Origin of the sequence: Vibrio sp. Y51_MX_L26, from assembly GCF_024181935.1 — a bacterium.
Taxonomy (GTDB): domain Bacteria; phylum Pseudomonadota; class Gammaproteobacteria; order Enterobacterales; family Vibrionaceae; genus Vibrio; species Vibrio diabolicus.
Genome location: NZ_JAMZAS010000006.1, coordinates 1 through 230,686 on the forward strand (window position 1 = coordinate 1; position 230,686 = coordinate 230,686).

General features: G+C 45.8%; 194 protein-coding genes and 2 pseudogenes (1 of these 196 cut by a window edge). 99 read left to right on the top strand and 97 right to left on the bottom strand.

Going from position 1 to position 230,686, the window contains the following annotated elements; all coding sequences use genetic code 11:
• Nucleotides 1–120 precede the first annotated feature (120 nt).
• Together NL645_RS14120 and NL645_RS14125 are read right to left on the bottom strand one after the other, a co-directional pair.
• Nucleotides 121–396: pseudogene (locus tag NL645_RS14120) on the bottom strand (transcriptional regulator); the annotation flags it as partial.
• Nucleotides 397–851: 455 nt separating this feature from the next.
• A complete protein-coding gene (locus NL645_RS14125; RefSeq protein WP_253651960.1) occupies nucleotides 852–1,988 on the bottom strand; it encodes an MBL fold metallo-hydrolase in 1,137 nt (378 codons plus the stop codon).
• A 180-nt stretch (nucleotides 1,989–2,168) separates the two neighbouring features.
• Here NL645_RS14125 and NL645_RS14130 point away from each other — a divergent pair, with 180 nt between their 5' ends.
• Nucleotides 2,169–2,414, top strand: coding sequence for a Rho-binding antiterminator (locus tag NL645_RS14130; protein WP_005460845.1), 246 nt, complete (start codon nucleotides 2,169–2,171; stop codon nucleotides 2,412–2,414).
• Nucleotides 2,415–2,510: 96 nt separating this feature from the next.
• Here the strand turns inward: NL645_RS14130 and NL645_RS14135 are convergent, their stop codons facing one another.
• From NL645_RS14135 to ompW, 3 genes are all read right to left on the bottom strand, one after another.
• On the bottom strand, nucleotides 2,511–4,001 hold the full coding sequence (locus NL645_RS14135; RefSeq protein WP_100088171.1) for an MDR family MFS transporter: 1,491 nt from the start codon (nucleotides 3,999–4,001) through the stop codon (nucleotides 2,511–2,513).
• On the bottom strand, nucleotides 3,998–5,023 hold the full coding sequence (locus tag NL645_RS14140) for an HlyD family secretion protein (protein WP_253651876.1): 1,026 nt from the start codon (nucleotides 5,021–5,023) through the stop codon (nucleotides 3,998–4,000). Before NL645_RS14140 ends, NL645_RS14135 begins: the two co-directional genes overlap by 4 nt.
• Nucleotides 5,024–5,237: 214 nt before the next feature.
• Nucleotides 5,238–5,882, bottom strand: coding sequence for an outer membrane protein OmpW (gene ompW, locus NL645_RS14145; protein WP_005391962.1), 645 nt, complete (start codon nucleotides 5,880–5,882; stop codon nucleotides 5,238–5,240).
• Between the two features lie 496 nt (nucleotides 5,883–6,378).
• Here ompW and NL645_RS14150 point away from each other — a divergent pair, with 496 nt between their 5' ends.
• From NL645_RS14150 to NL645_RS14160, 3 genes are read left to right on the top strand one after another with little or no spacing between them, the layout of a single operon-like run.
• Nucleotides 6,379–7,029 carry a Qnr family pentapeptide repeat protein gene (locus NL645_RS14150; protein ID WP_237311513.1) on the top strand — a complete coding sequence of 217 codons (651 nt, stop codon included), beginning with the start codon at nucleotides 6,379–6,381 and terminating at the stop codon, nucleotides 7,027–7,029.
• A 9-nt stretch (nucleotides 7,030–7,038) separates the two neighbouring features.
• Entirely contained in the window at nucleotides 7,039–7,350 is a 312-nt protein-coding gene (locus tag NL645_RS14155; protein ID WP_085344444.1) for a cupin domain-containing protein, read from the top strand.
• A gap of 38 nt (nucleotides 7,351–7,388) precedes the next feature.
• Nucleotides 7,389–8,009, top strand: a complete 621-nt coding sequence (locus NL645_RS14160; protein WP_253651877.1) for an HAD-IB family hydrolase — start codon at nucleotides 7,389–7,391, stop codon at nucleotides 8,007–8,009.
• 116 nt (nucleotides 8,010–8,125) lie between these two features.
• On the opposite strand, the gene NL645_RS14165 is transcribed toward NL645_RS14160, so the two are convergent.
• Nucleotides 8,126–9,304, bottom strand: a complete 1,179-nt coding sequence (locus tag NL645_RS14165; protein ID WP_253651878.1) for a lytic polysaccharide monooxygenase — start codon at nucleotides 9,302–9,304, stop codon at nucleotides 8,126–8,128.
• Between the two features lie 214 nt (nucleotides 9,305–9,518).
• Nucleotides 9,519–9,959, bottom strand: a complete 441-nt coding sequence (locus NL645_RS14170) for an Lrp/AsnC family transcriptional regulator (protein WP_005482841.1) — start codon at nucleotides 9,957–9,959, stop codon at nucleotides 9,519–9,521.
• A gap of 113 nt (nucleotides 9,960–10,072) precedes the next feature.
• Between NL645_RS14170 and NL645_RS14175 the strand changes: the two genes are divergently transcribed.
• The 3 genes from NL645_RS14175 (at nucleotide 10,073) to NL645_RS14185 (ending at nucleotide 13,821) form a co-directional block, all read left to right on the top strand.
• Complete coding sequence (locus NL645_RS14175; protein WP_006740964.1) at nucleotides 10,073–10,657, top strand: LysE family translocator; 585 nt, start codon at nucleotides 10,073–10,075, stop codon at nucleotides 10,655–10,657.
• Nucleotides 10,658–10,913: 256 nt separating this feature from the next.
• Nucleotides 10,914–12,836, top strand: coding sequence for a S9 family peptidase (locus NL645_RS14180; RefSeq protein ID WP_253651879.1), 1,923 nt, complete (start codon nucleotides 10,914–10,916; stop codon nucleotides 12,834–12,836).
• A 211-nt stretch (nucleotides 12,837–13,047) separates the two neighbouring features.
• Nucleotides 13,048–13,821, top strand: a complete 774-nt coding sequence (locus NL645_RS14185; RefSeq protein WP_161445360.1) for a siderophore-interacting protein — start codon at nucleotides 13,048–13,050, stop codon at nucleotides 13,819–13,821.
• Between the two features lie 99 nt (nucleotides 13,822–13,920).
• Here the strand turns inward: NL645_RS14185 and NL645_RS14190 are convergent, their stop codons facing one another.
• Together NL645_RS14190 and NL645_RS14195 are read right to left on the bottom strand one after the other, a co-directional pair.
• Nucleotides 13,921–14,793: a LysR family transcriptional regulator gene (locus NL645_RS14190; protein ID WP_020841645.1), complete on the bottom strand. Its 873-nt coding sequence runs from the start codon at nucleotides 14,791–14,793 to the stop codon at nucleotides 13,921–13,923.
• Nucleotides 14,794–14,873: 80 nt separating this feature from the next.
• The gene (locus tag NL645_RS14195; RefSeq protein WP_046875599.1) at nucleotides 14,874–15,680 is read right to left on the bottom strand and encodes an arylamine N-acetyltransferase; all 807 of its coding nucleotides are present in this window, start codon (nucleotides 15,678–15,680) and stop codon (nucleotides 14,874–14,876) included.
• A gap of 293 nt (nucleotides 15,681–15,973) precedes the next feature.
• Here NL645_RS14195 and NL645_RS14200 point away from each other — a divergent pair, with 293 nt between their 5' ends.
• The 5 genes from NL645_RS14200 to NL645_RS14220 all read left to right on the top strand — a co-directional run bounded on the left by NL645_RS14200 (nucleotide 15,974) and on the right by NL645_RS14220 (nucleotide 20,447).
• Complete coding sequence (locus NL645_RS14200) at nucleotides 15,974–17,122, top strand: S-(hydroxymethyl)glutathione dehydrogenase/class III alcohol dehydrogenase (protein ID WP_253651880.1); 1,149 nt, start codon at nucleotides 15,974–15,976, stop codon at nucleotides 17,120–17,122.
• Nucleotides 17,123–17,183: 61 nt separating this feature from the next.
• Nucleotides 17,184–18,023 (top strand): S-formylglutathione hydrolase, encoded by an 840-nt coding sequence (gene fghA, locus NL645_RS14205; RefSeq protein WP_253651881.1) that lies wholly within the window; start codon nucleotides 17,184–17,186, stop codon nucleotides 18,021–18,023.
• Nucleotides 18,024–18,474: 451 nt separating this feature from the next.
• A complete protein-coding gene (locus NL645_RS14210) occupies nucleotides 18,475–18,930 on the top strand; it encodes a hypothetical protein (protein ID WP_005391987.1) in 456 nt (151 codons plus the stop codon).
• Nucleotides 18,931–18,935: 5 nt separating this feature from the next.
• Nucleotides 18,936–20,033 (top strand): GGDEF domain-containing protein, encoded by a 1,098-nt coding sequence (locus tag NL645_RS14215; RefSeq protein WP_109169350.1) that lies wholly within the window; start codon nucleotides 18,936–18,938, stop codon nucleotides 20,031–20,033.
• 9 nt (nucleotides 20,034–20,042) lie between these two features.
• Nucleotides 20,043–20,447 (top strand): hypothetical protein, encoded by a 405-nt coding sequence (locus NL645_RS14220; protein WP_253651882.1) that lies wholly within the window; start codon nucleotides 20,043–20,045, stop codon nucleotides 20,445–20,447.
• Between the two features lie 90 nt (nucleotides 20,448–20,537).
• Here the strand turns inward: NL645_RS14220 and NL645_RS14225 are convergent, their stop codons facing one another.
• On the bottom strand, nucleotides 20,538–21,341 hold the full coding sequence (locus tag NL645_RS14225) for an HAD family hydrolase (RefSeq protein ID WP_104972165.1): 804 nt from the start codon (nucleotides 21,339–21,341) through the stop codon (nucleotides 20,538–20,540).
• Between the two features lie 95 nt (nucleotides 21,342–21,436).
• On the bottom strand, nucleotides 21,437–22,324 hold the full coding sequence (locus NL645_RS14230) for a LysR family transcriptional regulator (protein ID WP_253651883.1): 888 nt from the start codon (nucleotides 22,322–22,324) through the stop codon (nucleotides 21,437–21,439).
• A gap of 126 nt (nucleotides 22,325–22,450) precedes the next feature.
• Between NL645_RS14230 and NL645_RS14235 the strand changes: the two genes are divergently transcribed.
• The 3 genes from NL645_RS14235 (at nucleotide 22,451) to NL645_RS14245 (ending at nucleotide 25,728) form a co-directional block, all read left to right on the top strand.
• Entirely contained in the window at nucleotides 22,451–23,317 is an 867-nt protein-coding gene (locus NL645_RS14235; protein WP_253651884.1) for an MBL fold metallo-hydrolase, read from the top strand.
• Nucleotides 23,311–23,931: a DsbA family protein gene (locus NL645_RS14240; RefSeq protein ID WP_253651885.1), complete on the top strand. Its 621-nt coding sequence runs from the start codon at nucleotides 23,311–23,313 to the stop codon at nucleotides 23,929–23,931. The genes NL645_RS14235 and NL645_RS14240 overlap by 7 nt, the downstream gene beginning before the upstream one ends.
• Before the next feature lie 117 nt (nucleotides 23,932–24,048).
• Entirely contained in the window at nucleotides 24,049–25,728 is a 1,680-nt protein-coding gene (locus NL645_RS14245; protein ID WP_253651886.1) for a pseudouridine synthase, read from the top strand.
• 90 nt (nucleotides 25,729–25,818) lie between these two features.
• On the opposite strand, the gene NL645_RS14250 is transcribed toward NL645_RS14245, so the two are convergent.
• Nucleotides 25,819–27,159 (bottom strand): MATE family efflux transporter, encoded by a 1,341-nt coding sequence (locus tag NL645_RS14250; RefSeq protein ID WP_253651887.1) that lies wholly within the window; start codon nucleotides 27,157–27,159, stop codon nucleotides 25,819–25,821.
• A gap of 532 nt (nucleotides 27,160–27,691) precedes the next feature.
• On the opposite strand from NL645_RS14250, the gene NL645_RS14255 reads away from it, so the two are divergent.
• Complete coding sequence (locus NL645_RS14255; protein WP_046875609.1) at nucleotides 27,692–28,840, top strand: GGDEF domain-containing protein; 1,149 nt, start codon at nucleotides 27,692–27,694, stop codon at nucleotides 28,838–28,840.
• 3 nt (nucleotides 28,841–28,843) lie between these two features.
• Here the strand turns inward: NL645_RS14255 and NL645_RS14260 are convergent, their stop codons facing one another.
• Together NL645_RS14260 and NL645_RS14265 are read right to left on the bottom strand one after the other, a co-directional pair.
• A complete protein-coding gene (locus tag NL645_RS14260; RefSeq protein WP_005392005.1) occupies nucleotides 28,844–29,125 on the bottom strand; it encodes a hypothetical protein in 282 nt (93 codons plus the stop codon).
• 131 nt (nucleotides 29,126–29,256) lie between these two features.
• A complete protein-coding gene (locus tag NL645_RS14265; RefSeq protein WP_005392006.1) occupies nucleotides 29,257–29,541 on the bottom strand; it encodes a pyrimidine/purine nucleoside phosphorylase in 285 nt (94 codons plus the stop codon).
• A gap of 325 nt (nucleotides 29,542–29,866) precedes the next feature.
• Here NL645_RS14265 and NL645_RS14270 point away from each other — a divergent pair, with 325 nt between their 5' ends.
• Nucleotides 29,867–30,370, top strand: coding sequence for a DUF2850 domain-containing protein (locus NL645_RS14270; protein ID WP_054866862.1), 504 nt, complete (start codon nucleotides 29,867–29,869; stop codon nucleotides 30,368–30,370).
• Between the two features lie 369 nt (nucleotides 30,371–30,739).
• Nucleotides 30,740–33,286, top strand: coding sequence for a glycosyl hydrolase family 18 protein (locus NL645_RS14275; RefSeq protein WP_253651888.1), 2,547 nt, complete (start codon nucleotides 30,740–30,742; stop codon nucleotides 33,284–33,286).
• A 174-nt stretch (nucleotides 33,287–33,460) separates the two neighbouring features.
• Here the strand turns inward: NL645_RS14275 and NL645_RS14280 are convergent, their stop codons facing one another.
• Together NL645_RS14280 and NL645_RS14285 are read right to left on the bottom strand one after the other, a co-directional pair.
• Nucleotides 33,461–34,318, bottom strand: coding sequence for an alpha/beta hydrolase (locus NL645_RS14280; RefSeq protein WP_253651889.1), 858 nt, complete (start codon nucleotides 34,316–34,318; stop codon nucleotides 33,461–33,463).
• Nucleotides 34,319–34,448: 130 nt separating this feature from the next.
• Nucleotides 34,449–35,039 (bottom strand): TetR/AcrR family transcriptional regulator, encoded by a 591-nt coding sequence (locus NL645_RS14285; RefSeq protein WP_253651890.1) that lies wholly within the window; start codon nucleotides 35,037–35,039, stop codon nucleotides 34,449–34,451.
• Between the two features lie 251 nt (nucleotides 35,040–35,290).
• Here NL645_RS14285 and NL645_RS14290 point away from each other — a divergent pair, with 251 nt between their 5' ends.
• Both NL645_RS14290 and nhaD read left to right on the top strand, forming a co-directional pair.
• Nucleotides 35,291–36,316: an acyltransferase gene (locus NL645_RS14290; protein WP_225461458.1), complete on the top strand. Its 1,026-nt coding sequence runs from the start codon at nucleotides 35,291–35,293 to the stop codon at nucleotides 36,314–36,316.
• 420 nt (nucleotides 36,317–36,736) lie between these two features.
• Nucleotides 36,737–38,167 carry a sodium:proton antiporter NhaD gene (nhaD, locus tag NL645_RS14295; RefSeq protein WP_005392020.1) on the top strand — a complete coding sequence of 477 codons (1,431 nt, stop codon included), beginning with the start codon at nucleotides 36,737–36,739 and terminating at the stop codon, nucleotides 38,165–38,167.
• Nucleotides 38,168–38,202: 35 nt separating this feature from the next.
• Here nhaD and NL645_RS14300 read toward each other — a convergent pair whose 3' ends face one another.
• Nucleotides 38,203–38,598, bottom strand: a complete 396-nt coding sequence (locus NL645_RS14300) for a GFA family protein (RefSeq protein WP_253651891.1) — start codon at nucleotides 38,596–38,598, stop codon at nucleotides 38,203–38,205.
• A 201-nt stretch (nucleotides 38,599–38,799) separates the two neighbouring features.
• Here NL645_RS14300 and NL645_RS14305 point away from each other — a divergent pair, with 201 nt between their 5' ends.
• The gene (locus NL645_RS14305) at nucleotides 38,800–39,408 is read left to right on the top strand and encodes a YitT family protein (RefSeq protein ID WP_253651892.1); all 609 of its coding nucleotides are present in this window, start codon (nucleotides 38,800–38,802) and stop codon (nucleotides 39,406–39,408) included.
• A gap of 79 nt (nucleotides 39,409–39,487) precedes the next feature.
• Here the strand turns inward: NL645_RS14305 and NL645_RS14310 are convergent, their stop codons facing one another.
• The 3 genes from NL645_RS14310 to NL645_RS14320 all read right to left on the bottom strand — a co-directional run bounded on the left by NL645_RS14310 (nucleotide 39,488) and on the right by NL645_RS14320 (nucleotide 42,253).
• Nucleotides 39,488–40,306: a hypothetical protein gene (locus tag NL645_RS14310; RefSeq protein WP_253651893.1), complete on the bottom strand. Its 819-nt coding sequence runs from the start codon at nucleotides 40,304–40,306 to the stop codon at nucleotides 39,488–39,490.
• A gap of 100 nt (nucleotides 40,307–40,406) precedes the next feature.
• A complete protein-coding gene (locus tag NL645_RS14315; RefSeq protein WP_046875615.1) occupies nucleotides 40,407–40,889 on the bottom strand; it encodes a methylated-DNA--[protein]-cysteine S-methyltransferase in 483 nt (160 codons plus the stop codon).
• Nucleotides 40,886–42,253: an AlkA N-terminal domain-containing protein gene (locus NL645_RS14320; protein ID WP_253651894.1), complete on the bottom strand. Its 1,368-nt coding sequence runs from the start codon at nucleotides 42,251–42,253 to the stop codon at nucleotides 40,886–40,888. Before NL645_RS14320 ends, NL645_RS14315 begins: the two co-directional genes overlap by 4 nt.
• A 194-nt stretch (nucleotides 42,254–42,447) precedes the next feature.
• Between NL645_RS14320 and NL645_RS14325 the strand changes: the two genes are divergently transcribed.
• The 3 genes from NL645_RS14325 (at nucleotide 42,448) to NL645_RS14335 (ending at nucleotide 44,126) form a co-directional block, all read left to right on the top strand.
• On the top strand, nucleotides 42,448–42,651 hold the full coding sequence (locus NL645_RS14325; protein WP_017633816.1) for a hypothetical protein: 204 nt from the start codon (nucleotides 42,448–42,450) through the stop codon (nucleotides 42,649–42,651).
• A gap of 326 nt (nucleotides 42,652–42,977) precedes the next feature.
• On the top strand, nucleotides 42,978–43,421 hold the full coding sequence (locus NL645_RS14330; RefSeq protein WP_005374434.1) for a DoxX family protein: 444 nt from the start codon (nucleotides 42,978–42,980) through the stop codon (nucleotides 43,419–43,421).
• 9 nt (nucleotides 43,422–43,430) lie between these two features.
• Nucleotides 43,431–44,126, top strand: a complete 696-nt coding sequence (locus NL645_RS14335; RefSeq protein ID WP_005392038.1) for a pirin family protein — start codon at nucleotides 43,431–43,433, stop codon at nucleotides 44,124–44,126.
• A gap of 81 nt (nucleotides 44,127–44,207) precedes the next feature.
• On the opposite strand, the gene NL645_RS14340 is transcribed toward NL645_RS14335, so the two are convergent.
• Complete coding sequence (locus tag NL645_RS14340) at nucleotides 44,208–45,101, bottom strand: LysR family transcriptional regulator (RefSeq protein ID WP_005374436.1); 894 nt, start codon at nucleotides 45,099–45,101, stop codon at nucleotides 44,208–44,210.
• Nucleotides 45,102–45,249: 148 nt separating this feature from the next.
• Here NL645_RS14340 and NL645_RS14345 point away from each other — a divergent pair, with 148 nt between their 5' ends.
• Entirely contained in the window at nucleotides 45,250–45,603 is a 354-nt protein-coding gene (locus NL645_RS14345) for a DUF413 domain-containing protein (protein ID WP_005392041.1), read from the top strand.
• A 155-nt stretch (nucleotides 45,604–45,758) separates the two neighbouring features.
• On the opposite strand, the gene NL645_RS14350 is transcribed toward NL645_RS14345, so the two are convergent.
• The gene (locus NL645_RS14350) at nucleotides 45,759–46,010 is read right to left on the bottom strand and encodes a DUF3081 domain-containing protein (RefSeq protein WP_005392042.1); all 252 of its coding nucleotides are present in this window, start codon (nucleotides 46,008–46,010) and stop codon (nucleotides 45,759–45,761) included.
• A gap of 374 nt (nucleotides 46,011–46,384) precedes the next feature.
• Here NL645_RS14350 and nagB point away from each other — a divergent pair, with 374 nt between their 5' ends.
• A complete protein-coding gene (gene nagB, locus NL645_RS14355) occupies nucleotides 46,385–47,185 on the top strand; it encodes a glucosamine-6-phosphate deaminase (RefSeq protein ID WP_006740926.1) in 801 nt (266 codons plus the stop codon).
• A 91-nt stretch (nucleotides 47,186–47,276) separates the two neighbouring features.
• Here nagB and NL645_RS14360 read toward each other — a convergent pair whose 3' ends face one another.
• Complete coding sequence (locus NL645_RS14360; RefSeq protein ID WP_253651895.1) at nucleotides 47,277–48,143, bottom strand: glycerol kinase; 867 nt, start codon at nucleotides 48,141–48,143, stop codon at nucleotides 47,277–47,279.
• Nucleotides 48,144–48,300: 157 nt separating this feature from the next.
• Nucleotides 48,301–49,527: a sodium/glutamate symporter gene (gene gltS / locus NL645_RS14365; RefSeq protein WP_253651896.1), complete on the bottom strand. Its 1,227-nt coding sequence runs from the start codon at nucleotides 49,525–49,527 to the stop codon at nucleotides 48,301–48,303.
• 415 nt (nucleotides 49,528–49,942) lie between these two features.
• On the opposite strand from gltS (NL645_RS14365), the gene NL645_RS14370 reads away from it, so the two are divergent.
• From NL645_RS14370 to NL645_RS14380, 3 genes are read left to right on the top strand one after another with little or no spacing between them, the layout of a single operon-like run.
• The gene (locus NL645_RS14370) at nucleotides 49,943–50,314 is read left to right on the top strand and encodes a GntR family transcriptional regulator (protein ID WP_085344466.1); all 372 of its coding nucleotides are present in this window, start codon (nucleotides 49,943–49,945) and stop codon (nucleotides 50,312–50,314) included.
• Nucleotides 50,311–51,168 carry an ABC transporter ATP-binding protein gene (locus NL645_RS14375; RefSeq protein ID WP_253651897.1) on the top strand — a complete coding sequence of 286 codons (858 nt, stop codon included), beginning with the start codon at nucleotides 50,311–50,313 and terminating at the stop codon, nucleotides 51,166–51,168. The genes NL645_RS14370 and NL645_RS14375 overlap by 4 nt, the downstream gene beginning before the upstream one ends.
• Complete coding sequence (locus NL645_RS14380) at nucleotides 51,168–51,998, top strand: hypothetical protein (protein WP_104973224.1); 831 nt, start codon at nucleotides 51,168–51,170, stop codon at nucleotides 51,996–51,998. The genes NL645_RS14375 and NL645_RS14380 overlap by 1 nt, the downstream gene beginning before the upstream one ends.
• Before the next feature lie 101 nt (nucleotides 51,999–52,099).
• Here the strand turns inward: NL645_RS14380 and gltS (NL645_RS14385) are convergent, their stop codons facing one another.
• Nucleotides 52,100–53,335 carry a sodium/glutamate symporter gene (gltS, locus tag NL645_RS14385; RefSeq protein WP_006740921.1) on the bottom strand — a complete coding sequence of 412 codons (1,236 nt, stop codon included), beginning with the start codon at nucleotides 53,333–53,335 and terminating at the stop codon, nucleotides 52,100–52,102.
• Nucleotides 53,336–54,201: 866 nt separating this feature from the next.
• Between gltS (NL645_RS14385) and NL645_RS14390 the strand changes: the two genes are divergently transcribed.
• The 4 genes from NL645_RS14390 (at nucleotide 54,202) to NL645_RS14405 (ending at nucleotide 58,135) form a co-directional block, all read left to right on the top strand.
• Nucleotides 54,202–54,996, top strand: coding sequence for a DUF4344 domain-containing metallopeptidase (locus NL645_RS14390; RefSeq protein ID WP_085344469.1), 795 nt, complete (start codon nucleotides 54,202–54,204; stop codon nucleotides 54,994–54,996).
• 27 nt (nucleotides 54,997–55,023) lie between these two features.
• Complete coding sequence (locus NL645_RS14395) at nucleotides 55,024–55,410, top strand: thiol-disulfide oxidoreductase DCC family protein (protein WP_182035902.1); 387 nt, start codon at nucleotides 55,024–55,026, stop codon at nucleotides 55,408–55,410.
• A 180-nt stretch (nucleotides 55,411–55,590) separates the two neighbouring features.
• Entirely contained in the window at nucleotides 55,591–57,252 is a 1,662-nt protein-coding gene (locus tag NL645_RS14400; protein ID WP_182035903.1) for a methyl-accepting chemotaxis protein, read from the top strand.
• A gap of 388 nt (nucleotides 57,253–57,640) precedes the next feature.
• Nucleotides 57,641–58,135, top strand: coding sequence for a peptidylprolyl isomerase (locus NL645_RS14405; protein ID WP_005374458.1), 495 nt, complete (start codon nucleotides 57,641–57,643; stop codon nucleotides 58,133–58,135).
• 119 nt (nucleotides 58,136–58,254) lie between these two features.
• On the opposite strand, the gene NL645_RS14410 is transcribed toward NL645_RS14405, so the two are convergent.
• From NL645_RS14410 to NL645_RS14445, 8 genes and pseudogenes are all read right to left on the bottom strand, one after another.
• Nucleotides 58,255–58,920, bottom strand: a complete 666-nt coding sequence (locus NL645_RS14410) for a DUF2268 domain-containing putative Zn-dependent protease (protein WP_182035904.1) — start codon at nucleotides 58,918–58,920, stop codon at nucleotides 58,255–58,257.
• Between the two features lie 68 nt (nucleotides 58,921–58,988).
• A pseudogene (locus tag NL645_RS14415) lies at nucleotides 58,989–59,780 on the bottom strand (LytR/AlgR family response regulator transcription factor).
• 15 nt (nucleotides 59,781–59,795) lie between these two features.
• On the bottom strand, nucleotides 59,796–60,818 hold the full coding sequence (locus NL645_RS14420) for a sensor histidine kinase (protein WP_253651898.1): 1,023 nt from the start codon (nucleotides 60,816–60,818) through the stop codon (nucleotides 59,796–59,798).
• Nucleotides 60,819–62,165: a hypothetical protein gene (locus tag NL645_RS14425; RefSeq protein ID WP_253651899.1), complete on the bottom strand. Its 1,347-nt coding sequence runs from the start codon at nucleotides 62,163–62,165 to the stop codon at nucleotides 60,819–60,821. It abuts the gene before it with no gap.
• Nucleotides 62,166–62,210: 45 nt separating this feature from the next.
• Complete coding sequence (locus NL645_RS14430) at nucleotides 62,211–62,996, bottom strand: outer membrane lipoprotein-sorting protein (RefSeq protein WP_253651900.1); 786 nt, start codon at nucleotides 62,994–62,996, stop codon at nucleotides 62,211–62,213.
• Nucleotides 62,989–64,257 (bottom strand): ABC transporter permease, encoded by a 1,269-nt coding sequence (locus tag NL645_RS14435; RefSeq protein WP_253651901.1) that lies wholly within the window; start codon nucleotides 64,255–64,257, stop codon nucleotides 62,989–62,991. The genes NL645_RS14430 and NL645_RS14435 overlap by 8 nt, the downstream gene beginning before the upstream one ends.
• Nucleotides 64,245–64,943 (bottom strand): ABC transporter ATP-binding protein, encoded by a 699-nt coding sequence (locus NL645_RS14440; RefSeq protein WP_005383201.1) that lies wholly within the window; start codon nucleotides 64,941–64,943, stop codon nucleotides 64,245–64,247. The genes NL645_RS14435 and NL645_RS14440 overlap by 13 nt, the downstream gene beginning before the upstream one ends.
• A gap of 9 nt (nucleotides 64,944–64,952) precedes the next feature.
• Nucleotides 64,953–65,621 carry a hypothetical protein gene (locus NL645_RS14445; protein WP_253651902.1) on the bottom strand — a complete coding sequence of 223 codons (669 nt, stop codon included), beginning with the start codon at nucleotides 65,619–65,621 and terminating at the stop codon, nucleotides 64,953–64,955.
• Between the two features lie 407 nt (nucleotides 65,622–66,028).
• Here NL645_RS14445 and rodA point away from each other — a divergent pair, with 407 nt between their 5' ends.
• Nucleotides 66,029–67,111 carry a rod shape-determining protein RodA gene (gene rodA / locus NL645_RS14450; protein ID WP_253651903.1) on the top strand — a complete coding sequence of 361 codons (1,083 nt, stop codon included), beginning with the start codon at nucleotides 66,029–66,031 and terminating at the stop codon, nucleotides 67,109–67,111.
• 73 nt (nucleotides 67,112–67,184) lie between these two features.
• Here the strand turns inward: rodA and NL645_RS14455 are convergent, their stop codons facing one another.
• The 3 genes from NL645_RS14455 to NL645_RS14465 all read right to left on the bottom strand — a co-directional run bounded on the left by NL645_RS14455 (nucleotide 67,185) and on the right by NL645_RS14465 (nucleotide 70,242).
• On the bottom strand, nucleotides 67,185–67,901 hold the full coding sequence (locus tag NL645_RS14455; protein ID WP_005392082.1) for a YebC/PmpR family DNA-binding transcriptional regulator: 717 nt from the start codon (nucleotides 67,899–67,901) through the stop codon (nucleotides 67,185–67,187).
• Nucleotides 67,902–68,036: 135 nt separating this feature from the next.
• Nucleotides 68,037–68,246 carry a DUF3283 family protein gene (locus NL645_RS14460; RefSeq protein ID WP_005374484.1) on the bottom strand — a complete coding sequence of 70 codons (210 nt, stop codon included), beginning with the start codon at nucleotides 68,244–68,246 and terminating at the stop codon, nucleotides 68,037–68,039.
• Between the two features lie 100 nt (nucleotides 68,247–68,346).
• Entirely contained in the window at nucleotides 68,347–70,242 is a 1,896-nt protein-coding gene (locus NL645_RS14465; RefSeq protein WP_243327407.1) for an ATP-binding protein, read from the bottom strand.
• Nucleotides 70,243–70,310: 68 nt separating this feature from the next.
• Between NL645_RS14465 and NL645_RS14470 the strand changes: the two genes are divergently transcribed.
• The gene (locus NL645_RS14470; RefSeq protein ID WP_006740908.1) at nucleotides 70,311–71,066 is read left to right on the top strand and encodes an ABC transporter substrate-binding protein; all 756 of its coding nucleotides are present in this window, start codon (nucleotides 70,311–70,313) and stop codon (nucleotides 71,064–71,066) included.
• A gap of 71 nt (nucleotides 71,067–71,137) precedes the next feature.
• Here NL645_RS14470 and ribA read toward each other — a convergent pair whose 3' ends face one another.
• Nucleotides 71,138–72,199 (bottom strand): GTP cyclohydrolase II, encoded by a 1,062-nt coding sequence (ribA, locus tag NL645_RS14475; protein WP_006740907.1) that lies wholly within the window; start codon nucleotides 72,197–72,199, stop codon nucleotides 71,138–71,140.
• Between the two features lie 281 nt (nucleotides 72,200–72,480).
• A complete protein-coding gene (locus tag NL645_RS14480) occupies nucleotides 72,481–72,678 on the bottom strand; it encodes a PA3496 family putative envelope integrity protein (protein WP_005392088.1) in 198 nt (65 codons plus the stop codon).
• A gap of 361 nt (nucleotides 72,679–73,039) precedes the next feature.
• Here NL645_RS14480 and NL645_RS14485 point away from each other — a divergent pair, with 361 nt between their 5' ends.
• From NL645_RS14485 to NL645_RS14495, 3 genes are read left to right on the top strand one after another with little or no spacing between them, the layout of a single operon-like run.
• On the top strand, nucleotides 73,040–73,888 hold the full coding sequence (locus NL645_RS14485) for an ABC transporter ATP-binding protein (RefSeq protein ID WP_104970357.1): 849 nt from the start codon (nucleotides 73,040–73,042) through the stop codon (nucleotides 73,886–73,888).
• A 2-nt stretch (nucleotides 73,889–73,890) separates the two neighbouring features.
• Nucleotides 73,891–74,823: an ATP-binding cassette domain-containing protein gene (locus NL645_RS14490; protein ID WP_006740905.1), complete on the top strand. Its 933-nt coding sequence runs from the start codon at nucleotides 73,891–73,893 to the stop codon at nucleotides 74,821–74,823.
• Complete coding sequence (locus NL645_RS14495) at nucleotides 74,823–75,290, top strand: transcriptional regulator (RefSeq protein ID WP_104972137.1); 468 nt, start codon at nucleotides 74,823–74,825, stop codon at nucleotides 75,288–75,290. The genes NL645_RS14490 and NL645_RS14495 overlap by 1 nt, the downstream gene beginning before the upstream one ends.
• A gap of 289 nt (nucleotides 75,291–75,579) precedes the next feature.
• Here the strand turns inward: NL645_RS14495 and NL645_RS14500 are convergent, their stop codons facing one another.
• Nucleotides 75,580–77,550, bottom strand: a complete 1,971-nt coding sequence (locus NL645_RS14500) for a replication initiator protein RctB domain-containing protein (RefSeq protein ID WP_104972136.1) — start codon at nucleotides 77,548–77,550, stop codon at nucleotides 75,580–75,582.
• Nucleotides 77,551–78,790: 1,240 nt separating this feature from the next.
• On the opposite strand from NL645_RS14500, the gene NL645_RS14505 reads away from it, so the two are divergent.
• The 4 genes from NL645_RS14505 to NL645_RS14520 all read left to right on the top strand — a co-directional run bounded on the left by NL645_RS14505 (nucleotide 78,791) and on the right by NL645_RS14520 (nucleotide 85,054).
• On the top strand, nucleotides 78,791–80,008 hold the full coding sequence (locus tag NL645_RS14505; RefSeq protein ID WP_005374503.1) for an AAA family ATPase: 1,218 nt from the start codon (nucleotides 78,791–78,793) through the stop codon (nucleotides 80,006–80,008).
• Between the two features lie 7 nt (nucleotides 80,009–80,015).
• Nucleotides 80,016–80,990, top strand: coding sequence for a ParB/RepB/Spo0J family partition protein (locus NL645_RS14510; RefSeq protein ID WP_006740903.1), 975 nt, complete (start codon nucleotides 80,016–80,018; stop codon nucleotides 80,988–80,990).
• A gap of 105 nt (nucleotides 80,991–81,095) precedes the next feature.
• Nucleotides 81,096–83,123 (top strand): tRNA(Met) cytidine acetyltransferase TmcA, encoded by a 2,028-nt coding sequence (locus NL645_RS14515; protein ID WP_253651904.1) that lies wholly within the window; start codon nucleotides 81,096–81,098, stop codon nucleotides 83,121–83,123.
• Nucleotides 83,124–83,374: 251 nt separating this feature from the next.
• Nucleotides 83,375–85,054, top strand: a complete 1,680-nt coding sequence (locus NL645_RS14520; protein ID WP_025525470.1) for a DUF342 domain-containing protein — start codon at nucleotides 83,375–83,377, stop codon at nucleotides 85,052–85,054.
• A 56-nt stretch (nucleotides 85,055–85,110) separates the two neighbouring features.
• On the opposite strand, the gene catC is transcribed toward NL645_RS14520, so the two are convergent.
• Entirely contained in the window at nucleotides 85,111–85,770 is a 660-nt protein-coding gene (gene catC, locus NL645_RS14525; RefSeq protein WP_021450425.1) for a type C chloramphenicol O-acetyltransferase, read from the bottom strand.
• An 88-nt stretch (nucleotides 85,771–85,858) separates the two neighbouring features.
• On the opposite strand from catC, the gene NL645_RS14530 reads away from it, so the two are divergent.
• Both NL645_RS14530 and NL645_RS14535 read left to right on the top strand, forming a co-directional pair.
• Nucleotides 85,859–86,770: a LysR family transcriptional regulator gene (locus tag NL645_RS14530; RefSeq protein ID WP_253651905.1), complete on the top strand. Its 912-nt coding sequence runs from the start codon at nucleotides 85,859–85,861 to the stop codon at nucleotides 86,768–86,770.
• A gap of 37 nt (nucleotides 86,771–86,807) precedes the next feature.
• Nucleotides 86,808–87,473, top strand: a complete 666-nt coding sequence (locus NL645_RS14535; RefSeq protein ID WP_025526686.1) for a peptidase E — start codon at nucleotides 86,808–86,810, stop codon at nucleotides 87,471–87,473.
• Nucleotides 87,474–87,562: 89 nt separating this feature from the next.
• On the opposite strand, the gene NL645_RS14540 is transcribed toward NL645_RS14535, so the two are convergent.
• From NL645_RS14540 to murQ, 3 genes are all read right to left on the bottom strand, one after another.
• The gene (locus tag NL645_RS14540; protein ID WP_048625498.1) at nucleotides 87,563–88,618 is read right to left on the bottom strand and encodes a porin; all 1,056 of its coding nucleotides are present in this window, start codon (nucleotides 88,616–88,618) and stop codon (nucleotides 87,563–87,565) included.
• A gap of 148 nt (nucleotides 88,619–88,766) precedes the next feature.
• The gene (gene murP / locus NL645_RS14545; RefSeq protein WP_025535440.1) at nucleotides 88,767–90,221 is read right to left on the bottom strand and encodes a PTS N-acetylmuramic acid transporter subunit IIBC; all 1,455 of its coding nucleotides are present in this window, start codon (nucleotides 90,219–90,221) and stop codon (nucleotides 88,767–88,769) included.
• Nucleotides 90,222–90,249: 28 nt separating this feature from the next.
• A complete protein-coding gene (gene murQ, locus NL645_RS14550; protein ID WP_253651906.1) occupies nucleotides 90,250–91,152 on the bottom strand; it encodes an N-acetylmuramic acid 6-phosphate etherase in 903 nt (300 codons plus the stop codon).
• 242 nt (nucleotides 91,153–91,394) lie between these two features.
• Between murQ and NL645_RS14555 the strand changes: the two genes are divergently transcribed.
• Nucleotides 91,395–92,246: an SIS domain-containing protein gene (locus NL645_RS14555; RefSeq protein WP_005392114.1), complete on the top strand. Its 852-nt coding sequence runs from the start codon at nucleotides 91,395–91,397 to the stop codon at nucleotides 92,244–92,246.
• Nucleotides 92,247–92,265: 19 nt separating this feature from the next.
• On the opposite strand, the gene mpaA is transcribed toward NL645_RS14555, so the two are convergent.
• The gene (mpaA, locus tag NL645_RS14560; protein WP_253651907.1) at nucleotides 92,266–92,976 is read right to left on the bottom strand and encodes a murein tripeptide amidase MpaA; all 711 of its coding nucleotides are present in this window, start codon (nucleotides 92,974–92,976) and stop codon (nucleotides 92,266–92,268) included.
• A gap of 141 nt (nucleotides 92,977–93,117) precedes the next feature.
• On the opposite strand from mpaA, the gene NL645_RS14565 reads away from it, so the two are divergent.
• Nucleotides 93,118–94,743 carry an ABC transporter substrate-binding protein gene (locus tag NL645_RS14565; RefSeq protein ID WP_253651908.1) on the top strand — a complete coding sequence of 542 codons (1,626 nt, stop codon included), beginning with the start codon at nucleotides 93,118–93,120 and terminating at the stop codon, nucleotides 94,741–94,743.
• A gap of 63 nt (nucleotides 94,744–94,806) precedes the next feature.
• Here the strand turns inward: NL645_RS14565 and NL645_RS14570 are convergent, their stop codons facing one another.
• The 8 genes from NL645_RS14570 to NL645_RS14605 form a co-directional block, all read right to left on the bottom strand.
• Complete coding sequence (locus NL645_RS14570) at nucleotides 94,807–95,391, bottom strand: flavodoxin family protein (protein WP_048625492.1); 585 nt, start codon at nucleotides 95,389–95,391, stop codon at nucleotides 94,807–94,809.
• A gap of 871 nt (nucleotides 95,392–96,262) precedes the next feature.
• Nucleotides 96,263–96,856: a mechanosensitive ion channel family protein gene (locus NL645_RS14575; protein WP_012842403.1), complete on the bottom strand. Its 594-nt coding sequence runs from the start codon at nucleotides 96,854–96,856 to the stop codon at nucleotides 96,263–96,265.
• A 508-nt stretch (nucleotides 96,857–97,364) separates the two neighbouring features.
• Nucleotides 97,365–99,479: a type I secretion system permease/ATPase gene (locus NL645_RS14580; RefSeq protein ID WP_203343135.1), complete on the bottom strand. Its 2,115-nt coding sequence runs from the start codon at nucleotides 99,477–99,479 to the stop codon at nucleotides 97,365–97,367.
• Nucleotides 99,480–99,494: 15 nt separating this feature from the next.
• Nucleotides 99,495–101,408 carry an EAL domain-containing protein gene (locus NL645_RS14585; RefSeq protein ID WP_031780239.1) on the bottom strand — a complete coding sequence of 638 codons (1,914 nt, stop codon included), beginning with the start codon at nucleotides 101,406–101,408 and terminating at the stop codon, nucleotides 99,495–99,497.
• A gap of 5 nt (nucleotides 101,409–101,413) precedes the next feature.
• Nucleotides 101,414–102,097, bottom strand: coding sequence for a transglutaminase-like cysteine peptidase (locus tag NL645_RS14590; RefSeq protein ID WP_005392134.1), 684 nt, complete (start codon nucleotides 102,095–102,097; stop codon nucleotides 101,414–101,416).
• Nucleotides 102,098–102,211: 114 nt separating this feature from the next.
• Nucleotides 102,212–103,603, bottom strand: a complete 1,392-nt coding sequence (locus tag NL645_RS14595) for an HlyD family type I secretion periplasmic adaptor subunit (RefSeq protein WP_005392136.1) — start codon at nucleotides 103,601–103,603, stop codon at nucleotides 102,212–102,214.
• Between the two features lie 172 nt (nucleotides 103,604–103,775).
• A complete protein-coding gene (locus tag NL645_RS14600; RefSeq protein WP_253651909.1) occupies nucleotides 103,776–105,002 on the bottom strand; it encodes a sigma-54 dependent transcriptional regulator in 1,227 nt (408 codons plus the stop codon).
• Nucleotides 104,995–106,869, bottom strand: a complete 1,875-nt coding sequence (locus NL645_RS14605) for an ATP-binding protein (RefSeq protein WP_253651961.1) — start codon at nucleotides 106,867–106,869, stop codon at nucleotides 104,995–104,997. The genes NL645_RS14600 and NL645_RS14605 overlap by 8 nt, the downstream gene beginning before the upstream one ends.
• A 115-nt stretch (nucleotides 106,870–106,984) precedes the next feature.
• Between NL645_RS14605 and pdxH the strand changes: the two genes are divergently transcribed.
• Nucleotides 106,985–107,620: a pyridoxamine 5'-phosphate oxidase gene (gene pdxH, locus NL645_RS14610; RefSeq protein WP_005392142.1), complete on the top strand. Its 636-nt coding sequence runs from the start codon at nucleotides 106,985–106,987 to the stop codon at nucleotides 107,618–107,620.
• 72 nt (nucleotides 107,621–107,692) lie between these two features.
• Here the strand turns inward: pdxH and NL645_RS14615 are convergent, their stop codons facing one another.
• On the bottom strand, nucleotides 107,693–108,412 hold the full coding sequence (locus NL645_RS14615) for a PAS domain-containing protein (protein ID WP_005392144.1): 720 nt from the start codon (nucleotides 108,410–108,412) through the stop codon (nucleotides 107,693–107,695).
• Between the two features lie 974 nt (nucleotides 108,413–109,386).
• Here NL645_RS14615 and NL645_RS14620 point away from each other — a divergent pair.
• The 4 genes from NL645_RS14620 to putP all read left to right on the top strand — a co-directional run bounded on the left by NL645_RS14620 (nucleotide 109,387) and on the right by putP (nucleotide 116,086).
• Nucleotides 109,387–110,199, top strand: coding sequence for an AraC family transcriptional regulator (locus NL645_RS14620; RefSeq protein WP_006740882.1), 813 nt, complete (start codon nucleotides 109,387–109,389; stop codon nucleotides 110,197–110,199).
• A gap of 406 nt (nucleotides 110,200–110,605) precedes the next feature.
• The gene (gene putA / locus NL645_RS14625) at nucleotides 110,606–113,737 is read left to right on the top strand and encodes a bifunctional proline dehydrogenase/L-glutamate gamma-semialdehyde dehydrogenase PutA (protein ID WP_006740881.1); all 3,132 of its coding nucleotides are present in this window, start codon (nucleotides 110,606–110,608) and stop codon (nucleotides 113,735–113,737) included.
• Between the two features lie 11 nt (nucleotides 113,738–113,748).
• Entirely contained in the window at nucleotides 113,749–114,456 is a 708-nt protein-coding gene (locus tag NL645_RS14630) for a 1-pyrroline-5-carboxylate dehydrogenase (RefSeq protein ID WP_006740880.1), read from the top strand.
• A gap of 136 nt (nucleotides 114,457–114,592) precedes the next feature.
• A complete protein-coding gene (putP, locus tag NL645_RS14635) occupies nucleotides 114,593–116,086 on the top strand; it encodes a sodium/proline symporter PutP (RefSeq protein ID WP_005392162.1) in 1,494 nt (497 codons plus the stop codon).
• A 124-nt stretch (nucleotides 116,087–116,210) separates the two neighbouring features.
• Here putP and NL645_RS14640 read toward each other — a convergent pair whose 3' ends face one another.
• Complete coding sequence (locus tag NL645_RS14640; protein ID WP_253651910.1) at nucleotides 116,211–116,744, bottom strand: GNAT family N-acetyltransferase; 534 nt, start codon at nucleotides 116,742–116,744, stop codon at nucleotides 116,211–116,213.
• Between the two features lie 182 nt (nucleotides 116,745–116,926).
• On the opposite strand from NL645_RS14640, the gene NL645_RS14645 reads away from it, so the two are divergent.
• Nucleotides 116,927–117,166: an RNA-binding protein gene (locus NL645_RS14645; RefSeq protein WP_005392166.1), complete on the top strand. Its 240-nt coding sequence runs from the start codon at nucleotides 116,927–116,929 to the stop codon at nucleotides 117,164–117,166.
• 58 nt (nucleotides 117,167–117,224) lie between these two features.
• Here NL645_RS14645 and NL645_RS14650 read toward each other — a convergent pair whose 3' ends face one another.
• Complete coding sequence (locus NL645_RS14650) at nucleotides 117,225–117,779, bottom strand: GNAT family N-acetyltransferase (protein ID WP_253651911.1); 555 nt, start codon at nucleotides 117,777–117,779, stop codon at nucleotides 117,225–117,227.
• 384 nt (nucleotides 117,780–118,163) lie between these two features.
• On the opposite strand from NL645_RS14650, the gene NL645_RS14655 reads away from it, so the two are divergent.
• Together NL645_RS14655 and NL645_RS14660 are read left to right on the top strand one after the other, a co-directional pair.
• Nucleotides 118,164–118,412 (top strand): hypothetical protein, encoded by a 249-nt coding sequence (locus NL645_RS14655; RefSeq protein ID WP_253651912.1) that lies wholly within the window; start codon nucleotides 118,164–118,166, stop codon nucleotides 118,410–118,412.
• A gap of 294 nt (nucleotides 118,413–118,706) precedes the next feature.
• On the top strand, nucleotides 118,707–119,183 hold the full coding sequence (locus tag NL645_RS14660) for an Lrp/AsnC family transcriptional regulator (protein ID WP_006740877.1): 477 nt from the start codon (nucleotides 118,707–118,709) through the stop codon (nucleotides 119,181–119,183).
• Nucleotides 119,184–119,285: 102 nt separating this feature from the next.
• On the opposite strand, the gene NL645_RS14665 is transcribed toward NL645_RS14660, so the two are convergent.
• Both NL645_RS14665 and NL645_RS14670 read right to left on the bottom strand, forming a co-directional pair.
• Nucleotides 119,286–119,993 (bottom strand): DUF445 domain-containing protein, encoded by a 708-nt coding sequence (locus tag NL645_RS14665; RefSeq protein WP_005392172.1) that lies wholly within the window; start codon nucleotides 119,991–119,993, stop codon nucleotides 119,286–119,288.
• A gap of 591 nt (nucleotides 119,994–120,584) precedes the next feature.
• Nucleotides 120,585–122,435, bottom strand: coding sequence for an ABC transporter ATP-binding protein (locus tag NL645_RS14670; RefSeq protein WP_253651913.1), 1,851 nt, complete (start codon nucleotides 122,433–122,435; stop codon nucleotides 120,585–120,587).
• Between the two features lie 403 nt (nucleotides 122,436–122,838).
• On the opposite strand from NL645_RS14670, the gene NL645_RS14675 reads away from it, so the two are divergent.
• Nucleotides 122,839–123,840 carry an arginine deiminase-related protein gene (locus NL645_RS14675; protein WP_253644173.1) on the top strand — a complete coding sequence of 334 codons (1,002 nt, stop codon included), beginning with the start codon at nucleotides 122,839–122,841 and terminating at the stop codon, nucleotides 123,838–123,840.
• Nucleotides 123,841–123,970: 130 nt separating this feature from the next.
• On the opposite strand, the gene NL645_RS14680 is transcribed toward NL645_RS14675, so the two are convergent.
• Nucleotides 123,971–124,894 (bottom strand): AraC family transcriptional regulator, encoded by a 924-nt coding sequence (locus tag NL645_RS14680; protein ID WP_005392187.1) that lies wholly within the window; start codon nucleotides 124,892–124,894, stop codon nucleotides 123,971–123,973.
• 436 nt (nucleotides 124,895–125,330) lie between these two features.
• Here NL645_RS14680 and NL645_RS14685 point away from each other — a divergent pair, with 436 nt between their 5' ends.
• From NL645_RS14685 to NL645_RS14700, 4 genes are all read left to right on the top strand, one after another.
• On the top strand, nucleotides 125,331–125,780 hold the full coding sequence (locus NL645_RS14685) for a cupin domain-containing protein (protein WP_114322690.1): 450 nt from the start codon (nucleotides 125,331–125,333) through the stop codon (nucleotides 125,778–125,780).
• Between the two features lie 150 nt (nucleotides 125,781–125,930).
• The gene (locus NL645_RS14690; RefSeq protein WP_225461427.1) at nucleotides 125,931–126,284 is read left to right on the top strand and encodes a cyclophilin-like fold protein; all 354 of its coding nucleotides are present in this window, start codon (nucleotides 125,931–125,933) and stop codon (nucleotides 126,282–126,284) included.
• Between the two features lie 106 nt (nucleotides 126,285–126,390).
• Nucleotides 126,391–127,107, top strand: a complete 717-nt coding sequence (locus tag NL645_RS14695) for a carboxymuconolactone decarboxylase family protein (protein WP_253651914.1) — start codon at nucleotides 126,391–126,393, stop codon at nucleotides 127,105–127,107.
• Between the two features lie 43 nt (nucleotides 127,108–127,150).
• The gene (locus NL645_RS14700; protein ID WP_253651915.1) at nucleotides 127,151–127,648 is read left to right on the top strand and encodes a cupin domain-containing protein; all 498 of its coding nucleotides are present in this window, start codon (nucleotides 127,151–127,153) and stop codon (nucleotides 127,646–127,648) included.
• A gap of 51 nt (nucleotides 127,649–127,699) precedes the next feature.
• On the opposite strand, the gene NL645_RS14705 is transcribed toward NL645_RS14700, so the two are convergent.
• Entirely contained in the window at nucleotides 127,700–128,392 is a 693-nt protein-coding gene (locus NL645_RS14705; protein WP_253651916.1) for an MOSC domain-containing protein, read from the bottom strand.
• 111 nt (nucleotides 128,393–128,503) lie between these two features.
• Between NL645_RS14705 and NL645_RS14710 the strand changes: the two genes are divergently transcribed.
• Together NL645_RS14710 and NL645_RS14715 are read left to right on the top strand one after the other, a co-directional pair.
• Nucleotides 128,504–129,319 carry a helix-turn-helix transcriptional regulator gene (locus NL645_RS14710; protein WP_253651962.1) on the top strand — a complete coding sequence of 272 codons (816 nt, stop codon included), beginning with the start codon at nucleotides 128,504–128,506 and terminating at the stop codon, nucleotides 129,317–129,319.
• An 88-nt stretch (nucleotides 129,320–129,407) separates the two neighbouring features.
• Complete coding sequence (locus tag NL645_RS14715) at nucleotides 129,408–130,400, top strand: zinc-dependent alcohol dehydrogenase family protein (protein ID WP_253651917.1); 993 nt, start codon at nucleotides 129,408–129,410, stop codon at nucleotides 130,398–130,400.
• 72 nt (nucleotides 130,401–130,472) lie between these two features.
• Here the strand turns inward: NL645_RS14715 and NL645_RS14720 are convergent, their stop codons facing one another.
• The 3 genes from NL645_RS14720 to NL645_RS14730 form a co-directional block, all read right to left on the bottom strand.
• Nucleotides 130,473–131,168 carry a VC0807 family protein gene (locus tag NL645_RS14720; protein WP_005398257.1) on the bottom strand — a complete coding sequence of 232 codons (696 nt, stop codon included), beginning with the start codon at nucleotides 131,166–131,168 and terminating at the stop codon, nucleotides 130,473–130,475.
• 167 nt (nucleotides 131,169–131,335) lie between these two features.
• Complete coding sequence (locus NL645_RS14725) at nucleotides 131,336–131,821, bottom strand: sigma-70 family RNA polymerase sigma factor (protein ID WP_065645210.1); 486 nt, start codon at nucleotides 131,819–131,821, stop codon at nucleotides 131,336–131,338.
• Between the two features lie 84 nt (nucleotides 131,822–131,905).
• On the bottom strand, nucleotides 131,906–132,592 hold the full coding sequence (locus NL645_RS14730) for a DJ-1/PfpI family protein (RefSeq protein WP_253651918.1): 687 nt from the start codon (nucleotides 132,590–132,592) through the stop codon (nucleotides 131,906–131,908).
• Between the two features lie 126 nt (nucleotides 132,593–132,718).
• On the opposite strand from NL645_RS14730, the gene NL645_RS14735 reads away from it, so the two are divergent.
• Both NL645_RS14735 and NL645_RS14740 read left to right on the top strand, forming a co-directional pair.
• Nucleotides 132,719–133,675, top strand: a complete 957-nt coding sequence (locus NL645_RS14735; protein WP_253651919.1) for a LysR family transcriptional regulator — start codon at nucleotides 132,719–132,721, stop codon at nucleotides 133,673–133,675.
• Between the two features lie 127 nt (nucleotides 133,676–133,802).
• The gene (locus tag NL645_RS14740) at nucleotides 133,803–134,342 is read left to right on the top strand and encodes a CAP domain-containing protein (RefSeq protein ID WP_065764614.1); all 540 of its coding nucleotides are present in this window, start codon (nucleotides 133,803–133,805) and stop codon (nucleotides 134,340–134,342) included.
• Between the two features lie 77 nt (nucleotides 134,343–134,419).
• On the opposite strand, the gene NL645_RS14745 is transcribed toward NL645_RS14740, so the two are convergent.
• Complete coding sequence (locus tag NL645_RS14745; protein WP_029802786.1) at nucleotides 134,420–134,839, bottom strand: VOC family protein; 420 nt, start codon at nucleotides 134,837–134,839, stop codon at nucleotides 134,420–134,422.
• A 320-nt stretch (nucleotides 134,840–135,159) separates the two neighbouring features.
• Here NL645_RS14745 and NL645_RS23200 point away from each other — a divergent pair, with 320 nt between their 5' ends.
• Nucleotides 135,160–135,765 carry an AHH domain-containing protein gene (locus tag NL645_RS23200; RefSeq protein ID WP_198039125.1) on the top strand — a complete coding sequence of 202 codons (606 nt, stop codon included), beginning with the start codon at nucleotides 135,160–135,162 and terminating at the stop codon, nucleotides 135,763–135,765.
• 11 nt (nucleotides 135,766–135,776) lie between these two features.
• Nucleotides 135,777–136,346, top strand: a complete 570-nt coding sequence (locus NL645_RS14755; RefSeq protein ID WP_031850177.1) for a DUF1629 domain-containing protein — start codon at nucleotides 135,777–135,779, stop codon at nucleotides 136,344–136,346.
• Nucleotides 136,347–136,598: 252 nt separating this feature from the next.
• Here NL645_RS14755 and ahpF read toward each other — a convergent pair whose 3' ends face one another.
• From ahpF to NL645_RS14770, 3 genes are all read right to left on the bottom strand, one after another.
• Nucleotides 136,599–138,167, bottom strand: coding sequence for an alkyl hydroperoxide reductase subunit F (gene ahpF / locus NL645_RS14760; protein WP_047122886.1), 1,569 nt, complete (start codon nucleotides 138,165–138,167; stop codon nucleotides 136,599–136,601).
• A gap of 157 nt (nucleotides 138,168–138,324) precedes the next feature.
• Nucleotides 138,325–138,882, bottom strand: a complete 558-nt coding sequence (gene ahpC / locus NL645_RS14765; RefSeq protein WP_005395542.1) for an alkyl hydroperoxide reductase subunit C — start codon at nucleotides 138,880–138,882, stop codon at nucleotides 138,325–138,327.
• 303 nt (nucleotides 138,883–139,185) lie between these two features.
• A complete protein-coding gene (locus NL645_RS14770) occupies nucleotides 139,186–139,644 on the bottom strand; it encodes a MarR family winged helix-turn-helix transcriptional regulator (protein ID WP_253651920.1) in 459 nt (152 codons plus the stop codon).
• Nucleotides 139,645–139,781: 137 nt separating this feature from the next.
• Here NL645_RS14770 and NL645_RS14775 point away from each other — a divergent pair, with 137 nt between their 5' ends.
• Nucleotides 139,782–140,204 (top strand): organic hydroperoxide resistance protein, encoded by a 423-nt coding sequence (locus NL645_RS14775; protein WP_015313691.1) that lies wholly within the window; start codon nucleotides 139,782–139,784, stop codon nucleotides 140,202–140,204.
• A gap of 59 nt (nucleotides 140,205–140,263) precedes the next feature.
• Here NL645_RS14775 and NL645_RS14780 read toward each other — a convergent pair whose 3' ends face one another.
• The 6 genes from NL645_RS14780 to NL645_RS14805 all read right to left on the bottom strand — a co-directional run bounded on the left by NL645_RS14780 (nucleotide 140,264) and on the right by NL645_RS14805 (nucleotide 148,280).
• The gene (locus NL645_RS14780; RefSeq protein ID WP_253651921.1) at nucleotides 140,264–141,163 is read right to left on the bottom strand and encodes a GyrI-like domain-containing protein; all 900 of its coding nucleotides are present in this window, start codon (nucleotides 141,161–141,163) and stop codon (nucleotides 140,264–140,266) included.
• 178 nt (nucleotides 141,164–141,341) lie between these two features.
• Entirely contained in the window at nucleotides 141,342–142,466 is a 1,125-nt protein-coding gene (locus NL645_RS14785; protein ID WP_253651922.1) for a lipocalin-like domain-containing protein, read from the bottom strand.
• Nucleotides 142,466–144,991, bottom strand: a complete 2,526-nt coding sequence (locus NL645_RS14790) for an ABC transporter permease (protein WP_253651923.1) — start codon at nucleotides 144,989–144,991, stop codon at nucleotides 142,466–142,468. Before NL645_RS14790 ends, NL645_RS14785 begins: the two co-directional genes overlap by 1 nt.
• The gene (locus NL645_RS14795) at nucleotides 144,978–145,712 is read right to left on the bottom strand and encodes an ABC transporter ATP-binding protein (RefSeq protein WP_253651924.1); all 735 of its coding nucleotides are present in this window, start codon (nucleotides 145,710–145,712) and stop codon (nucleotides 144,978–144,980) included. Before NL645_RS14795 ends, NL645_RS14790 begins: the two co-directional genes overlap by 14 nt.
• A 226-nt stretch (nucleotides 145,713–145,938) precedes the next feature.
• Nucleotides 145,939–146,184: a DUF3297 family protein gene (locus NL645_RS14800; RefSeq protein ID WP_005383498.1), complete on the bottom strand. Its 246-nt coding sequence runs from the start codon at nucleotides 146,182–146,184 to the stop codon at nucleotides 145,939–145,941.
• A 104-nt stretch (nucleotides 146,185–146,288) separates the two neighbouring features.
• The gene (locus NL645_RS14805; protein WP_253651925.1) at nucleotides 146,289–148,280 is read right to left on the bottom strand and encodes a U32 family peptidase; all 1,992 of its coding nucleotides are present in this window, start codon (nucleotides 148,278–148,280) and stop codon (nucleotides 146,289–146,291) included.
• 231 nt (nucleotides 148,281–148,511) lie between these two features.
• Between NL645_RS14805 and NL645_RS14810 the strand changes: the two genes are divergently transcribed.
• Nucleotides 148,512–148,958 carry a DUF302 domain-containing protein gene (locus NL645_RS14810; RefSeq protein ID WP_253651926.1) on the top strand — a complete coding sequence of 149 codons (447 nt, stop codon included), beginning with the start codon at nucleotides 148,512–148,514 and terminating at the stop codon, nucleotides 148,956–148,958.
• Nucleotides 148,959–149,053: 95 nt separating this feature from the next.
• Here the strand turns inward: NL645_RS14810 and ptsG are convergent, their stop codons facing one another.
• A complete protein-coding gene (gene ptsG, locus NL645_RS14815) occupies nucleotides 149,054–150,496 on the bottom strand; it encodes a glucose-specific PTS transporter subunit IIBC (RefSeq protein WP_253651927.1) in 1,443 nt (480 codons plus the stop codon).
• Nucleotides 150,497–150,761: 265 nt separating this feature from the next.
• Here ptsG and NL645_RS14820 point away from each other — a divergent pair, with 265 nt between their 5' ends.
• From NL645_RS14820 to NL645_RS14830, 3 genes are read left to right on the top strand one after another with little or no spacing between them, the layout of a single operon-like run.
• Nucleotides 150,762–151,469 (top strand): response regulator, encoded by a 708-nt coding sequence (locus NL645_RS14820; protein ID WP_005383484.1) that lies wholly within the window; start codon nucleotides 150,762–150,764, stop codon nucleotides 151,467–151,469.
• Complete coding sequence (locus NL645_RS14825; protein WP_140307095.1) at nucleotides 151,459–152,889, top strand: ATP-binding protein; 1,431 nt, start codon at nucleotides 151,459–151,461, stop codon at nucleotides 152,887–152,889. Before NL645_RS14820 ends, NL645_RS14825 begins: the two co-directional genes overlap by 11 nt.
• A gap of 2 nt (nucleotides 152,890–152,891) precedes the next feature.
• Nucleotides 152,892–154,136 carry an ABC transporter substrate-binding protein gene (locus NL645_RS14830; RefSeq protein WP_253651928.1) on the top strand — a complete coding sequence of 415 codons (1,245 nt, stop codon included), beginning with the start codon at nucleotides 152,892–152,894 and terminating at the stop codon, nucleotides 154,134–154,136.
• 74 nt (nucleotides 154,137–154,210) lie between these two features.
• Here the strand turns inward: NL645_RS14830 and NL645_RS14835 are convergent, their stop codons facing one another.
• The 5 genes from NL645_RS14835 to NL645_RS14855 are packed head-to-tail and all read right to left on the bottom strand — an operon-like array spanning nucleotide 154,211 to nucleotide 161,459.
• Nucleotides 154,211–155,413, bottom strand: coding sequence for a type III PLP-dependent enzyme (locus NL645_RS14835; protein WP_253651929.1), 1,203 nt, complete (start codon nucleotides 155,411–155,413; stop codon nucleotides 154,211–154,213).
• Nucleotides 155,406–157,235 (bottom strand): IucA/IucC family siderophore biosynthesis protein, encoded by a 1,830-nt coding sequence (locus tag NL645_RS14840; RefSeq protein WP_253651930.1) that lies wholly within the window; start codon nucleotides 157,233–157,235, stop codon nucleotides 155,406–155,408. The genes NL645_RS14835 and NL645_RS14840 overlap by 8 nt, the downstream gene beginning before the upstream one ends.
• On the bottom strand, nucleotides 157,207–158,412 hold the full coding sequence (locus NL645_RS14845) for an MFS transporter (RefSeq protein WP_253651931.1): 1,206 nt from the start codon (nucleotides 158,410–158,412) through the stop codon (nucleotides 157,207–157,209). Before NL645_RS14845 ends, NL645_RS14840 begins: the two co-directional genes overlap by 29 nt.
• Before the next feature lie 6 nt (nucleotides 158,413–158,418).
• Nucleotides 158,419–160,251, bottom strand: a complete 1,833-nt coding sequence (locus NL645_RS14850; protein ID WP_253651932.1) for an IucA/IucC family protein — start codon at nucleotides 160,249–160,251, stop codon at nucleotides 158,419–158,421.
• A complete protein-coding gene (locus tag NL645_RS14855; RefSeq protein ID WP_253651933.1) occupies nucleotides 160,248–161,459 on the bottom strand; it encodes an acetyl-CoA carboxylase biotin carboxylase subunit family protein in 1,212 nt (403 codons plus the stop codon). Before NL645_RS14855 ends, NL645_RS14850 begins: the two co-directional genes overlap by 4 nt.
• 248 nt (nucleotides 161,460–161,707) lie before the next feature.
• Here NL645_RS14855 and NL645_RS14860 point away from each other — a divergent pair, with 248 nt between their 5' ends.
• The 6 genes from NL645_RS14860 (at nucleotide 161,708) to fecE (ending at nucleotide 169,796) form a co-directional block, all read left to right on the top strand.
• Nucleotides 161,708–163,744, top strand: coding sequence for a TonB-dependent siderophore receptor (locus NL645_RS14860; RefSeq protein WP_253651934.1), 2,037 nt, complete (start codon nucleotides 161,708–161,710; stop codon nucleotides 163,742–163,744).
• Nucleotides 163,745–163,864: 120 nt separating this feature from the next.
• Nucleotides 163,865–166,003, top strand: coding sequence for a TonB-dependent siderophore vibrioferrin receptor PvuA (gene pvuA, locus NL645_RS14865; RefSeq protein ID WP_074190320.1), 2,139 nt, complete (start codon nucleotides 163,865–163,867; stop codon nucleotides 166,001–166,003).
• Between the two features lie 100 nt (nucleotides 166,004–166,103).
• Nucleotides 166,104–167,027 carry a Fe(3+) dicitrate ABC transporter substrate-binding protein FecB gene (locus NL645_RS14870; protein WP_253651935.1) on the top strand — a complete coding sequence of 308 codons (924 nt, stop codon included), beginning with the start codon at nucleotides 166,104–166,106 and terminating at the stop codon, nucleotides 167,025–167,027.
• Nucleotides 167,024–168,061 (top strand): iron ABC transporter permease, encoded by a 1,038-nt coding sequence (locus NL645_RS14875; protein ID WP_042522221.1) that lies wholly within the window; start codon nucleotides 167,024–167,026, stop codon nucleotides 168,059–168,061. Before NL645_RS14870 ends, NL645_RS14875 begins: the two co-directional genes overlap by 4 nt.
• A complete protein-coding gene (locus NL645_RS14880; protein ID WP_139059654.1) occupies nucleotides 168,058–169,029 on the top strand; it encodes an iron ABC transporter permease in 972 nt (323 codons plus the stop codon). The genes NL645_RS14875 and NL645_RS14880 overlap by 4 nt, the downstream gene beginning before the upstream one ends.
• A gap of 2 nt (nucleotides 169,030–169,031) precedes the next feature.
• Nucleotides 169,032–169,796, top strand: a complete 765-nt coding sequence (gene fecE, locus NL645_RS14885; RefSeq protein WP_005374717.1) for a Fe(3+) dicitrate ABC transporter ATP-binding protein FecE — start codon at nucleotides 169,032–169,034, stop codon at nucleotides 169,794–169,796.
• 117 nt (nucleotides 169,797–169,913) lie between these two features.
• Here the strand turns inward: fecE and NL645_RS14890 are convergent, their stop codons facing one another.
• The gene (locus tag NL645_RS14890; protein WP_253651936.1) at nucleotides 169,914–171,800 is read right to left on the bottom strand and encodes a methyl-accepting chemotaxis protein; all 1,887 of its coding nucleotides are present in this window, start codon (nucleotides 171,798–171,800) and stop codon (nucleotides 169,914–169,916) included.
• Between the two features lie 365 nt (nucleotides 171,801–172,165).
• Between NL645_RS14890 and NL645_RS14895 the strand changes: the two genes are divergently transcribed.
• On the top strand, nucleotides 172,166–174,916 hold the full coding sequence (locus NL645_RS14895; RefSeq protein WP_253651937.1) for a pitrilysin family protein: 2,751 nt from the start codon (nucleotides 172,166–172,168) through the stop codon (nucleotides 174,914–174,916).
• Between the two features lie 88 nt (nucleotides 174,917–175,004).
• Here NL645_RS14895 and NL645_RS14900 read toward each other — a convergent pair whose 3' ends face one another.
• Nucleotides 175,005–175,457 (bottom strand): polymer-forming cytoskeletal protein, encoded by a 453-nt coding sequence (locus NL645_RS14900; RefSeq protein WP_253651938.1) that lies wholly within the window; start codon nucleotides 175,455–175,457, stop codon nucleotides 175,005–175,007.
• Nucleotides 175,361–176,314, bottom strand: a complete 954-nt coding sequence (locus tag NL645_RS14905) for a M23 family metallopeptidase (protein ID WP_005395595.1) — start codon at nucleotides 176,312–176,314, stop codon at nucleotides 175,361–175,363. Before NL645_RS14905 ends, NL645_RS14900 begins: the two co-directional genes overlap by 97 nt.
• Before the next feature lie 428 nt (nucleotides 176,315–176,742).
• On the opposite strand from NL645_RS14905, the gene NL645_RS14910 reads away from it, so the two are divergent.
• Nucleotides 176,743–178,497: a hypothetical protein gene (locus tag NL645_RS14910; protein WP_253651939.1), complete on the top strand. Its 1,755-nt coding sequence runs from the start codon at nucleotides 176,743–176,745 to the stop codon at nucleotides 178,495–178,497.
• Nucleotides 178,498–178,588: 91 nt separating this feature from the next.
• Here the strand turns inward: NL645_RS14910 and NL645_RS14915 are convergent, their stop codons facing one another.
• Nucleotides 178,589–180,835 (bottom strand): CehA/McbA family metallohydrolase, encoded by a 2,247-nt coding sequence (locus NL645_RS14915; RefSeq protein ID WP_253651940.1) that lies wholly within the window; start codon nucleotides 180,833–180,835, stop codon nucleotides 178,589–178,591.
• A gap of 505 nt (nucleotides 180,836–181,340) precedes the next feature.
• Here NL645_RS14915 and NL645_RS14920 point away from each other — a divergent pair.
• Nucleotides 181,341–181,550 (top strand): DUF3955 domain-containing protein, encoded by a 210-nt coding sequence (locus NL645_RS14920; RefSeq protein ID WP_253651941.1) that lies wholly within the window; start codon nucleotides 181,341–181,343, stop codon nucleotides 181,548–181,550.
• Between the two features lie 16 nt (nucleotides 181,551–181,566).
• Here NL645_RS14920 and NL645_RS14925 read toward each other — a convergent pair whose 3' ends face one another.
• The 4 genes from NL645_RS14925 to glgX form a co-directional block, all read right to left on the bottom strand.
• Nucleotides 181,567–182,211 carry an START domain-containing protein gene (locus tag NL645_RS14925; protein WP_253651963.1) on the bottom strand — a complete coding sequence of 215 codons (645 nt, stop codon included), beginning with the start codon at nucleotides 182,209–182,211 and terminating at the stop codon, nucleotides 181,567–181,569.
• A 79-nt stretch (nucleotides 182,212–182,290) separates the two neighbouring features.
• Nucleotides 182,291–183,475 (bottom strand): multidrug effflux MFS transporter, encoded by a 1,185-nt coding sequence (locus NL645_RS14930; RefSeq protein WP_253651942.1) that lies wholly within the window; start codon nucleotides 183,473–183,475, stop codon nucleotides 182,291–182,293.
• Nucleotides 183,472–184,116 (bottom strand): recombinase family protein, encoded by a 645-nt coding sequence (locus tag NL645_RS14935; protein ID WP_124008131.1) that lies wholly within the window; start codon nucleotides 184,114–184,116, stop codon nucleotides 183,472–183,474. The genes NL645_RS14930 and NL645_RS14935 overlap by 4 nt, the downstream gene beginning before the upstream one ends.
• A 160-nt stretch (nucleotides 184,117–184,276) precedes the next feature.
• The gene (gene glgX, locus NL645_RS14940) at nucleotides 184,277–186,247 is read right to left on the bottom strand and encodes a glycogen debranching protein GlgX (RefSeq protein ID WP_253651943.1); all 1,971 of its coding nucleotides are present in this window, start codon (nucleotides 186,245–186,247) and stop codon (nucleotides 184,277–184,279) included.
• 446 nt (nucleotides 186,248–186,693) lie between these two features.
• On the opposite strand from glgX, the gene lamB reads away from it, so the two are divergent.
• The 5 genes from lamB to NL645_RS14965 all read left to right on the top strand — a co-directional run bounded on the left by lamB (nucleotide 186,694) and on the right by NL645_RS14965 (nucleotide 193,266).
• Complete coding sequence (lamB, locus tag NL645_RS14945) at nucleotides 186,694–187,914, top strand: maltoporin LamB (RefSeq protein WP_253651944.1); 1,221 nt, start codon at nucleotides 186,694–186,696, stop codon at nucleotides 187,912–187,914.
• Between the two features lie 156 nt (nucleotides 187,915–188,070).
• The gene (locus NL645_RS14950; RefSeq protein ID WP_253651945.1) at nucleotides 188,071–188,901 is read left to right on the top strand and encodes a MalM family protein; all 831 of its coding nucleotides are present in this window, start codon (nucleotides 188,071–188,073) and stop codon (nucleotides 188,899–188,901) included.
• Between the two features lie 163 nt (nucleotides 188,902–189,064).
• Nucleotides 189,065–189,583 (top strand): glycosidase, encoded by a 519-nt coding sequence (locus tag NL645_RS14955; protein ID WP_253651946.1) that lies wholly within the window; start codon nucleotides 189,065–189,067, stop codon nucleotides 189,581–189,583.
• Nucleotides 189,584–189,703: 120 nt separating this feature from the next.
• A complete protein-coding gene (locus tag NL645_RS14960) occupies nucleotides 189,704–191,317 on the top strand; it encodes an alpha-amylase family glycosyl hydrolase (protein WP_253651947.1) in 1,614 nt (537 codons plus the stop codon).
• A gap of 332 nt (nucleotides 191,318–191,649) precedes the next feature.
• Nucleotides 191,650–193,266, top strand: coding sequence for an endonuclease (locus tag NL645_RS14965; protein ID WP_006740819.1), 1,617 nt, complete (start codon nucleotides 191,650–191,652; stop codon nucleotides 193,264–193,266).
• A 99-nt stretch (nucleotides 193,267–193,365) separates the two neighbouring features.
• On the opposite strand, the gene pulA is transcribed toward NL645_RS14965, so the two are convergent.
• Nucleotides 193,366–197,355 carry a pullulanase-type alpha-1,6-glucosidase gene (gene pulA, locus NL645_RS14970; protein WP_253651948.1) on the bottom strand — a complete coding sequence of 1,330 codons (3,990 nt, stop codon included), beginning with the start codon at nucleotides 197,353–197,355 and terminating at the stop codon, nucleotides 193,366–193,368.
• 546 nt (nucleotides 197,356–197,901) lie between these two features.
• Between pulA and NL645_RS14975 the strand changes: the two genes are divergently transcribed.
• The 6 genes from NL645_RS14975 (at nucleotide 197,902) to pdxY (ending at nucleotide 205,353) form a co-directional block, all read left to right on the top strand.
• A complete protein-coding gene (locus NL645_RS14975) occupies nucleotides 197,902–199,098 on the top strand; it encodes a tetratricopeptide repeat protein (RefSeq protein WP_046875696.1) in 1,197 nt (398 codons plus the stop codon).
• 540 nt (nucleotides 199,099–199,638) lie between these two features.
• Complete coding sequence (locus tag NL645_RS14980; protein ID WP_031780583.1) at nucleotides 199,639–200,085, top strand: helix-turn-helix transcriptional regulator; 447 nt, start codon at nucleotides 199,639–199,641, stop codon at nucleotides 200,083–200,085.
• A 408-nt stretch (nucleotides 200,086–200,493) separates the two neighbouring features.
• The gene (gene speF / locus NL645_RS14985) at nucleotides 200,494–202,674 is read left to right on the top strand and encodes an ornithine decarboxylase SpeF (RefSeq protein ID WP_031780582.1); all 2,181 of its coding nucleotides are present in this window, start codon (nucleotides 200,494–200,496) and stop codon (nucleotides 202,672–202,674) included.
• Between the two features lie 61 nt (nucleotides 202,675–202,735).
• Complete coding sequence (gene potE / locus NL645_RS14990; RefSeq protein WP_005396773.1) at nucleotides 202,736–204,046, top strand: putrescine-ornithine antiporter; 1,311 nt, start codon at nucleotides 202,736–202,738, stop codon at nucleotides 204,044–204,046.
• A gap of 147 nt (nucleotides 204,047–204,193) precedes the next feature.
• Nucleotides 204,194–204,382, top strand: coding sequence for an AbrB/MazE/SpoVT family DNA-binding domain-containing protein (locus NL645_RS14995; RefSeq protein WP_005396772.1), 189 nt, complete (start codon nucleotides 204,194–204,196; stop codon nucleotides 204,380–204,382).
• 101 nt (nucleotides 204,383–204,483) lie between these two features.
• The gene (gene pdxY / locus NL645_RS15000; protein WP_005396771.1) at nucleotides 204,484–205,353 is read left to right on the top strand and encodes a pyridoxal kinase PdxY; all 870 of its coding nucleotides are present in this window, start codon (nucleotides 204,484–204,486) and stop codon (nucleotides 205,351–205,353) included.
• Between the two features lie 71 nt (nucleotides 205,354–205,424).
• Here pdxY and sstT read toward each other — a convergent pair whose 3' ends face one another.
• The 7 genes from sstT to malT form a co-directional block, all read right to left on the bottom strand.
• Nucleotides 205,425–206,642 carry a serine/threonine transporter SstT gene (gene sstT, locus NL645_RS15005; RefSeq protein ID WP_005396770.1) on the bottom strand — a complete coding sequence of 406 codons (1,218 nt, stop codon included), beginning with the start codon at nucleotides 206,640–206,642 and terminating at the stop codon, nucleotides 205,425–205,427.
• A 357-nt stretch (nucleotides 206,643–206,999) separates the two neighbouring features.
• Nucleotides 207,000–208,076 (bottom strand): ribosome small subunit-dependent GTPase A, encoded by a 1,077-nt coding sequence (rsgA, locus tag NL645_RS15010; RefSeq protein ID WP_253651949.1) that lies wholly within the window; start codon nucleotides 208,074–208,076, stop codon nucleotides 207,000–207,002.
• A 275-nt stretch (nucleotides 208,077–208,351) separates the two neighbouring features.
• Nucleotides 208,352–208,660: a PTS transporter subunit EIIB gene (locus tag NL645_RS15015; protein WP_048625441.1), complete on the bottom strand. Its 309-nt coding sequence runs from the start codon at nucleotides 208,658–208,660 to the stop codon at nucleotides 208,352–208,354.
• Nucleotides 208,650–209,264 (bottom strand): SCO family protein, encoded by a 615-nt coding sequence (locus tag NL645_RS15020; protein ID WP_006740812.1) that lies wholly within the window; start codon nucleotides 209,262–209,264, stop codon nucleotides 208,650–208,652. The genes NL645_RS15015 and NL645_RS15020 overlap by 11 nt, the downstream gene beginning before the upstream one ends.
• Before the next feature lie 9 nt (nucleotides 209,265–209,273).
• Nucleotides 209,274–209,699: a hypothetical protein gene (locus tag NL645_RS15025; RefSeq protein ID WP_074190343.1), complete on the bottom strand. Its 426-nt coding sequence runs from the start codon at nucleotides 209,697–209,699 to the stop codon at nucleotides 209,274–209,276.
• Nucleotides 209,700–209,950: 251 nt separating this feature from the next.
• A complete protein-coding gene (locus tag NL645_RS15030; protein WP_041853110.1) occupies nucleotides 209,951–210,868 on the bottom strand; it encodes a DUF368 domain-containing protein in 918 nt (305 codons plus the stop codon).
• Between the two features lie 580 nt (nucleotides 210,869–211,448).
• The gene (gene malT, locus NL645_RS15035) at nucleotides 211,449–214,157 is read right to left on the bottom strand and encodes an HTH-type transcriptional regulator MalT (protein WP_005396763.1); all 2,709 of its coding nucleotides are present in this window, start codon (nucleotides 214,155–214,157) and stop codon (nucleotides 211,449–211,451) included.
• A gap of 735 nt (nucleotides 214,158–214,892) precedes the next feature.
• On the opposite strand from malT, the gene NL645_RS15040 reads away from it, so the two are divergent.
• The 5 genes from NL645_RS15040 to NL645_RS15060 all read left to right on the top strand — a co-directional run bounded on the left by NL645_RS15040 (nucleotide 214,893) and on the right by NL645_RS15060 (nucleotide 225,192).
• A complete protein-coding gene (locus NL645_RS15040) occupies nucleotides 214,893–217,346 on the top strand; it encodes a glycogen/starch/alpha-glucan phosphorylase (protein ID WP_005396762.1) in 2,454 nt (817 codons plus the stop codon).
• Between the two features lie 117 nt (nucleotides 217,347–217,463).
• Nucleotides 217,464–219,644 (top strand): 4-alpha-glucanotransferase, encoded by a 2,181-nt coding sequence (gene malQ, locus NL645_RS15045; protein WP_005396760.1) that lies wholly within the window; start codon nucleotides 217,464–217,466, stop codon nucleotides 219,642–219,644.
• 282 nt (nucleotides 219,645–219,926) lie between these two features.
• Entirely contained in the window at nucleotides 219,927–222,122 is a 2,196-nt protein-coding gene (glgB, locus tag NL645_RS15050) for a 1,4-alpha-glucan branching protein GlgB (RefSeq protein ID WP_253651950.1), read from the top strand.
• A 151-nt stretch (nucleotides 222,123–222,273) separates the two neighbouring features.
• Complete coding sequence (mtgA, locus tag NL645_RS15055; RefSeq protein ID WP_253651951.1) at nucleotides 222,274–222,951, top strand: monofunctional biosynthetic peptidoglycan transglycosylase; 678 nt, start codon at nucleotides 222,274–222,276, stop codon at nucleotides 222,949–222,951.
• Between the two features lie 180 nt (nucleotides 222,952–223,131).
• Nucleotides 223,132–225,192, top strand: a complete 2,061-nt coding sequence (locus NL645_RS15060; RefSeq protein ID WP_253651952.1) for an alpha-amylase — start codon at nucleotides 223,132–223,134, stop codon at nucleotides 225,190–225,192.
• Nucleotides 225,193–225,259: 67 nt separating this feature from the next.
• On the opposite strand, the gene NL645_RS15065 is transcribed toward NL645_RS15060, so the two are convergent.
• Together NL645_RS15065 and NL645_RS15070 are read right to left on the bottom strand one after the other, a co-directional pair.
• Entirely contained in the window at nucleotides 225,260–225,976 is a 717-nt protein-coding gene (locus NL645_RS15065) for a DsbA family protein (RefSeq protein ID WP_006740805.1), read from the bottom strand.
• Between the two features lie 96 nt (nucleotides 225,977–226,072).
• On the bottom strand, nucleotides 226,073–226,360 hold the full coding sequence (locus NL645_RS15070) for a hypothetical protein (protein ID WP_309248908.1): 288 nt from the start codon (nucleotides 226,358–226,360) through the stop codon (nucleotides 226,073–226,075).
• A gap of 448 nt (nucleotides 226,361–226,808) precedes the next feature.
• Here NL645_RS15070 and NL645_RS15075 point away from each other — a divergent pair, with 448 nt between their 5' ends.
• From NL645_RS15075 to NL645_RS15090, 4 genes are all read left to right on the top strand, one after another.
• The gene (locus NL645_RS15075; RefSeq protein WP_253651954.1) at nucleotides 226,809–227,546 is read left to right on the top strand and encodes a nucleoside recognition domain-containing protein; all 738 of its coding nucleotides are present in this window, start codon (nucleotides 226,809–226,811) and stop codon (nucleotides 227,544–227,546) included.
• Nucleotides 227,546–228,013, top strand: a complete 468-nt coding sequence (locus tag NL645_RS15080; protein WP_085342508.1) for a YjiG family protein — start codon at nucleotides 227,546–227,548, stop codon at nucleotides 228,011–228,013. Before NL645_RS15075 ends, NL645_RS15080 begins: the two co-directional genes overlap by 1 nt.
• A 9-nt stretch (nucleotides 228,014–228,022) precedes the next feature.
• The gene (locus NL645_RS15085; RefSeq protein ID WP_253651955.1) at nucleotides 228,023–229,147 is read left to right on the top strand and encodes a M20 family metallopeptidase; all 1,125 of its coding nucleotides are present in this window, start codon (nucleotides 228,023–228,025) and stop codon (nucleotides 229,145–229,147) included.
• Nucleotides 229,148–229,318: 171 nt separating this feature from the next.
• Entirely contained in the window at nucleotides 229,319–229,693 is a 375-nt protein-coding gene (locus tag NL645_RS15090) for a YkvA family protein (RefSeq protein WP_253651956.1), read from the top strand.
• Between the two features lie 9 nt (nucleotides 229,694–229,702).
• Here NL645_RS15090 and NL645_RS15095 read toward each other — a convergent pair whose 3' ends face one another.
• Nucleotides 229,703–230,686, bottom strand: the 3' portion of a protein-coding gene (locus NL645_RS15095; protein ID WP_240312167.1) for a lipase family protein. The gene runs 99 nt beyond the window's last position; 984 of the gene's 1,083 nt are visible here — the last part of the coding sequence; its start codon lies beyond the right edge, outside the window; its stop codon occupies nucleotides 229,703–229,705.

The window sequence follows — 230,686 nt, forward strand, 5'->3', positions numbered from 1 at the left end:
ACTGCTGATAATTCATGGTAGTACTGCTTGTTTCTTTGGCGAGAAGAGCGTACCACTTTCAGCAGTTGGCTTCCTCTTCTACACCTTTCCATGAATGTCGCACTTATTATCTGAAATCGGGGGATATTGATGGAAAATCTCACTGTTGGTGTCGGTGATAAACTGTTCACTCTCTTGCTGCAGCTGCTTACCTCGCATGGATAACTCAACCAAATCCGTATCAAGGTGCGTGGCGTACAACAAGATTTTATCTAAACCAAGAGACGTATTGTGAAGCTGCCTTTTTATGGTAGAAAGCGGGATTCCAAGTCCAATAGAAAGCTCGGAATATCCAATGCCTTTTTCTTTTATTTTTTCTCGTAAAGCAGCAAGTAAATACGTTGCAGAATTATTCATCGAACAATGCCTGTATTTTATTTATTCAGCATCCATGATGATAAATTCAAGAGAGTCCTACTCTTGTGATTTTGGTCTCAATATTCTATCTTGTTGGCGTAAAACATGTCTTATCCATTAGATTTTTTACTTTTCTTTAACTGGATACATTTTACCCATCCAGAACAAGTTATAGCCATTGCTCTATGGGCTTATCAAGATAATAGTCAGTATAATTGTTTTGAAGAGTAAAATTAAGATGGCAAAGATTTTTACTAAAACTTTTCTGATAAGAGCGCAAATTTTCAGATGAAAAGTATCAAAAAATGACACCAATCGATTTATAAAAGCGTGAGATCACAATTGGAAAGTGAATCTATAGAAATTTTTAATTTCAATGACCAGTAAAATCCTTGTTATATTCTGAAAATAACAAGGTTAATTTCCAAAATAATTATTGAATTAAGATCATATTATTAAGTCAAAATTCTAGCTGGCTCACATATTTCTTTTTCTCGCCACCATTGTTTATTTATATGTTCTTGATGAACGTAAAAACTCTCCCCCGGCATTGGCGTCAGCAGCGTTATATGTTCTTTTTGACAATGGGCAAGCAAATCTAAAATCGGTTCGTCCCAGCGGTGAGTAAATAGCTCGTATGTAGCCCAATGTACTGGCAACAGTTGTTTCGCATTTAAATCGTGAAACGCTTGCACGGTATGATGAGCCTGCATGTGCCCCCAGTTTTCGACCGGATAACCTTGGCCTTTCACATCGGCAGCCACTTCCAAACAAGCAATGTCGATTGGTCCATATCGCAGTGCGATCTCGGAAAAGTGCGAATCGTAAGCTGAATCGCCACTAAAATAGAGCGTCTCTTCTTTTCCTTTGATGACCCAAGAAGCCCACAAGGTCGAGTTTTTATCGAAATAAGTACGACCGGAATTATGGTTAGCGGGCGTACAAATCAGTTCGATTCCAGCATAGTGCACGCTATCCCACCAATCGAATTCCACGATGTTGTCTGCGCAAACTCCCCACTTTATCAGATGCTTGCCAACCCCTAGGGGCACATAAAACGTCACGGGTTTATCGGCGTAGAAACGTATGGTCGATGCTTCTAAATGGTCGTAGTGATCGTGAGAAATCACGATGATTTCAGGAATCGGCAAACGATCTCTGGCATGGGTATTGGGAATATTGCGTTCAAACCACGCTTTTGCGATGAACGGAGAAGCGTAATCAAATACCGGATCGGTCAGAATTCGAATGCCATCGACCTCCACCAGTATAGTGGAATGGCCCAGCCAAGTAAGGCGCATCGATTCACTTCGCTGCGCAAACTGCGTGGGTTGAATTGGGGAATGTGGCAGATGTTCGTTAGGACTCAACGGCGTTCTACCACCAAGATAACTCCAACACACCTGCCAGAATGATTGCGGACTAGGCACATTTGGCATCTCGTTTTTAACGCGGCCGTTTTCAAATTGAGGCGAGTGGTGAACACGGTGCGCCAACTGCGCATGGTAGGTTTGAGGCGGAATCAGTGAACTTGGCTTTTGTGTCTTTTGTTCACTCGTTAGGTATGTGCGCTTAAGTATCGTCTCAGACATATCGTAGTTTTGTCTCGCTTGCGAACGCTCAACAGTAGGTTTATTAAAACGTGCGTGTATGTCTATTTCGTGACCAAAATGAGGTGTAAGATGAAGATTCAGTTTCAATCAAACGTCTTCTATTTAAGGATACGGTTCTCAAACCTTCTGAATACTGCGTCGGTTTGAAAGGAGAAAACTATGGTGACTTGCAGCCAATACGATTTTATTGAAATCGCCTGTATGTTTAAGCTCCCTATCGAGATCACACTAAAAAATGGTGAAACTCATCAGGGCAACGCGTTCGACACAGGCTACGACATGCAGCGACAAGAGTGCTTGTTTTTAGATATGGATGGTGAGCACACCGCTTTCCCGACTGAACAATTAGTCGCAATGCGCGCGCTCAAAGCCAATCCGCATTTTGACGAAGTGACGTTTGAGTAAACGTTCTTCTTTCACTGACGCCGTCCAATAAAAAACGCCTCTCAAGCTGACACAACTTGAGAGGCGTTCTCTTACACGGTTCACCTGAACTTGTTGTTATTCACGCGACCGGATGAAAACTAGCATCGGCATCATGATCACGAACATCACTCCCACAAGCTGGAAGGTGTGCACAAACGCGACCATTTGCGATTGCTGCTGCAACATCTGTTGGTATTGGTCTAACGCAACCGGGTCAGTAATGGAAAGCCCCTGATTGGCCGCCCAGTCATGCAAGTTGGGGTTATAAGGATTAATACCCTCTCCCAGCGCATGCCATTGCTGCTGACTATCTCGATATTGGAACGTGGTGGCGATAGAAATACCAAACGAACTACCAATGGTACGGAACAGATTGTAAATGCTCGCCGCCGCGACAGATTGCTCTTTCGGAATCGTTAAATACGCCAAGGTGGACAGCGTCGAGAAGGTTAAACCAAGCCCCATGCCCTGAATCATACTCGGCATCACAATCCAAAATGTATCGATCTGCAGTGAGTATTGCGTCATCAAATAACTACCAATCCCGATGCAGCTCAAGCCAAAGACTATTTTGATTCTGGGATCGAATTGCGGATTGAGTTTAATCACCAAAATCAACATCGCCGCTGACGCCAATCCACGCGGTGCCATTAACAAGCCAGTGGTTGAGACCGGATAATTCAGCAAGCTTTCCAACAACATCGGTTGTTGAGTCGTCAGACCAAACATCGCCATCGACACCACAGCAATCATCAGCGACGAGACCATAAGATTTCGGTCTTTAAGCAGCCATAATGGCGCTATTGGGCTTTTGGTTTTCCAACTGCGATGGATCCACATAACCAATCCCATGACCGCGAGCAATATCGCCGTCTGAATCATGCGTGAGTTGAGCCAGTCTTCTTCGTTCCCTTTATCCAACACAAACTGCAACGCGCCCACACCTAACGCCATGTAACCGATGATCCACCAGTCAAAGTTAGGTTTGGATTTGTTGTCGATGTGGATATAGCGATAAATCAAAGAGGTACAGATCAAACCGAATGGCAAGTTGATGTAAAAAATCCAGCGCCAATTGATGTTGTCGGTGATCACGCCACCCACGACTGGGCCCAAAATAGGACCAAGCAAAATGCCGATGGAGAAAATCGCCATCGCTTTGCCTTTTTGCTCGTACGGATAAATCTGCACTAACGTCGACTGCGCCAATGGAATCACCGACGCGCCGAAAGCGCCTTGGATAATGCGAAATAGCACCATCTCTTCAAGAGACTGTGCTTGCCCACAAAGCGCACTGGCAATCACAAAACCGATCACGGCAACCAGCATGACTTTGCGTTCACCAAAGCGAGACACCCAGAAACTGGTCATCGGAATGAAGATCGCTTCCGCCATGCTGTAACCCGTCAGCACCCAAGTAATTTGGTCTGCTGTTGCGCCCAACGCGCCCATCATGTGCGATAGCGACACGTTCGCAACGGTCATATCGATTAACACCATGATGGCAGAAAGCATCACGGCGACGGTGGCAATACCCCGTTTGTCTGCCGTAATTTGATGGCTCATTGCATGCTACTTTGCAAATCAATGGTGACTTCTGAGCTCGCACCCACGCGAAGTTGCGGCGCATCGGCTGGTACTTCTAATGCCAAACGTACAGGGAAACGCTGTTTGATTTTGACCCAGTTACCCGTTGCGTTTTCTGGTGGCATCAAGGAGAACGATGTACCACTCGCAGGCGACAGCTGTTCTACCGTTGCTTTCCACACCACGTCTGGGTACATATCAATCACCACATCCGCATGCATGCCAGCTTTAATATGAGTAAGATCGGTTTCTTTAAAGTTCGCGCGTACCCAATAGCTGTCTTTTAAAATCACAGGGAACAGCGTTTGACCCACGCTAACGACCGAGCCTACGTGCGTATTGATCTCACCAGCAATGCCATCCACTGGTGACGTAATGTCGGTGTAACTCAAGTTCAGCTCCGCTTGCGCTAACTGTGCTGCCGCTTGTTGAACAACCGCAGCCTCTGCGCCTTCTTCACCACGGTTCGCAATGGCTTTTTCTACCGTCGCGCGCGCTTGCTCTAGGCTCGCTTGGGCATTAGCAAGTTTGTTTTTCGCCGTATCTAAATCTTGGTCCGACGCCAGTTTGCGTTTCACCAGTGAGTCTGTACGTTTGTACTCCACTTGCGCTTCTGTCAGGTTAGAGCGCGCCGCATCTAAGCCCGCAACGGCTTCAGTTACCTGCTTATCGGCAACGTCATGTTGCTGGACCGCCAATTGGTATGCCGCTTTTGCTTGCTTCACTGCCAACAGATATGGGCGTGAATCTATCTTCAGCAGTAGGTCACCTTTGTTAACAGATTGGAAGTCTTTGACATCTACAGAAACCACTTGGCCTTTTACTTGAGGCGCTACCGACAAAATTTTTGCCCTAACGTAGGCATCTTCCGTGCTTGGATGACTGTCTGAATACTGCCAAGACCAATACATCGCACCAAATGCGATAACACAGAGAGTAAAGAAAAGAGTTTTTACCAGCTTAGATCTGGAGGAAGAATGCTTCGCGATGTCGCCGCTCATTTATATTGTCCACTTGTTCAATTATGTGATCAGTGTAGGACTTTTCGATCTTCCGACAATAAAATGATCTGCAAGGTAAAGATCCAATTTTGCATGTTGCTAAGTGGAGTAAATGATGTGCAATCAAAACGAGGATAAAAAAGAGGGGCAGTCCCCGTAACCGCCCCCAAAGTCATGCCAATAATAGTAATGTGCGTGTAACTACTGGTTTTTCTTAGAACTTGTAACCGCCGCTGATCATAAATACCCAAGGGTTAATTTTGACGTCGGTTTTTTGCTTCGCTCCACCTGCTTTGTAAGTTGCTTCTGTTTCAATGTTTGCGTACCACGCAGCAGCGTTGAGGAACCATTGATCGTTGATCATGTAATCCACACCAATATTCGCTGCTAGACCGAATGAGTCATCCAACTTAAGATCTGAAAGACCAGCGCCTTTACCCGTGCTATTGAACCCCTCATCAAAGAACATGGTGTAGTTGAGACCTGCACCAACATATGGACGGAACTTACTTTGTGGCTCGCCAAAGTAGTACTGAACCATAAGCGTTGGTGGAAGGTGTTTGGTGTCCGCGATATCACCAAGACCTAACAAATCTGTTGAGATATCGTGGCTGAATGGTGTTGCTGCTAGAAGCTCTAGGCTGATGTTATCTGTGAACATGTAGCCAAACGTCAAACCAAGTTGCGTATTTGAATCCACTTTCAATTCTTCTTGAGAACCAAGAATCTTATCGCTGCTGTCATTTGGAACGACAGACGCCGCACCAACACGAAGAACGAAGTCACCTTGTTTATGAGCGAAAACACTTGGTGACACGAGTGCAGCAACCACTGCTAGACTGCAGATTGTTTTTTTCATTTTTTATTTCCTTTTATAGGGCTTCGTTATGTCGTACCCAAAGGTGTGCCTGCTGACTGGCCTTAGATTTCAAGTAAACTCAGCGCCTTGAAGCACACGGGCATCTATATTTTTTTGAGCTGCGCGCAATCTAGCACATAGAAACCCTACTATTTTGATGGAAATCAATTTGTGAAAAATATAGGTTTTTTGTATAGAGAAACGCCATACTGATCAACAAATTATGCAAATCGGATACAATTCTGTAATGCAAACTGTGCGTGTGAGAAGCCATGCCTACTCAAAAATACGAATCCTCTCGCTAGGGCTCGTAGCCAGCAAAAACTTTTTTCTTCCTCTACGTCTTCTATTTTCAAAAAACAACCCACTTAAAACGCTCGTTTGACCCCTTAAAATTGCGATTTGAGGGGTTTGTAAAGCACTGAAATACAAGAAGTTATTTTTCTGGAAAATCAGTCACTTGGAGTGCTAGTCTGCTCGCAGCTAAGGAGAAGATATGTTAAAAACCGATCTCATTTTTGAACGAGAAAACTTTTCTCACCACGATTTTCAGAATGCCACCTTTAAAAACTGCCACTTTTATATGTGCAGTTTCGACCATGCCGATCTGCGCGATGCTAAGTTCATCGACTGTCGCTTTATCGAATCCAAAGCGCTAGAAGGGTGTAGTTTTCGCTTCGCGAACTTAAAAGATGCCAGCTTTACGAACTGTATGTTGGCGATGAGCCTGTTTAACGGCGCAAATTGTATGGGCTTGGAGCTGCGTAAGTGCGATCTCAAAGGGGCAAACTTTCAAGGTGCGAACTTTGCCAATCGCGTCAGTAACACCATGTTTTTCTGTTCTGCTTTTATTACTGGCTGCAACCTCACCTACTGTAACTTCGAGCGAGTGTTACTAGAAAAATGTGACCTCTTTGAAAACCGTTGGAACGGTGCGAACCTCGCAGGGGCAACTCTCAAAGGCTCGGATTTATCTCGCTGCGAATTCTCGCCAGAACAATGGGGAACCTTTAACGTTGAGCTGTGTGATCTGACTCATGTCGAACTAGACGGGCTGGATGTTCGCCGCGTTTCTCTGTTTGGTGTTAAAATTTGTGATTGGCAACAAGAGCAATTGCTTGCGCCTTTTGGACTGATCATTATCTAAGGAAAGGCCATGAACCTGTTTAAAGACTTACCGAATAACCTCGACGAGGAAGTGTTCGAAGACCTGCTGACCCACAAAAACCTGCGTATAGAACGCATTGTCTCAACAGGGCAAACCTCGCCCAAAAGTGGCTGGTACGATCAAGAAGAACATGAATGGGTATTGGTTCTTAAAGGAGCTGGAGAGCTGACTTTTGAATCAGGTGTAGTGAAACGACTTGAGGCAGGCGATCACGTTACGATTCCAGCTCATACCAAACACAAAGTGAGCTGGACAGACCCAACGCAAGAAACCATTTGGTTGGCAGTGTTTTATCAATAAACACAAAACGATCTTAAATCGAAAAATAGGCGCTGAATTTGCTCGATACTACCAAGCCGTCACTGGCACTGTTTGATTTTGATGGCACCATTACCCGAGAGGATATGTTTAGCCTTTTCCTCCACTATTCTGCTTATGGCCTGCGCAAACGAGTAGGAAAGGTCGCTATCATGCCATTTTATGCGCTGTACAAACTCGGAGTGTTACCCGCTCGTCTTATGCGTCCGCTCAGCAGTTTTATTGCATTTTCAGGGAAAGAAAAGCAGCAAATTGAAGCGATTGGCGCTCAGTTTGCCCATGAAGTGATCCGGCTGTACTTACGGCCAGAAGCGATGGAAAGGTTGGCGTGGCATCAACACAGAGGCGATACCATTGTGGTGGTGTCGGCATCACTCAATGCGTATCTCAAGCCTTGGTGTGAAGCGAACGGTTACCGCTTGCTGTGCAGTGAACTGATCTCAGAACAGCCAAAACTGAGTGGCTTTTACCAGCAAGGTGATTGCAGTTTAGAAAGAAAAGTCTCGCGCGTTAAGGCGGCGTTTTCGCTCGACGAGTTTGAGTCTATTTATGCCTACGGTGATACACACGAAGACATTCCGATGCTCAAACTGGCAGACTACGCGATGCTCAACTGGATCGAGTGGAGAGCAAGCGAATAACTATATGTGCTCTGATTTTCAAGACAACCACTCCGCCAAAGTGGTCGTTTTAGACTGAAAAAACAAACCCTTCTCACATGAGAAGGGTTTTATTGATCAGGGCCCGAATAAATGGCTTAACGCCATACACCCCATTGACCCGTTGTGCCTGGTTCCTCACCAGACGTCCACCACTGAGCGGTCCATTCTTTGCCGTTGTGCGTCACCACATCACCTTGGTTGTAAACGGCCGTCTTGTCCCACAAGTTGGTTGGCTCAACTGGTGGAGGTACATCCGCTTTGATCAGTGACAACGCATAACTGAAGTCTGCACTTGGCGCTAATACTTGGTTCGCATTCACGTTCTTACTATCGAACATGTAGTGGTTCATCTCTTGATGCCAAATGCCCACATACCAATCGCCCGTTTGCTGCGCGTTAAATTGATCCGCAATTTCTGCCGCCCAAGTCGTCGTATTGTTTGCGCTGATTGGCAGTGAAATATCAACAATTTCATTGCCTGTCGCATTAAACGTACGGAAACGGATGGTGTCACCCGCTTCTACTGGTCCAAAACCTTGCTGAACAAAGTAGCCCAGAGATGTCAGATTGTTGCCCGGTTCGGTTGGATCAACGGGGTCAGTCGGCGGCGTCGTACCTGTTCCGTTTAACGTAATGTCACTACAGTTGTAGAAACCTTCACCAGCGACATCAATGCGCTGCCAACGAGTATAAAGCACCGCATCGCCGGAGCGATCGGCAGGGAAAGTGACTTGAATACGGTAGCGTTTTTCCGCATCAACATACACATCACCTGCGGTGTCGATCAGCTCTAAATCACTCCAAGTAAGCGGTTTTGAATCATCATAGGTCTGCTTGGTGAGATAGAATTCCCAGTATGATGGGTTGTGCGGCGCCTTGCCGTAAAACACCAATTCAATCTGGTTATTTGCATCTGGCGTAACATTGGTGCGCTGCCAGTTTGGAGAAGGAATGTTCAAACCTTTCTTAGCGGCATCGCCGGCAGAACACAGTTCGCCGTCACGGACTACGGCTTTAACATGCTCCATATCTCGGTAATTTGGTACGTTTGCTGCAATTTCACTGCGTTGCACAAACGGGTAAGCACCAGATTCTTCAAAAGCCGCTTTACACGCTTGGTTGGGGATCTCATTGGTCCAAAAACCACCGTCTAAATAACACGTATTCTGACGAGCACTTGGAAATTCTACCCAGCCGTGGGCGTTGACGTTAAATGAGCTCAATGCGGCAACAGCGCTTAAGCTCAAAAGAGGAAGTGTTACATGTGATTTCATCGTTCATCCTTAAATTTGCTGACTCGCCGCTCATGAACACAAGCGGTTTAAGCAAAACTAGCAGGATGAGATTATTTCGAAGGTGAGAATAAAGGTGGAAATTGTAAGAGTGCCATCTGCTTTCCAGCATTTGTTGTGTACTTATCTCATACTCGACTGACTCTTTCGAGTCACTTCAAATTCATGTGCCACAAAAACTGTCACTCTCGTTTGGCTAGCGCTCGTCTTTTGGTGTGTCCATCACCACCATGGTTGTGATCGACTTGACGTGTTCGCACTCACCCAACACATCAGCATGAAACGCTTTATAAGCGGCGAGATCTTGCGTTTCCACACGCAGCAAATACTCGTTCGCACCAGTGATGTTGTGACATTCCACCACCTCGTTTACAAAACGCACATGCTCTTCGAAACCCAACTGCGCCTGCTTAGAGTGCGAGGCCAAACCAATAGACACGTAAGCGACAAAACCCACACCAAGTTGCTGATTATCCAGCACCGCTCGGTAGCCTTTGATCACGCCTTTACGCTCTAAATCTTGCACTCGGCGTAAGGTTGCAGACGGAGATAAACCAACGCGTTCCGACAGCTCCACATTGGAGATTCTTCCGTCTCGTTTGAGCACTTGCAATATTCTTTCGTCAAATCTATCCATGATGATGTTTCATTGCTTATTTAGTTTCTAATCATCAAATAAAAGCACAATATTGACCTCAGTTCTACTTATAGTTGTTCTCACTTATCGAGAACTGATTCAAGGAACAATCTATGGAATATCATCAACTGGGCGCTTTGGCGTTGTTCGCTTTTGTCTCCACTTTTACGCCGGGTCCCAATAACATTATGTTGATGACCTCAGGGGCAAATGTTGGCTTTAAACGCACCATTCCACACATGTTGGGCATTACCTTCGGTTTTGGTGCCATGCTAATTTTGGTGGGCATTGGCTTGATGAGCCTCTTCAACGCTTACCCGATTACTCACTCCATTTTGAAAGTATTGAGCTTGAGTTATTTGCTGTACTTGACGTACAAAATCGCCACGAGCGGCAAAACCGAAGCAAAACACGATTTTCGCCCAATGTCTTTTTTAGGGGCGGTGGCATTCCAGTGGGTGAACCCAAAAGGTTGGTCGATGGCGTTGACGGCCATTACGGTATACACCAGTGGCGGTTCTTGGCTTGAACTGACTTTTATCGCCGGTATCTTCTGTTTAGCTAACTTGCCATCGGTAACATTTTGGACCGCGGCAGGCATGCAACTTCAACGCTGGTTGACCACATCTAGGCGTGTAAAAGGGTTTAACTATGGGATGGCAGCGCTTTTACTGCTGTCGACTATCCCAATGATATAGAAGACAAAATAGCCGTAAAACCGTGATCTAATACAAAGTTCAGGTAGATACTGAATCAATAATCACAATCTAACGCCACTTTTGGACAATGCCAGGGTCATAGTAGCGAAGCAATGCGCTATTTATTAAAAGCACACTAATCATAAGCCACAGCTATTTTTAATGTTCGTTGCTTGATCGCAGTAACTGCGATGAATCTATCACCCTGGCCAAAAGCTCATGAGCTTAAGGTCTTTTACACAAGGAGCGTTACACAATGCACACTCGCAAGCTTATTCTTGCTGCCACTTTTGGATTATTATTGGCGGGTTGCAGTCAAACATCCACCACAACCAATGCTGAAGTCATTCCACCCGAGTATCCAGTGGATTATTTCTTTAAAAACAGCGAAGTTTCTAGCTATCAAATCTCTCCTGCTGGTGACTACATCTCAATGATGAAGCCATGGCAAGACCGTAAGAACGTCTTTGTTTATCCCACAGATAATCCCGATCAGATAAAACGCGTCACATCCGTAACAGGGCGTGACATCGCATACTACTACTGGGTTGGCGAAGACACCGTAATTTACTCTCGTGATACGGGAGGAGATGAGAACTTTTATCTCGTGACGGTTAATGTCAAAACAGGCGAAGAGAAAACCATCACACCGACATCCGGTGTTGTGGCATACGTCATCGACACACTAGACAATCAACCCGATGACATTTTGATTTCGAGTAACGAGCGTAACCCACAAGTCTTTGATGTTTATCGACATAATCTAAAAACAGGCGAAAATACTCTCGTCGCGCAAAACCCGGGCACTGTGCGCTCATGGGGTACCGATCACGATGGCAACATTCGTGTCATCACCACATCAGATGGTGTTAATACCTCCGTTTTATATCGCGATACGGTTGAAGATGAATTTAAGCCGCTAAAGAATCTCACTTTCAAAGAGAGCTTTAGCCCCATTTCATTCACGCCGGATAACAAAAACTTATATGTGGCATCACGAATTACGCGTGATAAATCAGCCATCGTTGAATACGATGTAAAAGCCAATAAAGAAATACGAGAAATCTTCTCTCACCCGGAAGTTGACGTGAATAGCGCTCATTACTCTGAAGCGCTTAATAAGCTGGTTTCAGTCTCTTACGTGACAGATAAAAACCACTATCACTTCTTAGATGATTCCTACCAACAAACCTTCGAACGCCTCTCAGAGAAACTGCCAAATGTAGAAATTTCTGTAACTAGTGCGACGCGAGATGAAAGTAAAATGATTGTCGTCACATACAGCGATGTCGATCGACCAAATTACTACTTCTACGATCGTAAAGCAGACAAATTGGAGAAATTGGCAGAAAACGCTCCATGGCATAAGCCAGAACATATGGCGAAGATGACGCCTATCCAATACACCGCTCGCGATGGAGAAACCATTCATGGGTACCTAACGCTGCCGAAGGGTCAAGAGGCCAAAGATCTGCCTTTGCTTGTGCTCCCGCACGGCGGTCCATGGGCTCGTGATCACTGGGGATTTCAGCCTGAGGTACAATTATTCGCTAACCGTGGTATCGCGGTTCTGCAAATGAACTTCAGGGGATCAACTGGTTATGGTCGCGAGTTTTGGGAGAAGTCGTTTAAGCAATGGGGACAATCCATGCAGGATGACATTACCGACGGTGTCAAATGGGCTACTGAACAAGGTTACGCACAAGATGGCAACGTATGTATTTATGGTGCCTCTTATGGCGGCTACGCAACTCTGGCGGGGGTGACATTCACTCCTGATTTGTATAAGTGCGGAATCGACTACGTTGGCGTATCTAACTTATTTACCTTTATGGACTCCATTCCACCTTATTGGGCACCATTCCTTGCAATGTTACACGAGCAAGTAGGCAATCCGAATGATCCTGAAGACGCGAAAATGATGAAAGCCTACTCACCAGTGTTCCATGTCGACCAAATTAAGGCACCTTTATTGGTCCTACAAGGTGCACAAAATCCACGCGTGGTGAAGAGCGAGTCAGACCAAATCGTTGATGCACTGCGCGAACGAGGCGTCGAGGTCGAATACATCGTGAAAGAAAATGAGGGGCACGGATTCCGCTCTTTGGAGAACCGTCTTGATGGTTACCAAGCGATGGATAGATTCCTAAAAACACATTTACTTGAGCAGACTCAGTAAGCCTTTACATCGTTAAGTTCGAAAGGGCATGTTAGCGTGCCCTTTCTTATTTTTTCTACGTATTTTGCTCGACCCAGTCCCCAGTACTACTGCAATACTCCAATAATCCAGCTCAATTCACAGTGTAAATTTATATAAAGACACTACCCTCTTATGAGAGATCTTGATAACCTTAAATGAGAAAGAGAATAATTATCGAGTAGAGTCAAAGATGAAGAAGAAGCCTCAACCTAAAACGATTGTTGTCACAGATACAGAGACAATTACCCCAAATATGCAGCGTATTACTTTGCAAGGTGAAGCGCTAAGCCAGTTTCCACGCGACTGCGAAGGTAGCTACATCAAGCTATTGTTCAATGAGATGGGCGGTACCGATTTGAGCACGCTAAGCGACGATAACCGACCATTAATGCGAACCTATACTATTCGTCGTTTCCATCCGGAAACACACACCATCGAAGTCGATTTTGTCCGCCACACCACACAAGATTTACAGTGTGGCTTTGCCGCGCGTTGGGCGATGGCCGCACAAAAAGGCGATACGATTAATATCGTAGGTCCAGGCAGTATCTCTAATTTGAATACCGAGGCTGACTGGTTCTTTATGGCCGCCGATATGACAGCACTTCCTGCTCTTTCAGCGAAAATTCGTACGCTACCAGAAGAGGCAAAAGGCTACGCCGTGATCAGTGTGGTGTCTGCGGCCGACATCCAGCCTCTGCACGCACCAGCTGGTATAGAGCTAATTTGGCTTACAGAAGGTCAAACCCTAGCAGAAGCGGTACGCGAACAAAAATGGCTAGATGGGGACGCCGCAGTATGGTGTGCCTGTGAGTTCGATTCAATGCGCGCGCTACGCCAATACTTCCGCAACGAGAAAGAAGTTGATCGTGAAAATATCTACATCAGCAGCTATTGGAAACAAGGCGTGTCGGAAGACGGGCACAAAGTGATTAAACGTGAAGACGCGGAATCCAATCAATAGTGGTTCATGTCTTTTCGATTCCAGCTCTCATCCTAATAAAAACGCCCAGCATTACCGGGCGTTTTAGCAACATACCTTGTAATGAGGCACTTTAAACCGCTAATCAACAAGCTCTTGCGCCAAAAAGTCGATCAATAACCGCACTTTTGGCGACAAATTGCGACTTTGCGGATACAGCGCCCAAATGCCTTCGCGATCATCGCGGTAATCGGTCAGCACCTCGACCAACTCACCACTGTCTAACGCCTCTTGCACGTAGTAGTCCGGCAGCTGCACTAAACCCAGACCGCGTTTCGCTGCGTCCACCAAAGCAAAACCGCTGTTGCATTTAATCCTTCCCGACACGCGCAAAGACTTATCGCGTTTATTTTCTTTAAAGTGCCAATAGTCGACAGAGCCAACCAAGCACTGATGCCGTCCCAATTCCGACAACGTATGTGGCTCACCAAAACGCTCCAAGTACATCGGACTGGCACACACGTAGGTTTGACGTGAGGAAAGACGCTTGGCGATCATGCTGGAATCTTGCAAGCGGCCAAGACGAATCGCTACGTCCACACCTTGCTCAATCAAATCCAGCTTTTGGTTGGTCAGCACTAAATCAAGATCCACACGCGGGTACTTTTCCAAAAACTGATGCAAAAGCGGCGCGAGGTTCATTTCCCCATACGTCACAGGAGCCGTCACGCGCAGCAAACCGCGCGGTTCGGTCTGCATTTGCGTTACAGCAAGCTCGGCCAGTTCTAACCCTTCCACCAAATGTTTACACTGCTGGTAATAGAGTTGTCCGGCTTCAGACAGGGAGACTTTTCGCGTCGTGCGATGCAGCAATTTCACCGCAAGTCGTTCTTCAAGTGCCGATACCCGACGACTGATTTGTGCCACCGATGTTTTCAGCTTAGCTGCTGCTCCGGTAAAACTGTTGGTTTCCGCCACAGCAACAAATTCGCTGACCCCTTCCCAATTCGCCATGCTGTATTCCTGTCGACCTCTTTTAGACAAATAGTGATGAAAATGTTCTCGTCGCGCTACGCTTTGAAAACGGGAGAATTTTACGCATCAGGCAACGGACGAAGATCGCCGTACTGCGCATCAAGTTCAATGCCGAAGTATTCTTTCAATGCATCCAGATAGGCTTGGCCTGGCTCTAACTCCAATTCTGTCTGCTCACCTTGGCTGGTGTATTTGAGTGTGTAGTTAAGCAATGTCACCAACCCACTTTCTGTTGCTTTCGCCGCAACTCTTGCGCTGGTAAAACGCGAGTGAGGAGAAGTGGAAGTAAAAAAGTTGCCACACGCGATATCACCCGCAAACACAAACTCTAAATCGAAGCTATAAAGGTTGTTCCACGTGTCCGTTCCGTCCGTTGACAACACTTGAAGGAAGTAACCAAACTGAGCATCTTCGACAAAGCGGAAGGTTTGTAAATCCGTTTGAATCACTTGGTTGAGGATAAACGGCAATGGCGCGCGCGGCGTATTGGAGCCAAAGCCCACATCGACAATCCATGCTTGTTCATCCAGCGTTACCAACGTGATTTGATGACTACGGCCAGTTGGTGTGCCCGACACATGCACACGCCCTAGTAAACTGCGTGCTTCAAATCCGAGAGTATTGAGTACCTCAAGCATTAAACCATTCAATTCAAAACAGTAACCACCGCGAGAGTGATACACCGTTTTTTGAATGATGTCTTCAATCTCAACAGAGATGCCGCGCTGCAACGCAATATCAAAGTTCTCAAACGGCAGGCTGCGGTGCTGTGCCACGTGTACTTTATGTAATGTTTCTAAATCGGCAGGTAGCTCTCTTGGCAAACCGAGCTTGGTTAAATAGGCATTCAGATCCGTCTTGTTCATAATCACTCTTACTTCGCTGATGGGTTGATTGCGTTCTACTCTAGCCCCTCTACCTAACTTCAGGTCAACTGCCTTTTCCGCTTTCCCTTCCGCTTTGAGGAGGCATCACACTCTTGTTGTCCACTCACCTTAACATTATTACGTATATGTAAAAATCATTTTCAAAATGGACGGATTATCATTTTTATTGAAACACCTAGAATGGATACCAGCAAAACGACGCAGCGCAGTAAGCAAACCTTAACTACGCTTATTACGTCACTCCATATACTGAGAATATAAAGGAAAATCCAATGACTGTTGAAATCAAACCTGGTCAAACTCACATCAAATCCAAGGCAATGGTTGCATGGGCCGCTGGCGAACCACTGAAAATGGAAGAAGTGGATGTACAGCTTCCTAAAGCGGGTGAAGTGCTAGTGCGCATCGTCGCAACAGGTGTTTGTCATACTGATGCGTTCACTCTGTCAGGCGACGATCCAGAAGGCATCTTCCCTTCTATTCTTGGTCACGAAGGTGGCGGTATTGTTGAAATGGTGGGCGAAGGCGTTACCAGCGTTGAGGTTGGCGACCACGTGATTCCTCTTTACACCGCAGAATGTGGCGAGTGTAAGTTCTGTAAATCGGGCAAAACCAACCTTTGTCAGGCCGTGCGTGAAACACAAGGTAAAGGTCTGATGCCCGATGGTACAAGCCGTTTTTCTATCAACGGTGAAACCATCTTCCACTACATGGGTTGTTCTACTTTCTCTCAGTACACGGTACTCCCTGAAATCTCGCTAGCGAAAGTAAAGAAAGATGCACCACTTGAAGAAGTGTGTCTGTTAGGTTGTGGCGTAACAACCGGTATGGGCGCAGTTATGAATACGGCAAAAGTTGAAAAAGGCGACACGGTTGCGATCTTTGGTCTGGGCGGCATCGGTCTTTCAGCGATCATCGGTGCACGCATGGTGGGTGCAAGCCGCATCATCGGTATCGATATCAACGAAAGCAAATTCGATCTTGCAAAACAGCTAGGCGCAACCGATGTGATTAACCCACAGAAATTCGACAAGCCTATCCAAGAAGTGATTGTTGAAATGACTGACGGTGGTGTTGACTACTCATTCGAATGTATCGGTAACGTAAACGTGATGCGTCAGGCACTTGAGTGTTGTCACAAAGGTTGGGGTGAGTCGGTGATCATCGGTGTTGCGGGTGCAGGTCAGGAGATCTCAACTCGTCCATTCCAGCTCGTAACTGGTCGTGTATGGCGTGGCTCGGCTTTCGGTGGTGTTAAAGGCCGCTCTGAGCTTCCAGAAATCGTAAACCGTTACATGGCTGGTGAGTTTGGCTTGCAAGAGTTCATTACTCATACAATGGGATTGGCTGACGTAAACAAAGCGTTTGATCTGATGCACGAAGGTAAGAGCATCCGTACTGTTATTCATATGGATCAATAATGCTGCCTCAGGCTCTCCTTTTGGGGAGCCTGAATTCATTCTGTTGTTAGAGAGTTTATTCATGACCATTGAAAATGTAAGCCAGGCCAAAGTGTTTGGCGGTTGGCACAAACAATATACACACGAATCCAAAGCCCTAAACTGCACGATGCGCTTTGCGATTTTCTTACCACCGAATGCCACTAAATCGAACCCCGTACCCGCTTTGTACTGGTTGTCGGGCTTAACCTGCACCGATGAAAACTTTATGCAGAAAGCGGGCGCATTTCGTATGGCGGCCGAGCTTGGCATTGCGATCATTGCACCAGACACGAGTCCAAGAGGCGAAGGTATCGCTGACGATGAAAACTATGACCTGGGTAAAGGAGCTGGCTTTTACCTTAATGCGACTCAAGCACCTTGGTCACTGCATTACTTCATGTACGATTACGTGACTAAAGAGTTACCAGAGATCATTGAAAGCAATTTCCCTGTCTCAGAAGTAAAATCCATTTCTGGGCACAGCATGGGAGGTCACGGAGCATTAACCATTGGTCTGAAAAACGCAGAACAATATCGCTCAATATCGGCGTTTAGCCCTATCTGTAACCCAGTCCAATGCCCTTGGGGACAAAAAGCCTTTACTGCTTACTTAGGCAAAGATATTGAGAGCTGGAAACAATACGATGCAAGTGAGCTTCTCAAGCAAAAACAATCACCACTTCCTATTATGGTTGATCAAGGTGATGCTGATGGCTTCCTCAACGAGCAACTTAGGCCAGAAGCGCTGGTTGCTGCAGCAAAAGTGCATGATTCAAACCTGAACTTAAGAATGCAATCTGGTTATGACCATAGCTATTATTTCATCTCAAGCTTTATTGACGATCATCTCAACTTCCATGCGAAGTATTTGTTTGCCTAATTCATAGAAGTAACTTGATGAATTAAAAAATAAAGTCACCTACCTAGGTGGCTTTATTTTTGGTGCGCATTAACATACCAATCTTAAATAACATTGGAATAAAGATAGAGAACAATGTAAGGATGAAATCGGATTTGCTTGTACCTCAATCATTAACCCTTCTAATTCTCATTCACAATACAATTCATCGGTTGAAAATAGGATTAATTTCCATTAAAAATCTGCGAACTGACACGAATTCGTTATAGAGCGAAATAATAACGCATATTTCTGACCTTTTAATTAAGAAGTCACTTAATAACCTTGACGTACAGTAAACCGACAGTTACTTTTCAAACATAACATATTATAAAATCTCATCCGGTTGGCTCTATTATTACAATTACAAATAAAGTACCGCTAGCACCTTTGTCCTAGCTCAGCAAAAAGAATAAAACTCAAAGGGCATATGATGAAAAAGATAGTCGCGCTAGGTCTGTTTTTTGTTGCGCCATTCTTATCTGCAAGTACGATCGTATTTAGCAGTAGCCAACAACCTAGTGTCACATTAAAACTGGAAGAGATTCAATCTTTACCAACCACCAGCTACACAACCACGCTGCCTTGGATCCCTGCTTCTTCTGAATTTCTTGGGGTCAAACTTAGCACGCTCCTCACCCACGTCTATGGCAAAGTGCCAGAACAAGTTGATGTCAGTAGCTTGAATGACTATCACTCGACACTGTCTCGACAAGACATTCTTAGATACCAACCAATACTGGCTTACCAACAAGATCAACACTATATAAAAGTCAGGAATAAGGGGCCATTTTGGGTAATATACTCTCTTAGTCTCTATCCTGAGCTCAACTACAATAAATATCACGCGCAAATGGTCTGGCAAGTAAATGAGATGAAAGCAAAATAATAAGAATGAAGTTATCAGAACCCACCCATCAAAAGCAGAGAGCACCACAATACTCTACAACCAGTAAAATGTTGCTTGTGGTGTTTGCCACTTCTTTGCTTCTCGCAAATGTATTGCTTCTGCAGCAGACACGCGCACTGTCACAAAACTTTAATAATGAGCAAAAACAAGCGACCTGGTTTTTATTCCAACTCTCTAAAGAGCTTTCGGAACTTGTCGGAGAAGCGAGACGAGTCGATGAAAATGTATTAAATATCGAAGGTGCAGAGCTGCAATATGAATTGGCCTGGAGTAGATTCGATTTATTAATTAGTAGTAATGAAGCCTACACTTTTTTCTCTCGAAATAATATGCATCAGTATTTCATTGATCTTTTTGAGGAATTTCAGGGTCTGGAAGCGCAATTAGTTGAAGCAAGAACTGGCGATAGCCAAGCTGCGGCTCAATTTTATCGATCCACTCAAACACTGTACTTAAGCTTGGTCGATTTCGTTAATCAGAACTTTCGCCTAAGCAGCAAAGTCTATGAGGCACAGAAAGGAGAAACGCAACGGTTAATGCAAGCGCAGTATATGCTGTTTGCTACATTCGTTTTGTCGATCCTGTCTCTGACTTATTTCTTTTATCGTGAATCCCATTTCCATAGAAAACTGGCGCTCAGCGACCCACTGACTCATCTTGGAAATCGCAATGCACTATTTATCAACCTGAATGAGCTCACTCAAGAGAAAAGGCCTTTTTCTCTGTGGATTTTAGATTTAAATGGTTTTAAAAGCGTCAACGATACACACGGTCATCAAGTGGGAGACACCGTACTGCGTGAAATTGCTAGACGGCTTAAATCTATGGCGTTGAATGATTTTACCGTCTATCGCATGGGAGGCGATGAGTTCGCCGTCATCCTCGAAGGGGAGCATGTTGATGAAGAAGGCGTTCGTGAGCATATCAATGCGGTATTTGATGCGCCAATACTAAACTCCGACAACGTCGCAACACTATCAACCAGCATGGGCTTAGCCCAATACCCAAAAGACAGTAACAATGTTGACTTTCTTATCAGCATAGCGGATAAGCGCATGTACAAAATGAAATTTCAACGTTAAACGGTATTTATGATGAGAAAGTTCATGCAAGTACTGCTTCTACTAGCAGTCATTGCGGTAGGTGTGTTGGCTTGGGTATTTATCCCATCACACGAAACCATCGGGCAAAAAACGCTTGAGCAGGCACTCAACGACGACTACAGCCTCGTTGGGCATCGAATCTACTCAACCGATCCGGATGCTGGCAACCGATTCGGCTACTTCGTATTGGCAACGGGCCAGAGCATTGAAGAACAAGAGCCGTTTTTGGTCACTTCGGATCAGTTTATTCGCATGGAACAAACGGGTGATAATACCTTGTCTGTGACTGTCAATGGCCGTATCTACCAATACCACAACGACTTGTGGGTGCCAAAATCGGACGGAAAGCTGCAGCACTTTTTGGTCAGCGCAACCGCTAAGTACGTGCGCTAAAAAACGGGAACATTACTACCAAAAAACAAAGCCCCGCATACACTGCGGGGCTTTTTACGTTAAGAAGAAAAGAACATCGAAAGGAGGACGTTACTTCGCTAACACTTTTTCTTTAATTACTTTTAGTACCCCTGCCTCTTGGTTGCTTGGCGCAGAATAACGAGCGATTTTCTTAATCTCTTCATGCGCGTTGGCAACCGCGTACGAATGCTCACTGACTTGCAGCATTTCAAGATCGTTGAGGTAATCACCAAACGTCATGGTTTCTGCCGGAGTAAAATTCATCGACTCTTGAAGATGCTGAATGGCCGCGCCTTTAGAGGCCTCGGCATTCATCACATCCAGCCAAATTTTTGCGCTCACTACGACTTTATGCGTTGCGCCAAACTTCGCGTTCATGGTCGGAAACAGGAGCTCTTCCGAACCGTCAAAGTGACAAATTGCTACCTTGATGAACTCGTCTTCGACCTCAAGCAAATCCGGCACATATTCACAGCGGTGGTAGTACTTTTGAAACTCTTCCAGTGATTGCTGATCATGCGTTTCGATGTACGCCGAGCGCTTGCCACACAATACGATGTTCGCTCCGTCAATTTCACGAGCCGCTTTCACAATCTCCGCCACTTCCGCTTTAGGCATGGTGCAACTGTAGAGCTCTTTATCTTGGTACATCACCAAGGTGCCGTTTTCGGCCACATACAACACTCGATCTTTGATTGGCGCGAACGTGTCACGCAGGCTGTAATACTGACGACCAGACGCAGCGGAGAACAAAATACCTTGCTCTTCCAATTGCAAAAACAGGTCGAAAAACTCTGGATCCAAACGACCATATTGGTCAAGCAAAGTGCCATCCATATCGGAAGCAATAAATTTGATGCGAACTTGTGACATTAACTAAAACTCTAAATGACGCTGCGAAAAATATATCCATGTAAGGTACAGGATCTTGTATGAATCTCAAGTCGGGATGACGACGCCTTTCGCGATTACCAAGGGTGCAGTTTAAAGTAATCTTCACTGTGATCGATGAAGGCTCTCACCGCAGGAGACAAGTGTTTACGCGATGAATATAGCGCGTAAATGTTGAGATCATTTGGCTTCCAATCCGGCAACACCGACTCAAGCTGACCCGATTGCAGATAGATATTGCTCAAATAGGTTGGCAGCATCGAAATACCCATGCCTTGCAAAGCGCCATGCAATAACGCCGTGGCCTCATTGCTGGTTAGGCGACACTCAATTCCCACCGATTCGAACTGCTCGCCCTGAGACAAATGCCACACGTGACGCTCAAAGTTTTTGTAACCCAAACAGTCGTGTGAAGATAAATCTCGCGGATGCGCGATCGCGCGATGAGTTTGCAAGTATTGCGGCGATGCCACCAACACCGATTCACACACCGCAATCGGCTTACCAATCAAAGAAGGATCAGGATCCGACGCAATTCGGATCGCCAGATCGATGCGTTGCTCGGTTAGATCACTCACTGAATCTTGCAGATCAATGTCGATATGCACTTTGGGGTGCTTTTGCATAAAACTGTTTACTGCTGGGATCAACTGTGAGAACCCAAATGAAGTGCTAGACGCGAGACGGATTTTTCCGGACAGCTCACCATCAACGGCAATGTTCGACGTCAACGTATCGGCCTGTTTTAACCAACGCTCAATCTGAGGCAAGCTGCGTTCCCCTGCGGTGGTGAGGGACACCTTGCGCGTGGTGCGGTGTAACAAACGAGTTTGTAGCCAGTTCTCCATCGCCTCTACATAACGAGTCACCATTGGCCGAGACATATCTAACCGCTCTGCGGTCGCGGTAAAACTGCCAGAATACACCACATCCACAAACACTTTTGCTGCCGTTACTCTGTCCATATATTTGCTCGAAATAAGAAATAGTGATGCACATTATTGTGTATTTTTCCGAGCGTATCAATTTCCTAATATAGCTCCCGTTCCCAAGCCATCGTCGCTTGGCCCCAAATTCTTTAGGAGCTTATTATGAAAAAATTCACTTTGATTGCTGCATCCATTTTAATGGCAAGCCCTGCCCTAGCGGCAAACCACTCTCCCCTTACTCTTGAGGTTTACAACGCCGACGGTAACAGCTTCCACGTTAACTCAACCTTGGTATACGGTAAGACTGATGCCATGGTCATCGACACTGGCTTCACCAAAGCTGACGCGATGCGCATTGCCGCCAAAGTGTTGGACTCAGGCAAAACGCTTAAAACCATTTTCATCAGCCAAGCGGACCCAGATTACTACTTTGGCGCAGAGGCCTTACACCAAGAGTTCCCTGATGCGCAGATCATCACAACGCCAGCGGTTCAAAAAATTATTAAAGAGAAGTTGGCTGGAAAGCTGGCGTACTGGGGACCAAAACTTGGCGCAAACGCACCGGTAAAACCAGTGATCCCTGTCGCGTACGACAAAGCATCATTGGAGCTAGAAGGTCATATGATTGAAATTCGTGGTAACCATGGCACATCAGCACACCGCCCTTACCTATGGATTCCAGATAACAAAGCGATTCTGGGTAACGTAGCCGTGTACTCAAACGTGCATTTATGGATGGCAGATGCCGCTGACCAAACCGCTATCAATGCTTGGGAGCAGCAGCTTAGCGAGATGCTTGCGCTTAAACCTCAATTGGTCATTCCTGGTCACATGAAAGCAGGCACAAAGCTGAACGCAGACACCATTCGCTACTCGCAACAATACTTGCAGGATTTTCAGCAAGCGAAAAAACACAGCAATAACAGCGCTCAACTCATTGACACCATGTCAGCGAAATACCCAGAAGCTCAATTGCCAATCGCGTTAGAAATCGGTGCGAAAGTGCATACTGGTGAAATGTCATGGTAACCGTGCATTACTTCTTCGATCCCATGTGTGGTTGGTGCTACGGGGCATCACCACTCATCGAAGCCTTGATGGACACCTCTCAATTTAAGGTGGAGCTTCATCCCGGCGGCATGATTGAGAAGCGCGCAATTGAGCCTGAATTTCGTCAGCACATCATCAACAGTGACGCTCGTATCGCAACCGAAACCGGAGCAACGTTTGGTGAAGCATATCTGCAACGCGTGAAAAGCGAAGATGCGTTTGTTCTTGATTCTTATCTACCCACACAAGCGATCTTAAGTGCGGAGAAAATGGAGCTGAATCCATGGCACATGCTAAAGGCCATCCAATCCGCGCATTATCAGCTCGGGTTAAAAGTGAATGAAGCATCGACGCTCAAAGCCATTGCAGAATCGCTAGGCTTAGCAAACGATGCGTGGGAGCAAAACATGACGTTAAGCGAAGCCGAGCTAAACGAAAGAATTCGCTCCAGCCGACAGTTGATGCGCCAGTTACACGTTGGTGGTTATCCGACCCTGATTGCAGAAGTAAATGGCGAGTACTTGACCTTGCCGCACTCGACCTACTACGACAAACCGGCACAGTGGAAGCTTGCATTACGAAAACTGCAATAAGCTCTTCCCCACTCGCTCTTGTTCTTAAGCCAAGAGCGAGTGCCAACACCGACATGGCAATCCTGACTCAAACAGGTACAATCCTCGCTCGAATTTTTACTCGCGCGGATACCCACCATGCACTCGCCTGAACATTGTTTTACACGTTTTACTGCTGATACTTCTGACTATGAATTACCAACGCAGTTTACGTTTCCGTTCTACTACACGCCGCATCCTCTTTGCGTTTTGGCCGCAAAGCAATTGCAACAGCACTTATTAGCGCAAACCGACTTCGAACACGATTTTGGTTTGGTTAATGAAGAAACGGGGCGAGGCAAAATGTTTGGCGTATTGCTGGTAGAAAGCCCTCAAGGCGAGCTCGGCTTTTTAAGTGCATTTTCTGGCAAAATTGCTGACCAAAACTTGATTCCAGGATTTGTCCCTCCTGTGTACGACATGCTGACCGATGAAGGCTTCTTCCGCGCAGAAACGGATGCCATCAACGCCGCCAATGCAGAGTACAAAACCTGTGCTGCGAATCCGGAATTGGCAGATCTTAAAGCGCAAATCCAAGCCGACCGAGCCGCTTATCAGCAAGAAGAGCAAACACAGCGCCAAGTGATGATAGACGGCCGCGCCGCACGCAAACGACAGCGCCAACAGGGAGAGCAAACGCTCAATGCCGATGATCTCAAAATCTTGTTGGATGAATTGGGTAAGCAAAGTGTCGCCGAGAAAAACGTTCTCAAATACTTAAAGCAAGCGTGGGATGAAAAGCTTGCAATCAAAGAAGCGCGATTGGCCGAGTTAGAGCAGCAACTTGCTCACCTGAAAGAGCAGCGCAAGACACTCTCCAACGCTTTACAGCACAAACTGCATAAACAATACCGCTTTCTAAACAGCCATGGCGAAGCACGCGACTTGGTAGACATTTTTGCGGACACCACAAATCCAATACCACCAGCAGGTGCAGGGGAATGTGCTGCGCCAAAACTGCTTCAATACGCGTTTAAACACAGATTCAAACCGCTGGCGTTGGCAGAATTTTGGTGGGGTGTTTCGCCAAAGTCTGAGGTTCGCCAACACAAAAAATTCTACCCATCGTGCAACAGCAAATGTCAGCCGATTTTAGGCCATATGATGCAAGGGCTGGACGTCGAACCCAACCCATTGGCGGAGAATTGGGCAGAAGACAAAGAGCTAGAGATAATCTACCAAGACGACGCTATGGTCGTCGTCAACAAGCCCTCGGGCTTACTTTCAGTGCCAGGTAAAACTATCAAGGACTCTGCTTATACGCGCCTACAAGCGATGTTCCCTGATGTGGAAGGGCCGTTTGTGATTCATCGCCTCGACATGGCGACCTCTGGCATTTTGGTGTTTGCCTTAACTAAGCGCGCGAACAAAAGCCTGCAAAAACAGTTTATGGCTCGCGGCGTACAAAAACGTTATATGGCGATGTTAGAAGGCGTATTGAACGCGCCGGAAGGGGAAATTTCACTGCCAATGCGTGGCGACCCCGACGACCGCCCACGTCAGTTGGTGTGTTTTGAACACGGGAAACATGCAGAAACCTCCTGGCAACTGATTGAAGTCAAAGATGGACGCAGCAAGGTATACATGTATCCGAAAACCGGGCGAACTCACCAACTACGTGTACACAGTGCTCATCACATGGGGTTAAACATGCCGATGGTTGGTGATGGTTTATACGGCGAAAAAGCGAATCGCTTACACCTGCATGCTGAGATGCTAGAGCTGGATCATCCATACAGCAAAGAGCGCATGGTGTTCAGAGCTGAGTGCGAGTTCTAACGTCTTCCAGATTTTAAATAACAAAAAGGCACTGACTAACAGTGCCTTTTTGGGTTTCTAACAACAGAATAAGCGCGATACCGAAAACCGTTAGCTCACCTTAAACTTGGTCCACACCTGAGAGCGCCAACGCCTTGCCATGATGATACCACGCACCCATTCATCGAGAGCGATTGCCATCCAAGCCCCTAAAACGCCATAACCCAAGTGGATGCCAAAGATATAAGAGAAAAACACGCCTAGTCCCCACATACTCAAAATCCCCATTTGCACTGGGAACTTGATGTCACCCGCGCCTTTGAGCCCCGCGATAAAAATCAGGTTAAACACACGTCCGGCCTCGAGCAAAATTGAGCCCATGACTAACGAACCTGCCAATGCGAGTATTTCTGGTTGATCGGTAAATACGCGCAGAATCTCTTCTCTAAACAGGTAAATCAGTGTGGTTGCCGCCGTTGATGCCACAAATCCCACTAAGAAGTAGATTTGTACACGTTTTAAAATGCTGCTCACCCAACCTTTGCCGATGTAGTAACCAGTCTGAATTTGCGCAGCCTGACCAATTGCCAACGCGAAAGCAAACGAGAAACGGGCAATGTTTTGTGCATAAGTGAAAGCCGCCAACGATGCCGTCCCCATTTGCACCACAAAGTACACAATGCAGATTTGCGCCACGTTATAAGACAGCACTTCACCCGCGTTCATGCCGCCGATTTTTAAGATCTTTTTGTAAATCTCTGCGGGCACTTGTTTCATGGTCGACATCGGTAGTTCAACGCTGCTGCGAGCGAGAATAAACCATAACATTAACGTACCGATGACTTGGCTGACGACGGTTGCTATTGCTACACCTTGCACACCATATACAGGTAAACCAAATGGCTGGTAAAGCGCAATATAGTTACCAATGATGTTGAACACACCCGAGATCAAGTTCACCACCATTGGAGAGCACGAATAGCCATGGCTACGCAGAATGGTCGTAAAAACAACGCCAATCGTAACGTTAAACGTCATCGCACCGCTGATCAGCAGATATTCACGTGCGTATTGCTCGACTTGTGCCTCCAAACCGTAATATGGGAGCAGGAATATCGCGCCAAGCACAGCAATCACACTCAATAGCACACCGATGATCACAGACAGCGCAATACTTGCAACGCCGACGCTCACAGACTCTTGCTCGCGCCCTGCGCCATTGTATTGGGCAATCAAAATCCCCGTTCCGCTGCTGACAAACGTCGAAACGATGATTAAGAAAAAGGTAATCTGCGTGATCACACCAACAGCGGATACCGCTTTGTCCGAGTAGCCACTCAGCATGAACACGTCACTGGTTCCTAAAGCCGTCCGTAGCAAAATTTCGACAAGAATCGGCCAAGCCAATGCCACGATGGACATTCGTTGGTTGATGTTTTGGCTTTTAGGCATGTTTTAACCTTTCCTACAACTAAAAACTGCCTCACAAAATGTGTGAAGCAGTTTGGAAAAAGAGTAACTCGAATGAAGCTCGATATGAGGTCGTGATTTAGCGCGGATTCTAGTCGCATATTGGTCACAACGACAACAATATTTCGCTCTGTTTCGGAAAAATATTTCTAATGCTTTTTCACAACGAAAAACTCATTGACGGAACTTAGAGATCGTCGATTGACGAACAATGAGCTCAATAGGTAGAAGGCGCCATTCATGCTACTCCCAACAGAGTTGAGTCAGGATAGATCCTGCAAATACGGCGGTGAAAATGCATTACTTTGAATTATTAATCGAACCATCTGAAGCCATAAAGATCCGCCATGGAAAACTTTATAAGCCTTTGTTGTGCTTTGAGCACTCTCCCCAAACCACACTTCTAGGCCCATACTAAAAATGACTGACATCACATTTGGAAACTTTGTTGTTCTATTCATCGCTAAAATACCGCCTAGAATAAGCGTACACGTTAATTAAGCAAGGATACGTAATGTCGACATTGGCTGGAGCACGCTTAGAGGAAATGGCGGATATCCGCTCAACAAGAAAAAAGAAAATTGTCTTTTTATGCTCCAGTATCGCCGCGGCATGTTTAACTTATGGCTCCATTGCTCAATTGTTTGAGGATAATTGGGGATTAAGCTTTTTCCATGCTCTGTGTGCCTTAGCCTGTTTAGGTATCAGTTATGTGATAAAGGTTCAACGACATCATCAATATGCCGACCTATGGCTGAGTGCAGTCTTGATGTTCGAAGGGTTATTGCTACTTCTGTATAACGATGCCCCCTCAGGCAAACTGCTATGGCTATACCCCATTGTCGCCACTCTGGTGCTGATCAATGAGTTTAAAGTCGGTCTGCTGTTTAGTGGCACCTATATCTTACTGATCTTTTTTGGCGTCGTTTTTTTAGATCGGCTACCAACAGCCAGTGACATCATAGAACGACGATTTATGCTGACCCTGATAGCAACTGCATTTGTGTGTCACACATTCTCGTATTACTACACAAAAGTCCTCAACTACATTCAAACACTTTATCGTGAAGGGATTGAAGAGTTGGCGTATTTTGACCAACTCACAGGGCTTGCCAACCGCTGGAGCTTTGAAACTTGGGCGCGAGCAAAACTCGATGAGATCAACCATTCATCTGATGACAGTATCACTGCTCTGGTCTTCCTAGATATTGATAACTTCAAACACATTAACGATACCTACGGGCACGATATTGGTGACCAAGTGCTTCAAGCCTTTGCAACTCGATTAAAAAACAATGTTCGCCATAAAGACAGAAAAACCGACAAACACGACTACTCCATCGCTCGATTTGCGGGCGACGAGTTTGTGCTCATGCTGTACGACATAAACAGTAAAGATGACCTCGACAGCATTTTGAAGCGTATTGTGAATCTATTCCCAAAAGGCTACCGAAGCTACGATATGATTAACGAGTTAACGACGAGTGTGGGCGCTGCTATCTACAAACAAGATGCGAAGGATTTATCTGAATTGACTCGGTGCGCAGATAAAGCAATGTATGCGGCTAAACACACAGGGAAAAACCAATACGCGTATTACGAGCACTGCAATACCGAAGAGAAGTCAGCCTCTGAAACGCCGACTGTATCAGAAGCTTGCTAATGGTTAAGCGAATACATGCATCACCCATAGCCCCAGCACCAGAAATACGATTAGCCACACAGCTTGCAGCACTCTGCTCGGCTTATCTTGCTGGCGACTGAATTGGCCTTTAAACGCACGGTCCTTCACTTTGCCCATTAAGCCTTTCCCTAGAGCACGTCGATAGAATTCACGTCTCTTATGGGCTGCATTGGCAACCTCGGTAAAACGATGTCTTTGCTCATTGGTGAGATCTTTGTCCTCATAACGAGGAGGGAGATCAGAATGCTTGCGTTGTACTGCCATCACTTCCTCCCTGGTCGATGGGTACATTTTTATTAAGTATATACCCAAATAACCAAAAGATGCGTTATAAGTGAAGGACATAGACGAAAAAACCACCCGAAGGTGGCTTTATTACAGGCAAAAAGGACGCTTTAGAAGTACTCACATAAATACGCAGTCGCGTCTTTCACTTGAAGCTCAAATGAGGAGTTCCCTTCCACTTCAAAAAACTCACCACTTTGGTAAGTCGTCCAATCACTTTCGCCGACACGCTTGACCACAAGCGCACCTTTTACAACCGTCATACGCTCAGGCGCTTGAGTGCCGAACGTGTATTCACCAGGAAGCATTACACCAACGCTAACGTCCTGATCATTCTGGTTAAAGCCTAGTGATTTTACACTACCTGCAAAATAGCTATTTTCCTTAATACTCATTATTGGTTTCCTTATCAAAAGTCCGCTCTTTTTTACCTTGTTTCTTCCTGTTACTCAAGCTCTGAAAGCCATTAAGTCAACGTTATAAAGCACATCCTTTGCTACTGAGCGAGGCCACCTTTTTCTAGGCTTAACCAGACGACGTAATTAGTGAGATAAAGTCGGTGAATTAGTTAACGCCAGCAAACAATAAAACCATCAATAAGAGTGTATCCGAATGTAAAAGTGGACATTAGATCATAATTTCTTAGTCTTAATGACGGGATTGTTTGTTTTTGAGAAGGAAGGTTTCCACCATATTAAAAAAGGGAAGAAAAGTAGACCAATGACGGACTCAGCTCGCCGAAGGCGGAAAACAAGACAGGAACCAAAACTTTCATTTTGGGCTCGCCACCAATCCAAAGTCCTCAAAAGCGCATTTGCCGTTTTCGGGGTGGGTCTTTTGACGTTTTTCAGCTATCAAATCCACCTATCCTATCAAGACCATATTGACCCGGAAAAAGTCTACGGCGAGTGGATTGAGATCGGCGCGCCACCCTACCAAACAGAACGTCTGACTTTCACAGAGGATGGGGTATATCGAAACCATCGACTCATCACGACAGAATTTGAATTCGATGGAAAGGTCATCACGTTGAACACTGGATTAGGAAAAACCGCGTACCAGATCTCGGGCTCTCACCTTTCACCTCAGATTCGCCGTATTGAGCCTCTTATTCCAGACCAACGATTCATCCGTAAGGGATTTGAGCATACCGTTCAAGGCTCAGAAACCGGAGCGGCTTCAAAACGTCGCGCTGCATTAAGTGAACATTTCAGCCGTGACTAGCACGTCTTCACGGCTATTTCTCCTTTCAATTCTCTTTCTATTTCGATGAAACAAAACCTTAATAAACAATGAAATAAGGTATTCATCGCATTTATCACACTCGCTACTGAGTAAACAATAATTTTAGTTTCTGCTGAGATTTTATAAATTATTGACTCAGTCTGACACTTTCTGTGTAACAGAGTGCGAGTTTTAGTTAAGTTCTCTCAAGTGCCTCGAAAACCGTCTTAATTTTTTTTGACGAAAAAAAACTCTCTGAAATGCTGAGTGTGATGCTTTTGCACATGGAGTAAATCCAATCATCTTATCTGGTGCAAGAGCAGCCTATGTTCTAGGTAGAACATGAATCCAAGGATTGAGAGAGAAGTTATGATTCGATTTAACCTATGTGCAGCTGGCGTTGCTTTAGCACTATCAGGTGCTGCAGTTGCGGCTCCAACCGCACCAAGTATCGATATGTACGGTTCCAACAACCTTCAGTTTTCTAAAATTGAACTCGCGATGGAAACCACGTCAGGCTACTACGACATGGTGAAATACCATGAGCAGGCGAAGATCACTGTTAAGTTTAACCAGTGGAGTGGCACGCCAGGTGATACTTACAACGTCTATTTTGATGGTGCAAAAGTAGCAACCGGCCCAATCACTGGTAGCCAAACAACAGCGACATTTGAATATGGTCAGGGCGGCCTATACCAAATGGAAATCGAGGCGTGTGATGCGACAGGTTGTGCGAAAAGCGCACCAGCTGAAATCACGATTGCAGATACCGATGGTTCTCACTTGAAGCCACTGACGATGAACGTTGATCCAAACAACAAAACGTACAATACCGATCCAAGCGTCGTGATGGGTACGTATTTTGTTGAGTGGGGCATCTATGGTCGTGACTACACGGTCGATAACATGCCAGTCGACAACTTGACTCACATCCTTTACGGTTTTATCCCAATTTGTGGCCCAAATGAGTCTGTGAAGTCTGTTGGCGGCAACAGTTTCAATGCACTACAAACCGCTTGTACAGGTGTGCCTGATTATGAAGTCGTTATCCACGACCCTTGGGCCGCTTATCAGAAGAGCTTCCCACAAGCTGGTCATGAATACAGCACACCTATCAAGGGTAACTACGCAATGCTAATGGCATTGAAACAACGTAACCCTGATCTAAAAATCATCCCATCTATCGGTGGCTGGACGCTGTCTGACCCATTCTTCGATTTCGTAGACAAGAAAAACCGAGACACATTCGTCGCATCGGTTAAGAAGTTCCTGAAAACTTGGAAATTCTACGACGGTGTTGATATCGACTGGGAATTCCCAGGTGGCGGCGGTGCAGCCGCGGATAAGGGCGACCCTGTAAACGATGGCCCTGCTTACATCGCACTGATGCGTGAATTGCGCGTAATGCTTGATGAATTAGAAGCTGAGACAGGCCGTACTTACGAGCTAACGTCAGCTATCGGTGTCGGTTACGATAAGATTGAAGACGTAGACTATGCAGATGCGGTTCAATACATGGACTACATCTTCGCGATGACTTACGACTTCTATGGCGGTTGGAACAACGTTCCTGGTCACCAAACTGCGCTTTACTGTGGTTCATTCATGCGCCCTGGTCAGTGTGACGGTAGTGGCGTTGATGAGAACGGCGAACCGTACAAAGGTCCTGCTTACACAGCAGATAACGGCATCCAACTTCTTCTTGCTCAAGGCGTTCCTGCGAACAAGCTAGTACTTGGTACAGCAATGTACGGTCGTGGCTGGGAAGGCGTAACTCCAGATACGCTAACCGATCCAAATGACCCAATGACAGGTACTGCTACAGGTAAACTGAAGGGCAGTACAGCGCAAGGTGTTTGGGAAGATGGCGTAATTGACTACAAAGGCATTAAGTCATTCATGCTAGGTGCAAACAACACTGGCATCAACGGCTTCGAGTACGGCTACGATGCCCAAGCAGAAGCACCATGGGTATGGAACCGTACTACGGGCGAGTTGATCACATTTGATGACCATCGCTCAGTTCTAGCAAAAGGTAGCTACGCTAAGTCTCTAGGTCTAGCGGGTCTATTCTCTTGGGAAATCGACGCGGATAACGGTGACATTCTCAACGCAATGCACGAAGGTATGGCTGGCGGTGTGGTTCCTCAACCAAACCGTAAACCAACCGCAGCTGCTGGCGCAGATCAATCTGTAACTGGCCCTGCAAGTGTGGTTCTAGATGGTAGCCTATCGAAAGACTCTGACGGTACTATCGCGAGTTACGCGTGGGAGCAAGTCTCTGGTACAGCAGTGGTACTAGCAGGCGCAGACACAGCGAAAGCAAGCTTTGATGCAGCAGAAGTTACTGTTGAGGAGCAATTAACTTTCAAGCTGACAGTGACTGACAACGAAGGTGCAACGGCATCTGACCTTGTTGTAGTAACGGTGAAGCCAGCAGGTGTAGTTGACCCAGCGAACAATGCGCCAGTAGCGCAAGTTGTTGCTCCAGCAACAGCAAACGCTGGTGACGTTGTGGTTGTAGATGCGTCAGCCTCTAGCGATGCAGACAACGATACTCTTACTTTCAACTGGACGCTTCCTCAAGGTTTGAACGCAACGGTTGAAGGTTCTAAAGTCACGTTCACTGCTGCTGAATACCCGCAAGACACTAGCCTAAGCTTTACCGTAAGTGTGAGCGACGGCAAAGCGTCTTCAACGGCAAGCGCAACTGTTGTTGTTGCACAGCATACAACCGACCCAAACCCTGGTACCTGTGACAACGCATGGGATGTAAGCGCAGTGTACACAGGCGGCAACCAAGTCACTCATGCAGGTAAAACTTGGGAAGCGAAATGGTGGACTCAGGGTGACGATCCTAGCCAATCTGGCGAATGGGGCGTTTGGAAAGAAGTTGGCGTAGCTAACTGTAACTAAGCCCAACCTTGCAGACTTTCTGTAAAGTTAACGATCAAAGGACAGCTTCGGCTGTCCTTTTTTGTTTTTATCTCATAATGAGAAAAGCGATACCACTGACGAAAAACAGTCCGAGGTATTGCTTTCAAATCGAATTAGCCCAAAACGGATCGAGCCGATTAGTAAGAATGAAGATTACCAAGAACGATCGAGTAAACGGTCAAAACTACTGAAGACTTGTGCACACTTCATCACTCGGCCATGACCTTGACCTTGCGTTGTCACTAACTCAACATTTTCAATCTCTTCAGCGGCTTGTGCAGAGATACTGTACTTAGTGAACTTATCCTGCTCATCATGAACAATGATGGCTGGAGACAAGCGCTCAGCCAAACGCTTCAGCGGATCAATTGACTGTAATGGGTAACCAAATTGATCTTCAACTTCAGAAACTACGGCATTAAAAAGCTTCATCGAATAACCTGAACGCGCAATGCTACCGAATAGGTTCTCTACGTAATTCAATACCGGTGCAATAAGCAGTAAAGGCTTGTTTTCTAATTTGCTATGTCTGCACTCAAGAGCAGAAGCGGTGCCCATGCTGTGCCCAACTAGACCAACAATATCGTCTACCGTATCTAACACATCTTCTAACCCTTTGACAAAACCCGGAATGTGCCCATACTGCCCTTCACTCTCACCATGTGCTGGATGATCGTATGCCAAAGCGGTGAACCCTTTCGACGCAATATGTTCCATCAACGGATAAAACTGACTTGCGGTGCCAGACCAACCATGAGTTAGCACCCAAATAGGTCCAGAGCCCAAAGTATAGGTTTTGATAATGCCTGCATGCCCTTTAATTTCACCTTTGGCAAGTCCTTGAGGTTCGGTGTTTTTAGGTGCTGTGCGAGCAGGTGTCAGGAGCAACTTACGCGCGGTATTCTTTGCATGTGACGGGGCAAGTGTGTGGTGTAAACGCGTACTGATGTTCACCAAACTGCGCTTAATACTGAAACGTTGCGATGTATTAAAGTAAATTTTTTCACTCATGATTATGTCCTTAACTATCAGCCACGCACAAAAAATAGAACGGTCGTGCTTTTTATGCTGATAAGAAAGAGCGAACTCAGCCGCTCTTTATGATTTTATGTCTACAAATCTGGAAAGCGAATAACTGGTATCAGCCTTTCCAGCGAGAAAATAAGTTGTCGATCCCTTGCCAAAACAGGCGCAAGCTTTCTTCCTCACCTTTAATTGAGTAAAAAACATGCGCACTCAAATAAAGACCGTATAAATCAAACGTTGCTTGGCGTGTATCTAAGTCTGCTGCAAATTCTTGCTTCTCTTTGCCTTTCGTTATTTGGATCTCCAAGTAGCTCAGCCAAGTGTCTATGGATTTACGCAATCCGGCCTGAAGTGGGCAATCTTTATCTGCCGTGTCATTCCAAGCGTCTAGAAACATACAACTTCCTTGAAATGCGTGGTTCCAAGTCATCCAAGAGTCGAGCAACCCTCGAATTTTACGTTCGATATTGCCATCCTCTGCTTCACGAACAGGCTCAATAACTCGGGCGGCGAACACTTTATTGGCGTGCTCCAATACAGATAGTTGTAAATTCAACTTCGAATTGAAGTGGGCAAACAGACCACTTTTCGACATACCGCATTGCTTGGCTAACTCACCAATCGTAAGACTGTCTAATCCGTCTTCGCTGGCGATCTCAAAAGCCCGTTGCAGAATAAACTCTTTTGTCACTTTTCCTTTTTGCATAATCTTATTTTTAGCACGATCGTTCTTTTTTGCAATCTAGAGTTAACTGGTCTAACCATACATTAGTGTCATTTTCGACTCGCTAATCACGTATTGAGTTGGTTAATGGGTTAATAATTAAGAAGTTTGAAGTAAGTCTTAAATTTAAACACAGCTTCAGTGTAAGCGCGAGTCTGTTGACTTTTTCACGCATTAATTCAGCCACAACCTGCTACTTTCACCTAAGTTTTTTTATTTAGGTAAGTAATGTAATGGCAAAGAAACAAAAAATAGCCAGCTTAGAGTTTGCGCGTATTATTGCGATGTTTGCAATTATAGGATTGCACTGCCAGATGGCCCTGACATACTGGCAATGGGATGGAATACCGTGGGTTGGCTATATGCTCAACCAATTGGCTCGTTTTGCTGTGCCACTGTTTTTTCTCATTTCTGGTTATCTTATCCAGCCCAAGTTAAGCCGCGCACCTATCGAAACACTAAAAAACTACGCCAAACCACTGATGAAGGTTTGGCTCATTTGGAGCGTGATCAGTTTATTGATGCCATTCCAGTGGCAAACTGTCGCTGAGGCGGGGTATCTCGCCGAAAGGCAGGGCTACTGGGGCTACTTAATGTCGACCCCGTTCAATTCACTCGTCGAAGGCGGGCTCGTTCACCTGTGGTTTATTCCAGCTCTGGTCATTGCCGTTGCCTTAATTGCCTTCCTCGTGCATATCAATATGGCTCAATTGGTACTGCCAACCGCCGTATTGCTATACATATACGGCGTGTTTGCTGGCAGTTATTCGACCATTACCGACCTGCCAGCGCCTTTCTTTACTCGTAATGGGCCGTTTTTCAGTACGTTGCTGGTAACACTGGGTTATCTAGCACGAGAAGAACAGTGGCGATGGTCGCGAAACAATACGATTCGATGCATTCTTCTTGGTATGGCGCTGCACTTTGGTGAAGCTTATTGGCTAATGCAACACGAGGTCGCTTTTAATTCTCACGACTTCCTGTTTGGTACTGTTATCTGGGCCCTGGGTGTCTTCATGTGGCTGTTAGTGCACCCACATTTTGGCGATATGCCTTGGGTATTCAAACTATCTCCTAGCGTGTTAGGCATTTATGTTAGCCATCTGCTTGTGATAATTATTATGATGAATGTCGCTGGATTTATCGGGTTGCAACACCTCGCGAAAGACGCATTTATTTATCCTGCAACGATTGTCGCAACCATAATACTTGTGAAAGCAATTGAGGCTTCGCCGTTGAGAAAATGGCTGCTGCGCTAAATCCATTCAGCGCTCGATATAGCTAGCTCTAGCTCAAAAGGGTTAGAGCTAGCCAGTTAAAAATGAGATTTCTCTCTCACTGACCAATTTTTGACTTTCTAATCCTTCAGAATTTGCCGTCACTCACAAAAAACATTGTTCATTTCCTTTAAATTGGCTCGACTATTACAACATTGCTCATTAAACGGAGGCTGTATGTGGGCAGGTCAAGGACTCGTTCCTTTTTTAGAGATTAGCCATTGGTTAACTTACGGTTTGTATGCCGCTGTGGTTTTATTTGGCGCAGCAAGCATTGCGTCACTCAGAAAATAGTGGCGCACACTATCATTTCCTAACTCCTACTGTTAATTCGAGCTCTCTCACAACTAACTCATTAATTTGTGGCTAATATTTCTCCAACCAGACAAAGGAGAAATGTCTATGCCAATCTATCCAATTGTGGCTTTCTGCTGTTTGTTGTTCTCTAGCGCCACCTTTGCTGCACCCACCAATGAACTGAACCTTGTTAATTCTGGTGTCGGTTACGCGGCTCTCATTATCTTTTCGATTGCTTACATACTGGTTATGTTGGAAGAGTATCTGAAAATGAGAAAATCCAAGCCTGTGCTGCTCGCTGCAGGGTTAATTTGGATTCTGATTGGCTACACCTTTGCTCAACACAACCAGCCAGAAATCGCCAAATCCGCACTAGAACACAACTTGTTGGAATACGCGGAACTGCTGCTGTTTTTGTTAGTAGCGATGACTTACATCAATGCTATGGAAGAGCGCAAACTCTTCGATGCCTTACAGGCGTGGATGGTCGGCAAAGGCTTTGGCTTCAAAAAGCTGTTTTGGCTGACGGGGTTTCTCGCCTTTATTATTTCACCGATTGCCGATAACTTAACCACAGCCCTCTTGATGTGCGCTGTGGTGATGAAAGTCTCTGGTGATAATCCTAGATTCGTGAATCTTGCCTGTATCAACATTGTTATCGCTGCCAACGCTGGCGGTGCATTCAGCCCGTTTGGTGACATTACGACCCTGATGGTGTGGCAAGCCGGGCATGTCAGCTTTGCTGAATTCATCCCGTTATTCGTCCCGTCACTGGTGAACTATTTGGTTCCTGCGTTTTTGATGTCACTCTTTGTTCCAAACACCAAACCGAATACGATTCACCAACACGTAGAACTGAAACGCGGCGCGAGACGTATTGTCGCACTATTCATTCTGACGATTGCCACCGCAGTCTCTTTCCACGCTTTACTGCACTTCCCACCCGTTATGGGCATGATGATGGGCTTGGCTTACCTACAATTTTTCGGTTATTTCTTACGCCAAACACTCAAACATTCTTTGGCAAAAAAAGCGGCCATGGCAATTGCCAATGGCGACGATCACGCATTAAAACGCTTAGGTTCAGTCGTTCCGTTTGACGTGTTCCACCGTGTATCTCGCGCAGAATGGGATACCTTGCTGTTCTTCTACGGCGTAGTGATGTGTGTCGGCGGTTTGAGCTTACTTGGCTATCTCGAACTGGTTTCAAACGTCATGTACAACCAATGGAACCCTGTCTGGGCCAACGTGATGGTTGGTGTTCTATCTGCCATCGTCGATAACATTCCGGTTATGTTTGCTGTACTGACCATGGAACCAAGCATGTCGATGGGGAACTGGTTACTTGTCACATTGACTGCGGGTGTGGGGGGCAGCTTGCTTTCAATTGGCTCTGCGGCAGGTGTCGCATTAATGGGAGCCGCGCGTGGACAATACACCTTCTTTGGCCACCTAAAGTGGGCTCCCGTCATCGCCTTGGGTTATGCCGCCAGTATTGCAGTGCATTTGTGGATGAATAGCGGTTTATTTACCTAAGCACCGCAACTCACGTTCTTCACTTGCTATGCGGCCTAACGGTCTGATGGGTGGTTAACGCCATCCATCACTTCGATAGTTCCCAATTCATATGGGTTGACGCCCTCTAAACAACCGACATTGTAGCCGTATTCACTCGGGTCAGAGCGACGCTGATGGTGCGTATAAATACCACATTCGCCACAGAAAAAGTGCTTCGCTGTGCGAGTGTTAAACTGATACAGCTTCAAAACGTCTTCGCCTTGCACGATACGAATACCATTCAGAGGCACAGATGCCACAATCGCGCCGCGACGTCGACACATGGAGCAATCACATCGTCTCGGCTTCTCAATACCATTAGGTAATGCAAGTTCCAGCTCAACTTTTCCGCAGTGACAACTCAGTCGATGTAATTCGTTGATTTGGGTAGTGCCGACTTTCTTAATCATAACTTTTCCTTGTTGTTTTTCTACCTGTGTACATTATGTTAAACAGGCTAGCATCAGCACAATCTTGTCCAAAAACTCGACATTCATCACTTTTCGCGACATTTTATTGGCCGATTTGTTAGTTGCTATTTTGGCAACTGTTTATCGCGTTGAATGGACGTGTTGTCTCCGGCGCGGTTTTTAAACCAAGGAAAAAATTTTATGGATAAAGATCATAGCCTAAGAGAGAATCTCTTGGCTCTGACGCTCGGCAGTGCGTTAGTGTCGCTTGGGGTAATATTTTTCAGCAAAGTAGGATTGCTCACCGGCGGTACGGCTGGTTTGGCGATCTTCCTTACCAAAGTGAGTGACTTCAGCTTTGGTCAGATATTTTTCGCTCTCAACCTCCCTTTTTATATTTTGTCTGTAATGCGCATGGGATGGCGCTTCACCATTAGTACCTTCATTGCGGTCTCGATTGTTTCTTTTGCGGTCGATCATCTGCACCATGTGATTGAAATTTCACGAATCGAACCTTTCTATGCAGCACTTCTAGGTGGTGGGTTAATTGGAATAGGTATGTTGGTGATTTTCCGTCACAAGATGAGTTTAGGCGGTTTTAACATTCTAGCGTTGTACCTTCAGGAACGTTTTGAAATTAGAGCGGGTAAAGTTCAGATGGCGCTCGATTGTGCCATCGTAGTGATGTCGCTGTTCATTGTGGATGCTCACCTTATCGCTCTATCCGTCCTAGGTGCCGTGGCGACAAATTTGATTTTGGCGATGAACCATAAACCAGGACGATACCAGGCAAAAGCGCAAATAGCTTAATCAACATCGTGTAATGAGTGAACTTACAAAATATGAGCCCCGAGCCATTCGCTCGGGGATTTTTTATTCAACGTTGAGATCATGTCAACGAACTCGTTGTGCAGTATTGCTGCATCCCCACATCCACTTTAGCTTTATATTTCTGGCTAAGATGGAAGTGCACTTGCATCAGCAAATCATGCGCATGGAACAGCTCAAACGCGTCACCACCATTTTGCTGACAAATGGCTTCGCAGCGCTCGGCATGCTGCTTGGCTTGTCCGGCTTCACCCGCTTTGAGTAAACTCATCGCTAAGCGATACTCAGCACGTTCTTCTTGCATCCAACCCCCCGCCACTTTCCAGTAATCCAACGCGAGCTTCGCCGCTTCTAGCATCCTCGATTTTTCCACATCCGTGCGCTCAGCCAGCGCTTCATACTGGCACGCCAAGTTGTTTGCTGTGATTGCGATAGAGCGCGCTAGCGGCCCTTCAGCATCTTGTGGTGTCATACCTAGCGCGGCTTTCTCCAGCCATTGGCTCGCCAGCTCAAGCTGAGCAAGTGCAGAAAGTTCATTCGAAATCAGAGCGTAAACTCGGCGTTGGTCTTGCTCTGCTAACAACCCCACACAGTCACTGCCATCAACGAAAAAGCGCGCAACGGCAATACTGCGTTGCAATGCCGAACTCTCGGCAACCTTGCGTTCATCAAAGCGCTCTAAACAAGCAAGAAACGGTTCTGGACGCTGGAGGTGCCCAATCGCGGTGTGCAGCATCAATGCGAATATTCGCTCGATGTGGTTAACGTTTTCCACCTCACTCAGAGCCGTTTCCAATTGAGCATAAGTTTGTTCGGGCTGTGTTTCGTGATGCTGCCAACACTCACTCATGAATGCATCAAAATCCGTTTTGAAAGGCATGTCCTTATTATCCTTTTTCTATTCGTATAACGAATATGAAACTCTACACTATCGTTTCCCCTGTGCAGCACGCTTAGTCACAATATGAGAATCGCCTCACTTAAAGCGGTGTACCTTGCTCCAACGCAAGTAAACGTTGCTTGCGCTCTACTCCACCAGCATACCCTGTCAATTTACCGCTTTTGCCAATAACGCGATGACAAGGCACCACGATAGAAATAGGATTTTTTCCGTTTGCCAACCCAACAGCGCGCACAGCTTTAGGGTTGCCAATCGCGTTGGCGAGATCTTGATAGCTCCACGTCTCGCCGTATGGAATGGTCGTTAGTGCCTGCCAAACTTGATTTTGAAAATCCGTGCCTGTAGCCGCCAAAGGCAGCTCAAATTCATTACGTAGGCCAGAAAAATATTCATTCAACTGGGTAACAGCTTGGCGCAAAACTGGGTGTTGATCGTCTCGCGCTCCCAGTTCACTCGGCTTAGTGGTGCATGTTTCAAACCAAATGCCAAGCAAGCCCTCAGCGTTAGATTGGATGGTCACCGTTCCTAATAGGCTCGGCATTTCGGTATAAAATGTTTTCATGATTGATTCCATAAGTGAAACGTCGCGTAGCTTCCCCAAGGGGCCGCAGTGTGCGTATTCAGTGATGGGTAACGCTGCATCGCCTTTTTCACCACTAAGTCTTTATCTAAAAAGCAATCGGGTTGAGATTGTCCTCGCAGTTGAGCATAACTGACTGTCCAAGGTCCAATGCCTTTCAAGGCTAGCCACTTCTGGGGGTCGGCTTCTGAGTTGTCCTGCATGAACTGGGCGAAGCGCACTAGCGTCTCTTTACGGCTTTGCGGCATGCGCAAAAAGCTCACGTCGGTATTAGCTATCGCATCTGGTGTCGGGAAAAAGCGTTTTTCTGACTCTCCACTAAGTGTGGTCACCAATAAGTTAAGTTGACCAATCGCCGCTTTAACCGACACTTGTTGGCCTAAAATCGCTCGAACTCCAGCCTCCCATGCATTCCATACACCAGGAATCCGAATACCTTTACTCGACACAAGCCCCGGTGCAACATAATCCAAATGCTGCTCAACAGTACAAATATCGGCGTCAAGATCGAACATACGACGAATGTCAGACACCAAGTTTTGCAGCTTCGTTACATCTTCAATTTCAAACGCTAGCTCTAGGTACCCTTCACCTTTGGTCGCTTTAAACCATGCTTTACTGGTATCCAGACAAACGTTGCGCTGATAACTCTCATCACTCACCAGCTCAACCCCCTCAATCGCTCGTAAACGGTAGAAGTTCAGCATGTGCTGCCAATTCAATTCACCTCGATAAGGCAAGGCAATTCGATTGCTACCCATATCGTCAAACTCTTTGCGACGGACTTGAGAAGGCGTCAATTTGAGAAACTTTTGGAAAGCATCGTTAAAGCGGCGTGTACTGTTAAAACCAGACGCAAACCCCACTTCGGTGACCGACATAGAACTGGAATGAAGCAACTGTTTGGCGAACATTAATTGTTGATATTGCGCATACTGCTTGGGTGACATCCCTAGATACTGCTCAAACAACATACGTAAGTAACGATCCGAAATCCCAACACGCTCTGCTAGCTCAGACACCGAATGGTGATGCAACTCCCCTCTATCAATTAACGAAATCGCCCGTTGAAAGGTCGTTTCTACGCCTTTCCATGCCCAAGAACCCGGCGCGCTATCAGGTCGACAGCGCAAACATGGACGGTACCCCGCTTGGAGAGCTTGCGCTTTATCGGTGAAGTACTCTACATTTTCTTCTTTAGGTAAATTAGCCGGACAAATTGGGCGACAAAATATCCCCGTTGTTTTCACTGCCACATAAAATCGCCCATCAAAACGGCTGTCTCGCGCGACCCGCGCCTTATGACACTGCTCGAAAGTCAGTGAGGTATGGGGGTGAATAAACATAGTGCTTTCCTTGCTCATGCCTTTTGTCATTTATTGTTCATAGGCATCGTTCAATATAGTGTTATTGTAGCTTGCTTAAGCGCCTACCATTAGCCATTTTCGGAACTCAATATTGAGATTTATTGGCATTAGCGCTTTTGTACACTAAAGTTAGATTCAGAACATCACAACAACGTCGGCTAAAGGGAATTGGCATGGACTTACACACTTGCGTAATTGTACTAAGAAACCAAAAGGTTATTACCAGTAAATCCGTAGATCATTCAATTGGAATTATCGAACGAGACTCAGATAACGAGATCTCAGAAATTCAAATTAATGCCACGGATGGACGTAATATTCGAACCTATCACTACAACAATGTAGAGGAGTCACTAGAGAGCTTAATGAACCTCTGACGGTTTTCTTTAACACACCTTTCTCCCTTGTTAATAGCGAAAGCAATAGAGCACAGCAACCTGTGCTCTTTTTTTGTTTAACAGCAAAAATGTTTATCGAAAATAATGATGGAGCCTGATTTAAAACACGACAAAACTGGCATAAAAAAACTCATAAAAAACACTCAAGCAACTGATTAAAAATAACAAAAATCCATTATTCAATTTTTTAGAACGAGTTTATCAAAATACTCCCGTTATTTTTATTCTCACCGCCACCTAAACTGTTCTCAACAGCACGGGAGCACACGCTTCCCACTCATTGAAAAGAGTCAGAGGACAGAATCATGAAAGCACTATTACAGAAAATTACCACATCAAACGCAGGTTACAGCGCACTATCACTTCGCGTTCCAATCGGCATTATCTTTATGGCGCACGGCGCACAAAAGCTGTTTGGCTGGTTTGGTGGCTACGGGCTAGAAGGCACAGGTCAGTGGATGGCATCTATCGGTTTAGGTCCTGGCGTGCTCATGGCGTTACTTGCGGGCAGCGCAGAGTTCTTTGGCGGCTTGTTCATCTTGCTTGGCCTGCTAACTCGCCCGGCAGCCGTTGCTTTAGCGTTCACGATGGTGGTAGCGATATTCTCCGTCCACTTTGAAAACGGTTTGTTCATGGCAAACAACGGTTACGAGTTTGGCTTAGCTTTACTGGCAGCAAGTGTTTCACTGGCGTTTTCTGGCGCAGGTAAGGCCGCGCTAGATAACTTCTTGAACAAAAAGCTCTCTTAAGGAGACCCCATGATTACGGTAAGACATGCAGCAGACCGAGGTCGAGCAAACTTTGGCTGGCTTGATAGCAAACATACGTTTTCTTTCGGTAGCTATTACGATCCACAACATATGGGCTTTTCTGAGCTGAGAGTCATTAATGACGATGTAGTCCAACCTGGCGCAGGTTTTGATACACATGGCCATCGTGATATGGAGATCATCAGCTATGTGCTAGAAGGTGTTATCGCGCACAAAGACAGTGAAGGTAACGTGAAAACATTACCTGCCGGGGAATTCCAACTCATGTCGGCAGGGAAAGGGATTTACCACAGTGAGTACAATGCGTCGAACCGCGACACGCTGCGCTTTCTACAAATTTGGATTCAGCCAAATACATTTGGAACCAAACCAGGTTATCAGCAAAAAGACTTTGGTCGCACGCCTGGATTAACAACTATCGCGACTCCAACAGGAGAAAACGGTACGCTACTTATTAAGCAAGATGCCACATTACATCAGTTAATTCTTGAACCAAATAGCGAACTTAACTTTGAGATAGAATCGGGTAGAAACTTATTCGTTCACCAAGTAACGGGGAGCCTTAGCATCGACAATACCACCTTGACGGCGGGCGACGGCGCGAAGATCGAACAGCAAAGTAAGGTTGTTTTACGCAATACATCGAACGAGAGCACAACCGCCCTGCTATTTGACTTGCCATAACTATCGATTCATCGAGATAAAAAGAAAGCCGCCTGGATTTTCCAAGGCGGCTTTTTAATTTCTCTGACTTTTCACTCAAAGCTATTCGTCGGAAGTGCCGGAACCAATTTGCTGAAAACTGTAAGCCGTCAGTGGATCAATCTCTTTGACAATTTCTTCCACTTGCTTAATCGCGTCTACCGACGAGCTAGCTTTACGATAGCTCAAATAGATAGGGCGACACCAATCTTCTACGCCAGACACCTTGTGAAGCTGCCCGTTAGCGATAAAGGGCTCTACCAGAGAGATGGGTAAGTAAGCGGCACCGCCCTTCTCTAAAATAAAGTCCAATGCAATGCGCGCCGTTGACGTGCGTAGATACGGAGCCGGGATCTTAGGGTGACGTTCAGAATGTTCTGATGAGAAGCGCGTTCCCCAATCCACATACACGTATTTGTTTTCAAAAACGGTGTCTAAAGAGTCTTTCTCAGTCGATACCAAAACGAGAACAACATCGGCCACTTTTTTGCAGTTAAGCTCATCAGCTTTGATTTGGTCGAACGCAAATGCCATATCTAACGTGCGCTCTAGCAAGCTGCGACTGAGCATTTCCCGCCCCATCACTTCTGCCATGAAGCCATAGCCTCCAAATGAATCAGTGACGACACTTAAACAGTTCTGCAAGTAGGCGTCCCAAATATTTGGCGTACCGCCTAACGTTAATTGCAGCGCTTTGCCATCTTCAAGCGATAACTCTAGCTTCGCTTGTTGCAATGTGGTGACCATCACCTCTGCATAACTGATTAAGCGCTCACCTGCAGAGGTCAACTTTATGTTATTTCGATCACGAATAAACAATTGCGTATCGAAGTAACTTTCCAATTGTTTGATACGTGCGCTCACTGCAGCTTGGGTAATATAAAGATTCTCAGCGGCGCGTCCGAAGTGACGAACCCTTGCCAGCTCTAAAAATGTTCGAAAGACTTTTACATCCATAAACCATCTCCTGGTTAATATAAAACCAGATTAACAACTAATTAAAATCATGACGACAAAAAAGTTTTGTTTTTCTTTTGTTAGCTTTACGCCTAATTTTCGCCGTAGTTCACTACATTCATCAATAACGGTTACAGAGGCTGTTGACATGTCTGACACTGAATTCCGTCATGGCAAAAAACGTTTTTACGACAACGTAAAATTCCCACGCGGCTTTGCAAAGTCTGGCGATTTTACTCTCTCGGAAGAGGAAATCCTAACAATTTATGGGGATACTATGCTTGGCTTAGAGTCAGGCGAATTAACACCTGAAAATAGCGAAGAGAAACACTTCATCAAGGTGCTAGAAAACCCAGGCAAAGCAAAAACAAAACTTGAGCGTACGTGGCTAAAGTACACCCAACTTGCTCGTGGTCGCAAGCGCTTCCACACGCTAAATGGTCGTAATAAGCCTGACGCGACAGAAGATTACATTGAAGAGAGTTTGGTCGAAGACGATTAATAACCAAATAAACTAATTCTCGCCTTTTTCTAGCAATAGGCAGTAGGCGAAAGCTCGTTTGGTTTGACTGAGCGAGCAAAACAAGCTCATGTCTTCTCCTAAAGCCCAAGGGCGCGTTCTCCCAAGGGCTTTTTTAGTATTTAGTGCTGCCAGTCCTACTTTGCAAGCATCGCGATCTTTTTCAAAAAGCTCTCTTTCAAGTGCTCTTGGTCGTACTCCAATTGATAGGTATTGTGGAAGCCAACCTTTAGCTCAACACCATTCCCTCGTAAGAAAACGTTGTACCCGTCGTAATCGGAAAACGCTTCTACACCTTCATACATTTTGCCAAATTCGGTTGGTGTACCGTTGTTCATCACACATTCGTAAGCCTGTAGTACTTTGCTCGGATCTAACTCATTTTTCATACCGAATTCCTCACTGGTTTACACATTTCAATTATGGTTAAGGAATGAGCGTCGTGCCATGTCCATCCCATAATATTTGAAGTTCGTGTGCGGTTTCACACTCTGTAGGTTGTTAAAAAACAAGGTTAAGTGCGAAGACAGAACTTAATTTAGATCATAAATTTTATCTATCAATTCGTCAGTTTCATAATGCAATTTCTTTGTAAAAAATCGGCTTATAAAAGCATTTAGATATAAAAACAGTCGATAAAATCAACACTGGTTAAAGAAAAAGCAAAATTTTGACCTAAAACAATAGCAGTTCGTCATTACTTATTTTATAATGCGAATTAATGTTTCGGTACATCGTAAATTCCAATAACTAGGGGCACAAAATGAGACTTATCCCGTTAACTCGAGCAGCACAAGTAGGTAAGTGGGCAGCTGCGCATATCGCTAAGCGTATCAACGACTTTAAACCTACTGCTGAGCGTCCATTCGTTCTGGGTCTACCAACTGGTGGCACTCCTCTAGCAACCTACAAAGCCCTAATCGAGCTTTACCAAGCCGGCGAAGTGAGCTTCAAAAACGTCGTGACTTTCAACATGGATGAGTACATTGGCATCCCTGCAGATCACCCAGAGTCTTACCGCTCGTTCATGTACAACAACTTCTTTAATCACATTGATATCCAAGAAGAAAACATCAACCTACTGAACGGTAACACTGACGATCACGACGCAGAATGTAAGCGTTACGAAGACAAAATTAAGTCTTACGGCAAGATCAACCTTTTCATGGGCGGCGTGGGTAACGACGGTCACATCGCGTTCAACGAGCCAGCGTCATCTCTGTCTTCTCGTACTCGCATCAAAACACTGACTGAAGACACTCGCATTGCGAACTCTCGCTTCTTTGACGGCGATATCAACCAAGTGCCTAAATACGCACTGACTATCGGTGTGGGTACACTACTAGACGCAGAAGAAGTGATGATTCTGGTAACAGGTCATAACAAAGCTCAAGCACTTGAAGCAGCAGTAGAAGGTTGTGTAAACCACCTATGGACGGTTTCTGCACTTCAACTTCACCCTAAAGCAGTGATCGTATGTGACGAGCCAGCTCAACAAGAACTGAAAGTGAAGACTGTGAAGTACTTCTCGGAGCTAGAAGCGGAAAACATCAAAGGTTTTTAATCCATAGGATGACAGCCTAGATGCACGCTAAAAATACGAAACCCGTGATTGATCACGGGTTTTTTCTTATCTGAACAGCGGGCTTAAGTCGTTAATAAGCTTTAATACCAAACTGACGAAGACGCTTAGGAAGCACTTCATCTAACTTGTCTAGTTCACTCGGTTCGACTTCGATAAGGTTGAAATGATGCTGCTCATAAACAGTACGAATGGTCTCACGGTCAGCCTCAGCCATCTCCCCAGTATCACTTCCCCAAAACTGTAAATAGACTTTACCGCCTGGCAAATAAAAATCACTGGTGACATCTTGGTCAATCGGCAGTTGACGCTCATAAGCGTGCACCACACCAGCCAAGTACAGCCAGTTGTCGATGAGCAACTCTCCCTTAGAGCGCACGTAATGCCCATCTAATGTTCGGTGTTTGGCTTCAAACTTTTGGCGAAAGCTTGAGTACGATTTATCCGTGGAGTGTGACTCCGCATCTTGCCCTAAAAATTCAATGACAGACTGCTTAAGACGCTTATTACGCAGCACCACATCGTGCCATACGACAAAGGTATTTTGTGTCTCTTTATCGGTTCTTTGCTGGCCACCAGCGCGTATACCAGCTTCAGTGACACTCCAACCTTCTTCAGATTTGGCGCTCCACCCCAACTCACTCAACAGTTGGTTCATGCGCTTCGCATTCAGTTTCAGCTTTTCACCCAGCTGCGTGGCGCTTAATGTTTTCCCTGAGCTGGAAGTCAGCTCAATATGTAAATTGGTCGGCCAGACGATGAACTGGCCAAATTTAGGGTGATCCACATACTCGCCGCCAAACTTGGCGCCTTCTTCCGTCAGAATCCATTTTTCGTCTTGGCGAACAATGTAGCCAGCACGTTTGAGATCGGCAAACAACAGCTTGGCTTCAACCTTGCGCATTTTAGCTAATGCCGACGTCGATATTTTTTCAGACATGTGGGTACCTCATGCTGCTGTAAAACTGAACACTATGTCATCATAGTAACGTATTGATTTCACGGCTTGAAGTCAGAGAAACAAGATTTCGTGTTACAAATAACAAAGCCAATCTCAAGGGACTGGCTTTGTTATGTTAAGTTGAAAGAAGCGGGGGCTATTTAATAAAAGCAATGCAGCCTTGCAAAATCACTAAGTTCACAATGTCGATGAAGAATGCACCGACAATTGGTACTACCATAAATGCTTGTGGTGATGGACCATAACGACTCACGATAGAGCCCATATTCATGACCGCAGTCGGTGTGGCACCTAAACCGAAACCACAGTGTCCACTGGCGATCACCGCGGCATCGTAATTACTGCCCATCATGCGGAATGTTACGTAATAAGTGAACACCGCGAGTACGGCAGACTGAATAGCAAGAATAATAAGGAATGGGATCGCAAGATCAAAGATATTCCACAATTTCAAGCTCATCAGAGCCATGGCAAGGAACAGCGATAGCGAAACCGTACCAAGAATATCAACGGTTTCTAAATCAACCTTGCGCACCTTGGTCACTTCCATGATGTTGGTGATGACAACACCAATAAACAGCGCATAAACAAAATCTGGGATCATTAACCACTTGATGCCAAAACTGCTCACCCAACTCTCCAGATAGCTCGCGCCTGTCACGCAAAGCAAAATAATGGATAAGCTTTCTACAACTCTTTTCGCCGTGACACGATCTTCTTCATGTTCGTTATAGGTCACCAATTCAGGGAAACTCTGATGGCTTTGGTTGGTGCGTCCGTATTCCGATTCTAAGTTGTGCTTGTTGAGTAACTTTTGCGCGACAGGGCTGCCAATAATCCCGCCCATGACCAAGCCAAACGTAGCAGAAGCCATCGCCACTTCTAGGACATTGTGCAAACCATACATTTCTTGAAAAGTTTGCGACCACGCCGCACCAGTTCCATGTCCGCCAGAAAGCGTAATAGAGCCGGCGATCAACCCCATGAGTGGATCTAATCCCAATGCGGTTGCTAAGGATACGCCGACCGCATTTTGGATAAGAATGTAGACCGATGCCACAACAAGGAAGATGAAAACCTTCGTACCGCCTTTAATAAGTTGGGTGTAATTCGCGGCCAAGCCAACCGTCGCAAAAAACATCAGCATAAAGGTGTTTTGCAGTGGCAAATCAAATGATACATCCACACCATTTAAGTGCATCGTCGTGAGCACGCAAGCCACGACTAGACCACCAACAATTGGCTCTGGGATATTGAATTTCTTTAAGGTTGGTAATTTGGTGTTAATGAACTGCCCTAAAAATAACACGCAAATTGCGACGAGAAACGACTCTTGTGGGCCGATAGATATTACCTGATTCATGAGACCTCTTTACTCTCCTCTTTCTCATTCATTGAGCAAGCGCTCAACGTGAGATAGGTGCCTAAGTCAATCAGATTGCCTCTCGAACCTTTTGTTTTCTAGGGTGTATTTGCCACAAATTCTCATCAAGTAAGAAATGGATGCACCCCAAATCCCACTGATTATCATTATATGAGAATACCAATACCAAGCTGGTGGTAAATACCTTGATTGGATTAGAAAAATAACACTTCTCAACTTATGAGAAGTGTCTAATTTATGTTCACAATAAAGTCTTCAAAATAGCTATCACATAGGTAGATATTTAGGGAAAGCGAAGGCTGGAACATACGCTTAATTTTAAATTATTACTTTCTCTCCGGCACACTAGGTGTTATACCTATATATAACACCATTTCAGCCAAGAGATTCACTCATGACCAATTGGCATGATCGCCAACCGATTTTTCGACAGTTGGCTGACCAGATCACTCAACAAATACTGCAAGGTATCTGGCAAGAAGGCGATGCTCTACCCTCAGTTCGTAGCATCTCTGCGGATATGAAAATTAACCACCTCACCGTCATGAAAGGCTATCAATTGCTTGTTGATGAGGGGTTAGTAGAGAAAAAACGCGGTCAAGGTATGTTTGTCGCTTCAGGGGCAAAGCTCAAATTGCTCGCAGACGAGAAGGCACGTTTTCTTCAACAACAAATTCCGCAGATAGCCGGCACAATACAGCGTCTGGATATGTCACTCGACGAATTCATTCAACAACTAAAACCACACTTGAAAGGTGACCAATGAGCGCATTAGTCAGTGTAAACAACGTCTCCAAGCAATATCAGCAACAAGGAGAAGCACTGCATGAAGTGAGTTTCGACCTACATGCAGGACAAGTACTTGGCTTACTCGGCCATAATGGCGCAGGTAAATCAACGCTTATTAATGCCCTACTCGGCGCACATGAATATCAAGGCACTGTTCGTATCAACGGATTTGAACCCATTATGCAACGCGACAAAATAATGCGGAGCTTATCCTATATCTCGGATGTGAACGTTCTGCCAGATTGGATGACTGTCGCTCAACTGCTTAACTATACCGAAGGCGTGCATCCAGGGTTCAATCGCGCTCAAGCAGATACGCTGCTTCGTCAAACGGACATCAAACCTCGTGCGCGCATCAAATCTTTATCCAAAGGGATGAAGGTGCAATTGCACCTCGCGATTGTAATCGCGACTAACACCCAAATCCTCATATTGGATGAACCGACACTCGGGTTAGATCTCGTGTATCGTGATACGTTTTATCGTCACTTATTGGAATGGTTTCACGACGGCGAGCGCGTGTTGATCATCGCCAGTCATGAAGTATCAGAGATTGAGCACTTGCTGACAGATGTGCTGATTCTTAAGCATGGTCGCCCCGTTCTGCAAACCTCGATGGACAGTATCAGTGAAGACTATTTCATTCTTGAAGCCAACGACGAGCACCGCACACAAATTGAAGCGATGAACCCACTCTCGTCACAAAAAGGGCTCGGTTCAACGAAATGGTTACTCACTGCCCAGTATGCCCAACAAGCAGAAACAATGGGGACCATCCATGGGGTGAAGTTAGCGGATCTATTTTTAGCATTGCAGAAGGAGGCAGCGTAATGCGTTCAGTTGTCGCGATGTTGCAAAAAGAGTGGTTGGAAAACCCTCTTGTTTTACGTATTCCACTGTTTGTGTTGGCATGTGGACTTATTCTCTTTGTCAGTTTAATGAGCAACGACACTCTACAACACAATATGTTTTTCCAAATGAGCTTTGGTGGCGATGTCAGTGACATTCACAAAGAGCTTGGTGACGATGTAAACATGTTGATCACCGGCGGGGCGGGACTGCTGTCTATCTTGTTAGCCGTTCAATACTTCCCGAGAACACTGCGCAAAGAGCGCGCAGAGGGCAGTATTATGTTTTGGCGCAGTATGCCGGTCAGCGATATAAAAACTCACTTAGTGAAGCTAGGGTTTGGCTTATTGGTGATTCCGCTCGTTTGCTCGGCGCTTGTGCTCGCAGCAGATTTGATGCTGTGGTTGCTGAACATCTCTACCGATCACCAATTGGCTTTATTGTACCGCCAAGCCTCGTTAGGTTACGTGCTGCTGCATTGGGGAGAGTTTTTAATCAGAATGTTGTTCGCCAGTATTCTACTGTTACCGCTGGCATTAACCGCAATGGCTATTTCTCAGAAAGTGAACTCACCACTGGTCATTTTGTTTATCGCCATTTATGCGCTGCGCTGGATGCCAATCGCACTATTTGGCTATTACGGCCTAGATCAGTTCTTCTCCGAAGTGCTTTACCTTCCACTGCACGCCATTGTTGCACCAAGCCCATTTAATGCAATTCCTCAAGCGGGTTGGTTAAACGTTGGCATTTACGCTTTCATCGGCGTTCTTGGTTGGACAGCTAGTCTCAAGTTCAGCCGAACCATTCAATAATCCGTCGTTCGATAAACGGCCAAAATCGAGCCATAAAAAAACGGTCACAACCTGTGTTGTGACCGTTTTTATTTCGACCTCAGGAGATCATGAACTTAAATTTAACCAAGGAATGAAATGTAACCTTGTAAAATGATTAAGTTAACGATGTCGATAAAGAAAGCCCCCACAATTGGCACCACCATAAATGCCTGCGGCGACGGGCCAAATCGGTTAACGATAGAGCCCATGTTCATCACGGCTGTTGGGGTTGCCCCCAAGCCAAAACCACAGTGACCACCCGCAATAACCGCAGCGTCATAGTTGCGTCCCATCACTTTGAACGTAACGTAGTAAGTGAAGATAGCTAAGACCACAGACTGCACAGCCAAAATGACCAAGAATGGAATCGCTAAGTCAAAGATATTCCATAACTTCAAGCTCATTAATGCCATCGCCAAGAACAATGACAAAGAAACGGTACCGAGCATATCGACGGTTTCTGCGTCTAACTTACGAAGCTTGGTCACCTCTAAGAAGTTCGTGATGATCACACCAATGAACAGCGCATATACAAAGTCTGGAATCATCAACCATGAGATTTCATACGTGCTAACCCATTGCTCAACATACTTCGCCCCCGTAACACAGATCAGTAGGAAGAAGAGTTTCTCCACCACTTTTTTCGCCGTTACTTTATCTTCTTCGTATTCGTTGTAGGTCACCAACTCAGGGAATTTTTCGTGAGTTTTGGCATCCCGACCACCACGACCATACTCCGATTCAATGCTGTTTTTTTCTACGAGGCGCTGTGCCACTGGGCTACCAATGATACCGCCGATGATCAAACCAAAAGTGGCTGATGCCATCGCTATTTCCAAAACGTTATCCAATCCATACACGTCTTGGAAGGTTTGTGACCACGCAGCACCTGTACCATGGCCACCAGACAGAGTAATCGAGCCAGCAATTAACCCCATCAAAGGATCTAAACCGAGCGCTGCCGCGAGTGAAACGCCAACGCCGTTTTGTATGATGATGTAAAACGATGCGACAGCTAAGAAGATAAAAACCTTCGCACCTCCTTTCATCAACTGAGTGTAATTTGCGGCCAAACCAACCGTCGCAAAAAACATTAACATAAACGTATTTTGTAACGGCAAATCGAACTCCAAGTCGATGCCGTTGAAATGAAGAGCAGTAATCATGCAAGCCACAATAAGGCCACCTACAATCGGCTCAGGTATGTTGAACTTCTTTAAAATCGGTAGCTTAGCATTAATAAAATGCCCCAGGAAAAGCACACTGATTGCGACCAAGAAGGACTCCAGTGCACCTACAGATATTAAATGATTCATATCGCCTCTTATTATTGTTCTCTTCATCCTCCGTAATGATCGAGTGTTAATTTAACCTTCATTCAATAGCAAATGTTCTCGCTTTACTGTTTCGAAAATACTCAAAAGTTGGTGTAGATGCGCCTTAGGCTAGTTTAAGGGACGCTCCTTTAGCGATGTGTCAGTTTTCCGCTGTTAGCAAGCCCTTAAATGTGAAAGGAGCCGATATAGCTCCTTCAAATGCCCCCTCGCAATACCTGCGCGTGACTGCTTGGGGTATAGTGTTGTGAGTAAATTCTGGGTGACACTTTCTGAACCACATTGGGCTCCCTTACTTAAACAGAATGTGTCAATTACTATCAAACAAAGTTCCTTCCCGTTGTAACCTCTAAACGCCGAGATCGCGTTCAAAACAATTGGGTTTGCTTGTTCCTGTCGTAGTTTTTTAACTCTGGCTCATGGTGTATAAACGAGCCGAATCCAAGGAAACTCTCAAGCTGCAACAAACGTTTTCGTCACAACGGAGCCGGATTATAACATATTGCTGATAATTTTCTTCAATTCAGTGACATTCACCAACCCCATGGTTTCGTTCCATAATGATTAACTGCTGAATAGCATTTTTACAGACAAAAGAGCGAAGCGAATTCAACTTAGCCTCACCAAAAAAATAAACCTTAAAAGCCAATCACTTATCTATGGTCTACTGAGTACAACGTGTTTTGATAGGCTTTCTGGAGAGCCCAGCAACCAAAATGTACGGTGTTGTCATGGTAGTCTTTCGAGGCTAACTACCCGATTCTGGGTGATAAAAACAATCCCAATTATGCATCATACAAAAACATGTATAATTTTTATGTAAGCTATTCAAATAACAAGAGCCCTACATGAAAATTCATTCGCTTTTCCCTGTGCTATTACTCTGTGCCATCTCATCTGCCACTGCAGCGGAAAATATCCGTATTGAATATTCTCCCGTGGAAACAACCCATGAAAACATCGCCCTGCAATCTATCCAAAACAGCGATGTAAACCCAATTTTTGTTGAGCTATCTCAGATCCACTTTCCATTTCGCAAACCACTCACACTAGTTTACGGCGGAGAAGATGGCCCAATGTACGATCCCGATACGCACACGATACACATTCCCTACACTTTTTATTTGGAATCACTCAATTACTTCTCCAATAACCAGTATGAAGAACGCCTTGGAAAATCCCCAAAAACAGGGGCGTTAGATACGTTATTACACACCTTGCTGCATGAAGCCGGGCATGCTTACATCGAAGATCAAAACATCCCTGTTCTCGGAAAAGAAGAAGATGCCGTCGATAATTTTGCCACGATCTTAATGATTGACTTCCTAGAAGATGGCGCAGAGATGGCCATTAGCGCCGCCGACATGTTCGCATTTGAGTCCGATGACAGACCGGACTACTACGACTTCGGTGAGTACATTGATGAGCACAGTTTTGATTTGCAACGCTACTTCTCTACCTTATGTTTGGTGTACGGCAGTGATCCGGAACAGTACAAGTCGCTTCTCGATGAAGTTGAAAAAGACTACCTACGAGATCGCAAAGACTTTTGCCAATACAACTACGAGAACATACGCGCGAATTGGAACCACTACCTGCAACATAATGAACCAAAAGAAAAATCGCCACGTAGAACTCAGTAAGCCAAATCAAATAATAAGACGATCGCAATGACAAAACTCACCATATTTTATGACGGAACTTGCCCACTGTGCGCCAAAGAAATGCACGCACTTAAGCGACGAGATGTAAAACAAGCGATAAAAATCGTCGATATCTACAGCGATGACTTTTCTGATTACCCACAGATAGACGCAAAAAAAGCCAATACGATTTTGCATGCGCTGAATGATAATAATGAACTGATACTTGGTCTTGATGTGACTCACCGAGCATGGCAGTTGGTCGGACGAGGTTGGCTATATGCACCACTACGTTGGCCATTACTCAAACCAATTGCCGACTGGCTTTACCTGCGCTTTGCCAACAATAGGTATCGTGTCTCATACTGGCTTACTGGTAGCTCCCGCTGCAACTCGGGCCAATGCTCTCGCTAATTGTGATCCTGCTTAAAAATGTGAGTCTCTCTCGTCCACGATCACCAACTTCCTGTACTTCTCACCCGCCAACTCGGTTAATCTGCAATCAGTACAAAAATAATTATTAACACTTTTATTTGGTAAAGCTATTGAAGTTTACCAATTTGTAACGCTGCGCCGAGACGTAAGGAAGTACCTATGAATCTAACGATAAGAAAGCGACTTTATATTCTTTCCATCATTCCCGTGTTAACGATTGCTTTGGGTATGATGTGGTTTACCTACCTCCAAACCAGTACCTACAACCAACAACAAATCAATCATACGCACACGACGATGATGGCGATGAAGAAAGCGGAACTGAAAAACTATGTGCAGATGGCTCATTCCGCACTCAAACCGTTATTGGATCGTAATGCCTCATTGCAAGAAGCCATTCCAGTGCTCAAAGAGCTAGAGTTCGGCCAATCAGGTTATATTTTTGCGTACGACTCAAAAGGCGTGCGTGTTGTTGTCGGAAAAAACAACAAAGGGGTTGGAGAAAACTTCTATAACCTTCAAGACAAAAAAGGCAACTACCTGATCCAAGACCTGTTGAAAAACGCCAAAACGGGTGACTTCACAACCTACTACTTCCCTAAGTTAGGGCAAACCGAAGCATTACCAAAACTCAGCTACTCCATCTTCATTCCCAAGTGGGATATTATGATTGGCACAGGTTTTTATACTGATGATATCGATGCGATCATTACAGAGATGGAAAACACAGCAAACGATGAGCTAAACAATACCTTAGCCGCTATTGCTATGTTTTGTGTCTCTATTGCCGTTGTCGTGGCCATTTTTGCCGTACTCGTCAACCGTAGCATTATGCGCCCTATCGAACAGTTTGACAGCTCAATCCAATCTTTCGCGCAAGGTGACGCCGACTTAACCGCGCGTATGGAAGAATCTAGCGTGCCAGAATTTAAGCAGCTCGCGCATAACTTCAATATCTTCGTTGAGAGCTTGCAAGGAATTATTAAGAGCGTCAGCCATGTCGGACAAGAGGTAGTATCAGAAACTAACAACATGTCTCAACGCGCCTCACAAGTGGATGAATTGGCTTCTGGTCAACGTGAGGAAACGGAACAAGTCGCGACAGCAATGACAGAAATGACGGCCACCGCTCACGAGATCTCTGGCAACGCAAACCAAGCCGCCGATTCCGCTAAAAACGCCGATGACAACGCACAACAAGCGAAACACATCGTAGACTCCGCCGCTAATTCCGTTGAAGCGCTAGCGAATGAGGTCTCTGAAGCAAGCACTGTAATTTCACGTCTAGAGAGTGACGTGCAGAACATCTCATCCTCACTTGAAGTCATCCAAGATATTGCTGAACAAACCAACTTGCTTGCGCTAAATGCCGCCATTGAAGCGGCACGAGCGGGCGACCAAGGACGCGGATTCGCAGTTGTAGCGGATGAAGTGCGTAAGCTTGCAAGCCGCACTCAGGACAGCACAGGTGACATTCACAAGATGATCGATCAACTTAAAGCTGGATCGGATGCCGCAGTAAAAGCGATGGAATCTAGCCAAGCACGTGGCGAAGCGACAGTAGAAGAAGCACGTGCTGCATCGGTTGCGCTGCAAGATATTCAAGCAGCGATTGCGAATATCATGGACATGAACACGCTGATCGCTACCGCGACCGAAGAGCAAAGCCAAGTTGGACAAGAGATTTCACAACGCATCGAAGTCATTTCTCAGCAAAGTAGTCAATCGGCACACCTTGCCAATCAAAATCGCTCGGGCAGCCAAAACCTCAATCACAAAGCCAACGAGCTTTACGACTTAGTGGGACGCTTCACGGTTTAACTTCCTTAACCATACTTAATAGTAGAAACAGCGACGCCTTAACGTCGCTGTTTTTATTTCTGCTATCCTCAGAAGTCTTAGGGTCTGTTGATCTTTCGTGGTTAAATTTTGTTCGAGATAAAATCGTTTTAGGCGAGGCAAGGAGTGTGTCGCCTAGTCACTCTAAGCAAATACTCCTTAACGAAGCATAAAACGATTTTAGCCGAACCCTTTGGGCAGCATTTGTTGGATCTTTCTACTGCGTTATCGACTTCTCATGTAGGCTAGCTACACAGCAAAGCCTCTGCCTTGTGTAAACACCCAACAATTCGCTGCAAAAATCAGCTCGAAAGGTCAACAGACCCTAGCTATAATGCCGCCAACTAAGCACCCATAAGGGCAAAACCAGATGATTATCATGACCACCAATTTCGGTGACATCGAAATTGAATTGAATCTAGAACGAGCGCCAGTTAGCTCAAAGAACTTCAAAAAATACTGTGAAGATGGCTTTTACGACGGCACCATTTTCCACCGCGTTATCGACGGCTTTATGATCCAAGGTGGCGGTCACACCGAAGACATGGCAGAAAAGCCAACACGCGCCCCAATCGCAAACGAAGCAAACCGTGGTCTAAAGAACCTTGTTGGCACTATCGCAATGGCGCGTACCGATGCACCGCACTCTGCAACGGCACAGTTTTTCATTAACTTGGAAGACAACGATTTCCTAGACCACACCGCAACCACCAACCTAGGCTGGGGTTACGCGGTATTTGGTAAAGTGACCGCGGGTATGGATGTCGTAAATCGCATCGCGAAAGTGAAAACAACTTCTAAGCTTGGTCATGATGATGTGCCATGCGATCCAATCATTATTGAGAAGGTGACGATCAGCGAATAAGCACACTCGCCTCTTCGAAGAAGTCGTCACTATAAAACGATAAAAGCGCCTAACGTCTTATGACTTAGGCGCTTTTTGTTTTGAAGGCTCAGCTTATTAGTTTAAGTTTAGTAACGGAGTTATTGATAGAAAAGCTCGGCTTTTGCTCCAACCAAATCCAGCTCAGAGCCCTGAAAATCAGCCAGATATTCCGCGACAAGGTTGTACCCGACCCAATACCCCATGTACTTCGGCCAGCGGCTTTCATCACTGCCAAGAAAGTAAGCATCGAAGTTGTAATCTAAACTGGTCAGCTTGTCTTTCATCTCAGCATAGAAAGGACGCCAATCTTGATCTTTGATGTTCTCAAACAAGCTCGGAGTGACGCCACCATTCACCTTACGTTCGAAATGACAAGCTAACCCTTCCATAATCAGCACATCACCAAGCGCAACGCCATTCTCTCCCGCTCGCATACGGAACAGGTGATGCAACTCATGCGCTAGCACCGCAGCTAGTTCTTTATCAATCACGTTTTTAATATCTGCACGTTGAGTATCAAGAAGAATCTCTACACGATGGGCGCTTAAGCAATAGCCACCAATCCCCGTCTGCGGTACGTCATTGCGATCAAACGGGCTAATGGTCAGGTCGACGTTACTTAAATCGTTGCTACTTAAATCGTTGTTACTTAAATCAAAGTAACTAGAAAGCTGTGAGCTCAGGTCATCAAGTTTCTGATGCAAATACTCAGCGATTGGAGACAACTCTCCCGTCGCATTTAAGAGGGTGACGCGATAACTCATTTATCTTCCTTGATAATTTGGGTTAAGAGTAGCGAGTTTACAGTGTAAAGAGTGAGCAGTTCTAGCGATTACATTCCTTTGAACAAACTTTGAGATGCACGGCTCACAGGGAGCTTATTTTCTCCAACGTGAACAAACATTCTGCCTGCAAAGTCTTTGTTTACTTTGCTAATTTTGCACACTTGCACCACGCTTGAACGGTGCACTTGCCAGAACTGTTCTGGGTTAAGCTGCCCTATCAACTCTTTCAACGATGTACGAATCAAATACTCCTGCACTTTGCCTTGTCCTTGTTGTGCATACACAGAAACGTATTTTTCTTCCGCTTTGAAATACAACACATCAGACGTAGCAATCAGATGAATATCTTCCCCTTGCGTCGCTTTGATCCACTGAAGATATTGCGGCGTTTGTGGCGCGGAGAATTGCTGCAACTGTTCTAACAGGCTGCTCATCTGCACATTACTGCTTTCTTAATCTCGCTTAGCAAGGCGTGCTTTCACTCTTTCACACGTCGTCAGGAGGCGCTCATCCGAGATAGGCTTGAGCAAATAATCGGCGGCATTTTGTTCAAAGGCTTTGATGGCGTAATCATCGTACGCGGTGACAAACACAATCAAAGGTGGATTGGCGAGTTGATTGAGTTTTTGCGCTAGTGTCATGCCATCCAAAACTGGCATACGAATATCAAGAAACGCAATGTCAGGTTGGTTGTGCTCAATAGCTTGCAACGCTTGTTCACCATCTGCAACTTTGGCTATTACCTCTAGCTCTGGCCACACTTCAGCTAGGCTTTTATCAAGATGACGCCTCAATAACGGTTCATCATCAGCAATAATGGCAGTAAACCCTATATTCATTCCTTTCTTCCTTGCTTACGATTCCATTGGCCAGCTCAAGCGAACACAAACGCCACCCTGAGCAGACTCACTGATAACAACCTCTCCTTGCCCTGCGAACAAAGCTTCAACTCGCTGCTTGAGATTACTCAAACCCACGCCGGAGCCCATGTGCCCACTAACGTGATTTAAGCCAACACCTGTGTCTCTGACTTCAATCTGCAAGTTCTGTTGTTCGCGCTTGATGAGCAAACTGACTTCGCCGCCTTCTCGCTTTGGCTCAATACCGTGAACAATGGCATTCTCCACCAAAGGTTGCAACATCATCGGTGGCAGTTCTGTTGTTCCTAAACCGTCTTCTACTTCAATTTTGTAGCTTAGACGTCCATCCAGACGTATCTTCTGAATACTCAAGTAGGCTTCAATTAAGGCAATTTCATTCTCAATCGTGGTGTGCTCTTCACGTGAGCTTTTTAGCGTCGCACGTAATAGTGCGGTAATTTGATCCAACATCTGCTTGGCCTTATCAACGTCCTGGGACATCAACGCGCTGATATTTGCCAAGGTATTAAATAGGAAATGCGGTTCAATCTGGCTTTGCATCTGTTTAAGCTGACTTAGCAACAGTGCACGTTCCTGCTCTGCCTTTTCACGCTTGATACTCTCTAATTCACGCTGAGCAATCGCTTCTTTCTCTCGTGAGTGGAAATAAAAGTAACACATGCCGCTGAATAACAAGCCCATCAGCAACACTGGCAGCATGCCCGAAATACCGAAGTATTCACCGAGCCAAAACTGCGCATTAATGACACCAAACAACAAACAGGCGGTCAGTGACAAAGCAATTTCTAGTCTACGGGGGATGCTAGGAAACAACTTGTCGACTAACCAAGAGAAGAACAAGGCGGAGTAACCAAAACCAAAGCTCACCAATACATGTACATAGTAAGGACCACCCCAAACAGACAATGTCATTACCGAGATAAACAAACAGAATAAAGTCGTGACAACCACACTGCGTAGCCATCCACTTTCTACCATTAACTTAGCTGAATACATTTAGAATTTCCCTTTGATATTAAATACAATCATATGCTTATCATTGATTTGTGCGTAAGCAGATTGGTCGTCTCCGGTTAAAAAGCGTGCGGCAACTTCCACTTCTACACTTTGATCGCCAGTATCAATCCATTGGTAGTTAAGCCACTGCGTGACAATCACACCACTATCTTGTGGCGACAGCATCACATCCAACGTGGGGGTTACATCACTTAGCCAGCCCATATCCGCTTCGCCGTTCCATGCAGCCCACGCTTCCACATCCCAACTCCAGTGCAGCATTACGTTATGCTGAACGATATTGGCATGCTGAAACCCTTGGGCGTAGCTTGTTGCAAGTAGAGCGCTGCTAGCCAACAGAGAGTTGTTAGGATCAGGGATCTGAGAAAGTAATTCGCCACGCTCTATTGCTTGTTGCCATTCGCTTTTCGACCATGCACGGCTGTCGTACCAATATTCAGCAATCACATTGTGTCCGGCTTGGTTTGCCCAGTTCAATCCAATTAAGGCTTGGAATGCGCTGCCCTGCTCCTCAACTGAAACGGGTTGGTAAAGATCATCCTGCTGAAACTGATACCCGACACTTTGCTTTTGCCACAGCATGGAACCGTGCATGGCGATGGATTCATCCCACACGGCGATGGCACTGGCGCCAAGTAAACCGCGGCGCACATCATCGTAATAACCAATAAGTTGATACTCGGTATCACCCACCAGCGCATAACGACGAATACCAACACCTTGTTGCTCTGCGGCTTGATCCAGAGCACTTTGGTCTTGCTGCCCCCAGCTTGAATCCGTCGCAATGACGGTCCATTCGCCGGCCATATCGTAGTGTGAAAGTGAAAACACACCCGCACCTTCTTCTGCTACTAAGCCAACAGGATTTTTTCGATACGGCTTAAACAGATCCAAAGGTCGGTAGCCATAACCCACTCCCCAATCCACGCGTAACTTACCCAAACTCACATCAAGAGCGGTATCACCGACTTGCCACTCCCCTAGCCAAGCCAGCTCTCGAACCAACAGTTGGTTATCAGCTTCACTCCACCAATCACTCTCTCCTTGTTGATTGAGGTACAAGCCTTGGCTGTACAGAGCGAACAAGCCACTGAAGTTTTGATAGTTCACTTGCACATCCAACAGTGCATTAAGTGAATCATGAGAGCTGCCCTGCGCTTGCATAAATGCGCTATCACGCTGCTTGGCAGTTTCGTAGCTGACAGCCCAATCCCATTCAAAACTCAGCTCATCATTGGCAAAAACTGGGGCTGCTGTGCCCACACACAACGACGCAGCAATCAACAAACTGGTGCTTTTGTTAAGGTTAGGCTGGTGCGGTTTCATGTGACTTCCTTGCTCGTTTTTATGGTTCTATTTACGAAGCTCAGACTAAAGCTGAGTCGTGTTGGCTTTTGGCAAATAACTTGGGTTGTAGAACTTGTTGTCCAGCTGCCAAGGTACGATTTCTTGATACTCGATAACGGTCTTTTTGCTCGGCTGAATGCTATCAAGCAAGGTCATCTCACTGACGTAGTCTTCACCGTTGTCGCTTGCACGTCCGTATTGCGCTTGCTTGGCGAGTTTGCCAGAGCGCAAGTAAAGATCGGCTTTGATTGGAAACGCATCTTGCTCAGACAACCACAAGTCGATCTTCTGATAGCTCGCCCCTTTGGTTTTCGCGGTTAAAGCAAGGTGATAAGCCGCGACACTTTCTCCGTTCACCGAAACGGTTTCTGTCGCTTTCCATTCACCTTGATAATCTTGGCTCCACGTCAGGGTTGAGATGTCGCCGATAGACGCTTCCCCAAGCAGCTTTTGCATTGGCGTAATGCGAATCGGACGGCGGCTTTTTGGCATTTGCAGCCAGTAGTTGTCTCCCATCATCAGCATCTTTTGCCCAGCTTCGACTGCCGATTTGAATACGACCAGCGATTCACGATTTGGACGCGTGTACACATGGTAAAGGCGGGTTTTATCTAACTCTTGGTCTTGATATAGGCGCACCAATGACACTACTTTGGAGGAATCATCGTGCAAGCGGTAGCTATCCGCTTTTTCAATCAATTGCGCGACTTGCTGTGCATCTAGCGCTGTTTCATTCGCACTGGCATTCATGCTTGCCATGCCGCTTACCGTCAGCAGTGCAATTGGTAATAGTGATTTGAAATTAAACATAAATCAGTGCCTCCGTAATTGGCTTGTTCACCCCTTTGCGCGCCGAGAAAAACGCCGCAACCAAACAAATCATCAATACTGCAAATCCTGCGACAGCCACCAGCTCCCAAGAGAAGTAAATCGTCAATGGGTAACCTTCTGTGCGTCCTGGCGGTGGCGGCATTTGTACATCCACGACCATCAGTAAAATGGTGACTAATGCAGTGAACAAAGCGCCGATTAAGCTACCAATCACCGCGAGTAACCCTGCTTCGCGCAAGAACCCAGTAATGATTTCGCGAGGGTAGCTACCAAGTGCTGACAAGGTGCCGATTTCACGTGTACGCTCGGTGACCGACATGGTCATGGTGTTGAACAGCGCGACAAAGACCACCAACGCCATTACTGCACCCATGATGCCGAAGATACGGTCGTACAAATCTTTCACTTTGAGATAGAAGAACGCACGCTCTTGCCAAGGCGTAATCTCAATATCTTGATCACCAAAGTTCTGCTTTTGCTTACTCAGAACCGAAGCCACTTGTTGCTCGACTTTGCTCGTTAAACTGGTATCGAACAGGAAGACTGATAACGCACTGACTTTATCGGAGCCCAACAACGATTGCGCACTGTTGATGTGCACGTACAGCTGGCGTTTATCAAGCTCAGGCACGCCGGTTGAGTAAATGCCACGTACTTTGAAGTCATACGCGTTCAATGCGCCGTCGGTTGTGGTCGCCAGCAAGGTAATCCAATCGCCAACGTGCACGCTTAGGTTATTCGCCAAATCAACGCCGAGCATCACTTCTGGCTCTGCTGGGTCATAACGCGATGCATGAATGTTGGACAGCGTCTGCCCTTCGCGCACATCCAAAAACGGTCCTTTCATATCGAATTCGCGCTCGTTAACGCCAATGCCGATAAAGATCGAGGACTTGTTACCGTTGGAAATCAAACCGCTGAACTCAACTCGTGGCTGCACGCCTCGCACTTCATTCAACCCAATCAATTGCTTGGTGATGTCGTCGGCGTGAGTTAAACCGTTACTCAACGGCATCTCTTCTTCTTTAGCGAAGTAACCCGGCGTGGTTAACGTCAGATGCCCCGTGTCACGCGCTGTCGACTCTTTTAAACTGTCGTAGGTATACAGACCAAAACCACCCGCACTGGTTAACGCAAACACGGCAATGGCGATGATCAGAATCGACAACAAACTGCGGCGGCGATTGCGTTGCAGGTTCAACCAAGCAAGGCGAACCGAAACAGGAATTAGCTTGCCCATGAAACCTCCTCCACACTTGCGTGCGTTTGGGTGATTTTGCCGTCCACCAATTCAATGGTGCGATCACAACGAGATGCCATACGAGGGTCGTGTGTAGCGACGATAAAAGTGGTGCCAAGCTCGTGTCCAAGTCCTTTCATGATGTCGATGACCTTGTTGGCAGTTTGGCTATCAAGACTTGCGGTTGGCTCATCGGCAATCACCAACGCCGGTTTGTGCACTAAGGCACGCGCAATTGCCACGCGTTGTTGCTGACCACCTGACAAGTTATCGGGCATGTGATGAATAAACTCGCCCAAGCCAACGTGTTCTAACATTTGTGTAGCGAGCTCGGTTTGTTCCGCTTTTGAAAAACCGTTGAGATGCAGCGGATACGCCACGTTCTCCAACGCTGTCATCACGGGGACAAGATTAAATTTTTGGAACACAAAGCCAAGCTTTTCACGGCGCATTTTCGCCGCCTGCATTTGCCCAGTTGGGTATGGGCTGCCTGCAAATGTCACCTGACCTTGGTATTGAGTATCCAGCATGCCAAGCACGTTAAGTAAGGTGCTTTTGCCTGAGCCAGACGGCCCGCACAGAGCCACCATTTCGCCGGAAAACACTTCACCAGAAACGTCTCGCAATGCACGCACCGTTTGGCTACCAAGGGCGTAATCGCGGCTAAGTTGATTAAAAACGATCATGACGCCTCCCTAATACTTGGCTAGCAGCGCTTTCGCAGTTTGCGTTTCTAGATTGCTGTCGCCCAATTGCTCCATTTGCGCTAACCATGTTTTGGCTTGTTGAACATCTTCAGCTCGTAGTGCTGCTTCAATGGCGTAGCGATAAATCCAAGACGTTGCGGCGAAAGGTTGCTGACTAAAACTCGGCTCATCGAGCAATGAAAGGTACAGCTTGTAGCCACGCTCAAAGTGATTGAACATGTCAGGTAAAGAGGTAAACGTAGTGGCTGCCATGGCGGTGGCTAGTTGGTATTCCGGCAAGCCTTGTAAACGTTGTTGTTCTTGCAGTGGTACTGGCTGATTCGCCATTAAATCCAAACCCTTTTGGATTGTGGCAAGACCGCGCTCGGTGAACTTCATCTTGTTCCAAGGCATAAACGCCTCACGACCTTGCAACGTTTCAGCACTGCCTAAATACACCAAGGTCACCGGCGTTGCACCTTGCTCTTCGAGTTGTTTGGATAATTCGCCGTAAACGGTATCAACTAAGCCAGAGTCACCTTGCGCTGCTTGGTTGAATTGACTGAGTGTGCGCTCGCTTGGATTAGCCAGAGCCAAATTGCTGCTGAGTGCAAATGCGGCGATAAACGTACTTGCCAGTTTAAGAGCTTTGATTGAGCGAGATTGAGAAACCATCATGTACTGTCCTTAGTTGAACGTGATTTGATGGTTTCAGATTAAGGGAGAAGATCGCACGCTGCTTTTGCATGCGACCAATGGCAGTTATTTAGAATGAACGGTTGTTTGCTGCGATGAATGACATTCCATCCTTAAAGAGAACATTTATCCCAGCTTGTTTGTAAGCGTCTGTCTTTCACCACAATAGGAATAAAAATACTGGCTTAAAATCTGCGTCTAGTGTATTTATCCATTCCACAGCTTTCCAAGCAGCTTACCCATAACAGACGACATCGACGCCCCTCTCATACACACCTTTGCATGGTGTCTGTTATTTCCAAATAGGATTCTTAGCATCGGAATAGTTCGAACTCTCGAGTTCTGGTTGTTTTCGCGCTCGAACTGGGTGCGTTATTAGGTCGTAGAAAATGAATAAGCGTTTTTTCCCCAGGGTCGATTTGCCACTGCTGATGGCGATCATTCCGATCATGCTATTGAGTACACTAACACTTTGGAGTGCCAGTGGCTTTAATGAGGCCATGCTCTTCAAGCATTTAGCACGCTGCGGACTGACCTTGGTTTGTATATTGGTCATGTCATCGATTCCCGCCGCTAGCTATCAACGCTCAGCTCCATATCTCTACATTATTGCGGTTGCGCTGCTACTTGCTGTCGCTTTGTTTGGCGATAGCACTAATGGTTCTCAACGTTGGCTCGATATTGGCTTTTTTCGCTTTCAACCCTCGGAGCTAATCAAACTCTCGATTCCAATCATGATCGCGTGGATGCTACATATTGAAGGCGGCAGACCAGATAGTAGGAAAATTGCATTTTGCTTACTCATCACTATGATTCCTGCCGGATTAATCGCGCTACAACCGGATTTAGACGGTGCGGTTTTTACCGTCATTTACGCCTTATTCGTTTTATTTTTAGCTGGCATGAGCTGGAAAATAATCGGTGGCTTTGTCGCGAGTATATTAACGTTGGCGCCAATTTTGTGGTTCTTCGTCATGGAGACGTATCAAAAAAGCCGCGTTACTCAGTTCTTGCACCCGGAGTCGGATCCGTTAGGTTCGGGCTACCAAATCATCCAATCTTTAATTGCGATAGGCTCCGGCGGAATGAAAGGCAAAGGTTGGATGAATGCTACGCAAGGAACACTTGGCTTTATTCCAGAAAGTCATACGGACTTTATTTTTTCGACTTATGTCGAGGAGTGGGGTTTTGTTGGTAGTTTAGTCTTGCTCGCACTGTACTTGTTTATTACCGCGCGCGTCATGTTGCTTGCATGTCAGTCTGACCACTTTTTTAGTCGGCTTGTGAGTGGTGCATTAGCGATGAGCTTTTTCCTGTATGCTTTTATCAATACAGGCATGGTGAGCGGCTTGTTGCCTGTAATGGGAAGCCCTTTGCCGTTCTTTAGTTACGGCGGCACGGCCATGCTGACGCAAGGCATCTGTTTTGGTGTGATCATGTCACTGTGTTATTCCAAATATCGCAACGCATAATGCTGCTAGCAAAAAGTACGATCAAAAAAGGCTTCCCTCGGGAAGCCTTTTTACAACGGTGGAAGCTAAGAAATTATAGCTCTGCGTTGTGGTAAACCTGCTGAACGTCGTCACAGTCATCTAGAAGATCTAAGAATTTCTGGAACTTCTCAGCATCTTCACCCGCTACTGGAGTGTGAGTTTGAGGAACGAAAGTGATTTCTTCCACATCGATCGTTAGATCTGGGAACGCACCATTTAGTGCTGTTTTCGTCTTGAAGAACTCTGTATGAGGAGCGAATACAGTAATCACTCCGTCTTCTAGCTCAACGTCAGTTACGTCCACATCTTCCATCATTAGCGTTTCTAGGATGATTTCATCATCGTCGCCTTTGAACTGGAATACCGCTTGGTGATCGAACATGTGAGAAACTGAGCCCTCAACACCAATTTTCGCACCCACTTTAACAAAGCATTGGCGTACATCTTGGAAAGTACGGTTGCCGTTATCGGTCAGACAGTCAACGATAACACTAGTACCGCCAGGGCCGAAGCCTTCGTAGCGCGCTGGTTGGTAATCTTCACCACCGCCGCCACTCGCTTTGTCTAGTGCTTTGTCGATAACGTGCGCTGGTACCTGATCTTTTTTCGCTTTCGCGATCAGGTGGCGAAGAGACAAGTTCATGTCTGGGTCACTACCGCCGTTTTTCGCGCACATGTAAATTTCTTTACCGTATTTGGAATAAACTTTAATTTTCGCGCCTGCAGTTTTCGCCATAGAGGCTTTGCGCACTTCAAAACTTCTTCCCATCGGGATGTCTCTCTAAATTCAAATTTAATGCGAAGGATTTTAGCAAAAAGCGAAACCTTTTCAATTTCGCTTAGCAAAGGAATGGGGAGGTTACCTCATTCGCCACATAGTTTTATACCGTTGTCACGATTCGCGTTAAGCGACACCCATTACTCGTTTGTACTTTTCGACCGATTGCTGAAAAAACGCTTTTTCATCAGCATCGTTAATCTTGGACAACTGTTCTTCTATTGCTTCAGGACCAGATTTGGCCTCTCTGAGCTTCCAAACCAAAAACGACGCTTGTTTATCCAGTTCGATTTTGTTTTTTTCATCAGGCGGCAATAGGGATAGATTGAACGACATTTACAGCCTCAAGGTACTTTAAATACTAGCCGCGCACTATAGCATACAGAGTTACAATTGCAGAATAGAAACGCACTTAACTTGATCAATTTCAAGTTAACTATTTGGGACCCGCACTGATTTTCAGTGCTTTTGGTAAAAACTGCTCGAATATTTGATGCAACCGATCTTTGGTCACAGGTTTGGCGACAAACTCATTCATACCGACGTCAAAGCAATGTTGTTGATCTTCCTTAATAACATTGGCACTCAACGCAATAATGGGAACGTGTTTCCCCCACTCTCCCATTTGTCGAATACGCTCAGTAGTAATGAAACCATCCATCACTGGCATTTGGCAATCCATAAACACCAAGTCAAAAGCTTGCTTCTCACATAGCTGAAGCGCTTCTTCACCATGATTTGCGACGCTCACTCGAACGCCGAGCTTTTCCAACATAATACGCACGACTTTCTGGTTTACGATGGTATCTTCAACAATCAATACCCAAGGTTGATTGTCATGCTGGAGGCTGGTTTCATTATCTTCAATTTTTGGAAACGTCAAAACATTAGGTCGTTCCGTGTAGGTAGACCGTGCTTTTACTACAACTGGAATCGAAAACTCAAAACAACTACCAAGCCCCAACTCACTTGTCAGTTGGATTTCTCCTCCCATTAAGTTCACCAACTGAGCACCAATCGCCAAACCAAGGCCGGTACCACCGTACTTTCTGGTTGTACTGCCATCGGCTTGTTGGAAACGTTCGAAGATCGCTTGTTGGTTCTCTTTCGCAATACCAATGCCAGAATCAACGACGCGAAATCGAATCATGGCGACATCATGCTCTTGACGTGTTAACTCAACAAGAAGCTTCACATGACCACGATCAGTAAATTTGATCGCGTTGCTCAACAAATTGTTCAATACCTGTTTTAAGCGTGCAGCATCACCTTGCACTTCCGCTGGCAAGTGAGGATCAATATCGCTAAGCAATTGCAGATTCTTCTGCTTGGCTTTGACGGTATGTAAGCTGATCACATCATCCAAAATACGGCGCAGATCATAGCTCGCATTTTCTAATTCGACTTTACCTGCTTCGACTTTAGAAAAGTCGAGAATATCGTCGATGATCGTCATTAAAGAGTGAGAAGAACTATCGATGATCTCTACAAACTCTTTTTGCTGAGGATCGAGTTTGGTGTCACCCAGTAATGAAGCGACACCAATAATGCCATTCATCGGTGTTCGAATTTCATGGCTCATGGTGGCAAGAAATTCACTTTTTTTGCGGTTGGCGACTTCCGCTCTATCTCTTTCTTCTTCAAGTTCAGTCTGATGCTCACGGACTTTCTCAACGCTTCGGTTGTATTTCTCCGCCAACACGCTCACTTCATCAAAACACCAACGCTTTGGGAGCGTAACTTTGCTTGGGACCTTCCCGCCACTAAAATCGCTCACGGCGCCGGAAAGCAGTTGGAGAGGATTGACCAAGAGGCGGAAGGCGACCCAAAGCACGCCAATTATGAGCAATAGGATCTTGATCGCTTCTGTCGTGAGTAAGAAAAAAAATTGTTGCCAAAGATCTTCATAAATCGAGCTCAGATCCGCCTGAACAGTCAATGTCGCCAGATCATAGGTTTTATCACCAACACGATATTGCATCGGCCAACTTCTTTCTACGACATCCTCAGAAAGTGCGGTGCCCAGTTCGACGATAACTTCATCTTCATTAGCGATACGTAAATAATCCACAGAGGGCATGCGCATTGCGCCCTCTGCTTGAGTGAGTAACAGCTCCCTATCCTCCACCCATAAGCTGGCAGAAAAGCTCGATAAGTAACTGGATTCGACCTGCTTTAGCTCGACGTGCAAATGGGCTAAATCTTCATTAAAAACTCGATATAAACTCACAGCGGAAATGATGACAGTAAAGATTAAACTCAACGTTAACACCGCCAACATAAGTTGGTTGCCGATACTAAATCGACGTTGAGATCGCTCTTTTTCATCCATATGAAATCGCTCCGATAAACTTGCGCTACTCTAAATATAGCCACGCGCAAATAATAATCGAGGATACGATGAAAAGACTTCTACTTAGATTGGCTTTTAGCTTTATTGCGATAGGAACTTATGCTACTGCCGCTGAAGTGAACTATTACGTTATCGCCGACCAAGCAAGGCCATTTCAAATAGAACAACAGGGGCAAATGCATTCCGGGATTGTGACTGACATCGTCAGTGCCATTTTCGCTGAATCGGATTATCAGGTGAATTATCACACTTATCCGTTTAAACGAATGATTTCCATATTAGAAGAAGGTGGCGAACCAAACTGGCTAACTTACGGCAGCCCAAACTGGGGCAAGGTGCAATCAGAAAACTTGTCTGAAGAGCCCATTTACACTGTAAAACATGTATTGGTATCGAGTAGTGAGAAGCCGTTAGAGTTCAAGAATATGGACACTATGCATGGCCGATCTATCGTATTACTACTCGGTTTTGATTATCCGAATTTAATCCCATTCTTTGAGGATGGTAGTGTGAATGAAATACGCGTTAAAGATTATGATGCCGCATATCGAGTGATAACCCGAACACCAGGAGATACAGCCTTCGTCGAAATGGAATCACGCGTTATGTACAACTTAAAACGCCTCAATTTGTCGCTAGAAGATTTTCAGATCCAATCTTTCGACTCAGTTATCCCTGACTACTCGATCTATTTGGCCTTTTCGCCCCAAATGCAGCCAGAAACTCAGGACTACATCAATACACGTTTGGCTGAGTTAAAAACATCGGGTGAAATTGATGAGATCATTCAAAGGTATCAATAAATGACCTAACGAATGAAAACGCCAACGATTCTATCGTTGGCGTTTTCATCTATTGAGACATAGATGATGCTTTACTTGGTGTGATTGACAAACTTAGGATCAAACATGTGCCCTAATTTACTCGCCTTAGTTTGCAAGTAGTGTTGATTGCTTGGATTATTACCTTCTTGCAAGGGCACACGCTCAATGACGTTGATATCAACCGCTTTTAACGCAGCCAGCTTACGTGGGTTGTTCGTCATTAGTCGCACCGCATCAATGCCCAAATGCTCTAACATCCCTTTACAGAATGCGTAATCACGCATATCAGCAGCAAAGCCCAAACGTTCATTGGCTTCTACAGTATCGGCGCCATCGTCCTGAAGGTGATAAGCTCGAATTTTATTAATCAAGCCAATACCACGTCCTTCTTGACGCAAATAAAGCAGTACACCACATCCCTCTTCGACAATATTTTGTAGCGCCCTATTGAGCTGAAAACCACAGTCGCAACGCGTACTAAACAAGGCATCGCCAGTAAGACACTCCGAATGCAACCGAATAAGCGGTGCAGCGCTGTTTGCAGGCTCTCCATACACGAGGGCAAGATGCTCTTTGTTCGTGGCAGTTTCAACGAAGCCATACATCATAAATGTGCCCCATTGGGTAGGCAATTTGGCTTTATCGATGAACTTCACGAGATTGTAGGGCTCGACATGTCTCAGCTCAGCCCGAACGTTCATCAGAATTTCTCCTAAATGATTTTCTCCTTTACCGTCTCCCCCATCCCCCCAAAAGGCATCTTTGTGAGAATGCTCTGTGAGACAAGCGTTACCCGTTCTCATTAACTGCTGCGCTAAAGGTGGATTTTGCAGAAACTTTTCTCTAACGATGAAAGCCATAACGGCCAACTTCATATCCTCCCAGTCACTTCTGACGAAATGTTCGTATTTTCGGCTTAAGGCGAATGCTTCATCGGGAGTGCTCGCGTGTTGAATTTTGCTTTGTAACTGCGCATCGAGGAACTTTTGGGCTTGATAATAATGTTCGCTGGTGGGCCAAGTTTGGGAGGATATATTGACTGGGGCATGGCAAAAATTGGAAAGAAAACCGTGGGGCTCATCGGGCTCATAAAAAAGGATTTGGTCAACCATACTCGCGCTCCTTGCTTTGTGGTCGCGATAATCAACAAAAAGCATATCGCTGTTGATATATCTTTTAGTAACGCTAGGTAAGATTGTCAAACTTCTACACAGATGAAAATGAGTTTGGATCTAGAACTTTTTAGGTGAAAGAGAGGTGAATTAGAACGTTTGGATAAGAAAAATAAAGAGATGTGAGATGTTGTAGTGAGACGCTATGGCTAAAATGGAGCGAAAAATAAAAAGGGCAGCCCGACGACTACCCTATGGATTGCTATACCAAACTAGAGCAATCAGTGTATCAAGCCAAGCTCCCTTGCTTCTTCAATGGTCAATCCACTTTCACGGATTTCACGTAGCGCTTCAATGCGTCTTCTGGCTTCTGCTGATTTCACTGTTTTCTCAGGCTTCACAACGGCTTCTTCATCAGGTAATTCCCATTTGTGAGCGATGTTGGTCATCTCGTCATGGTCGATAGAATTAATGGACATATTTCCTCCGAACACACCATGTTTTCGATGCGTAATCTATAGCAAAACAGGAACGAGGTGGTAAGAAAAACTGTAGGGAAATGTGACCCCTCCCGCCCTTTCGTTAACTCCTTAATAGATCCATCATTTAAGTTTTGCCAAGGGGCAAATTTACGATTAGATTTGAATAATTACCCCTAAGAAAAGTGTGCTGATCCAGCTCTCAATTCTCGTCTTCCTTGACTTTATTAACAACGCCGGATACCACTTTTTATTTCGCCTAACTTTCGAGTCACTTCACTGATTCACCGCTTGCCACTTTCTAAAAACCATCACACCTGATAATGATAATAGTTATCTTTTACATTGGTGAGGTGTTTATATGGATGGTATTAACTTAAATCATGCATACCACAATAATCCGGTCATCCAGATCCGAGATTTATGCGTCGATTACATCACCGATAATGGTGATTTCAATGCGGTAAAATCCGTCAGCTTCGATATCGGCAAAGGGGAAGTATTTGGGCTTGCTGGTGAATCGGGATGTGGCAAAAGCACGATCGCATTCTCGATCAACCGTCTCCATAAGCCGCCAGCGTTCATTTCTGGCGGTAAAATATTGTTTGATGGCAAAGACATTCTTAGCCTCTCAGATTCTGAGCTAACCGCTCTGAGGTGGAGTGAAATCGCCATGGTGTTTCAAAGCGCGATGAACTCACTCAACCCTGTCTTAACGATCCAAGAGCAATTCGCAGATGTATTGCGTCATCACCAAGGACTCACCAACGCTCAAGCGAAAGATCGAGCAGAAAAACTATTGGACTTGGTCAATATTCCACGAGAACGGTTAACGGAATACCCTCACCAATTTTCAGGTGGAATGCGTCAGCGCTTGGTGATTGCTATTGCTTTGTCTTTGAACCCTAAGCTGATCATTATGGATGAGCCCACAACCGCTTTAGATGTGGTGGTACAAAGAGAGATTTTACAACAAATCTACCAGCTTAGAGATGAATTTGGCTTCTCAGTACTCTTTATTACGCACGACTTGGCGCTGATGAGCCAATTGTGTGATCGCATTGCCATCATGCGGCATGGAGAAATCGTCGAAGTCAATCAGGCATACGAAATTCGCAATAATCCTCAACATCCCTACACACAAAAGCTATGGGCTTCTTTCCCAAACATCCACGATGTCCACAAACAACCAGAGCAACCAGGAGCGTAATCATGAATCAGCCTATCATCCAAATGAAAAACGTGATTAAAGAGTTCAGAGTAGGCGGTGGTTTAGCGAAAGAGGAAACCTTCCGTGCGCTCCAAGGCGTGAGCTTTGATCTGTATGCAGGAAAAACGCTGGCTTTGGTTGGAGAATCAGGCTGCGGTAAAAGTACGTGTGCTCGCTTGATCACTAAAGTCTATCCGGCAACAGAAGGCGAGATCCTTTTCAATGGCACTAATATCAATGAGATTACGTCACGTTCAGCGCTCCAAGAGTATCGCAGTAAAGTACAAATGGTGTTTCAAGATCCGTTTGGCTCACTCAATCCAACTCATACCATTCGCCATCATCTCACACGCCCTTTAAAGATTCATAAGCAAATCAAAAGTGAACGTGACATTCCTGCCCGTTTGGAAGCGCTTTTAAATTTGGTGGAACTACCTGAAGAGACATTAAATAAGTTTCCTCACGAGCTTAGTGGTGGACAACGTCAGCGAGTAAACTTAGCACGTGCTCTCGCCGTCGGTTCGCAAATCATTCTTGCGGATGAGCCAACATCGATGTTGGATGTCTCCATTCGCCTAGGCGTACTGAATCTAATGCAGCGCATGAAGCAAGAGCTAGGAATCGGCTTTTTGTACATTACTCATGATTTGGCGACCGCACACTACATCGCGGAAGAAACAGCTGTGATGTACAAAGGGCAAATCGTTGAATGGGGTGATACACACTCAATACTGAAGAATCCGCAGCACCCGTACACCAAACTATTGATTTCAGCCGTTCCCGATCCAGATCTTCCTTTTGGTAACTTAGTGAAAAGTGAGCCAAACTATTCGATAGATGCCGATGAAATTCGTAGTCGTAGCAGCATCATTGTCGACGAATTTGATCAAATAGGACCCAATCACTATGTAAAACAATGGACTGAGGCTGCGTAATGGAATTGAGGACTTGGCAAGATCAGATCGCCATGTGGTATGAACATCGGAAGCATGATCAAGTTGAAAAACTGGAAACGCTCTTATATCAAGCGCCCGACGGCGTGTTTGGCCCAGAACTGAACGAAGTTCAAAGCAAAGCGATTGCTTGCTGGCTAGACGGTTGTTTACGTGTGTTTCAACATGCTAGGTACCGAGATCCTCAAAAAGCGTATCGAACCTTGCTTTACACGAGCGCAAAGCTCGAGCAAGCGGCATGTCAGGTATCGACCGATATTCTGATCAAAGATTGGTGTTTAAAGCGACTTCAGCACCTTACCGTTTTAGCTTTAGAGTTTTGTAATCAGCAATGCGATCAAAATGAGTGGCAACAACAAGCACATAACTTAATCGAGTCGCATGTTGCTTTGATGCGTTCTTTACATTGGAATGAAGCCAAGAAGCATGATCAAGGTTTATCTCATTAATCTGGAAAAATGATCAAGGCTTACTTTGAGGAATTTGAGGTAAAAAAAAGCGAGTTTCCTGAGGAGAAACTCGCGAAGTCTATTCAGAATGAATGTAACAATATGAGCCAATCTATTAATCATCAGAAAGGACAAAAGGTTGTCTATTCGTTATAAATAGTAGTCTCAGGCTTAGCTCCTAATGTCAGTGATTTGTTAGAGTTAAGTCTGTTTTTTATCATCGAAAGACATTGTTACATTTCAAATCAATACGCCACGCCTATTGCTTGATACACATCAAGCAACGCTTTTAAATCGCCATTTCATCCAGAGCGCGGAATACCATTTCATCCATATGGCCATCGAAGATTTGACGGCACACTTTCCGACGTACCGCTAATCCAGCAATCAAGCGCTCAATGGTAAGGTGCTTAACATCATTTTGGGTGTTAAACAGCTCGACGGTTTTGCTTAATGTCTCATAAGGAATTGGCTCATCCCCTACCCTTAGCCAATCAAGCTTCTCTATGTAATCAGAGCACTCTTCTTTGATTGAGGCATACGAGTGCCCTGTCATCGCAGATAAAGCCGTTATACTGCGTTCTAGAGCCTCTGGTGAGGTATATTTAGATAAAGTAATGGTGATCTCGTCTGCATTGATCTCTACCAGGTGTTTTCTTTGCTTCACGCGGCGGCCTAAATTCCCTCTTGGAGATGGCGCTTTGCGTTGGATAGGCTCAAATTCGCCGTCTATGATGCCTGAGAGCTCTTCAAGCTGTTGTCGGGTAACCATCTCATTACGAAGTGGGTTTGGCAGCGTAGGCGCCATGTTACGCTTTCCTGCGTTGGTTGTTCGCGCACGTGAATAACGTAAGACTTCTTCCACATCGCATTTTATATCGATCTGGTAGTCCATCACTTTGTCATTCTCGATCATAGTTTCGATCGTCAGGTGATAACCCCACAAATTCACGACAAACAGCTCATCCGTTCCCTTACCATCCGATAAACGCTTCAGCTCTCGGATCAAATCCATCGAGAATCGTCGCCATTCGATGTTACGTGCCAGCTTCTGGTTTAATTCACTCAGCAGCATGCAGTCAGTATGACGACGCACCATGCGGCTACGGAAGAAAGAATACAGTTGGAATACCAAAGTATGCTGCTTCAAGATCTCTGGTGGGAACAAGAAGAAATAATCACGCGTTAATAGTTCTTCATAAAACGAAGGCTCCCAAACCAAAATGTACAAGTTTGGTTTGATACGAATTTCACCATCGCTTCCCTCTACAGGCGCTTCTTCAGACGCAGTGATGGTTCGAGCAAGAAAACGAAAACGATCACTTTTGAATCCTTCTGGCATGTTTTCACTTAGCCAACGACCAGTAAGTTCATGCAGCTGGAAATCGGTAAACTCAATACGATCAATGCTGTCGCGAATAGAATCACGTGCTGGACCACTGTCTTTTTTGCCTCGAAGCGACAAAATATCAGTAATGTATAACGGCGTCTTGTTCGGCACGTGTGCTGCATCGAGTTGATACTGATCTTTGTGATGATCATGGTATTGCACGGTCAACGTGAACAGAGCAAACAAGGTCATCAGATCATCCACAGTCATGATATTTTTGGATGATCGCGTTTCAATAACCGCTTTGGTACCAGAGATCGACACCATGGATTTCTGATAACTTTTTCGAGTTCTTGGTGGTGCAAGTGCTTGGTCAATGATCCCAGCCCAATTCGTTGGAGACACGACAAATTGATCGGCTTCATCTTTCATCGTTGGAGGGGTATTCAACCCATGTTCATTCAACAAACGCTTGTTGACTTGGGTTTGAGCCAATGCTTTTGAACGTTTTTGCTTTTCGTTTTGGCGTACTTTGTCTGTAACAAGACTTGTTGCACCCAACACTGAAATAAGCTGATTAGGATTAACAAACTTATGTAACATCGTCTTACCAGCAAGTCCTTCTTCAAACCGCACTGGAGTTTGAGTAAACAAACCAATGTTTACTGCTGCACGTAAGCGTTGTTGCAGAGCTGCACGAGTGAGTTGTCCGTCCGTCGCTTCCACAATCTCTGTGGTTGAAACCAATCCATCTTTGCTGCTGAAACCTCGCAATGAGATCAGATTAAGCAACTCTAAGATGCTTTTGGTCACCCCTTTGAAATGTTGGTACTGCTCTACCCAGTCTGCAGAGGATTCATGTACCTCAAAAAGATGGCCATCCTTATGGCTTCTAGGTGCTTTAATCAGAATTTTTTCATCAGCCGTCATTTTAGATCCAGATCACACTAGCCGTAGTTGTGCTATGGTTCCGAAGAATAAAGAAAAACAGATCATAAATAAAGAAAAAAGATTGTTTTTTAAATAACTGATCTTTTTGATTAATCTGATCTTAATTGATTATATGATCTAATGATCTGGCTATCGTTTTGCCGCTAAGTGCATGTTCTATAAAGTGATTATTTTCATGCATGTCGGAACTATGATCATGTTAATTCTGAAACTATGATCAACAATAGCCTGAAAGCATGATCACATTTGCTCGTAAGCATGATCATTAAGTTTATGAAAAGATGATCAAAAGAGTCATGAAACGATGATCATGATGTTTTTACAGGTTATCCACAGATGCTGTGTTTAATAATGATCTTAATGAGAATTTTATTGAGCATTGTCGATGTTATTGATACTCGGATCGATGATCAAGAGCTGAGATAGCTATCGTTCTGGAGACAATATTGATGATAAATTACTCATGTGATGAAAATGCATCCAAGTAGCTCTTATTCCGCAGTAAAACCTAGTTTCGGACTATTCTTAGGAAGCATGATCATGAGAGTAAGATTTATCATAGTAACTTGAACAATTTCATTGTTCCGGCTTCTCTATCCACTAATTTCTTCTCCATCCCCCATTCTGACTGCATTCAACCGTAAATTAGAGACAAAAACTCATGCTTCCGAGAGATTCTATAGCTTGATCATATTTCCGATTGATGGATCTTATTTAATCCGCGTGTTTACACCCTCGTCTACTCTATTTTTCCATGATCATGCTTTCGTATTTGTGTTTTATCATGGAAGCATGATCATAAGCATACCTTGATCATACTTCCATAGGAACATCACTTGAACTGCCCTTTTTGGCTCGGATACATGATCAAGGTTGTTATTAGCGTTCATGTTGAAAGATTGCTTTCTATTTTTTGTTTAAATTAGGTTGGCCTAACATAATCCGTAATTTAGCTTAAGAATATAATCGTTCCGGTAGAAAATTGATTTACATTGTAAATGGGTGACGCTGTAACACTTTTATTTTTAAGTTTAAGGTGTCCATTTATTCGAAGATTATTTAATTAAAAATAGTTATGTTTTTTACCATAAATCATAAAAGCGTCGATTTGAGTGTTTTTTTATGTGATGGTTATTCAAAATGTTCGTGCACCTTTTTGTTGTTTTTGGTCTTTACTGCTGTACAATTGCAAGCATAAATCCTTCCAACGGAATTTGGCATGAAAAGAGAAAAAACGATTGAAAACCTTCTTGAGTTGGCGGAGCTGACTCAGCAGGTTCAAGCTGACCGTATTGAAATTGTTTTAGAAGAGCGAAGCGATAACTATTTCCCACCAATGTCTAAGGCGATGATGGAAACCCGTTCAGGTTTAACTCGTCGTAAGCTCGATGACGCGATTGGTAAGATGGAAGCGGCTGGCCATCAATTTACTAAAAATAACGCGAATCATTATTCAATTACGTTAGAAGAAGCACATATGCTTATGGATGCGGCTGAAGTGCCTAAATTTCATGAGCGTAAGAAGAATTCAGGTAACAAACCTTGGATTATTAACGTGCAGAACCAGAAGGGTGGTACAGGTAAATCAATGACAGCGGTCCATTTAGCGGCATGTTTAGCGCTAAATTTGGATAAACGCTACCGTATTTGTTTAATCGACTTAGACCCACAAGGCTCGCTACGTTTATTCCTCAACCCACAAATCAGCATGGCAGAGCATGACAATATCTATTCTGCTGTAGACATTATGTTGGGTAACGTGCCTGATGGTGTAGAAATTGACAGTGAATTTTTGCGTAAAAACGTATTGCTGCCAACGCAATACCCGAACTTAAAGTCGATTTCAGCGTTTCCAGAAGACGCAATGTTTAATGCTGAAGCATGGCAAACGCTATCTGAAGATCCATCACTCGATATCGTTCGTCTGCTAAAAGAGCAACTGATTGATAAAATTGCTGATGACTTCGATATCATCATGATTGATACCGGCCCACATGTTGACCCACTAGTATGGAATGCGATGTATGCATCAAATGCGTTGTTAATCCCTTGTGCGGCTAAGCGTCTGGACTGGGCTTCAACAGTAAACTTCTTCCAGCATTTGCCTACGGTATATGAAATGTTCCCGGAGGACTGGAATGGTCTTGAGTTTGTTCGCTTGATGCCAACCATGTTTGAGGACGACAATAAGAAGCAAGTTTCTGTTTTAACTGAAATGAACTATCTTCTAGGTGACCAAGTTATGATGGCTACTATCCCTCGTAGCCGTGCGTTTGAAACCTGTGCCGATACCTACAGCACAGTATTTGATCTGACAGTAAGCGATTTTGAAGGCGGTAAGAAGACGCTAGCCACCGCACAAGATGCTGTTCATAAAAGCGCACTGGAATTAGAGCGTGTGCTGCATTCTAATTGGCCGTCATTGAATCAGGGGTAATAAGTAAATGGCTTTGAAAACGTCTGAATTAAACGCGAAATTATTTGGCAAAACGAATAAACGTCGTGTTGTGACTCCACAAGAGGCGCAAACCGCGGCAAAAGAAAAAGCTCAAACGATTGAGCTAGCTGTCGCAGGTGAAAACATTGTTCAGTTTGAACTTGTTCGTATTCCTGCAGAGAAAGTCGCGACAGAAACAACGGTGTTTGTTGATAACGCTCGTGAGCAATCGTTCTTAAACGAACATGCTTTATCTGATGTTTTAGTCACACTCAAAGAGCGTGGCCAACAATATCCAGCGGTGGGTCGTAGAACTAAAGATGGCAAGATTGAAGTTTTAGATGGTAGCCGTCGTCGCATGTCTTGTATCCTCGCGGAGCAAGATTTTTTGGTTTATGTTGCTGACAACATCAATACTGACCATGCAAAGTTTTTGTCTGATGTGGCAAATGCTCACAAGCCGCTCTCTTTGTACGAAAAAGGTAAAGAGATGCAGGCTAAACTAGATAGTGGTGAAGCTGAAGATCAGAAAGCATTGGCGAAAATGTTCCAGTGCAGTGAAGCGTTAGTAAGTGGCGCTTTAAAAGCGGCGGCATTACCGTTAGAACTGCTTCAAGCGTATCCCAATGTCGGCGATCTTGGTCGTCCAACTATCGTGAAACTGCACAAACAGTTTTCAACGTTGACGCCAGAGCAGCAGCAAGAGCTGTTAGATAAGTGTCGCTCTAGCGAAGGCTTTTTATGGCAGCGAAGCACAGCTCAAGGCGTTGCTCGTCTGACAAAAGAAGTCACGGAAAGCATCGAAAACTGGATTGCTGAGCTTGCACCAGCAAAACCTGGCAAGAAGACTGAAAAAGTCGACTTAGTAAAAGGTCGAGCAAGCTACAGCCGAAAAGGTAGCAGTCTGGCGTTGAACTTGAAGAAAGTTGACGATAGCTTGATGGAAGAGATTCTTGCCTTTGTGCAAAACAAGCTGCAATAACAAAAGATGATAGAATCAACCGCCTCCGGGCGGTTTTTTTATATCTGAGAAGCGTCAAATTAAAGATGTGATACCATTGCGTCAGTTCAACGTTGGATAGACAAAATGCAGACACAATCTGATTTCCTTTCATCACTTCAACAACAAGCTCACCAATCTTTCCAAAGATTCGGCATCGTCATTCAAGGCGAGTCTTCTTGGCAAGATGCGTTGGTGTCAGAGTTCCATAAAACACAGATGTATCAACGTTGGTTTTGTGTCGGCGATTTTGGTTTGGAAAACGCATACAGTGTTTCGCCTAAACAAGGGCACATGTTGCTAGGCAGAGAGTGTGACGTTCTATTGTTTGATGCTCGAAATGGCTTTGACGCAAATAGCTTTACCGCCGCGCTTGGCTCATTGGTTGGCGGTGGTCTTCTTATTATCATTACTGAGCCTCGACAACCTACGAATTTTGCTCAGCAATGGATGCACAAACAATGGGAGAAGCTCGTTGTTATCGAGCAAGACAAACCATTGCCAACGGCTCCAGACATCAAGCAAGCAGAAAAAGAAAGCCACTACACGGAACAAGAACATGCCATTTCTCTAATTGAAAAGGTGGTGACAGGACATCGAAAGCGACCATTAATTTTGACCGCTGATCGTGGGCGTGGAAAAACAAGTGCTCTCGGCATTGCGTGTGCGAACTTATTACAGCAGAAGCCACTTAGAATCTTAATTACGGCACCATCTATAAAAGCCGTTGAGCCTGTTTACCAACATGCTTTACGTTTACTCCCTAACGCACAGCGCATTAAGAAGGACAGATTAGAATTAGGGCAGGGAGCCATTCAATTTATTGCTCCTGACGAACTTCTATCGAGCCGATCTGAATGTGATTTGTTACTTGTCGATGAAGCGGCTGCAATTCCAGTTCCTATGCTCAAGAGCATTACCGAACATTATCATCGACTCGTTTTTTCTACGACTATTCACGGTTATGAAGGTTGTGGCCGGGGCTTTACGATTAAATTTGTTGATTGGCTTCAGAAACAGCGTTCGGGAATGAAAACGTGGCACATGACACAGCCCATCCGCTGGAGCATGAATGATGCGCTCGAATCATGGCTCTATGACGCGTTTTTGTTGGATGCGGAGTTAACGCACCATCAACTTAACCAGGTCGACTCAATTTCCCTTTCTAAAGCCGATAAGGACGATTTGATATCGCAGCCTAGTTTGCTGCGCGAGTGCTTTGCTCTTTTGGTGAATGCTCATTATCAGACCTCGCCGAATGATTTGATTCACCTTTTGCAAGACGGCAACAGTCAGCTCTATTTTGCTAAGCAAGATAATGCGGTTGTGGGGGTAATATTAGCGGTCGAAGAGGGGGGGCTTGACGCTGAATTGGTTGAAGAAATTCAGCTTGGTAAGCGTCGTCCTAAAGGACACTTAGCCCCAGTTACGATTGCAAACCAATTAGGATTTCCGAATGTCGCGAATCTATCGACGCTGCGAGTCATGAGAATTGCTGTTCATCCGGAATTGCAAGGAAGAGGCATCGGTCAAAAAATGCTGCAGCAACTTGATCAAATGTCGGCTAAACACATTGCTTACTTATCCACGAGTTTCGGTGCGACGGAAGAGTTGGTCTATTTCTGGCGACAATCGAACTTCCGTGCAATTCGCTTAGGGTCAATGCGAGATGCTGCTAGCGGTTGTTATTCAGTCTTGATGGTCAAAGCTTGTGATTCCAAACAGACGGCTTGGGTCGATGAATCTCAGGCGCTATTTGAAGAAATGTTGTCTAACAATGTGGCTGACGTCTATCCAAAATTAGAAGCCTCAATTTTTCGAGCTCTATTACCGCAACCTTTGGGAATGAGTCCACTTCATCCCGCTAAGTTATTACTAATTGAATGCTATGCTGATGGTGGTAACAGTTATGAGTCCGTGTCTGCTTGGCTTCAGCAGTGGTTACTTAACTTAGGTTTGAACTCCGCTTCCGACTTGATGATCAGTAAGCTTTTTCTTAACCGTAGTTGGACTGAATGTGCTCAGCAATTTGGGCTACCTGGAAGAAAGCAAGTTGAGCAGCAGCTAAGGGACGAAGTAAAGCACATTTGGAACGATTTACACTGTAAACAATAAGGTGAGATTTACACTGTAAATGAAATTATTAGGAGCTGATTTTACACTGTAAATCCAGCTCCTTTTTATTTCAGTGTGTATTTTGATTGAGCTTTAGGTTAAATCGAAATGCTCTCTTAATATCTGTTTAACCGTTATTGATGGATTACTTTCTTTAGTGACGTGAGCCTTATAATAAGAAATGCGAGGTTTGTTCAGAAAACGGATTTGGGTAGACTGAAAGTGTTGATGGGAAGCAAAGTGGTAAGGGTATGTGGAAGCTGTGTCTTGAGTTATCTGAAGATAAGACCAAGGTGATAGCCCGTCTTCCGGGAGAAGTGGACCTCGGTGGTGAGCTAAATCAAAATGAATTAAACGAGCAGCTCGTCGCAATGAACGCTGAAAAGATGTTTGTTGTTGAGGGGGAAGTCGTGAGATTCATTAATTGCGCCAAAGAACGTAAAGCCGAGGCCTACGAAGGCATCGTCATTGCGGAAAAACGCAACGCGCAAGTTGAGGTTGAATTATCGAATAATGACATGCTCGCCAGTATGAACGTTGTCGGCGCGTACGGAGGCCGAGGTTTACGTGGCCCCGAGATTGTTCAAGCCCTTGCTCAAGCGCGAGTTTCGAAAGGCATCAACAAACTGGCTTTGAAGAAAGTGTTGGTTGTCAGCACTCAGCTCAAACCAGGCGAAACTTTTTCTCAACCTGTAGCGGTTGGTAAGCAACCTATCAAAGGCAAAGACGCTCTTTTTACTCCTCTCGTTAAAGACATCACCAAACGCATCCTCAAACCCAAAGACGGCCAATCTGCTAGCGACAAAATTGATTTACGTAACCTCGGTGAAACTATCGCGGTTGATGTAGGCGATGAGGTGATGCGCCGCACGCCTGCGACCAAAGGCACACCTGGTTTTACTGTTCAAGGACGAGTGATTCCTCCACAAGCTGGAAAAGACAGCCCAATGAAGCCAGGCAAGGGCACCGAGATAAGCAAGCACGACCCAAACCTATTGATTGCATCGGTATCCGGTACGCCTCTGATTAAAGACAAAACCATTGAAGTTGATAACGCACTCTGCCTCAATAGCGTTGGCGTGAATACAGGCCACGTGAAATTCAAAGGGAATGTGATTATCGGTGGCAACATTGAATCCGGAATGATTGTTAAAGCGACGGGCTCTATTACTGTAGGCGGCTTCATTGAATCGGCTGACGTACAAGCGCAAGACGACATTCAAGTTGGTAAAGGTATCATTGGCCACACCGTGAGTGATGGCCAGCCAAAAAGTTGTCACGTCAAAGCCAAAGGTTCGATTCGTGCCAGCTACGCCCAATATTGTGATTTGCAAGCCGGCGAAGATATTGAATTGGCGGTGCACAGCATGAATAACGATATTGTTTGTGGGCGCAATCTGACGGTGTTGGATGCGAACGGTAGGAACGGCACGCTCAGCGGCGGAGATGCAAAAGTCGGTGACAAAGTGGTGTGCTTACAATTGGGCGTAGAAGGCGACACCGCCACTAAGGTAGAAGCGTTCGCGCGCTATTCTGCATTTAAGGAGCGATTAGCAGAGCTCAAAGATCAATATAAACGCGCTCAAGAAGGAACGATGGATGTGATTCGTAAAGAGCTCGAATTTAAGAAACGTCCTAAAGCCGAACGTACCGACGAAGAACAAGCTCAGATTGATGTGATGAAAACACAAAACAACGAGCAGCTTGAAGCGATAAAGCAAAAGCTAGAACAAACGGAACATGACTTTGAAGTCGCGTTAGAAGAAAATATTGTCGAAGCCAAAGAGCGTGTCTTCACTCGCGTGACAGTGCAGTTTGGCGACGAACAAGTAACGACAAAGCGCACTCATGGCGGTTGTTCGTTCCGTTTCAATCAATACGAAATTAAAGTCTCGGCGAACTTGGAAGAAGAGGACGTCGCTGCGGTTTAAGCTTTCTTACTCACTGAGCCCACATGTCGCAACAAGATGTGTGGGCTTTTGTTTATCTACAAATCGACAATGTGCTCTTGATAGTAGTCCGCAAGCGCACCGACTTGGCTGCTACACATTACTTTCATTGCTTGTTTAATGTGTTCTATTGGCCAGTTCCACCATTGGATATTGAGTAGAGTTTCAATCTCTTTATCGCCGAATCGTTGACGTACGACTTGGTTGTTTCCAACCACCACCGAATAAGGTTGCACGTCTTTCGTCACTACGGCGCGTGCTCCGATGACGGCTCCATCGCCGATGTTTACTCCGGGCATGATCATCGCCTCGCTTCCAATCCAAACATCGTTCCCCACCACCGTGTCTCCGGCACGCTCGAAGCCGTCTTGCACGCCTTCTCCAAATTCTTCAGGAGAGAAGGGGAATGTCGAAATCCAGTCAATGCGATGACCTTGATTTCCTGCCATCATGAAGGTGGCTCCAGAAGCGATGGAACAAAACTTGCCGATGATTAATTTGTCGATGCTATCGGGTTCTCTACTTTGCCATTCTTGAAGTGTGACGGGGTCACCCAACAAGTAGCGTACCGCTTGCTCTTCGAAGCTTTTTTGATGATAGAAGCCCGAGTAATAGCTGTAATCGCCAACGATGATATTGGGATTTGTGATGTGATCTTTAATGACTTGACCTTTTAACCACGTGTCGAAAACACTCATAACTCATCCTTTCAAATTTAGGTTGTACAGAGTTTAGATGCTTTCTATTATTTCCAGTAGTTTGATTTTAGAGATTCAGAATTACTGTATGGAAATAAAATGGCTCAGTTACGTACCACTTTACGTCGCTTTGTGCGAAGAGCGAAGTATTGCTGGCGCGGCAAAGCGCCTGAATTGTTCGAATGCGCATGTAAGTCGGCAACTTAAACAGCTTGAAGACATATTGTCGGTGCAGCTTATTCAGCGAACTACGCGCCAGTTTAATTTGACCTACGATGGTTTGCGGTTTTATCAGCAGGTAAAGAAACTGCTTGAAGGCGCTGAGCAGATCAATGAGCAAGTCATGGCAAACGAGATCGTATCGGGAAAATTGAGAATAGCGGCGTCTGCTTCTTTCGGAGCCGCGTTACTCAGCCAAACATTGATCGAGTTTCGATTGCAGCATCCACAAGTGAGCGTCGAAGTGATCTTTACAGAGACACCTCTCGACTTGATTGAAGCTGGGTTTGATATCGCATTCTACTTTACCGAGACTCCTCCAGAGGGATACGTCGGCCATCAGCTATGCACTTTACACTGTAAACCGATCGCTCATCGCTCGTATTTAGCTAATAAACCAAATATAAGCACGCCAGAGGAGCTTGGCGACTTGGAGCACATCCTTTATAAAAGCCGCGACTTGGTGTTAGATAAATGGACGTTTACGCATAAACAAACTCAGCAGCAGTGCAGTATTGGGTTAGAAAGTACGCTGAGTTTTAATCTTGTCCAGTCCATGTTGGATGCTACTTTGGCTGGCTGTGGTGTAGCCATGTTAGATGAATTTGCACTGGCCGAACTCGAACCTGCACAAAAAGAACAACTCGTGAGTTTGCTGCCAGAATGGCAAACGGATGCGATTTTGCCGCTTTATCTGCTTTACCCAAAACGTGAGCACTTACCAAGAAGAACGCGAGCGTTCATTGATCACTTTAGGAACATATATTCTGTCGGCGAATAGCGACAACAAACTTAGCAACTATTGAGGAAGCAAAGGAATGCGAAAACACTGTATTGCGATTGGTGGTGGTGGCTGGATGATGGGAGAGAATCCGAGTCCGCTCGATCAATACATTTTGTCTTTGTCTGGTAAGGAGAATCCAAACATTTGTTTTCTACCGACAGCCACGGGAGACGCCGATGAAGTGATTGAACGTTTTTACGATGCGAAGCTTAGTGAGAACGCAACCCATTTTCCGCTGTTTAAGTTTGATGCTGGTTGGAAAGAAACGCTATTTGAACAAGACATCATTTACGTCGGTGGCGGTAATACGCGTTCGATGTTGGCCATTTGGCGCGAATGGGGAATCGATAGAATACTCAAGCAGTGCTATGAACAAGGCATCATCATTTGTGGCATGAGCGCTGGTGCAATTTGTTGGTTTGAGTTTGCGGTGACAGACAGTGATCCCGAAGCATACCAAGTTATGCGTTGTCTTGGATTAATTGACGGTTTGGCTGCGGCGCATTTTTCCCATGTCGGTGAGAAGTTTGAGGTTTTCCAAGCCTTTGCTCGTTCTCAACCGAGCATCACTTGTTATGGCATTCACGATTATGCGGCATTGCACTTTGTAGATGGAAAATTGTTAGCTACTGTCACCAGCTTTCCTGATGCAGGCGTGTTGGTCAAAACAGGTAACGAAGAAAACATATTGCGAGGGTGAGCTTCTTCAAATCAGCATTAAAGGCAATAACTACTGACCGGACATAGAAGAAGCTCATGGATTCAGCTAACTTACATTAAATATCGTGCTTACAGCTCGTAACGCAGACCTAAGTGGTAGTAGCTTTCGTCTGCGTGCGCACCGCCAAACGAGACTTCTTGTCCATTGCTGTAGCCACGCGAGCCGTTACGATCAACGTAGTTTGTGTAGATAGAAGAACGAGGCGTCAGTTTGTATTGCACTTCTAGCGTTGTATCTTTCAGCTCTAGCTCGTCACCATCACTGTTTTCTAAAGAACGATAACCAGCACGCAGTGCCCATTTGTCATTTACACTGTAAACCGCCGTCAGTTCCATCACTTTGTCGGTACTGGTTTGTGAGTAATAGCCCTCTAGTTCATCTTCCGAGTACAACGCACCCAACATCAAATCACCTAGGTAGTAACGCGTACCTGCGCCCCAGAATGTGTAATCGGTGTCGTTGCTTTCACGTGCATCACCTTTATTTTTCTGCATCGCCACCACTGGTGCCAAGGTACCCAAATTCCCCATATCTAGCGTATAACGCAGTGCAGTGTTGTAACCGTAGTCGAGTTCAGAAGTGTTGTTTCCTAAAATGTACGCGACAGAAAAATCGAAATTACCTAGGCTGTTTTGGTATTGCAGCGTGCCATCTTGACGGAAAACTTGCGTCGCGGTTTTGTCGACTTTATTCGCTTGGCGCGCCATAGAAACATCGGAAGAGGCGAACACATCACCAATGTCGGTAAACATAATCAATCCAGATGCCACGCGACCACCAGTAATGCGACCATAATCTTTCGCATCAATACCCGCCCATACATAACGTGCAGTCAGAGACGGTTTGTCGTTTACTTGGTTTGCGTATTCAGCGGCACCCACTTGGTATTGCGCTTGGCCGATGATCGACGCGTACTCGTTGATGGTTTGTGAACCGTTTAAACCAATACGGCCATCAAACTCGCCATTTGCATCGCCGTGCTCATCATTTTTACTGGTGACATTGAAACCAAGACGAGAGTAAATATTTAAAACTGACCCATCTTCCGCTTGATACAGCTGCGCTGCCATTGCGTTTGATGCCATCAATGTTGGGAGAAGTAGAGTCAAAATGTGCTTTTTCATGATTAACGACCTTTCATTTCTATTGTTTTAGGTACGACAAAGCCCCTTCCGAGTAACGGAATAAGAAAAATTGTCGTGAAGTAGAGAGAGGGTGCGCCCTTGTTTGCCAAGGGCGCGAGCTAGTCCATTCCTATAGGGGAAGAATGATTTAGCTTAAATCGACGTCTTTGCAGCCAAAGAAGTAAGTCGCGAGGAAACCGACGATGTAAGAGATAAGCAGGCCAGCAACAAACACCATCATGCCCGGGAAGATGCCATTTTCTGATGTCATGAGAGGAATCGCCACGATACCGGACGGGCCAAACACCGTATTAAGACCAACTGGTAAGCCAAGGTAAGAAACTAAGCCGATAAAGAAGCCACCCGCAGCGCCACCAATACAAGCGGTAACGAATGGTTTTACGCGTGGTAATGTCACGCCGTAAATCAATGGTTCGCCAATGCCTAGAAGGCCCGGAATAATAGCGCCTTTAACTTGAGTGCGCAGTAGAGCGTCTTTTTTGGCTTTGAAATACAGCGCCATTGACGCGCCAACCTGACCGCCACCAGCCATCGCCAGGATAGGAAACAGCGAGTTAAAACCCTGTGCTTCCATCAATGCGAAGTACACTGGAACAAAACCTTGGTGGATGCCAAATACCACAGAAATTAAGAACAAACCTGCCAAGATTGCAGCGCCTAATGGGTTATCGTTTAAGTTGAGGAACAACCAAGACATCCCTTTAAATAACTCGCCGCCGATCGGCATGATGATCAAGAAGGTTACCGCACCCATGATCAATAGAGTGATAACGGACGTTAAGATCATATCCAGATCATCTGGCATGTATTGACGAACCTTACGCTCGACTTGCGCACCGATGATCGCCGCCAAAAGTACGCCGATAATGTTGCCGCGCGGATCAATCGCAAAGCCGAAAAACTCGTTCATGCCAGAGTAAATGCCGGATGTCGCCTCAGGGTTGTAACCCAGCACAAACAAAGAGGCGAGAATGGCACCATTAACACCAGAGCCGCCAAACGCTTGCTGCGCGTTGTAACCAATCAGAATACTTAGGAAAGCAAACAGACCCTTACCAAAGACTTTCATGTAGGCAATCAAATCCAACATAAACTGGCTTGGTGTCTGGTCGAGAACAAACATCTGTTCCAATAACGTCGCAAAACCTAGCAACAAACCAGCGGCAATAAAGCCAGGGATCAACGGCGTAAAGATGGTGGCAAACTTGCTTAAAAAACGCTGAACCGCACTGGTTTGCTTACTCTTCATCTGTTTTTTCTGCTCGGCCGCGACGGCAGAAAGATCTTGTTGCGGCATATCTGGTTCTTCACTGTAACCAGAAGTTAAGCTGTCGATCAATTGATTCATCATCTCTGCCGCTTGTTGAGCTTTTCCGGGACCGAGAATGATCTGAAATTGCTCATCGCTTTCCACCACACCCATTACGCCGGGAATTTGCTTGATAACTGACTGATCAGCCAAGCCATTGTTGGCGAGCGATAAACGCAAACGCGTCATACAGTTACCACATTTGCTTACGTTGCTGCTGCCACCCACTGCGGACAGCAACTGCGATACTGTGTTTGAAGTTATTTTTGCCATAGGGTCTATCCTTCAGGACTCGGATTATTTAGTTATTATTTAGTGCTGCGCGAATAAAACCGTTGTGCGCGGCGAGGCGTGATTTGGCTTGTTCGGCATCCAAATTGGTCAAAATCATTAAGATGGCGGTTTTACAGTGGCGATCGCAGGAATTTAATGCTCGCTCTGCTTCTTCTTTTGATGCGCCAGTTGCTTCTACAACAATGTTGGTTTGGCGTTGGATGAGCTTGGCGTTGGTGGCCTCTACATCCACCATTAAGTTACCAAATACCTTACCGCTACGAATCATTGCGCCTGTCGTGAGCATGTTTAACACCAGTTTTTGTGCGGTGCCGGCTTTCATGCGAGAAGATCCAGTAACGACCTCTGCGCCAACAATCGGCAGAATCGCGATGTCGGCCGCTTCTGCCATGGTACATTCTGGATTACAAGCGATAGATGCGGTCGTAGCTCCGATGGATTTAGCGTACTCCAAACCACCTAGTACATAGGGTGTACGGCCACTCGCTGCAATGCCTACAACCACGTCATGGCTGGTGAGGTGAAGCGCTTTTAAGTCGTCTTGACCCATTTGCGCGTCGTCTTCGGCGTTTTCTACCGCTTTCAAAATCGCTTGGTGTCCACCAGCAATTAAGCCAATCACCATGTCTGGATGCGTGCCGTAGGTAGGAGGACACTCGCTCGCATCAAGAATTCCTAAGCGGCCTGATGTGCCAGCTCCCATGTAAACCAAACGGCCACCATTGGCGAACGCTTGAGTAATTGCATCAACCGTCTTTGCAATTTGTGGTAGTACCGCTTTGACCGCGAGCGCGACTTTTTGATCCTCTTCATTAATGACTTGCAGCATCTCGATGGTCGAAAGCGTATCAATCTCTGCACTGGCTGGATTACGGCTTTCTGTCACCAATCGGCTTAAATCAATTTTCATGTTTTACACTCTTCGTAATGTTCAATCTGAGGGCGATTCTATGGAATAAAATATTCTGTTTTGGTGATAAAAATCACACTTGAGGTTATTCTTTATGCAGGAGAAATTTGGAATAATGAGAGAAAATATATGTCTATTACATCCGCTATAAACTGGCTTGGTTAGAATAATCATGGAGTTAAATCAAACTCCAATTATTTTTGTTTTGGAATAATTTATTTAAATTTTTTGAGGTTTTTGTTGTGTCAGTTGTCAATAAGATAGTCGCGAGGCGTACTCAGCTTTCGCAAAGTGGTCGTTTGGTCGGCGATTGGATTGTTGAAAACGCAGAAAAGGCCGCGCTGCTCACTAGCCAAGAACTTGCGGCGCAAGTAAAAGTGAGTCAATCGAGCATTGTGAAATTTACTCAGCGTATCGGCTTTAAAGGCTACAGCGAGTTTAAGTTAGCTCTGAATGAAGAGATTGGCCGTAAGCATGCGATGCAGTCGACACCGCTGCACAGTGATATTTTGGCAGACGATCCCATCGCGGTTATTTCACAGAAGCTGGTGAAAGCAAAAACAGATGCTATGTTTCAAACCACCAATGCGCTGTCTTATGAAGCGTGTCACCAAGCGGTGAAATGGTTGAGTGAAGCGCGTCGAGTGCAAGTGGTCGGGATTGGGGGATCCGCCCTGACCGCGAAGGATTTAAGCTTTAAACTGCTTAAACTTGGTATTACGGCGCTTTCTGAACAAGACAGCCACGTGCAGATTGCTGTTGCCCGCACGCTCTCTCCAGAAGATGTTCAGATCGCAATCTCGTTTTCGGGTGAGCGCAAAGAAATTCTCGTCGCGGCAGAAGCGGCAAAAGAGCAGGGCGCGAAGGTGATTGCGTTATCTGCGCCTGGGAGAAGTCGCTTGCGCGGTATTGCCGATATTACGTTTGATACCATCGCCAATGAAACGGAACATCGCAGCTCATCCATTGCTTCGCGCACCGCGCAAAACGTGATCACCGATTTGCTGTTTATCATCTTGGTTCAGCAAAGAGACGACAGTGCCCGTCAGTTGATCAGCGATATCAGTACTGACATCAAGCAGATCCTCACATGATCGCTTGTTTAACAGCGGACTAGAGATCCGGATCGTGCCTCAGCAAAGCAATAAAAGCAGAGAGATGTTTTTCAATGGTGAGATCGGCAGAAATCGCGGGCAATTCCAACGTGATGCAAGGTAAATCACGTTCACTACACCAAGTGCCGAATGAGCCGGGTGTTTCGTAGTCGACATCGTCAACGATTGGCAGTTGGAACTGCTCGCCGAGCCATTTGGCAAGGTCGGAATGTTTGGGATCATCCACAAAAGCAAGCGGTTCATGAAACGACACCACAAACTTTGGCTTGCGCAGTTCAATCAAGTTAATTAATGCGCTAACTTCAGGCTCTAGTTGGTTTTTAGTGCCAGTTTTCACCTGTACGTCTCGAACGGGTGTGTGAGAGCTCCATCGATATACTGTGCCATGCTCAGTCCAATTTTGGGTTGGAAACGCGCGATTGAGATCCACTTGGTTTGCATTTGCACGTGTGCCTAGCTGGTTGCCGTCAGGATTCATTGACAGAATCACATCATGTCGTAAGTTTTCAGCAGGTAAGCTTCTTAACGCGCAGGACAAACCTGCAATCGAGGCCGTCTCATCCCCGTGAGTGCCTGCCAAAATCAAACCTCGCGAAGCAATTTCGACTTGAGCCGGAAAATACAGTAATGGCGCACCAAGCACGGATTGACCGTATGATGTTGGCCGAATTAAAAATGCCGCTCTTTCCGTTCTTGGAATTAGACTCACCGTAATCTCCTGATTGATGAAGTAGTATCAATATCTAAGCTAATTAAACCTAGCTAAACCGAACCGTTTAAACTCGTCAACGGTTGAAATGTTAATTGTGGCGCTTGCTTCACAAGACGCGTTAGGAGAACGAAAAACGATATGGATTTTAAAAAACATTCAACGGCGTTGCTGATGTCCTCTTTATTCACCCCTTTTCTTTCTGCATCTGTCGTTGCGGAGACCTTACCTAACGGCGTTCAACTCGCCGCAGAGCAACATTTGGTACGTGCGAATGACGCAGAGGCGGCGACGCTTGATCCGGCAAAAGCCGAAGGTCTGCCAGAAATGCATGTGATTCGTGACTTATTTGAAGGGCTTGTGATTCAAGATCGTGACGGAAACATCATTCCCGGTGTGGCAGAATCATGGGAAACCAACGACAACCAAACCTTTACTTTTCACTTGCGCAAAGACGCGAAATGGTCGAATGGCGAGCCTGTGACGGCGGAGGATTTTGTCTATTCACTGCGCCGAGCGGTAGATCCGAAAACCGCTTCTCCAAATGTTTGGTATCTCAAACTCACCAAGATCAAAAACATCGCCGATGTAGCAGAGGGCAAAAAGCCTTTGGACGAGCTCGGTATCAAGGCGGTGGATAAATACACCCTACGTTTTGAGTTGGACAGTCAAGTTCCGTACTTTGTTGCCATGACTGGGCACACGTCCATGATGCCAGTGCATCAAGCGACAGTGGAAAACCGCGACAAGCCGTGGAGCGATCCAGACCAATTTGTTAGTAACGGTGCATTCACATTGGATAAGTGGGTCGTGAATGAGCGCATTGAACTGGTTAAGAGTCCAAGTTACTGGGACAGCGCAGATACGTATCTAAACAGAGTGACTTACATTCCGTTTGAAAACCAAAACGCTTCGATCAATCGCTATGAGGCAGGAGAGCTGGATATTACGTCAGATGTGCCGACTCATATGGCACAGAAGCTTCAACAAGATTACAAGCAGGCTTACACGGTGGTGCCATTACTGTGCACGTATTACTACGCGTTCAATACCACTCGTCCGCCATTTGATGATGCGCGAGTGCGTCAAGCGGTGTCGTACTCCATCATGCGCGATGTGATTACGAATGGTGTCACGCAAGTGGGCAACCTTCCTGCTTATACTTTTGCGCATCAGTACACCGCAGGGTTTGATGCAACGCCCCCTGAGTATAGTAAGTGGAGTCAGCAACAACGTGACGAGAAAGCGCGTCAGTTGTTAAAAGAAGCGGGTTACAGCCAAGACAAGCCGCTCGATTTTAAATTGCTGTACAACACCAGTGAGGCAAACAAATCGATCGCGGTTGCGATAGCGTCGATGCTACAAAAAAATCTCGGTGCAAACGTGGAGTTAGAAAACCAAGAGTGGAAGTCGTACTTAGTGGCGCGTAAACAAGGCAATTTCGATGTGATGCGCGCTTCCTGGTGCGGTGATTACAATGAAGCGTCTACTTTCCTGAGCTTACTTCGCTCAGGTTCTTCGGGTAACTTTGCACGTTACAGCAATGCAGCGTACGACAACGCGATGAACAGTGCATTGGCTGCAACCGATGAGAAAGCGCGCCAAGGATTTTACGACCAAGCTGAACGGTTGCTGGCGGCAGATATGCCCATTGCGCCAATCTATTATTACATGCAAGCGCGTTTGGTTCGCCCAACCGTGGGTGGCTTTGCAAAGAACAACGTAGAAGGGCGCATCTACTCGAAAGATCTCTACATCAAGAAGTAGCGCTCAAAACAAGCGATAAATACGAAGCCCCGAAGATGTGTCTTACGGGGCTTCTTTTTATTGTTAGCGAGCGGAGAGCTTGTCCACTAGCATTGCGACTCGTTTGCCAAGATACTCCGCCGTTGCAACATCAGAAGCATGCAACTGACCACCTTCACCACCTTGTGCAACAATACCACCTTGTACACCATAACGATTCAGGTTTTGCTCCCCAGAATTGCTGATCTTATCCAACCCGACCCACATCATGCCGTGTTGGTTAGCGAGCGTTTGTAGATATTGTAATGTGCAAGATTGGTCGCCATTCATTGCCCCACCACTGGTAAAGCCAGCCGCGATTTTGCTCGCCCATTTTTGGTAATACCAAGATTCACTGCTTGCATCTGCAAATGCTTTAAACTGCGCTGCTACACCGCCCATATAGGTCGGTGAGCCAAAGATAATCGCATCACACTCAGCAAGTTCATCCATTAGTTTAGGGTTCACAAAACGTCCCTCAATAATCTCACTGCCTTCAATTCGGTGAGAGAGGATTTCACAGTCATCTTGCTGCTTAATGCCTTGTTGTTCAACGCCTGCGGCAATCGCGCGAGCAAGCTGACCAGTAACGTCGGTTTTAGAGAAATAAATAATCGCAATTTTGGACACAATGGTTCCTTTTTTCATTGTTGATTTTTAATCGTGCGACTAAGGCTAAAACCTCAAGCTAAGTTGAGGTCAAGAAGAGATTTGAGATAGATAAAGTACGAATTGGTATCTAAAGAGCTTTCTTATAGGGTAAGCCGACGGCATAACTACAGTGAATGCAACGACGATGAATATCGTGTATAAAAGCGTTAAAGGAAGATCTTAAAAATGTAGAAAACTCTCTTGGAAACAATGATAAAGGTACCGATACTAGTGATGATTAATAGGCGGAAAAATAGATTAAAATATGTAAACTCAGACCTGATCCAAGGCGGGAAAAGTACATTTCATCGTTTCTTAAGGCGAGGGATTATTATCATTATGGTAGGAGGCCTTTCTACAGCCTCTTCCACGGTATTTGCACACTTTATAGCGGGGGGTGTTTGATGTGGATATGAATGTTCATCCAGAGAGCTTAGAAGAAAAAGTGCATGCACTACTTTTTGTTTCGGTCAGTCTTGTTTTTTACCTCTTTTCTGCCCTTATCTCGCTAAATATTAGTGGGTGGCTCATAATGAAGCTAAAAATATAAGCTTAACTAAAACCATGTCCTTGTATTTTAAGGAAGATGGAACTAGTGACGATTTTTTCTTTGCTTGCACCATCTCTATTTTTTGTATTTATTTAAGGTTCGTAAATAAGAAGCTTCCTTTGGTTAAAGTGGCGCTTTTGGTTTCGGCGATGTGTCATGTGTTTATCATGAAAGAATACAGTGGTGACCTTCAGCTTATACGTTTTGTCTCTTCACTGTTGTTCTCCATTAACTTTGGGTTATTTGTGACTACCAAGTGATATTAAAAAGCCGATGTAGATACATCGGCTTTTTAGTGGGTTATTTCTTTCTGCGAGTATAAATCCGAGATTTTGCTTTACTTGGCTCTGGCTTGTTTTTCGCCAGCTTTAGCACTGCTTTTTGCAAAATCTGGTTGTTTGGGTAAGTGATCAAGTTACCGTTATCGTGCTTAATTAACACGTGAAACATACTGATTTCTTGAATCTCGCCGCTGATGTCTTCGTCTTTGTCTACGACTTTAATGCGATCGCCCACTCGGTATGGGAAGACAAAAAAGATCAAAAAGCTGGCAGTGATGTTGCTCAGAATTGACCATTGCGCAATAAACGCCACACCCAATACGGCGAAAATGGACGATAGGAACAATGACACATCGCCATAGCCAATCCCGGTGATAATGGCAAAAACAGACGCGGTTAAAAATAAAAGCACGACGTTAAAACAACGCTGAATAAAACTCAGGCGGGCCTTTTTTACACCTTTTGAGGTCGCTAAGTTTAAAATGGCTCGATTGACGATTCTCTTCAGAATGCGATAAGCAATCAGGACAATAATGCCCATTAAGACTTTGTACCCGAGAGAGCCAGCGGTGAAATACTGGCTCACTTGATCTAGATGGATCCAATCATTCATTTCTTCAACTCGACGATATTAAGAAAACCGCTGTTATAGCTGATTTTCTGATGTAAGTAATCACAAATTTTTCTCTCCATTTTCGTCTCTCTACCTAGGAATTTCGCCCTAGAGCCTACGGAGAGTTGTAGAGTTTTATCAATAGTGTGCAGAGCTTTACTTCTGTTTGCGCTCACCGCATATATTCAACCAAAGTTGATGCGGTTTTAAAGTGTTTAATGTTTGAGCTGTATCTCATATCCGGTATTGTATGAGGCTAGGATCGTATAAACGTGCTGAATATGATTTTTGTCCTGATAACCTAAGACGTGTTGAGTGAAATGGCTTGCTAGGATATCTATCAAATGGAAGAAGATGAAAAGGCGATTATGATTTTATTCGTGATTGTTGGCCTTGTACTCGTTTGGATAGTGCTTGAAGAGCTTAACTATCTTGGATTCTCAATAAAATAAGCCCCGTTAAACATGAGTCAAACGGGGCCTTTCTCTTTTCTAAATGCTAATTTCGGTTAGCTAACCGCACGTACTTTGCCTTGCTTTAGGTCATTCAGCACTTGCGCTTTAGGACCATCAGCAATGATGCTGCCTTTCTCCATCACAATTACTCGATCAACGATGTCGAGCATCGACGTTTTATGCGTAATCAGTATCAATGTTTCGCTCGGTTTGAGCTGAGATAGCTGGTGCTTAATATGCATTTCAGAGCGGTTATCCATCGCGCTGGTTGGTTCATCCATAAGTAGGACGGGAGGACGGCCCAAAAATGCACGAGCGATCGTGACGGCTTGACGTTGACCACCAGAAAGCATCGCACCACCTTCACCTACTTGACGTTCTAAACCAGCTGGATCCGATTGTGTAAATGCGGTCACGCCTGCACGGTTTGCTGCATCAAGCACGTCTCGGTCATCGGTTAGTGGACGACCCAAGGTAATATTGTCGCGAATCGAACCGTAGAATAGATTCGAATCTTGAGGCACACAGCCGATGTTACGTCGAACATCAACGTGGTGAAGCTGTGCGATATCAGTATCATCGATACGTACGTGTCCCTCTGTTGGCTTATACAAGCCCATGATCAAGCGCTCTAACGTTGTCTTACCCGAACCAATCCGACCGATGATAGCGACTTTTTCTCCAGGATTTATCGTGAGAGAAATGTTACGTATAGACGCGACAGGAGAGTCTGGGTAATGAAACGTTACGCGATCAATTTCAATCTTACCTTGGATGATTGGGCGATGGATGTAGCGTTTCCCTTCTTCTTGCTCGTCTGGCATTTCCATGACTTGATTGATAATCGTCATAGAAGACTTCGCTTGGTTATAGCGCGTTGAGAGCAAAGACAGCTGAACCAAAGGCCCTATAGCGCGACCACTCAACATGGTTGCGGCGATTAAGCCACCCATAGTGAGCTCGCCCTCTGCAATCAGATAAACACCGAGAATGATCATCCCAACGTTACTACTTTGCTGTACGAAGCCTGCCGCATTCTGAATGCTGTCGGTAATGCGGCGGCTTTTGATGTTCCAGTTCGCCATGTGCGCCACCGCTTCTTCCCAACGGTATTGGAATTGGCTTTGCGCGCTGAGCATTTTTACGGTTTCTAGCCCCGCTAGACTCTCAATTAAGTTGGCGTATTTTTGCGATGCTAAGCGTGACCCTTCCTCTATAGAGCGACGCAGCGGTCCTTGTATCAGTAGCGAATGAACAATCAAAATGACCACGCCGACCATTGGAACATATACAAGATCGCCAGCCATTAGCCATATAATCACCAAGAACAGAATGGCAAAAGGCAGGTCAATTAGGGCACTGACGGTCGCTGAAGTGAAAAACTCTCGAATAGATTCGAATTCTTGTAAATGGCGAGCGAATGCGCCGACCGAAGGCGGCTTGGACTCCATTCGGATGCCCATCACTTTGCTGAACAGCTTGGAGGAAATCAGAATGTCAGACTTCTTTCCTGCGACATCAATAAAGTAGTTTCTCAACGATTTGAGTATGAAATCGAATAGAAAGACAACAAAGATGCCGCTTGCCAATACCCATAAGGTTTCAAACGCGAGATTTGGTACCACTTTGTCGTACACCAAACGAGTGAACAGCGGGGCGGCAACGGCAAAGAGGTTGATGAGAAGTGAGGCGATTAAAACATCGCGGTAGATACGTTTTGACTGCCACAAGGTTGACCAAAACCAGTGACCTTCGTTGGTTTTGAGCACCTCGGGAGAGCGCTCATCGAAACGGAATTGCTTTTTAACTAAAAAGTAGCGACCAGTGTACTGCTCAAGTAGGTCTTCTAATGGAATGGAGATTGGCACCATTCCACTTTCTAAGGTGGTGACTTCGGCTTCGCGTGTCTCCGCGTTAATGCTGTTGAGAACGCATGAGTCACCGCCTTTAAGAACTAAGATTGCCGGCAGAATCAGGCTGGAGATGTTCTCCAGCTCTGCACGGTTTTCCTTGGCAACCAATCCGGCCCTTTCCGCTGCTCTTGGTAGCAAAAATGGAGTTAGCTTGCCGTCTGAAAGCGGAAGGCCATTGACCAGCGCTTCTGGCGAGTTAGCTAACCCATAGTAACGGCTAACGTAGATGAGCGAATTCAGTAAAGGGTCTTTCATCTGTGGTAAACCTTTTTATTCCTTGTCGACGATGAATCCTTGGAATACCTCAACAAAATGCTCGGTGAGAAAGTCCAACTGGATTTGAGTTTCAATACGCGACGCGATAGTCGTAATGCCTAGGTTATGAGCAGTACGAGAAATCGACGTTAGTGTGAATTTCTGTTTTTCGTCGTGTAAGTTGTGTGTGAATAGGTAATCGAGCTTCACATAGTTAGGGCGGAACTCTTGGATATACTCCAATGACTGGAAGTTACGTCCATAGTTATCTACGCCAAACTCAGCCCCGGATTGGCGAATGGCATTACATAACAGCGCCGTGTGGTGAGGCTGATCAATAAAACACTCCTCTGGAATTTCAAAGTGTAGCTTAGAGGCCACTTTTGCGTGTTTTTCTAACATGCTGGTGGTCCAGCGAATGAACGATGGCTGAGACAAGCTGCTTTGCGCAATATTGATCGCGACAGGATCGGTTAGCTCGCCACTTTCTAGCATCTTAATCATCGACTCAATAACGTATTGGTCGAAAATATTGGTGGCGTCTAACTGCTCTAGTGCGAATAAATATTGGTTGGCACGGAACGTTTCGCCCTCTTTTTCGATGCTTGAGAACACTTCGTTATGGAACACTTTACCCCAAGTGTTCTTCGCTGCTTGGAAGCGGAATTTAACCCAATCGCTATGAATCGCTTCTTCAACCAGCGCTTTCCACTGCTGTTTACCCATTAAGTTAGAAGGTGTGTCACTGCCGATAAAGCCGTAAGCTTTGTCTGGTTGAGCTTTGGCTTTCGAGAGCGCATTATCCACCATAGATAAGATTTCAGAGCGCGTTTTTTGGTCTTTACTATGCGCAACACCTAAGGCTGCTTTTGGTTTGGCTAGACCGGTTGGGTCAGTGTTCAACCCGTTAACGCAGTTCACGATGCTGTCCGCCAAAATGCGTAGTTCGCTTTCATCCATGTGTGGGAAAAGCAGGCCAAACTCATCACTAGACAGGCGCGCAATGGTAGCTCCCGGCACATCAATGGTGTTCTTCAGACGTTGAGACAACTCTTTTACGTGGGCATCGGCGCGTTGGTAGTCTTTTGTCTCGTAAATGTCACCAATGTATTCTGCATGGAGTAGCGCGATACCCCCTTGCGTTTGCTCTGCAAGCCATTGGTCTATTTGGTTGATGTAGAACGAGCGATTACCCAGTTTGGAGATAGGGTCGAGGTAAGCTTGAGCACGCAGTCGTTGTGCCTCTTTCGCTTGTTCTTTGAATGACAGCTCAATTTGAGCAGACATCATGTTAATGCCATCTACCACCGCGATCAGATCTTTAGTTCTTGGACGAGCAAGTGGTTCACCAAATTGGTTATTAGCGATTTCATGCATTTTCTTCACGATGGCCGCTAATGGTTTTAGTGAGCGACGGAGGATGTACGAAATCGCAATTAAACCAGCCAGGAAAATGACACTGAATGCAGATAACAAACCAATAAAGCCTTGCCAGAGCTGCTCGTAAGCAGCTCCTGGGTGGCTAATGATTTCCACTTCAGCAAGTTGCATCCAACCACTGGTTACTACGCGCTTATCGTGAATGGCTTTGAATAGATTCATGTCGATAAACCATTGTGGCACCGTACTTGGTTTTACCGGGTAAGTGCGCACGATTTGGTAGTCAGAATCTAAAGCGGTAAGGCGAACAACCGAGTAGGTGCTGCCGTCAAACAGAGCATTAATCACGGATTCTACCGCGACTTTATCTTTGTCTTTAAGGTAAGGAGCCAATGCCAAACCTACGGTGTTAATGGTGTTGTTGACCTCTGAACGTTGCTGTTGTTCCAAGCTGTCTCGAGTCGTGTTGAATTGGATTACGAATACTGATGCCAACAAGAGTATAAAGACCGTAACCATTCCCACTACAAGCTTCTTATATAGGGTCATGTTTCTCACTCGTCATAGTTAATTTTAGGTTTATTTAACTGCAACTTACGTTCGCGCGAGCGTAAGTCATTCCAAAGGCTCAACCGTGATGCTTTCCCTGCCAGCTCTCCAGTGCTAGCAGAAGACTTCATCAACCACAGGTTTGTACCATTAAAACTGTATATCGGTAGCAAGTCGCTACGTTTAGAGGCTCGGACAATATCAGGGTTGATATTGTCGAGAATGAGCGGCTCAGAGCTTGGGGTTGGGTAGTAAGCTAATACCATGTGAAACTGATTCAGTTCGATGGCTTTTACGTAGATCAAACGCATCTTAGAATCTGGTATTCCTAGCTCGAGTAACGAGAAGTACTTGGCGATGGTGAAATCCTCACAATCCCCTGCATTACTCCCTAAAAATTCGAGTGGCGTAGCCCAATAATCTGTCTTTCCCCACAGTTTTATGTCGTCAACAAAATACAGCTGGTTAAAAAAGTCGTTGACGCCAGCGAGCTGTTCATGTGTCTCTAATTGTTTAAATAAGTCGAGGTTTTTTCGCCATGTATTTACGCGCAATCCCGCACGTTCGCCGTACACCGCTGTGACCGTATTGACCCATTGTTGTTCTTTACTGCTTAACGCACCAATTTGGAACGAAAAACAACTTAAACTGATTAATAATGTAACTTTACGCTTCAAATTGGATCGCATATTCGACTCATATCACAAGTATACTCTTCTAAAGGGTTCGTCAGTGAGAAACAAGTGCTTTTTATTTAGTCACTTATCGCTCAATACTCGCCGTTGTGAGTACCTTGGTGTGATTTACTCCTTCAAGGCGTTCGTTTTGGCACTTAAAATCGGCTTAAGTAGATATTCCAAAACGGTTCGCTTCCCTGTGATGATATCGACCGATGCCGTCATTCCTGGAATGATTGGTAAATCTGCATCTTGACCAAAATTCGTTTTATCGGTGCGGACACGAACGATGTAAAAGCTATTTCCTTCTTCATCTTGGGTTGTATCTGCGCTGATGTGCTCCAACTCACCTTCTAAGCCGCCGTATTTAGTGAAGTCGTAAGCCGTAAACTTCACGATGGCGTGTAGGTCTGGGCGCAAAAATGCAATGTCTTTTGGCGCAATTTTCGCTTCTACTAATAACGTATCTTCAGTTGGTACAATTTCGACGATATCCATGCCTGGCTGGATAACTCCCCCAACGGTGTTGATGTTCAGCGTTTTGATTTTGCCTGTGACTGGCGAATTCACAACGGTTCGATTGACTCTATCTTCTAAACCCACTGCTGATTCAACCAAGGCAGATAACTGGTCTTGGGCGCTGTTGAGCTTTTCTTGCTGTTCTGAACGGAATTTGAGCGCAACATCAATACGATTAAGCATGGATTCTCGAATCGCTGATTTTAATACCGGGATTTTGAGCTCACTGGAAGTCATTTCGCGGCGGGTGTCGTTGACTTGGCGTTGTAACTTGAGTAATTCAATACGAGGCACAACACCTTCATCAGCCAACGGTTTGGTGATGTCTAATTCTTTCTTCGCATATTGATAGCTTTGACGTAAGTTCCTTACTCGCGCTTCAATCTCTACTAAGTCCTGCTGCTTTTGCTGAACTTGTTGGTCAATCACCGAAAGTTGGTTGCGTAAATTGTCTAAATCTTCGCGGTATTCAGCTTTCTGGCGCTGAGTGAGTTTCGGTTGAGTTTCTTCTAAAGTTGGTGGAAAGGTCAGTTTGCCATAATCGAGTACTACGCTTTGACGCCAGTTTTCCGTTTCAAAATCACGATTCACGGCAACACTGTTGATTGAAGCTGAGAGTTGCAGCACAGACGCAGTTAGGTTGGCAACTTGTTGTTCACGCTCACGAAAATCAGAGCGAAAGCGAGTGTCATCGATAAGAAGTAACTGCTGACCTTTTTCAACCAACTGACCTTCTTTGACTAAAATTTCTTTGACTAAGCCACCTTCTAAGTTTTGGACAACTTGAATCTGTGAAGAGGGAATGACTTTTCCCTGACCAACAGTGACCTGGTCGATTTCAGCCCAAGATGCCCAGCCTATTGCAGCAATAAAAAACAACACCATCACCCAGAGCATCAAACGTGCGCTATTGGGGGTGTTGAGGAGCAATGCTGCAGTTTTGTCGTCAACAAAATCCAACTCTTCATTGTTGAGTTTGTTGTAGTTATCTCGGCTCATCACAGTCCCTGCTTATATAAATGCTGATTATCTTTTTGATCTTATTATTATTAACCGATCATGTCAGTATGCTCGGCGAATAAAAATATGAGACGAAGACCATTCTCTCTCCGAATGAGCGTTTTCAATGCTTCTCTAGCAAAAGAAAAGTGAAGATATCGTCAGAGTATGGCTATTGCGCCTTGAACTTGGTTTTATCCAACTGATGTTTTTTTAGTTTGTCGTACAAGGTTTTGCGTGATACCTTTAATTCTAGTTGAACCTCTTTGAGTCTGCCTCGGTGTCTTTGTAGTGCATCGAATAATAAGCAATATTCAAAGTATTCTGTGCGCTGAGTCATACTCTGAATTTCGATACTTTTTTCACTGTTCCAATCTTCCATTCGGAAGGTATCTGGCTTGAGTGCGCGAAGTTCTGCAAATTGGCGCAGCTGCTTAATATTCTCTGGCCATTCTAAATCGGTCAGATGTTTGACTTCTTCTAAGCTAATGTGTGGCGGTTGAAGCTGATAACGGCTCGCTGCGTGGCGTACAAAGTGCTTATATAAAGGTCCAATGTCTTCTTTTCTTTCATCGAGTGTCGGCAAGTGAATTAGAGTAGCCAGGGCTTTGATAGACGGATCGACTTGGGTTGTCGCACCAAAAACACGCTCAAGTTTCGGGTGGTTAAATAAGCATCGCCATTGTTCATGTGACACATGATCAGCACTATGTAAGTACAAGCTGCAATGGCTTTTTCCTTCAATCAAGCGATGTATGGCTTTATCGAGGGCTTCCAATGAAAGCTCATAGAGATCCTCACCAGAAGCGGCGATTAACTCGCTGTCTGGCGTTGCATGTATGTCGTGGGCAAATTGTGCGGCGAGCCGGCGACCTGTGCCATCTTGACCAACAAAAATGATCGGCTGGTTCGTTGGTGCGCTGATCAAAGCGCGACGAATGCTCACCATGGCTTTACTGTGACCAATCATTTTCGGACCAACATGAGTTTGCATGTCGAGCTCTTTCTTAAGCCAGATGTTTTCCTGCAATAGATTCAACTTATCGCCAGCATTATTGAGCGACTTCATAAGTTGTTCCGTTGAAAAAGGCTTTTCGAGAAAGTCGTACGCGCCGCTTTTCATGGCATCCACCGCGGTTTTCACATCTCCATGTCCGGTAAGTACGATAAATTGAAAGTGATCGTTTTTGCTTCGCAACGTTCGCATGAACTCCAATCCATCCATCACAGGCATATGGATATCGGTAATGATGATCGCTGGCGTATTTGGGTCGATAACGCGTAAGGCTTCCACGGCGTTTGGTAAGCAGGTGACGTCTATCCCTTCAATAAGCAGTGCTTGAGCGACGGCATCACGAATATGTGGTTCATCATCAACAAAGAAAACGGGATTATTCATGGTTGTTTTCCACTTCTGGGTTGCGTTGGTTTTGGATAGCGATTGGCAGTGTCACGATAAAGGTCATGCCTCCTGCTTGTTGTTCCGTGTTCTGATGTTTATAAGCACTGAGTGAACCGTGATAGCTTTCTAAAATGCGTTTGGAGATGGTCAAACCTAATCCTAAGCCCTCTGGCTTAGTCGTAAAAAATGGGTCAAAGACTTTTGCTAGGGCTTCGTCCGACATGCCGGGCCCGTTGTCGGAAACAAGAATGTCACAGCTGTCATCATGACACTGAACGGCAATAGATATTTGCGGATCAATGCAGTAGTTTTCCATCGCTTGTGCAGCGTTGTGGAAGAGATTGATCAGAACTTGCTCTAACTCAACGCTGTGAATTGCTAGCTTCACATTATAATCGATGGCTGGGACTTTTAATGTCACCCCTTGTTTAATGAGTTTGTTGCTCAAAATGCTGGTGGCAGTATGTACTGCGTCGTGCAGTACCGCGATTTCATTGTGTGAATCGTGCGTGGCTTTCCGAGTAAAGACTTTTAAGCGAGCGATCACTTCCGAAATGGTGTCATTGAGTGTCAGCATTTTGCCCAAGTTGTCGGCGACCATTGGGTATTTTTCCATTGCCAACAAACGCTGCGAGTTTTCGGTATAGGTTCTTAGTGCGGAAAGTGGCTGATTTATCTCATGATTAATACTGGCAGAAAGTTCTCCCAACAATGCCAATTTCGCGGCTTGAGTCAGTTCTTGTTGTGTTTGTTTAAGCTCTTGTTGGCTTTGCTCATATTGGCGGATGGTCTGTTGTAGCTTTTGGTTGGCCTCACTCAACACTAAGGTTCGTTGCACCACTTTTTCTTCTAGGCTCACATTAAGGTCGGCTAGGCGTGCCTTGTTCACGAGTGTTTGGAACCACGCCAACGCAATCAGCGCAATGAGCGCATATAGAATCAGAAAGACGACATCAGCCTGTAAAACGGCGGCAAGGACGGTGTTGTGGTTTATCAAGGCAACGACGCGAAATCCTTTATCCAATAAATGTGTCGCGTATGCGAGGTAATTGGGTGAGAGGAGCAATTGATTATCAGCAAACTCGCTGACGCCACTTTGCGCGGTAAGCTCACCAAAATACTCTGGTAAGGTATCGCCATACTGACGCGTTTCGGTAAGCTCGTTTATCGCACTCGGTGACAGCGGGAAAAGTGCACGATAGCGCCAGTTAGGCAAATTGCTCATAAACACGACATTGTGTTTATCCGTGATGAGTACGTCCGTCGTGGTTTGCGAAAGACGCTGTTCTAACTGCTCCAAGTTCACTTTTACCGTGATCACGCCAACGACCTCGTCATTTACCCAAAGCGGAGATGAGAAGAAGTACCCACGTTTATTTGAACGAACGCCTAACCCGACATATTGAGCTGGTTCACCGCGTCGCGCATTTTTAAAATAGGGACGATAGCTAAAGCTGGAACCAACAAACGTATCTTCTTGCTGAAAGTTACTTGAGGCAATGACTAACCCTGTGCGGTCATGAACGTAAATCGTATCGGCCAAACTTTGTTTCAACCAATCTGCTAACAATAGATTGAGCTCGTGAGAGGGCGCTCCGCGTTCTACTGCTTTGAGTAATCTCGGATCGTGACTTAATAGGTTTGGTATCTGTTCAAACTTTGCCAGCTCGTAGTCGACTTCTTGCGACACTTGCGCCGCTTGTCTCTCTAGCTTTTTTTGCCACTGATCATGTTGGTATTGAGTTGCGTAATGATGAGTAAGCGCAAGCCCTGAAATGCCAACGGCACACAGCAGCAGTAGAAAATGACGTAGGGCTTTAGGGTTGAGTAAGTTCACGATCAGCTCACTGGTTTTTTGTGTCATGGTATCAAATGACACACTGTGATGCTGTGAGCGGCAACGATAACAAGCATAATGATGTCCTTGTATTTCCTCAGTATCGGGAGCACAATCGACAAAAACGAGTGAAGGAGTAAAGATGGAACTTGCTGATATTCGTCGTGAGTACACCAAAGGTGGGCTACGTCGTAAAGATTTGAAAGCTGATCCTATTGATCAATTTAATCTGTGGCTAGAGCAAGCGGTTGAAGCGGGTTTAACGGATCCGACTGCGATGACAGTTGCAACGGTTGATGAAAATGGCATGCCGTTTCAACGCATTGTTCTATTAAAAAACGTCGACAAAAATGGCTTTGTATTTTACACCAACCTAGGCAGTCGCAAGGCCCAGCAGCTTGAGCATAACAGCAATATTAGTTTGCACTTCCCTTGGCATCCGTTAGAGCGCCAGGTTCATATTACTGGTGTGGCGGAAAAGCTCACCGCCGTAGAAAATATGAAATACTTTACTTCTCGTCCAAAAGAGAGCCAATTAGCCGCAATCGCGAGCAAGCAAAGTAGCCGTATTTCTGCTCGAGGCGTATTAGAAGGTAAGTTTTTAGAGCTAAAACAGAAATTTGCTAAGGGTGAAATACCGGTTCCAACCTTCTGGGGTGGCTTTCGCGTAAAACCACAGAGCATCGAGTTTTGGCAGGGTGGTGAACACCGTCTTCATGACCGCTTTCTTTTCTCCCAACATGACGGAAGTTGGGACATTGACCGTCTAGCGCCATAAACTCTCGTGCCTCATGAATAAACAAACACCGCCCACTTGGGCGGTGTTTTTGTAGGTAGAAAGTGGCGCGAATTATCGCTCTCCATTCAACACTACCGATAATTGATGCTTAAGCAGCGTTTTGGGTACAACAGAGCCGTAGCCTGCTTCCATGGCTTTATCTATTAGTTCGTTCTTGCTGTTTGCTGCAAACTTATTACGTAAGCGTGCGACGTGACCTTCAACGGTTTTTGTTGATATACCCATGACCTGAGAGATGAATTGTGGCTTCTTGCCGTAGAGCAAGAGGAAAAGCGTTTCTTGCTCGCGACATGTGAGCTTCTCTGGTTTTGGCTGTAAGTCAGAGAAACGAAAGATGGATTGCTGATTAGGGTTGGTGCTGATTGCACGACAAACCCAATACCCGACTTCAATCACGGCGGTGTCGGTGAGTTCTCTTCCGTAGAAAATGGTCCCTACGATGTTACCATTGTCATCTCGCCACGGTGTTTTAGTAAAGATATGCGCTCGCCAGCGGCCATCTGGATAAGGATGGATATCAAGAATTTTGAGTGACTCACCAGTTTCGATGACGTGTTTATCTTGGCGTTGAAATTCTTGTGCACATTCAGTGGTTGGGCTTGCCATCTCAAAATCAGTTTTACCGACGCACTCCTCGGGCGACGTGTGTCCCAACAGTTCTGCGTATTCCTGATTTACGTAGCGGAATACCGAATCTTTATCTTTGCATCCCCAACAACCTGGAAGCTGTTTAAGGAGGGATTGTTCTATGGTATCGACTGAAATATTCACAAAAGGACTCACTACATACTGCTTTTACCAATACAGAGACGTCCGTGTTGCGTTGTTAATATTGACATTGCCAAGTAGGCAGTCATGTTGCTAGAACACGTTCGTTGATTGGCGCTCAATCCAATTAAGTTCATGGTGTTCGATATTTTCGTCACACAGTGATAAACAACAACGAAATTGAACGAAGAATTTAATTGGGAAAATGGTCTGTTTCATTACAGATATGTGCGCTCACGGATGTCCGCCTGATGTTCGGCTTACAACTCGTATCGTCCTTGATCATGCTTCCTACAACTCAGTTGTAATTTAGTTAGCGTTCATATCACTCATCGAGAGGGAGAACGGCGCCTAAGTCATATGAGAGGGACAGTGAGACGAAAGCTATAATATCAGCTTATGCCATTGTTTTCATTGTTGAGAAGCGAAAAAAAAGCCAGCCTGAAGACGGGCTGGCAACACAAGATATAATCTTGTCGACGTGTAGAAGAGGTTCTAAATTACCTAGCGAGGGTCTGCTAAGTAAGTTAGAGGTATCAATGAGATACCGAGAGCTTTAGATCGTATGCATCTTAAAGCTCGAGGACTAATGTATTGAATCAGAAGCATATTAGTAAGGGGGGAAATCCCTCTATGTTGATTTCAAGAGGTGGCTTTGATCTGTTTATGAGGCGATTTATCTATTTTGAACCGCAGTGTTCTACCAAATAACGGATTGTTCGGTAACAAGGATCTTTATATCTATTGGTTATGTATACGTAAGGTGCTTCTATCTATCCGTTTTTGTTAATAAAATTGGTTGCTCATTGACCGTAAGTTAACCTCGCATGATCATCGTTCCGGAACTATGATCATGTAAACGAACTTGATCATGCTGTTTTGATCTTGTGCGATTGAGTTGGGGAAAAGTTGCAACCCAACAAGGAAGGTATATGATGCCAAGACGTAAGCTGACCGTGTAAAGACGACTGTTTAAAATGAGTGATTCAGATAACCCCAAAGCCCCGCCATATCAAGAGATTATGCTGCCTAAGCCAGCAGAACTGATCACACTTCCGTCTTATATGGATTGCCATGATCATTCCTACACACAGATCGTGATTGGTTTAAAAGGACAAGCCGAATTTGAAGTGCGTGGACGAGGTAATCTTGTCGGTCCTGGTCAAGGTTGTGTGGTAACCGCATGCTCTGATCATGCTTTCGGTGGCGTTATTAACCAATCGGATATTTTGGTGTTGAATATGCCAAAACCGACAAATGATGATCCTGAAATGCTGCAGAAAATCAATAATCTGGAGAGAGACCATGTCTACTTTCAGTTAGACGGTCAAATTCAGAAGCTGATACAGATGTTGGTTCAGGAAATGCGAAACCATCCGGACGACCTGCTGTTAAGTCGCGCGTGTAACGATACCGTGATTGCATTAATGCAGCGCCATATCTCGGCATTTGAGACTAGCCGAAAAGAGTCACGCTTTGATTTGGAGGCGATTGATCGCTACATCGAGCAGCACCTTAGCCATAAAATCAGTGTGGCTCAGTTAGCGGGACGAGTGTTTCTTGGGGAAAGTCAGTTCCATTGCTTGTTTAAGGAGCAGATGGGGATTACACCTCATCAATATGTTCTCGGAAAGCGTATCGACATGGCTCGTGAATTAATCGAGCAAGGCCACCTTTCTTTAGGGCAAATTGCCGAATTCACTGGTTTCTCAAGCCAGAGTACGTTTACTCATACTTTTACTCGCTTACAGGGAATATCGCCATCCCGTTATAAAAAACAAGTTGGATAACAACGCGTATTTTTAGGTCAAATTAGCAGCAATCAGAAAAAAGCCATGCAATGTGCATGGTTTTTTTGTGTTTTATTCACGTGACCTATCTCTCGTTTTGTTAAATTCTCTGTCCTTTGGTGTGACTGATATGCCACTTGATCCTACATTTTCTCTTAGAACGAACGCTTCACAAAAATCTTATTGATATTCATGACATTTTGTTGTGATTGCAATGAAAAAATTAAAATTTACAACACAAAATATTACCTATTTGAATGTGACTATGTGGATGTTTTGTTATAAAAGCGAGTTTTTGGCAAAAATGTCGTAGTTTTTGACAAGTATTCTTATCGGCCTCAAAATACACTGCCAGCCATTGATAATCCTCGAAGCGGTTTTCGAGGAGTGAGATTGAGGAACACACATGTTTACAGCTACGAACGTGTTGACACCGGAATTTATCGGGCAGCCGCTTGATAAGTTGTGGTCACTGATCTCGCCATTGTATATGGTGGACGAGTCTCAATGGCTAGAGCAACTATTGCCACTAGCGACGCCGACAGAGGATGAAAAATCGGCGATCACTACCCAAACGACCCAACTTATCGAAGCCATTCGTGCCGATAAGAAGTCAATCCAGATGATTGATGCTTTATTGTTGGAATACAGCTTAGATACTCAAGAAGGTATCTTGCTGATGTGTCTTGCAGAAGCATTAATGCGCATCCCAGATGCCGCGACAGCAGATTCTTTGATTAAAGATAAGTTGAGCGTCGCAGACTGGAAATCTCACCTGAAAAACTCTGACTCTGTGTTTGTTAACGCATCAACATGGGGACTTATGCTAACAGGTAAAGTGGTTGGCCTTGGTGAGCAAGGCACCCAGAGCCCTGGTCAGGCTGTAAACCGTCTGGTAAATAAATTCTCTGAGCCTGTGATTCGTAAAGCCATGTATCAGGCAATGAAGATCATGGGTCACCAGTTTGTTCGTGGTCGTACGATCGAAGAAGCGCAGAAGAACGGTCGCCCAATGCGCGACAAAGGTTTCACCTACTCATTTGATATGTTAGGTGAGGCGGCGTTAACTACAGCGGACGCGAACAAGTACTTCAAAGATTACCTAATGGCGATCGAAGCGGTAGGTCGAGAGACTTACGGCAATGACACTAGTCCTGCGCCTTCGATTTCCATCAAGCTTTCTGCATTACACCCGCGCTACGAAGTCGCAAATGAAGAACGTGTAATGACAGAGTTGTATGACTCACTAATGCAGCTATTGAAACGTGCAATTGAAGTCGACGTTGCAATCACAATCGATGCAGAAGAAGCGGATCGTCTTGAGCTTTCTCTGAAGCTATTTGAGAAAGTGTACCGTAGCGATCTTGTGAAAGGTTGGGGCAAGTTTGGTTTGGTTATTCAAGCCTACTCAAAACGTGCTCTACCAGTCTTGGTGTGGCTAAACGCACTCGCAAAAGAGCAGGGTGACCTTATTCCGCTGCGTTTGGTTAAAGGCGCGTACTGGGACAGCGAAATCAAGTGGTCTCAACAAGCGGGTTACGCTAATTACCCGGTATACACTCGCAAAGAAGCGACGGACGTTGCGTACCTAGCTTGTGCTCGTTTCCTACTTAGCGAAGGTGTTCGCGGTAATATCTATCCGCAATTTGCAAGCCACAATGCTCACACGGTGACGGCAATCGCCGTTATGGCTGAGCACAAAGAGTACGAGTTCCAGCGTCTACATGGTATGGGTGATTCACTGTATAACCATGTTATGGAAATGTATGGTCAGCCAGTACGTATTTACGCTCCTGTCGGTAGCCATGCTGATCTTCTTCCGTACTTGGTTCGTCGTCTGCTTGAAAATGGCGCGAACAGCTCTTTTGTACATCGATTGGTTGATGCGCGTTGTCCGATTTACGAGTTGACTCATCACCCTGTTGATGTGTTGACGGGTTTTGACACGCTACACAACGACAAGATCCCATTACCTGCCGACATCTTCCCTGAGCGTAAGAACTCATACGGCGTCAACATTGATATAGACAGTGAGGCGAAGCCATTTGAAGCGCAAGTAGAAAGCTTCATGGACAATCAGTGGGTTGCAGGCCCGATGATCAATGGTGAGCGTTTTGCCGAAAGCATGATCAAGGAAAATGCGGCTGAGATCATCACCGCACCGTACGATCGCCGAATTGAAGTCGGCAAGGTGGCATTTGCAACTCTTGATCATGTTTCCGCTGCAATTGATGCGGCGCAAACTGCTTTCTCTGATTGGAAAGGTGTTCCTGTTGAGCAAAAAGCGGCTTGTTTAGAAAAGCTTGCTGACTTAATGGAAGAAAATCTGGCTGAGCTGGTGGCGATTTGTCACAAAGAAGCGGGCAAGACGATTCACGATAGTATTGATGAAGTTCGTGAAGCAGTGGATTTCTGTCGTTATTACGCGAAACAAGCGCAAAACCTACAGCCATTTGAGCTAGAAGGTTTTGACGGTGTGAAACGCATTTCTAGCCGTGAAGGTCTTGGTGTGTTTGTGTGTATCAGCCCTTGGAACTTCCCGCTGGCTATTTTCCTTGGTCAGGTAACGGCAGCACTGATTGCAGGTAACACAGTGGTTGCAAAACCTGCTGAGCAAACGAGCTTAATTGCCGCTCGCGCTATTGAATTAATGCTTGATGCGGGTTTCCCTGCTGGTGTGATTCAGTTACTTACTGGTCGCGGCGCTGAGATTGGTCATGCACTGACTTCTCATGATGCCATTGCTGGTGTGGCATTCACTGGCTCAACGGCAACGGCGCAACGCATTAACGTCACGCTCGCGGAGCGCAGCGCGAAACCGGTTCCGTTTATTGCGGAAACAGGTGGTCAAAACGCAATGATCGTGGACAGTACTGCATTGCCAGAGCAGGTGGTGCGTGATGTGATTCGTTCGGCGTTTGCATCTGCAGGTCAGCGTTGTTCTGCCCTTCGTGTTCTATTTGTACAAGAAGATGTAGCAGACCGTATGATCAACCTGATTCAAGGTGCGATGAATGAGCTGCATGTTGGTTTACCTTACCTACACAAAACGGATGTTGGTCCGGTTATCGACAGCAATGCAAAACAAAAACTCCTTGCTCACCTTGAGCAAATGAGCAAAACACAGACTAAAGTCGCTCAGCTACAGCTGGATGAATCGTGCCAGCATGGTGACTTTGTCTCACCAAGTGCGTTTGAAATCTCGGGCATCGATGTGCTGAAAGAAGAACAATTTGGTCCAATCTTGCACATTGTTCGCTTTAAAGCGTCTGAATTACCGAACGTGGTTGCGCAGATCAACAAGACGGGTTTTGGCTTGACGATGGGTATCCATAGTCGTAACGAAACCACGTACCGTTGGATTGAGAAACACGCTCGAGTGGGTAACTGCTACATCAACCGAGACCAAGTTGGTGCTGTGGTTGGCGTACAGCCGTTTGGTGGTCAAGGCTTGTCGGGTACTGGCCCGAAAGCTGGTGGTCCACACTACCTATTCCGCTTTACTCAACATCTTCTTGCTCAAGCAGAAAACGCATAAGGAGTCGCATTATGGTTCATCAGATCACCTATTTTAAAGATGCATTCTCTGCGTGGGAGCAGTGGAATCTGACTGATTTTGATTACAAATGCGAGCATGTTCTGGCATTTAAATCTGCATTAGAAGGGCAGCAGTCTACCGTTGCCAAAGTGGTTTCTTACCACTTGCAACAAGCATCAACTCTTCTTGCAGAAACTCACCAGTTAGTTGGCCCTACAGGGGAAACTAACGAACTGTATGCCGCAGGACGCGGTGTGGCTTTGGTGATTTGTGAAAACAACATCGAGCCTGCTGATAATGCGTTATACAGTGCTTTTGCAATGATCACCTGTGCCTTAATTGCAGGCAACAGTGTGGTCGTTTGCAGTGACAATGCAGAGCTAAACCAACTGGTTAAGCAAGCTGTAGCGTTGGCAAACTTCCCATCTAACTTAGTCCAGGTTGTTGCGTACGATGCGTCTGCCCCGTTGCTTGAGAGCGATGTACGTAGTGTGGGTTATGTTGGGCGTTCACAGGTTGAGCATGCGCTCAATCTTCAACTAGCTAAGCGTGACGGTGCAATCGTCGGCTTAGTTTCTGAAACGGATTTAGAGTCACCGAAATTGGCTCATGATCCTCATCTCTCGTTGCGCTTCATTACCGAGCGCACTCGAACGATAAATATTACCGCGGTGGGTGGTAACGCGACTCTACTCGAGTTGGGGAACGAAACTCACTAACCTGACTTGTGATACCAATCTGGAATAACTGGACTGAGAGCCGGTCCAGATTGGTTTCTTATACTCTGATGTATTGCTGAGACGGTAAAATATCAGGGCAGGCAAGGAAGGAAATAATTATAACGAGGACTATCTAATGATAGAAAATAGCTTTGCTATCACGTCCACTTTTGTGGCGTATTTACTGATTATGGTTGCTATTGGCGTTTACGCGTATAAGAGGACTTCCAATTCATCTGATTACTTCCTAGGTGGCCGTAGCCTAGGTCCGTGGCCTGCTGCATTATCTGCAGGTGCTTCAGACATGAGTGGTTGGTTGCTGCTAGGCTTGCCTGGCTATGCGTACGCTGCGGGTATCGAGGCCTTCTGGTTAGCCGGCGGTCTACTTCTTGGTACATGGGCAAACTGGCTCATCAGTGCAAAACGCCTACGTACCTACAGTATCCAAACTGACGCGTTAACGTTGCCAGAGTTCCTGTCACGTCGCTTCAACGATAAGTCGAAACTGATCCAGACAATCTCTGCGTTTTTCATTCTTCTATTTTTCCTTTTCTACACCAGCTCAGGTTTGGTCGCAGGGGGCAAACTGTTTGAGACGGTATTCGGTCTAGATTACACCTACGCTGTTATCATCGGTACGGTGTGTGTGGTTTCTTACACACTATTCGGTGGTTTCCTTGCGGTATCTTGGACTGACTTAGTGCAAGGCTTGCTAATGGCGGCTGCGCTAATGATTGTTCCTGTTGCAGTAATGGACGGTGGTCTAGGTCAGCTAACTTCTGATCTGCATGACATCAACCCAGAACTTGCAACGCTATGGAATGACGCCAAAGGCGAACCACTGTCTGCGATTGCTATCATCTCTTTAGCGGCATGGGGTCTTGGTTACTTTGGTCAGCCACACATCCTAGCGCGTTTTAAAGCGTCTCGTTCAAACAAAGATCTAACGACTGCACGTCGTATCGCTGTGATTTGGACTGCACTATCTATGGTTGGTGCAATGCTTGTTGGTCTTGTCGGTCTGGTTTGGGTTACGGGTCATCCGGGCACTCAACTAGAAGATGGCGAGAAGATCTTCATGCTATTGGTTAACGCAGTATTCCACCCTGTCGTTGCGGGTATGTTGTTAGCAGCAATCCTAGCGGCGGTAATGAGTACAGCAGACTCACAGCTTCTTGTTTCATCTTCAGCGCTTGCAGAAGATTTCTACAAGCAAGTATTCAAGCCAGAAGCGTCTTCTGAAGAAATCGTAATGATTGGCCGTATCGGCGTTATCGTGATTTCGCTTGTTGCGCTATTCCTAGCAATGACACCAGATAGTTCAGTACTTGGTCTTGTTTCTTACGCTTGGGCTGGCTTCGGTGCTGCATTTGGTCCTGCGGTTGTACTTAGCCTTTACTGGAGCGGTATGAACCGTAACGGCGCACTAGCAGGTATCCTTGTTGGTGGTATCACTATCGTAGTTTGGAAGCAGCTAACTGGCGGTTGGTTTGATGTCTACGAAATCGTACCGGGCATCATCTTCTCTACGCTTGCTATCGTTGTTATCAGCAAAGCGACAGGCGGTGCAGCGCAAGACGTATTAGACCAACATCAATCGTACGAGAAGAAACTAGTTGAACTAGACTAATTACTTCCTTTTACGAACACAAAGCCCGCTTATACAGCGGGCTTTGTTTTATCTGAACTTAATAAACGTTAATGGTGATTGCTTGAGGCCAGACTGTCACGTCGCTTTATTCTTTGTGAGTGTATTAGTCACGACGAACTTTGGCGTAAATAACGGTGTTACTTAGCTCGCCAGAAGGCGCACGCCGAGCATTGCGTAGCTCACCTTCAAACTCATACCCACAGCGCTCAGCAACCGCACGACTTTTGCGGTTATTCGCATCGGCTAAAATCGCGATTCTTTTCGCGTCCAACGCTTCGAATGCATAGTTTTCAATCGCCGCTACCGCCTCAGAGATATAACCGTAGCCTACCGCGCGATCATCAAGCCAATAGCCAATCTCAAATGCCGGTATCTCTTGATCATGGATCATTAACCCAATGGCGCCGAGTAAACGATCGCTTTTCTTGTCGATTAGGTAGTAGCGCAACTCTTCTTCGAAGTTTTCAAAGTTTGCGATGGCTTTCTCTGTCCCTGCAATCATCGCTTCTAAAGTGAGCACGTGAGGTACCCATGGCAGGTAAACTTCAAGCGTTTTTTGGCTACGAACAACGGCCTGATGTGCTTCTTCTGCACGTTCCAAGCAAGCTGGGATGAGCTTTAAACGTTTGGTTTCCATGTCGAATCTCCTAGGCTTTTATACTCCAATCGTTTCGTAATGCAGGACTCAGAGCGTTATCACTAAAAATCATTTAAACAGAAACACTTAGAGACATCTAGCCTTCGCAAGAACATTATTCACTTGGTTTGTAAGGGAGAAGCTGAGAGAATTGAGGCGTTATAAACATAAAATGGTTTAATATGAAACTTCTAGTAAGAAACTTAGCTCGTGAGACGACAGAGCAAGACATCCGTACTCTGTTCTCAAACTACGGCAAAGTTGAGCTTTGCACCGTCGTGCTTGATCAAGAAACGGGTTTATCAAAAGGGTTTGGTTTTGTGATCATGCCGGATGAAGCCGAAGCCGTTGCGGCGTTGGAGGCACTAAACCTGTCTTCAGTACACAAGAGCAAGATTCGTGTGAAAGTCGCACAAGACTAGTATTTTTGCCTTTCAAGGTGAAAGATAAAACCAGCTGAGAGGCTGGTTTTTTAGTGCCTTAATTTTGAGAGGTTGCTACGGTTACTTGAGGCGAAAATATTTGCTGGTATATGCAGACTTCTCGTTCTTTTCCCTGCATTTTGATGATGTGATTGTCGATATACGTCATGCCCAACTTTTGAATGACTGATTGGGATTGTCTGTTTTCGACCAAGTGCATCGCTTTTAGGCCCGATAACTCAAAATGTGGTCTGGCAAACTGAATTAAAGCCATTGACGATTCTTGAGCAAACCCATTACCCCAATAATCGACACCAAGCCAATACCCTAATGTGCCGACTCCCTTAGAAATGTTTAGCAAACTAACAGCACCAATTAACGCATCGTTTTGACGTAGAGTAATAGCATATATGACCCCACTACGTTGGTGATATACGCCAACATGGCTCTTAATCCAAATTTGTGCCATCGGCTCTTCATAGGGATGAGGAATGTTTGCGGTCATATCAGCAATGCTCTTGTCTCCTGCGAGTCGTGCGACTGTTGCGCTGTCTGTCGGATGAAATGGGCGAAGAATAAGCCTTTGTGTCGTGAGCGTTGGTTGAAGCGTCATCGTGCGTCCTTGAGATGCGTCAGTATCGTGGAAATTGCAGATTCACACTGTAAATCAGGCATGTTTAAACAACCAAGTAATGCCTGAATCGAAAATGTGAGTGAAAGCCATATTTAAAACGCCATAAAATTGATCATTGCAGATTGAAATAGCGAGTAGCAACAATTGCTTATGTGTGATGTGTCGTATTATTACACACATAAGCGCGTTCGTTCATAATAATGGTACAAAAGTTGAGGTCTGACCAATGTCTCAATTTTTTGATACTTTCGTCCAATTTTTTGAAGATAGGACACAAAAAATTAAAGGGGCTTTTTTATTGTGGAATTATTTTGAACAAAATATGTCAATTGTCAGTAGTACTGAAAAACAGGGAGAAGAGAAATGCCGGATATATATTGCGCAGCTTGTAGAAAATCAACGCAACATAAAGTGATCATGAAGCGTTGCGAGCCACACCCCGTTGATTCGTTGACAGGTAAAGTGGTGAGTTTTACACAGCTGATGGCGAAATTTGTATCAGGTGAACACTACTACGAGATGGAACCACAATACTACTGCCGATGCTGTAATCATCGTGCAATTGGAGAAGTGATTCCTCATCCTACCAGGCATACGTCGGCAGCTCTCTAATTCAGAGCGATAGCTATGATTAATAGCTAAACAGGGCGGCTTGCTTGCCCCGCACGCCAGATCTATAAAGGCGTATCACACGCTTTCAAATTTGCGACTCTACGGGAGCCGCTAGATTACTTTTGTTCTTCATACTCGGGTATGGAGAGAGCGGCAGTAATCACAGCCCTTTTCTTCCTTAGTTATTTTCTAATTATTCTCTGCTGAATTTCACATGCTGTGCATTTGATGGTTTGCAATTGTTTAAGCAACGATTAATGTGATGCTTCCTGAGTGGTTACAAGGATGTGGTTAATGAGTTACCAATTGGACCGGATTGATTTACACATTTTGAGAGTGCTTCATTCAAGAGGCAGAATTCCAGTTGTTGAACTCGCAAAGCAGATCAACTTAACGACCTCGCCGTGTTCTGACCGCGTGAAGCGGCTAGAAAAAGAGGGGTATATCAATGGCTACCATGCTGAGCTGAATGCGGAAAAATTAGGGTTGGATGTGCAAGTATTCATCCATATTCGCTTAGACCAAACCAGTTTTTCCATTTTTGAAAAGTTTGCGAAAGCCGTCGAATTGATGCCGGAAATTGAAGAGTGTTATTCGCTCTCTGGGGACTTCGATACCATGATAAAGGTTCGTGTTAAGAGTATGAAAGCGTATCAGGAGTTTATGTCGAGTAAGTTAGGCACGCTTCCGGGCGTAATCCAGACTCGCAGTGAAGTGGTAATTGAAGAACATAAAACAGGATTTGGTGTTAATCCTGAGCTCCTTGGTTAGGCGAGGCATGCGTTGAGCCCCGTTATTTAACGTGACTTGGCGTATTACTTTTTCAAGATCAAAAAAGGAGCCGAAGCTCCTTTTTGATAAATCGGTGAGCGACTATGCGCCGATAAAGGTGCTGATAACACCAATTAAACCGCCAAAAACACCGCCCCAAACGACTAGCCAGCCAAGGTGTTCTTTAATCATTTTTTGCACCATTTCTTTGACCAGTGCGGGTGTTAACTCGCTCAAGCGCTGATCAATGATGCCTTCAATGTTTTGCTTTATCTCATCCATCATAGCAGGAGATTCGAACTGCTCTTTCAGTGCTTCTTTGATGTTATCGCTCTTGCTCAACTCAATAATGGATTCTTGCATCTTTTCGACGAAAGGCTGCCGCATAGGTTGTAATGCCTCCGCGCCGCCAAACATCGCTAGCATGCCGCCAAATTGAGAGCCTTCGATCACTTCTACCAAAGAGTCAAACGCTGGGTTTAAATCCACTTTCTCAATCACAGGTTGAAGATCGATGTTTACACCGCCCGCCATTTCTTTGTTCAAGAATCGATCGATGTTCGCTTCGGTAAAGAACTGCTCCATCATCAAGTTTTTGATAGCCAGTTTAAACTCTTCAAATCGCGCGGGGATCACGCCAGAACCGTATAATCCAGGCACTTTTTCAAACAGCATGTGGATGGCAAGCCAGTTAGTGATGGCGCCTGAGAACGCAAACAGCCCCGCATACCAAAGGTAGTCGTTTTGTAATTGATGACCTCCAGCCATCAAAGCGATAGCGAGGACATTCGTTAGCAAACTTTTGTTCATAGTGACCAGTTATATGTGAATATCGGAATAAATAAGTGGGCCTGATTCTATACCTAAGTCACATTGAGATGCTAGGTTTTGCCGTGATGAGTGACCGTGTTGCGAAGGGATAAAAATGGATGTGCAGAAAAACAAAACCCGACAATTACTGTCGGGCCACTGCTTTTTCTTAGAAAAACTAAGATTCTATTTTTAATTTTAGATGCGGTAGATCTTACAACAAAGTTGGCATTTCCATCTTTCTGAGTAGCCGAATAGCTTGTCAGCCCAACTTGGTTTGAGTTGTACGATCTGCATTGAACCACATTTACACATAAGCTAATTACCTTATTGTTAATCTAATAACTAAGCCATCTATTGAGTATAGCTGTTTCTCAAAAAGTGAAATGACAAATGAAGACGGCTCAAAACTCTGTATTGTGTTCATTGCAATGGATACGCAACGAGGCGGTATATTAGCAGAAAAAATGTGAGCTTTATCATGGAGGGTGTTTCATATATGAGAAACTATAATGGCTATATGAGTATAGGATTATCAATAAAAATGAAAAACGGCGCTTCATGCGCCGTTTTTATTGGGTTTCTCGCTAATTAAGAAACGTGTTGATTTTCTAACTCTTCAGCGATAAATCCGCCAGTTTGATGGGCCCAAAGCTGGGCATAAATACCGTTGTTCACGATGAGCTCTTGGTGAGAACCTTGTTCAACAATACTGCCTTTATCTAGCACGATGAGGCGATCCATTTGTGCGATGGTCGACAATCGGTGCGCAATCGCAATAACGGTTTTTCCTTGCATTAATTCATTCAAGCTTTCCTGAATCGCTGCTTCGACTTCTGAATCCAGAGCCGATGTAGCTTCATCCAGTACCAGCAATGGTGCATCTTTGAGTAGCACACGAGATATTGCGATACGCTGACGTTGGCCGCCAGACAGTTTCACACCACGTTCACCAACTTGCGCATCGTATCCGACATTACCAAATGGATCGGTCAGAGTTTCAATAAACTCATGGGCATGCGCTTGCTTAGTGGCTTTCAGCAAATCTTCTTCTGTCGCATCTGGGTTGCCATACAAAATATTGTCGCGAATCGAGCGGTGTAGCAGAGAAGTATCTTGGGTCACCATACCGATCTTTGAACGCAAAGAGTCTTGTGTGACTTCAGAGATGTTCTGTCCATCGATCTTAATGCTGCCGTCTTCGACATCGTGGAAACGAAGTAACAAGTTCACCAGAGTTGATTTTCCGGCGCCGGAGCGCCCAACCAAGCCGACTTTCTCTCCTGGTTTGATGTTGAGATCGAGGTGGCTAATCACGCCTTTGTTCTCACCGTAATGGAAGCTGACGTTATCAAAGTGAATGCCACCTTCAGTGACTACTAAGTCTTTTGCGCCTGGTTTATCTTTAATATCAATAGGCTTAGAGAGCGTTTTCATTCCATCGACTACGGTTCCCATATTTTCAAAGAGGGCGCCAACTTCCCACATGATCCACATCGACATACCATTTACGCGTAATGCAAGGCTAACAGCAATCGCAATCGCGCCAACGCTGATGGCACTATCCAACCACAGGTAAATCGATAAAGCAGCAACGGAAAAGACCAAAATATAGTTTGAGATCTCTACAGCAACGTCGAAGCCGGTCACTAGGCGCATTTGACGATAGACCGTATTTAAAAATCCCTTCATCCCTTGCTCGGCATATTGGGTTTCGCGCTGGCTATGAGAAAACAGTTTGACGGTTTGAATATTGGTATAGCTGTCGACGATGCGTCCTGTCATTGTCGAACGTGCATCGGCCTGCGCTGAAGCGACGTCTTTGAGCTTAGGAACGAAATAGATTTGGATAGCGATGTAAGCGAGCAGCCAGACGATCATTGGGATCATCAAACGCCAGTCTGCCGTCGCTAACATAATGATCATGCTGGTGAAGTAAACCGTAACATAAACAAATACATCCATAGCTTTCATGACGGTTTCACGCACAGCTAGTGACGTTTGCATGACTTTAGTTGCAACTCGGCCTGCAAAATCATCTTGATAGAAGTTTAAGCTTTGATTGAGCAAATACCGGTGTGCAAGCCAGCGGATAGACATTGGATAGTTGCCTAATAATGTTTGGTGAACGAGCAACGAATACACGATCACCAAAATGGGCATGACAACCAACAATAAGGTTCCGTAAAAAATCAAATCTGCTTTATTGTCTTGCAAGAACGTTTCTGGATTGCTGGTGGACAACCAATCAACCAATTGTCCCATCGCGCCAAACAACATAACTTCAACGACAGCAACAATCGTGGCCATCAAAGACATGATGATCAAAGGCTTTTCGTAGCCGCGGGTGTAATAACGTAAAAAAGCGAGCATCCCTGAAGGAGGCTGATCTGGTGTGGATTTGGGGAACGGCTCTGTAAAGCCTTCAAATCGTTTAAACATAACTCATCCTAAAGTTAAAACAGTGCCATTTGGGGTGGCTAAATCCATCGATTCACGCAGCTTTGGACGAAGCCGCGTGTATAAGAGTTTTTGGCTGCTCCTCGAGAAAGCAGACGGATTGACGAGTGGGGCGAAAAAATAGTCTAACCGATTGTGTTTTAAATGTAACTAGTTGGTTATGGGTGTGGTTGTCTATGGTTCTGATTCTTATGATGAATTCTTCGCATGTTCATCGCGATACCATAAAACCTTAAACCTGCATAGTGACAATAAAATTTCGGGAGAAATAAGCTAAGTTCAGTGAAAATTACTTCTAGATAATTAAATTAATTGTGAAAACAGCAAAACTGAAGTTAACAATAAATTTACAATCTCCTCATTCTAGTGATAAGGAATGTATTGGATGCTATTACACGAATCAGTGACCCAATTTGCTAATGGGAAAGAAGAAAGCACGCAAAGTGCTCAGCGCCAAACCGCAAACTGCGTAGTGATGGTGCCACCGAAAGAGTTTCGTTTTAATGAAGAAACCGCACAAGATAATGAGTTCCAACATAAAGTGTCACTCAGCCAAGAAGAAGTCTCGCGTAGAGTGATGGCCGAGTTCGCGAGTATGGTAGCAACGCTGCGTCAAGAGGGCGTTCAAGTTGTTGAGTTTGATTATCCGGCTTCAGATGTTGCGACGCCAGACGCGGTATTTCCAAACAACTGGTTTAGCACTACGCCAGATGGCACGTTGTACACCTTTCCAATGGCCTGTGAAAACCGTCAAAAAGAAGTGCGTCCCGATGCGCTTGTGGCGGCACTAGCGCAAGCTGGGCGAGAAGTTCATCGACGTAGCAGCCTAACTGAATATCTTGATGAGCAAGCGTATTTAGAAAGCACGGGTGTGATGGTCTTTGACCACTTAAATAAAACGGTCTATGCCGCACTCTCACAACGTTGTGATCGTCTGGTTTTAGAAGATTACGCCGATCGTATTGGCTATGAACGAGTGATCTCTTTCCAAACTCGTTTGCCATCTGGTGCGCCTATTTACCATACCAACGTGATGATGGCTGTGGGTGAGCAGTTCTGCGTGATTTGTGACGAAGTGATCCCAGAATTTGAGCGTCGTTTTGTGATGAAATCTCTCGCTAAAGATAAACAAGTGATCTCTATTTCGATTGAGCAAATGAACCACTTCTGCGGCAACATTCTTCAGTTGGAAACCATCAATGGAGACAAAGTCATTGCGATGTCGCAATCGGCATACGATGCTTTCTCTCCAGCACAAAGAAATCAACTTTCGACGCACGGTAAATTGCTGCCATTCGATGTTTCTACCATAGAATCTATTGGTGGTGGCTCGGTTCGCTGTATGTTGGGTGAGGTATTTTTGCCTAGTCGACAAGCGGTGTTATAAACAATATTGCGCAGTTTTGCTTGCAAATGCAGGTGACGTTCATTCTCTCCCAAATAATAAAACCGTTAGCCTCGAGGCAGTACGAGGCTGACGGTTTCACTTTCTAGCTTCTTCCTAGGATATTCCGAGCTTAACCCATACTCTCGCGCAAAGACTTGATGTCTTTGGATGGTGGCGCACCAAATAAACGGCTGTATTCACGGCTAAATTGAGAAGGGCTTTCGTAACCCACTTTAAACGTAGTCGCCATGGCATCGAGGTTTTCTGTCAGCATTAAACGCCGAGCTTCGCTGAGTCTTAATTTCTTTTGAAATTGCAGTGGCGTCATAGATGTCATAGAACGAAAGTGGGTATAAAATGCCGATTTACTCATGCCACTGTATGCGGCTAACTCACTGACACTCAAAGGCTTTACGAAATTATTCTTCAACCAATCAATGGCCTTCGCGATTTGATGGCTGTGACTTCCTGCAGTCACGATTTGATTAAGACGAGCGCCCTGTTCGGTGATTAACAGTCGATAAAAAATCTCTCGCTTAATGATCGGCGCTAAAATTTTGATGCTTTGTCCTTCATCCAGCAGCTCTATTAAACGCAGAAAGGCGTCAAGTAATGGCTCCGACAACTCTCCAACCGCTATGCCTTTTTGTGCTTCTTTGCTTTGATTAAACGTCAGTTCACTATCGACAATAAGTTGAGATATTTCAGTCAGATCCAGCTCCATAATCACCCCTAAATAAGGTTTATCTTCACTGGCTTCAATGATATTGGCGATAATCGGCAAGTCGACAGAGGAGATCAAAAAGTGGTTCGCATCGTAAACAAAGCTATCTTCACCCAACAACACGCGCTTTCTCCCTTGAGCAATTAAGCAAATACTTGGGTTGTGGGTGTAGCTTGTCGGTGGTGTTGGGGTTGCCCAGCGACTGAACCTTAATCCTGGAATTTCTGTGTCATATTGGTTCGCGCCATTTGCCCATTTCTCAATGTGCTTGGCAAGCTTTTCTATTGCACTGGCCAGGGTTGACGAAGTGTTTGACGGTACTTCTTGCATAAGTCAGTGCTCTCCTCTGGTTGGCCTCAGGTTCGGGGTTAACGGCATGCGATTTCTGCCTTTGTAGTTAACGCCTCTTCGGAGTCAATTAAGCGACTTCATTAAGCATAGTTATAACAGTTCATTTCTTTAAGTAAAGAATATTGGGCAAGTGTCTATTTCGAGGTTAAGAGATCAGAGAGTGATCTTTCTGGTTGGTTTTTGAGCGGGTTAATTGTCTGTTATGAATTTTATTATTTAATAGTCAACTACTTATGTATAGATGAGTTTTTATTCCGTTTTTTCTAACCGGCCTCAAGTATGGTTGTCTTTTGTATTGGTTTGGAATATTGGGCAAGTATTAGCAATGAATAGGCTAACGGTCATCTATCAAAGCGCAATACAGTGAACCTATGGTTTGGTGAGTTGTAAGCACTCAAGAACACTATTTGGAGTCATGATGAATAACAAAAGCAATACTCAAATCCCTGATGTACTGCAAGCCGGTGTATTTCAAGGTCGAGGCATTTTCGAGTTTGGTGAAAAGAATGAAGCGTATGCGGATTACTTTACCGGTACGAGTTATCTGGCGTTGCTCAATCAGCCTGGTCTTATCGTGGCGAACGTAACGTTTGAACCAGGGTGTCGCAATTTTTGGCATATTCATCATGAAGGTGGGCAGATTCTGTTAGCGACAGGAGGGCGAGGTTGGTATCAAGAATTTGGCCAACCAGCACAAGAGTTGAATGTTGGCGATGTCGTGCATATCGCTTCAGGTACTAAGCATTGGCATGGCGCAGCTAAAGACAGTTGGTTCTCACATGTTGCAATAGAAATACCGGCTGAAGGCGCAAGTAATGAATGGTGCGAACCAGTCTCTGATCAAGAGTACATGCAACTAAAGTAGCCCGAGCTAAGTTTTCAGTGAGAAAAGGGAATCTCGATGAGACAAGCGTACCGTTTCAATCAGTGGGTGAGATGCGTTTTGGTGAGTAGTGCCTGGATGTTCCCCTGCATTGTAAACGCAGAAGTTAATAGCGCTGGATTGGAGGAAAATATGGTGAAAATTCGTTTTATTTTCGATGATTGCAGTGTTTTAGGTACATTGAAGAGCAGTGCGAGTACAGACGATTTTGTTCGTCAATTGCCTCTAACATTAGATCTACAAGACTACGCAAATACAGAGAAAATTGCTTACTTACCGAATAAGTTAACTCGCGAAGGCGCACCTTCTGGAACTCAATCAAAAACGGGTGACATCTCTTATTACGCCCCTTGGGGAAATTTAGTTATCTTTTATAAGGACTTTGGTTACGCGTCTGGGCTAATTAAATTAGGTCAAATCGATGATGGGATTCATTGCTTTATTTCGAAAGAAACAAACCGTGTCACGATCGAAAAAGTAAATTAATGAGCCAGTTAACGATGTAAATTATTAATGTAGAAATCAGAACGCTAATAAATATATTTCTAGAACTTCTATGGATTAGAACACCGTTACATAATGGAATTTTGATATGAAAGCATTAAACAAATCTGTTAAATCAATATTAATATTGGTGCTCACTATGACAACGCTATGCACAACGAATATCGCTTCAGCATCAGAAATATTCAGTGACAAAGAGCGAGCTATTATTCCTATTTCTGCTTTTACTGCGAGTGGTGAAATAGAAAAACTAACACAAAGCCTTAATGATGGGTTAGACGCAGGCCTAACGGTCAACGAGATAAAAGAAGTGCTGGCTCAGTTGTATGCGTATGCTGGGTTTCCGCGCAGTTTGAATGGACTAGCAACATTTATGACGGTGTTGGAGGAACGTAAAAGCCAAGGTATTACTGATACCTTAGGGCGAGAATCAAGCGCGTTACCTAACGATAAAACCAGCTTAGAATTTGGCGCTGAAAACCAAACACAACTTGTTGGTGCAGAAGTAAAAGGCGCGCTATTCGATTTTTCTCCGCAAATTGATGAATACCTAAAAGCACATTTGTTTGGTGATATTTTTGAACGCGATATGCTCACTTGGAAAGAGCGTGAAATTGCTACGATTGCAGCATTAGCAAATATGAACGGTGTTAATAGCCAATTAGCAGCTCACTATAATATCAGTATGAATAACAATGTTTCTATTCAAGAGTTAGAGGAATTTATTGTTGTATTAAGTGAGTTCTGTGGTGAAAGTGTGTCTAACAATGCTCAATCGGTCCTAAAAACAGTTTTGGAAAAATAAATATTATTTGGCCAATCATATCAATTAGAAAGGAATTCGTTTTATGAAAAATAAATCATCATTGCTTATTTGGTCTGTGCTGTTGTCGACGGGATTTATGCTTCCAATCGCTCAAGCAGCCGATGGTAACTCATCTTCGCAGCAAGTTTATCGCTCTGCTGATCAGAAATCGTTTCAAGGACCTGAAAACCTATTTACCGGGAAAGTTAACGTCGAGATGTTGTTTCCTGAAAACGAAGTTGCAAACTACAGCGCCGCCTATGTCACTTTTGATGCAGGAGCTCGAACCGCTTGGCATACTCACCCAGCAGGACAACACATGATCGTCACTTCTGGTACCGCACTTACAGGAACGCGTGATGGGCATGTAATTCGACTTGCTGCTGGTGATAGTGTCTGGTGTCCGCCTGGTATCGACCATTGGCACGGTGCAACACCAAATGCGCCAATGACTCACCTAGTGGTTACGGCGTCAAAAGACGGTGAAAACGTTATCTGGAAAGAGCAAGTCACCGATGGTCAGTATGCAGCAGGACAGTAATAACCAAGGCCACTTTTTTATAGTGAGCGCAGAGCTTTTACTCTGCGTTTTTTATTGTCTTGTTGGGCCAACCAAGCGCATTTCCCAATCCTCAACTTCGCCAGTTTCTAGGCGGCGCTCGACCAACTTGCCCCAAGATTCAACCAATGGAAGTTCTGCCAGTTGGCTTAGCTCTATTTTATCCAGGCAGCCAGTGAAAACCGCGCCCATGATGCGAGCCAGTGGCCATTCTGGATAAGGTCTTTCGCACAGAATAATCTCGTCACCTGCACCGATATCGCCTTCTTCCAGCACTCGGAAATACCAGCCTGTTCGAAGCGTATCTTGCAGTCTTCTCGCCATGTCGTGTTGGTCAAAGCGTACGTTAAGTTTCCAACAAGGCATGCGACCTTGCGACACTTCAAGTAGTGTTGAGCCGATACGGATTTTATCTTTCAAGCAAATCGTGGATTCGGTGACGCCCTCGGAGCTGATGTTTTCGCCAAAGCCGCCAGCGGATTGGAAAATTGTTCTTTTTCCTAATTGTTGTTGCCAGATTGGGTAGTGCTCGCTTGGGTAAATATGAAGCGCTTTTTGAATTCCACCATGAAAGCGTGGATCGCCTTGCTCATCACTGATAAAACCAAGCTCTGTTGCGTGCTGGCGCTCGGGCAACACTTGTTTGTTGATTGCGCTTTGCGCTCCATGAGCATAAGGGACAGTTTTCCCTGCTAGCACAGCTTTTACGACGCCGATTTTCTTCATGTAACCTCCTTATTGTTTGAATGAGAGGTAAAGTGTTTATCTTCATTCGCGATGCGGAGCATGATAGCCTAGTGAACTTCTGTCGGAATAGGGATGAAAAGACAAACAACAATGCTAGCCCGCCAAATTGATTCGAAGTCAGGCGTGGTCACCTCCAATGAGATGATGGCTGCGAATCCCCATTCTCCTGTTTTGGTGAAAACCATCGACATGCCAAAAGGTTACATTGATGCGCTGCATCAACACACTTGGCATCAAATCATCTTTCCTATCAAAGGGTTATTGCAAACACAAACGGAGCATTATCAGCATTTGGTTCCGCACACTTCTGCGTTATTTGTTCCTGCGGGTGTTCAACACGAGTCGATTGCTCTAAGCAACACGATATTTGTTGGCATTTACCTCAACCCTGAGTTTGGCGCAACGTACGAGCCACAAGTGAGAACCATTGCTTTAACGCCGTTTTTAAATGAGCTTTTACAAGAGATCCGTAGACAGTGTGAAGGTGAGACAAGCCACGAAGAAGTGCTGCATTTGCTAGCGGTGTTGCATGATCAAATTTTGAAAAGCAACGTGCAGACATTTCAGTTGTTGCTGCCACAAGACCGCCGACTAAAACTGATTTTCGAGCAACTGACTGACGAGCCCGCGTTGAGCTGTTCGCTAAAAGAGTGGGGGGAGAAAATTGGGGCGTCTGAGCGCACTTTATCACGGTTGTTCGCCAAGGAATTCAACACTTCATTTCTGCTTTGGCGGCAACAAATTCGGCTGATTTACTCGCTTTCTTTGTTAGATGAAACGTTACCAATCCAAGCCATTGCAGACCGAGTGGGTTATCAAAACGATTCATCCTACATCAAAGCATTTAAAGCCTATTTTGATATGACGCCACAACAGTTTAGAGTGAACGGCGCATCGCGCAGGTAGAAATACAGAGCTTCGACTTCACTTAATGCTTTTGAGTAGAAGTCGCGAAACTTCCTTTTTGAATTTCAATTACATGGTATGAATAACAATGGCACCAACGATAAATACTCGAGTGAACCAATTCTGCTTTGGTCAGCCAAAAACATCGCTGTCGTTGGAAAAAGTGCCCCTCAAACCGCTTGCTCAGGGCAAGGTTCGGGTGCGACTGGAAGCCACCAATATTAACCCAAGTGACTTGCTTTCCATTTATGGTGTTGGGCAATACCGCCGCGTTCACGTACCACCTCGCGTGCCGGGATTTGAAGCGGTTGGGCGTGTGGTGGAAGTCAGTGCAGTCGGTCAAACTGGCCTTCAAGTTGGGCAAAAAGTGTTGGTGGCGATGGGTGGTACTTGGCAATACTACATAGATGCTTCGCCCGAGAATCTTTTTCCGCTACCTGAAAGTTTGGATAACGGCTATGCCTGCCAGTTGTACATCAACGCGCTAACCGCGTGGGTTATCACCACGAAAGTGGCTAAGTTGAACAAAGACGATGTGGTGATCATCAATGCGGCGGGTTCGGCGATCGGTAAGATATTTGCCCAGCTTGCTCATTCACTGGGTTTTACACTGATTGCTGTGACTTCAAAGCCAGACGAGTATCCGTACGATACGACTCCAGTATTGGACGCGAAGCAAGACTTACACGTGCAACTGCAAACGCGCAAACTGCCACAACCAACGGCCGCTTTGGATGCGATAGGCGGTGAGGCTGGCACATATCTCATTCGTACCTTGAAAGAAAATGGCCAATACATCAACTACGGAACGTTGTCGTTAGCGCCTTATACGCCTGCGTTTTTTGAATCGATGAAGACCAACAACATCGACTTTAGCACCTTCTTTTTGCGGTATTGGGAAGAATCGGTAGGTAAAGGCGGGAGAAAGGCGGTATTCGCTGAAATGTTAGACCACTTTATCGCCAACGATATAAAGTTAAGTGTAGCGTCTGAACTGCCGCTAGAGGATTTTCAAACTGCGATTGAAATGGTTGAGCAACGCTCATCGGCGGTGTCAGGAAAAATCATTTTGACGCTATGAATTACAGTGAGTCTGTTGAGAAAAGGGAGGATAAATCCTCCCTTTTTTGATGGGTTATTTGTAATGATGGGACTATTTTAGATGGAAAATTTGTTCTGTTTCGAGCGATGTCATCGTACGTACTTGACGCCAAATGTAATAAAAAATACCGAACATCATTAACATGCTTGGAATTGCAATCATCGGGTAGCTGTAAAGCGTCATCTTACCCAACTCTTCATTAAAAGCAGCCGTGCCCGAAGGACTGGTCACGATCCAGGTCGCAAGGAAGTAGTTCATCGCGGATGAGAACGCAAAAGTACTCGCAAACAGATAGTTTGATGACATTAGACAACGTTCAAATGCCTCTGATTGACCGTTCTCTTTCAAGCGTTCGTTAATCAGCGATAAATTCAATACCGTGTCATTCAGTACTAACTTCTGCATCAGTGGGTAGCGGGTAAACGTTGAGCCCAAAACCGCTAAACCGATCAGGCCAGGGATCAGGGCTTCTTTCAAGGCTAACCAACGTGTATCAAGCTCTAACAAGCCAATGCCGCCAGTTAATAAAACACTGATAAAGCCAAGTGCAGAAATAAAGTTAAATTTCTTGTTCCGGACAAGGTCCATACCGCCGTAAATGATAGGAAATAGCAAAGCGACAACCAGCGCCATTGCTGTTCCTAGGTTTTCATCGCCGCTAAACTTCATCAAGATAAAGGAAGGGATGAATACGTTAAAAAGAATCTCGAATAGGGGATTCGGCTTTTTCGCCGTTGTGTTACTCATAATGTTTTACTGACTCTACTCTATGTCGGCTGTTATTGTACTTTGACGAGAAGTGTTCATCTAGTCGCGCTTGATGTAAAGCGTTAAAGCGCCGAGTTGTGTAACGACTTATGAAATAGACCGGAGCATAGCCAGTTAGTTGACATGATTGACTACTTTTTTGTGTCTTAATCGCCCTCCCTCTGCGCAATGATCTGATTGCGTGCTCTGAATAATCGAGTCGCCACGGTGTTGTGATTAAGCTCTAAGACTTGAGCAATTTCATTATGATTAAACCCGACTACGAGTTTTAAGACCAATGGCTCTCGGTATTTGGGTTCGAGAATCATCATTTGTTTTTTAAGCCAATCTTGTGCCATGTCGTGGTCACTGCCAGGGTAGGTTTTTGCCTGTATTACACACTCATCAATATCGACAAAATCGTACTGCTTTTTATCAAAGCGCCGAGCATTCTCACGACGCAAAATGGTGATGAGCCAAGGCTTCGCGGCATTGGGATCATTTAAGTTATCAAAGAATCGCCACGCTTTCAGGAAGGTGTCTTGCGCCAAATCTTCAGCAAGGTGATGATCTTTGCATAGCCAATATGCGAGACGATAGATATCTTGGTATCGCTCCTTCGTCAGTGCTTCGTATCGTTTGTGTTTTTCCATAGGATTAAGATCAGAAGTGTAGAGCTGAGTAGCAAGGTAACCTCTGAAGCTTCAAAGGTTACCTGCGGTTTCGTCCTTGCCCGCTTAAAATGGTTGGGTAGAAAAACGTGAGTATTGAAGGGCGTCTGCGACTTCTTGAGCTTTAGATTCCGAAGTCATGAGATGCAGCAATTTAAGTGCGGCCTGATAGCTAACTAGGCTGCCGTTTGAGGTGATGACGCCCTCATCAACAACAAAATTCTGGTCGACCTGTACATCAACTGCTGGATAGTCTTTTTGTAATCCGTTTTCACCTCCTGCCCACGTCGTCGCTTTCTTACCGTTTAACAGGCCAGCCTCGGCCAATAGATACGCACCAGAGCAATTACTTGCCATCCAATCTGCCGCCTTTGATGTGGTTTGAATAAAGTGAATGAGATCCTTGTTTTCGATTAGCGCATCCATGTCGTAGCTGGATGTTAAAACCAGCACGTCGAGTTCCGGCTGATCGCCAATCCAAGCATCCACACCAATTTTTAATCCCTCTTCAGTGGTGATGGTTTTCTGTTCAGAGACGGAAATAGTGACTACTTCATAATCGCTAAACCAAGTCAGACGACTTGCAACGCCAAAGACCTCTAAAGGCGCAGTAACATCAGAGGTCAGTACGCCGTCGTAAACTAGAATGCCAATGCGTTTATCCGTCGCATGTGCCGTTTGAAGCATCCCAAATAATAGGACTAAGGTCGCTATTAATAGTTGTAGTGCATTCTTTAATCCATTTTTACCCATTGTTTTTTCCTCGCTAACAGAGCATCAAGTTATTGAGATTCATTATATTTGGGCTGATTGGTGATTGAAGAGCCACTTTGTCTTTACTAAAGTGAATAAAGTTCACGAATGGAGTGCACGAGTTTTATGGATAAGATACGGTCCCTACGATTTTTTATTGCCACTTTAGAAGGTGGCAGTTTTGCTGCGGCCGCCAAAGCGTATGGCACAGACCCTTCTACGGTGAGTAAGGCCATCCATCGTCTTGAAAGCGACTTGGGAATACAGCTTTTCCAGCGTTCTACGCGACAGATCCGTCTGACAGAAGCCGGTCGTCGATACGCAAATACCGCTAGGTTTGTACTGGACGAACTGATAGCGTGTGAGGATTCATTGAAAAGCCACAATGATGCGCTTTCAGGACTGCTTAAGATTAATGTGCCGGTCTCTTACGGTCGCCTTTACATTCGCCCTTTATTAAAAGAGTTTTGTCGCCGCTACCCCAGCATCACTATCGATATTCATTACGATGACGCCTACGTTGATATTATTGAGCAAGGGATTGATGTGTCGATTAGATCTGGTGTCGTTCAGGACAGCCAGCTGATTGTGCGCCAGCTTAGTCCTATCGATTTTATTATTTGTGGCAGTCAGGATTACTTAGCGCGCCATGGTGTTCCGAGTGGCCCGGATGTATTCAATGACCATTCTTGGGTTCGTTTTCGTTTTAAACAAACGGGGAAACTGTTGCCGATTCGGATGCCAGAATCAGACGGTGCAAGTGAGTATAACCCCGAGAGAAATTTTATTGTAAATGACGGCGAATCCATGGCAGAGCTTTGCGCAGAAGGTTTAGGGTTAACTCAGATTCCTCATTTTATCGCGAGAGACTGGCTCAAAGCGGGGCGTTTAGTGCCGATATTTCCGAGTATGCGCCAAGCAGGAAATGGCGTGTATCTTCTCTATGCCAACCGGGAATATGTGCCCGCCCGAGTGAGGGTGTTCATCGATTTTATCACTCAAGCAATACAGGAGATGGATGAAACGCCATTCCATACGTGGGCTGAAACGTTGCCGATTTACCAACCGAACCAAGGCGATTGAAAACTTCATGTGAGTCTTTGGTTAAAACACTCCAAGCCATATGGTGCTTTTATGGGTTTTTGTTAGGTTATTGGGCGTTATTATCGACAAGCGCAGTTTGCTCTTCGTCACTCATAAAGGAAAGACAATGCCAACTAAGATCTTAGTGCCTGCTTTGGCCCTACTTCTCAGCGCATGTGGCGGCGATGGGGAGTCGTCAGCACCTGTAGAAAACGGCTCTCAAAACACAGGTTCCACATCGTCACAAGGCACATTTGCCGAGCAGATGCTCGCAGCGGTCAACAGTGCTCGCTCTACTACACAGCAGTGTGGGGCAACCACCATGCCACCTGTTGGGGCCCTGACTTGGAGCTACGATTTGGAAAGCGCCGCTTATCGCCACTCAAGCGACATGGCGAACAGCGATTTCATGAGTCATACAGGCTCTGACGGCAGCAATATGTCAGATCGAGTCAACGCAACGGGCTATGCTTGGAGCGCCATTGGTGAGAATGTCGCCGTAGGGCAAAGTTCCATTAACGCCGTCGTTAATGCTTGGTTATCGAGCGAAGGTCACTGCCTCAATATCATGAGTGCGGATTTTGATCAGATGGGCGCGTCGCTTGTCGAAAATCACTCGGCAAGCTACGGGTATTACTGGACTCAGGTTTTTGCCAAACAGCGCTAATGCGATAAAGAAACCTGATAGATAAACCAAAACGCCAGTAGTCACCATCTGCTGGCGTTTTATTATTTACGTCTCTTTTAGCTTGTCAGGTTACGAAGTTTTGGATCATCCGTCAGGTATTCAACAAATTCGATCTCAAAACCTGCAGGGTCAACAAAATACACATTCTTGCGGTATGGCTCATCAGCCCCAGGTTGGGCAATTGGATAACCGGCATCGGTCAGTCTTTTTATGATGGCATCGACGTTGTTGGTCACATAAGCAAAATGCGCTAGCCCAACTTGGTGCCCGCTCAACTCGCGGTTTTCTCCTTCACCGTGGTCACTCATCGCAATATATTGATACTCGTCGCCAAAATGTAGCCAGTTTCTTGGCTTACCACTCCATTCGCCTTTCCCCTCATCACGCACGTACCAATGTGGAAATGCAGTTTGATAAAACTTCAGCATTTCAGGGATGTTTTTCACGACTAAATTAATATGTTCTAGTTGGATCATGATGTGCTCCTTTTTGTCATTTTCTAGCCAACGATGAACATGCTAAAACCTCAAGTTAAGTTGAGGTAAAGAGCTTTTTTAAAATTTTTTAGGGTTGACCCCGTATTTAACTTAGAGTTCGGGATGTGGATGGCTTTAGAGTAGGAGTCAACAGGTGGCGTATAACGGACAGTTTGAAAATAGTTAGTTTATAGATGGAAATATATAATACTGTCATTTTCAAGAATATTAGACTGCTTTTGTAGACTTACTAATAAGCATTTTAACAACTAGATTCATAGTTTATTTTTTACACTTATTTTATTGCAAAGGGTTTGTTTGTGAGTGGTGTGAAAGAAAAATGTGTGTCGATTAAAGAGTTAGAGATTGATTTGCTTAATTCGACAGGTAACCCTAGTTTGGCTAAACAGCAGGCTCAAGCCTTCGCGATTCACTATGCAGGACGAGTAATTGACGCTGTAAAGTTTAGAAAAGGAAATATAAGTAAGGATGATTTGCTGTTGAGTAGACATATACGGTGGGAGCATCACAAGAGACATAGTCAAAACTTGGCCAAAAACATGCTTTCGGCAAATCGAGGACCAAAGCCTAGCAATACTTGTGCTCACCATATAGTTCCTTGGTTTGATGATAAAAGCGCGGCCTGCTCTCGTTCGAGATTACGTTTAGCTGCATGGGGAATAGATATTGACCATGAGGCGAACGGTGTTTGGCTACCTCGTTTCAGGTGTCATATACCTCATGATGGCATTCCAACAAAAGTAGCTCATAGCCAAACACATACTATGGTTTATTATCTCAACGTGGACTCTCTCCTTCGAGATACGATCGCAGAAGGACTTGGTCGTACTGGTATCATTGATACCTTGCGTGAAGTCGGAGAAATGTTACATGATGGGGACTTCCCAGTTAACCGTTTGATTTAAGTAAGCAAAAGATGAAAGTTTTTAAATTAAATCATGATGTTGAGAATTTCCCTTTTTTACAAGAAACTCAACTAGAGATTTCTATACAATACTCGGATGGCGATTTGCGGGAGTTATGTGGTGAGCGTGTCGCTGATACTTGGATGACTATTGATTTGGAGTGGGTGAGTGATAACCACATGCTTACAACAAAACCTGATTTTGCAATCTGGCGTGCAGGCGAGTTTGCTTGTTCTGAGTCCGCATATAATCAAATAAACGAAGCTCTTGATTCCAGTTGTGAGTTTTTGCCATTACGCGTCGCTGGCGAGCGTTGGTATGCCATAAACATACTCAAAACTTGCGATGCCATTGATAAGGATCGCACTGTGTTAAATGTAAGAGCTAATGGTAAGCCAAGTCGTGTAAAGCGGTTTAAAAAATTAGTGCTGAGTAGTAAATCAATCAAATCCGGAGGCTTATTCAGGATTGAAAATAACGGAAGCGGTGTTTACTGCAATGATGAATTAGGTGGTTTGTATGAAATTTACCATCGTTGTCAGCTAAAAGGTCTGATATTTGAAGCAGTAGAAACGAGTTAAAGCCCGCAATGTTTCACCCTAAGTGTATTTCGGCAGATTTATTTTACTCTGTTATTTCTAGTAATAATTTGCTTTCCCCCCCCCCCAAAAAAAAAACCAAAAAAGCCAGCAGTTAGTACCTGCTGGCAAAGTCTTTGGGCTTCTAGGTTTTTTGCTTTTATTTCTTGTTACTCATCGCTGTCACGGTGCCCCGATTGGTTTTCAGGGGAAGAAAACACCGCACCGTGCGCTTTGTGCTCAAGAAATTGGAGATTAACCTTGCTTACGGATTAGGTAGTCAAACGCGCCTAAGCTTGCTTTTGCACCTTCACCCATAGCAATGATGATCTGTTTGTAAGGAACCGTCGTTGCGTCACCCGCTGCGAAGACACCTTCTAGGCTGGTTTCACCACGGCTACCAACTTCAATTTCGCCGCGCTCAGAAAGCGCTACTTCTGAATCTTTCAGCCATTCTGTGTTTGGTACTAGTCCGATTTGGACAAAGATACCTGACAGTTCAATCTCTTTGATTTCATCTGTGTTACGGTCTTTGTACTTCAAGCTTGTTACGCGAGTACCGTCACCCACTACTTCTGTGGTTTGCGCCATCGTGATGATGTCGATGTTTGGTAATGAGTTTGCTTTGTCGATAAGTACCTGGTCTGCGCGAAGTACGTCTGCAAATTCAAGAACGGTTACGTGCTCAACAATACCTGCTAGGTCGATAGCCGCTTCGATGCCTGAGTTACCACCACCGATAACTGCGGTTTTCTTGCCTTTGAACAACGGGCCGTCACAGTGTGGGCAGTACGCGACGCCTTTGTTGCGGTACTCTTGCTCACCCGGAACGTTCATTTCACGCCAGCGTGCACCAGGGCTTAGGATGACACTCTTACTTTTTAGCGTTGCACCGCTTTCAAGTTGGATGTGAATCAAGCCATCATCTGTGTGCGCTGCGCCCATCAGTTTTTGCGCTTGTTGCTCAGTCACAACGTCTACGTCATATTCTTTTAGGTGCTCGGCTAGGTCAGTCGCCAGTTTTGGACCTTCAGTACGTTTTACCGAGATGAAGTTCTCGATTGCCATGGTGTCCATCACCTGACCACCGAAGCGTTTAGCGACAACGCCAGTGCGAATGCCTTTACGCGCTGCGTATAATGCTGCTGCACTACCACCAGGGCCACCGCCGACAACTAGCACGTCGTATGGGTCTTTTTCGCTCAGTGCTTTGGCTGCTTTCTCGCTCGCGCCATCATCCACTTTGTTTAGGATTTCAGTTAGAGACATACGGCCTTGACCGAATAGCTCTCCGTTCACGAATACGCTTGGTACGGCCATGATGTCGCGTTGTTTCACTTCATCTTGGAAGAGTGCACCGTCGATCATGGTTGCTTTCACTTTCGGGTTGATCGCCGCCATCATGTTGAACGCTTGAACAACGTCTGGACAGTTTTGGCACGACAGTGAAATGAACACTTCAACATCCAATTCTTTATCTAGCGCTGCGATTTGTTCAATCACTTCCGGCTCTAGTTTGATTGGGTGACCACCAGAGTGCAGCAATGCCAATACCAGAGAGGTAAATTCGTGACCCATTGGTAGGCCAGCAAAGCGAAGTGCTGTGCCTTTTACTGGGTTGGTCACCGTCATCACTGGTTTACGTGCGCTTGCGTTGTCGTCACGTTCAACGGTGATAAAGTCGCTCATCTCTGCGATTTGGTTCGCCAGAGACAGAATGTCATTCGATGCTTTGCTTTCATCTAGACTAACCACTAGACGAACGTCTTCTTTTACATTAGCCAGATATTGTTTGAGTTGTTGTTGGATCGCTTGGTCTAACATAGTTGTTGTTACCTTAAATAAACAAAAGAGTGGTTACTCTGGATAAAATCAGTAGGGAGAGAGCAAACCAGGCAGAAGGTCGTCAAGGTATCTAACCTGGAATGCTCTCTAAGTTAAGCGTCAATTAGCATGTCAAATTGAGCTTAAATTCAGTGGCTTAGATTTTGCCTACTAGGTCTAGAGAAGGAGCTAGCGTCTCTTCGCCTTCTTTCCATTTTGCTGGGCAAACTTCGCCTGGGTGTGCTGCTACGTACTGAGCTGCTTTCACTTTGCGTAGTAGGTCTTCTGCGTCACGACCGATACCTTCAGCAGTGATTTCCATTGCTTGGATAGTACCTTCTGGGTCGATTAGGAACGTTGCACGGTCTGCAAGACCTTGACCTTCACGCATCACACCGAAGTTGTTTGTGATGTTGCCTGTTTGGTCGCCAAGCATGTAGTACTGGATCTTGCCGATGGTTTCTGAGCTATCGTGCCAAGCTTTGTGAGTGAAGTGTGTGTCTGTTGATACTGAGTACACTTCAACGCCGCGTTTTTGTAGCTCTTCGTAGTGGTCTGCTAGGTCACCTAGTTCTGTCGGACATACGAATGTGAAGTCTGCTGGGTAGAAGAAGAATACAGCCCATTTGCCTAGAACGTCTTGTTCTGTTACTTCAACGAATTCGCCGTTTTTGTATGCTGTAGCTGCAAATGGTTTGATCTTTGTATTAATCATTTTTACTTTCCTCAGAATGTTTTAGGGTGAGCAGTTCTTGCTTTCGGAAAGTATATTCGCATTGGATTGTGTTTAAGGAAAATCGCTTGTAACTATCCTATTGATAGTCATTTCCTATCTTTATTAATAGGGAAGCCCGATGTAAGTGAGTTTGCTTTGATAGGTTTTATTGAAGAGGAAGGCCGAGTGGTAATAGAGAATACCGATGATGACCTTTAAGAGATCGTCCGGCTAAGATCGAAAGAACCTGCATCTCGGCAGGCTCTTTCTAATAGGAAGTGAGGAAGCGGATGCTTTTATTTTTTAGTTCAGATTGTCGAGCACCTTGCCGCACAACTTCTTCAGCATGATCATTTCATCCAGCTCCAACGTGATTTTACACATCATGGCGTTTGGCACTGACTTGGCTTGCTCTTTGAGGTCACGACCTTGCTCTGTAAGGTTGAGTACGCGTACGCGCTCATCGGTGTCACTGCGACCACGTTCTACATAGCCCTTTGTTTCTAATCGTTTAAGCAGCGGCGTGAGCGTGCCTGAATCGAGGTGAAGCTGTGATCCCAGCTGTTTTACGCTCGTGCCATCTTTTTCCCACAATACCATCATTACCAAGTACTGCGAGTAGGTGAGATCAAGTGAGTCCAACAACGGTCGGTACGCGCGAATCACAGCGTTAGCAGCGCTGTATAGCGGGAAGCAAACTTGGTTTTCGAGTAAGAGTTTATCGTCGTCGGTCATGGTGTTGTCGGTGTAACACTGGCTCATTGGCGTTGCCTACCTGCTCACAGAGAAAGAGAGTAACAAAATAAATTGTGCACAATATAGTTGCAAACGATCTTTACTTCGATATAAGATTGTAAGCAATTAAATTGCGCACAACTTAAATTAAGAAGGACACTCGCATGACTACTCTATACAAAACTCAAGCTACTGCTTTGGCTGGTCGTAATGGTCAAGTAAAAACCAACGATGGTCTGCTGGATCTTGAACTTGCTTACCCAAAAGAGATGGGTGGCACAGGCGCAGCAACGAACCCAGAACAACTGTTTGCAGCGGGTTACTCAGCTTGTTTCTCTAACGCGATTTTGCACGTTGCGCGTGAAGCAAAAGTAGCGCTAAAGAGCGCACCTGTGACAGCTGAAGTAGGCATTGGCCCGAATGAAAACGGTGGCTTTGCGTTGACCGTTAGCCTCGCGGCAGAGTTAGATCTACCACAAGAACAAGCATTAGAGCTAACGCGCATTGCACACCAAGTTTGCCCATACTCAAACGCCGTTCGTGGCAATATTGATGTTGCTGTTACAGTAAACGGCGAAGCGATCTAATCGATTTAGACATTATTTCTAATAGAAGGAAAGCCTGCGAACGTGCAGGCTTTTTTCGATTATTTGATGGCAGTGCAGAAGCTGACGTCTGCATGGTGCGTTTGTGGATCGTAGCTATGATAAAGTTCGAAGCAAGGTCGACAGTCGTTCTCAATACCAGATTCAACCACTTTGCTCATCAAATCATCCCATGCTTTAGGGTATTGGCTGAATTCGGTAATTTGCTGGCGCATCACCGCATATTGACCGCCGGGGAAGTCTTGCAGCTCAATGCCTTTTGGTACTTCGGTATCTTCTGGCACCATTAGACAGATGTCAGTACGACACTTCTCGTCTGGCGTGATTTCTGGGTTATCGTGATAAATGAAGATACAGGTATTGCCCGCCAAACCTTTCATTCCTGCCCATTGATACAAGCGACCTGATGGTTCTTCATAACCTTGGCCATAAGGGCCGTTAACGCGAATGTAAGCCAATTTTGCTTTATCAAAGTTTTGCGTTTCCATATTGTTGCTCCATGTTGTGAGTTCAGAGTCAGTATATGAATTGCTTAGGGTTCGTTCGTTTCCATTCTTGCGCAGTGCGTGTCCAATCTTGCTGTTTCGCGCGAGTTCAGAAAATTGCTGGTAGTTTTTACAGTCGCGAAAGGCGGTTGGTGTTACGCCATAATGCTGCTTAAACGCTTTAGCTAGGCTTTGCGAACTAGAAAAACCGTACTCTAACGCGATGTTCAGCACTGGTTGCTTTGATTTGAAAAGGTCGTCTGCTGCCGCCTCTAGCCGTAAACGTCGAATGAAGTCGGCTAATGTTTCGCCTTGTACCGCCTTGAAGGTACGGTGAAAGTGATAGGGAGAGAGGTTGGCTAGCGCTGCCACTTCGAGCAAATTGAGAGGAGCGTTAAAGTGCTGTTCCAGATAGCGAATAACAGGAACGAGTCGTTGGTGATAATCGACACGCATGAGAGGGGCCACCCTTGTTTGATTTGCTCAAAGCGTACCGCAATGAAGCAAGGATTCAAGGCTAGTATCGAATAAATGCGTCGTAGTCATTTATTTCTGATTGTGATGCATTCTGTTGCGGGTAGGAGATGGTTCTTAAGATGGCTTCTCAACGGTAATTGAAATCCGTTCAGAGCGCTTAATATCCCGTCAGCTCCATATAACCAGTCCCAGAATGAGAACCATCAATACGCACCGGACCTTCCCAATAAGGCACTGAAAGCGGCATTTTCGCGTTCGGGTTGAGTGCAGAAACGGTTAGCTCGATTTGTTGCTTAGGAATCGACACTTGCCACTGGGTTGGATACTTTCGCCCTTGGATTTCTGTTTGATTGGTTGCCTCTAACTGAATGTCTTTTTGTGAGATAGCGATGCCGTAGCCATCTTGCTGCATCAGCCTTGCGCTGGCGTAACTGGTTGCTCCGGTTTTCGAATCCCGCAATTGGAACACCACCAAGCTGGTTTCGTCACTCAACCTTAGAGCAAACCAGTCCCAGCCTTGTTGTGAGTCGAGTAAGAATTGCGAGCTCCACTCTCGATCTATCCAGCCTTTGCCCGACACTTGATGGGTTTCGCCGTCGATGGTGACTTCACCGGAGACATCAATAAACGGTTGGCTGTAGTAATACGAAGCCACCTGACCATCGGCACTTTTGGTGCTGTAACCTTGCTCGCCTTGCTTTTGATACGGTGCGCTGCTGGTAAGAGTGAGCGAATAGCCAAACTGTTCGGAGTTCGCCTTCAATGTGGCAGGGAAGAGGTCGGTGGTTGAAGAAGTCCACTGCCAATCATCGAGGTAAACACGAAACGGTGAAGTGTCGACGCCGGCTAGAGAGGCTTGATCGCGGGACCATTTTTCATCGGCGTAATGTTTGTCCGTTGTAGTGACCGCGCTGTGCGCCATGTAGATTTGCTGAGTTTGCCACTCGGTTTTCTTCACGTCATCTTCGCCCGTTGGCGGCGCAGCAGCAAAGCGAAATTGTGTCCACTGGACGCCAAGTGGGTTGCCATCTTCATCAATTAAGTTAGCGGTTAAGTACCACCATTCATGACGAAAATTCGGGTGCGCTTGATGGTCTGCCGGGAAGGTGAGTTCATTCCCTTTTTCTACGGGTGTGAATAGGTTGCTCTCGCTTTGCGTATCTCCACTGCCTAGCAACGTGCCCATATTTTGCGTGCCCATATTTTTTTGTTGGGGATCTTCACATCCAAATAGGAACAGACTGCTTATGAGTAGAGTAAGTTTGCTTGCCAACCGAACCATCACAACACCTCGCTTTGCAAACTGGAGACGACAGGCTTACTGACCAATCGCCACAGCGGAATCACGGTTGCGATCACTGCCACCAAGATGGTGATCGCCGCAATGCTCAGCGCGTCACTCCAGTTCCACAGATAATTTAAGCTCCAACCAAAAGCGCGCAAGGTGACGATGTCTGTTAGTACATAACCCACCATAGCGCCGAGAGGCAGGGCGATAACCAGAGTAAAACTGACCAAAGCGACGATCTGTCCGACTACCATGGTCATTAATTTTCGACGGCTGACGCCAAGGGCATACAGCCTTGCAATGGCGGCTTTGCGCGCGTCGAGCAACATGAAGCACGCACTGAACAAACCAATAACCGCGACCATCAAAGTCACGCCGTTGAGTGCGCGCGTAATGGCGAAGGTCTGCGAGAATATATCCAACGCGATGGATTTGATTTGCGCCTGATCGTAGAGCTGACTTGGATGCAGATTCAGTTGCTCGCGCAGTTGGTCGTAGACGATTTGTGGGTCCCCCGAAACTTTAATACCAAGGCTTGTTGGCAGGTCGGTAAAGCCACTCTCTTGCCATAATTTGGGTGCTAATAACACTTCACCATTGGGTGAGCCATAATCGTGAAATATCGCACCCACAAGCAGGTTCTTATTTGGAACAGCATCAAGCGTGAGCGCGCTACCCAGTGATAAACCCAGTTTGACCGCGGTTGGTTCACTAATCGCGACTGATTCACCTTGGTAAAAACGCTGCCAGAAGTTCTCAAAATGCGATTTGAACACCATGGTTTGTTCTAAGGTGTCTTTGTCTTTGGTGCCAAGCAAAATCGGTAAGCCTTGCAGGTTATCGTCGACGTAGTATTGCTTGTAGACGGTCTCAACCTTGTCGAACTGCCCTAACGCGCGCTCTACATCAGCGATTTCTCCTTGGGCAGGGCTGACGTAAATATCGGCGTGTAGCCTTTGTTCTAACCACTGTTTTAGGGTGGACTCGAAGCTACCAACTAGCGTGTTCATGCCCATATTGGCTGTAACGGCGAGCAGCAGTGCCATCATGGCGAGAGAAAGCGGAGAAATCAGCTCACGCAGCTCTGCAAACAGATACTGCATCAAACCAGAACTGGTGCGTTTTTCACACCAATTGGCTAATACGCTGAGTGTTTTGGGTAGATACAAAGGAATCGACACCACAAGCACGCCGAGCCACGCCATGGTAAATCGGTGATGTTCACTCAACCATAACCCTGCGAGTGCGAGAGTTGTCAACGCAGCACCTATCACGAACAATTGGTTTTCGTTAGAAGCTTCAGGCGCTTGATAAAATCCGCCATGAGAAGAGAGCGGTTGGCGCACTCTTTGTTTAAAGTGCTGCCAACACGCCAACAGGGTTGCGGCTAACGTGAGCAGCAGGGCTTGCGCCCACCATTGCCACTGCCAAGTGCCGGGCAGAAGTGTCGCACCGTAAAGCTGCTCAAGCGTTAGTGCCACGGTCGGATGCAACCAATGGCTGAGCTGCATGCCCAATACAAAACCGAGGGAAGCGCCGATGGTAACGAGAAGAGTGAGTTCAACTAACAGCGCAGAGAGCACAATACTTGGCGCAACACCTGCCTGTTGGATTTGTACTAGCAGTCGATTGCGTTTCAGCAAGCTGTACTTGACTCCGTTGTAAGCAATGAACAGCCCGACTAAAAAGGCGAGTAAGCTCATTGCCGTGAGATTGAGGTGAAAGCTGTCGGTCAGCGAACCAAGGTCTGTACTTTGATTATTGGAAATCCATTGCCCTTGATCGCCAATCAGGTTCTGCCATTTTGCTTGCGTGTCTTTATTCCCTTTATCACCTGACTGGAAAACCGCAATGTAACTGAGCTGTCCTTGTTTATTGAGCAGTTGCTGCGCAAAACCAATGTCCATCAACATTCGGCTACCTAACTGCCATTCGTCAGGTAGCACCACCACTTGGGTTGGGATATCGTCCAGAGTCAGAGTTTCTACTTCACCTAGGTTTTGATGTTGAGATTGGCTCATCATCACGATCGGCTTGCCGGCCAAAAGCTCAGGCAAAGGTAAAGCACTGTCGAACAAAGACACGTTTTGTTGGTTTTCTGATGACTTTCCGTTTGCAGAATACCGAGACCGCGAAGAGATAGCGGCAATCAACTCGCTGCCTTGCACTGACCAGCGTCGACCTTGTTCGTCTCTCACTCTCCCTTCGATTATAGGTAGCGCTGCACTGAGTCCGTTTTGTCTAAGGGTGAAGTAGAGCGATTCGGGCAGATAGTTTTGCCCTGCTGGTGGAATAATTAAGTTCTGAGCTTGTGCGCTAAGCTGCTCGGTAGACTCAGCATAACTGCGCTTGGCATTGAGGTTGATGGCTTGCACCGCAACAAACAAGGTCACAGCCAGTACGATACCGATCAGAATCGCAGCGGCTTGCAGCGGCGATTGTCGATAATGTGCCGCAAACAGATTCAGGGCGAGTCGCGTATGAGTGAATCTGGTGTTTGGTTGCTTAGCTTGCTTCATGATGTTGCTCATTTACATCGCGCTGATTTTGCGTCAGTCCGCTTTGCAAACGACCATCCTTCAAACGCCCATCCTTTAAACGTAACTGGGTTTGCATGAACTCAGCGCAGTCAGGGCTGTGGGTGACTAACAGTACTGCCGTATTGCCTTGGGTGGTGATTTCACTGAGTAGTTTCATCACTTCTAACCCTGCTTTTTGGTCGAGGTTTCCTGTGGGTTCATCAGCAAGTAGCAGTTTAGGTTTGTGTGCCAATGCGCGCGCAATAGCGACTCGTTGTTGTTGGCCACCGGAAAGGGCTGAAACATGCCTGTCGAGCAGTTGGCTGATGCCTAGAGTCTCGACCAAATAATCGCACCAGTCGTTCCATTTCTGTTGATTCAAATGCAGAGGGAAGGCGATGTTTTTCTTTACGTTAAGAGGTGTTAAGAGGTTGAATTGCTGAAAAATAACCCCGAGTTTTTGATGGCGGAAGCGGCTCCATTGTGGGTCTTTCCAAGCCACCGTGTTATCGCCATCTAACCACAACTCACCTTCGGAAAGCGGCTCAAAGCCAGCGATGATATTGAGTAAGGTACTTTTGCCGCTGCCACTCGCCCCCGTCAGTGCGACACTCGCTCCTGAATTCAGGGTGAAATCGACTCCTTCCAACACGCGATGTGTCTCTTTGCCATCAACAAAGCTTTTGCTGGCGTGTTTGAGTGTGACAAGTGGGCTTTCCATTTCCTCTCCCTACAATCAAAAGGTGTCGTTTCTTTTGGCAATGGTTATTACAGTAAGTTCTATAGAAACTTTAGCCAACAATCAGATAAAAACAGCGATTTACATCGATTTCTTAATAACTTGTACTGAATAGAGGAGGGAATAGATTAATCGAGAAAGGGATATAACAGGCATTAAAAAAGCCCGAGTCAAACTCGAGCTTTCAAAGAAATTCAGCTTGGTCAGCTTATACGTAGTACGCTTCAACTTCGCCTTTAAGTTTGATCAGCATTGGGTTGCCAAAACGGTCTTTTGCTTTAGGAGAAGCAATTTTCACCCAACCTTCGCTCACGCAGTATTCTTCTACGTCTGTGCGCTCTTTGCCGTTAAAACGGATACCGATTTGGTGATCGAAACATTCTTTGATGAAGAATGGGCTACGTGGGTTACCTGCTAGGCGATCTGGTAGAGCTGGTTTAGCTGTATCTGTCATGTTTGTGACCTAAATTCCGTAAAAAGTGCGCCATTGTAGTCAGTGCACAGTGAGTGTTCAAGATATGTTGAGAGTCGATACGTTGTTTAACTTTCAAGTAACGCCTACAACCCCTTTAAATACTGCGCGTTGGCTGTTGGTTGAATCATGGCATTCAGCGTTTGGACGGCTTGTTCACTGTGATCTTCAAGTAGAGCTAAGAATGCGTCAATCAACTCAGGTTTGCTTGCTGAGACTTTCGTTTCGGTCTGGATATCACGCAGATCGATCAACACATCGGAAAACAATTGCGGGAGATCGTGCAGCACTTGCAGGTTTAAGACGTTGTGCTCGCTGTAGATTGAATTGTGGCTGCCTTTCGGTTTTTGCACCACGTAAGGATTGTCTTTTAAGTTGATGATAGACGTGCGTTTATCACAGCGTTTCAAACAACCTTTGTTGACCTTCACCTTACGGCATCCTTCGGTTTGTTGGAACAAACATTGGCGACTAGTCAGCAGAGTGTTCGGGTGGTAAATACTGTAGTAGCTGCGCATGTTGTGCGGGCGCTTAATGTGGCGCATCTGCTTCATATTCAGCTCGTTAGAAACAAACGCGCCACTTGCCGCGAACTCGTCTTGAAGGCATTTAAACGCGTATGAGTTCACCGTGTTCATTTGTGGGCCTGCCACCCAGCCTAAGCCGAGCTCTTTTGCGATCATGCCGACGCCTGAGTTGTTGGTGATCAACAACTCAGGTTGGATGGTTTCCAAAAATACGCGCGCGGCTTGGTAGTCTTCGCCAATCAAAATGGCAGGAAACCAAGGTTTGAGCATTGGGTTGGCTTGGAACAACTCAATCATCGCGCTCAGTTCACCAGACAATCCCATTGGCAATTGATAGTAAACATCAATGTCGTGATATTCGCACAGCATGGCTTCTTGTGCTGACGAGATCAGAACCGATAATTTGGGCGCACCTTGGCGAGGTTCTGGGTGAGGTAACGCTGGCAGAGTTGGCACATCAATCGACCCTTTCAAGCTGCGGCCGGATACTTGTGTCGAAGCGACATCGAATGACTTGGTTTGCTCTGCCACTTTCTCAATGATCGCGGTTTTGTCGTCGTAGAGTTTCTTTTTCACCGCTTGCACATCATCAGCAGACTGGCATTGATAAACCTTCGAAAAATGCTTTACAGCGTAGTCGCGCGGGTTGTCGATGTACATCGCCTTGCCGAAATCACCTTGCAAAAATGCGTTAGAGAAATCGCGGTTGAACACCGTGTATAACTCGGTGGTGTCTTCAGAGAGTTCCAAACCCTCGCACAAGCGATCGATTTGCTGGCGCCAATTGTCGACCACGGTATAGACGTAGTGCGATTTCTTGATTCGCCCTTCCACTTTTAAGGAATACACGCCAGCATCGGCAAGCGCTTCCAAGTCCCCAAAGGCGGAGTTGTCTTTCATATTGAGTGGGTAGTTGTTGCCTGTTTTGGTCGTTTCGTACTGTTCGCGACAAGGTTGGCTACAGCGTCCACGGTTACCTGATGCGCCATTGCGAGCGGAACTGATGTAGCAAATTCCGGAGAATCCGATGCAGTATGAGCCGTGGACAAACACTTCCATCATTACGTTGTGCTCGCGACCAAATTGCGCCAGATGTTTTATCTCACTGATGTTAAGTTCGCGAGATAAGTTTACTCGGCTTGCGGTGAGCTGGTTGAGAAAGAGGATCTGACCTTCGTTATGCGTGTTCAGTTGCGTTGAAGCGTGCACATCCAAATCGGGAAAGTGATGTTTGAGAATGTAGGCCAGACCGAGATCTTGCACGATCACGCCATCGATTTTGGTGGTGTTCAGTTGGCTGAGTAAGCGAACAATCGCCGGAATTTCACTTTCTAAAATCAGTACATTCAACGTTAGGAAAATCTTACAGCTGTGCTGATGGGCCAACGTTAACACGCCATTTAAGTTATCTAAGGTGAGGTTGGTCGCTCGGTTACGAGCATTGAAGCGGTCGAGCCCACAGTAAATTGCATCGGCGCCAGCGGCAATGGCGGCTTTGATGGAATCTAAATCACCACCGGGTGCTAATAACTCAAATTGATCGCGTGTCACTACTTTTCTCTTTCTTACTAAAATAGGCTGCAAATGTTACGTATTTCACGCTTTTGATGCTCGGCTAGTTAATGCTTTATTAATCTGAATCAATTAATCCGTGTTACACGGTCGACTCTTGAGTGGGTAGAGTGCAATTCGCGATAGCGGAATCTGACTTCTATAGTGTTCCTACACTTGGTTTTTCTATATTTACAGTTTTCGACTCAGATAGAGAGGAAGGGACGACAAATGAAAAAAGTAATCATCGGGTTGGTCGTGGCGTTGACGTCATTGAGTGCGTTGGCTGGTGAGGGCGTGGTAACCGTTGCGAGCACGCATTCAGCAAAAGATACGGCGGATAAATTTGTCGCTATCGCGCAAGAAAAAGGGTTGAACGTCTTTGCGCGCATTAACCATCAAGAGAATGCCACGAAAGTCGATATGACGTTGCGACCAACCGAAGTTATCGTGTTTGGAAACCCTAAAGTAGGCACGACACTGATGATCTGTGCGCAGGAAGTGGCGCTCGATTTACCCCAAAAAGTGTTGGTGTATGAAGATGATGAAGGCAAAACGTGGTTAGCTTATAACGATCCTATGTATTTAAAGCAGCGCCATCATATTGAAGGCTGTGACGAGGTATTGAACAAAATCAGCGGCGTGCTGGGCAATTTAACCAACGCGGCGGCGAAGTAGGGCTGGTTATTGGCTTCGCTTTTTTTACTCCGAAAACGAAAAAGCCAACCTCACAAGGAGGTTGGCAAATCTTACCTAGATTGGGGGAGGTAAGATCAGGAGGTGGCGAGTACGCTGTGCACTTCTGACTTAATTGAGTCAGACTGCGTACCGAAAATCGCTTGTAAACTGTCGCCAATCACTAACACATCTCGCGCGCCGAGCGCTTTTAGCTTAGCAACATCAACGTTGGCAATGTCTTTTACCGAGACACGCAGACGAGTAATACACGCATCGACTGACTTAATATTGGCTTTGCCGCCCAATGCAGTTACTACATCCACCGCGATTTCATCGGGTTGTCCGGCAATCTTCACTTCTGCAATGTCGGTTTCACGGCCCGGCGTTTTCAGATCCAACTTCACAATTAGGAAGCGGAACAAGCCGTAGTACAACGTCGCCCAGATTGGACCGATGATGATGAACATCCACGCGTTGGTCGACATTGGGTAGTAAAGGAAGAACTGGATCGCGCCGTGCGCAAAGTCAGTACTGTGTTTGATTTCCAAAAATGCGGTGATCGCAAACGCAATACCGGTAAGGAAAATATGGATCACATACAGCACTGGCGCGACGAATAGGAAGGTAAATTCGATTGGCTCTGTGATACCAGTTAACCAAGAGGTCAACGCCGCAGACATCATCAAACCGCCGACGATTTTCTTACGCTCAGGAGACGCGCAGTGGTAAATAGCCAGTGCCGCCGCTGGTAGCGCCCACATGGAGTACATAAAGCCACCAGACAGATAACCTGCGGTTTTATCGCCTGCGAAGAAGCGAGTGAGCTCACCAGTAAACTCTTTGCCGGTTTCTGGGTCTACATAGCTGCCAACTTCGAAGAAGAACGGCGCATTCCAGATGTGGTGCAAACCAACAGGGAGTAATGAACGTTCGCCCGCGCCGTATACCGCCCACGCGAGTACCGGGTTTTGGTACGCTGCCCAATGAGAGAATGCATCAAGAAGTTGTCCGACAGGTGGCCATGCAAACGCGAGAATCGCACCAACGACGATCGCCGATAGACCGGTGACAATGGGCACAAATCGCTTACCCGCGAAAAAGCCCAAATATTCCGGCAGTTTGATATTGTAGAAGCGGTTGTACATGATTGCCGCGACCGCACCGATAAAGATGCCGCCAAACACCCCGGTTTGCAGCGTCTCAACGCCCATGATAGTGGCGTCAGTTTCTAGGCCGCGCAGGCCAGTCACGATACCGAGCGATGCGTTCATAATAATTAGGCCAACTAAGCCTGCGAGCGCAGCGGCACCGTCATTGCCTTTTGATAACCCGAGCGCCACACCGACCGCAAACATCAACTGCATGTTGCCGAACACGCCTTCACCGGCGGCGAGTATCACTTTGTTGACTGCCTCCGGAATAAACGCAAACCCCGCGTTACCAATACCCAGCATCAAGCCAGCCACCGGTAAAACCGCCACAGGCAGCATCAACGACCGCCCTATTTTTTGTAGTTGTCCAAATATACTTGCAAACATGGTTTCCTCCTGACGAATGCCAGTGTTGTCGGACCTGATTCCTTCAGGTCATGTTGTTTCACGTAAGGTCAGGATGATCATAGCGAGCAAAGCGGCGCCTAAGGTTACAAAAGGCAATCAGTTTGTAAGTGGCCGCTTACAAATCTCTTACACCGAGAAGTGAAAATTGTAATCGGCTCGATTGTGAATGTGCGTTTAAGAATGCATCATATTGGCCAGCGCCAAACTTAGGGGCAGGTACAGGGACGGACACAGGGAAAGTAGGATGGAAAACAAGCAGATACTGGTCGTCGATGACAACCTTGACCTTCGCGAAGCGTTGTCAGATTACCTTGGTCGCGCAGGGTTTGAAGTGCTTTGCGCAGAAAACGGCGGCGTGATGTGGCAACTGCTCAACGATCACCATCCTGATTTGATCATCCTCGATATTATGATGCCCGGTGAAGACGGCTTTACCCTGTGCCAGAAACTGCGCAAAAACTCCGATATCCCGATCATCATGCTGACCGCCGTCACTGAAGAAGCCGACCGAGTCGCAGGGCTAGAAATGGGCGCTGACGACTACATCACCAAGTCATTCAGTCCGCGTGAACTGCTCGCACGCATCAAAACGATTCTGAGACGCAGCCAATCGACCGCCAATAGCAAACTGACGCGTAAAGTGCGTTTTGATGATTGGTTGTTAGATACCGTAACCCGGCAACTGACCCACGTCGCTAGCCGCGAAGTTAAGCAACTTAGTGGCGCGGATTTGTCGCTGCTCGGTTTGTTCGTCAACCACGCGCAATCAATATTGTCTCGCGATGACATTGCGCGCGAGATCTGGGGACGCGATGCCGACCCGTTTGAACGCGGCATTGACGTGCAGATCAGCCGCTTGCGTCATCACCTTGAAGATAAAGACCGCTCGCTGATCCTAACGGTGCGCAATAAAGGCTACATGCTGACCACGGACGTGCATTATGAGAATTAAACGCTGGACAGGCTCACTGGTCGTTCGCACCAGTGTGTTCCTGTTGCTGGTGATCATTCTGGCGCAGGTATTATCTGGGATTATCTGGTATCAACACGCCAGCGAACGCGATAAAGAAGGCCTGACCACCACGGTCAAAAGCTTAGCACTGAGCGCTTCTTCCACCATCGCTTTCTTTCAAACCCTCCCTTCGGAATACCGCCACTTGGTACTCAATCAACTGCGCAACATGGGCGGCACACGCTTTTTCGTCTCACTCAACAACCACCAGATTGAGGTCGACCCGCTGCCGGAGAGCGAACGCAAAACGTTGGTCATCAACCAAGTTCGTGAAGTATTAGAAAGCGAGCTGAGCGGCATTCCTAATATCGAAGTGGAGTTCACCCAGCGCGACAAACTCAAAGTGTTCAACAACGAGCTACCTATCGATGAACTGCCACTATTGTGGGCGCATTATTCGCTTTCGTTTGGTGACCTCAATCCACCCATTCTGGTGATGCAGGTCGAAGTCGCGCAGAACGAATGGTTTTATCTCGCGGCGGTGCTACCCGCGCCTTACATCAACCTAGAGACTAACTATTTTGAGCTGCGCCAATGGCTGACACTATTGCTATCCGCGCTAATGTTGTTGCTGTGTACCTGGTTTATCGTTCGCAAAGAGATTCAACCGATTCGAGAGCTGGCAAAAGCCGCAACCCTGATGTCGAGCCGATTAGACGTGCCCGAAGTTTCTGAACGAGGCAGTAACGAACTAAAAGCGGCGGTCCGTGCGTTTAACAAGATGAATCGACGCATCGACAGCCACATTAAAGACCGCGAGATGCTGTTCAGCGCCATCTCCCACGATCTGAAAACGCCGATAGCCTGCCTAAAACTGCGGGCGGAAATGCTGGATGACGACGCCGACCGAGAACGCTTTATCCGCCTGAGTAACGACCTAGATTTGATGGTCAAAGGCGCATTGCAATGCATTAAAGAGACCGATATCCACGAGGAAATCGAGCCGATCAATTTCACCCAACTGATTCAGCACATTTCCGCCAATATCGCTGATGCGCCGGACACAATTCGCATCCACGGCGAAATCCGCACTCACTTTGCTGGTAAACCGTTAGCGATTAAGCGCTGCATTCAGAATCTGGTCGATAACGCGCTCAAATACGGCCATCAAGCGGACATTACGCTGAGTGAAAGCCCAGAGTCGATCCAGATTGAAATTGAAGATCACGGTGATGGTGTTGACGATTTATTACTTGAAAAGCTCTGCCAGCCATACTTCCGCGCTAGCAACGACAAAGAAGGCAGTGGGCTGGGGTTAACCATTTCACAGAGCATTGCAAAGGCTCACGGCGGCAGTTTGTCGCTGAGCCATTCTCAGTTTGGCGGCCTCTGCGCCACACTGACTTTCCCGAGAGACTGACTATGAACAAACTGGCATTCTTGTTCCCACTGTTGCTCGCCCCTTGCGTCGCTCACGCTGAGTCGCCACAAGGGGTAGAGTTTTTACATTGGTGGACTTCTGACGGCGAACAGCAAGCGCTGCAAACACTTAAAGCTCAGCTACAACGGCACGATATTGATCTGCTGCAAAGCCCGGTGTTAGGCGGTGGTGGTGACAGCGCGATGACGGTACTGCAAGCTCGCGCGCTGGCGGGCAATCCACCGAGCTTCGCGCAAATCGAAGGGCCAAGTATTAAAGCGTGGGATGCCATCGGTATTTTGCACAACGTCAACGCGGTTGCCGATGAGCAGCGCTGGGACGAGGTGCTCTACCCACTGTCTATCGAAATCAATAAAACACAAAACGGCTATATCGCCCTGCCACTTACGCTGCACCGCTTAAACTGGCTGTGGGTCAACCACAAGCTGCTTAAACAACTGAATCTTTCCGCGCCGAAAAACTGGCAAGAGATGTTCACCGCCATGGAGCTCGCTAAGCAAAATGGCATCGTGCCGATCGCAGTCGGTGAGCAGCCGTGGCAAGTCGCCCAACTTTTCGAGAACTTAGTGATCTCCACTGGCGGTGTTGAGTTCTACACCAATGCGATGGTTAAACTTGAGCGAGACAGCATCGACAGCGATACTCTGCGCCAAGCGCTGACGCAATTTCGCCGCCTGAGCTTGTTGATCGACAACCAATTACCTGACAGTAAGTGGGATACGGCGACCCAAGCGTTAGCCGACGGTCAAGCGCTGTTTCAAATCGGTGGTGATTGGATTTTGGGTGAGCTGCTCGCCAATCAAGTCTCGGTTCCGCAAGAGATCGGCTGTTACCCAACACCTGACAGCGATGGTGTATTCCTCTACAACATGGACAGTTTGGTGTTTATGTCGAGCAAGTCGTTTTCTGCCGAGGCTGCTCAGCAAACCGCAAGCGCGCTGGCAGACGTCGAGTTTCAAGCTAAGTTCAATAAGGCAAAAGGCTCGATTCCGGTACGCACCGATATCGACATCAGCGATTTTAATCCGTGTCAGGTTCAGTCATATCAAGACTTTCACTACGGCGTTAAACACAACCTCGCTGTGCCGAGTATGATTGATTCGATGGCGGTCAATCCGGTTGCTCAGCAAGCGATAAACTCGGAAATATTCCGTTTTTACCGCAATCCCAAGATGGAACCCGACGAGCTGATAAAACGCGTTATTGCTATTTCGCAAAGCGGTTAATGGTAATGAATTTGTGCCGAGATGGAATAAAAAAGCCCCAATGATTGGGGCTTGAGTGAAGCGAAGTATGCCGTTTAGAAATAGTGGAGGATCGGCGGCTCATGCATCAAGAAGTTTTGATGGGAGATGTTCCACGCATACGCGCCCGCTAAGGTAAACACAACGTAATCACCAATATCGACGTGGGCGACGTGTTGATTGCGTGCCAGCACATCTTTGGGCGTACAAAGCTGGCCGACAAAGGTCGCTTGTGCATGCTGAATTGGGTGAGAAATCTCATGGTGTTGCTCGCTTTTCAGGATGACGAATGGATGATCATGGCTCTGAGCTGCTGGCGTGCGGAAGTGGTGAGTTCCCCCGCGTGCGATGACAAAGTTTTCGCCAAGATTTTGCTTAATATCCAGTACTTCCATCACGTAATAACCGCATGCCGCCGTGATGAAACGTCCGCATTCAAAACGCAGTGTCCAGTCTTGCACTTGCTCTTTAGCGATGAGGAATTCCAACTTGTCGCAAAACTCCATCCACGGAAAGTGTTGCTCAGGGTTTTGGTAGTTGATGCCCATGCCGCCGCCCAAGTTGATCATCAGCTCACCGAGTTCGAACTCTTGTTGCCACGCCTTCACGACTTGGAAATAGCGCTGCATTAACGCTAAGTGACGTTCAACATCGAGCTGATGCGACATCAAGTGAAAATGGAAGCCTTTCAGTGAAACTTGCGGGAAATCGCGCAGCAACATCAAAGCATTACTCAGTTCGGACTCGTCCAAACCAAAAGGAGTCGGCTTGCCGCCCATCGCCAACTTGCTGAGCGTGATGTCGCCAATATCAATGTTCATACGCAAAAAGATCGAAGCTGGGCGGTTGAGGCGCTCGGTTAGCGCACCAATGCGTTGCAGCTCGGTGAGGCTTTCGACATGAATTGCATCAACATCAAGCTCAATCGCTTGTTGCAATTCACTTGGCATTTTTCCTGGGCCACCGAAGATCAATGGCTTATCGAGTTGCTGCTGGTGGAGGTGTGCCAACTCCCCGCCAGATGCCGCTTCAAAACCATCGACATACGGCGCGAGCGTTTTGAGAATCGGGCCCGATGGATTGGCTTTGGCTGCGTAAAATAGCTCGACATTTTTCGGCAAAACGTGACGCAGTTGTTTGATGTGTTCTTCTAAGGCGTTTAGGTCATACACGTACGCGCACAAGGGTTGATTTTGCTGCTGTGCGAGCGTGTGAACTTGCTGGCTAACGCGTGTCGGTAGGGAGAGTGAATTAGACATGTTGCGCTCCTTTTTCGTGTTGCTGCCAAGGCGCGGCGACTTGGGTATAGCCCGACTCTTTATCGGCTTTTTGCATCAAACGCGTGGTGAAATTATTTTTGCTTGGGAAGTGACCGCCATTCAGCAATGCTTCTAGTTCCGGCTGTTTCCCATTCACTGATTGCCAACGCACAATGGCACTTTGCACCGCATTCCACAGCGTTTGCTCTAGTGGCTCATCACCTTCTGCGATGAAGAAAATCGCTTCGCTGATGTTGTTGATAACGGTGCAGTATCCGATGCGATTCCAGCCTTGTTCGCGACTGTAGTAAACCGATTGTCGCGCGCGTTCAGACAAGTCAGTTAATGTTTCTGCTGGCCAAAACTCCGGCAGTAACTTGGTGCCTTCCAAATCACGAATCCAAACACAACACGGCATCTCTTGTTCAAAGCCAATCAAGGTGTTTTGCAAATGCGGCTCAAACGCCACCCCGTGTTTGAAGTAGTAGTTAAACACACCTGGAATTAGGCAATGCAAATAGCGTTCAAACCACAGTGTCGCGATGTCGGAATAGCGATTTTGCGTAGTACGCGCTTTGTTTTTAAGGCGTTGAGCAATGCAACTGTTGCCGTTTTTGTCGTAAGCAAACAGAGCGCCAGCGAGGGTTGGTTTTAAGATGTCGACTTCGCTCAGCGAGAAATTTTCGCGATACAAAATCCCAAACGATTCGCGCGCTTTGGTGTTGTCATCCCAATTACGCTCAGCGACACTTTCTAGATTCAACGTGGTGGCGTAAGGCTCTGTCATCACTTTAAATACAGGATTGTGCAGCTGTTCGTTTTCTCTAATTGGTTTAAGAATCGACGTGAGCTGCACGGCGCTGTCGAGTTCGTACCACGCATTTTTGCGCACGCAATTGGTTAATCGTACGTTGATGGAGAATTTCGCAAACCAATCCATATCTGGGTGGTAGAGGGTACGAACTGAAGAGGTCGGCTGCATCTTTTCACCACCTAAACCCAGTGGCGTGATCTTGCCTTGTTCAATGGCACGCTTCACGCTTGGGTTGCTCAAAATGGTGTAGCTTTCCCAAGGATGGCAAGGGTAGAGGGCCTTCCCATTGCTGGTGGTGTGTTGTGGCGCGAGCTGTTGTAGCATGCGTTGCGCAGGGTTAGCTTCTCCGTCGGAACTCAGCACATCAAGTAACGATGTATCCACTTCAAACCAGTACAACGGGACTTGCGCGCCGACTTCTGGAGAAAACGCCAAGAGATCATCCATGGTGACGCCCGAACGACTTTTCGGGGTCGGATGGAAAGTATGCCCCCAAATCAGAGATTGTTCCGAAGCGATAAATTCGTTGTGATGCGATTTGGGCGCGACGTTGAGAAACTGCTCGGTAACCAGCACGCTATTTTCCAGTTGTTCGATCAGCTCATGGTTAAATGGGATCGCCAACACCTGCTTGAGATAGTTAAGCAAAAGCGTAAGAGTTTGCGTGGCATCCAATTTCGCCCAGCCAGATCCCGGCATTTTCGCCCAAGGCAGTTCTGCCAATTTGATTTTGCCCAGTTTGCTCGCGTAGTGAATCGGCAAAACCAACACGCCATTTTGTTGAGACAGATGAACGGCTACCCGTTGTTTGGCGGAATAGTTGCGTTTTAACGTTTGGGGCAGCGATGTCGATTGGTAGTGCCATTCCACTTGTTGATTCGGTAGCGCAAATTCCCGTAAGTAACAATTAAGAACACCCATTATCGTGTTGAGTTGGGCTTTCTCACGATTGAGCTGCACATCATGCGCGCGCAACTCGCTAGTCTGAGAGGATTGAGTTTGTAACATGTTGATTTCCAAATTTTGAATGGAGAACCAGCGCGATCAAGGTGATTACGCTGACTATCGCAGAAAGTAGGAAAGGAACCTCAAGTAGCCCCAAGCTAGAAATGAAAGAAGCGCAAAATCCCGCCGCCACGCCACCCCATTTGGACATGGCATCAAAGCGAGAAAATACTTTGCCACTGAGTTTGCGATCCAGATTGCTCGCAAGATGCTGATGCAATCCGTGATAACAACACACCATCGCGATGCCGAAGATAATTCTCGCAGCAATGAGTGCGGTTTCGGACGCAATCAAATGCAAGGCAGAGCTCACGGCAAGCAATGCAAACCCGAGCCACAACGTGCGCAGCGGTTGATGGCGATTCAGCCCATCTGACAACACGTGGATTTTGCCTGCCAGCAACAGATAGACGCCATGCGGCAGTGCGTACAAAAAACCGATCCATGCGTGGTGAGTGATGCCATATTGCTGCACAAACGGCGAGAAATAAGGAAAGGTCACCACCATGGAAAACGCAAACCCGAACTGAGCAAAGAAGATCCAGCGAATGGCATGCATTGCGTTTTTCTGTGCAACCGGTTTTTCTTGCTGAGATTCTGAGTTTGGCTTTTCGAGGTTTTGGTCGGCGGTTTTATCCACTGGCAGTGTTAGCGTGATGCCCATCGCAATTAAAGGCAAAACGCATAACCAAAGGTACGCGTTGAGCGGGTTGGTCTCTGACAAGCTCCAGCCGAGCCCAATGGGCGCAACGATCAGCGCCAAGCGAGCAGATAGTTGGGTTTTATTGAGCGACTTGCCGAGTGTTTTGGCTTCTTTAATTTGACTAGATAAGTAGCTGTTCGAGGCGGCCATGGTGCCGCCAAAGGTTCCTTGAACAATAAGACCAAACACAAACATGGCGAGGTTGTCTGCCAAGCCGCACAGCGCAAAACCTGCTGCAAGGCCAAGTTGCGCACGCAAGAGTGAGCGGCGGCGACCGTAGCGATCGGCAAAGTTGCCCCAAAATCGCGCCGCCAACGCAGTACAAAACGTAGGTAGGATAAACAATACCCCTGCCCAGTCCGCATCAATGCTTGCGCCTAATGTTGGCAACACGACGGGTAGAAATAGCGGCATACCTAACGCGGCAAACGCAGCGATAAAGTGGCACAACAACACACTGTAGATGAGTTTGGTCATAATCGTTTAACGTACGCTTTTTTTGATGGCTTCTAAGTAGGCGCGCTGCGCTTCTTCGCTAGAAAGCAGTAAGAAGTTCGGGGCCGACAAACCATAGAACTTATTGATGTCACTCGCGCCGGAGGCTTCTTTCGAGAGCAAACTGCCAGAGCTCAACAAGTACTTGGCGTACAAATCAGGCGCCTCTTGCAGTAACTCGCGTGCCAGTTTTGTTTCTAACCCTTCGCCTTCCAATCGGTTGAGTTGCTCAGCAATGCTTTTGGCCACGATGGCGTAAAGCGATGCTGAAGAGGCAATGCCCTTTGTAGCCATGGCTTCTACAATCGCTGCGATATCCAGTTGTAATGTGATGGTGGTAAACATCTGACCGAGCGCCAATTCATTGTCGACTTTGATGCGTTGGTCGAGCAGTTCATCGCAATCCACTGGAATTGTTCCTGCGCCCTGTTTTTGGGCGGCATGCTCTGTTGCAAAGTGGAAGCGCTCTGGCCAAATTCGCGCCGCGTCGTTGTCTTTCATCGCGAGCGTCATTTTGCCCTGTTGATCAAATGCAACGATGGCGTTTTGCTGGTTGGACTCCAATGCGATGCCATAACGAAGCCACAAGGTGAGGTGCACTTGGCAAAGAAGGTCGACGTAATCTTGGAACCACGCCAGCGTATCTTGTTGATAGTACTGCTCCGCCAAATGTTCTAAGAACAAGCGGTCGTCAGGCATTGGGCTTGCCAGTGCTGCAACCGGAACTAACGCTTTGTCTTCGCAATGAGTAAGTGGGTACTCACGTACGATGTACGCGAAGGTTTTATCCTCGCCGACGTGTCCACCGTGTTTTTCGTTGCAATGGAACAAGCGACTGTTTAAGTCGGCGTCCGTTTGTTCAAGGTGGCTGAGTAGACGTTCAAACCAGTGGCCGTCATACAGTGTTGAAGGCTTGATTAAGCGAATGTTTTTCGTGCCTAGCGATCGCATGATCAGCGGAACTTTGATGTGAATGTGCGGCGCGTCGTTGACTACCACAGTACGAACGGAAAGCGTTGGCGTCACGTCTAGGTACGTAAACGGCGCTTCAATCATGCCTTCGGGTAAGGCTTCTAAAGAGCGAAGGGTGAGCGGATGCGCAGGGAACAGTACGTGGCTCAGTGCAAAATCAGCAGGAAGCCCCACTTGCTCCATCGTCGGCCAGCAATCAGGTTGTTCGCTGGTTAATGTCACCAGTGATTTTTCAATCGCAATCCAATGCAGAGCAAAGCTTTGTGCGAACTCGGGCGCGTACTTAGCAAGGTCTTCATCGCTCAGACCAAACTTCGCCCGCGCAGTTGGATAGTACGGGTGGTCAAGGTAAGAAGCGATCTGGTCGGCAAGCAGTAGCTTTTTATGCCAAGAACTAAGCTTGGATATTGGTTGAGAAATGTGGTCTGCGTGATGATGAAACGCTTGGTCACACAGCGCTTTGTGTTTCTGTGCGCATTCCAGTTCTTGAAGATACCCCGCCAACAATTCGTGAGAGCTCTCATGCGCCAGTGTCGTTAGTAGCGCAATCCACTCTTGATAATGCTGCTGATGCTCGATTTGACCATTTTTCTCCACCCACCAACCTAGCGGCGCTTCGCCATAGGCGTGGCCGTAGCGCCAGTGCTGCATGTAATACGTTGGCGCAACGGGTAAATACAACGTGAAATCAGAGTTGGCAAATATCAGCCAGACTTGCTCGCCTTGAGGAACAATTACCCCTTTTGGCGCGTCGCTACTGAACTTGGCTTTCGACAAAATGCCAAACATGTCTTCGCGTAAGCAAGTGTCGATCAATCGTTGCGTTAGATACAAAGCGTTGTCGTTCATGCTGCCACCTCACGAGTCGGAGCTAGATCGAAATTGCTAAGCGCGTTCTGCAGCGCTTGGTCGAGGTTTCGCCCTGATGGTGAGACAATCGAAATTCGGGCGAGATAATCCTTATTGGAATAACTCTGTTGGAAGTGTTCTCCAGCGGTTTTTAGTACCTGTTGCTGGGTGATGATATCGTCATCGTGTTGGATGAACGACGTCGAACCTCCGTCGATCACACCACTGTGTTCCGCAACTACGTAGTGCACGTGCGCTGACCCATGAATTTGGTAATCGCCGTCCAATCTTCGACCCAGATGCAGACCCAAAATCGTGCTAAACCAGCCGAAGTGAGCAAGATTGTTGAGCAAGAATTCGCGGCCATCCCCAATGCTGCGATAGTTGATTTCCACCAGAACTGGGCCGTTTTCAGTGATAATAAATTCGCTGTGGCAAACACCAAAACCAACGCCAAACGCTTTCAGTTGAGCCAGGCAAGCTTCTCGGTGAGCAATGCCGTTTGGTCCGTCCCAGTCTGCGGCCGTTTCGATAAAGTAAGGCGGCTCAGAGAGCGACACATCAAAACCGCCCACGGCGATAAGGCGCTCACCATCTCCTAAAGTTTCTAGCGTAACCAACGGCCCTTGAAGAAACTGCTCCACCAGAATGGCGGCGTTTGGGTGTTTTTGCCAAAACGCATCGCAGTAAGCATCGAGCTCGCTTTGGGAGTCACAGCGCTGCACATCTAAACTTGCCACGCCTTCTTTGGGTTTTGCCACGACAGGAAAGGCCATGCCTAATGCCACATTCGAATGGCGGTGCAGCAAACAGCTTTGTGTGTTGGGTAGGGCTTTTTCATTTAACACTTGTCGAGTTAAGTGTTTGTTTTTGGCTTTTAACGTGACAGACCAATCTTTGGATGGGAGGCCAAAAAATTGCGCGCAGATGGCGGTGGAAGTTTGTAAGTGATCACTATTGCTGAAAATAGCGTCTGGCTTTAATTCATGCTCCGTGATGGTTTCGATGAGTTCTAATGGGTTGAAGACATCACATTCTAGAATGGTATCCGGATTAAAGTGACTATCACGACTCGCCAGCTCTAAATGGCTGATCTTGTGGTCGGTGATAAGAACGACGTGAAGGTCCATCGCTTTAGCTGCAGGCACAAAGCCGTGAGTGACTGCATCGTTAACGACATGACTTACGATAATCATCGTAGATTTCATGAGCTTTCCTAATTTTCTAACATTTTCTTCTAACGTTGATAAAGTCGCTCACGGTCGTCTTCCAATGTGCCTCTCCCGAGACGGAGGGCAGAAGTTTTAGTGTTTATTGTTATTATGTTTGGTTTTTTGTTGTTAGTTGTGTTTTTAGGGTAAATAAATATAGAGCATAAAATTAATATTGCAAATAGAAATAATATTTGTTCTTATTTCTATCCGTTGGCTTTATAACAACTAAACGGAATTATGGAATGAATAAATTATTGACCCTGACCCCCTTGGCGGTCGCGATTGGTTCTTCACTAGTAGCACCAAGCGCAGTGGCTTCAGAAGAGACGAACTCAACCTCATCAGCAACTGAAACGATTCAAGTCTTCGGGCATCAGTACGAAGGTTATGCTGAACACATGCCTCAATCAGGCACCAAAACCGATGTGGAATGGCTTGATGTGCCACAAGCGGTATCCGTAGTAACGAAAACAGAAATGCAAGACCGAGGCGCGGTGCGTTTAGTGGATGCGCTAGATGGGGCAGCCGGGGTCAATAACACCTTGGGCGAAGGCAGCCGTGACCAGTTCATGATTCGCGGTTTTGATTCACTCAACGATATGTACCGTGATGGCTTGCGAGATGACGGTACGTTGCAGTCTTACCGCAGCTTAGCGAATGTTGAACGCGTTGAAATTGTGAAAGGCCCTGCGGGCGCTTTGTATGGCCGTGGCTCGGCTGGGGGCATCATCAACTTGGTGACGAAACGCGCTAACGGTGAGAATTTTACTCACGTAAACGGCAGTGTAGGTAGCAACAACCAGTATGTCGGTCAGGTCGACAGCTCAATGGCGTTTTCAGATAAGGTCAACGGGCGTATTAACTTGGAATACCGTCAAGCCGACTCGTACGTTGATCATGTTGATTCAAACGATTTCTTCATTGCACCGACCATTCGTGTGTTACCAGCGGATGGTCACACCATTGATATTGACGTGGAATACGCCCATCAAGAACTAGTGCCGTATCGTGGTGTGCCATCAAAAAATGGCAAGCCAGTTGATTTGCCAGTAAGCACTTACTTTGGCGGCACAAACGACTATCAGGAGTCAGACAGTCTCCGTATTGCGGTGGATTACGAATGGCGTCTGAATGATCAATGGGTATGGAACAACCGAGCGGCGTTCAACCATATCGAACTGGAGCAAAAAGGCACGCGTCAGGGCAAAGTGACGGGTAATGAAGTGTCTCAAACCGTCAACAACTTTGGTTACGATCCACGTACTACGACCACTTTACAATCTGAGTTGGTTTGGGAAACCAGGGACAATCAATTGATGGTGGGTGCAGATTTCAACCAGATCGATATCGACCTAACGTTGGCAAGTGACAAAACGCTTCCTGCGCAAAATATCTACGACCCAGTCGTTGGTCCAACGCCTGATCCGGGCTTTAAGCCATTTCGTGACAATACCACCACCACGACAGGTTTGTATGTGCAAGACGTCTATACGTGGGGTGACCTTTCTTTGATCGGTAACGTGCGTTACGACTCGATGGAGCTAGAACAACAAAAAGCGGGCTCAGATAAGGAAAAGTTGGATGATGACAAAGTCAGCTACCGTGCTGGTTTGGTATACCGTATCAATTCCGACACATCCGTATACGCCAGTTTAGCGCGCTCTTGGCAGTTACCGTACGCTGGTATCTACATCAATCCAAAATTGGCGGAATTCTTCCACACCGACTTAAAAGAGGTGGGTGCAAAAGCGTACCTTTTGGATAACGCATTAATGTTGAATGCGGCACTGTTCCAGATTGATCAAGAGCAACCACAAACCAACGTGGACGGCGATGTGATCGATAAAATTGAAGTGCGTCACCAAGGCATTGAATTAGAGGCTCGCGGTCAAATCACCAAACAGTGGGACATCTCTGTGGGTTACAGCTACTTAGACGCGGAAGACAAAGCCACAGGCAAAAAGCCGAACGATGTATCAGACCACTTGTTCTCTCTTTGGAGCACTTACCAATTGGATGACAACTGGCGTTTAGGAGGTGGTGTGAAGTACGTGGGCGACCGTTACGCAGGTAACGACGAAGCCGTCGCACTCGGCGATTACACAACGGTGGATTTGATGGCGGCGTACACCACTGGTCGTCACAAAATCCAAGCGAACGCTTACAACATTTTGGATGAGAAATACATTCTTGGCGCAACAAACGGCACGTCTGGCTTAAACCAGATTGGCTACGGCGCACCTGCCGAGTTCATGCTCAGCTACGGATATCAGTTCTAGGCTTTTTGTGCGTAGTTAGCGCCTGTTAGCCAATTTTTACCTCATATTGAGGATGTTTAGCCCCGAGAGCCTACGGGATGTATTCTGCCCGAGGCTCAATTTCTCGCAAAGGAGATCTTAATGTCTTACCAGAATTTGGATGGTAAAGTGCGTGTACGTGCTGGTTTGTCTACCACTTACAGTGTGCTCGCGATTGCAATCGCTTCTGCCACATCCATGAGCGCGGTTGCCGCTCCTGCTAAAAAAGAACAAACTACCGCGATGGAAACCGTCGTTGTCACTGGTAGCGTGATTGGTAACTCTGAAATTGAAGATGTCAAAGAGTACCCAGGTGCTCGTACCGTCATTACCCGCGATCAAATCGAGAAAACCGCCGCAGGCTCGATTGATAACGCGCTACAGCGCGTGCCGGGTATTAAAGTTCAGGATGAAAGCGGAACGGGCGTATTGCCTAACATTTCTGTACGTGGTTTGAAAGCAAGCCGTAGTGGTCATGCTCAGTTCTTGATGGATGGTGTACCGCTAACACTTGCGCCATATGGTCACACTGGTCAGTCTATCTTCCCAGCAACACTGTCGATGCTTGATCGTATTGACATTGTACGCGGCGGTGCCGCAGTGCAGTACGGTCCAAACAACGTCGGTGGTGTGATCAACTTAGTGACCAAACCGATTCCACACACTTGGCAAACTGAAATCAGTAACCGCCTTACCGTGTTTGATGGCGGTGATGCGCCGCTGAATGATTTTTACCTACGCACGGGCGGTTGGTTAAGCGACACATTCGCGCTGCAGTTGGAGGGTAACTTCCTAAAAGGCGAAAGCTTCCGTGAACATTCCGATACGGACGTGAAGAACTTTCAAGCTAAAGCACAGTGGCTATTGAGTGATACTCAAGAGATTCAAGCATTCCTGCAACGTTACGATGCTGAAACGCAAATGCCGGGCGCACTTTCGCCACAAGATTACGAGCAAGATCGTCATCAATCGAAACGTCCTTACGATGATTATGAAGGTAAGTCGACGCGCTGGAGTGTTAAGTACATCCACGATTTGCCATTTGCCGACAGTGCCGAGCTAGAAGTGCTAACGTTTGGTCACAAGTCAGAGCGTCTTTTTAAGTGGGGCTTTAACAGCGCGGGTGGCCATTGGGCGGATCCGGCTCTGCCTGCGACGGACGTTCGTACCTCTCCACGTGAATTTACCGTGTATGGTATAGAGCCAAAAATGGCGATGTACTTTGGCGAAGGTAAATCCGTTACTCAAAACTGGATCGTGGGTACCCGTTATGTTAATGAAGACATTGACTACAAACTCACTCAGACTCCAATCGCCGGTGGTGCAACCAGCGTTCCGCGTGATTGGCATCTAGATACGGACGCGTTTGCTGGATACGTTAGCAACGAAATTGGTTTGTTCAATGATACATTGAAGGTAACGCCTGGGTTGCGTGTTGAGTCGGTTCGAATGACGTTTACCGATCGTGGTAAAAAACAAACGGCAGACAACACCGTGACGGAATGGTTGCCAGGTTTGACGGTGGCATACAACTTAACTGACCAGTGGGTGACGTATGCGAACGCGCAAAAATCACTTCGTGCGCCACAAATTGCCTACATCCGAGGTTTGGGTGAAGAAGGTAGCGAACTGGCTTGGAACTACGAAGTCGGCGCGCGTTACACCCAAGATGCGACCAGCTTTAACGCTGCACTTTATCGCATCGACTTTGAAGATCAATTGCAATGGCAAAGCTCAACGCAGACCTTCGATAACATCGGAAAAACACTTCACCAAGGCATAGAGCTTTCTGCTCGTTACGTGCCTGAAGCACTACCTGCACTGAGTTTAGGCGCAAGCTACAACTATCTAGACGCTACGCTTGAAGAAGAAGGCGCGAATAAAGGTAATCAACTGCCTTACACCTCTAAGCATCAGCTTGGTTGGGATGCAACCTACGCATTTTACGGCATGGACACCACGCTATCGGGTTTCTACTTCAGTGACTCGTATACCGATAACGCCAACACTAGTGCCGAAGATGCAACAGGCGCAACGGGTAAAGTACCATCTTACATGGTGTGGAATTTCAACTTGGGGACGGATTTATACAAAGACGACAAAGGCAAGTTACGCATGAATGTTGCGGTGAACAACTTGTTTGACGAGGAGTATTACTTCCGCGGGATTGATACAAGCCCAGTTGGTCGGTACCCAGCTCCGGGACGCTCTTACACACTGGATCTGAACTATCAGTTTTAAGCGTTTCGTTCACCGAGTTTGAAAAGAAAAGTCGCCAATTTACCTTGGCGACTTTGCCGATCTTAGGTACTGGAAAACTCTTAGCACTGGAAAAAGCAAGATGAAAAATAAAAAACAATTTACGATCAAACACTTTTCAACCGTTTTGCTGATGCTACTGAGCTCAGCTTTGATGTCATTTAGCGCATTTTCTCAGGCGCGCAGCGTGCAAGATGAGCAAGGCACGTTTGAGCTAGAAGCGATACCTCAACGTATTGTGGTTTTAGAGTTTTCGTTTGTCGATGCATTAGCGGCAGTCGATGTCTCACCGGTAGGCGTTGCCGATGACAACGATGCCACACGAGTTATCCCTGCTGTTCGAGCCAAGATTGAACCTTGGCAATCGGTCGGCATGCGCTCACAACCGAGTTTAGAGGCGATTGCGGTGCTCAAGCCGGATTTGATCATTGCTGATGCAGAACGTCATCGTGCGATTTATCAAGATTTGCAGCGAATTGCGCCAACCTTGCTGCTAAAAAGCCGTGGTGAGACATATCAAGAAAATCTCGAATCCGCACACAAAATCGGCGTGGCAATTGGCAAACAAGCGAAAATGACACAACGAATTGAGCAGCACAAACAGACAATGGCGGAGTTCAAACAGCATTTTGCGACACAAGAAACCATTCAGTTTGGTGTGGTTTCCGATAAAGGGATGTGGCTGCATAGCCCGGTTTCTTACGCTGGTGGCGTTTTGAGTACACTAGGCATCCAAAGCCCTCTGGCTCCGTCTGAGCAAAATGCTTATATCCCAACCAGTTTCGAACTTTTACTAAAAACCAACCCTGATTGGTTGTTAGTTGGACTTTACTCTCAACCAAATATTGTGGATGAGTGGCGCAAAAACCCATTGTTTAGGTTGCTAACTGCTGCGAAAAAACAGCAACTTGTTGAGGTTTCTCCTGAACTGTGGTCGTTAAATCGCGGCATGTTGGCTGCGGAAGAAATTGCCCGCAATCTTGAAGCGTTATTGGAGCGCTCATGAGTGCGGCGATAAGCTCGGAAAGCGCGTCTTCGGTTAGCAAATCGCATTGGAAAGCGAGCTTGTTTGTCTGTGCTATGGCGTTGTGTACGCTCTCAGGCTATGCAGCCTCAATGATTGGCTGGTCCAACTTTTCTTTGAGCGTTAATGATCTGACAAGCTATTGGTTTGCGTTTGATGAGGGCAATATGCTGCATCAAATCCTCGCGACGCTGCGTGCGCCTCGTGCCTATGCTGGGTTATTAATTGGCGCTTCGCTTGCGGTATCCGGAGTGCTGATGCAAGGATTAACTCGTAACCCTTTGGCGTCGCCATCCATTCTCGGCATTAATGCCGGTGCGGCGTGTTTTATGGCCTTGGCGTCCATCGGCGTACCATTCTTTAGTCAATTGAACCCAATCATCAACGCAGTACTCGGCGCGCTACTAAGTGGTGGTGCGGTCATGTTGTTGGGCGGTTTTTTCTCCGCGCGTTCTCACCCATTGCGTTTAGTGCTAGCGGGCATTGCCATCAGTGCACTGCTGATAGGGTTAACTCGTGCGTCGGTAATTTTGGCGGATGACATGGCTTACAGCGTGTTGCATTGGTTAACGGGTTCACTCTCTGCGGTAGATTCTGAGCAGTGGCAGCAACTGTGGCCTTTTGCGACTTTAGGTTTGGTGCTCGCCATGGGCTTAGCGCGAAACTTAAATTTACTCGCGTTGGGGGACGAAGTTGCTGTTGGGCTAGGTGGTAACATTCGTCTTACGCGATTTATCAGTGGTTTAGCGGTTGTGCTGTTGGCAGGAACTAGCGTAGCGATTGCTGGGCCAATTGGCTTTGTCGGGTTGTTAGTGCCGCACTTGGTACGCCCGATTGTTGGTCACAACTATCACATTCTCATTCCGGTTTCCGCCTTGTGTGGCGCGGCATTGGTGACGTGGTCAGATGCTTTATCACGAGCGATTGCCTTTCCGGCTGAAACGCCAGTGGGCGTGATTACCGCGCTGTTGGGCACACCTTGCTTTATCGCGATTGCAATGAGGAAATCATCATGATGAATCAAACCAAACTGTTTGCATTAGTTGGATTGTTGCTGATTGCGTCTTCTCTCACGCTGTTTGTTGGCGCGGCGAACATGTCGGCTCAACAGGTTTTTGCATTACTGTTTTCTTTCTCTGGCTCGGACTTTGTGATTCACCAATATCGATTACCGAGAATGTTGCTCGCCATTGGCGTGGGCGCTGGGTTGGGGCTGTCAGGCGTTTTAGTTCAAGGCGTCATCCGTAATCCACTTGCCTCACCAGATTTAATGGGGATAAGCGCCGGAGCAGGACTGGCGGCTACCGCTTGTTTGGTGCTGTATCCGAATGCGCCAGTGGCAATGTTGCCGATGGTCGCCATGGCGGGAGGCTTGCTTGCTGCTGGCTTTATTGCTGTGCTGGCTTACTGGTCGAAACCAACACCAGCACGTTTGGCGCTGATTGGTGTTGCTGTCAGCGCATTTTTAGCCAGCGGTATCGATTTTCTTCTGATTGTGCACCCTATCGAAATCAACACGGCGATGGTATGGCTAACCGGCAGTTTGTGGGGACGAAACTGGCAACAAGTGCCGTTTATTTGGAGTGCTCTATTGCTGCTACTGCCATTGGCGTTTTGGTTGGCATGGAGGTTAGATGTGATGGGACTGGGAGAAGAAAGCGCCACTACACTTGGCACGAAACCAAGACAGATCCAAATTCTTGCGCTGATTGCTGCCGTGCTATTGGCGAGCATCAGTGTGTCTGTGGCAGGCACGATCAGCTTTGTTGGCCTGCTTGCGCCGCATCTTGCGCGTTTGCTGTTTGGCCACAACCACAAGTTGTTGATTCCAGCCGCTGCAACCCTTGGCGCTTTGTTGGTGATTTGCGCCGATGGTCTAGCGAGAGGCTTACAGCCACCAATTGAGCTGCCAGCGGGTGTGCTGACTTCTGTTATTGGCGCACCATATTTCATTTTTCTTTTGTATCGTTATCGAGGTTGGTAAGCATGTTACGAACGCAGAACTTATCCGTCGCGTACGGCAAACAGACCATCATTCCAGATCTCTCTTTGTCGATTCCTCAAGGTAAAATTACCGCACTAGTTGGTCCAAATGGTTGCGGTAAATCGACACTATTAAAAACCTTGGTACGCATCAATAAACCAGCTTCTGGCCAAGTGTTGTATGACGACAAACCACTAAGCAGCTACGGTGATAAACGCTTGGCGCGTTCGTTGTCTTTGCTGCCGCAGATTCTTGTCAGTCCTGAAGGCATTACCGTCAGAAAACTGGTCGAATATGGCCGCTCGCCTTACCTCTCTCATTGGGGCAGGTTAAGTCAACAAGACAAAGCCTTAGTCGAGCAAGCAATGCAAGATACTGGCGTGATAGAGTTTGCTGACAAGCCAGTTGAATCGTTGTCTGGTGGTCAAAGACAAAGGGCGTGGATTGCGATGGTAATGGCGCAAGATACTGACGTAGTGATGCTTGATGAACCAACCACTTACTTGGATCTCTCTCACCAAGTTGAGCTGATGAAACTTATGAGGCAGATGAACGACAAAGGCAAAACTGTAGTGGTAGTGCTGCACGATCTAAACCAAGCTTGCCGTTACTGTGATCATTTGGTGGTGTTGGAAAAAGGTCAGTTAGTCACTCAGGGAACGCCGCAAGAGGTACTAACAGAGGGCATGTTGGCATCGGTGTTTGATTTACAAGCGAGAGTATTTAACGACCCAATCTCAGGTACGCCGATGTGTGTGGCGGTGTAGGTTTACGTCTTTCGAAAGCTATCTGCAATAAAAACGTCGAGCCATAAAAATAAACCCCGCTAGTTATACATTTGCTAGCGGGGTTTGTTGTTTTTAAGTGCGTTCCTAACGTGGCGTTTAAGCCAGTTTAAACGTCGCTACTTTCGAGTTGAGATCCTCGGCTTGTGATTTCAGCTCAGCAGATTGATTCATCGATTCTTCGGCACCAACCACCAAGTGATCAGTCACATCTTTAATTGACGTGACGTTTTGCGTGATTTCATTGGTTACGTGCGTTTGCTCTTCGGCTGCGGTCGCAATTTGCGTTGCCATATCGCTGATCAGCGCAACGGCCGCGTTGATTTCATCCAGAGCCAGTGCTGCGCGATCGGCATCTTCCACTGAGCCTTGGGCAAGTTGAGAGCTTGTATCCATGATGGTCACAGCACGTTGTGTGGTTTGCTGCAAAGTCTCGATCGTCGAGCGAATCTCTTCGGTTGAGGTGTGTGTGCGTTGTGATAGTACGCGAACCTCGTCTGCAACAACGGCAAAACCGCGACCTTGTTCACCTGCACGCGCCGCTTCAATCGCCGCATTCAGAGCCAGTAAGTTGGTTTGTTCTGCGATGTCTCGAATCGTTGATAGTACGGTTGAGATGTCTTGCGCGTGCTGGTTGAGCTCGCCGATGACAACGCTCGCTTGGTTGACTTCAGAAGACAAATTGTTGATGGACGACTTGGAGTTGATCACCAATTCATGACCATTTTGTGTGCTCGCTGAAGAGTCTTGAGCGGCTTTAGCCGTCTGCTCTGCATGTGCTGCAATCTCTTGCGTTGCCGATGCCATTTCGGTCACAGCGGTCGCCACCATAGTGATTTCTTGTTGCTGATGGTTCAGATCAGAAACCGACTGATTCGCGCGAGTCGTGCTCAGTTCTGATTGCTGGCTTAGTTCTTCCGCTTGGTTACGAATATGACCAATAAGCTGCTGTAAACTTTCAACAAACTGGTTGAAGTTTTCAGCCAGTTCACCAACTTCGTCACGGTTTTCTACTTTGATGCGTTGAGTCAGATCGCCGCTACCGTTGGCGATTTGCGCAAGCGCATTCGAAACATTGTAGAGCGGACGGAACAAGATGTTACATAGCAGGTTAAACAAAGCCACACAGATAACGACGACGATAGTGGTTGCGATGATTTGATCCCAAACAGCATCGTAAAGTGGGGCAACCAACGAGTTTTGATCTAACACTGTGACCGTTGTGAGTTTGGTGCCCTCAATATGGCGCGCGTAAACCACATATTCGGTGTTGTTAATCGAGACACGACGCTCTGTGCCGGAACGTGCGGCAGAGGTAATATCGCTGTTGTTTAGGCCCAGCTTGCTAACAGGTTGATTCAGCAGCTTACCGTCGTTATGGGTGAAAATATTGCCCTGTTCATTGGCAATAAACATATAGCCTTCACCCGGCAGGATCACTTGGTTGAGGCTGTTTAAAATATCTCCAATTTCGACATCTGCACCCAGAACGACGGTTTGACCATGTAGTTGCAAGGCTTTACCGAGCGACACGACGTTGGCCCCCGTGGCCGCTGCGACGGTTGGGTTATCCATAAAGACTTTCGATGGATTGGCAATGGCGTTGGTGTACCAACCCCATTTGCGTGGGTCGTTATTACCTGGTGGCAAAACCACCCCATTGGCGTTGTCTTGTGAGCCGTCTGGGTAAGCGAGAAAGACGTTATCAAACGCGCCAGAGTCTCGGACTTGTTTCAAGTGCGTAACCAGAGAACGCTTCTCTGAATCGGAAGAGAGTGACGTCAGTGCTCGCTCTTTTGAGAGTAACCAGTCCTTTACGTATTGATTGTAAGATGCGCTGGTGCTCTCTAGTCGTTGCGCGACTTCGACATCCAGTCTGTTTAATGAATCTCGAAAAGACAGCCCTTCTACCAGCACTCCCCCGAGAATGATGGCAGCACTGGCAGAGATTGCCAGTTTGTTTTTTAATGATAGATTTTTGAACATAAAGCGAATAATAGATCTTTGAATAATAGTTGTTGTGTTTTTATTCTCATCAGGACTCACCGAGCCGTTGAATATGCAGCAGAAAGTCAGATTCGAATCTGTTCAATAATTATATTTTATTGCTCAAAATAAATACTGACTCCATGTCGCGATTTTGAGTTTTACATCAAATAAGAAAAAGGCTTTTAAGCTGTGTTATTTATCTATTTGTAAAGTAAGGATTTGTCTATTTTTTGTAAATGATAATTGATTTCATTAAAAGGTGATTTACGTCACGTTTGAGTAGTAAATAATCCATTAAAAATGTGAAGGTCATCGAACGAGGATTATATTAATCGGCTTAATCATTGTTATGGGCAATAGTTATGCGCAGTATATTGTTAGTCCCCGCGTTATTACTGTCAGGGTGTGCTCTGACACAACAATCGACGCCGATTCAGCCTGACGCCAACTGGCATGTCGACCAGTTATCGAACGGTATGAAATACCATCTTTACCCAACAAAAGACCAAGAAGTATCGGTCCGTTTGGTTCTGAATGTCGGCTCATTCCAAGAAGAAGCCAATCAAAAAGGTTACGCTCACTTTGTTGAGCACATGGCGTTTAATGGCAGCACGCATTTTACCGGCAACGACGTTGTTAAACTTTTCGAGCAATCTGGTGGTAGCTTTGGTGCCGATATCAACGCCTTTACCACTTATCAGCAAACTTCTTACCAACTTGATCTTGCCAATAATACAAAGCTGGAAGATGCCCTGAAGTGGATGAGAGATATCGGAAACGGACTTCAGTTTGCTCCTGAACAAGTAGAGAAAGAAAAAGGGGTGATTCTTGGTGAATGGCGACGTGCTAACCCGGATGATAAGTCCTTTTCTATGCATGCTTATCAAGCGTCGATTGAAGGCACTATGTATGGTGAACACGACCCAATTGGTACTCGCGAAGCGATTCAAAATGCCTCATCAAGCAAGCTAAAAGCGTTTTACGACAAGTGGTACCAACCACAAAATGCCGAGTTGGTTGTGACCGGTAATATCGACGTGGATTCACTGTCCAATATTATCAAAAACAAATTCTCGAACTGGGAAAGCACCTCGGATACCGTAATAGAGAAGCGCCGCGATATTCGAGTGAATAACCAAAACCGAATCTTGCCAAGTAACACGATGGAATCACCAAGCCTTCATTTAGTGATTGAGCGTGGTCTAAGTGGCAGCACTACGATTGAACAGCAGCATCAAGTGTGGCGTGATGAAGTCGCAACACAGCTAATTCAACAACGTCTGATTCGTGTACTTAATGATGCCGCTGAACCTTTTCAGTATGCTTATGCCCAGCCTTACTATTCCAACTACCAGCGCATGATGTCGGCAGGTATTTCGTTTGGGCCTGAGCGTCGTGAACAAATGCATCAAACTTTCATCAGCACGTTGGCGTCACTGAGAGATTATGGTGCGACCCAATCTGAGTTAGAGAGCATCATGTCAAATTGGCAAGGTGAGCTCGCAAATATTGATTCAGACTGGGACCAACGTAAGCCAAACAGTTATGCAGAAGCGCGCGTTTTTCAAATTGACCAAGGCAGTGTGAGTCAATCAAAAGAGAGTTACGCCCAGAGTTTGTCTGAATTCATCAACAACGAGAATCTAGAGAGCATTAACACGCAATTGAATGCCTTGTTGTCTGAGCAACCAATCTTTGTGATTGGGTTAGGGAAAAGTGAAACGTCAGCTCAGTTCAATGATGTATTTACCGATCTATACAGTGCCTACCTCCAAACTGGCGAAAAACCGTTAGAGATGTATGACAAAGTGGATGGATTCTTACAGCCTACTCAAGAAGGTACCATCACCAGCATGCGTCAGGAAGCGGGTGGCTTTCAAGTTTATACGCTATCAAACGGTGTCGAAGTGTGGTTCCAAAAAGATGCCAAAGCGGGTGGTCGAGCTTATATTTACTATGCGAGCCAAGGTGGTAAAGCCGCCGTTGAACCAGCGTTATATGCTGCGTATGAAATCGCTGCAACGACGGCGATACGCAGTGGGTTAGGGGCATTTTCTGGTTCAGAGTTAGACAGTTACTTACGCAAAAATAACATTGCGCTTAGCGCGATTCTTGATGCGACCAGTCACGGTTCACAAATTACCGCGCCAACAACGCATTTAACTTACGCGTTGAATGGGTTGTACAACCTAGCGACGGAGATCAAAGTTGACGAGCGCCAGATGGCGGCAGCAAAGCAAGAGTTTAAACAACAGAGTGGCGCTTTTTTTGAATCGCCGATGGGAAAACTGATTCAGAAAGTAAACGGTAATTCTTATTTGCCGGGTAGTCGTCATCGTATCGTGTCCAGTGACGATGTGGAGCAAGTGACTTCTGAGCAAATATTGGCGGTGCATGAGCAACTTTTCAAAACCAATGATGGTTTTAAGATGGTCATTGTGGCAAATGTCGAGCCGGAAGAAATTACGCCACTCTTGCGTAAGTATGTGGCCTCTATCGAGATGAAACCGGGTCGTTCGATTGATTACCATGTTGCGTTCAACACCGACGTGCCGGCGCGAACAGTCGTTGCGGATGGTCATGAACCTTCATCGTTGTATGTAATGCGTTTGACTAACACGAACGATTACCAACGTACGGCAAGGGATACGGTTATCGAAGATATTCTACAACGTATCAGTAATGCGCGTGTCTTGGATATTGTGCGAGAAGAGTCTAGTCTCGATTACAGCCCAAATATTTACACCGTGACGCAAGATCGCGAACCAATCTCTGATTGGCTCTTGGAATCTCAAGTTGAGCCCGAAGACGTGGCAGTTTTAGATAGCAAGTTAGGCAAAATGTTTGATGACTTAGCTTCGAACATCACGCAAAAAGAGGTGGATACGGCAGCGAAGCAATTGGCGGTAGCGATGCAAGGATTAGATGATAACCCTGCTCAGCGCGCATGGTCGTATACTCGCTACTTAGTGCATGATTACGGCGTCGATGTGTTGCTTGACGTTGAGAAAGCGGCTAAGAGTGTGACGTTAGACGAAGTGAAAGCGCATGCGAAAGCGGCTTTTGGTCCGCAAGCAAAGCGCTCGGTGATGATTTTAAACCCGGCCGAATAATCACTGTAGTTTCTGACGAAGCTCGTGTCTCTAGTAATAAAAAAGACGGCGTGAAAGCCGTCTTTTTTATGCACTTTAACCAAAGAGTTTACGCTGATTTACGCGCAGGTCGCTTTTCATTGTTGGTATTGTTTTCTTTCGTGCTGGCGTTCTCTTGAGTCTTCCCTTTCAGTGTCACCACTTCTTTTTCAGGTAATTCGGCCGCTTCACCAAAGAATTTACCACCAGGTTCGATGCTGAGGTTATTACTCCAGATCCTCCCACTTATACGTCCCTTGGCAAGTACTTGAATGTGTTCTGCGTGACAGTTACCATCCATCATGCCATTGATGATCAGTTGCTTAGCGTAGATCTCACCGTTTACTCGGCCGCTTTCTGCAACGACGAGAGTGCCTTCTACATTAATTTGACCATCGACGATGCCATCAATCTGGACATCGTTTTCTACTTTGAGTTCTCCGCTAACAGCACAGCCTTTGGCGATGAGAGTTGAAGCTGCTGAGCTACTCGTTGTTCCACGGTTTTGATTAAAGATTCCCATCGTATTCTTCGCTCCTTAGTAAAAATGTCTTCGAAATCATTGAGGCTCCAATCGACAAATGGCTTCGGATTCAGTGCTCGCCCAACAAAACGCACCTCGTAGTGAAGGTGAGGGCCAGAAGAGAGCCCACTGTTGCCGGAAATTGCAATCAGTTGCCCTTTTTTGACGAACTGACCGCTTTTTACTTTGAACTTTTTCAAGTGCGAATAAGAACTCGAAAAACCGAAAGAATGTTGCAGCCTGAGGAAGTTACCAGAGCCTTTATTGCTGCGGCGGGTGACTTCCACAACCCCATCTGCTGGGGCATAAACCTTAGTACCGGTATTCACGGCAAAATCGAGCCCGCGATGCATCTTAGCGACTTTTGTCACCGGATGAATGCGCTTACCGAAGCGAGAAGAGAGCCGCGCTTTACCGACCGGAGACCCGCTTGGTATTTGGTTTAACAACACCATGCGAACGTTCGACGTAATCGCCGCCGCATCAAGTCGGGCATCCAAATTATCCGTGGTAGTATGTTCTCCAACTCCAAGGACTTTCTCTAACTCTCCCAAACGCTCCGAAACAAGTTGTACTCGTTCTTCTCGCTCTGAGAGATCACTTTCCAGCTCGGATTTTAATGCTTTCAGTGTGCTGAGCTCTTCACCCATAGTGCGCGAATGTTCTGTCAATTCAGCTTGTTTTAACGCGGCATTATCGACGCGAGTGTACAAGTGATGAATTAAGATCGCGGTTGCGGCCAGAGCAATGACAAAAAAGCATAAAAACGTTTTTAGATTGCGTTGCATCCTTTTACTGAAGTACCAATGTCTGGAGCCATTGATGGTTGATATAGAGATCGTCAACTGGTCTTTCATCGTCTTCTACTGCTCGTATCTGGTATACGTCTCGTCACTGAGTTAATGGGAATGTAAGGAAAACGAACGGGGACCGCTAGAGGCAAATTGGAAAGAAGTGTCAGGCCGTGAGGCGTTTTCAGATATTAGATAAAAGACTCAATAAAGATTTAATATCCTAGCGCTTTTGGTCGTAGTTACTCCAAATCGCTTTATTGAACTGAAGATTTTGATTTGTAAGGTGGTTATCCGAGAAATTAGATTGTGAATATTGCCAATAGCATCCTCACGCAATTCAACTTACTTCACGGTTTACCTTATAAATGTTGGATAATTTATCAAACCGACATTCATTATATCGATAACTTGTTTATGATAGCGGTCGATATAAAAGTGCTATTCAAAGGCTTTAAACCTAAGCGTGATATTTCGCTTAGGAACACATAACTATGACAACGGAGTTGGTCGTGAAAAAACTACTATTGGCTACAGCAGTGGTCGCAGCTGCAGGGGGCGCTGGCTACCTGTACCAAAACAATACTACCTCGAGTGATTCAGTATCACTACTTTCGCAAGTTCCTGCGGATTCGCTCATGGTGACGTATCAGACGGAACCTTTTAATCATTATAAATACATGAATGCATTTGGCACGGCTAACCAAGGCTCGATTGCTGAACTTTTTGCCGATGAACCACTTTCTCCACAGCAACAGTTTGCCGTTAACTTGTTTGATGGATATCTGGAGAGCGCTGCATCGCCAGAAACGTTAAAAGCCTACTTAGGTACCGGAGAAAACATTAATCCTGTGTTGTACACAATCGGTATGGTACCAGTGTACAAATTGAAGATTGAAGACCCTGCCGCGTTATGGAAAACATTGGATCACGAAGAGCAGATGAGCGGTACTAAGCACGAGCTGGTTAAACTTGGTGAAGTGGAGTTTCGTCGTTACGAGATGACAGATTCGGTTGACCCGCAAGATGGCATTGGCTTGGTTGTTGCCGTGGTTGACAACGTACTTACGTTAACGGTTGATATTCCGCAACTGGGTGTTCAAAACCCGCTTAAAATGGCATTGGGACTTGAGTCACCAAGTCAAAACATTGCGGAGAGTGGACGCCTAGCGGCGTTGCAGGCTAAATACGGCGAAAACAATAACTCTTTCGGTTACTTTGACCACCGTGAATTGGTTAAAGGTTTGACGACGAAAGATGGCAATATCTTTGCGCGTCAAGTCAGCATACTGGATGCCATTGACCCTGAGCCGACTATTCAGGAGATGCGCTCACCAGCCTGTCATACTGAACTTACTCAAGTTGCAGAAAACTGGCCTCAATCCGTCGCATTTGCGGAATACAAGTTGAAAGGCGAGCAGGCATTCATTAAAGGTGCTTTTGTTGTTGAATCGAAAAATAAAGTAATTCTAGATGCGCTTAAGTCGATTCGTGGCGTTTTGGCAGAATCGAACAATGATAAGAGCTTCTTTAGCATGGCGCTTGGTTTAGACATTAATACGCTAGCGCCATCGATTGGTCAGATTTGGAGCGACTTGACTCAGCCTCAGTACCAATGCTCTTTATTGACTCAAATGCAGCAAGAGATGGGTGGCCAAAACCCAGCCGCAGCTGTGAGCATGGGCTCCGGCATGGTTAACGGCCTGAAAGGATTAAGCCTGCAGATGTTTGATATCCACGTTGACACTAATGCTCAGCACGGTGAAGTATTTAGCCAGCTAGATGGTATGTTGTCTCTATCTGCCAATGATCCAATGATGCTGATTCAAACCGCGCAAATGTTTGTCCCTGAACTTGCTCAATTACAAATTCAGCCGGATAACCAGCCAGTTAATGTCAGTGACCTGCTAGAAATGCACACAGGCTTGAAGATGGATGTGTTTGCTCGCTTAAACGAAAACCATTTTACGCTCTACAGTGGTGAGAATGCCGAAGACGCGAGCAAAGAAGTGATGGCACAACCACTTTCTCCAAATGGCTTGTTCAGTTTTGACTTCGATTCAGAACGCATTTTGGAAGTGTTGGAAAGTGCGTCAGCCGTGACTGGTGAGCCGTTACCTGATGATGTTATGAAAAGCTTACAAGGCGAGCTTGTTGGTGGTATGACGATGGATGTAACAGATCAAGGTATTGGTTTTGAGTTTGATTACCGTGGTGCGACCAAACCCGTGACGGTTGCACAGCAGTAAAACATCGAGTAGAAAAAAGGCGGCGCAGTGCCGCCTTTATTTCATCGTCGAACTCAGGTTTGTTTACCATCGAGTCGGACTTTCATCAAGACTATGACTGCAACCAAACAGGGTTACTCCAGGCCGTGCTGCCGTCTTTATCTTCGACTTCTAAACTTATCCATCCCTCTGCGTCGCTAGGTATAGGTAGCGACAGCTCTATGCGTTGAGTATCAACTTTTGGGTTAATCGTCAGAGTATTCAGCACGTTGCCGCCTTTACCGAACAATCGAATTTCTTTTAGACCATCGGCTGCAACGACGTGGATGTCCCACGTGTCGCCAGCTGTTGCTGTTTCACCAAACATAATGTTTTGCGGATAAAGAATAGGGCCTTGTGTTGCGTAGCCATGGCCGGCTTTAAGTGCTTGCGCAAACTTCGACGGCGTTAGCTCGCCATCGACTCTTGCCATCATTCGAATCTGCCCCGTGAGTTGGTTCCACGCATCGTGGGTGTCGGTTCCCGCCGTAAAGTACATTGCTTCACCTTGATCCCAGAGTTTATGTGCTTTCTTCAACGTTGGTTCATTGTCTACGCGCGCATTAAGCTCCATAAGGTCGAAGCGATCCGTTTTACCACCAGGGACTGCATTTTTAGCGATATTCGTAAAGTAGCCATAATCGTTGTATGGATGGTTCATCGGTACGACTTCAGCCCCCATCTCATGTACGGCGTCAAGTAACGTGTGAACGTCAGTGGTGCCAGGATCGACCGTTAGCTCGGCGCCATTGTCGATAGGAAATGGGTTCATATGTCCCCATGATGGCGAAACTTCGATTGACGGAATAAAAGGCACGCCACGTTTCGCAGATAGTTCTGCAAACTTCTGGTGGTTAATGGTTGAGTCATGATCGCTAATGAAAGTCAGGTCAAGATCCGTTGCCAATTGAGCACGCACAACAATTTCTGGCGGGGTAACGCCTTCCAACACGTTGCCATGATGGTGTAAATCTGCGCCATACCAATGCTGACGGTTAGGAAACGTCACTTGAGGCACTTCTACTCGTTGCTTCGTCGTTTTACCGGACGTTAGAGTTACGTCTAATGTTTGGGTTTTAGCTGTAAAACCTCCACCAGAGTTGATACCTAATTTGTATTGACCGGGTGCCAGTTTTAGCTCCGCATGACCTGCAGGCAGCAGATCGGTAAAGAAGGTGCGTTTACCCAAAAATTCAACCGGTGGCGCTTGACCTTCAAGGATGGTGATTCTCGCATCTTTGGCCAGACCTGATGTTGCCTCTTCAACTTGAAGTGAGAGAGTTGCTGGGCGTTTTAGAGACGTAAAATCGAGTGTTTGCTCGCTATTTCTCGCCACTTGAATCGATTGCAGCTCGCTGTTTGCGTGACCAGTCGCTGTGCCGTAGATTTGGTACTCACCCTCAGGCAGCGCCATGCTGTACTGGCCATCTTTGGCCAATGTCCAGGCATAGGGTTGTCCTTCTTTTTCGATCATCACGATGGCATCTTCAGGAATACGACCATTATCCGCGCGTAATTGGCCGTTGATGGTGCCTGTCGCTTGTCCTAGTCGGTCAGCTTCTGCCTTAACAATGGGAGCCATGTCTCCATTCGGAACCACTTGTAGTCGGGATTGGAAAGTGCGGCTTTCACCTGCTTTCAAGGTATGCCCCAGGTACATGTCACGACCATTGTATTTGACGCGATCAAAATAAGGAGCATGAAGTGCAAAGGCCCAGTCTCGATCATAAGCGACCATACGATCGGCGAGGGCATTGTCGGCCATGGATTCTTCTTTCCCTTCCAACCCCGGCACGGCAAATTGGTAGCCAGTGTCTGGCCAAATGGTGTGCCCTGATTCTAACGCGAGATCTTTTTTACCTTGGTTGGTCATGACCGTTTTAAGCGCAATTGAGTCAGATCCAGAAGCGAGTGTATACCACGTTGTGATATCAACGTTATCGAAGTTGCGGCTCACTTTAATGACCGCTTTATTGTCGCTGTCTTCGATAATTTCAATGGATTTGCGATCATTCGGCCATGCGGACCAGCTGTTAGGAATGAAGTCAGCAAAGGCAACCCGGTCAAGATCTACTTTGCCATTCTTTACTGCTGCCAAATCGACCAATGTTCCTCGCGGTACGCCCCATGGTGGTGCTGATTCAACAGCGAGAGCGAAGGCGACATGTTCGTTTTGAACGGTAATGTCTTGAGCGTGTGTAGCTTCGCCATCGGGGATCGTGGTCTTTCCTTGTGTGATACTCACTCCCGCATTCGCTGAAGTTCCAAGCAAAAGGCCAGAGATTAAAGTTGCCACTGCACTTTTTGAAAAATTATGCATGAAGACACTTCCTTTTTTTCATGATTTATTATGTGAGTTGTCGATGGCATTGTGCGTTAACTTGATTAGACGTTCAATTAAAAAAGCGAAAGAGATGAAGAGGTTAACTCGTTGCTATTATTGTTTTACAATTGACTTTTAAACCTTAAGTTTTGATTTTAAAAGTTTTTTTGTTGTTTGGTTTGTTTTTGCGTAGAGTAATAAAAATATTTAGAACACTAATTATTTTGGGAGAGATGTGAACGATTTTTGGCAGCATTGAGCAAACAAAATGATAACAATTACACTGTATATGTGAGAAAAAAGGTCAAGATAGTTCTGAGAACGCATATAATATTTTGAGTTAAATTTGACTTTTTATTCTTTATGTTTGGGTTTTTATCTTGTCTCTGACTAAAAAACCTCTAATAAAGATTGGAGCAAACATAGAGCACTATGTTTTTTGAGTGAACTATATACGGTGGCAATATGTCGAAGATATATCAATTGATTGCTTGAGGTTTAGATGGGGTTTATTCGTAAATATAAACTGAGCATAGTTTTGTTTTTGAGTGGTGTGGCATGTTTAATTGCGTACCACGCTCAGGGCTCTTACGTAGATGAAAATGGCTTATTAGTAGAGTCATTTGGGTTTATCCCTTTGTTTTGGCTCTTCTTGGGTTTAGCCTTCGCCTCTTTTGTGGGCACTTTTTTCAAACACCATAATCGTAATTAAATAGCAAACGTGAAGTTTACTCCTTTATCTGAGGATGGGAGTATTGCTGATATTTTGGTAACTCTTTCCTTAGATTACTAAATGTTGCTCGTGCACTTTGTTTTGATAGTTTGTTGATTAGCCAGATTGGCAAAAGGCCTCCGGGGTCAGCAAACGCTTTGTAGTCAATGAGTGTCGTGCCATTAGTGAGCTTTTGTAATTCCCAAGTTGCATCAACCGAACGAATGCGAACATAGCCCTTTTGTTCAGCAAGATATGAGTCTGGTGCGCTTTTGATTTTTATCGTGAACCCAAGCTCATCGACCCAATATTCAGAGTAGGTGAGCATATCACGATTTTTTGCAGGCCATGGCGCCGTAAATTGGGTATAAACGATGTTTTCGGTGGCTGATATTTGATTTAAAACCCGGCTATGACTGGCATTGTCAATCCAGTTCGGGATATTGTCACTATCTTCCAATAGTGTTAAAAATGCGCCATAGCTGGTGGGTGTGAACATCCGAGCACGAATCTCAACTAAACCGTCGGTATGCTCTCGAGAGTAGATAGTGATTCCGTTATCGTCACTATCAAATTGCCAGTACTCGTTGGCTTTCGCGGTGGTGCCAGCGGATATAAAAGTGGCGACTAGTAGTGCGCCAACTCGTAAATGCAACATCATGTTAGTACCCGCCAACTTATCCATAGTTAAAGCTTATACGATGTGTTCTTAATTGTAAGAACAATAGTAAGTCTTTTCGTTACTGTTCTGAAGGTTGCTCTGCTCCAAAACCTCGTAGAATGTTGGTGAGCGTTATTGCTGCAAACACCACAATAACGATTGATAGATGCCAGGCTTGGCTTAAACCAAGCTGTACCAATGTTAAGCTGACCAATGAGGATACGATCATTTGTCCACCTCCAGACATGGCTGCTGCAGCACCAGCCTGCTTTTTGTAGGGTTGCATTACCATGGCTTGCGCGCAGGGTAGGGCAATGCCGTTACCTAAGATCATTAATAGTTGCCCCAACATTAAATACAGCGGTTCTACCGGGCAGAAGAACAACCATATTGCAGCACTGAGATGCAGGAATGGACTACAAAGTAGCATTCTTTTGTTGCCGATAATTGGCCTTACTCGGTTACAAATCGTGGTGCCGCCTAACATACCTAAAGCGGGAATGAGTGCCCACATTGCGTATTGATCGGATGTCATGCCAATTTGGTCTTGCATGATAAATGGCATCACGGACACGGTCGTTATCATCAGGCTGAAGTTTAACCAACTGATGCTGGCAAAACTCATAAAGTAACGTGACGTCACCAAGTCTCGATACTGGAAAAGCATGTTGCGTGGTGACGGGATAACAGATCGTTTTGCAATGGTTTCTGTAAACTTAAAGGCGATGATTACCCAAGCGAGTGAGACATAACCTAACAGTGAAATGAACACCATACTCCAACCAAAGTGGAAGTTGATAAAACCGCCAATCACAGGTGCAATGAGTGGCGTGATCGAAGCTGCCATAGCGATGTAAGACATGGCGACAGGGAGCTCATCACCGCTAAATCTATCTCGAGTCGATGCTCTCGCGAGTACCGCGCAGCACCCAGTTCCTAAGCCTTGTAGAAAACGCCCCATCACCATGCCTGTGAAGGTGTCACTAAGGAAAATGATCATCAATAGACCAGACATCGCGATGAGCAAGCCCGTCAGTAGCACTTTTTTTCGACCCAAAGCATCCGATACCGGACCGTAAACGAACTGAGAGGGACCAAAACCGAGTAAGTAAATACTCACGAGCAGTTGGGCTTGATCAAGGGAGATAGAAAAGTCTTTTGCGATCCATGGCAAAGAGGGCATAACAAGCCCCATGCTCAATTGGCCAACACTGATAATAAGACAGGCGAGTAAGATAGTGCGAAAGTTGATTGGGCGACTCATGATGGATCACCATCAGAATAACCTCTTTGCTTTCGTGTTCTGAGGCAGCCTTCATCATCCACTTCATTTAACTTAGATTTGACGCGTTTTACGGTAGATAGGCTGACATCACACTGCTCCGAAACACTCTTCAACGTATAGCCTTCTAACAGCAACGTTGCGATCTGTTGGTGTTTAGTTTTGTCTGCTGGGCGTCCGCGAAATTTCTGTTTCCACAAATCTGGTTGATCTTTAATGGCTTGCCGTCCTTGCTCTGCTGCAAACAGGCGATGTTCAGTCTGCACTTTTCCATATCCGGATAGCACGGTGAGTAGCGTTTGAGTTTGAACAGAATCCGGTTCAAATGTGAGTGGTTCACAAACGGTTTTCAGTGTGACCCCTTTTGCTAGTAATACTTTTATTGTATTTAACGCCTGACTAAAATCTCGACCAAATGCCGTTAGCCACCAGAGCACAATCGTATCACCTGCTCTGACGGAATCGAGCAGTTGTAAGAATGCCTCTCTCTCGGTTGGAGGCATGCAACCACGAACCTTATCCTCAAAATGCTGAGCTTCGGGCGCAAAAGCTTTTAGAGTATTAAGGTGCTCTTGGTAAGCTCGATTTTTTGGCGAATAACGTGTGTAAAGATAAGTAGCCATATGGACTATACGCCTTTTTAATTTGGTTCATATACTGTAATGGCTCATAAATATACAGAGGTTCATTAATGCTTACAACACTAAATGGACCCGAAGTCGTTAACGGACTTCGGGTCTTTTGCTATTAAAGTCGTGTATATAAGCTTTCCGGGTTATTGTTCTATGATTGATCTGATTTCGGGTGGTAATGCAAAATCACCATCGAAGTAGGTGATAGCAAAACCTCGCCTTCAGCATGCCCTGGGTTGAGGTTACGTACGTTTGTGTCGCAGATCGTTACCCATTCTTGCTTTCGCTCATTAGGGAGCTTAAAGCGCGCTGTGGCGTTAGTTTGGTTGATGAGATAGACCAGCTCTTGTCCTTCTTTACCGATACCAAGGTGAAGTGCGACAGAGCTTAAACGGTTCCAATCATCATGCTCCATTAAGCGACCGTCTGTTCGGCGCCAGAAAATGCGGTTGTTATTGCGGTTTTCGCCACTGAAAGCTCGGATAAATGGCACCATGTATTGATTTCGGTTGGCGACCATTTGTGACATCCACGTTTTGAAATGTTGCTTACGCTCCGTTTCTCCCCAGTTAAGCCAACTGGTTTCGTTATCTTGGCAATAGGCATTATTGTTACCGCCTTGGGTGTGAGACAGCACGTCAGCAGTGAGGATGTGTGGGATTCCAAAAGCAAACAGCAAGCTGGCAATAAGGTTGCGTTTTTGCTTCTCACGCGTGGCGATGATCATCAGATTTTCTGTCTCGCCTTCGATACCGTAGTTTTCTGAGCGATTGTCACCGTGGCCGTCGCGATTTTCTTCGCCATTAGCTTCATTGTGTTTGTGCTTGTAAGACACTAAATCTTGCAGTGTGAAGCCATCGTGATACGTGATGTAATTTACGGTGAGTTTGTATGGCCAGTTCGCTGCACTATAAATGTCACGAGAGCCCATTAATCGAGTGGCAAACTCTTTTAAATAGCCTTGATCACCGCGCCAAAAACTGCGGGAAATATCACGCAGTTTGTCATTACATTCGTTCCAACCAAATGGAAAGTTACCCACTTGGTAGCCATTTGGACCAATATCCCAAGGTTCGGCAATCAATTTGGTTTCACGCAAAATAGGGTCTTGCGCAATGGCTTTAAAGAAAGCTGCTTCTGGGTTGTAATCATCGCCTTGACGCCCTAACGTTGCAGCTAAGTCGAAACGAAAACCATCGACTTTAAATTCGCTAACCCAGTAGCGCAATGTATCCATCACAAGGTTTAAAGCGGGTTGATAGGTGAGATCGACCGTGTTGCCACAACCAGTGTAATTTGCGAAGTGGTTGCCATGTTTGATGTAAAAACGGGAATCGAGCGCTTTCAGGTTGAAAATTGTAGGCCCTTCCCCCCCCTCTGCAGTGTGGTTGTAAACCACGTCGAGAATCACTTCGATGCCGTTTTTGTGCAGTTCTCGAATCGTTGTTTTGAGCTCTGTGACGGCGTCTTTTTCTGCATAGCGCGGATCAGGCACCATAAAGAGATAAGGGTTGTATCCCCAATAGTTGACCTTTTCCATCTCTAGTAGGTGAGGCTCATGCATACACGCAGCGACAGGTAGCAATTGCAGCGTGTTGATGTTTTGCTGTTCATAAAAGGCCAGCATTTCAGGTGACGCAAGACCTAAATAGCGCCCCTTCAGTTTGTCCTCAACTTCTGGGTGGAGTTGGGTAAGCCCTTTGACGTGTGTCTCAAACAACACCATCTCTTCTCTTGGTATACGCGGATGATCCGTATCTTGCCAGTCAAAATTATCTTCGATAACGATGCACTTCGGCATATCGAAACTTTTGGCTGGAGAGTAGGGAGGGTGGTAGTGGAGGGCTTTATCAATTGACTTTGCGTAAGGGTCAGAAATTAATAGTGGCTCTTCCTTGTGGGAGACAAGGTAACCGTATTTTTGCCCCGGCTTAATATCCGGAATAAAAGTATGACGTATGCCAGCGTATTCATTCGGTAAATCATGAAGCGCGTAACTGCCATCGTCTGCAAACAGGGCGAGTTTTATGTCTTTTTTCCCCGGAGCGTGAATAGAGAAGTTACAACCTTCTTTATTTACAGTTGCACCCAAGGGGTAAGGGCGAGAGAGAAGTCGTGTCATCGGAGATACTTTATTTAATATTTATTTCTACCTTTAGGAAACTATAAGTTAAAAACTTTGTCTTACTAAGGTCAACCACCCTAAATATAAAAATATTCATGTAATTTAATTACTTTATGTGACGGCTTAGAGTCAAAAATATGAAATGGCTATCACTTTGTAGCGGCTCAAAACCGAATAAACTTACTAATTCCTCCCTAGATTGGTGATCTGACTCGAAAAAACACCATTCGGTAAATTTTCTACTCCCTTCTCATCCCCCCTAAATTAGTTTGGGGCGGAGGAAGTCATCCTTGTACGCCTCGGGTAATCTCATAACTGTTGAAACAAACGGGGATTCGTTCCCATCTTACCTCTCTTTCTTTAGGTGTGTTTTTACTGCCTATATCCACCTAAAAGAGTGAGCAGGGAAGACAGAATTATAAATACCCTTAATGGAGTTAAGAATGAAAAAAGTAAGTGTAATTGCTGCAGCTGTAGCTGCAACTTTAGCTGCTGGTTCTGCGTTTGCAGTGGATTTTAACGGTTACATGCGTGCTGGTACTGGTATCAGCGGTAATGGTAATGGTGACCTTGCTGTAAACAAATTTGGTATTGGCCGTCTGGGTAACGAAGACGATAACTACTCTGAGTTTGGTTTGGCGGAAGAGTTGAAAATGGGTGACCAGACTTGGCGTATCGAATCTATGATTGCTTCTGGTGCTCCTGGTGCGAATGGCTGGGAAGATGCTGATTTTAACGTTGCTCAGTTTGCTGTAAAAGCTAAAGGTCTGATTGCTTCTGATAAAGACGCAACTATGTGGGCTGGTAAAACTTACTACCAACGTAAAGATATCCACATCACTGATTTCTATTTCCTAAACACTTCTGGTACTGGTGGTGGTATCGAAAACCTCTCAGTAGGCAACCAAAAGCTATCTCTAGCATTGATTCAAGATGGTGAAACTTCAGATTCAACGGGTTACATCTTTGATGCTCGTTTAGCGAACATCGGCCTTTGGGATGATGCTGCTCTTGAGTTGGCTGTTGCTTACAACTTTGCGACAGATTCTAATGATGCAAGTGAAGAAGCGGATGACGGCGTATTGGCGTCTGCGATTATCCATCAAGGTATGAGTAACGGTTTTAACCAAACAGTATTTCAATACGGTACAAATGGTTACGGTGTTCAAGCAGCTAACTTCTGGGGAGCAGGTGCTTACTACGCGCGAGGTACAGAGGCATTTAATGATGCATCAGGCTTCCGTTTGATCAACTGGGGTGTAATGAACCTAGCTGAGGACTGGGAAATGGGTCACCAACTTGCTTACCTATCAGGTAGCGACATTGGTGGTCAAGCTGCTGGCGCTTACACAGGTAAAAACTTCGATATTGATCAATATTCTGTAGTTGTTCGTCCTATGTACAAGTGGAACGACACAATGCGCACAGTATTCGAAGCGGGCTACAACTCTGGTGAGAAAATCGCAGATAGTGGCCTAGCAAAAGAAGATTTCGGTAATGCTAAATTCACAGTTGCTCAAGCTTGGGCTATGGGTGACAGCTTCTGGGCTCGTCCAGAATTACGTGTATACGGAACTTACTTGCTAGATACTGAAAATGACAATGCGTTCAACGGTGACGATACAGAGTTCGTATTTGGTGTTCAAGCTGAGGCTTGGTGGTAATCAAATAAACTCTTAGTTATCTAGTTGTCCTAGTCAAATAGCCGACATCAGTCGGCTATTTTTCTAAGGGTTATTGAAAAGTTAGACGTTTCACTAAAGTCACTCTAAGATGCTTTAGTGCCAAAACCTTTAGAAAAATAACTAGAAGGATAAAGTATGTACTTCCGTGCCCTCATGTTAAGTGGATGTGTAGCGCTTGCTGGCTGCCAATCCACTGAAGTTATCGAACAAGTTCAAGTTGCTCAAATGCAACAAGTTGACACACTCTCTGAACTTCAATCGGTAAAAATGAAGCTTCCTAGCTCTGCAATTGTAGATATCACTACTCAGAGCCAAGTGCTGAAATACAAAGATATCGACAGCCGTGTTGCGGTGTTTGAGTTGCCTGCTGACCGTGGCGAGTTTGCCATTAAAATCACTAGTTTTATCGAAGACACTGCTTTCGTACCAAGAGCGATTATCGTAGATAAAAACGGTAAAGAAATTGAAAACTACGGCAAAGCGGAGTTTGAGTACACAAAACCTCGTCTTCATCTTGGAAACCGTCTAGTCGCTGAAAAAGACTTCTTCCCACCAGTGGGTTTAGATTCTGTTTACCTAATTGTTTACACTGATCAATCGGATCTAGGTGGATTTACGGATGTGATTCACCCTGCGCGATTGGATGCAGAGGGACGAGGCAATTACTTGCCAGAAGTAAAAGATATTCCAATTCCAAACAGTGATACAGGTAAGATTGAAGTCTCGATTGACCGTGTGAGTTTCTTCTCAATCGGAACATCAAGTAGTGGACCAACAGCGGCTCCAGTTGCGGTCAAGGCGGTTGAATCAGTACAGCCTGAAACACAAACTTACTACCACAACGCAATTAAAGCGGCGGTAAAAGCAGATGATATCCCTAAAGCTCTGAGCTTACTTGATGAAGCAAAAGCGTTAGGAATTGAAGGTGCGCAAGAAGTATTTGTAAAAGCAGTGAATAGCAAATAGGTAATTTCAAAAAGCCGACTAAGATAGTCGGCTTTTTTATTGCGCATTTAGTTATCTTTTTCACACATTATATTATTTCTATTTAAAGTTTATTTTACTTAGAGTCATAATATATATGTTCTAATTTAATTAGTACTTGGTATAATAAAAATAAGGATATAACGTGAAAAAATTAATTATAAATACAGCATGTACGTTAGCTGCTGTGTCTATCTTGTCTGCTTGCTCGTCCACATCATCAGAAAATACAACCCAAGATGAAGTACATAATGCGGTTGCATTTACGAGCACTCAGATTGATATGATGACAAATTGTAGTTTGCCGGATTCGGCAGAATCAGGCCCATTGTCTAAAGACATTTTTGTTGTAGGTAGTTTCCCAAATGCAGATTGGAAGCACACTGCCGAGCGCAAGCTAACCTATAAGGGGAATAATGTATATCAAGTGATTACCGATGAGGTTTCAGGTAATTACAAAATGCAGTATGCCGCTGAACAATGGAAACCGCAGTTCACTGCCAAAGGTAAAAAACTATCGGTAGGACAATTAAATGAACTGACTTACGGTGGTTACGGCACAGATACAAAACTAGAAATTAAAGAGCCTGGTAAATATCTTTGGAGTTTAGAATTTAGAGATGATGGTTCACCTTATTTAATAATGGTAAATAAGTGCCAATAATATTCCATTTAGTTATTTAAAATCTATTTTTATTTATTAACCCCTACATGGGAAGCATGTTGGGGTTAATTTTATTACTCAAATGTTTTTACTTAATTTGAGTAAGTTAGGGAGAGTAAAATGCGTAACGTCCGACGTAACCATCGCCTGTATCGCTCGCTGCTTGCGTTAAGTGTGATTGGTGCTTTATCTGCGTGTAATTCTTCTGGTGGTGGCGATACTAATAGCAGCACTCCGCTACCGGATACCAGTTATGCTTGCCAAGCCAATGTCATGGCGCAAAGTAACCAACTTCGTACTTATCAAATCATGGTCGAGAGTTTTGTGGATGGTGATGCAAGCATTGGTCACGGTACGGGCTATGGCACCAGTCACCATAATGGCGATTTGCAAGGGGTGATTGATTCACTTGATTACATCCAAGATTTAGGGATGAACGCGATTTGGTTGACGCCGATTTTTGAGTCTGAAGCGATAGCAGGACAAGATCACTGGGCCGATCGTTTGGACGCCACGGGCTATTTTGCGACAGATTACTTTAAGATCGACCCAAAATTTGGTGATTTAGCGACCGCGAAAACTCTAGTCGAAGAAGCACACAAGCGCGGTTTATACGTGTTTTTTGATGGCGTATTTGGTCATCACAAAGATGGTTTGATCAAACCATCTCCCTCCGGCTTGTTGCCATCAGGATCGAGTAACCCCGTTGATTACCCGGCCAGTCTCGACTTCTACAAAGAGGTAGCAACGTATTGGATCAAAGAACTCAAGATTGACGGCTGGCGTTTAGATCAAGCCTATCAAGTTCCGACAGACGCTTGGACACAACTTCGTAAAGCCGTCGATGAAGCCTCGCAAGGTGTCACGTACACCAATAGCAAAGGCGAACAAGTGAATCCGTTGGGTTACATGGTGGCAGAGATTTGGAAAGGGGAGTCTGAGATCGCGAATGAGGCGTATGGATCGAACAGCGATCCAGCATTGTGCTCTGCATTTGACTTCCCGATGCGCTATCGCATCGTAGAAACTTTGGCCGTGAATGAGAGTGGCGTGGGTGGTCGCGGTGTGGATTGGCTAAACAACGGCTACAGCACACACAACCAATATCCAACGCATGCGCAACCGAATTTGATGATCGGCAACCATGATTTAGTACGCTTTGGTGACTTGTTGCAACGCGGAAACTTAGCGGATGTAAATGATGCAGAATATTGGTTACGCCATAAAGCCGCGTTTGCTTTCCAAGCGGCGTACACCGGGCCAATCACGTTGTACTACGGTGATGAAATCGGGGATCAAGTGGATGGTTTTGCCGCAAAAGAAGACAACAACACCTGCGCCATTCAAGGTTTGTGCGATGATCACGTTGCGCGCAGCAGTGCGAAAATTGAAGGTGTGACGGCGACGCTTGATGCAAACCAAGCCGATCTCAAAGCTTACGTGAAATCGCTGATGACGATGCGCAGTGCGCACCCAGCATTGTATCAGGGGTCACGCACGAATTTAGTTGCGAGTAACGGCAGTTATGTGGACTTGAAACAATCTGGTACAGACAAAGTACTGTTTGCGCTAAACACTTCGAAAAGCGCGAGAACAATTATTCTTAATCAGGAAAGTGTTAGTACTGGTGAGTTGGTGGATTTGCTCACGAATGAAAAAATTACGCCAAGCAATGGTCAATATCAAATTCCGATGTCGCCATTACAAGGTCGATTCTTTGCGGTTACACCCTAAGGAAATATCCGGAATCACCGCTCATCAGTTGAGCTGACCAGAAGGTTTTCTCATACACAAGCCAAGTGTTGTTGCTGACCCCCATAGGCGCACACTTGGCTTTTTTCCGTCCGTTTTACTTTTCCCTTAATGGTTTTCCAACGATGTAGCCAACAGGTTGCTTCGCTTTTTGCATTGGCGTTTGTTTTCGGCAGGTAGATATTTGTGAGATAAGCTGCACATTAAAAAGTAAATTAACACTTGTGCAACGTAAAAGTGTGACCGAAGGATTACTTATGCCTTACTAATATGTTTATCGTGTTTGGGATTTACATAACTAATGGAAAAGTATAATGAAATCCATAACGAAACCCCTCTGTCTTCTTGCTGTTATTAGCTCTCCGCTTGCATATAGCCAAATTCTCAATGGTGACTTTGAACAGTGGAATGGCAGTGCGCCTACGCAGTGGTCAGTGATTGACGCTGGCATCGCGGTGTCGCCAAGCAGCGAACAAATCAAATCGGGCGGCCTGGCTGCTCAAGTCGTCGTGAATACAGGTACCCAAAGCAACACTGACCTTTTGCAAACCATTAATGTGGAGCAAGGGAAAACCTATCCGTTTTCTGTCTCGGTTTATCACACCGAAGGAAATGTAAAAGCACGTCTGGTGGTTGATGGTTATCACAATTACTCAGATCCGCAGCAGGTAAACCAGTGGCAAGAGCTGGCGCATAACTATACTGCGAGTTCGAACAAGACCATCAATGTCGGGTTGCGTTTTTATGATGAGGCCGGGTTTGATGGCTCAGAAGTTGTCTACGTCGATAATTTTCAACCGACCGAGACAAGTACACAACCTCCTGTAGAAAGCTGTAGTGATCATGAAGTGGTTCTTACACTCACGACGGACAACTATGGCTCAGAAACTAGCTGGGAGTTGAAAAATAGCCAAGCGCAAGTGCTTTTCTCTGGTCAGGGGTATGAGTCGTCAACCACTGTTGAAAAGACCATGTGTTTAGCCGATGGTAACTACCAATTTACGATTCAAGACAGCTATGGCGACGGCATTTGCTGTGGCAATGGTTCGGGGTCTTACGCGTTGAAGGTGGGAGATAAGACTCTTGCTTCTGGCGCTGAATTCTCGAAAAGCGAAACCACCGACTTTACGTTAGGTGACTCAACCTCAACCCCACCAGTGGTTGATGGTTACTACCAAGCGGCGTCTGGCAAGACGGGCTACGCTCTAAAAACGGCGCTGTTTAACATCATCAACAACCACACTAGCCGAGGTTATTCTGCGGTGTGGACCTTGGTAAAAGATGCCGATATTGATCGTTATTACGAAAATGATGGCTCTATTCTCGATATGTATTCAGAGAAACCTGCGGGCACTGATGCTATCAGCTTCACGAAAGTGACAGACCAATGTGGTCAATACAGCCAAGAAGGGGATTGCTACAACCGTGAACACTCGTTCCCGAAAAGCTGGTTTGGCGGCAAAGTTGAGCCGATGAACTCAGATGGTCACCATTTGTTTGCGACCGATGGCTATGTGAATGCGAAGCGCAGTAACTGGCCATTTGGTGAAGTGGGCACCGCGACGTACGTGTCTAGTAATGGTTCTAAACTTGGTCAAGCAAGCACTGGCCTAGGTTATTCCGGTACGGTGTTTGAGCCGATCGATGAGTTTAAAGGCGATTTTGCTCGTGCCTATTTCTACATGGCAACCCGCTATGAAAATGTAGTAGGTAACTGGGAAGGCAATTCAAGCAATGCGGATGCTGTCCTTGATGGTTCAAGTTCAACGGTTTTTGAACCTTGGGTGTTAAACATGCTGAAACGTTGGCACAAAAATGATCCTGTTAGTGAAAAAGAACAAAACCGCAATCAACAAGTGTTTGAGTTTCAGGGCAATCGCAATCCATTCATTGATCACCCTGAGTTTGTTGAACAGATTTGGGGAAACTAACACCTTCTTGATTTTGGTATCCACCATTTAGTGACGCCAAAAAAACAAAGGGGAAGCGTGATGCTTCCCCTTTTTCATTACGGATGTTTTTAAATGAAACTAGTTTTTCGTTACCGTCACGATTGGCGCCGACTTGTCAGCCGCGTTGAAGTGGAAGTTGTAATTTCCCGCTTCTGCAATCGCAATTTTCAGGTTTGCACTACCGCCACCGACTTCCATCGTTAGCGCTTTACCAAGCTCAACACTGCCTTCGCCACCGAAGTTGGTGTCTGCTGCCCAGTCTGCGCTCGCAACTTTCATCTCGTAGTTGCCCGCCGATAGGTCAATGTCTAGCGAGTAAACGTCATTTGCTACATAACTGAACTTCGCAATGGAGTCTTGCGCTGGAGTATCCCATGTGGTGATAGTGCCACGTAGGTAAAGTGCTGTTTCACCGAATGTTGGTGCATCTGCTGACTTGGTCACTGAAACGACAGGTTTTTCTACGCTTTCATCTTGAACATGTAACGCGTTCAGAGTGAAGTTGTACTTACCAGTTTCAGCTACAGACAACGTACAGTTCCCCGCAGAGCCTAAGTCTAGTGAGCCAGAAGCCAAATCCGCAGCATCACAACCGATGTTTGGATTTGCCCATCCTGAGTCCGCAAATTTGAACTCGTGTTCACCTGCTTCAAGAACGCCAGTTACAGAGTACATGCCGTTGCCAATAAAGGTCATCGCCCAGTCACTGCTATCTGACCACTCGTTCATGGTGCCTTTGACGTAAACCACGGTTTCGCCGTAAGGAGGAATGCTCGATACGTCTTTATTGTCCGTGTTTACTGGTAGGCCTGCACCCTGCGCGCCGTCTTGTGGCTGTACGAATACCGCTGTTGTCAGTGCTGGTACTGTGAATGTTTCATTGGCGAAGCTTGCACCTTTCACGATGTCATCCGCAGAGTTTTGTTGAACTTCATGCAGCTCGAAACCAGTAGCGCCAGCAACTTTGAAAGATTTCTCAGTTGATGTTGAGTTCACAACGGCCACGATCGCATCGTAGTTCGAATCCAAATCGGCACCTGCTGATGTGCCATCGTCGATAGACATCACAATCAAGCCTTCCACTTGGTCTTGGCCCACGTTGCGGAAATCAACACGATTCATCACTTCTTGCGCGGTATCTAAGCGGAACAGTTCGCTTGTACTGCGGATTTTTAGTAGCTCTAGGAATTGTTGCTTAGTCAGCTCGATGTCCGTTGAGTCTGGTTTCGCCGTGCTGTCACCGACGATGGTTTTGATCAACTCCCAGTTTGCACCGTCTTTGTCTTCACGTGGTAGACCAACGTTCCAGTTATTGTCGCTTCCATCGAAGAATACACGGTTGAACCAGTCACCAGAATCGTACGAGTCACGCTGCATTGACTTAGAGCGCAATAGCTCAGAACCCATGTGAATGAACGGAATACCTTGACCTAGCATCACCGTTGATAGTGATACAGACTGCATTCGTGCTCGCTCAGCAGATGAAGTGCCTGTCGCAATCTTGTAAGCGTTGTTGTCCCACAGCGTTTGGTTATCGTGCTTAGACACGTAGGAAATGTTCTCTGATGGCACTTTTGTGTAGCCTGCTGGAGCACCATTGTAATCAACATTCTTACCAAGTTTGGTTTCGCCTTTGTAATCCAGAAGGACGTAGTCAGCTAAGTTACCAGCCATACCTAGACGAACCAGATCTTGGTTGTGTAGGCGGCCATTCACAGATTCTGCATCAGTTTTAGTTTCTTCGTTCGGGTAAGCGGCGTTACCAAAGCCTTGGTTGAAGCGAAGTGGGTGCTTACCTTCTGAATTTACTCCGCCATCAAACGGGCTTCCGCCACGAACTGCGTCACGCAGACGATCAGAGAAAGTACCGATTTCTGTCCCCGCCATGTTGACTTGTGTCGCTTGATCGAAGCGAGCGTTTTGCGCAACTTCACCGAAGTCCCAGCCTTCGCCGTAGAACAAAGTATTCGGATCAATTTCACGGACTTTTTCAAGTGCGTAGACCATGACATCTTTCGGCTGGTGGCCCATAAGGTCAAAACGGAAACCATCGACTTTATAGTCATCCGCCCACACCATCAATGAGTCAACCATCAGTTTACCCATCATTAGGTTCTCGGTTGCGGTGTTATCACAACAGGTTGAGTTTTCTACGCCGCCAGTGTTGACGTTTAGGCGGTGGTAGTACCCAGGGACAATTTTATCCAGTACTGATTTTTCGTTCACACCGGATGCATTCGTGTGGTTGTACACCACGTCCATGACCAGTTTCAGATCCATTTTATGCGTCGCTTGAACCATTTCGCGGAACTCAAGGATACGTTTAGAACCGTTAGGATCGGTCGCATAACTGCCTTCTGGCACGGTGTAGTGGTATGGGTCGTAACCCCAGTTGAAGCTGTCTAGCATGCGAAGATCGTTCATCAACGCTTGTGCTTTGCCCGTTGTTGGGTCGTAGCTGTTTAATACCTCTTCAATCACTTTGCCGTCGTCTTCGGTCTCACAGATGGACGCTTCTGGCTTGATGCCACAAAGTTTACCCACGGTGTCGGTGATATCGACTCGTTTGTCGGCGTCTTCATCCACGGTTGCAATATCAAATGCTGGTAGGATATGCAGCGTTGTTAGGCCTGCATCTTTTAAGGCTTGTAAGTGAGAAACAGACTCACGCTCAGGTTCTGTAAGGGCAAGATATTTGCCATCAAGACTTGGCGTGCCTTTGCTGTCATTAAAGCTGAAATCACGAATGTGTGACTCGTAAAGGACATGGTCTTCGTCTTTTTTAACCGTTGGGCGCGCGTAGTTATTCCAATCTTGAGGCATTAAGCTTGGGTCATCTAAATCAACCACTTGCGAGTATCGCGAGTTTTTAGACAAGCTCATTGAATATGGGTCTGTTACCAAACGCGTTTCAACGACCCCAGTTGTAGGGTGGTACACCTTAACTTGGTAGCGATAGTATTTGTTAACAACATTGCTTTGTGCCTCAGAAGCCCAGATACCTGTTGCTGGATCTTCTGTCATTGCAACGGTCGCTTCTTCCGCTAAGTTTTCATCGTAGATAATAAGATCAACATCTTGAGCAGTTGGTGCCCATAGCTTGAAGGTTGCAGCACCGCCTTCCACAATCGCGCCGAGCTCTTGACCAATCGCGTTACCTGCCTTGGAATCGGCAAATACTGCATCAAGAACCCCCGGCTTTTGCACTTCAGTTGCAGAAATGACGTCACCATTTGCGTTGTAAGCTACCATAACGATTTGTGACTTCAGGATCGTGCGTAGGGTCGCGTCATCGACATCAATGCCTGCAGCTTGGAGGCTAGCAAGGTGACGGAAGCGTGATTTCAGACCATCAGATAAATCACCTGCTTTCGTCAACTCAACCGCTGTGCCACCGGAGATTTGCTTGCCTTCATCCATTTTAATGTCGTTGCTGAGGCTGTAGAACAGCTTCATGGAATCCGCATTGGCCGCCGCTTCCCACGCGATGGTGTTGGCATCTAGCCAATGCGCTTTTTGACCATCAATATCAACAGGGCGTTCTTCGATTGGCTCGTAGTAAAGCTCACTGCTGCCGTGGAAGCCAAACAACCCTTTAGATTCGCCGATTTTCGTCAGCTCCACTTTTGAGTTTGCACTGCCGAATGCTTTCTCATCGCCTTTGTGCAGAATGAAGTTCATGCATTCGTGTGGGTCAGAGGCATCTGGGTTCACTTTCAGTACGTAATAAGCACCGTAGGTGTCGTTGATGCCATCGAATGGATGCGGTGCCGACCAATCCGTTCCTGTGCCAGGAATGCCCATTGCGTCTAAATCTGTGCTGGTACAGCCTTCACCGTTCCACAGGTGCAAGCCCCAACCTTCGTAGTCGCTGGCCGTTGAAGCGGACGCCACGTCGCGTTTGTAATAAATGACGACCTCGTTCTCTCCCGCAGGGTACAAGCCTGAGCCTGGGTTCGTCGTATCTTCGTTCGTGCTATCACTACCACAACCGCTGATGACTGCGACGGAAATCAAAGGCAGTACGGTTTTGGCAATTGTTGATAATTTAAATGTCTTATTGTCCACGTTTACAAATCCATTGTTATTGAATTGATATTGAGCTGCGCGCTGCCTTCGCTGACTCAGTCATCAAGAAGGTTTCGCACACGCTAGAAAGGCAGATGCCGAAAAAGGAAATGTTCAACTAGATGCTAATACACTGAATCATCAGCAAAATGTGAGAGCAGGCAGTTAAGTTTTTTACAAGTGAAAATTTTCTGTCACAGTCGATTCTGTTCACAAATTAAATAATAAAACAGACGCATAGTGAGAGCTTCTGCACATCATTAAAATGTAAATTTTTATAGGAGGAGCAAGGGGGGATGATAGGGGAGGAGAATATCTCAGCCCCAAAACCGTGATTAAGTTCTATAAAAATCGCAGTGATATTTTTTAATTAAAAATAAGTTGCAGTGATATTGCATAAAATACCGCCATTAAGTATTGGCAAGCTTCAGATTTTCGCTAAGTGGTCGTTATATAATGAAGGTAGTCGGCGTTATGTCGGCGCGTAATCTTAAGATTTCCCTGAGAGGGAGATGAATTGGGCCCTGAAACCAAAAGAGGCTATTTATGAGTAGTATGGGCATTGCCATTGCGGCAACTGGCCTTTCACTCGTCCTGATATTTGTGTGGATGATCTCGTTGTCGATGCGGAAACAGAGACTCGAGGCAGAGAGGAAAGCTCGCGAAGCCGCTTATCGAAAGGCGATGCAAAAAGCGCGAGAGCAAGAGCGTAAAGAGCGTGAGTTCAAAGCAGAAACCGGACATATCCCCACCATTTTATTTCTAGCGAAAGAAGCTGAGAAGGACAACATTCGTCAAGCGCTGTATTGGTATGATAAAGCCGCTAAGTTGGACAATGTGACGGGAATGTACGGTATTGTTCGCTTGAGTGAGCGCATGCGTGAAGATGTGATTTTAAAAGAGCAGGCAAACTTTTGGCGTACCGCCATTGCCGGAATGGAAGGGGATACCGAAGCGAAATTTGCGACAGGCAAAGCGTTGGTTTTTGGTCGCGGAACGGAAAAAAATATTCCCAAAGGTAACCAACTGATTGAAACCGCAGCCGAGGAAGGCTGCATTGATGCCATGCTTTACATGGGTGAGTGGCAACTTTCACCAGACAATAGTGCAGGACGCAGTGCAGATGCACTTTATTGGTTTATGAAAGCGGCTGAAAAAGACAGTGCGGACGGAAAGATCCAAGTTGGCTTATGTTACCTAAATGGTGTTGGTACAGAAAAAAGCATGGTCAAAGGCTGCTATTGGCTTGAAAGGGCCGCAGAAGGTGGCAGCGCCGAGGCGATGTATCATGCTGGCGAAGCGTGGAAGGACAAAGGTAAAACAGGCAATGCGATTGCTTATGTTTGGCTGTTTCTTGCTGCCAATATGGGGTATCAGCCAGCGCGTACGTTGCGTGACGAAGTGGCGACCAATATTGGTGTTGACGTCGTCGTTGGATTGCAATCTATAGCGAAACCGTTGCAAAGAAAGCTGGCGTCAGGGATGGTAAGAAAGCATTCCATTATTCGGGCGCTGAACAAGGTGTACAAACGCGAAGCGTATTTTCCTGCAGAGGAGGAACTTAACGCGGTGTTGAGTGACGAAAATAAAGACGATGCTAACGCATGGGATGAAGCATCGGCGCCGAACTTCCAGCCAGACATGACCACAGCAACGACGGAAGGACAGACAACCACATCGTCTACCGAAAAAAAGCTCTCTAAAGAGGCGCTCGATTTCACGCAGAATTTCCTTCAACCATAATTTATCTTATCCCTAAGCCTCATAATTGAGGCTTTTCTTTTGCCTTTCTGTCTCAGTATCTCTGTCGGTTACAACTACAGACTGTAAACTTATCTAAGCGATTTATTTACTGGATTGCATACTATTTATTCGATTTTTCAACACATTTTTAGTACTTCGATAAGGCGGGATATGTTTATCTTCAAATAGAGGGATTTCCCTCTTTATCTACTTCTCCTGTTGGGCTCAAATCAAGTCTCTTCAATTGATAGTAATAATGATTGAAGAGCAATACTTGATGCCCAGAGTAATAGGTGAATAGTATTCATTACTTTATCTAATAATGTAAATTAAAAATTGTATTATAAATCTTAAATTGTGTTTTTATATTTAGGCATGGATTATTGATTTTATAATTAATTAGGCGCAAGATGACGTACAAAATAAAATAGCATAGATAATATGCAGAATTACACTAGGAAGTAACTTTTTCATTACATGTTTCAGCAGAAATGGAGCGAATTAGTTTGCTCTGTTTTTATTTCTATTAGAGATTTGTGTATGTTGAGAATCATTAGTGCAGATAAATTCATCTCTTCAAGATTTATCTTAGAGTACAGTAAGGCTGAGTTCGCTTCTTTATTAGGCGTTTCCGTTGCTAAGATAAGTAATATTGAAAGTGGAAAATCTTCAATCCCCCCGGTGTACGATTACGCCATTAATTATTTACTTAGTGAGCATCCTTTTAAAGATAGTGCTGTTGACGCTTTATGCTCTCACGAAACGTTAAACTTTGCTCGGCGTATTGACGTCAACACCAAAGTAAAGCGCCTGTCCTGCAAGCGCTGCGATAGCCGAAGGCTGCACGTTATGGCAGGAATGAGTGGGTTGTATTTTGTTGAGTGTATGGATTGTAAACATACCATGTACTCGTCAGGCATGTCTGTAAAGCGTTATCAGCAATGGTCGAATGGTGGAGTCAAGCTAGATAGTCATTTATTCAATTAAGTTGTTTTTTCTTTATATCCAAAGTAAAGAGCCATCAATACATGTGTTGATGGCTCTTTTATTATGTGTTTAAATTTGGTTAAAAGTGGAGTGTTTTAAACTGTAATAATATAATTTAACTTATTATATAGTGATGGAAATCTCAAAACTTTATTTTCTTATAATAACCTTCTTTTTAATAATGGGCGTTGTCACATAATTATTGAAGGTTCTTTCCTTTTAGGTGCGTTTCAATATCATTGAGATAGAAGCTGGAAAGTGATGAAAGTCTCTAAATTTTAATTCGATAAAATAAGTCTTTTAAATATGAAAATTTAATCACGAAATTTGTAATTTGAATTTTAAATAAATATTTCGTTTGTAATATCTGTCCTTGTCATTTTTAAAGAACAAAAAGAGATATTTCAAATGAAACGTTTAATTATAGGTGTTAGTAATTACATGCCTGAAGACTTTAGCTTATTAGCTGAATCTTTAGATGAACAATTTAATCGTCACTTACTGCCTTTAGAACAAGTTGAATTAACCGACGTTGGTGCGGCTATTATTACGTCAGCAGACATTAAAGCGGGTCTGCACAGAATGATTTCGGAAACAGGGTACGGAATTCCTGTTTTCTTAGTGACCGATGAAACTCCAGTTTCGGCAGAAGATTACGTTTGGTTAACGGGTGTTATTGATTTAGAAAGACAATCTATCGATTACTACTGCCGTCAAATTAATGAAGCCGTGACTAAATATGAGTGTCGTCTGCTCCCTCCTTTCTTCAAGCAATTAACGCACTACGTTGAGATGGGTAACTCGGCGTTTGACTGTCCAGGGCACCAAGGTGGTCAGTTCTTCAAAAAACACCCTGCTGGTAAACAATTCTACGATTTCTTTGGCGAAAACCTGTTCCGTAGTGACTTGTGTAATGCGGACGTGGACTTAGGTGACTTACTGATCCACGAAGGTTCTGCACACCAAGCGCAAGCACACGCTGCAAAAGTATTTAACGCGGACAAAACTTACTTCGTACTCAACGGCACTTCTGCTTCAAACAAAGTGGTGTGTAACGCGCTAGTAACTGAAGGCGATTTGGTATTGTTCGACCGCAATAACCACAAGTCAAATCACCACGGCGCGTTAATCCAAGCGGGTGGTATGCCAGTTTATCTAGAAACGGCGCGTAACCCTTGGGGCTTCATTGGTGGTATGGATGAGCACTGTTTCGATGAAGAGTACATTCGTGCTCAAATCGCGAAAGTATCTCCAGAGCGTGCACGAGATGAACGTCCGTTCCGCTTGGCCATCATCCAGTTGGGTACTTACGACGGTACAATTTATAACGCTCGTTACGTCATGGATAAGATTGGCCACCTTTGTGACTACATCTTGTTTGACTCGGCATGGGTAGGCTATGAGCAGTTCATCCCTATGATGAAAGATTGTTCGCCACTGCTACTGGATCTGAAACCAGAAGATGCGGGTGTGATCGTGACCCAGTCTGTTCACAAGCAACAAGCTGGTTTCTCTCAAACGTCGCAAATCCACAAAAAAGACCGCCATATCAAAGGCCAAGCTCGTTACTGCAATCACAAACGCTTTAACAACGCGTTTATGATGCACGCATCGACATCTCCGTTCTATGCGTTGTTTGCTGCATTGGATGTGAACGCGAAGATCCACGATGGTGAAGCAGGCTTACGTTTATGGAGCGACGCAGTTAAGACAGGTATCGAAGCGCGTAAAGAAATTCTCAAAAGTTGTGAGTTAATTCGTCCGTTCATTCCAAATGAAATTGAAGGTCAACCTTGGGGCAGTTACGACACTGATGTGATCGCGACCAACAAGAAGTTCTTCATGTTCGAGCCAGATGCAAACTGGCACAAGTTTGAAGGTTATGGCGAAGGTCAATACTTTGTTGACCCATGTAAATTGTTGCTAACCACGGCAGGCATTGCCGAAGACGGCAGCTACGCTGATTTCGGTATTCCGGCAACGCTATTGGCGAACTTCCTTCGCGAAAACGGCATCATTCCTGAGAAGTGTGACTTGAACTCCATCTTGTTCCTACTCACTCCTGCCGAAGATATGGGTAAGATCCGTCACCTTGTCGCGCAAATCAACCGATTTGAAAAATTCATTCGTGATGATGCACCTCTCAGTATCGTGCTACCAGGCGTCTACGAAGCGAACAAAGAGCGCTACCGTGGTTACACCATCCGTCAGCTATGTCAGGAAATGCATGACATGTACAAAGAGCTGAACGTGAAACAGCTACAAAAAGCGATGTTCCGCAGTGAATACTTCCCACAAATGGTTCACAAACCAGACGTGGCAACACGTAAATACTTCCGCGGTGAATGCGATTACCTACCACTTAAAGAGGCCGTCGGCCGCGTAGCCGCCGAAGGTGCACTGCCTTACCCTCCAGGCATTATCTGTGTGATCACTGGTGAAATCTGGACTCAACAGGTGGTGGATTACTTCTTATCTCTAGAAGAAGGCATCAACCGATTCCCAGGCTTCGCGCCAGAAATTCAAGGTGTGTACCTTGAAGATGTCGACGGTCGCACTACCGCACATTGCTATGTCCTAAAAGATTAATCTACCCGTTCGCACCACGCTCCGGCGTCGGTGCGAACCGCTTATTCGTGGAGAATAATTTATGAGTACTGAAACTAAAAAAATGTCGGTGGTGCAGTTAACCATTCTGACGTTCATCAACATGGCTGGCTCCGGTATCATTATGCTGCCAAGTAAACTGGCGCAAGTGGGCACCATTTCTGTGTTATCTTGGCTGATCACGGCAGCGGGCTCTTTGGCGTTGGCTTATGTGTTTGCAAAATGTGGTCGCTTTAGTAAACGTGACGGCGGTATGAACGGTTACGCGTCTTACGCATTCGGTAAATCGGGTGCGTTTATGGCGGGCTGGACTTACGGTTTGTCGCTCCTTATTGCGAATATTGCGATCGCGATTACCTGTGTGGGTTACGGCTCCGCATTTTTTGAAGTGACCCTATCTCCGGTCGAAACCTGTTTGTACACCATCGCCATTCTTTGGATTTGTACTTTCGCTAACTTCGGTGGTGCGAAAATCACAGGTCAAATCGGTACCTTCACGGTATGGGGTGTGATCCTACCGGTATGTTCGCTAGGTATTGTTGGTTGGTTCTGGTTTAACCCAACCATGTACATCGAAGCTTGGAACCCACACCACCTACCATTTGGTGAAGCTGTGAGTGCTTCTATTGCCATGACACTATGGGCGTTTCTTGGTCTTGAATCGGCCTGTGCGAACTCAGAAGCGGTAGAAAACCCAGAGAAGAACGTACCAATCGCAGTATTGGGCGGTACGTTGATTGCTGCGGTGGTTTACATTGTATCGACAAACATCTGTTCTGGTATCGTTGCAAACTCTGAGCTTGCCGCTTCTACCGCGCCATTCTCAACCGTATGGTCTGTGATGCTTGGCTCAGCAGCAGGTAAAGCGGTTGCTGGTATGGCGGTATTGGCTTGTGCGGGTTCTCTATTAGGTTGGCAGTTCACTATCGCGTCAGTGTTCAAATCATCTTCTGATGCGGGCTTCTTCCCTAAATTGTTCTCTCAAGTGGACAAACGTGGTACGCCAATCAAAGGTATGGTGGCCATCACGGTTATCCAATCGGTGCTGTCTTTAATGACTATTTCTCCAACGCTGAACGAGCAGTTCGAAGCGCTGGTTAACCTAGCGGTAGTAACGAACGTTATTCCTTACATCCTATGTATGGGCGCAATTTTCATCATGCAGCAAGTGGCGCACGTACCAGAGCGCGAGATGAAAACCACCAACATTATCGCTCTGATTGGTTCCCTATACAGCTTCTACGCGCTATATGGTTCCGGCTACGAAGCGATGATGTGGGGCTCAATCGTCACCTTCCTAGGCTGGAGTGCTTACGGTCTGATTGCTGCCAAGCATGAGCCTTTAGCAAATTAAAAAATAATAATGAAAGAGCCTTCCCAAACGCGGTGTGGAAGGCTCTTTGTTTTTAGGCGCTTATGCCAAGCCCAAGTCAGAACAAGGCTCTTGGGAATAAATATCCAATGATGTGAAAACTCATTTTCGACATTTGGAGGACGAAAGATGATAAGTCAACCTGTTAAAATCGGTGACGATACCGCCGTAGTCATTCCAAGCGTAATCCTGACTCAACTCGGGATAAGGGAAGGAGATACCCTAGAAATCGCACTGAATAAAGACAAAATGGAAATCAAGAAGATGGTGTTGAAAACCAGCGCTCCAACTTACTCTGAAGAAGTTAACGAGAATTGAGTTAGAGAATCTTGGTTTGTCGGATACACTACTGGTTTCGCAAAACTGGCGCTTGCCGCTGTCTTTGAACTATCGATAACAACAATAAGAGGTAAGGTACTATGCAAGGTATCCTCTCTATACAATCTCATGTTTCTTTTGGTCATGCTGGTAACAGCAGTGCCGTTTTCCCAATGCAACGCATGGGCTTCGAAGTATGGCCGATTCATACCGTTCAATTTTCTAACCACACGCAGTATCAAGAAGGTTGGACTGGGCGAGCGTTTGCGGCTGAAGACATTAGCGAGTTAGTGCGTGGTCTTAGTAACATCGGTGCATTGGAAAAGTGCCAAGCGGTGTTGACGGGCTACCAAGGCAGCGCAGAGCAGTGCCTTGCTGTTGAAGAAACCGTGACGAAGGTGAAGCAAGCGAACCCGAAGGCACTTTATGTTTGCGACCCTGTGATGGGCGCTCCAGACAAAGGCTGTATCGTGGCTCCGGGCATTGCTGAGAATCTTCTGACGCGTTTGATGCCAATGGCGGACGTGATCGTTCCAAACCAATTCGAGCTAAGCCAATTTGCAGAGATGGAAATCCACTCGTTAGACGATGCGATCACGGCATGCCAACGTGCGCTAGCGAAAGGTCCAAAAGTGGTGCTAGTTAAGCACCTTTACTGCCTAGAAAATGGCAGCTTCAACATGCTATTGGCTACGCAAGAAGGCATTTACCTTGCGAAGCGTCCTCAGTTTGAGTTTGCCAAACAACCTGTGGGGGTAGGCGATCTTATTTCGGCTATCTTCACCGCTGGATTATTGAAGGGCTGGTCTCCTAAACAAGCTTTCCAACACTGCCATGACGCGTGCTACGGGGTATTAAGCGCCACTTACCATGCTGGGGAGTGGGAGCTGCAAACTATCGCGGCACAGCAAGAGTTTGTTGAGCCAAGTAAGCATTTCTCAATTGAAGAGGTGGCTCTGGCCACCGCGTAATTGAGCGCAAATAATTAGTATATAAAAAAGGGAGCCATCATCGGCTCCCCTTTCTATTTATTCTGTCAGTCTTACTGAGCTTTTTGCTGTTCTGATTTACAAACTGCTGCTGTGAAGACAACGTCTGTTGAACTGTTTAGTGCAGTTTCAGCAGAGTCTTGAATCACGCCGATGATGAAGCCAACCGCTACAACCTGCATTGCTACGTCGTTTGAGATACCAAACAGACCACACGCAAGTGGGATAAGTAGTAGCGAGCCACCTGCAACACCTGATGCGCCACATGCAGAAACCGCAGCCACAATACTTAGCAGTAGTGCAGTCAGTAGATCAACTTCAATACCCATAGTGTGCACAGCTGCAAGCGTTAGCGTTGTGATAGTGATTGCAGCACCAGCCATGTTAATGGTCGCACCTAGAGGGATAGATACTGAGTATGTATCTTCGTCCAGTTTTAGCTTCTCACATAGTGCCATGTTTACTGGGATATTCGCCGCACTTGAACGAGTGAAAAACGCGGTTACACCACTTTCACGTAGGCAACGGAATACAAGTGGGTAAGGGTTTTGCTTAGTTTTAACGAACACGATCGCCGGGTTTACAACGAGTGCGATGATCATCATAGCGCCAAGAAGAACAGCCAGAAGGTGTGCGTAGCTTGCTAGTGCGCTAAAGCCTGTTGTTGCGAACGTTGAAGCAACCAGACCAAAGATACCAAATGGTGCAAGACGAATGATAAAGCGAACAATGTGAGACACGCTGTGGCTAAGATCTTCAAACACGGCTTTCGTTGTTGCAGATGCGTGGTGTAGCGCAAGACCCAGACCCACACCCCAAGCAAGAATGCCGATGTAGTTTGCTTCTACTAGTGCATTTACTGGGTTGTCGACCAGTTTAAACAACAGTGTGCGTAGAATTTCAGCAATACCTTGAGGCGGCGTTGCACCTTCAGCGCCGGTGACAAGCGTTAAATTGGTCGGGAAAAGGAAGCTTAGAACCACTGCTGATAGCGCCGCGAAGAACGTACCCATCAGGTACAGTACAACGATTGGACGCATGTACGTGTGCTGGTTTTTCTTTTGGTTCGCAATTGAAGCGGCAACCAAAATAAACACAAGGATTGGCGCGATCGCTTTAAGAGCACCAACAAAAAGGCTACCAATTAATCCTGCACTTTCGGCATGGCTTGGGGAAATTGTGGCGAGCAAAATACCAAAGACAATACCGACAAGGATCTGGACGACGAGGTTACCACGAGCAAATCGGGCAACGAGGCTGTTGTGTTGCATACATCATTCCTGCAATTTTATGGCAGAGCGAGCAGGGCAATAGTCCATCATTACACGGCGATAATGCCCTTGTATTGCAAGGGGTGAGCATTGCTTCTGGTCACTAAGACACATGATTATCAATTATCCTGTTTTTATAAATTCAGCCATTTTCTTGCTGAATATCACATATCTTAGCTTGGTAATATTTTGTGTCTAGTTTTAGTTTGTTTTTGGATTAAATGTTTGCTCAATGTTATTTAAATAAGATTTTTATGTTGAAAATTATCATTAGTTATGAGTAATGGTTTTTAATAAAGTTGTTAAAAAGGAGACTTTCGTCTCCTTTGATTTTATTGACAACTCAAACGTAACAAATCAGTAACTTTGTTGGCGCCTGCGCTTATCACTCATGGCATTTCGAGTGAGTTTCCCGAACTGTCGACTTTGAGCTCGTTGTTCTGCCAAAGTCGCGCCGTTAAAGGCTTGTTCTCGCAATAGTTTTTGATAGTTATTGAAACGACGAACCTCCAGTTTGCCATTTTCAATCGCAGCTTGAACTGCGCAACCCGGCTCAGTTTGATGCTGGCAATCACCAAAGCGACAACGCTGAGCGAGAACCTCAATGTCAGAAAATGCCTCACTGACGCCCACTTCGCAGTCTGCTAGTTGAAGCTCGCGCATTCCCGGAGTATCAATCAAGATGCCGCCATCAGGTAATAGATGGATAGAGCGCGATGTGGTTGTATGTCGCCCTTTGCTATCGTCTTCACGAATATGCCCAGTCGCCTGTTCTTGCTGCCCGAGTAATGCATTCACAAGAGTTGATTTGCCAACGCCTGAAGAACCGATAAAAGCGACGGTTTGTCCTTCTTCGCACCAGCTCATGAGTTTAGAAGCACTCTCTGTTTCTAAGCCGTTGACTGTCTCTATGACTAATAGAGGGTCGAGCTTCTGTACTTGGCTTTTTAGTTCATCAATGTTGCCACACAAATCGGCTTTGGAAAGCACGATGACGGGTTCGACTTCGGCTTCATGAGCCAAGGCGAGATAGCGTTCAATACGACTTAAATTGAAGTCGTCGTTAAGGGAAAAGACGATAAAAACGGTATCCACATTTGCGGCGATGAGCTGCTCTGCCACTTTGCTTCCTGCTGCTTTGCGGCTAAAGAGGCTCAAGCGATCCAGTAAGCGAACAAATTGCTGATCGTCATTTAAGATAACCCAGTCTCCGACGGTCATATTGGGTAGAGAGTGGTGGGCATTGAGGTGGACTTGCCCCGTTTCTGTCGCCAATAGGTAACCACTTCGGTGATGTGCAATCACACGTGCGAAGATAGTGTCGTCGTAATCGTCTAGTGTCAGTTGTTGCTGAAAAAATGGTTTCCAACCCAATCGTTTTAGTGGGTTTGAAGTTGAAATTAATGTTTCACAAAAAGTATGTGTTTGATTCATTGTTGAATTATCCCAGACGCAAAAAAGCGCCTTAATACAAATCGCATTAGGGTCTAATTCGGATAGAGTTGACCCCGGTGAAGACCGGGCAGAGAAGGGGAGTTGTGGCTATGCCACGTAATTGGTGCGGTTAGGGTTACCCTTGCGATGCCCAGTTAGTGTTATTCAATACAATCATCATGTGTCCTCTTCGTTGGTTAATAAATAAGTGAATTAATTAAGCCAAGAGAGTATAGCCGCCCTTTATCTTAGAGGGTAGCTATACTGCGAAAATATTAGCTTTGTTTGTTGATGCGCTCTTCCATTATCTGCGAATACGTGTTGGCTTTTAAGCCGTATATGATTTGGACATGACGCTCATCCAGTATCACGACGCCATGTGCGCCATGATTTTTGAGTGCATTTTTATCTATGATGGACGTCGTTCTGAGGGTAAGACGTAGCCGAGTCGCGCATGCTCCAGTTTCTAGCAGGTTTTCTATCCCCCCAATGGCGTCAATGATCGTATCGACGTCTTGTTCGACATTGGGGTTGGTTTGAGTTAGGAAACTGAAAAACTGTTTCAGCGCTGACTTAACTGTCATTTGAGGAGCCTTCAGTCGTCAGTTTTGAAATGGCTTCAACAATCGGTGCCGGCGAGAGTGTATGCGGTACCTTGGTGATTAACGTGCCATCCGGCTTCAAGAAGTAAAAGTAAGAGCTGTGATCAAGCGTGTATTTGAGCTCCGAGCCTTCCAATTCGGTTTTTCGGAAAATTACGCCATAGTTGTGTGCCAGAGGTGTGGTTACATCAAGCGGTGCCGATAGGCCTTCAATCATAGGATGGAAGTAATGGGCATATTTCGCCGAGGCATCGGCCTCATCACGCTCTGGATCTAAAGAAATGAACATTGGGCGCAGTTGCGCTTTTTGCGCTTCATCGATCTGATTTAGGGCTCCTGCTAGCATAGCAAGCGAAGTTGGGCAAACATCCGGGCAGCGAGTAAAACCAAAATAGACGACTCGAATGCGAGGGTCATTCACATCGAAGATATTGACGGCTTGGTTATTTTCCCCAAACAATACCGTTTGTTGAGACGTGGAACTATCCACTTGCTCTGGCTTCGTTTTCTGATTATCTAAATAGCTTTTTACGCCAAACCCGAGGGCGAAAGCAACTACGAGAAATAGGGACCAATTGCGGCTCATAACGATTCCTTATCTTTGCATTTTTATAGCAGGGTAAACGGTACTCTCTCCATCACTGAGTTCACCAACCCATGTCATGGCGTCTTGAGTGCAAACCGGCAGAATGATGTCACCTTGATATCGACCGGGAGCGACTTGCTTCAGTAAAAACTTGGGTTCTCCCATCTCCATTTCTCTTCCTGAAAGGCTTAGGACGAGTTGCTCAGCATCGCTTGTGTGCCACTCAACATTCAGAGTAGTAGGGACCAAGGGTTGAGCAGTATCTGCGTTGAGCGTCATCGTAACATTCTCTTGAACGCACGAGGCAGTAGAGAGAACGCAATACTCATCTATCGGTTTGATCGGAGTGGATGAAGAAAAGCTTTTTAGTAAAGTTGGGGCATAAAATCCCGCAACCAGTGCGGCTGAAACAGCGGCGATTTGTAACACTTTCATTAAGGTTCAGCATTTATCACTTAACATTACCTGCATCGTAGCACAGAAGCGTCATTCGCCAACTCGTGGCCTAGATAAATTGTGCGTTGTGCCTCGATGACAGAGATCAAAATAACCGCGCGGTGTAGGGGGGGGTGAATCAAGCCCATAAAGATTTTCAATTGCGATGATTTTCTCTTTGCCAACAAACAAGAAAGAAGCCAATTGGCTCCGTTCTTGTTTGTTGATTCCGTATTGATTTGATACCGCAGTTACTTGTCTGAATCTGCAAATTTTTCGAGGCTCAAAACCAGCGCAATGGCAGCAAGCATCATCACAACGGCAAGCACTAACTGAGAAGGTTGTGATGTCACGTGTTCAAATTCAAATGGTGATAGGTTGTGCTGTAGCAAGGGCACTTGTTCACCCTTTGAATTGGTGCGCCAAGTGATGGTTTCTTTCCAAGGCCAAATCTTTGGTAACGTACCAATCATTAAGCCTGTCAAAAACATCAGAGTGAAATCGCGGAACTTGCGTAGTAACCACGACAATAGATGCGAAAAGGACAGCAAACCAATCACACAACCTGACAAAAACAGCGCCAATGTATCGACTTGGAAGCCTTTCACGGCGGCTAATACTGGCGCATACATCCCAATCAATAACAAGATAAAGCTGCCAGAGATGCCCGGTAAGATCATCGCGCAAATCGCGATAGCACCAGCGAACAACGTGTTAATAGCCGTTGGTTCCATGTGTAAAGGTTTAAGCACGGTGATGCTGTAAGCAAACCCGACACCAACAAGTAAAGTCACGAAGCGGATAAGATCACGTTGTTCAACCTGACGAATAATGTGATAGACCGATACCAAAATCAGACCAAAGAAAAATGACCAAAGTGGGATGGGGTGTGTGTCAAGAAGCCAAGTGATCAACTTTGCTAGCGTAGCAATGCTGGTGAAAATACCGGCAAACAGAGCGATAAGGAAGAAACCGTTGATGTGATTAAAGGCGGCTTTAACCCCTTTTTTTCGCCAAATAGAGAAAAGTGATGGGTTAATGCGTCGAATGCTCTCAAGCAGCGTATCGTAAATGCCGGTGATAAACGCGATGGTGCCGCCTGATACGCCAGGAACAACATCTGCTGCGCCCATGGCGATTCCTTTGAAGAAAGTAATTAAGTAGTTCATTGCTCTAATGCTAAGTCGTTTCGATGGCACAGAGTATACAAACATTGCGACGAAAAAAGTATGAAATAGTGCTGTAGCTACTGGGTTTTATATCCAAGCAATTGCTTATTGTTGTTACAGGTTATGAGGTGATTCAAATACAATGATATCTTAACATTTGGTTTACATTATTGAGATAATTAACTGTACTATCAATGGCTACGCCTGTTGCATTATGCAAATGCAATTTGATAATTGAATTTGCATTTTGCTATATTTTATATAGACAAATTCACTTTATATGAGATCCTGTGCCCAAAAATAAGTCTTTGCATTTTGGCATGATTAATGCATAATACTGCTCGACCCTTCTTAAGCCGAGGGTCACCTAGCCAACTGACGTTGTTAGTGAATACAATTTGTTCACACTAAATATAAGCCAATCGCGATTATTGCGGTTGGCTATTTTTTTATATGAACAACGTTACTTACGTGCTTTGCAAATTGCACTTCTCTCGTTCTAGACTCATAAAAAAGGGCTGACGCATCACGCCAACCCCTTGTATTTCACTTTAGGTTTTAATCTGTTTTCTTGAGCTGATCAGTACCCCATCAACTGGAGTAAATTTTCAGCTGTCACAATGGCCTCTTTACGATTGGCGATATTGAGCTTTTGGTACAAGTTGCGAATGTGAGTTTTAATCGTGGTGCCTGCCACATCAAGCTCTTGCGCGATTTGCTCATTGCTGAAACCAGAATAAATCAAACCAAGCACCTGCCACTCACGTTGAGTCAGTGGGCTTGTGCGAACCAGTTCCGGTACGTTAGGGTGGTTTACCAGCTTCTCAATGAAGTCTTCATCAAAGTGAATAGAGCGGCTGCGCTGATTGGAGGAAATATCCTTCATCAATTGTTGAGCGCGGTGGCGTTCTAGATCGCCTAACTCATGGCGTAGGCTTAACTTCTCCAGTAGCCCGCCAATGGTGGCGCCATCAATGAGGAAATTACCTACCATCCCCGTCTGGTTTGTCATCACTAACGCTTCTTTTAGCAATGCTTTTGCTTGCTCTTCGTCTTTTTGGCGAGCAGCAAACACTGCTTCGACCACTAAGTTGCGATTAGTATCTGTGATCAGGTTGGTTCGACGAGCTTCACTTTGGAGGAAATCTAACGCTGCGCGCGCTTCGGTATATTGGCCTAAGTTGATGTGTGCACGTGCAATGTTACGCCATTGCAATTGTGAAAAGTGGTTGCATGCCGATTCAGGACGAACCGCAGTGTTGAGCCATTCTTGCATTGCATCGGTATTCCCGCGCGCTTGCCAAAACAGGATCAACGATAGTGAAGCGTTTGCTGTCCAATCTACGTGGTAAGTCGACTGTTTCATCAAGTGTTGGATATGCTCAATGAATTTACCGGCTTTGTCTAGCTCGCCACGGCCAACCGCAATACGCGCCAGCATCGAGTAGCTGTGTAAGTGTTTACTTGGCGAATGGTTTTCGAGAATTTGTAGACCTCGGTAGGCACATTCCTCTGCTTCATCAAGTCGGTTCCAGCACCAAAGCACTTGCGCACGAATACGCAGCAAAAACTCGTGCAGAGGAACATGTTGAAGTTGCTGATCTTCAATCAAACGGAATGCGGAATCTTGCAGCTCAAAGGCGGCTTGTACGTAACCTTGCGCAATCAAAATCTCGCTTTGTTGTAAAATCGCCCATAACGCTTGGTGGTAAACTTGGTACTGACGAGCCAGCTTCTCGGTTTGTTGCATCATCGGTAACGCGCGGTCGAGTTTACCTAGCACGTGGTTAACTTCGCCAACAACCGAAGTTGCCACAATGCGGCTACGGTAAATCGTGTTATCAAGTTGGCTAAGTGCTAGCTCCGCTAATTCGAGTGCTTTCTCTGGCTGGTTGCTGTTGATAGCCACTTGAGCAAGCAGCGCGTTTGCTTGACCTTGATAATGAATATCTAACTCAATGTTACGCTTTTTATGCTCCTCTTCCGCTTCTTCAAGCAGGTGGCCTACTTGGTTATAACGGTGCTGACTTTGAGCCAACCAAGCTCGGAGCATCGTAAGTTTTGGGTGGCTGAACAGAAGCTCAGCATCCAACTTATTAATTGAGCTTTCCAGTGTGCTGAGCTCGCCTTGGTTAAACATCTTCCAGCCGAATTCGTTTAGAATTTCTACCACCAAGTCTTTATCGTTCGACTTTTGTGCATGGTGAATCGCTTGGTGCGGTGCTTTTTGTTGTAACCAGGCAACAGCTGCATTGCGGTGAAGATCTTTTTCTTGCTGAGGAATACGCGCTTGGCGCTCATGAGACAAAAACTCGCCAAATAAGTTATGGAATCGGAACCAGTTTTGCTCCCCTTCGAGTGGGTAGATGAATAAGCCGTAGCGGTTTAATGATTCGATCAAACCAAGCGCATCTTCGCGTTGGGTGAGGGCAAACACCAACTCATCATTGAAGTGGTCAAGCACGGAAACTTGCATCAAGAAATGACGAGTTTCGTGATCGAGTAGGTCAAATACTTCTTCGACCAGGTAATCCCACAAATGCGCGTGATTGAACTGCGATACCGACTCTACGGTTTGTGCCAATGTACGGTTTTGATGTTGCGCTTGCAACGCGATCAACTGCATCGCCGATGGCCAACCTTCCACATAGGTTCTGAGGCTGTTTGCCATGTCTTCGTCGATGCCATCGGCAATACGCTGATTAAAGAAGCGAGTCGTTTCTTCGGTATCGAACGCCAACATCTCGTTGCCGATTTCGATCATTAAATCACGAACACGTAAGTTTGCAGTACCCAGAGGCGGCGCTGCACGACTTGTTACCACAACGGTGAGGTTGTCTGGCATGTGTTTTAAGAAGAAACGCATGGATTCATGGATTTCATCGTTGGTAATCAAGTGATAGTCATCCAGCACCACGTAGCACTCTTGATGAAAATCTGCCATTTCCGCGAATACTTCGCTGAATAAAGAACGTAGAGAAGAGATCTGGCGTTTTTCCGCCAGTTTTTGTGCGTTAGAGCAACTGAAGTTGGTGGCTTTGTTTAATGCTTGAAGCAGGTAGTTCACAAAACGAAAGCCGTCGTTATCGCTGTCATCAATGCTGTACCAACCGACGTTTGGTTTATCGGATAGCCACTGCGCTGCCATGGTGGTTTTTCCGTAACCTGCTGGGGAGCGGAATAAAACCAATTTGTAGTAAGGCGCTTGCTGTAGTAAGTCCAACACTCGTGGGCGCACGATGGCATTGTGCAGGCGTCCTGGTCGAGTAAGCTTAGATGGAATCCACATTAGTAATTATGTCCTTATTTATGTATACCCAAGTGATTGCGACATGATCATTTCAGTAAGGCCCCCTCGAAAGCTTCGTCTTACTGAATGATTTCACCGGCATCAAAAACTGTTTGAATGCTGGTTGATGTCGCCTCTTGTTGGGGCTTGCATCCGTCTGAAAAAGCATTCCATACGGTCACTTAGATATAAAAGCTAGCGAAAACTAGAAATAACTCACACCGCCTAATTCTAGTTTGTATAAAAAGCGTACAATCCTGTGAGCCGTGTGGGATGGTACGACATCAGAAATGTCCGTTACTTTGATCCACTTCCTAATTCTCAAGGGTTGATGGATTTACCATCAACTACGCCCTTTATTTGTGATTCTTGTCACTTAAATATCGTTTGTGTCGTTAGCGTTAAGATCGCGTTGCACATCGATTATGAAAAATCTTTCCATGTTAACCAAGTTAATGTGACCAATATTACAATTTTCACATCATCAGATGAGTGGGCTATAAAAAGCGTCATGAACGGGTTTTAACCTTTCTCATATTCCATTGTGATCAAAATCACTAAGAACTGGAGCAAAGCTCACTTTGTTGAGATTTGGATCACTAACCTAGCAATGGTACCCCCTCTACGCCCTCAGCCCTCCTCCTTCAAAGGAGGAGAATTAGGAGGATGTTTATTCACAGAGGTAAATGCACGATGTATGGCAGATGAATTACCAAAAGACGTGAGAATTTCGTAATGAAACCTACTCAACAAAAACAATTTGACAAGAAGTCGTTCCAAGAAAGCGTAAAGAAACACCTATCTGTAACTTACGCTCACACGATTGAAAACGCAGACAGCCGCGCTTGGTACCTAGCAATGGGTCATGCACTGGCTGAGTTCACTACTTTAGATTTGCTTGCTACTGAAGAAGATCCACGCATTAAAAGTGCGAAGAGCGTTAACTACCTTTCTCTAGAGTTCCTTATCGGTCGTTTGACGGGTAACAACCTAATCAGCATGGGTCTGTACGAACAAGTAACAGAAGCAATGGCTGAACTGGGTTACAACCTAACTGACCTGCTAGAAGAAGAACGTGACCCATCATTGGGTAACGGTGGTCTTGGTCGTCTAGCGGCATGTTTCATGGATTCATGTGCGGCACAAGAATTCCCAACCGTCGGTTACGGCTTGCACTACGAATACGGTTTGTTCAAACAGTCTTTCAAAGATGGTCGCCAGCAAGAAGCACCTGACGCATGGCGTGGTGTAGAAGGCTACCCTTGGGAAATTGCTCGTCCAGAACTTGCACAAGAGATCGGTTTCTACGGTCACGTTGAAGTGGTTAACGAGAACGGTAAAGAAGTTCGCAAATGGGTTCCTGGCATGTCTGTAAGAGCAATGCCTTGGGATCTACCAATCGTAGGTTACGAATCAGACACGGTTTACCCGCTACGTCTTTGGGAATGTCAGGCAATTGCACCGTTCTCGCTAGCAAGTTTTAACAACGGTGACTACTTCGAAGCGCAGCACGCACTGATCGACGCAGGCAACATCACTAAAGTGCTTTACCCGAATGACAACCACGAGAAAGGTAAAACACTTCGTCTAATGCAACAGTACTTCCACTCAGCTGCGTCTGTACGTGACATCCTACGTCGCCACGAAGCTGCTGGCTACTCGCTAGCGGATCTACCGAAGCAAGAGACTATTCAGCTGAACGATACGCACCCAACGATTGCGATTCCTGAGCTAATGCGCATCCTGATGGACGAAAAAGGTCTTACTTGGGAAGCGGCTTGGGAGATCAGCTCTCAAACATTTGCGTACACCAACCACACGCTACTTCCAGAAGCACTAGAGACATGGCCAGAGTCGCTAATTCAGCACCTACTACCACGTCACATGGAGATCATTTACGAGATCAACCACCGCTTCCTACAAGACGTACGTGCAATGTGGCCGGGTGATGTCGCGAAACAACAGAAGCTTTCTATCATCGAAGAAGGTTTCCACCGCATGGTTCGCATGGCAAACCTATGTGTAATTGGCTCTTACGCAGTAAACGGTGTAGCGGCGCTTCACTCTGAATTGGTTAAGAAAGACCTATTCCCAGAGTTCCACGAAATGTACCCAACACGTCTACACAACGTAACGAATGGTATTACGCCACGTCGTTGGTTGAAGTTCTGTAACCCAGGTCTTTCTAAGCTAATCACAGAGAAAGTCGGTCCAGAATGGCCAGCGAAACTAGAGCAACTAGAAGGCATCGCTAAGTACGCCACTGACGAGAAATTCCAGAAAGAATTCATGGCAGTGAAGAAAGAGAACAAAGAACGCCTAGCTAACTGGGTGAAAGAGAACATGGGTATTGAACTCGATACTAATGCGATCTTCGATGTTCAAATCAAGCGTCTGCACGAGTACAAGCGTCAGCACTTAGACCTTCTACACGTACTGTCTCTGTACCATCGCATTATTAACGAACCAGGCTTCGAATGTGTGCCTCGCGTTGTGTTCTTCGCAGCGAAAGCGGCACCGGGTTACCACCTAGCGAAAGAAATCATTTTCGCTATTAACAAGATTGCTGAGAAAGTGAACAACGACCCTCGCATCGGCAACAAGCTGAAAGTGGTCTTTATTCCTGATTACCGCGTGAGCATGGCTGAAATTATTATTCCTGCGGCGGACGTATCACAACAAATTTCACTTGCGGGTAAAGAAGCATCAGGTACTGGTAACATGAAGATGGCGCTTAATGGTGCCCTAACGATCGGTACGATGGATGGTGCTAACGTTGAGATTCGTGAAGAAGTAGGCGATGAGAACATCTACATCTTCGGTCTAGACGTTGAAGGTGTGAAAGCGCTGAAAGCTCAAGGTTACAACCCATTTGATTACTACAATGCGGATCACCTACTCAAAGCGTCTATGGACCTACTACTGGGTGAAGAATTCACTCCAGGTCAACCAGGCTTACTGCGTGCAACGTACGACAGCCTACTAGACGGCGGTGACCCGTACTTATGTCTTGCGGACTTCGCATCTTACGTGAAAGCGCACGAAGACATGAGCGAACAATACAAAGACCAAGCTGGTTGGGCGAAGAAAGCCATTCTTAATACCGCCCTTGTCGGCAAGTTCACCTCAGATCGCTCAATTCGCGACTATGTGAACAACATCTGGAAACTAAAAGCGGTTCACCGTTAATAGAACAGAGTTAAGACCAAGGTAGCCAAGCGCTACCTTTGGTCATTTTCCAAAAGAAGTTATTGATAACAATAAAACCCTACATGGAAGGTGTTGGTATTACCTTCGGAGAAAGCGATGAAAGAACAAACAGCATTAAAGAAAGTCGCGGAAATGGCGAGATTGGCTGATAGCTATGTCAGTGCTTGGGGAGATGAGGCAAAAGTGTCTGAGGAGACGCTACGCCGCTTGCTCGCTTCGCTTGGCTACGATACTAGCAGCGATGAAAAACTATTGGCTTCTGCTGAAAAGAAACATAAAAAAGACGTACTAGCCCCTGTTCTTGTTTTACGCGACGGCGAACCAGTCGAAGTGGAACTAAACCTAGGTACGAGTGCTCGTGAGAGTGAATTCAGCTGGCGTTTAGAAACAGAACAAGGAGAGGTACTTGAAGGCTATCTTCAGTCCCAAATTGTTCGTGATGAGCGTGCTGAGGGTGGCCCTCTAGTGTTTGCATTGCCAAAGAACTTGGCTTGGGGTTATCACAAATTGATTGTCAGCCGTAAGCGTCGTAAAACGCCTTACGAGATGTCATTGATCATCACGCCGAAAGCGTGTTTCAAACAAGACGATCTAAACCAACATAAAAAGCTATGGGGTCCTAGTATCCAGCTTTACACACTGCGTACTCAGCACAACTGGGGTATCGGTGATTTTGGTGACCTAAAACAGTTGGTGAGCGATATCGCTTCTCGTGGCGGTGACTTCATTGGTTTGAACCCGATTCACTCACTGTTCCCAGCGAACCCAGAAGGCGCGAGCCCATACAGCCCGTCTTCTCGTCGTTGGTTGAATATCATGTACATCGACGTAAGTTCTGTACCTGAATTCGCACTGAGTGCTGAAGCTCAGCAACGTGTTGGCAGTGCAGAGTTTCAACAGCGTCTACAAAAAGCACGTGACTCTCATTGGGTGAACTACACAGAAGTTTCGCAACTGAAAATGAGCGTTCTTCCGCTGCTGTTTAGTGAGTTTAAAGCTCGCCATTTAGACAAAAACACCGACCGCGCTCGTGCATTCTTGGATTTTGTCGAAAAAGGCGGCGACAGCTTGTTACACCAAGCTGCATTCGATGCGCTTCATGCGGATTTACACGCAGAAGATTCAAACATGTGGGGTTGGCCTGTATTCCCTGAGAAATACCGCACATTCGACGCAGCCGGCACTCAGAAATACATCAAAGACAACCAAGACCGCGTTCACTTGTACATGTACCTACAGTGGATCGCAGACGATCAAATCAAAGAAGCGCAGTCACTGGCAGAAGAAAAAGGCATGGCTGTTGGCTTGTACCGTGACCTTGCTGTCGGTGTTGCCGACTCAGGTAGTGAAACTTGGGCCGACGACGGTAACTTAGTGTTAGACGCCAGCATCGGTGCGCCGCCGGATGTACTTGGTCCTCTGGGTCAAAACTGGGGTCTGCCACCGCTTAACCCTCAAGTTTTAGAAGCGACTGGTTACGACGCGTACATCAAGTTGTTACGTGCCAACATGAAGCACTGTGGTGCACTGCGTATCGACCACGTACTTGGCCTGCTTCGCCTTTGGTGGATTCCAAAAGGCGAGAAAGCGACAGAAGGCGCTTACTTGTACTACCCAGTGGAAGATATGCTCGCAATCCTAGCGCTTGAGTCGCACCGTCATCAGTGCTCTGTGATTGGTGAAGACTTAGGTACTGTGCCAGATGAAATCGTCGATATCCTACGCGATGCAGGTGTGCACTCATACAAAGTGTTCTTCTTCGAAACTTCGAAAGAAGACGGTGGGTTCATTTCTCCGAAGCACTACGCAGAGCAATCGATGGCGGCACTGTGTACGCATGACATGCCAACCCTGCGTGGTTTCTGGCACTGCGATGATTTGAAAATGGGTCGTGAGATTGGCCTTTACCCAGATGAGAAACAGTTGGAAGGCTTATTTGCTGATCGCTTGAAGTGCAAGCAAGGTATCTTAGACAGCGTTCGCTGGCACGGCTATTTGCCAGAAGGCATTGGTCATGATGCTCAGTACGTACCGATGGACTCGTACCTAAGCGAAGCGCTGCAACTGCACGTAGCTGCGGGTGACTCTGCACTGCTTAGCGTTCAGCTTGAAGACTGGCTAGAAATGGATCAACCGGTCAACATTCCTGGCACGGTGGATGAGTATCCAAACTGGCGTCGTAAATTGTCGATGAACCTAGATGAAATCTTCAGCCGTGAAGATGTGAATCGCATTTCCAAACGCCTCACTGAAGTTCGCGCACAGGCGAGCAAATAAGATGCGTAGAGTGACGTAGATGAATGAGCGGATTACCAATTTTGTTAGCTCAGAGGTACGAAAGTTCCGTCTAGGTCACTCATTCCGAAAACACAATCCGTTAGGATGAAGTACCGTTATTATGCCCGCGACAATAGCGGGCATTTTTTGTTTTTGACATCGCTTGATGCATACATGTTTTAAGCGAAGTCTTTTGTGAGTTCACAACGTTGGCTGTGGAGAAACCGATGTTTGATTCAGATTTCTGGTCTTGAAAAGGATATTGGCTCTAGGGAGAAAGATTTGAAAACCACCAAAACCAAGAAAATAAAGAAACAACACGAACGCGCATACGAACTGCTTGCTGAGGCGGCTTACTCAGACCCATTTTCGGCGTTGGGGCCATTCATTGATGATGGCGAAGGATCGCTGCGAGTGTGGATGCCGGGCGCAAACAAGGTTGAACTGCTTGTTAATGGCGAACCTCGCGTGGCGCTTGAGCGTGATGGTGACAGCGGTTTTATCTTAAAAGAACAACGCGATTTACACCTGACCCACTACCGTTTAGCGGTCGATTGGAATGGTGTTGAACAAATTATTGATGACCCGTACCAGTACCACAATATTTACCAAGAGTACGAGCATCTGCATACGCCCAAAGACATGTATCACTATATGGGCGCACACTTTGTCACGCTAGAACGTGGCGGTGAAAACATCTCCGGTGTTCGCTTCCTTGTCTACGCACCGCATGCATCGGCTGTTAGCCTTGTGGGTTGCTTCAACCAATGGGACGGTCGTCGTCACCCAATGCAACGTTTAGATTATGGCATTTGGGGTTTGTTCATTCCTGGCTTAGAAGAAGGCGTTCAGTACAAATTTGAGCTCAAAGGGCCAAATGGGGAAGGGCTGCCACACAAACAAGACCCTTGGGGTTTTTACTCTGAGCAATACCCATCGTTCGCGTCCATTACTTACGATCACAAGCGTTACCAATGGCAAGATGCCAAATGGCAAAATCGCGCAGTGACACAAAAGCGTGATGAAGCGTTATCGTTTTATGAGCTGCATGCAGGGTCATGGAAGCGCAACGAGAAAGGCGATTTCCTCAACTACCGCGAACTCGCGGAGCAGTTGGTGCCATACCTTGTGGATATGGGCTACACCCACGTTGAGCTGATGCCTGTTTCTGAGCATCCATTCTACGGTTCATGGGGCTATCAACCCGTTGGCTTATTTGCGCCAACTAGCCGTTACGGCTCTCCTGATGATTTCAAATTCTTCGTGGATGCATGTCACCAAGCTGGTATCGGTGTGGTGCTGGATTGGGTTCCGGCGCATTTCCCATCGGATGACCACGGTTTAGCAAACTTTGACGGCACACCGCTGTTCCACGACCCGGACCCACGTCGCGGTTGGCACCAAGATTGGAACTCATACATCTACGATCTCGGTCGTGAACATGTGCGTCGCTTCCTTGTATCGAATGCGCTGTACTGGTTTGAACAATTCCATATTGATGGCATTCGCGTGGACGCAGTCGCGTCGATGCTCTATCTCGATTATTCACGTAGCCACGATCAGTGGGTACCGAACGTCGACGGTGGCAACGAAAACTACGACGCAATCGCAACCTTAAAATGGATGAACGAAGAAGTGTACAAGCACTTCCCGAATGCTATGACGATTGCGGAAGAGTCAACGGCGTTTCCGGGGGTGTCTGCGCCAACCTTTATGGGTGGTTTAGGTTTTGGCTTCAAGTGGAATATGGGGTGGATGCACGACAGTCTTTCATACATCAAAGAAGATCCTGTTCACCGCAAATACCACCACAATACCGTCACATTCCCGTTGGTTTATGCGCACAGCGAAAACTACGTCTTGTCTCTCTCTCACGATGAGGTGGTGTACGGCAAAGGCTCTATCCATAACAAGATGCCGGGCGATGAATGGCAGCAAACCGCAAACCTACGTGCATACTACGGTTACATGTATGGTCAACCGGGCAAAAAGCTGAACTTCATGGGCGCGGAAATCGGCCAAACGGCGGAGTGGAACCACGATGATCAGTTGCAATGGTTCTTGCTGGAATATGAGCGTCATCAAGGCGTTCAAAAGCTGATGCGAGATTTGAACCACTTGTACCGAAATGAAGCGGCGATGCACGATCAAGATTGTGTTCCTGCTGGTTTTGAGTGGCGTCTACAAGACGAAGCGGATGCGAGTATCCTAGCGCACGAGCGTATCAGTAAAGAGGGTGAGCGTATTCTCATCATCACCAACTTTACGCCCGTACCACACGAGCGTTTCCGTTTAGGTGTTCCAAATGCAGGTCAATACGAACTACTGCTGAACACGGACGACAGCAAATACGGCGGCAGCGATTTTAAAGTGCAGACCAGTGTGAAAACGGAAAAAGTCGAAAGTGAATCACTGCCTCAATCACTTGAGCTTCGTTTACCACCTCTTTCAACCGTGTTCTACAAGCTGAACAAATAATTCAACCTAATCAAATTCTAAGCCCGTTTTACAATGTAAATCGGGCTTTTTTTGACCTATTTTTTACCTCGAAAACTTGTTGTTCCTGATTGAATCAGGCAAGCTCGCTGGTTTGTTTATCATCAATCGCTAATGCATTGGGGAGCCACACATGTTGAAAAGGCTTAAGTCATTTCTATTTAAAATGGTGTTGATATTTCTGATCGCCCCAGTCGTTTTGGTTGGTGTGGTGAAATATGTCGATCCGCCAATATGGGGATGGAAGTTAAGCCGCATTGTTGCGCCACCAAAGAACTATCCAAATAGCAGCCAACACGAATGGGTACCCTTGTCGCGTATTTCAAAAAATATGCAGTTAGCGGTGATTGCGACCGAAGACCAAAAATTCCCTCATCACTATGGATTGGACTTCGAATCGCTATTCGACGTGATTGCCGAAGCAGGTGACAATGGCCCGTCGAGAGGCGCGAGCACTATTACCCAACAAGCCGCGAAAAATGTGTTTTTGTTTCCTTCTCACTCCTACGCTCGCAAGGCTTACGAGCTTTACTTTGCTTTGCTGATGGAGCTGATGTGGAGTAAAGAGCGCATTCTCGAAGTGTATCTAAATGTGGCTGAATTTGGTCCCGGTATTTACGGTGCTGAAGCGGCGGCGCAGAATTATTTTGGTGTCAGTGCAAAGCAACTCTCGAAGTGGCAAGCAGCGCGTTTAGCCGTGGTGTTGCCAAACCCATATCGAATCAAAGTCTATCCACAAAGTGATTACACTGCTCGCCGCACAAGATGGGCAATGAATCAAATGAGCAATCTTGGCAGCGTGCAACTTTAAGTTCCTAAATCCATTGTGTTTAAATAGAACTACGCCCCTATATCAATAAAATGTGAAGCGTCACACCCTTTGGGGCGTAGGCAGTTAGAATGATGTGTTCAGTTTCTTATCTAGGCACAATTAGTGTGAATAAAACTAATAAATGTGCATGGTTACCATGTGCTACCAATGGACTGAACGATGAAACTGAACCTGATTACCACTACTTTACTGCTTGCGTCGGCAAGTGCCATCGCCGAGCCTAACATCACCATTTCTACCACGACTAACAGCCGTGACTTCCCGCTAAGTGCAGAGCAGCCTTTGGTAGTGCCTCTAACCAAAGACGGATACACGCTTAAAATCACGGGCGTTGAAGGTGATTGCGTTGCACCCGATGGTCAGAAAGTGAAGTTCAACAAACCTCTTGCGCTGAACTGCGGAAAACCAACGGAACTGCCGTTAAAAATCCGCTTTACCGGCGATTACTCTTTTGCTTTTGATGCGGAAGCCAAAACACTGCGTTTTAAGCGTGAACCTAAGAAAGCCGCCAAGAGTGAGTTCAAACGCCCAATTCCACAAGTGCAATGTGAGGTTTACCAAGGCGGAGAAGTCACCATTGCGTTGGGTGATAGCTTCCCAGATGGTACCAAGTTGCGTGATGCCTATTCTGGTCAAATGGTTGAAGTGCAAGATCAGCAAGTATCGCTGACGCCAAGCAAAGACTCTGGCGGCCTAGTGCTTTTAGAGCCTGTACAGAAAACCAAAGAAGCGGTGCTATTTGATTACCGAAACGCGAACATTTACTTCGTGATGGTTGACCGTTTCAACAACGCAGACGCAAGTAACGACACCAGTTATGGTCGCAAAAAAGACGGCAAAGATGAAGTTGGTACGTTCCACGGCGGTGACCTTAAAGGTGTAATTGAGAAATTGGACTACATCAAGAGCCTAGGTACAGACGCGATTTGGTTGTCGCCAATCGTTGAACAAGTGCACGGCTTTGTCGGTGGTGGCGATAGTGGTTCATTCCCGTTTTATGCTTACCACGGTTACTGGACGCGCGATTTCACCAAGATTGATGAGAACTTCGGTAACGAAGAAGATTTAAAAACGCTGGTGGAAGAAGCGCACAAGCGTGGCCTCAAAGTCTTGATGGATGCGGTTATCAACCATTCTGGTTACTCAACATTGGCGGATCTACAGTTTGATGGTATCGATGTGTTAAAGCCTAATGCCGAACTGCCCAAGAAATGGGGCGACTGGCAACCAAAAGCAGGCGAAAATTGGCATAGCTACCACCAGAATATTGATTATCAGAGTCCTAACTGGTCGAAATGGTGGGGCGGTGACTGGGTAAGAACAGGTCTACCGGGATACCCAGCTTCGGGTAGCAGTGATATCACTATGTCATTGGCGGGTTTGCCTGACTTTATCACCGAATCAGACAAAACCGTGAAGCCAGCGCAATGGTTATTGGATAACCCTGGTACTCGCGTAAAGGCGCGTGACAATTACACCGTCTCGGATTATCTAATTGAGTGGCAAACTGATTGGGTGAAACGCTTTGGCATTGATGGCTACCGTGTCGATACGGTGAAGCACGTTGAAGGTGATGTGTGGAAACGCTTGAAAGAAGAGGCATCAAGCAGTCTTGAACAGTGGCGTAAAGAAAATGGCAAATCAGGTCAGCCGTTCTGGATGATGGGCGAAGTCTGGGGACACACCGCGTATCGCAGCCCTTATTTCGATGATGGTTTTGACGCGTTGATCAACTTCGATATGCAGAAGAAGCTAGACAAAGGCGCGGCGTGCTTTAGCCAAATGGCAGACACTTACCAAAGCTATGCGGAAACTATCGCGAACGAGAAAGACTTCAACCCAGTCAGTTACATGTCTTCTCACGATACGGAGTTGTTTTTCTCACGTTTTAAAGATTACGGCATGCAACGTAACGCGGCGAACGCATTGCTTCTTAGCCCAGGTGCGGTTCAGGTTTATTATGGTGATGAAGTAGGTCGTAACATTGGCCCTTACGCGGATGATTTCCACCAAGGCACACGCTCTGACATGGTATGGAAACTATCGGATGAGAAGCAAGCGCTGCTGAAACATTGGCAAACCCTTGGTCAGTTTCGTAAAGCGCACCCAGCGATTGGTGCGGGTCAGCACGAAGTGATTGAACAAGAAGGCGCGTATGTGTTCTCTCGTTTGCTTGGCAATGACAAAGTCGTCGTGGCGTTTGTAGGACGTAATAAGTAACTAAACGCTCTTTATGTCGATAAATAAAAAGCCCTTCCTTGAGTTATCAAGGAAGGGCTTTGTTGTTTTAGTTCGCCAGTTCTTGGTCGATGACTTTTTCTAGCTCGTCAAACGGCACATAGCCAGGAATGACTTGATCATTAATGATCAACGCAGGCGTGCCGCGTAAACCAAGTTGCGTGAAATACTGATAGTTCTTATCAAGCAGCGCTTTGGTCTCTTTGTCGTCGACAAGCTGCGCTTCTGTACCCGTTTTTTTCGCGATTTGTTTTAACGAACGTGCATCATGTGCGCCCGGCTTTTTCACCAGTAACTCATGCACTTGTTCGTACTTATCTCGCTGGTTTTGCCAAACATTTAATGCGTAACTTGCCGAGTTGTAGCCGTTTTTCTCGTATTGTTCTTTAAAAGAGACATTGAGGTTAAGCACTTTTATCTGCGGATATTCTTTGCCAACTTTGACCAGTTCTCCTTCTAAACGTTTACAAAAAGGGCAACTGTAGTCCGTTACGTTAATAATGGTTAACTCAGGGTTTTCAGCTCCAAAAGAGGAATGTTTGCCATCACTTAGATAGTGACGAACCTCCTTCAAGGTATCTCCAAATGACTGTTGATACGCAATGTACTCTTGAAGGTTTTGGTGTAATGAATCAAGAATTTGAGGATTCTCTTTTAGTATCTGAGTAACTTCCTCTAGCTTTTGTTCTGCGGTCTTTTCTGATGCGAAAGATACGGCAGGTACGATAGCCATCATTAACGTCAAAAGTGTACGAGTGAATGTCATAATATTTCCTAAAACTTTTAGATTTCGTTGTTTGTTATGTGAAGTGAATAAAATACGTACAAAAGTCAGGCGAGAAGGTCTCTCGCCTTGCTAGGTTTATTCTCTAAACACACAAAGTTTTAGGTGAACCCGACACTTTTCCGGTATCGGTTCTGTGTATTCCAGATAATGAATTGCTATGGATGCCATCGGCAGCGCCACAATCAAAGCAAACAGAAAAAATGGAATAAGAATATGGTCCAACTGGTGTTGGTACGCTTGAACCAGCTTCTCTGAAAGGTCGCAAGATGGTGATAAATTCACGCTTTCATCTTGCTGACTCTGTATTTGGTGAGCCTTAGGGCAGCTTTTCGAGAAGCCGGAGTTTTGGCTTAAACATACCATCACCACCCAAAACACGAGGGCGAGTGTCCACTTGGCTATTTTAGGTTGTGAGCGTAACAATGGGCTGCCTAGTCCTGTTGATTCTGGTTTATGCCGTTTGCATATGACCGGACAATCCTAACCTAAATTTCATTATGGAATGTTACTTTCGAGTTAATCGATATCGCCTCAATACCAAAGTATGAAGTACGTCATGAATGTTGTAGAAAGCAATATTCGTCAGAATCATTGGTCGGGTTGATGAAGAAGTCCTGAGGTATCGATATAGATTAATATACCTAATTGTTAGCACAAATTTTTATTATCTTTCAAATGTGATTAAAATCATAAAACAAAACTTCATAACTGAGTCGCTAGAATGTTCGGCAGGCAGATTGATTTTGATCATCTCTCTAGCACATTATTCGAGTGAACATATGTGTCCTGTCCCACATGTGTAGGTAATGTTATGAAAAATCCTGTTCAAACCGAGCGCAAGGTTACGCTGGGGTGCTACGCTGCACTGGCGTTTGCGGTCGTCTTCTTTTCTGGTCTCATGCAATCGAATGAATGGTATGGCGTATTTGATTTCACCACGTTGAATGGCTCTTTCGGCAAGGTGGCTTATGGCGTCACCGAAACGGCTGACGGTGTGCAAGTTGCAACAACGTCGCTTCGTGGTACTGGTGGTAGCGGTGCACGTGACGGTTTCATTTTTGCACTTACTTTGATTCCTACCGTTATGTTCGCACTGGGTATGATCAATGTACTTGAGCACTATGGCGCACTAGAAGCAGCACGCAAACTGTTAACGCCGCTTCTTCGTCCAACTATGGGTATTCCGGGTAATTCTGGTTTGGCTCTTATCGCTTCGCTGCAAAGTACCGACGCAGGTGCGGCGATGACTCGTCAGCTTAAAGATGAAGGCCATCTTACCAAACGCGAAACCGATGTGTTCACTATGTTCCAGTTCACCGCTGGTGCCACCATTGTTAACTTTTTTTCCTCAGGGGCGGTGCTGTTTACGCTGACGATGGCGGATGGTTCGCTTGCCGTAACGTCTTCTATTGGTTTGGCGGTTGTGGTGATGTTCTTATTTAAAATTGTGGGCGCGAACTTATTCCGTATCTACCTAAACATCACAGAAGGTAAAGAAGACAAGCAAGATCAAAACAAATCTGAGAACTTAAAAGAGGAGACGGCGTAATGAGTGACGTAAAAGCAAGTAAGCCGATGGTGACGGATATTTTCGTTGAAGGCGCTAAAAAAGGCTGGGTTATTGCGACAACATCAACCGTGCCTAACGTTCTTATGGCGTTTGTCATCATTAAAGCGTTACAGATTACTGGCGCGTTGGATTTGATGGGCTCGGTATTTTCTCCAGTAATGGCGGTTTTTGGTTTGCCAGGTGAAGCAGCTGCGGTGCTGATTGGTGCTTGGATGTCGATGGGCGGCGCAGTTGGCGTGGTTATCACATTGTTTGACCAAGGCATCTTGAACGGTACGCACATTGCGATTCTTGCACCTGCAATTTACCTAATGGGCTCACAGGTTCAGTACATGGGGCGAATTATGGGACCTATCGGTACTGAAGGTCGTTATATCCCAATTATGATTGCGATTTCCGTATTGAACGCATTTGGCGCAATGCTAGTCATGAACTTATTTGTTTAGGGGGCAATCATGCAGTTTTCTCTCAATGAATATCTCGAAGAACTTCGTCCTCTCATCAATGTCGATTGTGGCACGTACACGACTGATGGCATTGAGTTCATCGCTTCTCAATTTGAAGAGAAGTACCAAGCGATGTCAGGTTGGAGCGTAAAACGCATCGACTGTGGCAGAGCGGGCATCGGTCTTGAAGTTCGAAACAAGCCTGAGGCTGAGCAAGTTGACGTGATGCTGATTGGTCACATGGATACCGTGTTCCCTGTCGGCACCGCTGGATTACGCCCTATGTCTCAAGACGCTGACAAAGCGTACGGTCCGGGTGTCTCGGACATGAAATCTGGCTTGCTGAATATTGTGTACGCGATGCGTAACCTCGACCAGGCGGTGTTGGATAAACTGTCGATTTGTATCTGCATGAACCCAGACGAAGAAACCGGATCGTTAGATTCGGTCGACTGGATTCAATCTGTTGCAAAAAATGCGAAAAACGTATTGGTGGCAGAAGCAGCACGCGCAGACGGAGGTTTAGTCAAAGCGCGCAAAGGCATGGCGCGTTACAAAATCACGTTTAATGGCATTGCAGCCCACGCTGGCAACGAGCCAGAAAATGGCCGCAGTGCAATCACCGAGATGGCGAACTGGATTCTCGTAATCAATGCCATGACGAACTTCGAATCTGGCACCACATTAAACGTGGGTATTGTGTCTGGCGGTAACGGCGCAAACATCGTCCCTGAGCACGCTGAAGCGATCGTGGATGTGCGTTTCTGGAGTAATGAAGAATACGATGATGTCGATAGCAAGCTAAACGGCATGCTGGAAACACCATTCGTTGATGGCGTTAGCATCGAGTTGGTTCGTGAAGCTTACAAACCTTCTATGGTGCCAAGCGCGCAAACCGAAAGCCTGATGGCATTAGTTGAAGACGCAGCAAGTGAACTGGCTATCGACATCAACTGGAAAGAAGTGGGTGGCGGCTCTGATGCAAACAATACGGCAATTCTTGGCGTTCCAACTTTGGATGGTCTAGGACCTATCGGTGCAGGTTTCCACAGTGACCAAGAGTACTTGTTGCTTGAGTCTATCGAACCACGTATCAAAATGCTGATGCGTGTACTGGAGAAGATTGCTCAATAAGGCATTCTGCTTCTAAAGCTTGGTTCCCAAGACAATAATCCCCGGACTTCGGTTTGGGGATTTTTCTATCTGTGTTTTTGTTTCACTTTACTATCATTTCTTGTTATTAATCTTGCGTTCAGGTTCGATTTATTAATATGTTGGCCACAGTCATAAATTTCGGAGGCAACGATGAGCACAACAATGTCTGTAAAATCGGCGCCGAAAGACGCCAAAGATAAAACGATGCAAGCGCCAGATGAGAAAACATTCTGGCGCAAAATGAAAGGGTCGGTTAAGAAAGCGGGTGAAGAAATTGCCGTTATGGGCATCAAATCATGGCTCGCGATGACAGATTCCAACACCGCCGTTCGCCATAAGGCGATTTTAGGTGGCGCATTGGCTTACTTCGTATTACCCACCGATATGGTGCCAGATGTGTTAGCAGGCGTCGGCTTTACCGATGACATGGCAGCGCTTACCTTAGCCGCTAACTCAGTCGGCAATGCCATTACTGAAGAACACGAAGAACGAGCCAGAGAAAAATTGAATTCGATGGCGGATTAAGTTGAAAATTTATTGTACAGCGCTAATAGCCATTTGTGCTGCTCGATAAAGTTTTCCAAATACCATAAGAAAAACATTTCTAATAAATTTTGCAGACATATCTTCAATTGCTGTTACTGGTTTTCCAATAAACACCAGCATATGGCCTAAAAGCCCTTTGACTTGTGATTCTCTTACTTTAGATGCTTTAGCTACTTTTTCTATATTTCTAGCGAGTATGTCATAAAATGTCATTCCAGTAGATACTGTGGCTTGGGCTGCTATTGCTGAAAACAAGCCAGTATCTTTTAATAATGTTATTAATGCTGCTTGAATTCTTTCTGACCAATACTCTGTAAATGATGCTTGGTTTCTGTGCTCAAACTTAAATCTAGTAGGAGTATACAAGTACTTGTTAGATCTGACTTTTATTGCTCCCCACGTTTCGGAGTTAGCATTATCTAAATACCCTAAACTTGTTTCGCTAGACATACTATGAGCATTTAAATTAAAGCCAGTACTAGCGTCTAAGCGGTACTCATCGCCATTATGTGGCGCATGAATAAATGGCCAGACAGGTACTTTAGGTACAGGATCTGCGCCGTGAGTACAGCGGTATACTTTGTCGTTGCTTTTACTAGATTTACGGGAATATGGTTCTAAACCAACTCTAGGTGCGCCAAAAGTATATAAATTCACTCTTAATGAATACTCTTCTCTCAGCCAATCAGAACATAATGAAGCTAGAGCCCCTCCTAAACTATGCCCAACACAATGAATTCGGTTAGGTAAACTTTGGAATTGCTGTAAATATTGTTTGATACTTGAAAATGAATTAATAAATCCAGCATGAGCAATAGAGCCATTTGGAGAGCCTTTAAGGCCTACATTTAGGTTGGTTACCCAATCATTGGCGTTTTGCGTCCCTCTAATGGAAATTACTAAATCTCCCTTATATTTTCCTTTCCCAACACCAATTACCGCAAACGCTTCAGATGTTCTCATTACACCAGG

Bases quoted from the DNA above. Each gene is read 5' to 3' on its own strand.
- NL645_RS14490 (WP_006740905.1), top strand. From the start codon at position 73,891: ATGAATCAGCCTATCATCCAAATGAAAAACGTGATTAAAGAGTTCAGA.
- NL645_RS14410 (WP_182035904.1), bottom strand. From the start codon at position 58,920: ATGAGTTATCGCGTCACCCTCTTAAATGCGACGGGAGAGTTGTCTCCA.
- NL645_RS14655 (WP_253651912.1), top strand. From the start codon at position 118,164: ATGCCGGATATATATTGCGCAGCTTGTAGAAAATCAACGCAACATAAA.
- NL645_RS14395 (WP_182035902.1), top strand. From the start codon at position 55,024: ATGACAAAACTCACCATATTTTATGACGGAACTTGCCCACTGTGCGCC.
- NL645_RS14905 (WP_005395595.1), bottom strand. From the start codon at position 176,314: ATGAAAGACCAGTTGACGATCTCTATATCAACCATCAATGGCTCCAGA.
- NL645_RS14130 (WP_005460845.1), top strand. From the start codon at position 2,169: ATGGTGACTTGCAGCCAATACGATTTTATTGAAATCGCCTGTATGTTT.
- NL645_RS14895 (WP_253651937.1), top strand. From the start codon at position 172,166: ATGCGCAGTATATTGTTAGTCCCCGCGTTATTACTGTCAGGGTGTGCT.
- NL645_RS15080 (WP_085342508.1), top strand. From the start codon at position 227,546: ATGAGTGACGTAAAAGCAAGTAAGCCGATGGTGACGGATATTTTCGTT.
- NL645_RS14380 (WP_104973224.1), top strand. From the start codon at position 51,168: ATGCGTTCAGTTGTCGCGATGTTGCAAAAAGAGTGGTTGGAAAACCCT.
- NL645_RS14235 (WP_253651884.1), top strand. From the start codon at position 22,451: ATGAAAAAATTCACTTTGATTGCTGCATCCATTTTAATGGCAAGCCCT.
- NL645_RS14140 (WP_253651876.1), bottom strand. From the start codon at position 5,023: ATGAGCGGCGACATCGCGAAGCATTCTTCCTCCAGATCTAAGCTGGTA.
- NL645_RS14965 (WP_006740819.1), top strand. From the start codon at position 191,650: ATGAAATCCATAACGAAACCCCTCTGTCTTCTTGCTGTTATTAGCTCT.
- NL645_RS14695 (WP_253651914.1), top strand. From the start codon at position 126,391: ATGAAAGCATTAAACAAATCTGTTAAATCAATATTAATATTGGTGCTC.
- malT (WP_005396763.1), bottom strand. From the start codon at position 214,157: ATGTGGATTCCATCTAAGCTTACTCGACCAGGACGCCTGCACAATGCC.
- NL645_RS14675 (WP_253644173.1), top strand. From the start codon at position 122,839: ATGCTATTACACGAATCAGTGACCCAATTTGCTAATGGGAAAGAAGAA.
- NL645_RS14445 (WP_253651902.1), bottom strand. From the start codon at position 65,621: ATGATGGTTTCTCAATCTCGCTCAATCAAAGCTCTTAAACTGGCAAGT.
- NL645_RS15030 (WP_041853110.1), bottom strand. From the start codon at position 210,868: ATGAACTACTTAATTACTTTCTTCAAAGGAATCGCCATGGGCGCAGCA.
- NL645_RS14890 (WP_253651936.1), bottom strand. From the start codon at position 171,800: ATGTTCAAAAATCTATCATTAAAAAACAAACTGGCAATCTCTGCCAGT.
- NL645_RS14350 (WP_005392042.1), bottom strand. From the start codon at position 46,010: ATGAAAAATGAGTTAGATCCGAGCAAAGTACTACAGGCTTACGAATGT.
- NL645_RS14265 (WP_005392006.1), bottom strand. From the start codon at position 29,541: ATGAGTATTAAGGAAAATAGCTATTTTGCAGGTAGTGTAAAATCACTA.
- rsgA (WP_253651949.1), bottom strand. From the start codon at position 208,076: ATGAATCAAACACATACTTTTTGTGAAACATTAATTTCAACTTCAAAC.
- rodA (WP_253651903.1), top strand. From the start codon at position 66,029: ATGAATAAGCGTTTTTTCCCCAGGGTCGATTTGCCACTGCTGATGGCG.
- NL645_RS14770 (WP_253651920.1), bottom strand. From the start codon at position 139,644: ATGAGCCAGTGTTACACCGACAACACCATGACCGACGACGATAAACTC.
- NL645_RS14835 (WP_253651929.1), bottom strand. From the start codon at position 155,413: ATGTCTAATTCACTCTCCCTACCGACACGCGTTAGCCAGCAAGTTCAC.
- NL645_RS14280 (WP_253651889.1), bottom strand. From the start codon at position 34,318: ATGAGTGAAAAAATTTACTTTAATACATCGCAACGTTTCAGTATTAAG.
- NL645_RS14215 (WP_109169350.1), top strand. From the start codon at position 18,936: ATGAAGTTATCAGAACCCACCCATCAAAAGCAGAGAGCACCACAATAC.
- NL645_RS14700 (WP_253651915.1), top strand. From the start codon at position 127,151: ATGAAAAATAAATCATCATTGCTTATTTGGTCTGTGCTGTTGTCGACG.
- NL645_RS14825 (WP_140307095.1), top strand. From the start codon at position 151,459: ATGAGAATTAAACGCTGGACAGGCTCACTGGTCGTTCGCACCAGTGTG.
- NL645_RS15065 (WP_006740805.1), bottom strand. From the start codon at position 225,976: ATGACATTCACTCGTACACTTTTGACGTTAATGATGGCTATCGTACCT.
- NL645_RS14775 (WP_015313691.1), top strand. From the start codon at position 139,782: ATGACTACTCTATACAAAACTCAAGCTACTGCTTTGGCTGGTCGTAAT.
- ptsG (WP_253651927.1), bottom strand. From the start codon at position 150,496: ATGTTTGCAAGTATATTTGGACAACTACAAAAAATAGGGCGGTCGTTG.
- catC (WP_021450425.1), bottom strand. From the start codon at position 85,770: ATGAGTGTTTTCGACACGTGGTTAAAAGGTCAAGTCATTAAAGATCAC.
- NL645_RS15020 (WP_006740812.1), bottom strand. From the start codon at position 209,264: ATGAGCCGCAATTGGTCCCTATTTCTCGTAGTTGCTTTCGCCCTCGGG.
- NL645_RS14180 (WP_253651879.1), top strand. From the start codon at position 10,914: ATGCACACTCGCAAGCTTATTCTTGCTGCCACTTTTGGATTATTATTG.
- NL645_RS14430 (WP_253651900.1), bottom strand. From the start codon at position 62,996: ATGTTTAATTTCAAATCACTATTACCAATTGCACTGCTGACGGTAAGC.
- NL645_RS14910 (WP_253651939.1), top strand. From the start codon at position 176,743: ATGACAACGGAGTTGGTCGTGAAAAAACTACTATTGGCTACAGCAGTG.
- NL645_RS14665 (WP_005392172.1), bottom strand. From the start codon at position 119,993: ATGAACAAAAGTTTGCTAACGAATGTCCTCGCTATCGCTTTGATGGCT.
- ahpC (WP_005395542.1), bottom strand. From the start codon at position 138,882: ATGATTAATACAAAGATCAAACCATTTGCAGCTACAGCATACAAAAAC.
- NL645_RS14620 (WP_006740882.1), top strand. From the start codon at position 109,387: ATGAGTGATTCAGATAACCCCAAAGCCCCGCCATATCAAGAGATTATG.
- NL645_RS14670 (WP_253651913.1), bottom strand. From the start codon at position 122,435: ATGTTTAAACGATTTGAAGGCTTTACAGAGCCGTTCCCCAAATCCACA.
- NL645_RS14340 (WP_005374436.1), bottom strand. From the start codon at position 45,101: ATGGATGTAAAAGTCTTTCGAACATTTTTAGAGCTGGCAAGGGTTCGT.
- NL645_RS15025 (WP_074190343.1), bottom strand. From the start codon at position 209,699: ATGAAAGTGTTACAAATCGCCGCTGTTTCAGCCGCACTGGTTGCGGGA.
- NL645_RS14705 (WP_253651916.1), bottom strand. From the start codon at position 128,392: ATGAAGAAAATCGGCGTCGTAAAAGCTGTGCTAGCAGGGAAAACTGTC.
- NL645_RS14725 (WP_065645210.1), bottom strand. From the start codon at position 131,821: ATGGAAAAACACAAACGATACGAAGCACTGACGAAGGAGCGATACCAA.
- NL645_RS14135 (WP_100088171.1), bottom strand. From the start codon at position 4,001: ATGAGCCATCAAATTACGGCAGACAAACGGGGTATTGCCACCGTCGCC.
- NL645_RS14540 (WP_048625498.1), bottom strand. From the start codon at position 88,618: ATGAAAAAGCACATTTTGACTCTACTTCTCCCAACATTGATGGCATCA.
- NL645_RS14915 (WP_253651940.1), bottom strand. From the start codon at position 180,835: ATGCATAATTTTTCAAAAAGTGCAGTGGCAACTTTAATCTCTGGCCTT.
- NL645_RS14505 (WP_005374503.1), top strand. From the start codon at position 78,791: ATGAAAAGAGAAAAAACGATTGAAAACCTTCTTGAGTTGGCGGAGCTG.
- NL645_RS14510 (WP_006740903.1), top strand. From the start codon at position 80,016: ATGGCTTTGAAAACGTCTGAATTAAACGCGAAATTATTTGGCAAAACG.
- NL645_RS14600 (WP_253651909.1), bottom strand. From the start codon at position 105,002: ATGAATAATCCCGTTTTCTTTGTTGATGATGAACCACATATTCGTGAT.
- NL645_RS14240 (WP_253651885.1), top strand. From the start codon at position 23,311: ATGGTAACCGTGCATTACTTCTTCGATCCCATGTGTGGTTGGTGCTAC.
- fecE (WP_005374717.1), top strand. From the start codon at position 169,032: ATGTTACGAACGCAGAACTTATCCGTCGCGTACGGCAAACAGACCATC.
- NL645_RS14785 (WP_253651922.1), bottom strand. From the start codon at position 142,466: ATGGTTCGGTTGGCAAGCAAACTTACTCTACTCATAAGCAGTCTGTTC.
- NL645_RS14405 (WP_005374458.1), top strand. From the start codon at position 57,641: ATGATTATCATGACCACCAATTTCGGTGACATCGAAATTGAATTGAAT.
- malQ (WP_005396760.1), top strand. From the start codon at position 217,464: ATGAAAGAACAAACAGCATTAAAGAAAGTCGCGGAAATGGCGAGATTG.
- NL645_RS14195 (WP_046875599.1), bottom strand. From the start codon at position 15,680: ATGAACAAGACGGATCTGAATGCCTATTTAACCAAGCTCGGTTTGCCA.
- NL645_RS14645 (WP_005392166.1), top strand. From the start codon at position 116,927: ATGAAACTTCTAGTAAGAAACTTAGCTCGTGAGACGACAGAGCAAGAC.
- NL645_RS14460 (WP_005374484.1), bottom strand. From the start codon at position 68,246: ATGTCGTTCAATCTATCCCTATTGCCGCCTGATGAAAAAAACAAAATC.
- NL645_RS14925 (WP_253651963.1), bottom strand. From the start codon at position 182,211: ATGATGTTGCATTTACGAGTTGGCGCACTACTAGTCGCCACTTTTATA.
- NL645_RS14360 (WP_253651895.1), bottom strand. From the start codon at position 48,143: ATGTCTGAAAAAATATCGACGTCGGCATTAGCTAAAATGCGCAAGGTT.
- NL645_RS14440 (WP_005383201.1), bottom strand. From the start codon at position 64,943: ATGATCGTTTTTAATCAACTTAGCCGCGATTACGCCCTTGGTAGCCAA.
- NL645_RS14420 (WP_253651898.1), bottom strand. From the start codon at position 60,818: ATGTATTCAGCTAAGTTAATGGTAGAAAGTGGATGGCTACGCAGTGTG.
- NL645_RS14335 (WP_005392038.1), top strand. From the start codon at position 43,431: ATGATTACGGTAAGACATGCAGCAGACCGAGGTCGAGCAAACTTTGGC.
- NL645_RS14190 (WP_020841645.1), bottom strand. From the start codon at position 14,793: ATGGCGAATTGGGAAGGGGTCAGCGAATTTGTTGCTGTGGCGGAAACC.
- pdxY (WP_005396771.1), top strand. From the start codon at position 204,484: ATGCAAGGTATCCTCTCTATACAATCTCATGTTTCTTTTGGTCATGCT.
- NL645_RS14435 (WP_253651901.1), bottom strand. From the start codon at position 64,257: ATGGGCAAGCTAATTCCTGTTTCGGTTCGCCTTGCTTGGTTGAACCTG.
- NL645_RS14260 (WP_005392005.1), bottom strand. From the start codon at position 29,125: ATGGCAGTACAACGCAAGCATTCTGATCTCCCTCCTCGTTATGAGGAC.
- NL645_RS14690 (WP_225461427.1), top strand. From the start codon at position 125,931: ATGGTGAAAATTCGTTTTATTTTCGATGATTGCAGTGTTTTAGGTACA.
- NL645_RS14530 (WP_253651905.1), top strand. From the start codon at position 85,859: ATGGAAATAAAATGGCTCAGTTACGTACCACTTTACGTCGCTTTGTGC.
- NL645_RS14310 (WP_253651893.1), bottom strand. From the start codon at position 40,306: ATGCCTTTCAAAACGGATTTTGATGCATTCATGAGTGAGTGTTGGCAG.
- NL645_RS15060 (WP_253651952.1), top strand. From the start codon at position 223,132: ATGAAACTGAACCTGATTACCACTACTTTACTGCTTGCGTCGGCAAGT.
- NL645_RS14870 (WP_253651935.1), top strand. From the start codon at position 166,104: ATGAAAAATAAAAAACAATTTACGATCAAACACTTTTCAACCGTTTTG.
- NL645_RS14370 (WP_085344466.1), top strand. From the start codon at position 49,943: ATGACCAATTGGCATGATCGCCAACCGATTTTTCGACAGTTGGCTGAC.
- NL645_RS14790 (WP_253651923.1), bottom strand. From the start codon at position 144,991: ATGAAGCAAGCTAAGCAACCAAACACCAGATTCACTCATACGCGACTC.
- murP (WP_025535440.1), bottom strand. From the start codon at position 90,221: ATGGCAAAAATAACTTCAAACACAGTATCGCAGTTGCTGTCCGCAGTG.
- fghA (WP_253651881.1), top strand. From the start codon at position 17,184: ATGACCATTGAAAATGTAAGCCAGGCCAAAGTGTTTGGCGGTTGGCAC.
- NL645_RS14170 (WP_005482841.1), bottom strand. From the start codon at position 9,959: ATGGATAGATTTGACGAAAGAATATTGCAAGTGCTCAAACGAGACGGA.
- NL645_RS14745 (WP_029802786.1), bottom strand. From the start codon at position 134,839: ATGATCCAACTAGAACATATTAATTTAGTCGTGAAAAACATCCCTGAA.
- NL645_RS14465 (WP_243327407.1), bottom strand. From the start codon at position 70,242: ATGGATGAAAAAGAGCGATCTCAACGTCGATTTAGTATCGGCAACCAA.
- NL645_RS14980 (WP_031780583.1), top strand. From the start codon at position 199,639: ATGTTGAGAATCATTAGTGCAGATAAATTCATCTCTTCAAGATTTATC.
- NL645_RS14390 (WP_085344469.1), top strand. From the start codon at position 54,202: ATGAAAATTCATTCGCTTTTCCCTGTGCTATTACTCTGTGCCATCTCA.
- NL645_RS14950 (WP_253651945.1), top strand. From the start codon at position 188,071: ATGTACTTCCGTGCCCTCATGTTAAGTGGATGTGTAGCGCTTGCTGGC.
- NL645_RS14850 (WP_253651932.1), bottom strand. From the start codon at position 160,251: ATGAACGACAACGCTTTGTATCTAACGCAACGATTGATCGACACTTGC.
- NL645_RS14715 (WP_253651917.1), top strand. From the start codon at position 129,408: ATGGCACCAACGATAAATACTCGAGTGAACCAATTCTGCTTTGGTCAG.
- NL645_RS14455 (WP_005392082.1), bottom strand. From the start codon at position 67,901: ATGGGAAGAAGTTTTGAAGTGCGCAAAGCCTCTATGGCGAAAACTGCA.
- NL645_RS14875 (WP_042522221.1), top strand. From the start codon at position 167,024: ATGAGTGCGGCGATAAGCTCGGAAAGCGCGTCTTCGGTTAGCAAATCG.
- speF (WP_031780582.1), top strand. From the start codon at position 200,494: ATGAAACGTTTAATTATAGGTGTTAGTAATTACATGCCTGAAGACTTT.
- NL645_RS14730 (WP_253651918.1), bottom strand. From the start codon at position 132,592: ATGGGTAAAAATGGATTAAAGAATGCACTACAACTATTAATAGCGACC.
- NL645_RS14735 (WP_253651919.1), top strand. From the start codon at position 132,719: ATGGATAAGATACGGTCCCTACGATTTTTTATTGCCACTTTAGAAGGT.
- NL645_RS14255 (WP_046875609.1), top strand. From the start codon at position 27,692: ATGTCGACATTGGCTGGAGCACGCTTAGAGGAAATGGCGGATATCCGC.
- NL645_RS15085 (WP_253651955.1), top strand. From the start codon at position 228,023: ATGCAGTTTTCTCTCAATGAATATCTCGAAGAACTTCGTCCTCTCATC.
- ribA (WP_006740907.1), bottom strand. From the start codon at position 72,199: ATGGTTGACCAAATCCTTTTTTATGAGCCCGATGAGCCCCACGGTTTT.
- NL645_RS14960 (WP_253651947.1), top strand. From the start codon at position 189,704: ATGCGTAACGTCCGACGTAACCATCGCCTGTATCGCTCGCTGCTTGCG.
- NL645_RS14830 (WP_253651928.1), top strand. From the start codon at position 152,892: ATGAACAAACTGGCATTCTTGTTCCCACTGTTGCTCGCCCCTTGCGTC.
- NL645_RS14270 (WP_054866862.1), top strand. From the start codon at position 29,867: ATGACGGACTCAGCTCGCCGAAGGCGGAAAACAAGACAGGAACCAAAA.
- NL645_RS14840 (WP_253651930.1), bottom strand. From the start codon at position 157,235: ATGTTACAAACTCAATCCTCTCAGACTAGCGAGTTGCGCGCGCATGAT.
- gltS (WP_006740921.1), bottom strand. From the start codon at position 53,335: ATGAATCATTTAATATCTGTAGGTGCACTGGAGTCCTTCTTGGTCGCA.
- NL645_RS15070 (WP_309248908.1), bottom strand. From the start codon at position 226,360: ATGGTATGTTTAAGCCAAAACTCCGGCTTCTCGAAAAGCTGCCCTAAG.
- NL645_RS14640 (WP_253651910.1), bottom strand. From the start codon at position 116,744: ATGGAAACCAAACGTTTAAAGCTCATCCCAGCTTGCTTGGAACGTGCA.
- NL645_RS14520 (WP_025525470.1), top strand. From the start codon at position 83,375: ATGTGGAAGCTGTGTCTTGAGTTATCTGAAGATAAGACCAAGGTGATA.
- nhaD (WP_005392020.1), top strand. From the start codon at position 36,737: ATGCCAATCTATCCAATTGTGGCTTTCTGCTGTTTGTTGTTCTCTAGC.
- NL645_RS14165 (WP_253651878.1), bottom strand. From the start codon at position 9,304: ATGAAATCACATGTAACACTTCCTCTTTTGAGCTTAAGCGCTGTTGCC.
- NL645_RS14595 (WP_005392136.1), bottom strand. From the start codon at position 103,603: ATGAGCCGAGATAACTACAACAAACTCAACAATGAAGAGTTGGATTTT.
- NL645_RS14855 (WP_253651933.1), bottom strand. From the start codon at position 161,459: ATGAAATCTACGATGATTATCGTAAGTCATGTCGTTAACGATGCAGTC.
- NL645_RS14820 (WP_005383484.1), top strand. From the start codon at position 150,762: ATGGAAAACAAGCAGATACTGGTCGTCGATGACAACCTTGACCTTCGC.
- NL645_RS14425 (WP_253651899.1), bottom strand. From the start codon at position 62,165: ATGAAACCGCACCAGCCTAACCTTAACAAAAGCACCAGTTTGTTGATT.
- NL645_RS14630 (WP_006740880.1), top strand. From the start codon at position 113,749: ATGGTTCATCAGATCACCTATTTTAAAGATGCATTCTCTGCGTGGGAG.
- sstT (WP_005396770.1), bottom strand. From the start codon at position 206,642: ATGCAACACAACAGCCTCGTTGCCCGATTTGCTCGTGGTAACCTCGTC.
- NL645_RS14975 (WP_046875696.1), top strand. From the start codon at position 197,902: ATGAGTAGTATGGGCATTGCCATTGCGGCAACTGGCCTTTCACTCGTC.
- NL645_RS14480 (WP_005392088.1), bottom strand. From the start codon at position 72,678: ATGTCCATTAATTCTATCGACCATGACGAGATGACCAACATCGCTCAC.
- pvuA (WP_074190320.1), top strand. From the start codon at position 163,865: ATGTCTTACCAGAATTTGGATGGTAAAGTGCGTGTACGTGCTGGTTTG.
- NL645_RS14935 (WP_124008131.1), bottom strand. From the start codon at position 184,116: ATGGCTACTTATCTTTACACACGTTATTCGCCAAAAAATCGAGCTTAC.
- NL645_RS14210 (WP_005391987.1), top strand. From the start codon at position 18,475: ATGAAAAAGATAGTCGCGCTAGGTCTGTTTTTTGTTGCGCCATTCTTA.
- NL645_RS14225 (WP_104972165.1), bottom strand. From the start codon at position 21,341: ATGTCACAAGTTCGCATCAAATTTATTGCTTCCGATATGGATGGCACT.
- NL645_RS14920 (WP_253651941.1), top strand. From the start codon at position 181,341: ATGGGGTTTATTCGTAAATATAAACTGAGCATAGTTTTGTTTTTGAGT.
- NL645_RS14250 (WP_253651887.1), bottom strand. From the start codon at position 27,159: ATGCCTAAAAGCCAAAACATCAACCAACGAATGTCCATCGTGGCATTG.
- NL645_RS14810 (WP_253651926.1), top strand. From the start codon at position 148,512: ATGAAAAAAGTAATCATCGGGTTGGTCGTGGCGTTGACGTCATTGAGT.
- NL645_RS14900 (WP_253651938.1), bottom strand. From the start codon at position 175,457: ATGGGAATCTTTAATCAAAACCGTGGAACAACGAGTAGCTCAGCAGCT.
- mtgA (WP_253651951.1), top strand. From the start codon at position 222,274: ATGTTGAAAAGGCTTAAGTCATTTCTATTTAAAATGGTGTTGATATTT.
- NL645_RS14245 (WP_253651886.1), top strand. From the start codon at position 24,049: ATGCACTCGCCTGAACATTGTTTTACACGTTTTACTGCTGATACTTCT.
- NL645_RS14660 (WP_006740877.1), top strand. From the start codon at position 118,707: ATGAGTTACCAATTGGACCGGATTGATTTACACATTTTGAGAGTGCTT.
- lamB (WP_253651944.1), top strand. From the start codon at position 186,694: ATGAAAAAAGTAAGTGTAATTGCTGCAGCTGTAGCTGCAACTTTAGCT.
- NL645_RS14125 (WP_253651960.1), bottom strand. From the start codon at position 1,988: ATGTCTGAGACGATACTTAAGCGCACATACCTAACGAGTGAACAAAAG.
- NL645_RS14880 (WP_139059654.1), top strand. From the start codon at position 168,058: ATGATGAATCAAACCAAACTGTTTGCATTAGTTGGATTGTTGCTGATT.
- NL645_RS14795 (WP_253651924.1), bottom strand. From the start codon at position 145,712: ATGGAAAGCCCACTTGTCACACTCAAACACGCCAGCAAAAGCTTTGTT.
- NL645_RS14500 (WP_104972136.1), bottom strand. From the start codon at position 77,550: ATGACGGCTGATGAAAAAATTCTGATTAAAGCACCTAGAAGCCATAAG.
- NL645_RS14755 (WP_031850177.1), top strand. From the start codon at position 135,777: ATGAAAGTTTTTAAATTAAATCATGATGTTGAGAATTTCCCTTTTTTA.
- NL645_RS14285 (WP_253651890.1), bottom strand. From the start codon at position 35,039: ATGCAAAAAGGAAAAGTGACAAAAGAGTTTATTCTGCAACGGGCTTTT.
- NL645_RS14575 (WP_012842403.1), bottom strand. From the start codon at position 96,856: ATGAATGATTGGATCCATCTAGATCAAGTGAGCCAGTATTTCACCGCT.
- NL645_RS14485 (WP_104970357.1), top strand. From the start codon at position 73,040: ATGGATGGTATTAACTTAAATCATGCATACCACAATAATCCGGTCATC.
- NL645_RS14305 (WP_253651892.1), top strand. From the start codon at position 38,800: ATGGATAAAGATCATAGCCTAAGAGAGAATCTCTTGGCTCTGACGCTC.
- NL645_RS14155 (WP_085344444.1), top strand. From the start codon at position 7,039: ATGAACCTGTTTAAAGACTTACCGAATAACCTCGACGAGGAAGTGTTC.
- NL645_RS14495 (WP_104972137.1), top strand. From the start codon at position 74,823: ATGGAATTGAGGACTTGGCAAGATCAGATCGCCATGTGGTATGAACAT.
- NL645_RS14300 (WP_253651891.1), bottom strand. From the start codon at position 38,598: ATGATTAAGAAAGTCGGCACTACCCAAATCAACGAATTACATCGACTG.
- putP (WP_005392162.1), top strand. From the start codon at position 114,593: ATGATAGAAAATAGCTTTGCTATCACGTCCACTTTTGTGGCGTATTTA.
- NL645_RS14275 (WP_253651888.1), top strand. From the start codon at position 30,740: ATGATTCGATTTAACCTATGTGCAGCTGGCGTTGCTTTAGCACTATCA.
- NL645_RS15040 (WP_005396762.1), top strand. From the start codon at position 214,893: ATGAAACCTACTCAACAAAAACAATTTGACAAGAAGTCGTTCCAAGAA.
- ompW (WP_005391962.1), bottom strand. From the start codon at position 5,882: ATGAAAAAAACAATCTGCAGTCTAGCAGTGGTTGCTGCACTCGTGTCA.
- putA (WP_006740881.1), top strand. From the start codon at position 110,606: ATGTTTACAGCTACGAACGTGTTGACACCGGAATTTATCGGGCAGCCG.
- NL645_RS14330 (WP_005374434.1), top strand. From the start codon at position 42,978: ATGAAAGCACTATTACAGAAAATTACCACATCAAACGCAGGTTACAGC.
- NL645_RS14710 (WP_253651962.1), top strand. From the start codon at position 128,504: ATGCTAGCCCGCCAAATTGATTCGAAGTCAGGCGTGGTCACCTCCAAT.
- NL645_RS14585 (WP_031780239.1), bottom strand. From the start codon at position 101,408: ATGACCCTATATAAGAAGCTTGTAGTGGGAATGGTTACGGTCTTTATA.
- NL645_RS15075 (WP_253651954.1), top strand. From the start codon at position 226,809: ATGAAAAATCCTGTTCAAACCGAGCGCAAGGTTACGCTGGGGTGCTAC.
- NL645_RS14680 (WP_005392187.1), bottom strand. From the start codon at position 124,894: ATGCAAGAAGTACCGTCAAACACTTCGTCAACCCTGGCCAGTGCAATA.
- glgX (WP_253651943.1), bottom strand. From the start codon at position 186,247: ATGACACGACTTCTCTCTCGCCCTTACCCCTTGGGTGCAACTGTAAAT.
- pdxH (WP_005392142.1), top strand. From the start codon at position 106,985: ATGGAACTTGCTGATATTCGTCGTGAGTACACCAAAGGTGGGCTACGT.
- nagB (WP_006740926.1), top strand. From the start codon at position 46,385: ATGAGACTTATCCCGTTAACTCGAGCAGCACAAGTAGGTAAGTGGGCA.
- NL645_RS14200 (WP_253651880.1), top strand. From the start codon at position 15,974: ATGACTGTTGAAATCAAACCTGGTCAAACTCACATCAAATCCAAGGCA.
- NL645_RS14860 (WP_253651934.1), top strand. From the start codon at position 161,708: ATGAATAAATTATTGACCCTGACCCCCTTGGCGGTCGCGATTGGTTCT.
- NL645_RS14740 (WP_065764614.1), top strand. From the start codon at position 133,803: ATGCCAACTAAGATCTTAGTGCCTGCTTTGGCCCTACTTCTCAGCGCA.
- NL645_RS14535 (WP_025526686.1), top strand. From the start codon at position 86,808: ATGCGAAAACACTGTATTGCGATTGGTGGTGGTGGCTGGATGATGGGA.
- NL645_RS15015 (WP_048625441.1), bottom strand. From the start codon at position 208,660: ATGACAGTTAAGTCAGCGCTGAAACAGTTTTTCAGTTTCCTAACTCAA.
- NL645_RS14565 (WP_253651908.1), top strand. From the start codon at position 93,118: ATGGATTTTAAAAAACATTCAACGGCGTTGCTGATGTCCTCTTTATTC.
- NL645_RS14930 (WP_253651942.1), bottom strand. From the start codon at position 183,475: ATGAGTCGCCCAATCAACTTTCGCACTATCTTACTCGCCTGTCTTATT.
- NL645_RS14175 (WP_006740964.1), top strand. From the start codon at position 10,073: ATGGAATATCATCAACTGGGCGCTTTGGCGTTGTTCGCTTTTGTCTCC.
- NL645_RS14150 (WP_237311513.1), top strand. From the start codon at position 6,379: ATGTTAAAAACCGATCTCATTTTTGAACGAGAAAACTTTTCTCACCAC.
- ahpF (WP_047122886.1), bottom strand. From the start codon at position 138,167: ATGTTAGACCAAGCGATCCAACAACAACTCAAACAATATCTGGCTAAT.
- NL645_RS14780 (WP_253651921.1), bottom strand. From the start codon at position 141,163: ATGCGTGTCGATTATCACCAACGACTCGTTCCTGTTATTCGCTATCTG.
- NL645_RS15090 (WP_253651956.1), top strand. From the start codon at position 229,319: ATGAGCACAACAATGTCTGTAAAATCGGCGCCGAAAGACGCCAAAGAT.
- NL645_RS14220 (WP_253651882.1), top strand. From the start codon at position 20,043: ATGATGAGAAAGTTCATGCAAGTACTGCTTCTACTAGCAGTCATTGCG.
- NL645_RS14315 (WP_046875615.1), bottom strand. From the start codon at position 40,889: ATGAAAACATTTTATACCGAAATGCCGAGCCTATTAGGAACGGTGACC.
- NL645_RS14995 (WP_005396772.1), top strand. From the start codon at position 204,194: ATGATAAGTCAACCTGTTAAAATCGGTGACGATACCGCCGTAGTCATT.
- murQ (WP_253651906.1), bottom strand. From the start codon at position 91,152: ATGAAAATTGATTTAAGCCGATTGGTGACAGAAAGCCGTAATCCAGCC.
- NL645_RS14845 (WP_253651931.1), bottom strand. From the start codon at position 158,412: ATGACCAAACTCATCTACAGTGTGTTGTTGTGCCACTTTATCGCTGCG.
- potE (WP_005396773.1), top strand. From the start codon at position 202,736: ATGAGTACTGAAACTAAAAAAATGTCGGTGGTGCAGTTAACCATTCTG.
- NL645_RS14320 (WP_253651894.1), bottom strand. From the start codon at position 42,253: ATGTTTATTCACCCCCATACCTCACTGACTTTCGAGCAGTGTCATAAG.
- NL645_RS14590 (WP_005392134.1), bottom strand. From the start codon at position 102,097: ATGCGATCCAATTTGAAGCGTAAAGTTACATTATTAATCAGTTTAAGT.
- NL645_RS14685 (WP_114322690.1), top strand. From the start codon at position 125,331: ATGATGAATAACAAAAGCAATACTCAAATCCCTGATGTACTGCAAGCC.
- NL645_RS14650 (WP_253651911.1), bottom strand. From the start codon at position 117,779: ATGACGCTTCAACCAACGCTCACGACACAAAGGCTTATTCTTCGCCCA.
- NL645_RS14580 (WP_203343135.1), bottom strand. From the start codon at position 99,479: ATGAAAGACCCTTTACTGAATTCGCTCATCTACGTTAGCCGTTACTAT.
- NL645_RS14290 (WP_225461458.1), top strand. From the start codon at position 35,291: ATGGCAAAGAAACAAAAAATAGCCAGCTTAGAGTTTGCGCGTATTATT.
- NL645_RS14470 (WP_006740908.1), top strand. From the start codon at position 70,311: ATGAAAAGACTTCTACTTAGATTGGCTTTTAGCTTTATTGCGATAGGA.
- NL645_RS14400 (WP_182035903.1), top strand. From the start codon at position 55,591: ATGAATCTAACGATAAGAAAGCGACTTTATATTCTTTCCATCATTCCC.
- NL645_RS14375 (WP_253651897.1), top strand. From the start codon at position 50,311: ATGAGCGCATTAGTCAGTGTAAACAACGTCTCCAAGCAATATCAGCAA.
- NL645_RS14605 (WP_253651961.1), bottom strand. From the start codon at position 106,869: ATGACACAAAAAACCAGTGAGCTGATCGTGAACTTACTCAACCCTAAA.
- NL645_RS14800 (WP_005383498.1), bottom strand. From the start codon at position 146,184: ATGACAGATACAGCTAAACCAGCTCTACCAGATCGCCTAGCAGGTAAC.
- NL645_RS14720 (WP_005398257.1), bottom strand. From the start codon at position 131,168: ATGAGTAACACAACGGCGAAAAAGCCGAATCCCCTATTCGAGATTCTT.
- NL645_RS14515 (WP_253651904.1), top strand. From the start codon at position 81,096: ATGCAGACACAATCTGATTTCCTTTCATCACTTCAACAACAAGCTCAC.
- NL645_RS14230 (WP_253651883.1), bottom strand. From the start codon at position 22,324: ATGGACAGAGTAACGGCAGCAAAAGTGTTTGTGGATGTGGTGTATTCT.
- NL645_RS14325 (WP_017633816.1), top strand. From the start codon at position 42,448: ATGGACTTACACACTTGCGTAATTGTACTAAGAAACCAAAAGGTTATT.
- gltS (WP_253651896.1), bottom strand. From the start codon at position 49,527: ATGAATCAGGTAATATCTATCGGCCCACAAGAGTCGTTTCTCGTCGCA.
- NL645_RS14345 (WP_005392041.1), top strand. From the start codon at position 45,250: ATGTCTGACACTGAATTCCGTCATGGCAAAAAACGTTTTTACGACAAC.
- NL645_RS14185 (WP_161445360.1), top strand. From the start codon at position 13,048: ATGAAGAAGAAGCCTCAACCTAAAACGATTGTTGTCACAGATACAGAG.